Raw genomic sequence first — 229862 nt, forward strand, 5'->3', positions numbered from 1 at the left:
GCGCTCGCGGTCGCTGTATTCGCCGTCGGGGTGGATCCAGTCCATGATCCGCTGGGCGTATTGGGCGACCTCGTCGGGGCGGTACTGGGTGGCTTTGCCGGCTAAATCCTTCTCGGCGGCCTCGCGCAGCGCCGGGTCCACCTCGTCGGGCAGATGGGCGAAGAAACTGCGGATCACCTTCACATGCCCATCGCCGATCAGCCCGTCGCGGTGGGCGGCCGCGGTCGCGGCAAGCCGCGGCGCCAACGGCTGGCCGGTCAACGCGCGCCGCTCGCCGAGATCCTCGGCCTCGGCGAGGCGCCGAGAGGCCTCGGCCTTGGTAATGCGCAACCCGTCGGCCAGCGCCGTGACCAGGCTGCCGCCCAGCTCCGCGGGGCCGGCCTGGGCGTCGAGCTGATTGATCAGCGTGTGCTGCGGGGCGCGCAGCCGCCGCGCGGCGCGCTCCAGGCGCTCCAACACACGCAACCGCTCCGGAGTCGTCAATACGTCAAACGACAACGCGCCCACCAGGTCCAGGCCAGCGTCGAGCGCGTCGAAGGCTTCGACGATCTCCTCACGACTGCTGCAACCCATACCGCCGACACTACGAACCACCACCGACAAGAAACCCCGAAATGTGACGCCTGAAACCACAGTGACACAAGAAATTTCGCGAACCGAAGACCCGCCGTTAGACGCACAAACCCGCCCCCCGGTTCCATCGAATCGGCCGACCCGCGACGCACCAACCCGAGGGCATGCCGGTGCGCTTCCCCGGACTTGTCGGCCACCAGTCCTAGACTTCGGCACGACCAAGAAAGGGGGTCGCCGGGATGCGATTCCTGCACACCGCCGACTGGCAGCTGGGCATGACGCGGCACTTCCTCGCCGGCGACGCCCAGCCGCGGTATTCGGCCGCGCGCCGCGACGCGGTGGCCGGCCTGGGCGCGTTGGCCAGGGAGGTGGGCGCCGAGTTCGTCGTGGTGGCCGGCGACGTCTTCGAGCACAACCAGCTCGCCCCGCAGGTGATCGGCCAGTCCCTGGAAGCCATGCGCGCCATCGGGATTCCCGTCTACCTGCTGCCGGGCAACCACGATCCGCTCGACGCGTCGTCGGTCTATACCAGCGCGCTGTTCAAGGCCGAATGCCCGGACAACGTCACCGTGCTCGACCGCGCCGGCATCCACGAAATCAGGCCGGGCCTCGAAATCGTCGCCGCGCCCTGGCGGTCCAAGGCCCCGACCACCGACCTGGTCGCCGACGTCCTCGACGGCCTGACCCCGCAGCCTGTCACCCGGATTTTGCTCGCCCACGGCGGCGTCGACGTCCTGGACCCCGACCGCGACAAACCCTCGCTGATCCGGCTCGCAAAGCTTGACGACGCCCTGGCCCGCGGCGTGATCCATTACGTCGCGCTGGGGGACAAGCATTCGCTGACGCGGGTCGGCGACGGCGGTCGCGTCTGGTATTCGGGCTCGCCGGAAGTCACCAACTTCGACGACGTCGAATCCGACCCCGGCCACGTCCTGGTCGTCGACATAGACGACATCGAACAAGAGGTCACCGTGGCATCCCGCGACGTCGGGCGCTGGCGGTTCGTCACCCTGCACCGCCAGGTCGACAACGGCCGCGACATCACCGATCTCGACATGAACCTCGACCTGATGACCGACAAGGACCGGACCGTGGTGCGGCTGGCGCTCACCGGCTCGCTGACGGTCACCGACCGCGCCGCGCTGGACGCGTGCCTGGACCGCTACGCCCGGCTGTTCGCCCACCTGGGCACGTGGGAACGCCACACCGACCTGGCGGTCGTCCCCGCCGACGGTGAGTTCAGCGACCTGGGCATCGGCGGGTTCGCCGCCGCGGCCGTCGACGAGCTGGTGGCCACCGCCCGCGACGACGACGACCCCGCGGCCGCCGATGCCCAGGCCGCGCTGGCCTTGTTGCTGCGCCTGGCCGATCGGGGCGCCGCGTGAAGCTGCACCGGCTGATCCTCACCAACTACCGCGGCATCGCGCACCGCGAGGTCGAGTTCCCCGACCACGGCGTGGTGGTGGTGTGCGGCGCCAACGAGATCGGCAAGTCGTCGATGATCGAGGCGCTCGACCTGCTGCTGGAATCCCGCGACCGCTCCACCAAGAAGGAGGTCAAGCAGGTCAAGCCGACCAACAGCGATGTCGGTTCCGAGGTCACCGCCGAAATTAGCTGCGGCCCTTACCATTTCGTCTACCGCAAGCGGTTCCACAAGAAGTGCGAGACGGAGCTGACGGTGCTGTCGCCGCGGCGCGAACAGCTGACGGGCGACGAAGCCCACGAACGGGTCCGTGCGATGCTCGCCGAGGCGGTCGACAACGACCTGTGGCACGCCCAGCGGGTGCTGCAGGCGACGTCGACGGCCGCGGTGGACCTGTCCGGGTGCGACGCGCTGTCCCGCGCGCTCGACGTGGCCGCAGGCGCCGATGCCGCGCCGTCCGGCACCGAACCGCTGCTGATCGAGCGCATCGACGCCGAGTATGGCCAATACTTCACCCCGACCGGGCGTCCCACCGGCGAATGGGCCGGCGCGATCAAGCGACTGGACGACGCCGAGGCCGCGGTCGCGGAATGCGCGGCGGCGGTGGCCGAGGTCGACGACCGGGTGCGTCGCCACGCCGAGCTGACCGAGCGGGTGGCCGAGCTGTCCCAGCGGCGCGCCGCGGCCGCGCCAAGGCTGACCGCCGCGCGGCAGGCCGCCGAGCGGATCGCCGAGCTCGCCGGCCACGCCCGCGAGGCCAAGCTGCGCGCCGACGCCGCGGCCGCCACCAGCGCCGCCGCCGGCGCCGCCCACCAAGGGCGGGCGCGGCTGCTTGCCGAGATCGCAACCCGCACCGCGGCCGTCGCCGCCGCCGACGCCGACGCGCAACGGGCCGCCGACGCGCAGGCAATAGCCGCAACCGACGCCGAGACCGCGAACGCCGCCGCCGAGCAAGCCACCCAGCTCCTGGCCGGCGCGCAGCGCCGCGCCGAAACCGCCAGGCGCACCGTCGATTTCCTGGCGCTGGCCAAGATCGACACCATCCAGCGCGACCGCGACCGGATCCGCGCGGAGCTGTCCGCCATCCTCGTCACCGAGGAGCTGCTGCAGCGAATCGAAAGCGCCGCGGCCGCAGTGGACCGCACCGGTGATCAATTGGCGGCGATCTCGGCGGGGGTGGAGTTGACCGCCGCCGCAGACATCGAGGTTACTGTCGGTGACCAACGGATATCGTTGCGTTGCGGTCAAAGCTGGGCGACCACCGTGACCGGTACCACCGAGGTCGAGGTTGTCGGTGTCGTGAACGCCCGTGTCGTTCCCGGCGCGACGGCACTCGATGTTCAGGCCAAACACGTTGCCGCACAACAAGAACTGGCGGCGGCGCTCAAGGCCGGTGAGGTGGCCGACCTCGCCGCCGCACGGCTCGCCGGCCAGCGGCGCCGCCATCTGCAAGCCAGTTACGACCAATTGAGCGCTACCCTGGCCGGCCTGTGCGGCGACGAGCAGGAGGACCAACTGCGCGCGCGATTCGCGCAGTTGCGCGCCGATGCACCCGAGTGCGCCGTCGACGCGGCCGCCGCCCGCGCCGAGCTGCAGGCCGCGGAGGCCGCCCGAGACCAGGCCCAAGCGGACTGCGACGCCCGCCGCAGCGCGGCGGCCACCGCCGAGGCCACCCGCGCCGAAGCGGCAACGCGCGCAACGGTCGCCCACAACAATCGCGACGCCCAGCGCGCCGAGCTGGACGCGGCCACCGGGCGGCTGGCCCAGGAGCGGGCGTCGGTCAGCGACGAGGACCTGGCGTCGGCGGCCGAGGCCGGCGACCGCGCCGCGGAAGAAACGCAACAAAGGGTCGCCGAGCTCACCGCCGCGCTGGCCGAAGCGCAACCCGACGCCGTGGACGCCGAATTGACGGCCGCCACGACCGAAGCCGACGAGCTGCACGACACCTACGAACAAACCGCACAGGCGCTGCGCGAAATCGACATCGAACTCTCGGTTTTCGGCAGCGAGGGCCGCCAGGGCAAGCTGGACGCCGCCGAGACCGAACGCGAGCACGCCGCGAGCCAGCACGCCCAGATCGGCGGCCGGGCCCGCGCCGCGCAGTTGCTGCGCTCGGTGATGACGCGCCACCGCGACACCACCCGGCAGCGCTACGTCGAGCCCTACCGCGGGGAGCTGCAGCGGCTCGGCCGCCCGGTGTTCGGGCCCAGTTTCGAGGTCGACATCGACAGCGACCTGTGCATCCGCAGCCGCACGCTCGACGGCGTCACGGTGCCCTACGAATCGCTGTCCGGAGGGGCCAAGGAGCAACTCGGCATCCTGGCGCGCCTGGCCGGCGCCGCGCTGGTCGCCAAGGAGGACACCGTTCCGGTGGTGGTCGACGACGCGCTGGGCTTCACCGATCCCGACCGGCTGGCCAAGATGGGGCAGGTGTTCGACACGGTCGGCGCGCGCGGGCAGGTGATCGTGCTGACGTGCAGCCCCGACCGCTACGACGGCGTCACGGGCGCGCACCGCATCGACCTCGCCGTTTAGCGTTTAGCGCTCGACGGCCGGGGCAAGTGCTATAGACCATGAACTCCAAGCGGCGCCGGATGCAGGAGAAGCTGGCGGCGCTGCCGGGCGTTCGTGCGGTGCGCAGGCCGGTCTCGCAGGGCAGCGGCGACGACTTCGACCTCTACTACGTGCGCGGCGGCCGCAAGTCCGCGCACCCGCTGGTGATCATTCCGGGCGGCCCGGGTGTGGCGTCGGTGCAGATGTACAAGGGGCTGCGCCGCCGGGCCGCGGCCGCGGGCCTCGACGTCATCATGATCGAGCATCGTGGCGTGGGCATGTCGCGCCACGACGACGCCGGCGACGACCTGCCGCCGCGCGCCCTGACCGTGAGCCAGGTCGTCGACGACGTGGCCGCGGTGCTCGACGACGCCCGCGTGGACTCGGCCGTCATCTACGGAGCGTCGTACGGCACGTACATCGCCGCCGGGGTCGGCGTGCGCCACCCCGACCGGGTGCACGCGATGGTCCTCGATTCGCCGCTGCTGTCGCGGCACGACATCGTGATCGTGCGCCGCGCGATCCGCCGCCTGTTGCTGCGTGGCGACAGCCCCGAAACCGCGCCCCTGGCACCAAAAGTCCGCAAACTCGTCGACGCCGGGGTGATGACCGCGTCGGCGACCCAGGTCGTCGCGACGATCTACGGCTACGGCGGCGCCACGCTGCTCGACCGGCAACTCGACCTGCTGCTCGACGGCCGAAAGGCGTTGTGGTGGGCGTTATCCCGTTTCGCGACCCTGAGCAACCTGCCGTACCGCTACGAGGAAGACCTGGTGAGCCGCATCGCGTTCCGCGAGCTCGACTACGCCGCCCACCCCGACGGGCTGCCGCTCGATCCCGCCGTGGCGGAACGCGAAACCCGCACCCAGCGGGTGAGTTTCGAGGACGAACCCTACGATCTGCCGGCCGAGATGCCGAACTTTGGTTGGCCCACCGTGGTGATTTCGGGTGGCCGCGACCTCATCACCCCACCGGCGGTCGCCCAGCGGGTGGCGTCGCTGGTCCCCGGCGCGGTGCTGATGAAGCTGCCCACCATGGCGCACAGCGCGCTGGACTTTCGCGAGCCCGCCGCCCTGTACATCGCCGACGCGGTATGCCGCGGCGACCTCGACGGGCTGGCCGCGCGGGCGCCCGCGCTGGACACGCTTCCGCCGCGACCCTCAATTCGGTTGCTGTGGAAGGCGATCGAGGTGGCGGCCATCGCCGAGGCTGCCGTCCCGACCCTGTCGGCAACCCGCCGGCTCAGCTCCGAATGAATCCGACCGCGGTGTAGTTCAGGTCGGCCAGGCCGGGCGCGCCGAAGTTGGCCAGCGTGCTGCGCACCGCGGCGACGCCGGCGGCCTGGGTCAGCGGCAGGCTGAATCCCTCGGCCCAGATGAGCTTGTCGAGCTCGTTGGCCAGCGCCCGCGCCTTGGCGGGGTCCAGTTCTTCCAGCGTCCGCTCGATCGCGGCGTCGATCTCCGGGCTGCCGATCTTGCCGAAGTTGCTCGCCCCGTCGGACTGGTAGATCTGGGTCAGGCCGGAGAGCGGGAACGCGTCGCCCTGCCAACCGAACTGGGCGATGTCGAAGTCTCCGACGTTGATGTAGTTGGTGAAGAACCCGCTGCCGGACCGCGAGACGAGGTCGAGCTTGACGCCGATCTGGGCGAGGCTGTGCTGGGCGATCTGTGCGAACACCCGGCTGCCCGGCGCGTCGTAGAACAAGTCGCGGATGACCAGCCGGTGGCCGTCGCGCTCCCGGAACTGCCCGTTGAGCTTCCAGCCCAGGGCGTCGAGCTCGCGGCGCGCCGCGGCGGGGTCGTAGGGCACGACGTCGCCGTTGTCCTGATAGCCCTCCTGCCCGGCGACGTAGATGTGGTTGCCCAGCGCCACCGGGTTGCTGGTGAGGCCGTACTGGACGACCCTGGCGATGGTCTGCCGGTCGATGCCTTTGGCGACGGCGACCCGCAACGCTTTGTCTTCGAGGATCGCCCCGTGGGCGCCGTTGAACGTGAAGTGCGACCAGCTCGGGGCGGGGGCGCGCCGGATCGAGATGCCCTTGGTCCGCTGCGCGATGGTCAGGTCGTCCACCGAGCCGATCCCGGCCGCGTCGATCGTGTTGTTCTGCAGTGCCGGCAGCCGCGCCGAGGTGTCGAGCACCAGGTAGGTGATGCTGTCCAGGCGCGGCCGCGGGCCCCACCATTTCGGGTTGCGGGTCAACGTGATTCGCTGCGCGGTCCGGTCGAGCGAGGACACGACGAAGGGGCCCGCCGACGGGCCCGGGGCGTCGAGCTGGCCCTTGTTGAAGGCCTCGGGCGTGGCGGTCGCGCTGGCCGGCAGCAGCATCCCGTTGCCGGCGAACATGCCGCGCCACTCGGCGTACGGCTTGGCGAAGGTCATGACGGCCTGGCGGTCGTCGACGCCGCGGGTCACGGAGGCGACCCGGTCGGCGCCGCCGGGGCCGGCGATCGCGAACTCCTTGTCGGCGCCGCTCAGCGCGTGGATCTGGCTGGCGATGTCGCGCCACGTGATGGGCGTGCCGTCCGACCACACCGCCTTGGGGTTGATGGTGTAGGTGACGACCTGCGGGTTGGTGCCGGTGAGCTCGACGCTGGTGAAGTAATTGGTGTCGACGGTCGTCGAGCCGTCGGGGCCGATGGCGAACGCCCGCGGCAGGGTCGCCTTCATCAGCGAGGCGATCTCGGCCGAATTGCCGTCGACGTTCAGGATGTTGAAGTTCGGCGGAAATTCGCTGAGCGAAAGCCGCAGGGTGCCGCCGTCCTGCAGCGTGGCGGGGTCGCGCGGGTTGAGGTCGCTGGTGCTGCCGATCTTCGCGTTGTTGCCGGCCGGCGGCGCCAGGTCGATGGCCGGCGAGCACCCGGCGAGCACCACGGCGGCCAGCACCACGCCCACTCGCCGCCGAGACTGCGTCCAGAGCGTGCAAAAGTCCCCAAACCGCGCGCTGAGCGCAGTCTCGGCGCGCCTAAAGCCCCTAGACATGCGGCACCGCGCTCAGCAGCCGCCGCGTGTACTCGTGCTGCGGGTTGCCGAAAAGCTGCTCGCTGTCGCCCTGCTCGACGATGGCGCCGGCATACATCACCGCCACCTCGTGGGCGAGGTGCTTGACCACCGAAAGATCATGGGACACAAACAGATACGACAATCCGAAGCGCTCCTGCAGGTCGAGCAGCAGGTTGATGATCCCCGCCTGGATGGAGACGTCGAGGGCCGATACCGGCTCGTCGAGGGCCAGGATCTTGGGCTGCAGCGCCAGCGCCCGCGCGATGCCGATGCGCTGTTTCTGCCCGCCGGAAAACTCGGCGGGGTAGCGGGCCGCATCCCCGCGGCGCAACCCCACCACGTCCAGCAGCTCGGCGACCCGCGCGTGGGTGTCGCCCTTGTCGAATCCGTTGGCCCGCAACGGTTCGGCGAGCAGCTCGAAGACCGGCAGCCGCGGGTCCAGCGACGCCACCGGGTCCTGGAACACGACCTGGATGTCGCGGCGCAGCGCGCGTCGGTCCTTGCGGCTCAAACCCGCGACGTCGCTGCCCAGCACCTCGATCGAGCCGGACTGCGGCGCAACCAGTTCCAGAATCTCGTGCAGCGTGGTCGACTTGCCCGACCCGGACTCACCGACGATGCCCAACGTGCGGCCCGCCCGCAGCTCGAAGCTGACGCCGTCGACGGCGCGGACCTCGCCGGCGGCGCGGCGCAGCACCGCGCCCCTGGTCAGCCGGTAGGTCTTGACCAGATCGCGTACCCGCACCACCACGCTCGAGTCGGCGGCCGAAGCGCCGCGGGCGGCGGTGTCGACCCGGTAGATGTCCGCGGCGCTGCGGTCGCCGACCGCGTCGGTGCGGATGCACGCCGCCCGATGCTCCGCGCCGACCTCGATGAGTTCGGGCTCCGCGGCGCGGCATTCGTCGATCACCAGCGGGCAGCGCGGCGCGAACGGGCACCCCGGCTCCAGTGCGGCCAGCGACGGCGGCGCCCCGGGGATGGGCACCAGCCGGGTGCCCTGCGCGGCGTCCAGTCGCGGGACCGACCCCAACAACCCTACGGTGTAAGGCATTCGGCGGGCGCGGTACAGGTCGGCCACGCCCGCGAACTCGACGACCCGGCCGGCGTACATCACCAGCGCGCGGTCGGCGAACTCGGCGACGACGCCGAGGTCGTGGGTGATGATGAGCACGCCGGCGCCGGTGACGTCGCGGGCGGTCTTGAGTACCTCGAGGATCTGGGCCTGCACGGTGACGTCCAGGGCGGTGGTCGGTTCGTCGCAGATCAGCAGGTCGGGGTCGTTGGCGATCGCGATCGCGATGACGACCCGTTGCCGTTCGCCGCCGGACAGCTCGTGCGGAAAGGCCCGGGCGCGTCGCTCAGGTTGCGAAATGCCCACGAGTTCAAGCAGTTCGACGGCCCGGCGGCGCGCGGCCGCCCGGCCCACTCGCGGCTGATGCACCTCGATGGCCTCGGCGATCTGGTCGCCGACGGTGTAGACCGGCGTCAGCGCCGACATCGGATCCTGGAACACCATGCCGACCGCCTTGCCGCGGAACCGCGACATCGCGTCGTCGGACAGCCCGAGCAGCTCGGTGTCGTGCAGCCGGACCGACCCGCGTACCTGGGCGTGCTGCGGCAGCAGGCCCATCACCGCCATCGCCGACACGGACTTGCCGGACCCCGATTCGCCGACCATGGCCACGACTTCGCCGGGCTCGACGTGGTAGCTGATGCCGCGTACCGCGGTCACCGGCGGCCCGCCGGTGGGGAACGTAACGGCGAGGTCGGTCACCTGAAGCAGCGGGCTCATCGGGTCGCGCTGCCCGGGTCGAGCGCGTCGCGCAGCCCGTCGCCGGCCAGGTTGGCGCACAACAGGATCAGCACCAACACGCCGGCCGGGAACAGGAACACCCACGGGAAGGTGGTCGCGGACTGGGTGCCGTTGGCGATCAGGGTGCCCAGCGACACGTCGGGCGGCTGGACGCCGAAACCCAGGAAACTCAGGCCGGTTTCGGCCAGGATGGCCGCGGCGACGTTGAGCGTGGCGTCGATGATCAGGATGGACGCCACGTTGGGCACCACGTGGCCGACGATGATCCGGCGGCTGGAGACCCCCATATACCGTGCGGCGCGGATGAATTCGCGCTCACGCAGGCTCATGGTCATGCCGCGGACCATGCGCGAGCTGATCATCCAGCCGAACCCGGCCAGCAGCAGCACCAGCAGCAGGATGCCCGACGACTTCTTCGTCCGCGGCGTGACGATCGTGATGATGATGAAGGCGGGCACCACCAGCAGCAGGTCGACCACCCACATCAGCACCCGGTCCCGCCAGCCGCCGAAATATCCGGCGATCGACCCGACGGTGGCCGCGATGCCGGTGGAGATGACCGCCACGCACACACCGATCAGCATCGACTTCTGCATGCCGCGCAGGATCTGGGCGAGCAGGTCCTGGCCCAGCGCGTTGGTGCCCAGCCAGTGGCGGGTGTTGGGCGGTTGCAGCAGCGCGTTGAAGTCCAGGTCGTCGTAGGAGTAGGGCAGCAGCGACGGCAGCGCGTAGCAGCCGACGAACAGCAGCACCAGCACCGCCAGCGCTGCCACCGCCAGCCGGTTGCGGGCCAGCCGGCGCAGCACCAGGGTGCGGCGCGAGGCGAACTCCGTGACCTCCGATCCGGAAACCCCCTGCGCCGCAGACACTTCCGAGGCCGTCATGAGACCCGCACCCTCGGATCGAGCGCCGCGTAGAACACGTCGGACAGCAGGCCGGCCAGCAGCACCACGGTGCCGGAGAACAGCGTGATCGCCGCGATGATGTTGGTGTCCTGGGTCGTGATGCCCACCAGCAGCCATTCGCCCATGCCGTGCCAGCCGAAGATCTTCTCGACGAACACCGCGCCCGTGACCAGCCCGGCCACCCCGTAGGCGAACAGCGTCGCGAGCGGAATCAGAGCGGTGCGCAGCCCGTGCTTGAGCAGCGCGCGGCGGCGGGTGAGCCCCTTGGCGCGGGCGGTGCGAATGAAGTCCTGGCCCAGCACGTCGAGCATGGCGTTGCGCTGATAGCGGCTGTATCCGGCCGCGGCGGCCAGCGCCAGCGTCAGCGACGGCAGGATCAGATGCCGCAACCGGTCGACGAGGTGCGGCCACCACCCGCCGGTCACGCCGGGCGACGTCTCGCCGGTGTAGTCGAACAGCTGGACGCCGAAGGCCCAATTGACCCGCAGCGCACCGAGAATCAGCAGGTTGGCGATGACGAACGTCGGGCCGCTGAGCACCAGCAGCGCCAGCATGGTGACCACGCGGTCGCTGAGCCGGTACTGGCGGATCGCGCCCCACGCCCCGGCCGCGATACCCAGCACCGTGCCCACCACCGAGCCGATCACCAGCAGCCGCAGGCTGACTCCGACGCGGCGCCACAGCGTCTCGGCGACGGGCTGGCCGGTGATGGTCGTGCCGAAGTCGCCGCGCACCGCGTGCGAGGCCCAGTGCGCGTAGCGGACCGGGATCCATTGGTCCAACCCGAGCGCGTGGGCCTTGGCGTCGATGATGGCCTGCGGCGGGCGCGGATTGCGCTGCAGCAGGTTGTCCAGCGGCGAGAAGGTCAGCGACGTCAGGCAGTAGGCCAAAAACGACACCAGCGCCAGCAGCACGACGTAATTGAGCAACCGGCGCGCCAGGAAGCGAATCATGCCCGACCGAGCCGCCCGTGCCGCATTGGGACAGGTTAACCAGCCCGGCCTAAAGTCCTTGTGATCCGGCTGATTTTCATGGGTGAATTGGGGCTGGCCGGCAACTAAGATCCAGCGCGACACCCCCGAGGAGGCTTGCGTGACCGTTACCGACGACTACCTGGCCAACAACGCCGAATACGCGGGCGCGTTCACGGGCCCGCTGCCGATGCCGCCGGGCAAGCACGTCGCCGTGGTGGCGTGCATGGACGCCCGGCTGGACGTCTACCGCCTGCTCGGCCTCAACGAGGGGGAGGCGCACGTCATCCGCAACGCGGGCGGGGTCGTCACCGACGACGTCATCCGCTCGCTGGCCATCAGCCAGCGGCTGCTGGGCACCCGCGAGATCATCCTGATCCACCACACCGATTGCGGGATGCTCACGTTCACCGACGACGACTTCAAGCGCGCCATCCAGGACGAGACCGGCGTCAAGCCCGCGTGGGCCGCGAAGGCGTTCCCCGACGTCGCCGAGGACGTCCGGCAGTCGCTGCGCCGCATCGACCAAAGCCCGTTCGTGACCCTGCACTCCTCGGCGCGCGGCTTCGTCTTCGACGTCGCCACCGGCAAGCTCGACGAAGTCACCCTCTAACCGTCAGCCCACCTTGTACGTCGCGATCGCCTTGGCGACCAGTGTGCCCTGCGGGTCGACGATCTCGGCCTCGCAGTTGACCAGCGACTTGCCCCGCCGCAGTACCCGGCCCACCCCGATGACGTCGGTCGCCCGCGCCGGCGCCATGAAGTCCAGCGCCATCGACACCGTCACGCCGCGCAGCTGCGGGGGCGCGTCGGCGCCGCACCACGCCGCGGCCATGACGGTCAGGTCGGCGAGCGTGGCGATGGCGCCGCCGTGCACCATGTCGCCAAGGGTGACGTTGGAGGGGTCCCACGGCAGCCGCAGCCGGACCTCGTCGTCGCCGAGCTGCTCGGCGACGATGCCCAGCTTCGCGACGAAGGGGGACTGGGGGAGGAATTGCGCGATCACGTCGCGGCCGCTCGGGGTTTCGGATGTCATGCGTCCATGTTTTCGTATCGCCCGCCCGCCGCGTAATCTGACACCCCCTGGAGCGAAAGGGCCGCTCGATGAGTGATGTATCGCAGGGACCCGACTGGTGGCAGGCCTCGGATCTCAAGTGGTATCCGCCGGAGCTGCACGCCGACTACCAGGCAACCCTGCCGCCCCCGCCCGCGCCACCACCCGCGCGCGGTGATCGCAAAGTCGCATTCGTTATCGGGGGGTCCGCCGTACTCGGCATCGCTTTGCTGGTCATTGGGGCCCTGTTCGTTCCAACGGCACTGCGATGGCTGGATTTTGCGGTGATGGGCGCGATCGGGATCGTCGGCGCGACGGCCGCGCTCCGTTCGAGCCAATCGGCCGCGCACAAAGTCGTGACCGTCGTCGCGACGGTGCTCGTCGCACTCGCGGTGCCCGTGACCGCCTATACCCTCTGCCGATTCACCGCGTGGGGCTATTACGCCACGGTCGGCCAACGCTCCACCGGCGCCGCCGCCACCGGCGACAGCTCGTCGTTCTGCTCCGACTTCCTGCAATTCTGGATGGGCCCCCAAGGAGTGCAGAACGCCATCATCGCCGTACAGAGCGCCGACAAGCACTATCACGAGGCTCCGGCCGGGTGGAACGACAGCGAGCTGCAAACCGCCGCCAGCAACGCGCGCACGTTGGCCGCCGAGGCGCCCACCGCCCAGCTCAAGACCGATTTCACCAACATCGCGGACACGCTGTCGGCCGCCGTCAAGCACGACTACAACTACTACGGCACCGGCAACGAGCAACTCGACGTGACCAAGGCCGGCGTCGCGCCCAAGTGCCGGCTGCACATGCCGCTAACTAACTAGCCGCCCTACGCATTGACACCGGCCCACAAGGCTGGTTCCATAGATGGCAATGACCATAAATATGGTCAATTCGACCAAGTTTACCAGAGATGCTCCCCCCGATTCGAGAGGACGCCGATGACCGTGACGACGGCCCCCGCCGCCGGCCAATACGAGTTGAGCCACCTGCGCTCGCTCGAGGCCGAGGCGATCCACATCATCCGGGAGGTGGCCGCGGAGTTCGAGCGGCCGGTGCTGCTGTTCTCCGGCGGCAAGGACTCCATCGTGATGCTGCACCTGGCGCTCAAGGCGTTCCGGCCCGGGCGGCTGCCGTTCCCGGTGATGCACGTCGACACCGGCCACAACTTCGACGAGGTGATCGCCACCCGCGACGAGCTGGTCGCCGAGCACGGGGTGCGCCTGGTGGTCGCCTCGGTGCAGGAGGACATCGACGCGGGCCGGGTGGTCGAGACGATCCCGTCGCGCAACCCGATCCAGACCGTGACGCTCCTAAGGGCCATCCGGGAGAACAAGTTCGACGCCGCGTTCGGCGGGGCGCGCCGCGACGAGGAAAAGGCGCGCGCCAAGGAGCGGGTGTTCAGCTTCCGCGACGAGTTCGGCCAGTGGGACCCGAAGGCGCAGCGCCCCGAGCTGTGGAACCTGTACAACGGCCGCCACCACAAGGGCGAGCACATCCGCGTCTTCCCGCTGTCCAACTGGACCGAGTTCGACATCTGGTCCTACATCGGCGCCGAGAAGGTCAAGCTGCCGTCGATCTATTTCGCGCACCGGCGCAAGGTGTTCAGCCGCGACGGCATGCTGCTGGCCGTGCACCGGCACATGCAGCCGCGCGCCGACGAGCCGGTGTTCGAGGCCACGGTGCGGTTCCGCACCGTCGGCGACGTCACCTGCACCGGGTGCGTGGAATCGGAGGCGGCCACGGTAAGCGAGGTCATCGCCGAGACGGCGGTGTCGCGGCTGACCGAGCGGGGCGCGACCCGCGCCGACGACCGTATCTCCGAGGCCGGAATGGAAGACCGCAAACGGCAGGGGTACTTCTGATGGGCGCTCCCGCAACACTTCTGCGGCTCGCGACGGCCGGCTCGGTCGACGACGGCAAGTCCACGCTGATCGGGCGCCTGCTGTACGACTCCAAGGCCGTGATGGAAGACCAGTGGGCGTCGGTGGAGAAGACGTCCAAGGAGCGCGGGCACGACTACACCGACCTGGCGCTGGTGACCGACGGCCTGCGGGCCGAGCGGGAGCAGGGCATCACGATCGACGTCGCCTACCGCTATTTCGCCACGCCCAAGCGGAAATTCATCATCGCCGACACCCCGGGCCACATCCAGTACACCCGCAACATGGTGACCGGGGCGTCGACGGCGCAGCTGGTGATCGTGCTCGTCGACGCCCGCCACGGCCTGCTCGAGCAGTCCCGCCGGCACGCCTTCCTGGCGTCGCTGCTGGGCATCCAGCACATCGTGCTGGCGGTCAACAAGATGGACCTGATCGACTGGGACAGAACGAAATTCGAGACCATCCGCGACGAGTTCCATGCCTTCGCCGCGCGGCTCGACGTGCAGGACGTGGCCACCATCCCGCTCTCCGCGCTCAACGGCGACAACGTGGTGACCAAGTCGGACAACGCGCCGTGGTACGAGGGGCCGGCGCTGCTCTCCCACCTCGAGGAGGTCTACATCGCCGGCGACCGCAACCTGGTCGACGTGCGGTTCCCGGTCCAGTACGTGATCCGGCCGCAGACCCGCGAGCATCAGGATCACCGCAGCTACGCCGGCACCGTCGCCAGCGGTGTGATGCGCCCCGGCGACGAGGTGGTGGTGCTCCCGGTCGGCAAGACCACCCGCATCACCGCGATCGAGGGCGCCAGCGGGCCGGTGGACGAAGCGTTTCCGCCAATGGCCGTCTCGGTGAGCCTCGCCGACGACATCGACATCTCGCGCGGCGACATGATCGCCCGCACCCACAACCAGCCCAGGGTCACCCAGGACTTCGACGCGACCGTGTGCTGGATGGCCGACGGTTCGGCGCTCGAGCCCGGCCGCGACTACCTCATCAAGCACACCACCCGCACCACGCGGGCGCGGGTCACCGCGCTGGAGTACCGGCTCGACGTCAACACCCTGCACCGCGACAAGACCGCAACGACGTTGCAGCTCAACGAACTTGGGCGCATCTCACTGCGCACCCAGGTCCCGCTGCTGCTCGACGAGTACACCCGCAACGCCAGCACCGGCTCGTTCATCCTGATCGACCCCAACACCAACGGCACGGTGGCGGCGGGCATGGTGCTGCGCGACGTCTCGACCCAGACGGCCAGCCCCAATACGGTGCGGCACAAGTCGCTGGTCGACGCCGAGGCGCGGCCGCGCGGCCGCACGATCTGGTTCACCGGCCTGTCGGGCTCCGGAAAGTCGTCGGTGGCCATGCAGGTCGAGCGGATCCTGCTCGAAAGCGGCGTTCCCGCTTACGTTCTCGACGGCGACAACCTGCGCCACGGCCTGAACGCCGACCTGGGCTTCTCCATGGCCGACCGGGCCGAGAACCTGCGCCGGCTGGCGCACGTGGCGGCGCTGCTGGCCGACTCCGGCCAAACCGTGCTGGTGCCGGCGATCAGCCCGCTGGCCGAGCACCGCGAATTCGCCCGCAAGGTCCACACCGAGGCCGGTTTCGAGTTCTTCGAGGTGTTCTGCGACACCCCGATCGACGAATGCGAAACGCGTGATCCCAAGGGGCTGTACGCCAAAGCGCGCGCCGGCGAGATCGCGAACTTCACCGGCATCGACAGCCCGTACCAGCAGCCGGAGAACCCGGACCTGCGGCTGACGCCGGATCGCGGCGTCGACGAGCAGGCCCGGCTGGTCATCGACCTGCTGCAGTTGCGCACCTAGCCCGCACCCCGCGAATGGCACAATCCTCAACATGCGGATGTCGGCCAAGGCGGAATACGCGGTACGGGCGATGGTCCAGCTGGCCACGGCTCCCGCCGGCACGTTGGTGACCACCGACGAGCTGGCGCACGCGCAGGGCATCCCGCCGCAGTTTCTCGTCGACATCCTCACTAACCTGCGCACCGACCGCCTGGTGCGCAGCCACCGCGGCCGCGAGGGCGGCTACGAACTGGCCCGGCCCCCCGAGGAGATCAGCATCGCCGACGTGCTGCGCTGCATCGACGGCCCGCTGGCCAGCGTCCGCGACATCGGGCTGGGCGACCTGCCCTATTCCGGGCCCACCGCGCCGCTGGCCGACGTGTGGCGGGCGCTGCGGGCCAGCATGCGCTCGGTGCTGGAGGAGACGACGCTGGCCGACGTCGCGGCCGGCGACCTGCCCAAGCATGTCGCGCAGTTCGCCGACGACTATCGCGACCAGGAACACGTGCGGCACGGCTCGCCCCGCGGCGGCGATTAGCCCGAGCCGTACGGCCGCGTCAGGATCTCCATCGCGTGCCCCGACGGGTCCAGGAAGTACACGCCGCGCCCGCCGTCGCGCTCGTTGATCTCGCCGGGCCGTTGTTGGCGGGGGTCGGCCCAGTGCGGCAGGCCGCGCGCGGCGATCTTGCCGTAGATGGCGTCGAAGTCGTCCTCGGAAACCAGGAACGCGTAGTGCTGGCGCCGGATCTCCTCGCCCTCGGGCGCGTCGGTGTAGTCGAGGGTGGCGCCGTGCTCGAGGGCGACGGCCATGAAATGGCCGAACGGTTCAGGGGCGGGCAGCCCGAACAGCTCGGCGAGGAATTCCGCGGACTCGCGCTTGTCGCGCGCGGCGACGATGGTGTGGTTGAAAGCGATCGCCATGTTTCCTGTCTACCCCTCCCCGCGAGCCCCCCTCCCCGCGAGCGGCCGCGTCTGTACGCCGACACGCCGCCAAGGCCGGCATTTTGCGGACGCTCGCGCCCCCAAGACGACCCCCTACTTCGGCGCCGTCAGCTCCAGCGCGATGTTGTCGGGGTCGCGGAACTCCAGGATGTACGACGGGCCGATGTCCTTGACGGGCTCGTGCTCGACGCCGACCTCGTCGAGATGGGCTGTGGCGGCGTCCAATTCGGCCTTGCTGGACAGCCGGAACGCGATGTGGTCGAGGCCGACGCGGTCCTCGTCGAAGCGGTCGGTGGCGACCGGCCGCAACCCTAAAAGCGTGCCGCCGAGGTCGTAGATGACGCCGCCGAACAAAAAGCCGTACTGGTTGCGGACGGCCTCGTCGGCGTTCTCGGGGACTTCCAGCAGCACCGGCCAACCGAAGACGCTCTCGTAAAACCGCCGGGATCGCTCGATGTCGGTGACGGTCAACCGGACGTGCGCGATCGAAGTGCTGGTGAAACCCATCCAGCCCATCGTGCCAGAATCCGGTCCGTGCGGATAGCGATGACGATGCCGGTGATGGAGCCCGACCTGGACGCGGCGGTGCTGGAAAACTGGGCGCGCGCGATAGACGAGGGCCCGTTCTCGTCGCTGTGCTGGGGCGAGCGGATCACGTTCGACAACCCCGACAACCTGACGCTGCTCGGCGCGCTGGCCGCCTGGACCCACCGGGTGCGGCTGGTGACGACGGTCATCGTGCCGCAGCTGCACGACCCCGTCATGCTGGCCAAGGCCCTGGCCACCGGCGACGTGCTCTGCGGCGGGCGGCTGACGGTCGGCGTCGGTGTCGGCGGCAGGGACGAGGACTATCACGCCGTCGGGGCCGACCTGGCCACCCAGACGATGCGCGGCATGGCCGAGCGGGTGGCGGTGATGAAGCGGGTGTGGGCCGGCGAAAAGACCACCGACTCGGTGCTGCCGGTCGGCCCGGCCCCCGTCCAGCCCGGTGGGCCGCCGCTGCTGGTCGGCAGCATCGGGCCCAAGACCATCCGCAGCGCCGCGACCTGGGCCGACGGGCTGGCCGGCACCACGCTGGACCTCGACGTCGCCAAGCAGGGCGAGCTGTTCGACGTGGCGCGGCAGGCGTGGGCCGAGGCCAACCGGCCCGCGCCGCACCTGGCGACGTCGTTCTGGTTCGCGTTCGGCCCGCCCGAGCAGGCCCGCGCCCAGATGTATCGCCACCTGCGGCGTTACATGAACTGGATACCGGCCGAGTACGTCGACGCGATGGCGCCGACGACCGGCTTCGCCGGCGGCGAGGACGAGCTGCTGGCGGTGTTGCGCAAGTTCGCGGACATCGGCACCGACGAGGTGCAGCTCATCACGACGAGCTCGGACCTCGACCAGGTGCGCCGCGCCGCCGACGTCGCCGCGAAGCTCTAAACGGGCTGTCCCTTGCGCAGCGTCGCCAGCAGCTCGCGGTAGGGCCCGACGAGGTAGACGGTGTCGCCGGCGCGCAGCCGGGCGTCGCGCCGCGGGTGGAGCTGGTCGGGCTCGTCGTCGCGGGTGATCGCGATGACGCGGGTCTGGGTGGACAGCTCGAACATCCGCAGCCCGTCGAGCTCGCTGCCGGCCGCGACGTGCATTCCGCCGACCATGAACGAGCGCTGCCCCACCCAGAACGTCCCCAGCACCTGCAGCCCCATTGCGGCCCCGATGAACCACGGCGCGGCCAATTCGACTGTGGAACGGACGTTTTCGAAGCCGAACCGCTGCGCCACGGCCGCGCCCAGCGCACGGTCGAAGATGCGCAGCACGATCGGCACATCGGGCCGCACGACCTCGGGCATCACCCGCGGGCCCAGCATCTCGCGCAGCACGATCCCGGTTTCGATGTTGACCATGTCGTCCTGGGTCAGCACCGCCACGGCGCGGGCGCGGTCGACGCGGGCGGCCTCGAGCGTCTTGCGCAGCGTGGCGTCGCCGAAGATCACCGGCACCTCGAGGTCGGCGGCCGTCGACAGGAAGCGGTTGTTCTCGTCGCGCTCGATGACGGCGACGTCGTAGCCGGCGGTCGTCAGGTCGCCGACGACGCGGATGCCGAACGAGCCCAGCCCGACGACCACGACGTGGTCGCGCAGGTGGCGCGCGCGGCGCAGCCCCGCCGAGTGCACGAAGCGGCGCGACAGCAGCAGGTCGGCGAGGAACGCCACCAGCAGCGCGGTGATCGTGATGCCCGCGAACATCATTGCGACGCCGAACAATCGGAGCCATGCGGCCTGATGCCCGAACCCGAATTCGCCGTAGCCCACCGTGGTGATCGTCTCGCCGGTGAAGTACAGCGCGTCGATCCACGACAGCCGGGGCCGGTAGGACACGCGCACCACGACCGTCGACCCGAAGATCAGGATCAGCCCGAGGACCAACGCGGGGAACAACATCGGGTTGACGTCGTCGCGGAACGCGCGCGCGGCGTCGAGGATGCGCCGCAGCCACGAGTGGTGGGAGCGCGTCGCCGTCGGGCGGGGGACTTCGATGCCGCGGGCGGCCAGTTCGTCGGTGGTGCCGATCATCGACGTGCAGTCACCCGGGTGCACGGGCAGGTCGCGTCCCGGGCACGCCACGATCGCGCCGGGGGTGGGGGAGTTCTCGCCGTGGACCACCGCCACCGGCGCCAGGTCGCCGTAGATCTCGCGCAGGGTTCCCCCGCGCGGCGCCTCGGCGTCGGAGACCACGAACTTGATGCCGGCCGCCTCGAACGGGTGCGTGTGGTGTTCCAAGCACGCCTCCACCACCGAGGGCGCCGCGAGGTCGGCGACGTCCAGGATCGCCCCCGGCCCGTTGTCGTCTGCCACCGCCTCGCGCAGCACGTCGTTGGCCAGCCGCGCCACCACCCGCACGTTGGGGTTGGCTTTCCTTGTCAGCAAGGCGATTTCGAGGTTGCTCGCGTCGTCGTCGCCGGCGCAGACCACGGCGCTCGCCTGCGTGAGGTCGGCGGTGGCCAGCTCGTGCGGCTTGAGCTCGACGATGCTGGCGCCGGCGTTCTTCAGCTCCTCGGCGATCGTCGTCGCCAGGGCGTCGTCACCGCTGACGATGATCTGACCTCGCATGCGAGAGGCCCCGACTACAGCACCCGGACGTCGGAAGGCGACCAGAAGGCCCGCATCGAGGTGATCTTGGCGTCCTCGTCGAACGCCATCGTCGAGATCGGCGAGATCCGGGTGCGGGCGTCACCGGCGTCGAGCGTCAGGTGCCAGAAGAACGCCGCCTCGCCGGCGCCGACCCGCAGCTCGACGAGTTCGGTCTCCTTCTTGGCATCCTGGAACGCCGCGTAGAACTCGTGGATGGCGTCGTGGCCGCGGCGCAGGTCCGATCCGATCGGGTCCTCGACGGTGGCGTCGGGGGTGTACAGCGTCACGATGTCGTCGGCTTTGCCGTCGGCGACGAGCGCGAGATAGCGATTCACGGTGTCTGCGATGGCTTCCTGGGATGGCATGGATTCGGACGCTACTCCCTTGCCCGCAATACTGGCGGGATGCCGTTCATCGAATGCGTGGCGTCGCGCGAGGTGTACCGAAACCGATGGCTGGTGGTCCGCGAGGACGACATCCGCCGCCCGGACGGCAGCCCGGGCATCTACGCGGTGGTGGACAAGCCCACGTACGCGCTGGTGATGCCCTACGACGGGCGCCGCTTCCGGTTGGTCGAGCAGTTCCGCTATCCCCTTGGGGAGCGGCGCTGGGAGTTCCCGCAGGGCAGCGCGCCCGACCTGGCCGAGGTCGAGCCGCAGCGGCTGGCCGAGCGCGAGTTGCGTGAGGAAACTGGGTTGCGCGCCACGACGTTCGAGGCGCTGGGCCTGCTCGACGTGGCCGCCGGGATGAGCAGCCAGCGCGGGTGGGTGTTTCTGGCGACCGGGATCGTCGAGGGCGAGGCCGAGCGCGAGCACGAGGAACAGGACATGCGCAGCGCGTGGTTCGCGCGCGAGGAGGTCGAGGAGATGATGCGCACCGGGGTGATCACCGACGCGCAGTCGATCGCCGCCTACGGCCTGTTCCTGTTGCGTGAGCGGTGACTTCCGGCGCACGCGCTCTATATTCAGCGTCATGACCCTGGACCCCTCGAGCGTTCTGCTGACCGACCGCGTCGCGGTGGTCACCGGCGGCGGCGCGGGCATCGGCCGCGGCATCGCGAAGGGGCTGAAGGCCTTCGGCGCGCGGGTTGCGATCTGGGAGCGCGACCCGGACTCGTGCGCGTCGGCCGCCACCGAGATCGGGGCGCTGGGCATACCGGTTGACGTGCGCGACGCCGCCGCGGTGGACGCCGCGCTGGCGCAGACGTGCGCCGAGCTCGGGACGGTGACGATCCTGGTCAACAACGCCGGCGGGGTGTTCTGGTCGGGGATCCTCGACACCACCGAAAACGGTTGGGACGCACTGTATAAGTCGAACCTGCGCCATGTGTACCTGTGCACGCAGCGGGTGGCCCGCATCCTCGTCGAGCGGCAGTTGCCGGGCAGCGTCATCAGCGTCACCTCGATCGAGGGCGTGCGCGCCGCACCCGGGTACGCGACCTACGCGGCGGCCAAGGCCGGTGTCATCAACTACACCAAGACCGCGGCGCTCGAGCTTGCGCCGCACGGCATCCGGGTCAACGCGCTGGCGCCCGACATCACCATGACCGAAGGGATCCGGCGGATGGCGCCGCCGGGCGCCGAGGAGCGCATCGGCTGCACCGTCCCGATGGGGCGCGCGGGCCATGTCGACGAGATGGCCGGTGCGGCAGTGTTTCTCGCCTCCGACATGTCCAGCTACATCACCGGGCAGACGATCCACGTCGACGGCGGCACGCACGCCGCCGGCGGCTGGTATCACCATCCGGAGACCGGCGCGTACGCGCTGGGCCCGACGAGCGGCTGATCACGTGGGCCCTATTGAGGCGGCACTTTGGCGGCGATCTGATGCGCGATGTCGATCGCGGCGCCGGCCGGAGCGCCGCCGCACGTGTTGACGTCGACGGCGATGTTGTCGGCCACGGTCAGCGCCCGCTGACACGACGTGCCGTCGCGGCCCTCGAGGGTGCTGGTGTAGCTCAGGGTGCCGTTGGTGTTCGAAACCGGCCCCACGCTCCACACGACACCGGGTTTGCCGGCCCAGGTCTCGGTATGTTGCCGGTTGGAGCAGGCCGGCCACTGCTGGGCGGAGGCACTGAAAAACGCTTCTGCGTCGTGCGGGGAGGGAAACGAGACCACACCCTGGTCGGCGGAACGAGCCGGAGTGTTGGCGGGCGCCTTGAGCACTTGTTCGCGAAAGGCGGTCCACCCGCTGCCGGCATAGGCCTGCGCTATCAGCACGCCGCTCAGGGGTCGGCACGCCGGATCCGAAACCTGGGCGCTCACGTCGGTCATCGTGGTGGTGAAGTGGTCGACCGTCATCCCGGTGGTGTTCATCGCGGTGTTGATCTGGTCGGGGCTGAGCAGCAGCCGTTCCAGCGCGGCCTCCGCCGGAGTGGCCATGGCGAAGGGCTGCGTGGCGGACCACTTCCAGGAATGCATGATGGCGTCGAACTCGGCGTGGTCGACCGCGGCATCATCGGGCTCGCCGATGAAGTTGACCACGTACTCGACGGTGCGGTGCTGGACGATGTAACTCTGGCCGTGCGCGCCGGCGGGCGCCGCGCCGGTGGGCCGCGTCAAGGTGTAGGAGAAGCGCAATGCGGCCTCGCCGTCGACGGTCGTCGGTTGCAGGTCCCCGCCCGGGTCGACGGCTCCCTTCGTCTGATTCACCATCTGATCCATGCCCGATTTGCCGCTCTCCTGCAGCGCCGACGTGGCGGGGCTTTCGCCCACGACCATGCTTCCGCCGTGCGCACGAGCCAGGAGGAGAACGAGGGCCTTCGCGTGGGGTATGTTCGCCGCCTGCCAGTTGGGCGGGACACTCACCGCGAAGCTGTTGTCCTCGGCGTTCATAGCGATCGGCGGGGGACCGTGCCGGACGAGATGTCGGTACCCGACAACGCCGCCCACGCCCAGCGCGACGAGGGCAACGATCACCCCGAGCGCGACGGCCGGGTTGCGCGGCGTTTCTTCGGAGCCGCGCCGCCGAGCGGCGTATTTGTACAGGTAGTACACAAAGCCGATAACCAGGACGGCCTGTAGCGCGGCGTTGAACCACCGGTGGTCCATCGCGCTGACGGTGGCCGCGAAGACCGCCGCCGGCAGCCCGACGACACAGGCGACGAATCGAAACTTTTCGAACCCTGACAGTTGCCGCCACATCGTCGCAGCCTCCTGAAACACCCCGGAACCGCCGCGTCCGGAGGACGAAATCATATTCCGTTCGTCAGGTTGGGGGAGTTGTCTTGGCGGATCCTTGGAACGCTCGTCGTACAGTTCCTTTCGGATTCCCCCTATCGGGTATATGAGGAGCGCGCAATGACGATCGTGCTGGTGCATGGCAATCCGGAAAGCGACGCGATCTGGGGCCCACTGGTCGATGCCCTCGGCCGTGAGGACGTGGTGCGGCTGTCCCCGCCGGGATTCGGCGTGCCGCTGCCCGACGACTTCCCGGCCACCTACCTCGCCTACCGCGACTGGCTCGAGGGCGAGCTGGAAAAGATCGACGGCCCGATCGACCTTGTCGGCCACGACTGGGGTGGCGGGCACGTGGTCAACGCGGTGATGCACCGCCCCGAGCTGGTGCGCAGCTGGGTCAGCGACGTCCTCGGCATCTTCGACCCCGACTACGTCTGGCACGACCTGGCGCAGGTCTGGCAGACGCCGGACGCCGGCGAGCAGCTCGTCGACACCATGATGGGGGGGACGGTGGAGGACTGGGTGGCCCAGGTGGGGCCGATGGGCATCCCCGCCGACGTCGCGGCCTCGATCGCGCAGGCGCACGGCCCGGAGATGGGCCGCGCCATCCTGGCGGTCTACCGATCGGCGACCCAGCCGGTGATGGCCGAGGCCGGCCGCGCGCTCGAGAAGGCGGCGGCCCGCCCGGGTCTGTCGATACTCGCCACCGAGGACACCTACGTCGGGTCGGCCGAGAGCCGCCGTCGCGCGGCCGAGCGGGCCGGGGCGCGCACGGAAGTGCTTGAGGGACTGGGGCATTGGTGGATGCTGCAGGACCCGGCCGGCAGCGCCGCCGTCCTCACCCGTTTCTGGGATTCGCTCGACTGAGCGACTAACCGTGGTCGGGCGGCGGGAAGCGGGTGAGGCAATACGCGGTGAGGTCCAGGGTCAACTGGTCGAGCTGAGCCTGCCGCGGCAGCCGGCGCGCACCGGCGGTGAACCCCGCCACGAACACTGCCGCGATGGTGCGAAGGTTCTTGCGATTCGCCGCGGCCGCAGCGCTTTTGAGCAGCTTGATGATGTCGGCGCTCTCCACCGCGGCCAGCGCCATCATCTTGCGGATCCCGTCGGTGATCTCGGGTTCGTCGGTCAGGTTGCAGATGGCCTGGCCGTGCGCGGCGATCCGGTCGTACAGGCCGCCGAGGCTTTCGGCGTAGACCCGCGTGAGTTGCTCGAGGTATTGCTGCCGAGCCTCGGCGTCGTCGGAGGTGGGCACTTCGATCGCGGCCGTGCGCTCCCGGATGGTCTCGTCGCGGTGCAGCCGTTCGTCGAGCGCGCCCAGGAACGCTCGGACCTGAGCCTCGAGCGCGGCGTCGGTTGATTCGCCGGCCACGGCTCCCCACGCTAATGGCCTCTGAGCTGCGAAAACAAGAGTCTTCCCGGCAGGGCTCGAATGTGACACTCGGACGGCCGAGCCCATACGATGAAGGACAGCTGCGCGGACAGCTCCCGCGCGACGTGTGGGGCTGGTGAGAGGGGAGTGACGGTGCCTCGGGTATACGACATCGAGTTGCGGTTCACGCCCGGCGACAACGATCCTGACGACGGTGCCCGGTTTGCGGAATTCTTGGATTCCGTTACCGACGAGTTGGCCAAAGCCGGCATTGACGCTGACTACGCGGCGGCGATTGCTGATATGCGTGCCCTGGGAAGGCTAGCGGCAGCGGTTGTTTCGACGTGGACGAATAGCAAACAGGTCGGCAGATTCGCGACGCGCTTTCACCAACACCCCAACGGCAGGCACCGATCGTTACATTATTGCGCTGTCGCGTAATCGCGTTCCGGATCGCAGCCGGGATCTGCGGCGCCGTTGTTGTACTGCTCCTCGCACACAACGCAAGCTGGTTTGTGGTAGACAGCGACGCCACGTTCAGCAAGTTTCTGCATGGCCCATTGGTTTACGGATACGCCTTGCTCCGCCGCCTCGATAGTCAGCCGGCGGTGGAGCTCGGGCGACGTACGCACGAACACCTTCCCGCTGTATTTACGATCGGCGAGTGGCTCGGGTGGCGTTTCACCCTCGCTTTGCATATCGACGACAACGTTGGCGACCAGCGTGCGGATACCCCGGAGCGCCTCGACCATGTCGCGGTCCAGCCACGATAGCGAGGGGAACTCGGTAACAAGGCCGACCCATTCCTCGTCTTCTGGCGACCACTCGACGCGGTATGTGTAATGCAGTTCGTTCATTCCTGCCCACCCCTTTCTTTTTCGACTTTGTCTATGGCTAGCAATACTTGTTTAACCTGGTATGGCTTCGCCTGGCCGCTCTTGCCAGGTTGAATATTGGCCCGCGGGTCCCCCGCCCAAGGCATCTTGAAGACGGCGTGACTCGTGCTCTTCTGACGTGGTGCGCCGAAATATTCGACACACACCTTGTACAGGTCCGCGTATTTGACGTTCGCTGGGTTCTCGCGCATCTGCGCGACGATTTTGGCGACCCGTCCTGCACCCACACCCCAATGCTAGCGCATATGTTAGCATACCCACAGATGTTGACGCGCTGTACGACACATCTCTTCTCGCAACTCGGAGCCCCGGGCCCGCGAATGCCGGCGCCCGCCTTGGCATCTCTCGACGGAGCGCTGCTTCTAAGGGGTTCATGGCTGGGCGCACCCACCATGCGACGTCCGCGATTGCGACCGCCGCGATAAGGCGGCAGAAGAGCAAGAATCGGCGCAACTGATGGACGGTCGCCCAGGCTGGCCGATCGGGTCCGTCTGAAGTGGCAGTAATACGACATCTAGCTGCGAAAATAGGAGTGCCCCCGGCAGGATTCGAACCTGCGGCCTTCTGCTCCGGAGGCAGACGCTCTATCCCCTGAGCTACGGGGGCGCACCGACGTGAATGTCGCGCCAATTGGGCCCCGCTAGACTAGCGCATCCCGGTGGCTGCTTCGTCACTGCGACGATTCGGGGGGAGAGCACCCGAGCCAATAGGATGGACGCTCGTGACCCCCGCCGACCTGGCTGAGCTGCTCAAAGTCACCGCCTCCGCGGTGCTTGCCGAGCGCGGGCTCGACGCTGCCGCGCTGCCGGCGACGGTGACGGTGGAGCGGCCGCGCAATCCCGAGCACGGCGACTACGCCAGCAACCTGGCGCTGCAGCTGGGGAAGAAGGTCGGCGCCAACCCGCGCGAGCTGGCCGAATGGCTGGCCGCCAAGCTCCAGCAACAAGACGGCATCGCCGAGGCCGACGTCGCCGGGCCCGGCTTCATCAACATGCGCCTCGAATCCCAGGCGCAGGCCAAGATCGTCACCAACGTCATCGACGCCGGCGACGGCTACGGCCACTCCGACGCCCTCGCCGGACACAAGATCAACCTCGAGTTCGTGTCGGCCAACCCGACCGGGCCCATCCACATCGGCGGCACCCGCTGGGCCGCCGTCGGTGACGCGCTCGGCCGGCTGCTGACCACCCAGGGCGCCGCCGTCACCCGCGAGTACTACTTCAACGACCACGGCGCCCAGATCGACCGGTTCGCCGCCTCGCTGATCGCCGCGGCCAAGGGCGAGCCCACCCCGGAAGACGGCTACGCGGGCGCCTACATCAACGACATCGCCGCGCAAATCGTCCAGAAGGCGCCCGGCGCGCTCAACTTGCCCGACGCCGAGATGCACGAGACCTTCCGCTCCATCGGCGTCGACCTGATGTTCAGCCACATCAAGGAGTCGCTGCACGAATTCGGCACCGACTTCGACGTCTACACCCACGAAGACTCGATGCACACCAGCGGCCGGGTCGAGGAGGCCATCGCCCGGCTTCGCGAGAGCGGCAACATCTACGAGAAGGACGGCGCAATCTGGTTGCGCGCCAGCGCCTTTGGTGACGACAAGGACCGCGTCGTGATCAAGAGCGACGGCAAGCCGGCCTACATCGCCGGCGACATCGCCTACTACCTGGACAAGCGGCAGCGCGGCTTCGACCTGTGCATCTACATGCTCGGCGCCGACCACCACGGCTACATCGCCCGGCTGAAGGCCGTGGCCGCCGCCGTCGGCGACGACCCGGCCACCGTCGAGGTGCTCATCGGGCAGATGGTCAACCTGGTCCGCGACGGCCAGCCGGTCCGGATGAGCAAGCGCGCCGGGACCGTGCTTACCCTCGACGACCTGGTCGAGGCCATCGGCGTCGACGCGGCGCGCTACAGCCTGATCCGCTCGTCGGTGGACACCCCGATCGACATCGACCTGGCGCTGTGGTCCTCGGCCTCCCACGAAAACCCGGTCTACTACGTGCAATACGCGCACGCGCGGCTCTCGGCGCTGGCCCGCAACGCCGCCGAACTCGGCCTGATCCCGAGCACCGAGCACCTCGAGCTGCTCGGCCACGACAAGGAGGGCACGCTGCTGCGCACCCTGGGCGAGTTCCCCCGGGTGCTGCAGACCGCGGCCAATCTCCGCGAACCGCACCGGATCTGCCGCTACCTCGAAGACCTCGCCGGCGACTACCACCGGTTCTACGACTCGTGTCGCGTGTTGCCCCAGGGCGATGAGCCGCCCACCGACCTGCACACCGCGCGCCTGGCGCTGTGCCAGGCCGCCCGCCAGGTCATCGCCAACGGGCTGACCATCCTCGGCGTCAGCGCCCCGGAGCGAATGTGAACGTCCATCCCGCCGGTCCCCGGCACGCCGAGGACACCCGCCCCGCCGAAAGCCCGCAGCGCCCGCAGTCCCCCGAGGAGCTGCTGCGGCTGGCCCCGAACGTGTGGCCGCGCAGCACAACTCGCGACGACGCGGGCGCCGCGGTCATCGGGGGAGTGGGCCTCACCCAGCTGGCCCAGGAGTACGGCACCCCGCTGTTCGTCATCGACGAGGACGACTTCCGCTCCCGTTGCCGCGACATGACCAAAGCCTTCGGCGGCGGCCACAACGTGCACTACGCCGCCAAGGCGTTCCTGTGCACCGAAATCGCGCGCTGGATCAACGAAGAGGGCCTGTCGCTGGACGTGTGCACCGGCGGCGAACTGGCCGTCGCGCTGCACGCCGACTTCCCGCCGGAGCGAATCACCTTGCACGGCAACAACAAATCCGTCGCGGAACTCACCGCCGCGGTCAAGGCCGGTGTCGGCCACATCGTCCTGGACTCGATGACCGAGATCGAGCGCCTCGACGCCATCGCGGGCGAGGCGGGCGTCGTGCAGGACGTGCTGGTGCGCCTGACCGTCGGGGTGGAGGCCCACACCCACGAATTCATCTCCACCGCCCACGAGGACCAGAAGTTCGGGCTGTCGGTGGCCAGCGGCGCGGCGATGGCCGCGGTGCGCCGGGTGTTCGCCACTGACCACCTGAGGCTGGTCGGGCTGCACAGCCACATCGGCTCGCAAATCTTCGACGTCGCCGGCTTCGAGATCGCCGCCCACCGGGTCATCGGCCTGCTGCACGACATCGTGGCCGAATTCGGCCAGGAAAAGACCGCACAGCTTTCGACGGTCGATCTCGGCGGCGGCTTCGGCATCTCGTATTTGGCGCCCGACGACCCGCCGCCGATCGCCGAACTGGCCCAAAAGCTTTCCGCGATCATCAGCAGCGAGTCGGCCGCCGTCGGCCTGCCCACGCCGAAGCTGGTGGTCGAGCCCGGGCGCGCCATCGCCGGGCCGGGCACCATCACCCTCTACGAGGTCGGCACCGTCAAGGACGTCGACGTCAGCACCACCGCGCACCGGCGCTACGTCAGCGTCGACGGCGGCATGAGCGACAACATCCGCACCGCGCTCTACGACGCGCAGTACGACGCCCGGCTGGTCTCGCGAATCAGCGACGCCCCCGCCGAGCTGGCCCGCATCGTCGGAAAGCATTGCGAGACGGGCGATATCGTCGTCCGCGACACCTGGGTCCCCGGCGACCTGGAGCCCGGCGACCTGCTCGGGGTCGCCGCCACCGGCGCCTACTGCTATTCGCTGTCGAGCCGTTACAACATGATCTGCCGCCCCGCGGTGGTGGCCGTGCGCGGCGGGCGGGCCCGCCTGATCCTGCGCCGGGAGACGGTCGACGACCTGCTTAGTCTGGAAGTGAGGTGACCCGTGTCCGGTGACGAAAAGACCGTCGGCGTAGCAGTTCTCGGGCTGGGCAACGTCGGTAGCGAAGTCGTCCGCATCATCGAGGACAGCGCCGAGGACCTGGCGGCCCGCATCGGCGCCCCGCTGGTGTTGCGCGGGATCGGCGTGCGCCGCGTCGCCGCCGACCGCGGCGTTCCGGTCGAGCTGCTGACCGACGACATCGACGAGCTGGTCGCGCGCGAGGACGTCGACATCGTCGTCGAATTGATGGGACCGGTCGAGCCCGCCCGCAAGGCCATCCTCGCGGCGCTCGAGCGCGGCAAGTCCGTCGTCACCGCCAACAAGGCGCTGCTGTCCACCTCCACCGGCGAGCTGGCGCAGGCGGCCGAAAGCGCCCACGTCGACCTGTATTTCGAGGCGGCGGTCGCCGGCGCGATCCCGGTGATCCGCCCGCTGAACCAGTCGCTGGCCGGTGACACGGTGCTGCGGGTGGCCGGCATCGTCAACGGCACCACCAACTACATCCTGTCCGCGATGGACAGCACCGGCGCCGACTACGACAGCGCCCTGGCCGACGCGAGCGCGCTGGGCTACGCCGAGGCCGACCCCACCGCCGACGTCGAGGGCTACGACGCCGCCGCCAAGGCGGCGATCCTGGCGTCCATCGCCTTCCACACCCGGGTACACGCCGACGACGTCTACCGGGAGGGCATCACCAAGGTCACCCCGGAGGATTTCGCCTCCGCAAAATCCCTGGGCTGCACCATCAAGCTGCTGTCCATCTGCGAGCGCATCACCACCGATGAGGGACAACGGGTTTCGGCCCGCGTCTACCCGGCGCTGGTGCCGCTGACGCACCCACTCGCCACGGTCAACGGGGCGTTCAACGCGGTGGTCGTCGAGGCCGCGGCCTCGGGGCGGCTGATGTTCTACGGCCAGGGCGCCGGCGGCGCGCCCACCGCGTCGGCGGTCACCGGCGATTTGGTGATGGCGGCCCGCAATCGGGTCCTGGGCAGTCGCGGGCCGAGGGAGTCCCGGTACGCCAAACTGCCCGTCGCGCCGATGGGTGTCATCCCCACCCGCTACTACGTCAGCATGAACGTCGCCGACGAGCCCGGCGTGTTGTCCTCGGTGGCATCGGAATTCGCCAAGCGCGAGGTGAGCATCGCCGAGGTCCGCCAGGAGGGCATGGTGGACGAGGGCGGCCGGCGGGTGGGCGCCCGCGTCGTCGTGGTCACCCATACCGCCACCGACGCCGCGCTCTCCGAAACCGTCGCCGCGCTCGCCGATCTCGACGTCGTGCAGAGCGTGACAAGCGTGCTCCGACTGGAAGGAAACGGCCTGTGAGCGCTCCCCGGGTGACGGCCACCCACCAACCCTGGCCGGGCGTCATCGCGGCCTACCGCGACCGGTTGCCGGTCGGCGACGACTGGACCCCGGTCACCCTGCTCGAGGGCGGCACCCCGCTGATCGCCGCCGGCAGGCTGTCGGAAAAGACCGGCTGCACGGTGCATCTCAAGGTCGAGGGCCTCAACCCCACCGGCTCCTTCAAGGACCGCGGCATGACGATGGCCGTCACCGACGCGCTGGCCCGCGGCCAGCAGGCCGTGCTGTGCGCGTCGACCGGGAACACCTCCGCGTCGGCGGCGGCCTACGCCGCGCGCGCCGGCATCACCTGCGCCGTGCTCATCCCGCAGGGCAAGATCGCGATGGGCAAGCTGGCGCAGGCGGTGATGCACGGCGCCAAGATCATTCAGATCGACGGCAACTTCGACGACTGCCTGGAGCTGGCCCGCAAGATGGCCGCCGACTTCCCGACCATCTCGCTGGTGAACTCGGTCAACCCGGTGCGCATCGAGGGCCAGAAGACCGCGGCGTTCGAGATCGTCGACGCGCTGGGCGCCGCGCCCGACGTGCACGCGCTGCCGGTCGGCAACGCCGGCAACATCACCGCGTACTGGAAGGGCTACACGGAATACCACCAGGACGGCGTCATCGAGCGGCTGCCCCGCATGCTGGGCGCGCAGGCCGCCGGCGCGGCGCCGCTGGTGCTCGGCGAGCCGGTCAGCCACCCGGAGACCATCGCGACCGCGATCCGCATCGGCGCGCCCGCGTCGTGGACGGCCGCGGTCGCGGCGCAGCAGCAATCCAACGGGCGCTTTCTGGCCGTCACCGACGAGGAGATCCTCGCGGCCTACCACCTGGTGGCCGCCTCCGAGGGCGTGTTCGTCGAGCCCGCGTCGGCCGCCAGCATCGCCGGCCTGCTCAAGGCCGTCGACGACGGCTGGGTCGCCCGCGGGTCGACGGTGGTCTGCACGGTCACCGGCAACGGCCTCAAGGACCCCGACACCGCGCTGAAGGACATGCCCGTCGTGTCCCCGCTGCCGGTCGACCCCGTGCTGGTGGTCGAACAGCTGGGGCTGGCCTGAACATGATGCTCCCCGCCGGGCTGGTCGGCAGCGCCGTGGTGTCGGCGTCCAGCGCCAACCTCGGCCCCGGCTTCGACAGCATCGGCCTGGCGCTCAGCCTGTGCGACGAGATCGTCGTGGAGACAACGGATTCCGGCCTGACCGTGGTGGTCGAGGGCGAGGGCGCCGACCACGTGCCGCGCGACGCCGAGCACCTGGTGGTGCGCGCCGTGCAGCGCGGCCTGCGCGCCGCGGGGGTCAAAGCGCCCGGCCTGGTGGTGCGGTGCCGCAACGCCATCCCGCACTCGCGCGGGCTGGGCTCGTCGGCGGCGGCCGTCGTCGGCGGCCTGGCGGCGGTGAACGGCCTTGTCGCACAGGTTGATTCGCCCCCGCTGAGCGTCGACCAGCTGATCCAGCTGTCCTCGGAGTTCGAGGGTCACCCCGACAACGCCGCCGCCGCGGTGCTGGGTGGCGCGGTGGTGTCGTGGATCGAGCGCACCGGCGACCGGCCCGACTACCGCGCCGTGCCGCTGCGGCTGCACCCCGACATCCGGCTGTTCTGCGCGATCCCCGAGGAGCGCTCGTCGACCGCCGAGACCCGGGTGCTGCTGCCCGCCCAGGTCAGCCACGACGACGCCCGGTTCAACGTCAGCCGCGCCGCGCTGCTGGTGGTGGCCCTCACCGAACGGCCGGACCTGCTGATGGCGGCCACCGAAGACGTGCTGCACCAGCCCCAGCGCGCACCGGCGATGCCCGCCTCGGCGGAATATTTGCGACTGCTGCGGCGTCATAACGTGTCAGCGACGCTGTCCGGGGCCGGTCCCTCGCTGATCGCGCTCAGCACGGAACCCGAGCTGCCCGCCGAAGCGCTGGAGTACGGGGCCGCGAACGGATTCACCATCGCGAACATGACCGCCGGCGAAGGGGTTCGGTGGAGCCCCGGGGTCGCCGTAGCCGGTTGCAAGCCGGCTGAAAACGCCGGTTGAACAGGCGCGGCCGGAGGGTTTGCTTGCTTCCGCCCCGGATGCAGGTTATCCTCGGACCCGTCCAGCAATCGCAGCATCTAACACTGCCTTGCCGCTAGGACAACACCAATTCTTCTCGTGAACGAGGTTCGCCGTTTTTCTCCGCCGATCCTGGCGATCACCGTTGCAGAGTCGATGATTGGGCGCACTCGGCGATTTGGCTGAATGCAACGAACCCCCTATGACCTGATCAGCAGGGGAAGAAAGGAACTCCGTGACCGATACGGACCTCTTCACGGCTGGCGAGAGCACCGACAGCAATCAGGTGCCCAACCCCGTGACCACAGACACCACCGACACAGCCGACGTCAAACCCGCTACCGGGTCCGGCTCCCTGTCCACCATGGTGCTGCCCGAACTGCGCGCGCTGGCCAACCAAGTCGGCGTCAAGGGCACGTCGGGCATGCGCAAGAACGAACTCATCGCCGCGATAAAGGAAATCAGGGGACAGGCCAACGGCACCCCGGCGCCCGCCGCTTCGGAGGACAAAACCGACTCCGGCAAAACCGACACGGCCAAGACCGACACCGCCCCCGCCGACAAGCCGCACGGCGACCAGAACGGTGCCACCGCCGAGGCGCCGCGCCGGGAACGCCGCGGTGCCGCCCGCGAGGCGGGATCGCCCGAGAAGCAGACGCAAGAAAAGGGCGCCAACACCGCCAACACCGCCGAGACCGACAAACGCCAAGAGCGCCAACAGGACAGCGGCAACGACCAGGGCGGCCAGCAGTCGCGCGGCTCGAACCAGCAAGACGACGACGGCGAGGGCCGGCAGGGCCGGCGGGGACGCCGGTTCCGCGACCGCAGGCGCCGCGGCGAACGCTCGGGTGACGGCGCCGACGCCGAATTGCGCGACGACGACGTCGTCCAGCCGGTCGCCGGAATCCTTGACGTCCTCGACAATTACGCGTTCGTGCGCACCTCCGGCTATCTGGCCGGCCCGCACGACGTGTACGTGTCGATGAACATGGTGCGCAAGAACGGCCTGCGCCGCGGCGACGCCGTGACCGGCGCGGTCCGGGTCCCCCGCGACGGCGAGCAGCCCAACCAGCGACAGAAGTTCAACCCTCTGGTGCGCCTGGACAGCGTCAATGGCGGCTCGGTCGAGGACGCCAAGAAGCGCCCCGAATTCGGCAAGCTGACCCCGCTGTACCCCAACCAGCGGCTGCGCCTGGAGACCACCACCGAGCGGCTGACCACCCGGGTCATCGACCTGATCATGCCGATCGGCAAGGGCCAGCGCGCCCTGATCGTCTCGCCGCCCAAGGCCGGTAAGACGACGATCTTGCAGGACATCGCCAACGCGATCACCAAGAACAACCCCGAATGCCACCTCATGGTCGTCCTCGTCGACGAGCGGCCCGAGGAGGTCACCGACATGCAGCGCTCGGTCAAGGGCGAGGTCATCGCCTCGACGTTCGACCGGCCGCCGTCGGACCACACCTCGGTCGCCGAGCTGGCCATCGAACGCGCCAAGCGGCTCGTCGAACAGGGCCAGGACGTCGTCGTGCTGCTCGACTCGATCACCCGCCTGGGCCGCGCCTACAACAACGCCTCGCCCGCGTCGGGCCGGATCCTGTCCGGTGGTGTCGACTCCACCGCCCTGTACCCGCCGAAGCGCTTCCTCGGCGCGGCCCGCAACATCGAGGAGGGCGGGTCGCTGACGATCATCGCCACCGCGATGGTCGAGACCGGCTCCACCGGTGACACCGTCATCTTCGAGGAGTTCAAGGGCACCGGTAACGCCGAGCTCAAGCTGGACCGCAAGATCGCCGAGCGCCGGGTCTTCCCCGCTGTCGACGTGAACCCGTCCGGCACCCGCAAGGACGAGCTGTTGCTGTCGCCCGACGAGTTCGGCATCGTGCACAAGCTGCGCCGCGTGCTGTCGGGTCTGGACCCCCACCAGGCCATCGACTTGCTGATGAGCCAGCTGCGCAAGACCAAGAACAACTACGAGTTCCTGGTCCAGGTCTCCAAGACCACCCCCGGCTCGATGGACAACGACTAACCACCTACCGCCGTGGCGGAGACGCTGCAGCAGCTGCTCCGCGAGCGCCTGGAGCAGGACACCACGGCGCTCAAGTACGGCGAGGACGTCTGGACCTGGCGCGAGCACCTGGCCGACGCCGAGAAAGTCGCCGCGGCCCTGATCCGCGCCGCCGACCCGCGCCGGCCGCTGCACGTCGGCGCGCTGCTGGGCAACACCCCCGAGATGCTCACCGCACTGGCCGCGGCCGCGCTCGGCGGATACGTGCTGTGCGCGGTCAATGACACGCGCCGCGGCGCCGCCCTGGCCGGCGACATCCTCCGCGCCGACTGCCAGATCCTGCTCACCGACGCCGCGCACCGGGGCCTGCTTGACGGGCTGGACCTGCCCGGGGTGCGGGTGTTCGACGTGGCCGGCGAGCCCTGGCGGGCCATGCTGGCCGCCGCCGGCCCGCTGACCCCGTATCGCGAGGTCGGGCCCACCGACACCTTCGTCATGATGTTCACCTCCGGGACCAGCGGCGATCCCAAGGCCGTGCAGATCACCCACGCCGCGGTGCTGTTCGCCGGCGCCACGCTGCTCGCGCGGTTCGGCCTGGACGCCTCCGACGTCTGCTACCTGTCCATGCCCCTGTTCCACGCGAACTCGCTGTTCGCGGGGTGGAGCGTGGGGGTGAGCGCCGGCGCGGCCATGGCCCCCGCGACGTTCTCGGCGTCCGGGCTGCTGGGTGACCTGCGCCGCTACGGCGTCACCTTCATGAACTACGTCGGCAAACCGCTCGCCTTCGTGCTGGCGACGCCCGAGCGGCCCGACGACCGCGACAACCCGCTGCGCGTCGCGGTCGGCAACGAGGCGAGCGACCGCGACATCGCCGAGTTCGGCCGGCGTTTCGACTGCACGGTCTGGGACGCCTACGGGTCCACCGAGGGCGCGATCATCATCATGCGCGACGACGGCTGCCCGCCCGGATCGCTCGGCCGCGGCTTCCCCGGAGTGGCCGTCTACGACCCGGACACGCTGGCCGAATGCCCGCCGGCCACCTTCGACGGGGAAGGCGCCCTGACCAACGCCGAGGAGGCGATAGGGGAGCTGGTCAACACCACCGGCGCCGGCCTGTTCGCCGGCTACTACAACGACCGCGAGGCCACCGACGCGCGGCTGCGACACGGCATGTTCTGGTCCGGCGACCTCGCCTACCGCGACGCCGACGGGTGGATCTACTTCGCCGGGCGCAGCGGCGAGTGGCTGCGCGTCGACGGGGAGAACATGACCACCGCGCCCATCGAACGGATCCTGCAGCGGTTGGCGCCGATCAGCCAGGTCGCGGTGTACGCGGTGCCCGACGAGCGCGTCGGCGACCAGGTGATGGCCGCGATCGTGCTGGCCGACGGCGCGGACCTGACGCCTGAGGAGTTCGGGCGTTTCCTCGCCGAGCAGCCCGACCTGTCGCCCAAGGCCTGGCCACGGCACGTCTGGCTCACCGATCGGCTGCCGGCCACGGCGACCAACAAGGTCCTCAAGCGCGAGCTGACCGCGCGCGGCGCCACCCCCGGCAGCGGCGTGGTCTGGACCCGCGACCCCAAAACCCGCGCCTACCGCACCACTTAAGCCACCGGGAATGCCCAGGCGCCGCCCGGCGTTTGGGGAGGTGGCGGTTGACCTGGCATAATCGACGGTCGACTACCCCCGAGGACCAGCTCAGGTCCCTGGAGTTCGCGCCGAGAGCGCAAACGATCGAAGAGGACACATGAAAGCCGATATTCACCCCGCCTACGCGGAGACCACCGTGCACTGCGGGTGCGGGAACACCTTCACCACGCGCAGCACCAAGCCCGGCGGCAACATCGTCGTCGAGGTCTGCTCGCAGTGCCACCCCTTCTACACCGGCAAGCAGAAGATCCTCGACAGCGGCGGCCGCGTGGCCCGTTTCGAGAAGCGCTACGGCAAGCGCAAGGCCGCGGCCGACAACGCCGACGCCGACAAATAGCTGGATCGCCGACGCCCGAACTGTGCGCTACGCCGCGCAGGCCGGGCGTCGGTTCGCGTTTGCGGGAGGAGGTGTGACATGACGAAGCCGGTTCAGACCATCGACGTGCTGCTGGCCGAGCACGCGGAGCTCGAGCAGAAGCTCGCCGACCCCGAGTTGCACAGCAAGCCCGACGAGGCGCGCAAGGCCGGACGCCGGTTCGCCCGGCTGGCCCCGATCGTCGCCACCCACCGCAAGCTGACCGCCGCGCGCGACGACCTCGAGACCGCGCGCGAGCTGTCCGCCGACGACGCGTCGTTCGCCGACGAGGTGACCGAGCTGGAGGCGCGGGTGGCCGAGCTGGACACCCAGCTCACCGACATGCTGGCCCCGCGCGACCCCCACGACGCCGACGACATCGTGCTCGAGGTCAAATCCGGTGAGGGCGGCGAGGAATCGGCGTTGTTCGCCGCCGACCTGGCCCGGATGTACATCCGCTACGCCGAGCGGCACGGCTGGACGGTCACGGTCCTGGACGAGACCACGTCGGACCTCGGCGGCTACAAGGATGCGACGCTATCCATCGCCAGCAAGGGCGACACCGCCGACGGCGTGTGGTCGCGGATGAAGTTCGAGGGCGGGGTGCACCGGGTGCAGCGGGTCCCGGTCACGGAATCCCAAGGCCGCGTTCACACTTCGGCCGCCGGCGTGCTGGTCTATCCCGAGCCCGAGGAGGTGGGCGAGGTGCAGATCGACGAGTCGGACCTGCGCATCGATGTCTACCGCTCGTCGGGCAAGGGCGGCCAGGGCGTCAACACCACCGACTCCGCGGTGCGCATCACCCACCTGCCCACCGGGATCGTCGTCACCTGCCAGAACGAGCGCTCCCAGCTGCAGAACAAGGCCCGCGCCCTGCAGGTGCTGGCCGCGCGCCTGCAGGCCATGGCCGAGGAGCAGGCCCTGGCCGACGCGTCGGCCGACCGCGCCAGCCAGATCCGCACCGTGGACCGCAGCGAACGCATCCGCACCTACAACTTCCCGGAGAACCGGATCACCGATCACCGAATCGGTTTCAAGGCACACAATCTCGACCAGGTGCTCGACGGCGACCTCGACGCGTTGTTCGACGCGCTGGGCGCCGCCGACAAGCAATCGAGGCTGCAACAGGCATGACGGCCCTGCGGTGCGCGATCGACGCGGCGGCGGCGCAACTGGCCGAAGCCGGAATCGATTCCGCGCGCTACGACGCCGAAGAGCTGGCCGCGCACCTGGTGGGCACCGAACGCGGCCGGCTGCCGCTGCTTGACGCGCCCGGCGACGAGTTCTTCGGGCGCTACCGCGACGCCGTGACCGCGCGCTCGCGGCGGGTGCCGCTGCAGCACCTCACCGGGACGGCGGCATTCGGGCCGGTGACGCTGCGCGTCGGCCCCGGGGTGTTCATCCCGCGCCCGGAGACCGAGGCCATCCTGGCCTGGGTCACCGCGCAACCGCTCGCGGCCCGGCCCGTCGTCGTCGACCTGTGCACCGGGTCGGGCGCGCTGGCCGTCGCCCTGGCCCGCCACCGGCCCGCCGCGCGGGTCATCGGCGTCGACGACTCCGACGAGGCGCTGGCCTACGCGCGCCGCAACACCGAGGGCACCGCGGTGGAACTCGTGCGCGCCGACGTCACCGAGCCGGGACTGCTTCCCGAGTTGAACGGCCACGTCGACCTGGTGGTGGCCAACCCGCCGTATGTGCCCGACGGCAGCGCCGTGGAAGCCGAAGTCGCCCAACATGATCCGCCGCATGCGGTGTTCGGCGGGGCCGACGGCATGGCGGTGATCGCCGCGGTGGTCCGCCTCGCCGGGCGCTGGCTGCGCCCGGGCGGGCTGTTCGCCGTCGAGCACGACGACACCACCCCGCAGCGAACCGTCGAAATGATCACGACCACAGGGCTTTTCGAGGAGATTCGGCCCCACCACGACCTGGCCGGGCGACCGCGGTTCGTGACGGCCCGAAGGGGGCGCGCATGACAACCGTGTTCGACTGCGCCGACCCCGACCAGCGTTCGGTCGGGATCTCCTCGGCGGTGGGGGCGCTCAAGGGCGGCCGGCTGGTGGTGATGCCCACGGACACCGTGTACGGCATCGGCGCCGACGCCTTCGACAGCACCGCGGTGGCCGCGCTCCTGGCCGCGAAGGGCCGGGGCCGCGACATGCCGGTGGGCGTGCTGGTCGGCTCGTGGCACACCATCGAGGGCCTGGTCTACACGATGCCCGACGGGGCCCGCGACCTGATCCGCGCGTTCTGGCCGGGCGCGCTGAGCCTGGTGGTGACGCAGGCGCCGTCGCTGCAGTGGGACCTCGGCGACGCCCGCGGCACCGTCATGCTGCGCATGCCCCTGCACCCGGTCGCGATCGAGTTGCTGCGCGAGGTGGGGCCCATGGCGGTGTCCAGCGCCAACGTCTCCGGCCGCCCGGCGGCCGTCACCGCCGCGGACGCGCGCGACCAGCTCGGTGACTCGGTCGATGTCTACCTCGACGCCGGCCCGTCGCAGCAACAGGCGGCCTCCACGATCGTCGACCTCACCGCCGACGCCCCCCGTATCCTGCGCGCGGGCCCGGTGAGCGCCGAGAGGATCGCCGAAGTGCTCGGCGTGGACGCCGGCGGCCTGATCGCCTAGTTCTCACCCCCACCGAGACTGCAACCAGCGCGCCTCTGAGGCCGTCATTCGCGATCTCAGCGCAGGATCGATGCCGTCGCCTCAGGTTGGTGAAGTACGGTCTCGGTGATGTCCAGCCTGCTCGCCCTGGCCGGTCGCGGCGCCGGCGTTCCCCTGCGCGAGCTCGCGCTCGTCGGGCTGACCGCGGCGATCGTCACCTACTTCGCGACCGGGCCGGTGCGCCTGCTGGCCACCCGGCTGGGCGCGGTCGCCTACCCGCGCGAACGCGACGTGCACGTGACGCCCACCCCGCGGATGGGCGGGCTGGCGATGTTCCTCGGCGTCCTCTCCGCCGTCTTCCTCGCCTCCGAGCTGCCCGCGCTGACCCGCGGCTTCGTCTACTCCACCGGCATGCCCGCGGTCCTGGTGGCCGGCGCGGTGATCATGGGCATCGGCCTCATCGACGACCGCTGGGGCCTGGACGCCCTGACGAAGTTCGCCGGCCAGATCACCGCGGCCAGCGTGCTGGTCACCATGGGCGTGGCCTGGAGCGTGCTGTACATCCCGATCGGCGGCGTCGGCACCATCGTGCTGGACCAGGCGTCGTCGATCCTGCTCACGCTGGCGCTGACGGTGTCGATCGTCAACGCGATGAACTTCGTCGACGGCCTCGACGGCCTGGCCGCCGGGCTGGCGCTCATCTCTGCCCTGGCCATCTGCATGTTCTCGGTCGGCCTGCTGCGCGACCACGGCGGCGACGTGCTGTTCTACCCGCCCGCCGTCATCTCCGTCGTGCTCGCGGGGGCCTGTCTGGGGTTTTTGCCGCACAACTTCCACCGCGCCAAGATCTTCATGGGCGACTCCGGCTCGATGCTGATCGGGCTGATGCTGGCGGCGGCTTCCACGACGGCGGCCGGCCCCGTCTCGCAGAGCGCCTACGGCGCCCGCGACGTGTTTGCTCTGCTGTCGCCGTTCCTGCTGGTGGGCGCGGTCATGTTCGTGCCGGCGCTGGACATGCTGCTGGCGATCGTGCGCCGCACCCGCGCCGGGCTCAGCCCCTTCAGCCCCGACAAGATGCACCTGCACCACCGGCTGCTGCAGATCGGCCATTCGCATCGCCGGGTGGTGCTGCTGATCTATCTGTGGGTGGGCATCGTCGCGTTCGGCGCCGCCAGCACGATCTTCTTCAACCCGCGCGACACCGCCGCGGTGATGCTGGGCGCCATCGTGGTGGCCGGGGTGGCGACGGCGATCCCGCTCCTGCGCCGCCGCGGCGACGACTACGACGTGGACTGAGTAGCCCTACGACAGGCGGTAGTAGTGCCGCCTTCCGTGTGGTACGGTGCTGGTAGAACCCCAAAACCGAACCTCGAGGGTTGCCGGCCAGCCGGCCCACCGGACGCCCGTCCGGCCGCGTCGATTCGGGACCGACGCAGCGGACTACCCCTTGGGTGATGCCAGTGTGACGTGCGATACGCTCGGCGGGCCACCGATCGGTCGGTCGTGGGGTTCCCGCACAACTACCTGGGATTGAGGTGCTGCAGTGACGACACCAGCGCAGGACGCGCCGTTGGTGTTTCCCTCTGTTGCTTTCCGTCCCGTTCGGCTGTTCGTCATCAGCGTCGGGATCACCGCGGTGGCGGTGCTGGCCGCCGGGCTGTCCGGCCACCTCATGGTCGGCGTGTTCTTCGGCGTCGGGTTGCTGCTGGGTTTGCTCAACGCGCTGATGGTGCGGCGCTCGGTGGAATCCATTACCGCCAAAGACCATCCGATGAAGAGGTCGATGGCGCTCAACTCGGCGTCCCGGCTGGCGATCATCACGATCGTCGGGCTGGTCATCGCCTACGTATTCCGGCCCGCGGGGCTGGGGGTGGTCTTCGGCCTGGCGCTGTTCCAGGTGCTGCTGGTCGCGTCGACCGCGCTGCCGGTCTACAAGAAGCTGCGCACTGGTCAGCCGGCCGAGGCCCCGGGCCCGGCGGCGGCGGACGGAAGGAACACCAGCGATGACTGACCTGACGATCCTGGCCGAGTCCCAGATCGAGGTGGGCGAGCACACCACCGCGACGTGGCTCGGCATGACCGTCAACACCGACACCGTGCTGTCGACGGCGATCGCCGCAGTGATCGTGATCGCCCTGGCGTTCTTCCTGCGCGCCAAGATCACCTCCAGCGGCGTGCCCAACGGCGTCCAACTGTTCTGGGAAGCGCTCACCATCCAGATGCGCAACCAGATCGAGAGCGCCATCGGGATGCGCATCGCGCCGTTCGTGCTGCCCCTGGCCGTGACGATCTTCGTGTTCATCCTGATCTCCAACTGGCTGTCGGTGCTGCCGCTGCAGTACACCGACAAGTCCGGTCACACCAGCGAGTTGCTCAAGTCGGCGGCGGCGGACATCAACTACGTGCTGGCGCTGGCCCTGTTCGTGTTCGTCTGCTACCACGTGGCCGGCATCTGGCGCCGCGGCATCGTCGGGCACCCGATCAAGGTGCTCAAGGGGCACGTCGCCTTCCTGGCGCCGATCAACCTCGTCGAGGAGTTGGCGAAGCCGATCTCGTTGTCGCTGCGACTCTTTGGCAACATCTTCGCCGGCGGCATCCTGGTGGCGCTGATCGCGCTCTTCCCGCCGTACATCATGTGGGCGCCCAACGCGATCTGGAAGTCGTTCGACCTGTTCGTCGGGGCGATCCAGGCCTTCATCTTCTCGATCCTGACGATCTTGTACTTCAGCCAGGCCATGGAGCTCGAGGAGCACCATGACTAGGAATGACTAGGACCCCAGCCCGGTAGACCGCTACCACACAAGCCAGCAGATAAAGCTGAATAAAGGAGGAAGAGAATGGACCCCACTATCGCTGCCGGTGCCCTCATCGGCGGGGGACTGATCATGGGCGGCGGCGCGATCGGCGCCGGTATCGGTGACGGTGTCGCGGGTAACGCGTTGGTTGCGGGCATCGCCCGGCAGCCCGAGGCGCAGGGCCGGCTGTTCACGCCGTTCTTCATCACCGTCGGTCTGGTCGAGGCGGCCTACTTCATCAACCTGGCGTTCATGGCGTTGTTCGTCTTCGCCACCCCCGTCACGTAATTCGCTGTGATGGGTGACCCGAACCCCATTGTGCTGGCGGCCGGCCAGGCGGTAGCGGAGGGAGGCAAGGGGGGCAGCAACTTCCTTGTCCCCAACGGCACCTTCTTCTTCGTGCTGGCCATCTTCCTGATCGTGCTCGCCGTCATCGGCACCTTCGTGGTGCCGCCGATCATGAAGGTGCTGCGCGAGCGCGACGCCATGGTCGCCAAAACCGCCGCCGACAACAAGAAGTCGGCCGAGCAGTTCGAGGCCGCCCAGGCGGACTACGACGAGGTGATGAAGGAGGCGCGCGTGCAGGCGTCGTCCTTGCGCGACGGCGCCCGGGCCGAAGGTCGTAAGGTCGTCGAGGACGCGCGCGCCCGTGCCGAGCAAGAGGTGATGTCGACGTTGCAGTTGGCCGCCGAGCAATTGAAACGGGAGAGGGACGCCGTGGAACTCGATCTGCGCGCCAACGTCGGCACCATGTCGGCGACGCTGGCCAGCCGGATCCTCGGCGTCGACGTCACGACCTCCGCTGCGACAAGGTAAGGGCATGTCGACTTTTTTCGGGCAGTTGTTCGGGTTCGCGGTCATCGTGTTCCTGGTGGTGCGCTACGCCGTGCCGCCGGTGCGCCGGATGATGACCGCCCGGCAGGAGCTGGTGCGCCAGCAGCTGGCCGATTCGGCCGCCGCCGCCGACCGGCTGACCGAGTCGACCACCGCCCACAACAAGGCCGTCGAGTCCGCCAAGGAAGAGGGGGAGCGCGTCGTCGAGGAGGCCCGCGCGGACGCCGCACGCATCACCGAACAGTTCCAGGCCCAGGCCGGCGTCGAGGCCGAACGCATCAAGGCGCAGGGCCTGCGCCAGAGCGAGCTGCTGCGGTCGCAGCTGACCCGCCAGCTGCGCCTGGAGCTGGGCTACGAATCCGTCCGCCAGGCAGGGGATCTGGTGCGCGACTACGTCGCCGACGCGGCCCAGCAGTCGGCCACCGTGGACCGGTTCCTGGACGACCTCGAGGCCATGGCCCCGGCCTCCGCCGAGGTCGAGTACCCGCTCATGACAAAGATGCGCTCGGCCAGTCGGCTGGCGCTGGGCAACCTGTCGGATCGGTTCGGCACCATCGCCAAGAACCTCGACAATAAGGCGCTGTCCACCCTCTCCAGTGAGCTGGTCGCGGTGGCCAAGATGCTGGACAGCGAAATCGTCGTCACCCGATACCTCACCGTGCCGGCCGAAGACGCGACCCCGCGGATCCGGCTGATCGAGCGGCTGGTGTCCGGCAAGGTCGCCGACGCCGCGCTCGACGTCCTGCGCGCCGCCGTGTCCGAGCGCTGGTCGGCCAACTCCGATCTGATCGACGCCATCGAGCACATCTCGCGGCAGGCGCTGCTGGAGGTCGCCGAACGCGACGACCGGGTCGACGAGGTGGAAGACCAGCTGTTCCGGTTCTCCCGCATCCTCGACGAGCAGCCGCGGCTCGGCATCCTGCTGGGCGAGTACCGCACCCCCGCTGAAGGCCGAATTGGCTTGCTGCGCAAGGTGCTCGACAACGCCGGCGGGCGGGTCAACCCGGTCACCAAGGCGCTGCTGAGCCAGACCGTGGAGCTGCTGCGCGGTGAGCCGGCCGAGGAGGCCATGAAGTTCCTGGCCGAGGTCGCGGTCGCGCGCCGCGGCGAAATCGTCGCGGCGGTCAGCGCGGCGGCCGAGCTCAGCGACGCCCAGCGCACCCGCCTCACCGAGGTGCTCAGCCGCATCTACGGCCACCCGGTGACCCTGCAGGTGCAGATCGACAGCGGCCTGCTGGGCGGGCTGCTCATCGCCGTCGCCGACGAGGTGATCGACGGGACCCTCTCGTCCCGGCTCGCCGCCGCCGAGGCCCAGCTGCCCGACTAGACCTGAACTAAACCAGAATCATCAAGTAGGAAGACGAAAAGCCATGGCAGAGTTGACAATCTCCGCTGACGACATCCAGAGCGCCATCGAGGAGTACGTAGGCTCCTTCACCTCCGACACCTCCCGCGAGGAGGTCGGCACCGTCATCGAGGCCGGGGACGGCATCGCGCACGTCGAAGGCCTGCCCTCCGTCATGACCCAGGAGCTGCTCGAGTTCCCCGGCGGCGTCCTCGGCGTCGCGCTCAACCTCGACGAGCACAGCATCGGCGCGGTGATCCTGGGTGACTTCGAGAAAATCGAAGAGGGCCAACAGGTCAAGCGCACCGGCGAGGTGCTGTCGGTGCCCGTCGGCGACGGCTTCCTGGGCCGCGTCGTCAACCCGCTCGGCGCGCCCATCGACGGGCGGGGCGACATCGAGACCGACACGCGGCGCGCGCTGGAGATCCAGGCGCCGTCGGTGGTGCAGCGCCAGGGCGTGAAAGAGCCGCTGCAGACCGGGATCAAGGCCATCGACGCCATGACGCCGATCGGCCGCGGGCAGCGCCAGCTGATCATCGGTGACCGCAAGACCGGCAAGACCGCGGTCTGCGTCGACACCATCCTCAACCAGCGCCAGAACTGGGAGAGCGGCGACGAGAAGAAGCAGGTGCGCTGCGTATACGTGGCCATCGGCCAGAAGGGCACCACCATCGCCGCGGTCCGCCGCGCGCTCGACGAGGGCGGCGCGATGGACTACACCACCATCGTCGCGGCGCCGGCATCCGACTCCGCCGGCTTCAAATGGCTTGCGCCCTATACCGGTTCGGCCATCGCCCAGCAGTGGATGTACGACGGCAAGCACGTGCTGATCATCTTCGACGACCTGAGCAAGCAGGCCGAGGCCTACCGCGCGATCTCGCTGTTGCTGCGCCGCCCGCCCGGCCGCGAGGCGTACCCGGGCGACGTGTTCTACCTGCACTCGCGGCTGCTGGAGCGCTGCGCGAAGCTGTCCGACGACCTCGGCGGCGGGTCGCTGACCGGGCTGCCGGTCATCGAGACCAAGGCCAACGACATCTCGGCCTACATTCCCACCAACGTCATCTCGATCACCGACGGGCAGTGCTTCTTGGAGTCCGACCTGTTCAACCAGGGCGTGCGGCCGGCCATCAACGTCGGTGTCTCGGTGTCGCGTGTCGGTGGCGCGGCGCAGATCAAGGCGATGAAGGAGGTGGCCGGCTCGCTGCGGCTGGACCTGTCGCAGTACCGCGAGCTGGAGTCGTTCGCCGCCTTCGCCTCCGACCTGGACGCCACGTCCAAGGCGCAGCTGGAGCGCGGTGAGCGGCTGGTCGAGCTGCTCAAGCAGCCGCAGTACCAGCCGATGCCGGTTGAGGAGCAGGTGGTTTCGATCTTCCTGGGCACCGGCGGCCACCTGGACTCCGTGCCCGTCGAGGACGTCCGGCGGTTCGAAACCGAACTGCTGGACCACATGCGGGCCTCCGAGGAGAGCTTCCTGGCCGGCATCCGCGACAGCCAGAAGCTGTCCGAGGAGGGCGAGAACCAGCTCACCGAGATCATCAAGAAGTTCAAGAAGGGCTTCGCGGCCACCGGCGGCGGTTCGGTGGTGCCCGACGAGCACGTCGAGGCGATGGACTCCGACGAGCTGGAGAAGGAGTCCGTGCAAGTCAAGAAGGAAAAGCCGAAGGACAAGAAGCAGTCCAAGGGCTCGGGCAAGGACAAGAACTAGCTAGATGGCTGCCACACTTCGCGAACTGCGCGGCCGGATTCGTTCGGCCGGGTCGATCAAAAAGATCACCAAGGCCCAGGAGATGATCGCGACCTCGCGCATCGGCAGGGCGCAGGCCCGGCTGGAATCGGCGCGGCCCTACGCGTTTCAGATCACCGCGATGCTGACCACCCTGTCGGGCGAGGCGGCCCTGGATCACCCGTTGCTGGTCGAGCGGGCCGAGCCGAAGCGGGCCGGCGTCCTGGTGGTGTCCTCCGACCGCGGCCTGTGCGGCGCGTACAACTCCAGCATCTTCCGCCGCTCCGAGGAGTTGTTCTCGCTGCTGCGGGAGGAGGGCAAGACGCCGGTCCTCTACACCGTGGGCCGAAAGGCGCAGAACTACTTCAGGTTCCGCAACTGGGACATCACCGAGTCGTGGACGGGCTTCTCCGAGCAACCCCAGTACGAAAACGCCGCGGAGATCGCGTCGACGTTGGTCGAGACCTTCATGAAGGGCGCGGGCGACGACGACGGGCAGCCGCAGGAGGACCAGGGCGTGGACGAGCTGCACATCGTCTACTCGGAGTTCAAGTCGATGATGTCGCAGGCGGCGGTGGCCCACCGCATCGCCCCGCTGGTGGTGGAATACGTCGAGGACACCGACGACCTGCACACGCTGTACTCGTTCGAGCCCGACGCGACAACGCTTTTCGAGTCGCTGCTGCCGCGGTACGTGACGACGCGCGTCTACGCGGCGTTGCTCGAGTCGGCGGCGTCGGAGCTGGCGTCGCGCCAGCGGGCGATGAAGTCGGCGACCGACAACGCCGACGACCTGATCAAGGAGCTGACGCTGATGGCGAACCGCGAGCGGCAGGCTCAGATCACCCAGGAGATCAGCGAAATCGTCGGCGGCGCAAACGCGCTCGCCGACGCCAAGTAGCACACGAGGAAGAAGAGAAACTATGGCTGCTACTACCGAAGCGTCCAAAAAGACCAAGGCCGACAAGGATTCCGAGACCAGCGGCCGCGTCGTACGCGTCACCGGTCCGGTCGTCGATGTCGAGTTCCCGCGCGGGTCGGTGCCCGAGCTGTTCAACGCGCTCAACGCCGAAATCACCTTCGAGGAGCTGAAGAAGACCCTGACGCTGGAGGTCGCCCAGCACCTCGGCGACAACCTGGTTCGCACGATCTCGTTGCAGCCCACCGACGGCCTGGTGCGCGGCGTCGAGGTCACCGACAGCGGCAAGTCGATCTCGGTGCCCGTCGGCGAGAACGTCAAGGGCCACGTCTTCAACGCCCTCGGTCACTGCCTGGACAAGCCGGGCTACGGAGAAGACTTCGACCACTGGTCGATTCACCGCAAGCCGCCGGCCTTCGAGGAGCTCGAGCCGCGCACCGAGATGCTCGAGACCGGCCTGAAGGTCGTCGACCTGCTCACCCCGTACGTCCGCGGCGGCAAGATCGCGCTGTTCGGCGGCGCCGGCGTGGGCAAGACCGTGCTCATCCAGGAGATGATCAACCGCATCGCCCGAAACTTCGGTGGCACTTCGGTGTTCGCCGGGGTGGGGGAGCGCACCCGTGAGGGCAACGACCTGTGGGTGGAGCTCAAGGAAGCCGACGTGCTCAAGGACACCGCGCTGGTGTTCGGTCAGATGGACGAGCCGCCCGGCACCCGTATGCGGGTCGCGCTGTCGGCGCTGACCATGGCCGAGTGGTTCCGCGACGAGGCGGGCCAGGACGTGCTGCTGTTCATCGACAACATCTTCCGGTTCACCCAGGCCGGATCCGAGGTGTCGACGCTGCTCGGCCGCATGCCGTCGGCGGTGGGATACCAGCCCACGCTGGCCGACGAGATGGGCGAGCTGCAGGAGCGCATCACCTCGACGCGTGGCCGGTCCATCACGTCCATGCAGGCGGTCTACGTGCCCGCCGACGACTACACCGACCCGGCGCCGGCGACCACGTTCGCGCACCTGGACGCCACCACCGAGCTGTCCCGGTCGGTGTTCTCCAAGGGCATCTTCCCCGCGGTGGACCCGCTGGCATCGAGCTCGACCATCCTCGACCCCGGCGTCGTCGGCGACGAGCACTACCGGGTGGCGCAGGAGGTCATCCGAATCCTGCAGCGCTACAAGGACCTTCAGGACATCATCGCCATCCTCGGCATCGACGAGCTGTCCGAGGAGGACAAGCAGCTGGTCAACCGGGCGCGGCGGATCGAGCGGTTCCTGAGCCAGAACATGATGGCGGCCGAGCAGTTCACCGGCCAGCCGGGTTCGACGGTTCCGGTGAAGGAGACCATCGAGGCGTTCGACAAGCTGACCAAGGGCGACTTCGACCACATCCCCGAGCAGGCGTTCTTCCTGATCGGCGGCCTGGACGACCTGGCCAAGAAGGCCGAGAGCTTCGGCGCCAAGCTGGACTCCTGAGGGCTTGGGTCAATGGCCGAGTTGAACGTCGAGATCGTCGCCGTCGACCGACAGATCTGGTCGGGTGAGGCAACGTTCCTGTTCACCCGCACCACCGTCGGCGAGATCGGCATCCTGCCGCGGCACATCCCGTTGGTGGCGCAGCTGGTTGACGACGCCATGGTGCGCGTCGAGCGCGAAGGCGAGGACGACCTGCGCATCGCGGTGGACGGCGGGTTCCTGTCGGTGACCGAGGAGGGCGTCAGCATCCTCGCGGAATCCGCGGAGTTCGAATCGGAGATCGACGAGAGCGCCGCCCGGGAGGACGCCGAGTCCGACGATCCCCGCATCGCCGCGCGGGGGCGCGCCAGACTCCGCGCCGTCGGCGCGATCGACTAAGCGCCTCGGGCAAGGGGATGAGCGCGCCCATGGTCGGCATGGTCGCGCTCGTCGTCGTGTTGGGGGCCGCCGTCCTGGCTCTGAGCTACCGGCTGTGGAAGCTGCGCCAGGGCGGAACCGCGGGCATCATGCGCGACATTCCCGCCGCCGGGGGCCACGGCTGGCGCCATGGCGTGATCCGTTACCGCGGCGGTGAGGCCGCCTTCTACCGGCTGTCCAGCCTGCGGCTGTGGCCGGACCGCCGGCTCAGCCGGCGCGGGGTGGAGATCGTGGCGCGGCGCGCGCCGCGGGGTGACGAGTTCGACATCATGACCGACGAAATCGTGGTGCTGGAGCTGCGCGACACCACCCAGGACCGCCGATCCGGCTACGAGCTGGCGTTCGACAAGGGCGCGCTGACCGCGTTCTTGTCCTGGCTGGAATCGCGGCCCTCGCCGCGCGCCCGCCGCCGCAGCGTCTGACGCTCTTTTCTCTCCGTCGAAACTGCGCTGAGAGCGAGATTTTCGCACGAATCGCGATCTAGGCGCAGACTCGACGAAGCGCTAGGACGCTCAGCCGCCGGGCTTCCAGAGCACATCCCCTTCGGGGTTGGCCCGGCGCGCCAGGATGAACAGCAGGTCCGAGAGCCGGTTGAGGTATTTCGCCGGCAGCACGCTGACCCCGTCGGGCTGCGCATCGACCGCGGACCACGCCGAGCGCTCCGCCCGCCGCACCACGGTGCGGGCGACGTGCAACAGCGCCGACAGCGGCGAACCGCCCGGCAGCACAAAGGAATTCAGCGCCGGCAGCGGCTCGTTGTAGGTGTCGCACCAGCCCTCGAGCCGATCGATGTAGGCCTGCGCAACCCGCAGCGGCGGGTATTTCGGGTTCTCCACCACCGGCGTCGACAGGTCCGCGCCGGCGTCGAACAGGTCGTTCTGGATCTGGCGCAGCACGCCGGCGGTTTCCGCGTCGGGCGCTCCGAGGGCGATCGCGACGCCGATCGCGGAGTTGGCCTCGTCGCAGTCGGCGTAGGCCACCAGCCGCGGGTCGTTCTTGGACACCCGTGAGAAATCGCTCAATCCCGTCGTTCCGTCGTCGCCGGTACGGGTATAGATGCGGGTCAGGTGCACGGCCATGTGCGAAACGGTACCCGGCCGGCCGACTCGGCCAACTGACAAGCCCCGGGGGCCTTAACTAGACTGACGCGGGTGGCGGAGCGATTCGTGGTGACCGGCGGCAACCGGTTGACCGGCGAAGTCGCCGTCGGGGGCGCCAAGAACAGCGTGCTCAAGCTGATGGCCGCGACCCTGCTGGCCGAGGGCACCAGCACCATCACCAACTGCCCCGACATCCTCGACGTGCCGCTGATGGCCGAGGTGCTGCGCGGCCTGGGCGCCACCGTCGAACTCGACGGCGACGTCGCCCGCATCACCTCGCCCGACGAACCCAAGTACGACGCCGACTTCGCCGCGGTGCGCCAGTTCCGGGCGTCCGTCTGCGTGCTCGGGCCGCTGGTCGGCCGCTGCAAGCGCGCCCGGGTCGCGCTGCCCGGCGGCGACGCGATCGGCTCGCGCCCGCTGGACATGCATCAGGCCGGCCTGCGGCAGCTGGGCGCGCACTGCAACATCGAGCACGGCTGCGTCGTCGCCCAGGCAGACACGTTGCGCGGCGCGGAGATTCAGCTGGAGTTCCCGTCCGTCGGGGCCACCGAGAACATCCTGATGGCCGCCGTCGTGGCCGAGGGCGTCACCACGATCCACAACGCGGCGCGCGAACCCGACGTCGTCGACCTGTGCACGATGCTCAACCAGATGGGCGCGCGGATCGAGGGCGCGGGCTCGCCGACGATGACGATCACCGGCGTGCCGCGGCTGCACCCGACCGAACACCGCGTGATCGGCGACCGCATCGTCGCCGCCACGTGGGGCATCGCCGCCGCGATGACCCGCGGGGACATCTCGGTGACCGGCGTCGACCCCGCCCACCTGCAGGTGGTGCTGCACAAGCTGCACGACGCGGGCGCCACGGTGACCCAGACCGACGACAGCTTCCGGGTGACCCAGTACGAGCGCCCGAAAGCCGTCAACGTCGCCACGCTGCCGTTCCCCGGCTTTCCCACCGACCTGCAGCCGATGGCGATCGCCCTGGCGTCGATCGCCGACGGCACCTCGATGATCACGGAAAACGTGTTCGAGGCGCGCTTCCGGTTCGTCGAGGAGATGATCCGCCTGGGCGCCGACGCCCGCACCGACGGCCACCACGCCGTGGTGCGCGGGCTGCCGCAACTGTCCAGCGCGCCGGTCTGGTGTTCGGACATCCGCGCCGGCGCCGGGCTGGTGCTGGCCGGGCTCGTCGCCGACGGCGACACCGAGGTCCACGACGTCTTCCACATCGACCGGGGCTACCCGTTGTTCGTCGAGAACCTGGCGATTTTGGGAGCGGAGATCGAGCGGGTAGAGTAGTCAAAGTCAGTGCCCCACAAGGGCGGTCACCTCTCGAGGGGGACCGAGAACCGGGGCTTTGACTCCCCGCCGGAACGGTACTAACCTGGCACGGCCGCCCCGCAGAGGTCACCACGCAAGTTGGCCAAAACTGGGGCTTGACGCCCCCGCCAGATCGGTATTAAGCTGGCAGGGTTGCCCGCAAAGCGGGCGAAAACAAGCGTGAGTGTTGTTTGAGAACTCAATAGTGTGTTTGGTCTTTTTGTTTTGTTGTTGTTTTTTTGGCCATACCTTGCACTCCCCGTGTGTGGGTATGGCTGTTTTTTGATGCCAGATATTGGCGTCTTGTCAGGTATCTCTGATTGTAAATTCACCTCGTTATCGAGGGGTTTTTGTTTGGAGAGTTTGATCCTGGCTCAGGACGAACGCTGGCGGCGTGCTTAACACATGCAAGTCGAACGGAAAGGCCCCTTCGGGGGTACTCGAGTGGCGAACGGGTGAGTAACACGTGGGTAATCTGCCCTGCACTTCGGGATAAGCCTGGGAAACTGGGTCTAATACCGGATAGGACCGCGAGGCGCATGCCTTGTGGTGGAAAGCTTTTGCGGTGTGGGATGGGCCCGCGGCCTATCAGCTTGTTGGTGGGGTGACGGCCTACCAAGGCGACGACGGGTAGCCGGCCTGAGAGGGTGTCCGGCCACACTGGGACTGAGATACGGCCCAGACTCCTACGGGAGGCAGCAGTGGGGAATATTGCACAATGGGCGCAAGCCTGATGCAGCGACGCCGCGTGGGGGATGACGGCCTTCGGGTTGTAAACCTCTTTCACCATCGACGAAGGTCCGGGTCTTCTCGGATTGACGGTAGGTGGAGAAGAAGCACCGGCCAACTACGTGCCAGCAGCCGCGGTAATACGTAGGGTGCGAGCGTTGTCCGGAATTACTGGGCGTAAAGAGCTCGTAGGTGGTTTGTCGCGTTGTTCGTGAAATCTCACGGCTTAACTGTGAGCGTGCGGGCGATACGGGCAGACTGGAGTACTGCAGGGGAGACTGGAATTCCTGGTGTAGCGGTGGAATGCGCAGATATCAGGAGGAACACCGGTGGCGAAGGCGGGTCTCTGGGCAGTAACTGACGCTGAGGAGCGAAAGCGTGGGGAGCGAACAGGATTAGATACCCTGGTAGTCCACGCCGTAAACGGTGGGTACTAGGTGTGGGTTTCCTTCCTTGGGATCCGTGCCGTAGCTAACGCATTAAGTACCCCGCCTGGGGAGTACGGCCGCAAGGCTAAAACTCAAAGGAATTGACGGGGGCCCGCACAAGCGGCGGAGCATGTGGATTAATTCGATGCAACGCGAAGAACCTTACCTGGGTTTGACATGCACAGGACGCCGGCAGAGATGTCGGTTCCCTTGTGGCCTGTGTGCAGGTGGTGCATGGCTGTCGTCAGCTCGTGTCGTGAGATGTTGGGTTAAGTCCCGCAACGAGCGCAACCCTTGTCTCATGTTGCCAGCGGGTAATGCCGGGGACTCGTGAGAGACTGCCGGGGTCAACTCGGAGGAAGGTGGGGATGACGTCAAGTCATCATGCCCCTTATGTCCAGGGCTTCACACATGCTACAATGGCCGGTACAAAGGGCTGCGATGCCGCAAGGTTAAGCGAATCCTTTTAAAGCCGGTCTCAGTTCGGATCGGGGTCTGCAACTCGACCCCGTGAAGTCGGAGTCGCTAGTAATCGCAGATCAGCAACGCTGCGGTGAATACGTTCCCGGGCCTTGTACACACCGCCCGTCACGTCATGAAAGTCGGTAACACCCGAAGCCAGTGGCCTAACCCTTTGGGAGGGAGCTGTCGAAGGTGGGATCGGCGATTGGGACGAAGTCGTAACAAGGTAGCCGTACCGGAAGGTGCGGCTGGATCACCTCCTTTCTAAGGAGCACCACGAAAAGCACTCCAATTGGTGGGGTGCAGGCCGTGAGGGGTTCCCGCCTGTAGTGGGCGGGGGCCGGGTGCGCAACAACAAGCAAGCCAGACACACTATTGGGTCCTGAGGCAACACTCGGATCGTTTCGAGTGGTGTCCTCCCCATCTTGGTGGTGGGGTGTGGTGTTTGAGAACTGGATAGTGGTTGCGAGCATCTAGACGAATGCGCCGCCGATGGTGGTGTGTTCGTCAAAATGTGTAATTTTTCTTTGGTTTTTGTGTTTGTAAGTGCTTAAGGGCGCATGGTGGATGCCTTGGCATCGAGAGCCGATGAAGGACGTGGGAGGCTGCGATATGCCTCGGGGAGCTGTCAACCGAGCGTTGATCCGAGGATTTCCGAATGGGGAAACCCAGCACGAGTGATGTCGTGTTACCCGTACCTGAATATATAGGGTGCGGGAGGGAACGCGGGGAAGTGAAACATCTCAGTACCCGTAGGAAGAGAAAACAATTGTGATTCCGTCAGTAGTGGCGAGCGAACGCGGAACATGGCTAAACCGCACGCATGTGTAACCGGGTAGGGGTTGTGTGTGCGGGGTTGTGGGATTGATACGTCTCAGCTCTACCTGGCTGGGAGGTAGTCAGAAAGTGTCGTGGTTAGCGGAAGTGGCCTGGGACGGTCCGCCGCAGACGGTGAGAGCCCGGTACGCGAAAACCCGACACCTACCTTGTATCAAAACCCGAGTAGCAGCGGGCCCGTGGAATCTGCTGTGAATCTGCCGGGACCACCCGGTAAGCCTAAATACTTCTCGATGACCGATAGCGGATCAGTACCGTGAGGGAATGGTGAAAAGTACCCCGGGAGGGGAGTGAAAGAGTACCTGAAACCGTGTGCCTACAATCCGTCAGAGCCTCTTTATGGGGTGATGGCGTGCCTTTTGAAGAATGAGCCTGCGAGTCAGGGACACGTCGCAAGGTTAACCCGTGTGGGGTAGCCGCAGCGAAAGCGAGTCTGAATAGGGCGCTTGAGTGGCGTGTTCTGGACCCGAAGCGGAGTGATCTACCCATGGCCAGGGTGAAGCGCGGGTAAGACCGCGTGGAGGCCCGAACCCACTTAGGTTGAAGACTGAGGGGATGAGCTGTGGGTAGGGGTGAAAGGCCAATCAAACTCCGTGATAGCTGGTTCTCCCCGAAATGCATTTAGGTGCAGCGTTGCGTGTTTCACCACGGAGGTAGAGCTACTGGATGGCCGATGGGCCCTACTAGGTTACTGACGTCAGCCAAACTCCGAATGCCGTGGTGTTAAAGCGTGGCAGTGAGACGGCGGGGGATAAGCTCCGTACGTCGAAAGGGAAACAGCCCAGATCGCCGGCTAAGGCCCCTAAGCGTGTGCTAAGTGGAAAAGGATGTGTAGTCGCAGAGACAACCAGGAGGTTGGCTTAGAAGCAGCCACCCTTGAAAGAGTGCGTAATAGCTCACTGGTCAAGTGATTATGCGCCGATAATGTAGCGGGGCTCAAGCACACCGCCGAAGCCGCGACAACCGCAAGGTTGGGTAGGGGAGCGTCCCTCATTCAGCGAAGCCGCCGGGTGACCGGTGGTGGAGGGTGGGGGAGTGAGAATGCAGGCATGAGTAGCGATAAGGCAAGTGAGAACCTTGCCCGCCGTAAGACCAAGGGTTCCTGGGCCAGGCCAGTCCGCCCAGGGTGAGTCGGGACCTAAGGCGAGGCCGACAGGCGTAGTCGATGGACAACGGGTTGATATTCCCGTACCCGTGTGTGCGCGTCCCTGACGAATCAGCGGTACTAACCACCCAAAACCGGATCGACCATTCCCCTTCGGGGGCATGGAGTTTCGGGGCTGCGTGGGACCTTCGCTGGTAGTAGTCAAGCAATGGGGTGACGCAGGAAGGTAGCCGTACCAGTCAGTGGTAACACTGGGGCAAGCCTGTAGGGAGAGCGATAGGCAAATCCGTCGCTCACTAATCCTGAGAGGTGATGCATAGCCGATTGAGGTGAATTCGGTGATCCTCTGCTGCCAAGAAAAGCCTCTAGCGAGCACACACACGGCCCGTACCCCAAACCAACACAGGTGGTCAGGTAGAGCATACCGAGGCGTACGAGATAACTATGGTTAAGGAACTCGGCAAAATGCCCCCGTAACTTCGGGAGAAGGGGGACCGGAACACCGTGAACAGCCTTGCGCTGGGAGCGGGATCCGGTCGCAGAAACCAGCGAGAAGCGACTGTTTACTAAAAACACAGGTCCGTGCGAAGTCGCAAGACGATGTATACGGACTGACGCCTGCCCGGTGCTGGAAGGTTAAGAGGACCCGTTAACCCGCAAGGGTGAAGCGGAGAATTTAAGCCCCAGTAAACGGCGGTGGTAACTATAACCATCCTAAGGTAGCGAAATTCCTTGTCGGGTAAGTTCCGACCTGCACGAATGGCGTAACGACTTCTCGACTGTCTCAACCATAGACTCGGCGAAATTGCACTACGAGTAAAGATGCTCGTTACGCGCGGCAGGACGAAAAGACCCCGGGACCTTCACTACAACTTGGTATTGGTGTTCGGTACGGTTTGTGTAGGATAGGTGGGAGACTGTGAAACCTCAACGCCAGTTGGGGCGGAGTCGTTGTTGAAATACCACTCTGATCGTATTGGACACCTAACGTCGAACCGTATATCCGGTTCACGGACAGTGCCTGGCGGGTAGTTTAACTGGGGCGGTTGCCTCCTAAAATGTAACGGAGGCGCCCAAAGGTTCCCTCAACCTGGACGGCAATCAGGTGTTGAGTGTAAATGCACAAGGGAGCTTGACTGCGAGACCTACACGTCAAGCAGGGACGAAAGTCGGGATTAGTGATCCGGCACCCCCGAGTGGAAGGGGTGTCGCTCAACGGATAAAAGGTACCCCGGGGATAACAGGCTGATCTTCCCCAAGAGTCCATATCGACGGGATGGTTTGGCACCTCGATGTCGGCTCGTCGCATCCTGGGGCTGGAGCAGGTCCCAAGGGTTGGGCTGTTCGCCCATTAAAGCGGCACGCGAGCTGGGTTTAGAACGTCGTGAGACAGTTCGGTCTCTATCCGCCGCGCGCGTCAGAAACTTGAGGAAACCTGTCCCTAGTACGAGAGGACCGGGACGGACGAACCTCTGGTCCACCAGTTGTCCCACCAGGGGCACCGCTGGATAGCCACGTTCGGACAGGATAACCGCTGAAAGCATCTAAGCGGGAAACCTTCTCCAAGATCAGGTTTCTCACCCTTTTAGAGGGATAAGGCCCCCCGCAGAACACGGGTTCGATAGGCCAGACCTGGAAGCCCAGCAATGGGTGAAGGGAACTGGCACTAACCGGCCGAAAACTTACCAACACAACCAACTCGCAACCACGATCCCAGGCACACGACAATTAGTCGTGCGAATGCCACACCCCCCACCAGAACAAATTTAAATAGAGTTACGGCGGCCACAGCGACAGGGAAACGCCCGGTCCCATCCCGAACCCGGAAGCTAAGCCTGTCAGCGCCGATGATACTGCCCACCAGGGTGGAAAAGTAGGACACCGCCGAACATATACAAAAACACCCCCGGCAACGGGGGTGTTTTTGCATTGTCTAGTCAAATAATGTCAGGTCGACCGCGGCGCGCTTTTTCTCCAATTCGAGCAGGGTCCGCTTTCGGTCCAGCCCACCGCCGTAGCCGGTGAGGCTGCCGCTGGCGCCGATCACCCGGTGGCACGGCACGACGATCGCGATCGGATTGTGCCCGTTGGCCCAGCCCACGGCCCGCGCGGAGCCGGGGGCGCCGATCTGGCCGGCGATCTCCCCGTAGGAGCGGGTCTCGCCATACGGGATCGTCAGCAGCGCCTTCCACACCCGCCGCTGGAATTCGGTGCCCCGCAGTTCGAGCTCGATGTCGAAGTCGGTCAGCTCGCCGGCGAAGTACGCGGTGAGCTGCTCGACGACGCCGTCGAAGGCCCGCGCATCGGGCGACCAGCCGGCGCGGCTGGGTTCGTGGGTCTGGTCGACCATCCTGAGATTCGTCAAAACCGAGCCGTGCCCGGCCAGGGTGAGCGGGCCGATCGGGCTGTCGACGGTGCGGTAGTGGATCATGCGACTTCCTTCGGAGTCTTTGGCGGCCAATGGTTTACCGGATGCTCGAGCGTCGTCCACAGGTGTTGGGTGGCATAGGAGCGCCAGGGGCGCCACGCCGCGGCGCGCTCGACGAGCACCCGCGGGTCCGACGGTAGGCCGAGTTGCCGCGCGGCCAGCTGGACCCCGAGGTCGCTGGCGGGAAAGGCGTCCGGGTCGCCCAGGGCGCGCATCGCGATCACCTCCGCGGTCCAGGGGCCGATGCCGGGCAGGGCCAGCAATTGGGCGCGGGCGCCGTCCCAGTCGCTGCCGGCGTCCAGGACGACGCTGCCGTCGGCGAGCCCGGCGACCAGGGCGGTGAACGTCTTCTGTCGGGCCTGGGGCACCGCCAGGTGGGCCGGGTCGACGTCGGCGAGCGCTTCGACCGAGGGGAAGGTGTGGGTCAGCGTGCCCTCGGGATCGTGCGCCGGCCGCCCGTAGGCCGCGGCCAGCCGGCCCGCGTGGGTCCTGGCTGCCTTGGTGGACACCTGCTGGCCCAGCACCGCGCGGACGGCGAGCTCGGCCTCGTCGACGGTGCGCGGAATCCGTTGGCCTGGGGCCTTTTTCACCACCGGGGCCAGCTCGCGGTCACCGGTCAGCGCGTCGACGACGGCCTCGGGGTCGGCATCGAGGTCCAGCAGCCGCCGGCAGCGGGCGATCGCGGTGGTCAGGTCGCGGAAGTCGTCGAGCACCAGCTGGCAGCGGACGTGGTCGACGGCCGGGGTCAGCGCCACGATGCCGCCGCCGCGGGGCAGGCGCAGGGTGCGCCGGTAGGCGCCGTCGCGGACCTCCTCGCAGCCGGGCACCAGGCCGGCCGCCAGGTGGCCGAAGACGCCCTCGTACGCGAACGGGGTGCGGACCGGCAGCCGCAGGCACACCGCGCCGGGCGAATTGATACCGGTCGGAAAGGTCGCGCGTCTGCGCAGTGCCGTCGGCGTGGCTTCGAACACCAGGCGCACGGTGTCGTTGAACTGGCGGATGCTGGAGAACCCGGCGGCGAAGGCGACGTCGCCGAACGGCAGGTCGGTGGTCTCGATGAGCACCCGCGCGGTCTGGGCGCGCTGGGCGCGGGCCAGGGCCAGCGGGCCGGCGCCGACCTCCGCCTGCAGGAGCCGCTCCAGCTGACGGGTGGTGTAGCCGAGGTGGGCGGCGAGGCCGCCGACGCCTTCGCGGTCCACCGTGCCGTCGGCGATGAGCCGCATCGCGCGCGCCACGATGTCGCCGCGGACGTTCCATTCGGGAGACCCCGGGGACGCGTCGGGGCGGCACCGCTTGCAGGCCCGGAAACCCGCGCGCTGGGCGGCGGCCGCGGTCGGGTAGAAGCGCACGTTGCGGGCGAACGGCGGCCGCACGGGGCAGCTGGGCCGGCAATAGATCCGTGTGGTCAGCACGGCCGTGACGAACCAGCCGTCGAACCGGGCGTCCTTGGACTGGACGGCCCGGTAACAGCGTTCGAAATCGTCGTGCACGGTTCCACCCTTACACCCGCCGACCGACAAAACTGGCGGAAAAGCGACATCAACGTGGCCGCTAGCCAACCGACACATCGACCAGCACAATGACTTGCTGTGACGGATGACACGACACTGACCTACGCGTTCGACCCCGAGCTCGCCGCGGTGGTCCCGCTGCTGCCCTCGCTCGAGGCGACCGACGCCCCGACCATGCGCGCCGCCTTCGCCGAGATGATCGCCCAGATGCCGGCGCCGGACACCGCCGGCCTGCGGATCGAGGATCGCGAAATCCCCGGCCGCGACGGCGATCCCGCGGTCGGAGTCCGCATCTACACGCCCGACGAGCGCAGCGGCCCCGCTGCGGTGTACACCGTCCACGGCGGCGGATTCATCGTCGGAGACCTCGAGACCGAGCACGGCATCGCCGTGCGGCTCGCCCGCGAGCTCGGCGTCGTCGTGGTCTCGGTGGACTACCGGCTGGCGCCGGAAACGCCCTTCCCCGGGCCGCTGGAAGACGTCTACGCCGGCCTGGTCTGGACGGCCGACAACCCGGCCGAGCTGGGCATCGACCCGCAGCGCATCGCCATCCACGGCGTCAGCGCCGGCGGCGGGCTGTGCGCGGCGCTGGCGCTGCTGGCCCGCGACCGCGGCGGCCCGCACATCGCGTTCCAGTTCCTGTCGGTGCCGGAACTCGACGACCGGCTCACCACCGGCAGCATGACCGATTTCGTCGACACACCGCTGTGGAACCGTCCGAGGGCGATATTCAGCTGGGACTGCTACCTGGGGACCGGCCGCGCCGGTTCCGACGACGTCTCGGCCTACGCCGCGCCGGCGCGCGCGACCGACCTGGCGGGCCTGCCGCCGGCCTATGTGTCGGTGATGCACTTCGACCCCTTGCGCGACGAGGGCATCGCCTACGCGCTGGGCCTGCTGGCGGCCGGGGTTCCCGTCGAACTCCATTTGTTCCCAGGGACTTTCCACGGCTCGGCGCTCGTCCAGCACGCGGCGATCTCCCGGCGGGAAGCCGACGAGGCGATCTCGGTGCTGCGCCGGGCGCTCGCCCAATAACGCGGGATCAGGCGTCGATGAGCGATGCCAGCCGCGTGGGCCGCTCGTACCCGCGCAGGGTGACGGTTTCGCCCAAAGCCCAACGGGCCCTTTCCTCTTCGCCCGCGCCGTCGAGCGTGTCGGCCGTGGCGAGCAGCCCACCCGGATGCGACTTGGCCAGCTCGCACAACCGCGCGGCCTCGTTGACCGGCTCGCCGATCACGGTGTATTCGAAGCGTTCCTTGGCGCCCACGTTGCCGGCGACGACCTGGCCCGCGGCCACCCCGATGCCGGCCTGACAGTCGGGCATCTCGTCGCACAACCGGTCGGCGATGCAGCGCGCGGCGCCCAGCGCCTGGTCCTCGGGCGACTCGAGGCGGTTGGGCGCGCCGAAGATCGCCAGCGACGCGTCGCCCTCGAACTTGTTGACCAGGCCGCAGTGGCGGTCGACCTCTTCGAACACGATCGCGAAGAAACGATTAAGCAGCGCAACGACTTCCGCCGGCGGCTGGCTGGTCACCAGCTGCGTGGAGCCGATGATGTCGACGAAGACGACGGCGACGTGGCGCTCTTCGCCGCCCAGCTTCGGCCGCTCGCGTTCGGCAGCCAGGGCGACTTCGCGCCCGACGTGCCGGCCGAAGAGGTCGCGCACGCGTTCGCGTTCGCGCAACCCGTCGACCATCGCGTTGAACCCGCGTTGCAGCTCGCCGAGTTCCGTGCCGTCGAACACCACCAGATCGCCGCGCAGGTTGCCCCGCTCGACGCGTCGCAGCGCCGCCCGGACCACCCGCACCGGCGTCGCCGTCAGCCAGGCCAGGATCCACATCAAGACGCAACCGAAGATGAGCGCGACCGTCGAGACGATCAGGATGCCCACCGCGAACTGGGTCTCGGTCAGGTTTCGCAGGAGGATCTGGAACATCGCCAAGAGGGCGATGCCGATGACGGGCACGCCCGAACCGAGGAACCAGACCACCATCGTCCGGCCCATGATGCCCGCCGACAGCCGCCGCGGGGGCGGGCCCGCTTCGAGCGCCTGGGCGGCCACCGGGCGCAGCGCGAACTCGGCCAGCAGGTAGCTGCCGGTGGCCACCAGCACCCCGCAGAAGCTCACGCAGAGCAAAAACCGCGGGATGAACAGCGTGTTGACCAGCCCGTAGAGGATCGTCAACACCACGGTGCCCAATCCCCACAGGACGAGGTCGGCGATGGCGATGCGCCACGGGGCCACAAAGGTGTTGCGCTCGTCGGTGGGATCGGGTTGGCGCTCTTCGATCGCCCAGCGCAGCGCCACCACCGTCTGCCGGGTGATCCAGTAGGTGCCCAGCGCCAAAGCGATTGCGATGTAGGCCGGCACGACCCCGAACGACAGCCACGCCGGCGCGTCGTCGAACACACTGGGTTCGGGAATGGCGACCGTCACCAGCAGCAGCGCGACGACGATGCCGATCAGGTTGGTGCCCAGGATGAGGACGGTCAGGATGATCTGGATGCGGATGCGCCGGCGTTGCTGGCTTTCCGTCACCCGGCCCAGTAGCAACGAGCCGTAGGCGGGGGTTTCCGGCAGGCGACCGCTCTGACGGGTGACCTTTTCCAGCACCCGGCCGATGCGTTGCGCCACGGACTGCTTGGCCGTCATGGTGGCGCCAGCCTAATTTGTGCCGCACGCTCTAAGGTGAGTCGGGTGCGTCTAGTGATCGCCCAATGCACCGTCGACTACATCGGCCGGCTCACCGCACATCTGCCCTCGGCGCGCAGGCTGCTGCTGTTCAAGGCCGACGGGTCGGTCAGCGTGCACGCCGACGACCGCGCCTACAAGCCGCTGAACTGGATGAGCCCGCCGTGCTGGTTGACCGAACAGCCCGGCGAGCAGGCGCCGTTGTGGGTGGTGGAGAACAAGGCCGGCGAGCAGCTGCGCATCACCGTCGAGGAGATCGAGCACGATTCCAGCCACGACCTCGGTGTGGACCCCGGCCTGGTGAAGGACGGCGTCGAGGCCCACCTGCAGGCGTTGCTCGCCGAACACGTGCAGCTGCTGGGCGAGGGATACACGTTGGTGCGCCGCGAGTACATGACCGCGATCGGCCCCGTCGACCTGCTGTGCCGCGACGAGCGCGGCGGCTCGGTCGCGGTGGAGATCAAGCGACGCGGCGAGATCGACGGCGTGGAGCAGCTCACCCGATACCTGGAATTGCTCAACCGCGACACCGTTCTGGCGCCGGTCAAGGGGATCTTCGCGGCCCAGCAGATCAAGCCGCAGGCGCGCACGCTGGCCACCGATCGTGGGATCCGTTGCGTCGCACTGGATTACGACAAAATGCGGGGCATGGACAGTGACGAGTACCGGCTGTTCTGATGCCTAGGCGTCGCGAACCCCCGCGCCGGCAACCGCCGTTGCCGCCGGCGCCGCGCCGGGTGGAGACCGGGCCCGACGGGCACGAGTACGAAGTGCGTCCGGTCGCCGCGGCCCGCGCGGTCAAGACCTATCGCTGCCCGGGCTGCGACCACGAAATCCGTTCCGGCACGGCACATCTGGTGGTGTGGCCGACCGATGCGGGGCAGGGCGCCGACGACCGGCGGCATTGGCACACGCCGTGCTGGGCCAACCGCGCCACGCGCGGCCCGACCCGGAAGTGGTCCTAGGAGGCCTGCTCGACCAGCTCGATGAGGACGCCGCCGGCGTCCTTGGGGTGGATGAAGTTGATCCGCGAGTTCGCTGTGCCGCGCCGGGGCGCCTCGTAGACGAGGCGGACGTCCTGCGCGCGCAGGCGTTCGCTGATGGTGTCGAGGTCGCTGACCCGCACCGCCAGCTGCTGGATGCCGGGGCCGCGCTTGTCGAGGAACTTCGCGATCGCCGAGGAGTCGTCGTTGGGGGCCATCAACTGGATCTGCGCGGTGCCGGCCAGCGCGCCCGGCACCGACAGCATCGCTTCGCGGATTCCCTGGTCGTCGTTGACTTCCTCGTGCACCAGGATCATGCCGAGGTGCTCGTGGTACCAGGCGATGGCCGCGTCCAGGTCGGCGACTGCGATGCCGACGTGATCGATCGCCGTCACCAGCTCGGTGGCCAGGATCTGACGGGCGTCAACTTGATCGGTCGTCATCACATAACGGTAACCTGACGGCAAAGATCGCGCTTCTCGGGGATCGGTAATCCGCCTTCCCCGCACGCCTAGGAGGTAGTTATGACGACGTCGGTGATAGTTGCTGGGGCGCGCACACCGATCGGCAAATTGATGGGTTCGCTGAAGGATTTCTCGGCCAGCGACCTGGGTGCCATCGCGATCAAAGCCGCCCTGGAGAAGGCCAACGTGCCGGCGTCGGCCGTCGAATACGTGATCATGGGCCAAGTGTTGACGGCCGGGGCCGGCCAGATGCCGGCGCGGCAGGCGGCCGTGGCGGCGGGCATCGGCTGGGACGTTCCGGCGCTGACCATCAACAAGATGTGCCTGTCCGGGATCGACGCGATCGCCCTGGCCGACCAGCTCATTCGCGCGGGCGAGTTCGACGTGGTGGTCGCGGGCGGCCAGGAGTCGATGACCAAGGCGCCGCACCTGCTGATGGACAGCCGCGCGGGCTACAAGTACGGCGATGTCACGGTGCTCGACCACATGGCCTACGACGGTTTGCACGACGTGTTCACCGACCAGCCGATGGGCGCGCTCACCGAGCAGCGCAACGACGTCGACCAGTTCACCCGCGAAGAGCAGGACGAATTCGCTGCGCGGTCGCACCAGAAGGCGGCCGCGGCGTGGAAGGACGGCGTTTTCACCGATGAGGTGGTGCCGGTCGACATCCCGCAGCGCAAGGGCGATCCGCTGCAATTCACCGAGGACGAGGGGATCCGCGCCAACACCACCGCGGAGTCCCTGGCGGGCCTCAAACCGGCGTTCCGGCGCGACGGCACCATCACCGCCGGGTCGGCGTCGCAGATTTCCGACGGCGCGGCGGCCGTCGTCGTGATGAACAAGGACAAGGCCCAGGAGCTGGGGCTGTCCTGGCTGGTCGAGATCGGCGCGCACGGCGTGGTGGCCGGGCCGGATTCGACGCTGCAGTCGCAGCCGGCCAACGCGATCAAGAAGGCGCTCGCCCGCGAGGGCATCTCGGCCGACCAGCTCGACGTCGTCGAGATCAACGAGGCGTTTGCGGCGGTGGCGCTGGCGTCGACGCGGGAACTGGGCGTCGATCCCGAGATCGTCAACGTCAACGGCGGCGCGATCGCGGTCGGGCACCCGATCGGCATGTCGGGCGCCCGGATCACCCTGCACGCCGCCCTGGAGTTGGCCCGGCGCGGCTCCGGTTACGGCGTCGCCGCGCTGTGCGGCGCCGGCGGCCAGGGCGACGCGCTGATCCTGCGGGCCGGTTAGCCGGCCCACGACGAAGTTGCTGGCGCGCGCCCTCGGCGTGCAGTTGTGATCTTCGTCATAAACGCCGTTCAGCCGCGTTCCGGGCCGGTGAGGCGCGCTCCGGCCGAGTGGAGCGGTTGCCGGCGCGCATGACAAACTTGACGGCGTGACGCGTCCGCGACCCCCGATCGGGCCCGCCTTGGCCGGTGCGGTCGACCTGTCGGGTCTCAAGCAGCGAGCCCAGCAGAGCGCCCCTTCGGCCGGCCCCGACGGAAGCCCGACGCCGACGGCGCCGGGAGTCACCGCGGTCACCGAGGCCAACTTCGAAGAGGAAGTGCTGGTCCGGTCCGACGAGGTGCCGGTCGTGGTGCTGCTGTGGTCGCCGCGCAGCGACGCGTGCGTCGAGCTCGTCGAGACGCTGTCCGCCATGGCGGCCGAGGACAACGGCACGTGGTCGCTGGCGACGGTCAACGTCGACGTGGCGCCCAGGGTGGCGCAGATATTCGGCGTCGACGCGGTCCCGACCGTGGTGGCGTTGGCCGCCGGCCAGCCGCTGTCCAGTTTCCAGGGTGTCCAGCCGCCCGAGCAGTTGCGCCGCTGGGTGGACTCGCTGCTGTCGGCGACGGCCGGAAAGCTCAGGGGCCCAAGCGGTTCCGAGCAAGCCGACGAAGTGGACCCGCAACTCGCCCAGGCCCGCCAGCAGCTCGAGGACGGCGACTTCGCCGCCGCCAAACAGTCGTATCAGGCGATCCTGGACGCCAATCCGGCCAGCGTCGAGGCCAAGGGCGCGATCCGCCAGATCGACTTCCTCTCACGCGCAACGGCGCAACGGCCCGACGCGGTCGCGGTCGCCGACGCAGCGCCGGGCGACATCGAGGCCGCCCTGGCCGCCGCCGACGTGCAAATCCTCAACCAGGACGTCGGCGGGGCGTTCGAGCGCCTGATTGCCTTGGTGCGCAGCACATCTGGCGACGAGCGCACCCAGGTGCGCACCCGGCTGATCGAGCTGTTCGAGCTCTTCGATCCCGCCGACCCCGAGGTGATCGCCGGCCGCCGCAACCTCGCCAACGCGTTGTACTGAGCCCCCGCGAGCAGACGCAAAAGCACCCAATTTCGTACCGAAATGGGTGCTTTTGCGTCTGCTCGGCAGGCTGCGTTACGAGCCAGTAAAGCCGTTGATCCCCGGCAAACCGATCAGCCCACCGTTGCCGCCGGCTCCACCCGCGCCGGGCGTCCCACCGGCTAGGACGTCGCCGCCGTTGCCGCCGTTACCGCCGTTCCCGATGAACTGTGCGTTGCCTCCGGCACCGCCCGGCCCGCCGGCCCCGCCGGCGCCTAAGCCGCCGGCCCCACCGGTGCCGCCATTGCCGATCAGCCCGGAGTTGCCGCCGTGCCCCCCGGCAGCGCCGTTGCCGCCGTTGACTCCCGTCCCACCGGTGCCGCCGGTACCGCCGTCGCCATAGAGCAGGCCGGCGTTTCCACCGGCTCCACCGGCCCCGCTGGTATTACCGGTCCCACCCGAGCCGCCGGCCCCGCCCCAGCCGGCGAGCGCGCCGGCATTGCCGCCGGCCCCGCCGGCGCCGCCGACCGAGCCGGTATCAACGCTGAACCCGCCTGCGCCACCAGCGCCGCCGGAGCCGAACAATCCGCCGGCGCCGCCGGCACCGCCCGCGCCGGCGTTGGTGTGCGACGCGTCGCCGCCAGATCCGCCGGAGCCGCCGGAGCTGAACAGACGGCCCAGCCCGCCGGCACCGCCGGTGCCACCGGCGCCGTTCGTCGACGTGTTCCCGCCGGCGTGTCCCCCGACGCCGCCCGAGCCACCGGAGCCACCGGGTCCCATCAACCCACCGATTCCGCCGGCACCCCCGACCCCGCCCGCGCCGGCCGTGGAGTTGTCCCCGGTGGTGAACCCACCGTCGCCGCCGGCCCCGCCGGAGCCACCCACGCCGAACAACCCGCCGGCACCTCCGGCACCTCCGGCCCCGCCCGCCCCGGCGGTCCCGCCGGTCCCCGCGCTGAGCCCGCCGGCGCCACCGGCGCCGCCGGCGCCGCCCACGCCGAACAGCCCGCCGGCACCGCCGGCACCGCCGACGCCGCCGGCCGTGCCATTGGCGCCGAAGCTGCCCAGCCCGCCGGTGCCACCGGCCCCGCCGGCCCCCGAGAGGAGCCCGCCGGCGCCGCCGGCCCCGCCGTTCCCACCGACGGAGTCGTTAAAGCCGAAACCGCCGGCGCCGCCGGCGCCGCCACTGCTGAACAATCCGCCGGCCCCGCCGGCGCCGCCCGCGCCGCCACTGCCGCCGCCGCCGCCGGACCCACCGACACCGCCGGCCCCACCGGTTCCGAACAGTTCGAACAGCCCGCTGTGACCACCCGCCCCGCCGGCCCCGCCAGTGCTGCCCAGCCCGCCCGCGCCGCCGGGGCCGCCCGCGCCGAACAGCAAGGAGTTGCCGCCGGCGCCGCCGACGCCGCCAATCGCGCCGAGGCCGCCGAGCCCACCGGTTCCGCCGGCGCCCCAGAACAAACCACCGCGGCCCCCGGCACCGCCGGCCCCGCCATTGCCGGCGGCGTTGGATCCGCCGGCGCCGCCCGCCCCACCGGTGCCGAACAGCCCCGCGGCCCCGCCGTGACCGCCGGGCAGGCCCGGGGCGCCGGACCCGCCGGCGCCTCCGTTGCCGATCAGGAGTCCGCCGGCGCCGCCGGCCGCCCCGGTGCCCGGCGCCCCGTTGGCCCCGTTACCGATCAGCGGGCGCCCCAGCAGCAATTCGGTGGGGGTGTTGATCGCGTTGAGCAGCTGCTGCAGCGGCGAGGCGTTGGCGGCCTCGGTGGCGGCGTACGAGGCGCCGCCGGCGGCCAGCGCCCGCACGAACTGGTCGTGAAAGGACGCCACCTGCGCGCTGAGCGCCTGATACTCCTGGCCGTGGGCGGACAGCAGCGCGGCAATGCCGGCCGACACCTCATCGGCGGCCGCGGCCACCACGCCGGTCGTCGGGGCCGCCGCGCTCGCGGTGGCCGTGCTGATTGTGGAGCCGATACTCGCCAAATCCGAAGCCGCCGCCGAAACCATTTCTGGCGCTGCGAACACGAATGACATGCATGCCTCCCAGCAAGTATGGCGAGTTAGTCGATAGCGCCCGGGTCGCGGCGATCATCGACTAATTACGGCAGCAGATCATATCGCGACACTAGCCCATGTAAATAGATGCGAACGGAAATCGTTATCTAATTTGCGGGCGATTTATGAACGCGGCTTATTCGGGTTCGAACCACAACGCCGACGTGGGTGGCAGGACCATTACCGCCGAGGCCGGGCGTCCGTGCCAGGGATCGTCTGTGGCGTCCACGCCGCCCATGTTGCCGATTCCCGAACCGTTGTAGACGGTGGCGTCGGTGTTGAGGACCTCGCGCCAGCGTCCGGCGGCGGGCAGGCCGAGCCGGTAGCCGCTGTGCTCGGAGCCCGCGAAATTGAATACACAGGCCATTACCGAGCCGTCTTTGCCATATCGCAGAAAGCTCAACACGTTGTTGGCGGAGTCGTTGGCGTCGATCCAGGAATAGCCGTCGGGAATGGTGTCCTGGCTCCACAGCGCGGGGCGGCTGCGGTAGATCTCGTTGATGTCGCGCACGAGGCGCAGAACACCGTTGGAGAAACCCTGCTCGTCGAGCTGCCACCAATCGAGGCCGCGCTCTTCGGACCACTCGGCGCGCTGCCCGAATTCCTGGCCCATGAATAACAATTGCTTGCCCGGATGCGCCCATTGGTAGGCGAGCAGGCTGCGCAGCCCCGCGGCCTTGACGTGGTTGTTGCCCGGCATCCGCCCCCACAGCGTGCCCTTGCCGTGCACCACCTCGTCGTGGCTGAGCGGCAGCACGTAGTTCTCGCTGAACGCATACAGCATCGAGAAGGTCATCTCATGGTGGTGGAAGCTGCGGTAGATCGGGTCGCGGCTGATGTAGTCGAGCGTGTCGTGCATCCAGCCCATGTTCCACTTCATCGAGAACCCAAGGCCGCCAAGGTTTGTCGGGCGGGTCACCCCGGGCCACGAGGTGGATTCCTCGGCGACGGTGACGATGCCGGGCGCGGCCTTGTGCGCGGTGGCGTTCATCTCCTGCAGGAACTGCACCGCCTCCAGGTTCTCCCGCCCGCCGTAGATGTTCGGGGTCCAGCCGCCGTCCGGGCGCGAGTAGTCCAGGTAGAGCATCGACGCGACGGCGTCCACCCGCAGGCCGTCGACGTGGTACTCCTCGAGCCAGTACAGCGCGTTGGCCACCAGGAAGTTGCGCACCTCGGCGCGGCCGAAGTCGAACACGTAAGTGCCCCAGTCGAGTTGCTCGCCCCGCTTGGGGTCGGCGTGCTCGTAGAGCGGGGTGCCGTCGAAGCGGCCCAGCGCCCAGGCGTCCTTGGGGAAGTGCGCGGGCACCCAGTCCACGATGACCCCCACCCCGGCCCGGTGCAGCGCGTCGACCAGCGCCCGGAACTCGTCCGGCGTGCCGAATCGAGAGGTCGGGGCGTAGTAGGACGTGACCTGGTATCCCCATGACCCGGCGAACGGGTGCTCGGCCACCGGCAGCAGCTCGACGTGGGTAAACCCGTGCTCCACAACGTAATCCGTCAGCTCGCGGGCGAGCTGGCGGTAGGACAGGCCCGGGCGCCACGAGCCCAGGTGGACCTCGTAGGTGCTCATCGGCTCGAACACCGGGTTGCGCTGCGCTCGGCGCGCCATCCAGTCGGCGTCGGACCAGGTGTAGGCGCTGCGCGTCACCCGCGACGCGGTGTGCGGCGGCACCTCGGTGGCGAAGGCGAACGGGTCGGCCCGCTCGGTCACCACGCCGTCGGCGCCGTGCACGCGGAACTTGTACAGCCCGCCAACCGGGAAATCGGGCCAGAACAACTCCCACACCCCGGAGGAGCCGAGCACCCGCATGGGCGCCTCGCCGCCGGTCCAGCCGTTGAACTCGCCGATCAGGCTGACGCCCTTGGCGTTCGGCGCCCACACCGCGAACGACACCCCGTCCACCACGCCGTCGGCCGTGGTGAACGAGCGGGGATGGGCGCCGAGGACTTCCCAGAGCCGCTCGTGGCGGCCCTCGTTGAACAGGTGCAGGTCGACGTCACCCAGGGTGGGCAGGAAACGGTAGGCGTCGGCGACGACGTAGGGCTCGGAGCCCTCGTAGGTCACCTCCAGCCGGTAGTCGATCAGGTTGACGAACGGCAGCGCCACCGCGAACAGGCCGGATTCGATGTGCCGCAACTCGAACCGGTCGTCACCGACGAGCGCGACGACCTCGCGCGCGTGCGGCCGAAACGCGCGGACGACGGTGTGGTCGCCGTACTCGTGGGCGCCCAGGATGCCGTGTGGGTTGTGGTGCGCACCGGCGAGCAGGCGCGCCAAGTCGGCCGGGTCGGGCGCCAGGTCCAACCCGGCGAGTTCGTCGGTTCGGCGCACGGCCGTCACCTCCTACGCAGCAGCGTGATCCGGGATTCGTACGGGATGAGGGGCATGTTGATGATGTGCGCGACCGCCTGTGCGGGATCCAGACGGATGTAATTGGTTTGTCCCCATTGGAATTCCTGTCCGGTGATCTCGTCGCGCACCCAAAATCGTTCATAGGACTCCATACCCAATGCCTCCATGTCCAACCACAGCGTCGCCTCCTCGGGACCGAACGCGTTGAGTGTCACCACCACCAACACGCAGTCACCGGTGGCGGGGTCGAACTTGCTGTAGGCCAGCAGGGCGTCGTTGTCCACGCCGTGGAAGTGAATGGTGCGCAGCTGTTGCAGCGCGGGATGCAGACGGCGAATCGTGTTGAGCTGCTTGATGAACGGCTCGAGCGATCGGCCCTCGGCGAGGGCGCGCGCATAGTCGCGGGGCCGCAATTCGTACTTCTCGGAGTTCAGGTACTCCTCGCTGCCCTCGCGCACCGCGCGGTGCTCGAACAGCTCGTAGCCCGAGTAGACCCCCCAGGCCGGGCCCATCGTCGCCGCGAGCACCGCGCGGATGGCGAACATGCCCGGCCCGTGGTGCTGCAGCACCGCGTGCAGGATGTCGGGGGTGTTGACGAACAGGTTCGGCCGGCGAAAGTCCGCGAGGGCGGCGATGTCGTTGCCGAACTCGGTCAGTTCCCACTTGGCGGTCCGCCAGGTGAAGTAGCTGTAGGACTGCGTGAACCCCAGCTTGGCCAGGCCGTACTGGCGGGCCGGCGGCGTGAAGGCCTCGGACAAAAACAGCACGTCGGGATCGACGTCTTTGACCTGGCCGATCAGCCAGGCCCAGAAGTCGGGCGGCTTGGTGTGGGGGTTGTCGACGCGAAAGAACTTGACGCCGTGGTCGATCCAGTGCCGCACCACCCGCAGCACCTCGTCGTAGAGGCCGGCGGGGTCGTTGTCGAAGTTGATCGGGTAGATGTCCTGGTACTTCTTCGGCGGGTTCTCCGCGTAGGCGATGGTGCCGTCCGGCAACTCGGTGAACCACTGGCGGTGCTCGCGGGCCCACGGATGATCCGGGGCGCATTGCAGCGCCAGGTCCAGCGCCACCTCCAGGCCCAGATCGCGTGCGGCGGAGACGAAGTCGTCGAAGTCGTCGATCGTGCCCAGCTCCGGGTGAACGGCGTCGTGCCCGCCCTCGTCGCTACCGATCGCCCACGGGGATCCCACGTCGCCGGGGGCGGCGGCGGGGGAGTTGTTGCGGCCCTTGCGATGTACCTTGCCGATCGGGTGGATCGGCGGCAGGTAGACGACGTCGAACCCCATGTCCGCGATCCGCGGCAGCTGCGTGGCCGCCGTGGCGAAGGTGCCGTGCACCGGCTTGCCGTTGGCGTCCCAGCCGCCCGTCGAGCGCGGGAACAGCTCGTACCACGCGCCGAAGCGGGCCAGCGGCCGGTCGACCCACACCGCGCACTGCTCGCCCCGGGTGACCAGGTCGCGCAACGGATGTTCGGCCAGGATCTGTTCGACCCCGGGAGCCAGGGCCAGCGCGGTGCGCGTGACCGGGTCCCCGGGGGTGCGCAGCGCCTCGGCGGCCACCAGCAGCGGCTCCCGCCGCGACCGCGGCACACCGGCCGCGGCGCGCTCGAACAGCGCGGCCCCGACCAACAGGTCGTTGGACAGTTCCTTCTCGCCCTGGCCGGCGTCCAGTTTGGCGACCAGCCCATGCCGCCACGAGTGGATGGGGTCGCCCCACCCGTCGACGCGAAACGTCCACAGCCCGACGCGGTCGGGCGTGAACACACCGTGGAAGACGTAGGGTTCCTGCCCCTCCGTCATCGGCAGCAGCAGCGGCTTGGCGCGCGGCTCGGCGGCCTTGCCGTCCACCGCGGGAGCGGGGCGGGTCGGGGCCGCGGCGGCCTTGATCCGGCGGGATTCGGCGGGCTGGGGATAGCGCGGCCCGTGGTAGCGCACGACCAGCGTCGCGGCGACGGCCTCGTGGCCTTCTCGCCAGACCGCGGCGCTGACCGGGACCATCTCACCGACGACGGCCTTGGCGGGGTACGCGCCGCAGGACACGACGGGCTGGACGTTATCGATCTCGACACGACCGGGCACAACACTCCGTTCGATTCTTCCGGTTCCTCGTCGGCCCGCTAGGCGGGCCGCCTCGTCACCCTCGGTGTTCGATTTCCGTGCGGCCAGACCGCGGTGCCTCTCGTCTCGGGCTGGGGTGCATCGGTGGGCCCCAATTACTAACCGATACCCACCCTAGTGTCCGGTCACACACCTCCGCTCGCCCAAAGACGCCGTGCGGGCGGGCGAATCCTCAGTAAGGTAGAGACGCGTGAAAGCCCTCCGCCGGTTTACCGTCCGAGCTCATCTGCCCGAGCGTCTCGCCGCGCTGGACCAGCTGTCGAACAACCTGCGGTGGTCCTGGGACAAGCCGACACAGGACCTGTTCGAGACCATCGAGCCCGCCCTGTGGGAGCGGTGCAGTCGCGATCCGGTGGCCCTGCTCGGCGCGGTGAAACCCGCCCGGCTCGACGAGTTGGCGCTCGACGAAGGATTCCTGGGCCGGCTCGACGAACTGGCGGCCGACCTCGACGACTATCTGAGCCGCCCGCTGTGGTACCAGCTACGGCAACAGGCCGGGGTGCCGGTGCCCACCTCGATCGCCTACTTCTCGATGGAGTTCGGCGTCGCCGAGGTGCTGCCCAACTACTCGGGCGGTTTGGGCATCCTCGCGGGCGACCACCTGAAGTCCGCATCGGATCTGGGGGTGCCGCTCATCGCGGTGGGGCTGTACTACCGGTCCGGGTATTTCCGCCAGTCGCTGACCGCCGACGGCTGGCAGCACGAGACGTACCCGTCGCTGGACCCGCAGGGGCTGCCGCTGCGGTTGCTCACCGACGCGGCGGGCGAGCCGGCGCTGGTCGAGCTCAACCTGCCCGACTCCGCTCAGCTTCGGGCGCGGATCTGGGTCGCTCAGGTGGGGCGGGTGCCGCTGCTCCTGCTGGATTCCGACGTCCCCGAGAACGAGCACGACCTGCGCGGCGTCACCGACCGGCTCTACGGCGGTGACCAGGAACACCGGATGCGCCAGGAGCTGCTGGCCGGCATCGGCGGGGTGCGGGCGATCCGCGCGTTCACCGCCATCGAAGGGCTGCCCGCGCCCGAGGTGTGGCACATGAACGAGGGCCACGCGGGCTTCCTCGGCGCCGAACGCATCCGCGAACTGATCACCGATTCGGGGCTGGACTTCGACACCGCCCTGACCGTCGTGCGGTCGTCCACCGTGTTCACCACCCACACCCCGGTGCCCGCGGGCATCGACCGCTTCCCGGTCGACATGGTGCGGCGCTACTTCGACGGCGCCCCCGACGGCCCCGACGGCCCTGGCGACAACGGCGACGGGGCTCGCGATTCCCGGCGCGGCCCCGCGTTGCTGCCGGGCGTGCCGACGGAGAGGATCCTCGGCCTCGGCGCCGAGGACGATCCGGCCAAGTTCAACATGGCCCACATGGGTTTGCGCCTGGCACAACGGGCCAACGGCGTCTCGCTGCTGCACGGCCGGGTGAGTAGGGCCATGTTCAACGAGCTGTGGCCGGGCTTCGACGCCGACGAGGTGCCGATCGGCTCGATCACCAACGGGGTGCACGCGCGCACCTGGGCGGCGCCGCAGTGGTTGCAGCTGGGCCGCGAGCTGGCCGGGTCGGACTCGTTCGGCGACCCGGGGGTGTGGCTGCGCCTGCAGCAGGTCGACGCGGGCCACCTGTGGTGGATCCGCTCGCAACTGCGCTCGCTGCTGGTCGACGACGTCCGGGTGCGGTTGCGCCGGTCATGGCTCGCACGCGGCGCGTCGGATGCCGAATTGAGTTGGATCGCAACGGCTTTCGATCCCGACGTGCTGACCGTGGGGTTCGCCAGGCGGGTGCCGACCTACAAGCGGTTGACGCTGATGCTGCGCGATCCCGCCCGGCTGGAACAGCTGCTGCTCAACGAGGAACGGCCGATCCAGCTGATCGTCGCCGGGAAGTCGCACCCGGCCGACGACGGGGGCAAGGCGCTGATCCAGCAGGTGGTTCGCTTCGCCGACCGGCCCGAGGTGCGCCACCGCATCGCGTTCCTGCCCGACTACGACATGTCCATGGCCCGGCTGCTGTACTGGGGCTGCGACGTCTGGCTGAACAACCCGCTGCGGCCGCTGGAGGCCTGCGGCACCTCGGGGATGAAGAGCGCGCTCAACGGCGGGCTGAACCTGTCCATCCGCGACGGCTGGTGGGACGAATGGTATGACGGCGAAAACGGTTGGGAGATACCGTCTGCCGACGGGCTGGCCGACGAGAACCGTCGCGACGACCTGGAATCTTCCAAGCTCTACGACCTGCTGGAACAAGCGGTGGCGCCGAAGTTCTACGAGCGCGACGAGCGCGGGGTGCCCCCGCGGTGGATCCAGATGGTGCGCCACACGCTGCAGACGCTCGGCCCCAAGGTGCTGGCGTCGCGGATGGTGCGCGACTACGTCGACGACTACTACACCCCGGCGGCGCAATCGCTGCGCAGCACCGTTGGGGCCCCCGACGGCGGCGCTGAGTTCGAGGCGGCCCGCGAGCTGGCCGGCTACCGCAGGCGCGCCGAGCAGGCCTGGCCCAAGATCGACATCACCGACGTCGACAGCACCGGCCTGCCGGACACCCCGGTGCTGGGCTCGAAGCTCACCCTGACCGCGACGGTGCAGCTGGGCGGGCTGGCGCCCGACGAGGTCACGGTGCAGGCGGTGGTGGGCCGGGTGGACGCCGGCGACGCCCTGCTCGAACCGCTGACCGTCGAGATGTCGTACACCGGCACCGCCGAGGGCGGCAACCAGGTGTTCTCGACGACGATGTCGCTGCCGCTGGCCGGCACGGTCGGGTACACGGTGCGGGTGCTGCCGCGCCACCCGATGCTCGCCGGCAACGAGCTGGGCCTGGTCACGCTGGCTTAGGGCGAGCCGAGCTGCAGAGCCGTCGCAGCGCCGCGCGCACCTGTTCGCCGTCGGTGGTCGGCCAGAACGGCGGCAGCGACGCGCGCAGGTAGCCGCCGTAGCGGGCCGTCACCATCCGGGAGTCCAGCACGGCGACGACGCCGCGGTCGTCGACGCGGCGCAGCAGCCGGCCCGAGCCCTGCGCGAGCAGCAGCGCGGCGTGGCTGGCGGCGACGGCCATGAAGCCGTTGCCGCCGCGCGCGGCCACCGCGCGCTGCCGCGCGCCCAGCAGCGGGTCGTCGGGCCGGGGAAACGGGATGCGGTCGATGAGCACCAGCGACAGCGACGGCCCCGGCACGTCCACGCCCTGCCACAGCGACAGGGTGCCGAACAGCGAGGTCTCCTCGTCGGCGCTGAACCGCTCGACCAGCGCGGAGGTGCTGTCGTCGCCCTGACACAGCACCGGCGTCGCCAGCCGCTCGCGCATGGCCTCGGCGGTGGCCCGCGCGGCCCGCATCGACGAGAACAGCCCCAGCGTGCGCCCGCCGGCGGCGGTGACGAGCTCGGCAATCTCGGTCAGCTGCTCCGCCGAACCGGTGCCGTCGCGGCCCGGCGGCGGCAAATGGGCTGCCACGTAAAGGATTCCGGCCTTGGCGTGGTGAAACGGCGACCCGACGTCGAGCCCGCGCCAGGGTTGCTCGTCGCTCAGGCCCCAGGCCGCGGCCATCGCGTCGAAGGACCCGCCGATGGTCAGGGTCGCCGAGGTCAGCACCGTCGTCGAACGCGCGAATACCTCGTCGCGCAGCAGCCCGGCCACCGACAGCGGGGCCACCCGCAGCACCGGCCGCACCGCACCGCGGTTGTCCTCGTGGTCGAGCCAGACCACGTCGGTGCGGTCCGGGATGTCGGGGGCGAACGACGCCAGGATCCGCGAGGCCGTCTCGGAGATCTCGCCCAGTGCGGCAACGGCTTCGGCGCGCGCCGACGCCGCTTTGGCGTCACTGGTGGTGTCGATCGCCGACCGCGCCGCGGTGGCCACGTCGCGCAGCGCGGTCAGGTACGTGGCCAGCTCCTCGTCGAGGCGATCGATGCGGCCCGGCTGCGCGTCGTGGATGGCGGCGGCGAAGTTCGCCGTCGTCGCCTCCAGGCGTTGGGTCAGTTCGGGATCCACCAACCGGGTGATCCGCCGCGCGACCACGCCGAGCGCGGCCGACGTCAGCTCCGCGGTGGCCACCGACGTCACCCGGTCCACCAACTCGTGCGCCTCGTCGACCACCAGCAGTGAGTGTTCGGGCAGCACCGCCGATTCCGCGACGGCGTCGATGGCCAGCAGCGCGTGGTTGGTGACGACGACATCGGCGGCGCCGGCCAGCCCGCGCGCCCGTTCGGAGAAGCACTCGGAGCCGAACGGGCAGCGCGCCACGCCCAGGCATTCCCGCGCCGAGACGCTCACCTGCGACCAGGACCGGTCCGGCACGCCGGGCTTGAGGTCGTCTCGGTCGCCGGAATCGGTGCTCGACGCCCAGGCGGTCAGCCGTTGCACGTCGCGGCCCAGGGCGGTGACCGCGACCGGGTCGAACAGCTCCTCCTGCGGCCGCTCGTCGTCCGAGTCGTCGGATGCGGCGCCATTGTGAATCTTGTTCAGGCACAGGTAGTTTCGCCTGCCCTTCAGCAGGGCGAAACGCGGCCGGCGCGGCAGCGCGTCGGCCAGCGCGTCGGCGAGCCGGGGCAGATCGCGGTCGACGAGCTGGCGCTGCAGCGCGATCGTGGCCGTCGACACGACGACCGGTCCATCCTCGTCGAGCGCGCGGACCACCGCGGGAACCAGGTACGCCAGCGACTTGCCGGTGCCGGTGCCGGCCTGCACGACGAGGTGCTCTCCGGTGTCGAAGGCTTGCTCGACGGCCCCGGCCATCTCCACCTGGCCCGCGCGCTCGCTGCCGCCGAGCGCGGCCACCGCGGTGGCGAGCAGATCGGGCACGGACACCGACATGTCAGGCCCGGATTTGTGTCGTCGGGATCGCGGGGTCGCCGTGCGACAGGTTCAGGCCCTCCCACGGCAGGCTGCGCAGGCCGGAGGCCACCAGCTCGCGCGCCGCCGACAGGTCCGCCCCGGACACCACCTCGCCGCCGCGCACCAGCGGTGTCGTCAGCACCCGGCACGGTTCGGTGGTCTCCGGCGGTCGGCCCGCCGGATGGACGACCTCCTCGGTGATCGTGCCCGTCGGCCGCGCCAGCCGCAGCGCCTCCTTGCGGCCGCCGCGGGATTCCTTGTGGCTGCTGCGCTTTTGCACGGGCCCGCCGTCCACCTCGACCAGCTTGTAGACCATGTTCGCGGTCGGGGCGCCGGAGCCGGTCACCAGCGACGTGCCGACGCCGTAGCTGTCCACCGGCTCGGCGCGCAGCGCGGCGATGCCGAACTCGTCGAGATCGCCGGACACCACGATGCGGGTTCGGGTGGCCCCCAGCCCGTCGAGCTGTTCGCGCACCTGGCGGGCCAGCACCCCGAGTTCGCCGGAGTCGATGCGCACGGCGCCGAGCCCGGTGCCGGCGGCCGCCACGGCGTTGGCCACCCCGGCCGTCACGTCGTAGGTGTCCACCAGCAGCGTGGTGTCGGCGCCCAGCGCGTCGACCTGGGCGCGAAACGCCGCCAGCTCGTCGGGGCGGCCGTCGGGGCGGGTATGCAGCATGGTGAACGCGTGCGCGGCGGTGCCCCCGGTCGGTATCCCGTAGCGGCGCTGGGCCTCCAGGTTGGAGGACGCGGCGAAGCCGGCGATATAGGCGGCGCGGGCCGCGGCGACCGCGGCCCGTTCGTGGGTTCGGCGCGACCCCATGTCGATCAGCGGGCGCCCGCCGGCCGCGCTGACCATGCGCGCCGCGGCCGACGCGATCGCCGTGTCGTGGTTGAAGATGGACAACGCCAGGGTTTCGATCACGACACATTCGGCGAAGCTGCCCGTCACCGAAAGCACCGGCGACCCGGGGAAATACAGCTCACCCTCGGCGTAGCCGTCGATGTCACCGCCGAATCGAAAATCGCGCAGGTAGTCGACGGCGTCGGTGTCGAGGAATCGCGCCAGCAATGCGCACGCGTCGTCGTCGAACCTGAACTGCGGCAACGCTTCCAGCAGCCGCCCGGTCCCGGCCACCACGCCGTAGCGGCGGCCGTCGGGCAGCCGGCGGGCAAACAGTTCGAACGTGGTCCGGCGGCCGGCGGTGCCGTCGCGCAGCGCCGCGGCCAGCATGGTCAGCTCATACTTGTCGGTCAGCAACCCGGCCGGGACCGGCTCGTTCATGCCGCAACGGTAACTTCCGGCGGCGGCGGGCATCAGTCTCGGTATCCTGGAGGCCATGGTTGTTGCGTCAGCGCCCACCAAACCGGGCACGACCGGGCAACGCGAGTCCGCTCCCGTGCACGTCACGGCCAGCCCGTGGGTCACCATCGTGTGGGACGACCCGGTCAACCTGATGACGTATGTGACGTACGTCTTCCAAAGGTTGTTCGGCTACACCGAGCCGCACGCGACCAAGCTGATGCTGCAAGTGCACAACGAAGGCAAGGCCGTGGTCTCGGCGGGCAGCCGGGAATCCATGGAAGTCGACGTGTCCAAGCTGCACGCCGCCGGTTTGTGGGCGACGATGCAGCAGGACAAGTGAACACGAGGTCGTCCGGGATTCCTTGTGCGCAGATGGAAGCGCGTCGAGACCGCCGGCGGTCCCCGCTACCGGTCCGCCTTGGCTTCCCATGAGGCCGCCCTGCTCACCAACCTCGTCGGCGCCATGATCGGTTTGCTCGACGAGCGCGAATCGTCCGCCCCCGCAGACGAACTCCACGAGATCACCGGCATCAAGACCGGCAACACCGAACCGCCGCGCGACCCGACGCTGCGCCGGCTGCTGCCGGACTTCCACAAGGCCGACGACACCGCCGACAGCGCCGAGGATGCCGACAGCACCGAGAGCGCCGACAGCCTCAACGCCGCGCTGCGCAGCCTGCGCGAGCCGGAGATCATCGACGCCAAACGCGCTGCGGCGCAACAACTTCTGGACACCGTCCCGGAGAACGGCGGCCGCTTCGAGCTGACCGAGGACCAGGCCAACGCCTGGATCGCGGCGGTCAACGACATCCGGTTGACGCTGGGGGTGATGCTCGAGATCGGCCCGCAGGGGCCGGACCGGCTGCCGGCCGACCATCCGCTGGCCGTGCACCTCGACGTCTACCAATGGCTGACCGTCCTGCAGGAGTACCTGGTCCTGGCGCTGATGCGGAAGCCGGCCGGATGAACTCCATCACCGACGTCGGGGGCATCCGGGTTGGCCATTGCCACAAGCTCGACCCCGACGCGTCGCTGGGCTCCGGCTGGGCCAGCGGCGTGACGGTGGTGCTCACCCCGCCCGGGACCGTCGGCGCCGTCGACTGCCGCGGCGGCGCGCCGGGCACCCGGGAGACCGACCTGCTGGACCCGGCCAACACCGTGCGCTTCGTCGACGCCGTGCTGCTGGCCGGGGGCAGCGCCTTCGGTCTGGCGGCCGCGGACGGCGTCATGGCCTGGCTGGAGGCCCAGGACCGCGGCGTGACCATGGAGGGCGGCGTGGTGCCCATCGTGCCGGGCGCGGTGATCTTCGACCTGCCCGTCGGCGGCTGGGACCGCCGGCCGACGGCCGAGTTCGGCTTCGCGGCGTGCGAGGCCGCGGGGGCCGCGGTGGCCGTCGGCACCGTCGGCGCGGGGGTGGGCGCGCGCGCCGGGGTGCTCAAGGGCGGCCTGGGCACGGCGTCCATGGCGTTGCCGTCCGGGGCCACCGTCGGCGCGCTCGTCGCGGTGAACTGCGCCGGCGACGTCGCCGACCGTGCCACCGGCCTGCCGTGGATGGCCGACCTGATTGCGGAGTTCGAACTCAGGCCGCCGCCGGCCGAGCAGGTCGACGCGTTCGCGCGGCTGCCGTCGGCGCTGAACCCGCTGGACACCCCGCTCAACACGACGATCGCGGTGGTCGCCACCGACGCCGCGCTGAGCCCGGCCGCGTGCCGGCGGGTGGCGATCGCGGCCCACGACGGCCTGGCCCGCACCATCCGCCCCGCGCACACCCCGCTGGACGGCGACACGGTGTTCGCGCTCGCCACCGGGGCCGTCGAGGTGGCCCCGCCGGTGGGGGCGAAGCCGGCGCCCGCCGCGTTCTCGCCCGAGGCGGGGCTGGTCACCGAGATCGGCGCGGCGGCGGCCGACTGCCTGGCCCGCGCGGTACTGGCCGGGGTGTTCGCCGCCGAATCGGTGGCCGGACTACCGACCTACCGCGACGTGTTGCCCGGTGCGTTCGGCCCCGTTCGAGCGGGGTAAAGGGGCCGGTGCCGGTAGCCTGAACGAGGCATGAACGCGTCAACTACAGAGTCGAAGAAGCGACCGCACTGGCTGGTCGGCGGGGTCACGATCCTCACGTTCGTGGCTTTGCTGTACCTCATCGAGCTCGTCGACGACCTCTCGCACCACTCGCTGGACGGCAACGGCATCAGGCCGCTGGAGGCCGACGGGCTGTGGGGCATCATCTGGGCGCCGTTCCTGCACGGCAGCTGGACCCACCTGTTCGCCAACACGGTGCCCGCCCTGGTGCTGGGCTTCCTGATGACCCTGGCCGGCATGTCCCGGTTCGTCTGGGCCACCGCGATCGTGTGGATCGTCGGGGGCTTCGGCACCTGGCTGATCGGCAACTGGGGCGGCTGCCGCTTCGAGTCCGACCACATCGGCGCCTCCGGCCTGATCTTCGGTTGGCTGACGTTTTTACTGGTCTTCGGGATCTTCGTGCGCCGGTTCTGGGACATCGTCACGGGCCTGGTCGTGCTGTTCGCCTACGGCGGCATCCTGGTCAGCGCCGTGCCCGTCCTGGACAAGTGCGGCGGCGTCTCCTGGCAGGGGCACCTGTGCGGCGCGCTGGCCGGCATCCTGGCCGCGTACGTCCTGTCCGGCCCGGAGCGCAAGGCCCGCGCGACGAAACGGGCCGCCCCGCGGCGGACCACGACATGAGTTCGGCTCTGGCGCCCGTCGGGGTCTTCGACTCCGGCGTCGGGGGACTGACCGTCGCGCGGGCGATCATCGACCAGCTGCCCGACGAGGACATGATCTACGTCGGCGACACCGCCAACGGCCCGTACGGTCCGCTCACCATCCCCGAGGTACGTGCCCACGCGCTGGCCATCGGCGACGACCTCGTCGCCCGCGGCGTCAAGGCGCTGGTGATCGCCTGCAACACGGCGTCGGCGGCCTGCCTGCGCGACGCCCGCGAGCGCTACGACGTGCCCGTCGTCGAGGTGATCCTGCCGGCGGTGCGCCGCGCGGTCGCCGCCACCCGCAACGGGCGCATCGGCGTCATCGGCACGCGGGCGACCATCAACTCGCACGCCTACCAGGACGCGTTCGCCGCCGCCCGCGACACCGAGATCACCGCGGCGGCCTGCCCGCGGTTCGTCGACTTCGTCGAGCGCGGCGTGACCAGCGGGCGCCAGGTGCTCGGGCTGGCCGAGGGTTATCTCGAGCCGCTGCAGCGGGCGCAGGTCGACACGCTGGTGCTGGGCTGCACGCACTACCCCTTGCTGTCCGGGCTGATCCAGTTGGCGATGGGCGAGAACGTCACGCTGGTGTCGAGCGCCGAGGAAACCGCCAAGGAAGTGCTGCGCGTGCTCACCGAACGGGACCTGCTGCGCCCGCACGACGCCCCGCCGGCCACCCGCGTCTTCGAGGCCACCGGCGACCCCGAGGCGTTCACCAAACTGGCCGCGCGATTTCTGGGTCCCGCGGTCACCGGCGTCCAGCCCGTGGGGCACTCCCGCCTGGGGTGAGCGGGCCGGGAGATTCTGATCACACCAAAGCGGCCATGTTTTCTCCATCGCCCTATCGGGCATGGCACAGTAGTGTCCGTGCGAATAACCGTGCTCGGCTGCTCGGGCAGCGTGGTCGGTCCGGATTCGCCGGCATCGGGTTATCTACTTCGGGCGCCTGATACCCCGCCTCTGGTACTCGACTTCGGTGGCGGCGTGCTCGGCGCGCTGCAGCGCTACGCCGACCCCGGTTCGGTGCACATCCTGCTGTCCCACCTGCACGCCGACCACTGCCTGGACGTGCCGGGCCTGTTCGTGTGGCGCCGCTACCATCCGTCGCGCCCGCTCGGCAAGGCGTTGTTGTACGGCCCGAGCGACACGTGGTCCCGGTTGGGGGCCGCATCGTCGCCCTACGGCGGCGAGATCGACGACTGCTCCGACATTTTCGACATCCATCACTGGGTCGACGGCGAGCCGGTGACGTTCGGTGCGCTCACGGTGACGCCGCGGGTGGTGGCGCACCCCACCGAGTCGTACGGCCTGCGGATCACCGATCCCAGCGGCGCCTCGTTCGTCTACAGCGGCGACACCGGCCCGTGCGACCAGCTCGTCGAGCTGGCCCGCGGCGCCGACGTGTTCCTGTGCGAGGCCTCCTGGACCCACGCGCCGGACCGCCCGCCGGCGCTGCACCTGTCGGGCACCGAGGCCGGGCGGGTCGCGGCGCAGGCCGGTGTGCACGAGCTGCTGTTGACGCACATTCCGCCGTGGACCTCGCGGGAGGACGTGATCACCGAGGCCAAGGCCGAGTTCGACGGACCGGTGCACGCCGTGGTCTGCGGCGAGACGTTCGACGTGCGCCGCTCCGAAAGGGTCTGACCCCCGGCGCTAGGGTGGCGTCGTGTCCAAACGAGAAGACGGCCGCCTTGACGACGAGCTCCGCCCCGTCGTCATCACCCGCGGATTCACAGAGCACCCGGCGGGGTCGGTACTGGTCGAATTCGGTCACACCAAGGTGATGTGCACCGCCAGCGTCACCGAGGGGGTGCCGCGCTGGCGCAAGGGATCGGGCCTGGGGTGGCTGACCGCGGAGTACGCGATGCTGCCGTCGGCCACCCACACGCGCTCCGACCGCGAATCGGTGAAGGGCCGGCTGAGCGGGCGCACGCAGGAGATCAGCCGGCTGATCGGCCGGTCGCTGCGGGCCTGCATCGACCTGGCGGCGCTGGGGGAGAACACCATCGCCGTCGACTGCGACGTGTTGCAGGCCGACGGGGGCACCCGCACCGCGGCAATCACCGGCGCCTACGTCGCGCTGGCCGACGCGGTCACGTATCTGTCTGCGGCGGGCAAGCTTTCGGACCCGCGGCCGCTGTCGTGTGCGATTGCCGCGGTCAGCGTCGGCGTCGTCGACGGGCGGATCCGGGTGGACCTGCCCTACGAAGAAGACGCGCGCGCCGAGGTCGACATGAACGTCGTCGCCACCGACACCGGCACCCTGGTCGAGGTGCAGGGGACCGGCGAGGGTGCGACGTTCCCGCGCTCGACGCTGGACAAGCTGCTCGACGTGGCGCTGGCCGCGTGCGACCAGTTGTTCGCCGCCCAGCGCGAGGCGCTCGAGCTGCCGTACCCGGGCGTGCTGCCCGAGGGGCCGGCGCCGTCGAAGGCGTTCGGCAGCTGAGCCGGTTATTGGTCGCCAGCCGCAACGCGAAAAAGCTGGCCGAGTTGCGACGGGTGCTCGACGGCGCCGGCCTGACGGGGCTGACGCTGGTGTCACTGCACGACGTGCCCCCGTTCGACGAGGCGCCCGAGACCGGGGCGACCTTCGAGGACAACGCGCTGGCCAAGGCGCGCGACGCCTTCGCCGCGACCGGCCTGGCATCGGTGGCCGACGACTCGGGCTTGGAGGTCGCCGCGTTGAACGGCATGCCCGGCGTGCTGTCGGCGCGCTGGTCCGGTCGGCACGGGGACGACGCGGGCAACACCTCGTTGCTGCTGGCGCAGCTGCGGGACGTGCCCGACGCGCGGCGCGGCGCCGCGTTCGTGTCGGCGTGCGCGCTGGTGTCGGCGGGCGGTGAGGTCGTCGTCCGCGGCGAGTGGCCCGGCAGCATCGCGCGGGAGCCGCGCGGCGACGGAGGATTCGGCTACGACCCGGTGTTCGTCCCGTGTGACAGCGAGCGCACCGCGGCGGAGCTGAGCCCGGCGGAGAAGGACGCCGTGTCGCACCGCGGCCGCGCGCTGGCGCTGCTGGTGCCGGCGCTGCGCGAGCTGGCGCCGCCGCGAACATGAAGCTGGCCGCACGCTGGGCGTCGAGTGTGCGGCCAGCCGCGCACCCGACGGCTACAGCCCGAAGCGCGCCTTGACGTCCCTGCTCTGGAAGTGCTCGACGATGATGCCCAGCAGCGGAATGGTGCCGGACAGCAGCACGCCGACGGTCTTGGCGATCGGCCAGCGCACCTTGATCGCCAGGTTGAACGCCGCCAGCACATAGACGAAGTAGACCCAGCCGTGCACCACCTCGATCCAGCGGATCTCGTGATGAAAGGCCACGTGCGAGACGATCTCGTAGCACAGCGCGATGAGCCAGATACCCGTCGTCCACGCCATGATCCGGTAGGCGAGCAACGCGGTGCGGACCTTCTCGACGGGGACGGCGGGTACCGGTGCCTCGGGCGTCTCGGGTGTGGTCATGCGGTGGTCCTGTTCTCCTTCTCGGCGTCCTGGTGGGCGAGCTCGGCCAGGTAGGCGTTGTACTCCCGCAGCGCGGGATCGTCGGGCGGTGGCTTAATCGGCTTGGGCCGCTCGGGCAGCAGCCCGGCGGGTATCTCGGTCATCTCGCCGGCCTTGCGGGTCGGGGGTGGCTCCACTTCGTAGCGCACGAACTTGCGGTACGCGTACACGCAGAACCAGGCGAACAGCGGCCACTGCAGCGCGTAGCCCAGGTTCTGGAACGTGCCCGAGGTCGACTGAAACCGGGTCCACTGCCACCAGCCCAGCGCCAGGCAGCCGCAGGCCGCGACGATCACCAAAGCGATCAGCGCGACCCTGCGACGACGGGTGATGGGCACCCCTTGAACCTACCGCCACCGACAGCTGCGCCGGCACCGCGAGCGGTACGATCGGCACCGCTGCGGGCGTGGCGAAACGGCAGACGCGCCGGTTTTAGGTGCCGGTGCTCGAAAGAGCGTGAGGGTTCGAGTCCCTCCGCCCGCACACACCTCCACCCGGAGTGCTATGGGCCGGCGTTGCCACCGTTGCCGCCGGTGGCGCTGCCGTTGCCGGCACTGATCACCACGGCGCTGCCGCCGCCGCCACCACCGCCTGAACCGGGGATTACCAACGTCACGCCGCCGCCGTTACCGCCGGTGCCGCCGCCGCTTCCGGTGCCGTTGGTACCGCTGACGGCCGGGCTGAAGAGATTGCCGCCGGCGCCGCCCGCGCCGCCGGCGGTCGTAGTGGCAGCGCCCCCGTTCCCACCGGCGCCGCCGGTGCTCAGGACGCTGGTGCCACCACCGCCACCACCGCCACCGGCGGCGTCGACTGCGGACGCGGTGGACCCGGCGACGGTGGCGCCCGTGCCGCCGGCGCCGCCGACGTTGGGGGGGCCGAACCCGCTTACGCCGGTGCCGCCGTTGCCGCCGGTGATCGTGGTGGCGCCGACGTTGACGGCGGCACCGCCGCCACCGCCGCCGCCGTCACCGCCAAGACTCACGGAGTTGGCGCCGCCGCCGTGACCGCCGCCGCCGCCGGTGCTGGTGACGTCGAGGGAGGCGCCGGTATCGATGATTTCGGCGCCGCCGCCCCGACCGCCGGTGCCGCCGCTGCCGCCCTGGACACCTGCGCCCCCGGAGCCGCCGCCACCACCACCGCCGCCGGCGATGGCGCCGCTGGTGCTGGTGGTGAGGGTGCCGTCGCCGCCGTGGCCGCCGGTGCCGCCGGCGCCGCCGTGGAATGCGGCACCGCCGGTGCCGCCGTTGCCGCCGCTGCCGCCGACGGCGCCGGTGAAGGTGGCGTCGCCGCCGTTGCCGCCGTTGCCGCCGATGCCGCCCGTGCACGAGAAGTTGCTGGTGCCGCCGTTGCCGCCGACGCCGCCGTTGCCGCCGTTGCCGTTGAGGGCACCGGCGACGCTGGCGGCGCCGCCGTTGCCGCCGTTGCCGCCGTTGCCGCCGTGGACGCCGTAGCCACCCCCGCCGCCGTTCCCGCCGTTGCCGGCGGTGGCACCGGCAACGCTGGTGGTGCCGCCGTCGCCACCAGTGCCGCCGGTGCCGCCGTCGCCGCTGGTGCCAGTGCTGCCGCCGAGCGAGCCGGTGCCGTTGCCGCCGGTCCCGCCGTTGCCGCCGAGACCACCGGCGCCACCGTTGCCGGAGACGCCGGCGCCCCCGGTCCCGCCTTGGCCGCCTTGGCCGCCCTGGCCGCCGGACCCGCCGGCGCCCAACAGCCCGCCGGCCCCGCCGGACCCGCCCATCCCGCCGTTACCGCCGAAACCGCCGGTCGCGCCCGGTCCGCCGGTCCCGCCGGTTCCGCCGGCCCCGCCGATCGCGCCCGACCCGCCGATGCCGGAGAACAGCCCCCCGCTTCCGCCGGCGCCCCCGTTTCCGCCCGCCCCGCCATCGAGGCCGGTGCCGCCGGTGATGCCGGTGCCGCCGGCGCCGCCGGACCCGCCGTTACCGAACAAGAAGGCCGATCCGCCGGCCCCTCCGTTCTGGCCCGGTCCGCCCGACCCGCCGTTTCCGCCGTTACCGAAAAGCCAGCCACCCGCCCCACCGGCCTGCCCCGTCCCCGGGGCCCCGTTGGTGCCGTTGCCGAACAGCGGCCGCCCCGTCAGGGTCCGCCAGGGCGAGAACGCCGGAATGCCGGCGGCCGCGTGTTCGAGGGTTTGCAACCCGGACACGTTGGCCGCCTCGGCGGCCGCATACCCACCGCCCGCCCCGCTCAGGGCTTGCACGAACTCGGCGTGAAACGCCGCCGCCTGAGCGCCGACCGCCTGAAACTGCTGGCCGTGGCTGGAAAACAGCGACGAGACCGCCGTCGACACCTCGTCTTCCGCCGCGGCCACCACCCCGGCCGTCGGGGCCGCCGCCGCGGCATGCGCGGCGCTGACCGCCGCGCCGATCTTCGACAAATCCACTGCGGCCGAACTGACAAACTCTGGGGCCACCGCCAGATACGACATCGCCACCTCTAATCGGGTCGTCACCACATCCGAAAATCGAGATTTCCGGTGCAAGTGACGAGAGAATAAGGCGTCGGGTGGCGGCTGCGGAAGGGTTTCGTCGCGCATTGCGCGGGTAGACGCGATGCACCGCAATCAAGGAAGGCGCCATGGCCACCGGACCCGAGCACACCGAAAAAGCCTTCACCACAGAGGATGTGAAACTCGCCGAACGCAGAGTCGCCGAGGCCCGCGAACGCGCCGCCCACGCCGGGCTTTCGGCCGCCCGCAGCATCGAGGAATCGGCACGGCACCATGAACAAGTCGCAAAGATGCAAGACCGTACCGTCGAACTAGGGTTATCCCACATCGAGGTACACGCGGAGTCCGCCTCCCGGCACCGCCAGGCCGCCTCCGACGACCGCAAGATGGCCGAGCAGAAGCGAAAAGAGTCCGAGGCAGACCTCACACTCCGCTCCGACCGGTAAGCCCCGGTTGACCGCGGGTAAGGCAACCCTTAGTTTGTGGGGGTAACTTACCTACGCGAAGGGTGCCGGATGCAGACGGTTGCGTCTCGTCAGGGAGGGCGACCTCCCCTGATCGCAGTGGAGGATGTCGTCCGGGCGGGACGCGAGCTCGGGATGCAGCGGCTGAGCGTGAACGCCGTCGCGACGCGGCTCGGCGTGTCGGCCACCGCCCTCTACCGCCATGTCGACAGCCGGTGGGAGCTCGAGCGCCTGGTCGGCGAAAGCCTGCTCGCCGAGCTGCAGTTGCGCGACGACCCGACGGCCGACACCGAGGCCCACCTGCTGTCGTTCGCCCTGCAGCTCCGTGAGTTCACCGCCGCGCACCCGGGACTCGCGACCTACCTGCAGGTGTTGTTCCCGCGCGGCGAGGCCGGCGCGCGGTTGCTGGCCACCGAGGTCGAGGCGCTGAGCAGGCGCGGGTATTCCGCGGACGCCGCCCTGGTGTTGAGCAGCGCGGTCGCCACCCTCGCGATCAGCCTGGCCGCGCGGGAAGAGAACAACGCCACCGCAACCGCCGGGGACCACGCGGGCGGCTTCGCCGTGGAACGCGACGCCGCGGCCGCCCGGTTGGCCGACGACGCGCGGCTCGGCGCGGCCCACGCCGGGCTGCCGCAGCTATCGGAGGTCGAGTTCGTGCGGCTGCTGCTGGCCGCGTCGATCCGGGGCCTCGTCGCGGCGATTCCGCCCGGGCGCCCCATCCACGAGGCGATGGCGGGGCTCGGCGCCGCCGGGGAGGACCGCTGATGGCGCGCGGATTCCAGGGGGCGGTGCTGCGCGGCTTCGGCGCCCGCGACCACCTGGCGACGGTCCTCGAAACCGTCCGCATCGCACCGCATTTCGTGCGGATACGGATGGTGTCACCGACCCTGTTCGAGGACGCGCAGGCCGAACCCGCGGCATGGCTTCGGTTCTGGTTTCCCGACCCGGGCGGGTCGAATACCGAATTCCAGCGCGCCTACACGATCTCCGAGGCGGACCCGGCCAGCGGCCGCTTCGCGGTCGACGTCGTGCTGCACGAGCCGTCGGGCCCGGCGTCGGTGTGGGCGCGCACGGTGCAACCCGGCGCGACGATCGCCGCGATGTCCCTGATGGGCTCGTCGCGGTTCGACGTGCCCGACGAGCAGCCCGCCGGCTACCTGCTGATCGGCGACTCCGCCTCGATCCCCGGCATGAACGGGATCGTCGGAACCGTCCCGCACGACGTGCCGATCGAGATGTACCTCGAACAGCACGACGACGACGACCCGCTGATTCCCGTCGCGAAACACCCTCGGCTGCAAGTGCATTGGGTGGCCCGCCGCGACGAGCGGTCGCTGGCCGCGGCGATCGAGGACCGGGACTGGTCCGACTGGTACGCGTGGGCAACGCCCGAGGCGACGACGCTCAAGCACGTGCGGACCCGGCTGCGCGACGAGTTCGGGTTTCCCAAGTCCGAGATCCACGCCCAGGCCTACTGGAGCGCCGGCAAGGCGATGGGCACGCGCCGCGGCGACGACCCCGACGAGCACGAAGCCACCGCGAAAACCCCTCAGCCGCAGCCGGAACCGGCGCCCGCGTCCCGCGGCAGCTGGCGCGCGCAGGCCGCGGGCCGGCTGCTCGCGCCGCTGCGGTCGGCGCTGATCGTCTCCGGTGTGCTGCAGGCGGTGATCACGCTGTTGCAGCTGGCGCCGTTCGTGCTGCTGGTCGAGCTGGCCCGGCTGCTGGTGTCCGGCGCCGGAGCGTCACGCCTGTGGACGGTGGGCGCCGCGGCCGTCGCGCTGCTGGGCGCCGGCACCGTGCTCGGCGCCGGGCTGACGCTGTGGCTGCACGTCGTCGACGCGCGCTTCGCGAACCGCTTGCGCGCCAGGCTTTTGACCAAGCTGTCCCGGTTGCCGCTGGGCTGGTTCACTGCCCGCGGGTCGGGGTCGATCAAGCAGCTGGTGGCCGACGACACGCTGTCGCTGCACTACCTGGTCACCCACGCGATCCCGGACGCGGTCGCCGCCGTCGTCGCCCCGGTGGCGGTGCTGGTCTACCTGTTCGTGGTCGACTGGCGGGTGGCGCTGGTGCTGTTCGTGCCCGTCCTGGTCTATCTGGTGCTCACGTCGTCGCTCACCGTGCAGTCCGGGCCGCGCATCGCCCAATCGCAGCGCTGGGCCGAGAAGATGAACGGGGAGGCCGGCGCCTATCTCGAGGGGCAGCCGGTGATTCGGGTGTTCGGCGGCGCCGCGGCGTCGAGCTTCCGGCGCCGCCTCGACGAGTATGTCAATTTTTTGGTGGCCTGGCAGCGCCCCCTGGCCGGCAAGAAGACCCTGATGGACCTGGCCACCCGCCCCGCGACGTTCCTGTGGCTCATCGCGGTCACGGGCACCCTGCTGGTCGTCGGCGGACTGATGGACCCGGTCAACCTGCTGCCGTTCCTGTTGCTGGGCACCACATTCGGCGCCCGCCTGCTCGGCATCGCCTACGGGCTCGGGGGCATCCGCGCCGGGATGCTGGCCGCCCGGCGGCTGCAGAACACCCTCGACGAGCCCGAGCTGGCCGTGCAATCACAAGGAGCCCACGGCGATTCAGCGGCGGCGGTGGTCTTCGACCGCGTCACCTTCGGCTACCGGCCCGGGGTACCCGTGATCCGGGACGTGTCGCTGACGCTGCGCCCCGGCACCATTACCGCCCTCGTCGGGCCGTCCGGGTCCGGCAAGTCGACGCTGGCCGCGCTGCTGGCCCGCTTCCACGACGTCGAGCAAGGCGCGATACGGGTTGGGGGACAAGACATCCGATCGCTGACCGCCGACGAGCTGTACGCCCGGGTCGGGTTCGTGCTGCAGGAAACGCAGCTCGTGCACGGCACGGTCGCGCAGAACATCGCGTTGGCCGCGCCCGACGCCCCCGCCGCCGAAATCGAGGCCGCCGCGCGCGAGGCGCAAATCCACGACCGCATCATGCGGCTGCCGGACGGCTACGACACGATGCTGGGCGCCGGCACCGGGCTGTCCGGCGGCGAGCGTCAACGGCTGACCATCGCCCGAGCCATCCTCGCCGACACCCCGGTGCTGATCCTCGACGAGGCCACGGCCTTCGCCGACCCGGAATCGGAATACCTTGTGCAGCAAGCCCTCAACCGCCTCACCCGGGAACGCACCGTGCTGGTGATCGCCCATCGACTGCACACCATCACCCGGGCCGACCAGATCGTCGTCCTCGATCACGGCCGCATCGCCGAACGGGGCACCCACGACGAGCTGCTCGCCGCCGACGGACGCTACCGCCGGCTGTGGGGCACGGGTCAGGCCGACGCGGTGAGCGCCATACGGGAGGGCGCGCGATGATCCGCACGTGGATAGCGCTGGTGCCAAAGGAGCGCCGCGCCAAGGTAATCGCGTATGCGACGCTGGCCCTCGTCTCGGTGGCGGTGCGGGCGGTGGCCGCGGTGCTGCTCGTCCCGCTGGTGGGCGCGCTGTTCGGCGACGCCCCGCAGCGCGCCCTGGCATGGCTGGGCTGGCTCACCGCCGCGACCCTCGCCGGGTGGGTGATCGACACCGCGACCGCGCGCCTCGGCTTCGACCTGGGTTTCGCCGTGCTGGACCACTCCCAGCACGACGTGGCCGAACGCCTCCCGGACGTGCGGCTGGACTGGTTCGGCGCCGAGAACACCGCGACGGCGCGCCAGGCGATCGCCGCGACGGGGCCCGAGCTCGTCGGCCTGGTGGTCAACCTGCTCACCCCGCTGGTCACCGCGATCCTGCTACCGGCCGCCATCGCGATCGCCCTGCTGCCGGTCTCGTGGCGGCTGGGCGTGGCCGCGCTGGCCGGCGTGCCCCTGCTGCTGGGCGCCCTGTGGGCCTCGGCGCGGCTGGCGCGCCGCGCCGACGCCGCGGCCGGCGAGTCCAACACCGCGCTCACCGAACGCATCATCGAGTTCGCCCGGACCCAGCAGGCGCTGCGCGCCGCGCGACGCGTAGAGCCGGCCCGAAGCATGGTAGGGGACGCGCTCGCCGCGCAGCGCGGCGCCACGATGCGGTTGCTGGCCATGCAGGTGCCCGGCCAGCTGCTGTTCAGCCTGGCCAGCCAGTTGGCCCTGATCCTGCTGGCCGGGGCGACCACCGCGCTGACGGTGAACGGCACGCTGTCCATGCCGGAAGCCGTCGCGCTGATCGTCGTGATCGCCCGCTACCTGGAGCCCTTCACCACCATCAGCGAACTGGCCCCGGCCCTGGAGAGCACCCGCGCCACCCTGGACCGGATCCGTTCGGTGCTCACCGCGCCGACCATGACCGTCGGGGGCGCCGCGCTGCCCGACGCCGCCACGGCCCCCCGCATCGAATTCGACGACGTCACCTTCGGCTACGGAGCGGCGCCCGTGCTCGACGGCGTGAGTTTCACGTTGCGGCCGGGCACCACGACCGCGATCGTGGGCCCCTCCGGCTCGGGCAAGAGCACCATCCTGGCGCTGATCGCCGGGCTGCACCAGCCCTCGAGCGGCCGGGTGCTCATCGACGGCGTGGACGCGGCGACGCTGGACGCCGAAACCCGGCGCGCGGCCAGCAGTGTCGTGTTCCAGCACCCGTACCTGTTCCACGGCACGATCCGCGAAAACGTCATGGCCGGGGACCCGTCCGCGGCCGACGAGCGGTTCGCGCGGGCCGTCGCGCTGGCCCGCGTCGACGAACTCACCGCCCGGTTGCCCGAGGGCGCCGACACCGTCGTCGGCGAGGCCGGCTCGACGCTGTCCGGCGGCGAACGCCAACGCGTCAGCATCGCTCGCGCCCTGCTCAAGGGCGCGCCGATCCTGCTGGTCGACGAGGCGACCAGCGCCCTGGACAACGAGAACGAGGCGGCGGTGGTGGACGCGCTGACCGCCGACCCGCAGTCGCGGACCGGGGTGATCGTCGCCCACCGGCTGGCCAGCATCCGGCACGCCGACCGCGTGCTGTTCCTTGACGACGGCCGGATCGTCGAGGACGGCACCGTCGACGAACTGCTCGTCGCCGGCGGGCGCTTCGACGAATTCTGGCGGCAGCAGCGCGAAGCGGCGGACTGGCACATTGGCTCTTGCCGTATGCCTTACAGTTGATCCGTCAGTCGAGGAGTCGACGTACTGGAGGCCTGCGTATGAGTGCGGTGGTGTCGATCCCGCGGTATCCCGCCGACGTGACCCCGGAATGGCTGTCGGCGGCGCTCAGTGGACACCACACCGCCGTCGAGGTCTCCGGCGTCGAGGTGGCGCCCATCGGCACCGGGCAGACCGGGGCGACCTACCGGGTGACGGCGAAATATGCGACCGATCCGGGCGACCTGCCGGGAACGTTCGTCATCAAGCTGCCCGCCCAGGACGACACCGTGCGCGACCGCGTCGTCATCGGATATCGCAGCGAATGCGCGTTCTACGCGTCGGTGGCCGACCGGGTGCAGGTGCCGACGCCGCAGTGCTTCTACTGCGAGATCACCGAGGACGCAATGGATTACGCCCTGCTGCTGGCCGATCAGGCGCCGGCGGTGCAGGGCGACCAGCTCGCCGGATGCGGCGAAGCAGAGGCGCGTCTCGCGGTCAACGCCCTGGCCGGCCTGCACGCGCCCAGCTGGTGCGACCCGTTCTGGCTGGATTTTCCCGGCATCGCGTTCGGCCGGCCCGACGAGGCCGGCGCCAACGGAATGGGCGAGGTCGCCAAGATGAGCGCCGACATCACGATCGAGAAGCTGGGCGATCGCATGACCGCCGAGGACCGCGACACCTTCAGCGCGGCAATGGGTTTGGTGGCGCCGTGGCTGCTGTCCGAGTATGACCGGTTCGCCCTGATGCACGGGGACTACCGCTTGGACAACATGCTGTTCGACCCGGAACGCACCCGGGTCAGCATCGTCGACTGGCAGACGCTCGGCGTGGGGCTGCCGGCCAGGGATCTCGCCTACTTCACCGCCACCAGCCTGGATTCGCAACTGCGCGCGAGCATCGAGGAAGACCTCGTTAGCGAGTATCACCGCGCGTTGACCGACTGCGGGGTCGCCGACTACGACCGCGAAACCTGTTGGCGCGACTACCGGCTCGGGGTGCTGCAGGCGCCGCTGATCTCGGCGCTGGGGTTCGCCTTCGCCGCGGCCACCGAGCGCGGTGACGACATGGTGCTGGCCATGCTCAGCCGCGGCTGCCGGGCGATCCGCGAGCTGGGCACGCTGGAGTTGATCGCCTAGAGGTCGCCGGTGAAGTCGGCGCTGAGCCACCGGTCGGGCCGGATCGTGTACAGCACCTCCTCGACGCCTTCCATGCTGCGGACGAACGCGCGCCCGCCCTCCTCGCCGAGGTAGCGGATGGCGATGGCCTCCTGCACGTCGGCCGGGGCCGGCTTGGTGGTCTCCACCACGCTGCCCTCGACCACCACGTACTGATACGGCGGCTCCTCGCGCTGGGCGACCAGCGTCACCACCCCGGCCCGCTCGATGAGCCGCGCCTTGCGGCTGGATGCCCCGGTCATGATCCGGACGTTCCCGCCCGGTGTGTAGTCGTACCAGATCGGGACGCTGGCCGGCGGCCGGCCGTCGGCGGCCGCGACAGACAGCACACCGACGTGCTGGGCGGCAAGGAACTCCTGACGTTCGGCTTCGCTAAAACTTCGCATAGCGACTAAAAGCGCCGAACCTAAGCCGCTATTCCCGCGCTCATCGCTGCGCCCCCTTGACCAGGTTGGAGCCGATGATCAGGCGCTGGATCTCGCTGGTGCCCTCGTAGAGCCGCAACAGGCGCACGTCGCGGTAGATGCGCTCGACGGGAACCCCGCGCATGTAGCCGCTGCCGCCGTGCACCTGCACCGCGAGATCGGCCACCCGGCCGGCCATTTCGGTGCAGAACAGCTTGGCCGCCGACGGCGCCACCCGGCGGTCGGAGTTGGTGACCCACAGCCGCGCGGCCTCGCGCACCAGCGCGCGTCCGGCCAGCACGTCGGTCTGCTGGTCGGCCAGCATCGCCTGCACCAACTGAAAGCTTCCGATCGGCGCCCCGCCCTGCGTCGCCGTGGCGGCGTACGCCACGGACTCATCGAGCGCGCGCTGGGCGGCGCCCACCGCCAGGGCGGCGATGTGGACGCGGCCGCGCGCCAGCGACGTCATCGCCGCCCGGTAGCCGATGTCCTCGGCGCCGCCGATCAGCGCGTCGTTTCCGACGCGGACGTCGTCGAAGCCGACGTCGGCGGTCCACGCGCCCTCCTGGCCCATCTTCGCGTCCTTGGCGCCCACCTGGACGCCCGCCGCGTCGGCGGGCACCAGGAAGACGGCGATCCCCGGGCCCTGGTCGTCGGCCGGGCGGGTACGCGCGAACACCACGAAGAGGTTGGCGACGGGCGCGTTGGTGATGAAGCGCTTCTCGCCCGAGATCACCCACTCGGACCCGTCGCGAACGGCCTTGGTGCGCAGGCCCGCCGGGTTGGATCCGGCGCCGGGCTCGGTCAGCGCGAACGACGCGACCACCTCCCCGGACGCGATCGCCTCCAGCCACCGGCCCTTCTGCCCGTCGGTGCCGAAGCCGACGAGCACCTGCCCGGCGATGCCGTTGTTGGTGCCGAACATCGACCGCAGCGCCAGCGACGTGTAGCCCAATTCCATTGCCAGCTCGACGTCTTGGGCGAGGTTCAGGCCCAGGCCCCCCCACCGCTGCGGAATCGCGTACCCGAACAGGCCCATCTTCTTGGCCTGCTCGCGCAGGTCGTCGGGCACCCGATCGTCGGCCAGGATTTCCTGCTCGCGCGGGACCACGGCGCTGCGAACGAACTGACGCGTCTGGGCGAGGATCTCCCGGAAGTCGTCATCGGAAACTTCGGCGGTGGTCATCGTGCGAATGCTCCTCATGGTGGGACCGGACACCGCCCAAGATCCTATATGAAATATGATCTTGGGCTGACGGCGGTCCGAGGGTGGTCCCCCGTGGGCGGAACAAATCGAGGAAGGCGTGATTGGAGTGTCGTTGCTGAACGGTCAGACCGCGGTCGTCACCGGTGCCGCGCAGGGTTTGGGCTTTGCCATTGCGCAGCGATTCGTCGCCGAGGGCGCGCGGGTCGTGCTCGGCGATGTAAACCTGGAGACCACCGAACTCGCCGCCAAGGAGCTGGGCGGCGGCGACGTCGCGCTGGCGGTGCGCTGCGATGTCACAAAGGCCGCCGACGTCGAGGCGCTGGTCGCGATCGCCGTCGAGCGCTTCGGCGGGCTGGACATCATGGTCAACAACGCGGGGATCACCCGCGACGCGACGATGCGCAAGATGACCGAGGAGCAGTTCGACCAGGTCATCGACGTGCACCTGAAGGGGACCTGGAACGGCCTGCGGGCGGCGGCGGCCATCATGCGGGAGAACAAGCGCGGCGCCATCGTGAACATGTCGTCGGTGTCGGGCAAGGTCGGCATGGTCGGCCAGACCAACTACTCGGCGGCCAAGGCCGGGATCGTGGGCATGACCAAGGCCGCCGCGAAGGAGCTTGCGTACCTGGGGGTCCGGGTGAACGCGATCGCCCCGGGCCTGATCCGCTCGGCCATGACCGAGGCCATGCCGCAACGCATTTGGGACCAGAAGGTGGCCGAGATCCCGATGGGCCGCGCCGGCGAGCCCGGCGAGGTCGCCGGCGTCGCCCTGTTCCTGGCCTCCGACCTGTCCTCCTACATGACCGGCACCGTCATGGAGGTCACCGGCGGCCGCCACATATGAGTACTACCGCGAGCAGACGCAAAAGCACCGAATTTGCGCCCGATTCGGGTGCTTTTGTGTCTGCTCGACGGGGAAGGGGTAGCCATGCGCGAGACCGTCATCTGTGAACCCGTCCGGACACCGATCGGCCGCTACGGCGGAATGTTCAAGTCGCAGACCGCTGTCGACCTCGGGGTCGTTGCCCTCAAAGGGCTGCTGGAACGCACCGGCCTCGCCCCCGAGGCGGTGCAGGACGTCATCCTCGGGCACTGCTATCCCAGCAGCGAGGCGCCGGCCATCGGGCGGGTGGTGGCGCTGGATTCCGGCCTGCCGGTGACGGTTCCGGGCATGCAGGTCGACCGGCGCTGCGGGTCGGGTCTGCAGGCGGTGATCCAGGCGTGCCTGCAGGTGGGCAACGGCGACCACGATCTCGTCGTCGCCGGCGGCTGCGAAAGCATGAGCAACGTCGCCTTCTACTCCACCGACATGCGCTGGGGCGGCGCCCGCGGCGGCGTGCGGGTGCACGACGGCCTGGCGCGGGGACGCACCACCGCCGGTGGCCGGCACTACCCGGTGCCGGGCGGGATGCTGGAGACCGCCGAAAACCTGCGCCGCCAGTACGGCATCTCCCGCCTGGAGCAGGACGAGCTCGCGGTGCGCTCCCACCAGCGCGCGGTCGCCGCACAGAAGAACGGCATCCTCGCCGAGGAGATCATCGCGGTGCCGGTGCGCACCCGCCAGGGCGAGGAACTGATCGACACCGACGAACATCCGCGCGCCGACACGTCGGTCGAGTCGTTAAGCAAGCTCAAACCCGTTCTGCTGGGCGAGGATCCAGACGCGACCGTCACCGCCGGCAACGCCAGCGGCCAGAACGACGCCGCGTCGATGTGCGTGGTGACCACGCCCGAGAGGGCGTCAGAGCTGGGCCTGACGCCGTTGGTGCGCCTGGTGTCGTGGGGGTCGGCGGGCGTGGCCCCCAACGTCATGGGCATCGGGCCGGTGCCCGCCACCGAGGCCGCCCTCGCCAAGGCGGGCCTGCGCCTGGCCGACATCGACCTCATCGAACTCAACGAAGCCTTCGCCGCGCAGGCGCTTGCGGTGATGCGCGAATGGAACTTCGGCGCCGCCGACCGCGACCGCACCAACGTGCACGGGTCGGGCATCTCCCTGGGCCATCCCGTCGGTGCGACCGGCGGCCGGATGCTGGCCACCCTGGCGCGCGAGCTCAACCGCCGTCAGGCGCGCTACGGGCTGGAGACCATGTGCATCGGCGGTGGGCAGGGGCTCGCCGCGGTCTTCGAACGGGTCGCCTGAGATGACCGGCCCGCTGAGCGGCCTCACCATCGTCGAGGTGTCCAGCTTCGTCGCCGCACCGCTGTGCGGCATGACGCTGGGGCAGCTTGGCGCGCAAGTGATCCGGGTGGACCCCATCGGCGGCGCCTCCGACGTGCAGCGGTGGCCGCTGGCCCCCGGCGGCACGTCGATCTACTGGACCGGTCTGAACAAGGGCAAGCGCTCGGCCACCATCGACCTGCGCTCGCAAAACGGCCAGGAGTTGGTGCGACGGCTGATCGTCGAGGGCGACGGCATCGTCGTCACCAACGCCGTCCTGCCCTGGCTCGGCCATGAACTGTTGGCGGCCAAGCGTTCCGACGTCATCCACGTCCAGTTGCTCGGGCGCGGCGACGGCTCCACCGGGGTCGACTACACCGTCAACGCCGGCCTCGGGTACCCGCTTGTCACCGGCCCGGCCGCGCACGCCGGCCCGATCAACCACGTGCTGCCGGCCTGGGACGTGTGCTGCGGGCTGTACGCCGCGCTGGCCGTCGTCGCCGCCGTGCGCGACCGCGACCGGTCCGGGCGGGGCGCGCGCGTCAGCCTGGCACTGGAGGACGTCGCGCTGGCCACGGCGGGCAACCTCGGTCTGCTGACCGAGCCCCAGGTCACCGGGACGCAACGCGAACGGCTGGGCAACGCCATCTACGGACAGTACGGCCAGGACTTCACCAGCCGCGACGGGGCCGCGTTCATGGTTGTGACCTTGACGCGCAGGCACTTTCGCGACCTCGTCGAGGTGACCGGCACGGGCGCCCCGGTGTCGGCGCTCGAGGAGGCGCTGGGCGCGGACTTCGCGTCGGAGGGCGACCGCTATCGCTACCGCGACGTCCTGTCGGGGCTGTTCGCCACCTGGTTCGCCGATCACAGCGCCGACGAGGTCACCGCCGCGCTGTCGGACACCACCGTGCTGTTCGAGCGATACCGCACCTTCGCCGAGGTCGCCGCGGGCCCGAAGGTGACGGCCAACCCGCTCTTCACCCGGCTGCACCAGCCGGGTGTCGGCGACTACTTCGCGCCCGGCCTGCCCGCCGCGTTCGACGGCGCCCACCCGTCCGGCGCGCCGGCCCCGGCCCTGGGCCAGGACACCGCCGACGTCCTCACCGAGTGCCTGGGCCTGACGACCGATGACATCGCACGCTTGACGAGCGCCAACACGATAGGGAAGACCAGCACATGACCAAGCTCGCCCAGACCCTGGGCCTGACCGAGTTCCAGACCGAAATCCTCGCGACCGTACGGCAATTCGTCGATAAGGAGGTCATCCCCACCGCGCCCGAGCTCGAGCGCGGCGACACCTACCCGCAACGCATCGTCGACCAGATGCGGGAAATGGGGCTGTTCGGGCTGATGATCCCGCAGGAGTACGGCGGGCTGGGGGAGTCGCTGTTGACCTACGCGCTGTGCGTCGAGGAGCTTGCGCGCGGCTGGATGAGCGTCTCCGGGGTGCTCAACACCCATTTCATCGTGGCGTACATGCTGCGCCAGCACGGCACCGACGCACAGAAGGAGCGCTTCCTGCCCCGCATGGCGACCGGCGAGACCCGCGGCGCGTTTTCCATGTCCGAGCCGGAGCTCGGTTCCGACGTGGCCGCGATCCGCACTCGGGCGCAACGGGATCCGGATGGCGGCTACACCATCGACGGGCAGAAGATGTGGCTGACCAACGGCGGGAGTTCGACGCTGATCGCGGTGCTGGTGCGTACCGACGAGGGCGCGGACAAGCCGCACCGCAACCTCACCGCGTTCCTCGTCGAAAAGCCCACCGGGTTCGGCGAAGTCGTGCCGGGCCTGGTGATCCCCGGCAAGATCGACAAGCTGGGCTACAAGGGCATCGACACCACCGAGCTCATCTTCGACGGGTATCACGCCAGCGCCGACGACGTTCTCGGCGGCACCCCCGGGCAGGGCTTCTTCCAGATGATGGACGGCATCGAGGTCGGCCGGGTCAACGTCTCGGCGCGGGCGTGCGGGGTCGGCATCCGCGCGTTCGAGCTCGCGGTGAGCTACGCCCAGCAGCGCCACACCTTCGGCAAGCCGATCGCCGAGCACCAGGCGATCGCGTTCCAGCTGGCCGAGATGGCCACCAAAATCGAAGCGGCACACCTGATGATGGTCAACGCGGCCCGGCTGAAAGACTCCGGCGAGCGCAACGACGTCGCCGCCGGCATGGCCAAATACCTGTGCAGCGAATACTGCACCGAGGTCACCCAGCAGAGCTTCCGCATCCACGGCGGCTACGGCTACTCCAAGGAGTACGAGATCGAACGGCTGATGCGCGACGCGCCGTTCCTGCTCATCGGCGAGGGCACCAGCGAAATCCAGAAGAACATCATCAGCAAGCGGCTGCTGGCCGAGTATCAGGTGTGACGCGATGACCATCCCGGATTTCGCTGCGCGCCCGCAGCTTTCCGACGACGTCGCGCGCCTGATCCGCGCGAGGATCTTCGACGGCACCTACGTCGCGGGATCCTACGTTCGCCTCGATCAGCTGGCCGCCGAACTGGGCATCAGCGTCACGCCGGTGCGCGAGGCGCTGTTCGCGCTGCGCGCCGAGGGCCTCATCGCCCAGCAACCCCACCGCGGCTTCGCGGTGCTGCCGGTGACCGGGCGCGACGTCGCCGACGTCGCCAACGTGCAGGCCCACGTCGGGGGGGAACTGGCGGCGCGGGCCGCCGCCAACATCACCGACGATCAACTGCGCGAACTCAAGCAGATCCAGGCCGAGCTCGAAGACGCCTACGCCGGCGACGACGACGAGCGAACCGTCCGCCTCAACCACCAATTCCACCGTGCGATCAACGTCGCCGCCGATTCGCCCAAGCTCGCCCAGCTGATGTCCCAGATCACCCGCTACGCACCGGAATCGGTGTTCCCCACCATCGAGGGTTGGCCGGCACAGTCGATCCGGGATCACCGCCGGATCCTGTCGGCGCTCAAACGGCACGACGACGCGCTCGCCCGGGCCGCGATGTCCGAACACCTCGCCGCCGGTGCGGTCCCGCTGATCGACCACCTCACCGCGCGGGGCGTCGTGGTGGACGGGTAGCTAACCGCCGCTCGTTTCCGTCAGCATCTCGCGCAGGCGACGGACGTCGACCTTGCCGGTGGCGCCGCGCGGCACGTCGTCGTCGCAGGCCAGCAACAGCCACATGGTCGGAACTTTGAAGGCGCTCAGCAACTTTCGGGCCGATGCGTGAAGTCGCTCGGCGGTGAGCTCCGCACCGCACACCACCACCGCGCCCACCCCGTCGCCGGCGGCGCCGGGCACGTTGGTCACATAGGCGTTGTGGACGCCGTCGATCGAGCGCAGCGCCCGCTCCACCTCGCCGGGGTAGACCGTGGCGCCGCTGACCTTGAACATGTCGTCGGACCGGCCGTGGTAGAACAGGAATCCGTCCCCGTCGAGGCGGCCGAGGTCGCCGGTGGGGTAGAAGCCGTCGGCGGTGAACAGCTCCTCCCGGCCGCGCCCGCAGACGCCGCGCAGGGTATGCGGGCCCCGGATCTGGATCGCGCCAACGGTTCCCGGCGCAACGGCCACGCCGCTGTCGGGATCGACGATGCGGACCTCCATGCCGGGGAACGGCTTCCCGCAGCTGCCCCACGCGCTCGGCGGCATGTCGGTGTCGGCGGCGTAGCCGCAGTACGGTCCGAACGCCTCGGTCATGCCGAACAGCGTGGCCCGCGCGCCCGGTTGCGAGCGCCGCTCCGGCGGCAGCAGGGCCTCCAGGCTGCCCGGCCGCAGGGCCGACAGGTCGGCGCCGATCGTGGCGGCGTGCCGCGCGAGCGCCTCGGCCTGGTCGGGCCACCCGCGAAACAGGTTGACCCGCTCGGCTTCCAGCAGCCGCAGGGTCGTTTCGGGCCGCGGGATTTCCTCGGTCACCAGGGTGGCGCCGGCCAGCAGCGCGGACAAAAGTCCGCTGCCGAAGCCCCCCACCCAGAAGAACGGCATCGGCAGATACAAGCGGGTATCCGGCGTGATGCAGCGCGCCGCGAGGCCCGAGCGCACCGCGGCCAACGCGTTGCCGTGGGAGTGCACGACCCCCTTCGGCGCCCCGCTGCTGCCCGAGGTGAACATGACGACCAGCGGGTCGGCGGGCGTGACGGTCTCGGCCAGGGCGTCGACGACCCGCCGGGGGCCCTCGCCGGCTTGGCGGTTCAGCCGGTCGACGGGCCAAACCTCGCGCAGGGCGGGAAGTTCCAGCCGCGGCACGGCGCGCACGTCGTCCAGGTAGCGGTGGCCGCGGAATTCCTCGACGCTCAACAAAAATTGCACCGACGCGGCCCGCAACTGGGCGACCAGTTCGGCGGGCTGCAGCAGGGTGCTCAGCGGGACCAGCACGGCGCCGATGCGGGTCAGCGCGATCGCCACCTGCACCCAGCGGGCGCCGTTGGGCATGATCAGCCCGACCCGGGTGCCCTTGCCGACGCCGGCCTCGACGAGGACCGTGGCCAGATCGCGTGTGGTGGCGTCGAGTTCGCGATAGCTGATTCGCGCCGCCGGGTCGATCACCATCGGCTTGGTGTCGTGCTGCGCGGCCCGCGACCGCACCAATTGGTCGATGGTGTCAGGCATCGAACAGCTTCCGCAGTTGCCGCAGGTCGACCTTGCCGCTGGACAGCAGCGGTATCTCGCTGCGCGACAAGCCCAGAAACCACTTGGGAATCTTGTACGACGACAGCTCCTCCTTGAGCCGTTCCCGCAGCGCGGCCGCGTCGAGGTCCGGTTGGACGACGACCGCGGCGACCAGCTCTCCCCGCTTGGGGTCGGGCACGCCGACGACGTGGGCCTGCGCGCCGGTAACCCTGGCGATGGCCCGCTCCACCTCGGCGGCCGAGACGTTGGCGCCGGCCGTCTTGATCATCGCGCCGATCCTGCCGACGTAGTAGAAGAATCCGTCGGCGTCGGCGCGCACCAGATCGCCCGTGTGGAACCAGCCGTCGGCGTCGAAGCACTCCTCGCGACTGCGCTTGTGATAGCCCTGCATCACGTACGGGCCGCGGATGCACAGTTCGCCGACGCCGGAGGCGTCGGTGTCGACGATCATGGTGTCGAACCCGGGCGCCGGCCTGCCGAACGACCCGCGGCGGCTTTCCGGCTGGTCGGATTCGTCACCGCTGATCAGCAGAACGCTGCCGGCCTCGGTCAGCCCCAGCATGTTGTGCCGCAGCTCGGGGTCGACCGGGCGGGCGTCGGGCGCCATGATCGGGTAGAGGTTGCCGCGGCGCATCGACGACAGGGCGCGGCCGGGAAAGCTGGGATGATCGGCCAGGTGGGCGATGCCGGCGGCGAAACCGTTGGTGATGGTGGGCTTTTCGGCTTCCAGCAGGTCGAGCGTGCGGGCTGGGTCGGTCGCGTTGGAGCACACCAGCGTCGAGCCGGCCACCAGCGTGGCCAGCAGGCCGAACGCGAACCCGCCGATCCAGAAGAACGGGGAATTGCAGAACAGCCTGTCCGGGGCCGTCAGGCCGCGGATCTCGTTCAGGTTGCGCTGATGCTCGAGCAGCCCGGCGTGGGTGTGCACCACCCCCTTCGGGGTGCTGGTGGAGCCCGAGGTGTAGACGATGGCCAGCGGGTCGCAGCCGTCGACGTCGTCTTCCATGGCCGCCAGCAGCGCCGGATCGACGGTACCGGCCGCACGGCGCATGCGCTCGCCACCGATGGCGACGTGACGCAATTGCGGCGCGGCGGTGCAGAACAGCGGGGCATCGGAATCCAACTCCGCGCCGGGTAGCGCCTGGGCCAACCGGTCAACGTAATCGTGATTGCGAAACGACTTGGCGGCCAGCAGGATCCGGGCATCGCTGTCGACGAGCTGCTCGCGCAGCTCGCGGGCGGTTGCGAAGGTGGAGAACGGGATCACCACCGCGCCGATCCGCGCCGCCGCGAGCATGCCGACGACGAACTCGGTCCCGTTCGGGTAGAGCAGCCCCACCTGGGTGCCCTTGCCGGCCCCGTGCGCGATCAGCCCGCGGGCCAGTTCCGCCGAGCGGCGCTCGGCTTCGGCGTAGCTGATGCGATCGGCGTCGCACACCAGCAGCGTGTGCTCGGCGCGCGTGTCGGACCGCTGTCGCAGGATCTCGGCGACCGTCGGCGCGTCACCGGGCATGGTCGCGCTGGGGGGCATCGCGGAAGAAGAGCCTGACCGCCGCGAGGTCGGGCTTACCCGACGGGGTTCGCGGGATCGCCTCGACGATGGCGATCTCGGTGGGGATTTCGTAGCGGGCCAGCCGCGTTCGCAGGAATTCCACCAGCGTGTCGGCGTCGGCGGACGCGGTCTCGCGCAGCTGCACCATCGCCACCGGGGTCTCGCCGAGGCGCTCGTCGGGGCGCCCCACCACCGCCGCGCCCGCCACCGCGGGGTGGGCCTCCAGCGCGACGCGCACGTCGTCGGGCATCACCTTGAACCCACCGCGAATGATCGCCTGGTCGGCGCGCCCGACGATCCAGAGGAAGCCATCGGCGTCGATGCGCGCGAGGTCGGTGGTCCGCAGCCACGCCGCCGAGGGCCCCAGCTGTCCCGGCTTGACCTCCAGCAGGCCGACGCGGTCCGGTCCGAGCGCCGTGCCCTCGTCGTCGACTACCCGCAGCTGTGCGCCCGGGTTGGCCCGCCCGACGCTGCCGCGCTTGGCGCGCCAGTGCTTTTCGTAGTCCGGCAGGGTCCAGCCGGCGACGCCGCCGCCGAATTCCGTTGCGGCGTAGGAGGTCAGGACGGGTATGCCGAACTTTTCGGTGAAGGCGTCGGCGTCGTCGGCGGACAGCGGCGCCGTGCCGCACGTGACGGCGCGGATGCTTTCCAGGTCGGCGCGCGTCAGGTCCGAGTGCAGCACCGTCCGCAGCGCGGCCGGCACCAGCGACACGGTGCGGGGCCGGTGGGCGCGCACCGCCTCGGTCCACGCCGCGAGCTCGAATCGTTCCAGCAGGACAAAGGGTCTGGCCTCGGCGACGCATTGCAGCACCCGGAACACGCCGCCGATGTGCACCAACGGCGAGTTGACGATGGCGACGCCGCGGCGCAGCTCCGTCGGTGCCGGCGCGCGCTCGGGATCGGGGCCCATCACGCTGCGCGCCAGCATGTCGTAGCGGAGGTCGATGCGTTTGGGCGGGCCCGTCGTTCCGCTGGTCAGCATCCGCACCGCCACGTCGGCGTGCGCGCCGGTTCGGTCCGTGCGCTCCGGCGTGGCTTTGCCGACGGTGTCCAAGCGGGGCGAAATTGTTGCCGTCGCGGTCCCCGGCGGGACCAGCGTCGCCAGGTCGTCGGCTTCGCCGATGACCAGCGGCAGCTCCAGCGCGGCGATGTCGGCCCGGGTGCGCTCGTCGCCGCGCGCCGGATTGATGACGACGACGGTGCCGCCGCCCAGCAGCACCCCGAGGAAGGCAGCCACCTGCCCGGGCCGGTTGCGCAGCAGCATCCCGACCCGTTCGTGTTCGGCGGCCAGCGACGCGACAGCCCGCGCGGCCTCGCCCACCCGGCGCCACGGAATCCAGTGGCCCGCATACTCGATCGCGTTCGAGTCCGGCTGCAGCCCCAGCACATCGGCGATGCGCCGGGTGAGCGGGTGAGCGGGCATCAGCGAATCTTCGGCTCGCGCGCACCGGCCTCGCCCTGCCGGGCGGCCAGTTCGGCGGTACCGAGCGGGTTGCCGAGCCGGGTGTAGATCAGCCCCTGCTCCAGGGCGGCGCGATACGGCTTGTCCAGCGACTCCCAGATCGCCTTCACGCTGCCCTGGGTCGCCGACGGCGGCTTGGCGGCGATCGTCGCCGCGATCTCGTGGGCGCGGGTCCACAGCCGGTCGGCGGGGACCACCTCGGTCACCAACCCGATGCGCAGCGCGGTCTCGGCGCTGACCCGCTCGTCGTTGCCCATCAGCGCGATGCGCAGCGTCTCGCCCAGTCCGATGCGCCGCATCAGCCCGATCGGCTCCAGCGCACACACCAGTCCGGCCGACACGTGGGAGTCGAAAAACGTTGCGTCGTCGGAGCAGATGACGACGTCGGATTCGTTGACGAAGTAGAAGGCGCCGGCGGTGCACATGCCTTGAACCGCGCACACCACCGGCTTCCACATCTTTTGCCACTTGGGGCTGAGCGCCTCGCCCGGATCCTCGTGGTTCCACACGTTGTCGGGCTGGCCGTAGGGCGTCTTGATGTCCAGCCCGGCGCTGAACGCCCGCTCGCCGGCGGCCCGCAGCACCACCGCGTGCACGGATTCGTCGAGCTTGACCGCGTGCCAGGCCCGGGCCATCTCCTCGCACATGGTGCGGTTGAACGCGTTGAGCTGATCGGGCCGGTTCAGCGTGATGGTGGCGACGTGGTCGTCCGCGTCGACGTCGAGCAGGATGGTTTCGAACGAAGTCATCGGCACTGCCAGTTCGGCTTGCGCTTCTCCACGAACGCCCGAGGCCCCTCGGCCGCGTCCTCGGTCCGCAGCACCCGCTCGCGGAAGGTCTCGGCGAGTATCTCCGCTTCGTGCAGCGGCACGTTCAGGCCCTTGAGGATCGCCAGCCGGGTTCCCCGTACGGCAAGCGGCGCATTGGAATTGACGATATCGGCGATCTCGTGGGCTCGCTCCAGCAGGCGGTCGTGCTCGACGATCTCGCTGATCAATCCGAGCTCGTAGGCGCGCTGCGCGCTCATCCGCTCGTGCTTGCCCATCAACGCCATCCGCAGGGCGATCGAGCGGGGCAGCACCCTGGATATCCGCACCAGTTCGCGGCCGGCCACCAGCCCGATGCTGACGTGCGGATCGAAAAACGTTGCCTGCTCGGATGCGATGACGATGTCGGTCGTGGTGACCCAGTCCATGCCGGCCCCGCAGCACAGGCCGTTGACGGCGGTCAGCACCGGCTTGGCCATGGTGCGAAACGGCGGCGCGCCCTCCTGCGGGGCCTCCCATTGGTCGTATGTCGACAGGTAGGGCCGCTCGTAGATCACCTTGCCGTCTTCGGGAATCTCTTTGACGTCGGCGCCGGTGCAGAACGCGCGGCCGGTGCCGGTGACGATGGTCAGCCACACCTTGTCGTCGTTCTCGGCCTCGTCGTAGGCCGCGCGCAGCTCGGTGATCATGTGCGGGCTCAGCGCGTTGAGGGCGTCCGGGCGGTTGAGCGTGACGGTCGCGGTGTGCCCGTCGACCTCGTACTTGATCGTGTCGAACGAATCAGTGGGCATCAGTCATCCCTTCATACTCCGCTCAGCGGCCACGAAAATCCGGGTTCCGCCGCTGCCGGAAGGCCTCCAGGCCCTCCTTGAAATCGGCCGTTCGGCAAGACAACTCGAGGTTGAACAGTTCCTGGTTCAGCGACTGGCTCAGCGTCGCGTGCTGGCCGAATGCTAGGCCCTGCTTGGCCAGCCCGATCGCCGCCGTCGGCCCGGCGGCCAGCCGCTCCACCAGCCGCCCGGCGACGTCGTCGAGTTCGGCATCGGCGACGGTCTGGTGGATCAGCCCCCACTCGGCCGCGTCCGCCGCGCTGATCTTTTCGCCCAGCAGCAGCATCCGCCTGGCCCGCGCCACGCCGACCAGCCGGGGCAGCAGCCAGGTGGAACCGCTATCCGGGCTGAAGCCACGGTCGAGGAAAGGTTCCCAGAACACCGCGCCGGTGGCGGCCACGGTGAAATCGGCGGCCAGCGCGAGGTTGCAGCCGAATCCCACCGCCCAACCGCGCACGCTGCACACCACTGGCAGCTGGACGCTCGCGACGAGTTCTATCACCCGGTGGGCGGCGTGCGGAATCCGCCGCACCAGGTCGCCGGCGCGGGGACGCGGCCCGCCCGGCTCGTTGGTGGCCACCCAGTCGGCGCCGGCGCAGAAGTCGTCGCCCGCGCCGCGGAGGTGGATCGCCCGCAACGAGTCGTCGGCGGCGGCATCGGTCAGCGCGCCCACCAACGTGCCGATCATCAAGTGTGTCAACGAGTTACGCCGAGCGGGCCGGTCGAGCGTGACGCGCAGAACCGCGCCTTCTCGGCTCACCACCACCGAACCCTCGGCGCCGGCCGTGTCGGCCCCCTGACTCACCGTCTATCCGGCCTTTCTCCGCCGTTACGGTTACCCATACAGTAGGCAATACGATTGATACGCTGTATAAGTTAGCAAGGAAACGCTACCGACGGAAATAGTCCGGTGAAAGAGGGAAGGCATGGCCGCAACGGACGCCCGATTCGGCGAGGCGCCGCTGGACCAGACGGTGGCGGCCGCCGGCGCCATGCGCCGCCTCGGCTCGCTGCTGGTGTCCCTCGAGCACCCGCATCCCGCCGTGGACGACATGCTCGCGAAGTTCGCCGAGTGGGAACGCGAGCTGTCGGCCGCCGCCCCGACGGACAACGCGCCGCGAATCGGGGAGACCGACGGCGATCCCCGGCGGGTATACCTCAACCACGCCACCGACATCGGCGCCTACAACGCGTGCTTTCCCGAGTACCGGTTCGACCAGGTCGATCCCGAGCGGGCCGTCGGCGCCGTCAGCTTCCCGCTGATCTACGAGGGCCCGCCGGGACTGGTCCACGGCGGCTTCCTCGGGGTTTTCTTCGATTGCGTTATCCAGCACCACAATTGCGTCACCGGCCTATCCGGCAAAACCCGATCGTTGCTGGTCACCTTCCGCCGGCCCACCCCGCTGCTGACCGAGCTGCGATTCGACATCGCGCGCACACAGGTCGACCGGGGCATCACGTCGACGGCCCGGTTGCTGCTCGGCGACGAGGTGCTCTGCACCGGCGAGGTCAACACGCTGGCGTCGCCGCCGGAGAAGCTGGCCACCACCAGATTTGGCAGGCGGCGAAGGGAGTCCGACACATGAGCGCCTCCAGCGCATCCGACGATCGCGTCCTCTTCGACGTCGATCCCGACCGGCGAATAGCGACGATCACGCTGAACAATCCCAAGCAGCGCAACTCCTACGACGCCGCCATGCGCGAGACCGTCGCCCGCTGCCTGGACCGGGTGGCCGAGGACGACGACCTCACCGTGGTGCTGTTGCGCGGGGCCGACGGGGTCTTTTCCACCGGCGCCGACATGAACAACGCGTACGGCTGGTACGGCAAGGCCGACGACGAGCAAGCCAAGCGCCGCCCCAGCCAACGCCGGCGGCTCACGGTGGACCGCAAGTCGTTTGGCTTCTACCACAACTTCATGGGCTTTCCGAAGGTGACGGTTGCCGAGATCGCCGGCTACGCGCTGGGCGGCGGCTTCGAGATAGCGCTGATGGCCGACATCTCCGTGATCGCGCGCGATGCGAGGGTCGGCATGCCCGCCACCCGCTTCCTGGGACCGGCGCTGGGCAGCCTGCACATGTTCTTCCATCGGCTGGGGCCGGTGCTCGCCCGGCGCTTGCTGCTGACCGGTGACATCGTCGCGGCCGGCGAGCTCGAGCACCTCGGAATCTTCACCGACACTTGCGAACCCGGCGCGGTGACGGCGCGCGCGCGGTACTGGGCGGAGAAGGCGGCGAAGATGCCCGCCGACGGGGTCGTCATCGCCAAGGAAGCCTTCCGCCTGGTCGAGCAGAGCCAGGCGTACAACGGCGAGGAAGTCGCCAGCTACCTGTTCCACGCCTTCGGCACCAACCTGCAATTCGGCCCGGGGGAATTCAACTTCGTCAAGACGCGCGCGCAGCACGGCGCCAAGGAGGCCTTCCGGCTACGCGACGAGCATTTCCACGTGCCGAAGCCCCCGGAATCGTAAGCGCGGCAATCCAATTCGGCTAGTGGGCCTTGCCCGCTTTGCCCTGCCGGGACGACGTCGACTTGGCGCCTTTGGCGCGCTTCTGGATCAGGCCGGCGGCGTAATCGAGGATGCAGTTCAGGCCGAATTCGAAATTGGTCTCGTCGGCGGCCGCGATGCGGTGTCCCTGCCCGGTCACCTGGGCGATCAGCGGAGTGGTGGCCGGGTCGATGGCCACGGCGTCCTCGATGGCGCGCGGTCCGCTTTCGTTCGTCTGGTTCTTTTCGTAGAGGCGATTCAGCACTACCGATCCGTGGACGTGCACCGAAACCGCGGAATAGGTGTCGAACGCGTCCTCGGGCGACAGCCCGGCCTCGACCAGGTTGGCGATCGCCTTCTCCACCTCCTGGGCGCCGATCCGCGCCGCCTTAGGACTGAGCGCCGTGCGAATCAGAATCAGGTCGCACAGAATCGGGTTGCCGATGAACGTCTTCCGCATCAGGCGCGCGTGGTTGCGCAGCGTTTCACGCCAGTCGCTCGCTTCGACGTACGGGGTGGCGAACACGTACTTGCTCAACGCGCGGTCGGTCATCGCGTTGAGCAGATCGTCCTTCTTGCGGAAGTACCAGTAGATGCTGGTGACACCCACGCCCAGGTGTTTGCCGAGCAGTGGCATGCTCAGGTTGTCTATCGAAACCTGTTCGGCGAGTTCGAATGCGCCGCTGATGATGTCGTCGGGGTTGATGGACCCGCGTTCGCGTCGTTGGCGCTTCTCAGCGGTTGCCTGCTTTGCCACTACGGGCACCTCCATCCAGACCTATCCTGGAACAATTTACCGGCGGCTTTGGCGTCTTTCGTCGTTATTTCCTTCTGCTACTGTAATACCTATCGTAGGCTTTGTGGTAAACCGACGCTTTCGGTGGACAACGTTGGGCGGGCGAAGATGACCGGGCTGACGGCATGGATCTAGGGCTGGCCAACGCCGCCACGGTGGTCGTCGGCGGCAGCCGCGGCATGGGCCTGGCGACGGCGCGCTGCTTCGCCGACGAAGGCGCCCGGGTGGCGGTCGTCGGCCGCAGCCGCGACGCGCTGGATGCCGCGGTCAAGGAGTTGAGCGATCGCGGCAGCCCCGAGGCCGTCGGGCTGGTCGCCGACGTCGCCGACGCGGCCGCGGTCGACAACGCGTTCGCCGATCTCGGTGAGCGATGGGGCGGCGAGCTCAACGCCCTCGTGATCACCGTCGGCCCCGGCGCGGCGGGCAACTTCGAGGCGCTGACCGACGAACAGTGGCTCCAGGCCGTCGAGGACGGGGTCATGGGGATGGTGCGCTGCGTCCGTACGGCACTTCCGTTGCTGCGCAAGGCGCAATGGGCGCGGATCGTCACCTTCTCCGCACACTCGACCCAGCGCCAAAGCGTCCTGCTGCCCGCCTACACGGCGGCCAAGTCGATGCTGACGAGCGTCTCGAAGAACCTGTCCCTGCTGCTGGCCAAGGACGAGATCCTGGTCAACGTGGTCTCGCCGGGCAGCATCGCGTCCGAGTCGCTGGTCGGATGGGCGACGTCCGTCGGCGTCGACGGCAACGATCCCTACGCCCTGATGGACGCCATCGCCGAGCATTTCGGCCACCCGGCGCACCTGCCCCGCGCCGGCCTGCCGGACGAAATCGGGCCCGTCGCAGCCTTTCTCGCGTCGCGGCGTAACTCCTACATGACCGGCGCCAACGTCAACGTCGACGGCGGTTCGGATTTCACCTGAGGTCACGACGGAAAGGAGTCGGCTGTGGCGACGGCGAGCGAGGCGCGTGCCTGGGCGCGCGGTGCGTTGCGGGGAATCGGCGACTCCCTCTACACGCCGTTCTGCGGCGACGACGGTGACGACATCGACTGGGACGCCTACCGGACGCTGGTGCGTTACTGTGTCGGCGATCTCGGCCACCCGATGCTGTGGTGCACCAGCGGCATCGCCGAGTTCTGGTCGTTGACCCTCGACGAGCGAAAGCGCTTGCTGGAGGTCGCAATCGAGGAGGCCAGGGCCGTCAACCCCGACGTGGTGGTGCAGGCGTGCACCGCGGCGATGTCGGCCAAGGACTGTCTGGATCTGACCCTGCATGCCCAGCGGGCCGGCGCCGACATCGCCTACATCCAGACGCCGATGATGGAAGCCCACGGCGGCGAGGGCGTGCTGCGATTCTTCCAATACGTCGCCGCGCGCACCGACATCGCCCTGGGCATGTTCAATTCCCCGTCCTCGGGCTACGTGCTGACCCCGGCCGAGGGCGCGCGGATCTACGACGAGGTCACCGCCGTGTGCGCCACCAAGGAGGGCGCCTTCCGCCCTGGCGCCAGTCGCATGCTGCACGAGCTCGCGCCCGACCTGGTGCTGTGGGAGTGCGACAGGACGGTGTATCGGGCCGGCTGGCTGCGCGATGGGCTCGTGTGCCCGGCGCAGCTGGGCACGGCCGGCTATTTGTTCGAAACCCCGCAGCGGCGGCTGTTTTCGGAGTATTGGGATCTGATCCAAAACGACAAGCTCGTGGAGGCGATGGACTACGGGCGGGATTCCGGCATGGATCAGTTCGACCTCGACGTCGGGTCCTGGTGGACGTGCTACCCCGGGCGGTCGGACTACTTCACCCACTGGGGCGGCGCCTTCAAGTACGCGGCCTCGCTGCTGGGCCTGCCGATCGGCGACTATCCGCATTCCCGCCCGCCGCAGGCGAAGCTGCCCGACGAGGCGAAGACCCAGATGCAGAAGGCCTACCGGCGGCTAGGGCTCATCGACGCCTGACCGCGTTGCGGCGCAATCGGTTACGAAAAGGCGGACCCGGCCGGCGACCGGGTCCGCTCCTTCGACTGGCCGTTACTGCTGCTCGGCCCGCTCGCGCTGCTCGTAGGCCTTGGCCTTGCCGCGGGCCTTCTCGGCCGCGGCTTCCTTGCGCCCGGCCTCGCGTTGCGCGTCCGCCTTGTCCTGCTGGGCCTCGCCCTCGTTGATCAGGTCGTTGCGGCCGAGCACCGTGCCGACGAATTCCTTGGCCTTGCCGAGCACGCCTTCGACGATGCCCCTGACGAGCTCAATCGGGCCGCTCTTTCTGTCAACCATTGTGTTCCTCCCCTTTTTGAAACCCTTGTTGGACGGCTTGCCCTTCCGGGTTCCCGACCGGGCCGCCGACGCAAACCTCACGCCGGCGTGGCGCGCGCCACAGGTGCACCACCCACAGGGAGACGCCCCCGGCGAGCGCGACCCAGAACAGGATCTGCGCGCCCGTCACCGCCAACTCGATGCGCAGCGCCGCCGTGCGCGCCTGGCGCAGCCGGTGCACCAGCGTCCTTGCCGCGGTATTCATCCCTGCCTGGTACCCCGCCGGGTCACCGTCCGAAACCCCGGGCGCGGTAGAGCGCGTCGAGACCGGGAAATCCGCTGTTCCGGCCGGGTTTCCCGAAGGTTTGGCGGCAGTTGTGGAATGCGGTACCGATAGGTATACAGTATGGGTACAAAATCGCGTCGTTGGTCAGCCCTGGGAGGGACCGTTTGATGAGTGCCGCCGACCGTGTGGTCACCGACGACGCGGTGCTGTACGAGACCCCGTCGAGCGGCGTCGCGGTCGTCACGTTCAACCGCCCCGGGCGGCTCAACGCCTGGGGCCCCGACATCTCGCGTGGGTTCTATGCGTGCATCGACCGCGCCGAGGCCGACCCCGCTGTCCGGGTGATCGTGTTGACCGGGGCGGGCAAGGGGTTTTGCGCCGGCGCGGATCTGGGTGGCGCGGGATCCATCGACGAAAAGCTGGGCGACGGCGACACCGACGTCACCCGGCTGGTCGGCGACCGCCACCCACACTTCCTCACCTCGCTGCGCAAACCGATCATCGCCGCGGTCAACGGCGCGTGCGTGGGCATCGGCCTGACCCACGCCCTGATGTGCGACGTCCGGTTCGCCGCCGCCGGCGCCAAGTTCGCCACCGCGTTCACGCGCCGGGGATTGATTGGCGAGTACGGGATCTCGTGGATTCTGCCGCGCCTCGCCGGTTGGGGCGCGGCGATGGACCTACTGCTGTCCGGGCGCACGTTCTTCGCCGAGGAGGCGGCCGAACTGGGGCTGGTCAAGGAGGTCGTCGCGCCCGACCAGCTGATGGCCCGCGCGCTGGAGTACGCCGACGACATCGCCCGCAACTGTTCGCCGGCGTCGCTGGCGGTGATCAAGCGGCAGGCCTACGGCGACGCCCTGCGCGAGGTCGTCGACGTCAGCGCCCGCGCCGAAACGCTCATGCACGAGTCGCTGCTGCGGCCCGACGTCATCGAAGGCATCACCAGCTTCCTGGAGAAGCGGCCACCGCGGTTCCCGCCGCTGGCGGCCACCTAACCAGCCCGGAAAGGATCATCATGACCGCCCTGAACTACCAACCGATCGACGTCGACAACCACTACTACGAGCCGCTGGATTCGTTCACCCGGCATCTGGACAAGAGGTTCAAGCGGCGCGGCGTGCAGATGGTCAGCGACGGCAAGCGCACCTGGGCGGTGATCGGGGACCGGGTCAACCATTTCGTCCCCAACCCCACCTTCGACCCGATCATCGTGCCGGGCTGTTTGGACCTGTTGTTCCGCGGTGAGATTCCCGAAGGCGTCGACCCGGCGTCGCTGATGAAGGTCGAGCGGCTGGCCAACCACCCGGAGTACCAGAACCGCGACGCCCGGATCGCGGTGATGGACACCCAGGACATCGAAATGGTGTTCATGCTCCCGACATTCGGCTGCGGGGTCGAGGAGGCGCTCAAGCACGACATCGAGGCGACGATGGCCTCGGTGCACGCGTTCAACCTGTGGCTCGACGAGGACTGGGGTTTCGACCGGCCCGACCACCGGATCATCGCCGCGCCGATCATCTCGCTCGCCGATCCCGTCCACGCGGTCGACGAGGTGGAGTTCGTGTTGTCCCGCGGCGCCAAGCTGGTGCTGGTGCGCCCGGCGCCGGTGCCCGGCCTGGTCAAGCCGCGCTCGCTGGGCCATCCCAGCCACGACCCGGTGTGGGCGCGGCTGGCCGAGGCGGGGGTGCCGGTGGGATTTCACCTGTCCGACAGCGGCTATCTGCACATCGCGGCGGCCTGGGGTGGCAAGTCGACGTTCGAGGGCTTCGGCGCCAAGGATCCGCTGGACCAGGTGCTGCTCGACGACCGGGCCATCCACGACACGATGGCGTCGATGATCGTGCACGGCGTGTTCACCCGCCACCCGAAGCTGAAGGCGGTCAGCATCGAAAACGGCTCGTACTTCGTGCACCGGCTGATCAAGCGGCTGAAGAAGGCGGCCAACACCCAGCCCCAGCATTTCCCCGAGGACCCGGTGGAGCAGCTGCGCAACAACGTGTGGATCGCGCCGTACTACGAGGACGACCTGCCGGAGCTGGCCGAGCTCATCGGCGTCGACAAGATTTTGTTCGGTTCGGACTGGCCGCACGGGGAGGGCCTGGAGTCGCCGGTGTCGTTCACCGAGGAACTCACCGCGTTCAGCGAGTCCGATGTCCGAAAGATCATGCGCGACAACGCGCTAGACCTCCTCGGCGTCCAGGTCGGTTCGGCCGCTTGATCACGCGAGGCCGGGTACTCCCGTGAGCGAATGGACCATCGGCGCGGTGCTGGACGCCATCGCCGACGTCATCGGGGACCGGACGATGACGATCTGCGGCGACCGCCGCAGCACCTTCGCCGAGTCGGCCGACCGCACCCGCAGGCTGGCGAACTTCCTGGCGGGCAAGGGATTCGGCGCTTACCGCGAGCGGTCGGAACTGCAGAACTGGGAATGCGGGCAGGACCGCGTCGCGCTGGTGATGCACAACGATCTGTACCCCGACATGGTCGTCGGGTGCCTCAGGGCCCGCACCGTCCCGGTCAACATCAACTACTACTACACGCCGCGCGAGGTCGGCGAGCTGCTCGACTACGTGCGGCCCCGGGCGGTCATCTACCACCGCGCGCTCGGCGCGAAGTTCGCCGAGGTGCTCGCCCGCGACGGCGTGGAGCTGTTGGTGTCCGTCGACGACGGCAGCACGGCCCCGGAGCTGCCCGGCGCCGTCTCGATGGATGACGCGCTGGCGCAGGGGGATACCGACCAATCGGTGGCGGCGTCGCCGGATGACCTGCTGATGATCTGCACCGGCGGCACGACCGGCCGGCCCAAGGGCGTGCTGTGGCGACAGTCCGACATCTACGTGTCGTCGATGGTGGGCGCCGATCACGCCAACGCCCAGGAGATCCACGACAAGGTGCGGGCACCGGCGGGGGCCCCATGGTTCGCGGTGTCGCCGCTGATGCACGCGGCCGGCATGTGGACGGCGTTCGCCGCGATCATGGCCGGCACACCGGTGGTGCTCTACGACACCGCCAAAAAGCTCGACCCGCAATCGGTTTGGGAGACCGCGGAACGCGAGAAGGTCGGCATGATGACGATGGTCGGCGACGCCTACGCCGCGCCGCTGGTGGCCGAACTGCGCCGCGGCTCCTATGACCTGTCGTCGATGTACGCGATCGGCACCGGCGGCGCCGCAACCAATCCCAAGTACCAGCGGGCCCTGGTGGAGCTGATACCCCAGCTCACGGTCATCAACGGCTACGGCTCGTCGGAGACCGGAAACATGGGATTCGGCCACAGCCGGCGCGACGCACAGGCCGACACCTTCGTGCTGCGCGAGGGCGGGCTGGTGCTGTCCGAGGACTACAGTCGCTTCCTTTCCCCCGGCGAGCCCGAGGTGGGCTGGGTGGCCCGGGAGGGACGAATCCCGTTGGGCTACTTCAACGATACCGAAGCCACCCGCAAGACCTTTCCCGTGATCGACGGCAAACGGGTGGTGATATCGGGCGACCGCGCCGCCTTGGAAGCCGACGGCACGTTGCGGCTGTTCGGCCGCGACTCGCTGGTGGTCAACACCGGCGGCGAGAAGGTATTCGTCGAGGAGGTCGAGGAGGTGCTGCGCGCCCACCCGGCGATCGCCGACGCGCTGGTGGTCGGGCGACCCAGCGATCGCTGGGGCGAGGAACTCGTCGCGCTCGTCGAACTCCGCGACGGGTCCGAGGTGGCGCCCGAGGCGCTGCACGCGCACTGCACCGATCAACTCGCGCGGTTCAAGGCGCCCAAGGAGTTTCTGTTCGTCGACTACGTCCACCGGCTGGGCAACGGCAAGGCCGACTACCGTTGGGCGAAAAGCCACGCAACAGCGAAGGTGTCCCCATGAAAGCGATCGATTGCCTGGTCAACGTGCACTTCGGCGAGACCGAGAAGCAACCGACGTGGATGCTCAAGGTGCGCGACGACTACTTCAAGGGCCCCCAGTCGATGTTCGCGCCCGTCGACCTGGCGGAGCTGATCGACGAGATGGACGCCAACGACGTGCGCAAGGCCGTCCTGATGGACAACCTCGCCAAGCCGTCGGTGACCGCCCGCAAATTCGTCGAGGCCAAGCCGGAGCGCTTCGCGCTGGCGATGGGCGGGGTGAACCTGCTGCGCCCGATGCCGTCGCTGGCCGAGCTCAGCGCGGTCGTGCGCGACCTTCCCGTCGCGTATGCCGCTGTGGGGCCGAGCTTTTGGGGCGACGGCCAGTACCCGCCCAGCGACGCCGTCTACTACCCGCTCTACACGAAGTGCGCCGAGCTCGAACTCCCGTTGTGCATCAACACCGGCATCCCCGGGCCGCCGATCCCGGGGGAGGTGCAGAACCCGATCCACCTCGACCGGGTGTGCGTGCGGTTCCCCGAGCTGAAGCTGTGCATGATCCATGGCGCGGATCCCTGGTGGGACATCGCGATCCGGCTGCTGATCAAATACGCCAACCTGCGCCTGATGACGTCGGCCTGGTCGCCGAAGCGGCTGCCGGAAAGCCTGCTGCACTACATGCGCACCCGCGGACCGGGCAAGGTGATCTTCGCCTCGGACTGGCCGGTGCTGAGGATGCACCGCGTCGTGCCCGAGGCGGCCGGGCTGGACCTGCCGGCCGACGTGCTCGAAAACTATCTCTACAACAACGCACATGAATTCTTCTTTGGTGGCCAGGAGGAGCGCTGAGCATGGACCGTTACGAACTACGCAGGCTCGACTACAGCCTGACCGCCGACCACCAGGCGTTACAGAGCGCCTACCGGGATTTCTTCAAGACGCACTGCCCGATCGAGACCGTCCGCGCCGCAGAGGAATCCGGCTTCGACAAGAACCTCTGGGAGCGGTTGTGCGCGATGGGTGCGACGACGATGGCGGTCCCGGAGTCCGCGGGCGGCGACGGCGCGACGCTGGTCGATCTGACGTTGGTGGCCGAGGAGATCGGGCGCTCGCTGGCGCCGGTGCCGTGGATCGACCAGGTGTGCGCGGCCCGGCTGCTGGCCCGGCTTGGCGCGATGGAAAGCGACGTCGTCACGGGCAAGCAACTCGCGGCGTTCGACCCGCAGCACGACAACGTCTCCGGGCCCCGGCTGATCCCGACCGGGTCGATCGCCGACCAGATCATCGTGCGTGACGGCAGCGATGTCGTGCGGCTGACGTTCGCCACCCGCCCGACGAAGGTGGACAACATCGGCCGGCTGCCGATGGCCTGGGTCGATCCCGCGACGGCCGACGGGCGCACCGTGCTGGCCAGCGGACCCGGCGCGCTGGCGAAATACCAACGGGCGCTGGACGAATGGCGGGTGCTCACCGCGTCGGCGCTGGTGGGCCTGGTGGAGGAGACCATGACGATCGCGGCGGAGTTCGCCAAGACCCGCTACACGCTGGGCGTGCCGATCTCGACGCTGCAGGGCATTTCCCATCCGCTGGCCAACATCGCGATCACCGTGCAGGGCGGCCGCAATCTGGCCCGGCGCGCGGCGTGGTTTTTGGACAACGAGCCCGACGAGCGCCCGGAGCTGGCGCCCTCGGCGTTCGTGTTCATGGCCGAGGAGGCGGCCAAGGCGGCGACCATGGCGGTGCACGTGCAGGGCGGTCTCGGTGTTTCGGCGGAGGCGGCCGCGACGGCGTACCTGGTGCGCGCCCGCGGGTGGGCGCTGGCCGGCGGGGACCCCGGCGCCAGCGCCAAGTACGTCGGCGAACTCGTCGCCGCACGCGAAGCCAACTCGGGAAGGGACGCATAGGTGGATTTCTCACGAGTCGCGCTGTCCGACGACGATCGGGCGTTCTTCGACGAGGCCCGCGAGGTCCTGCGCACCCACGTCACCGAGGACGTCCGGCGCCGCGACCGCGAAACCGGCGACAACTTCGACGAGGGGGTGCACCTGGCGCTGGGCGCCGCGGGCTACCTCGAGCGGGAGTGGAAGCCCGAGGCCGACGGCGGGTTCAGCCGGGTGCGTCGCCGCATCTGGGAACTGGAGAAGCGGCGCGCGCACGTGCCCTGGGTGACGTGGGGGACCACCGCGATGGTGGCCCGCTCGGTGGCCAGGTTCGGATCGCCGGAGCTGCAGGACGAGGTGCTGCCCGGCGTCTTCAGCGGGCACGTCCGGCTGTGCCTGGGCTACACCGAACCCGAGGGCGGATCCGACATCGCCACCTGCAAGACCCGCGCGGTGCGCGACGGCAACGGCTGGATCATTAACGGCTCCAAGATGTTCACCACCGGCGCCCACAACTGCCAGTACGTCTTCCTGATCACCAACACCGATCCCGAGGCCCCGAAACACAAGAGCCTGACCATGTTCCTGGTGCCCTTGGACTCTCCGGGCATCGAGATCCAGGGCATCCGCACCATCGACGGCGACCGCACCAACATCGTCTACTACAGCGACGTGCGCGTCGACGACAAGTACCGGCTCGGCGACGTGAACGCCGGCTGGACCGTGCTGCGCGAGCCGCTCAACGTCGAGCACGGGGCGGTGGCGGCCGCCCCCGACGGGCTGCAGGACGTGTCGATCATGATGCACCAGGCCGGCTTCATGGCCGACGCCGTCGACAAGGCCGCCGGCAAGGTCGCCCAGCGGGATGCCAACGGGTGCAGGCTCATCGACGACTCGTCGGTGGCCTACCGGCTGGGCCGCAGCGCCGCGCGGATGGAGGCGGCGCTCAGCGCGCCCAGCATCTTCGGCCGGGTCGCCCTGGCGCAGACGATGCGCGACATCTCGCCGGAGCTGATGGACATCCTCGGCACCGCGTCGACGCTGCCGCTCGGCACCGACGGCGCGGCCGACGACGGGGCCGCGGAGTACGTCTACCGGTTCGCCCCGCTGGTCGGCATCTACGGCGGAACGCTCGAGGTGTTCCGCAACATGATCGCGCAGTACGTGCTCGGCCTGGGCAAGCCCGCCTACGCGGCGCCGAAGTAGCGCGAGCAGACGCAAAGGTACCGAAATCCTCGGCGTGTCGGGTGCTTTTGCGTCTGCTCGGCGCAGATCAGGTCGTCAACACCGTCGCCGCGGCGGTGCCGGGCGCACCGTAGAGCTGAGCGAACCCGACCCGCGGCTCGCCGGCGACCTGCCGATCACCCGCCTCGCCGCGCAATTGCCGCACCAGCTCGTGGATCTGGCGCAGGCCCGACGCCCCGATCGGCTCGCCGTTGGCGATCAGCCCGCCGTCGGTGTTGATCGGCATCGACCCGCCGATCTCGGTGGCCCCGTCGGCCAGCAACCGTTCCTGCTCGCCGTCGGCGCAGAACCCGCATTCGGCCATGTGGATGATCTCGGCGCCGGCGTCGGTGTCCTGCAGCTGGATGACGTCGACGTCACCCGGTGCCACACCCGCCTTTTCGAACGCCGCGCGCGCGGCGTACACCGTCGGCGACACGTCCTCGTCGACCGGCGCGAAGGTGGTGTTCACCTCGTAGGCGCCGTAGCGACGGGTGCGCACCTCGACCGAGCGCAGGAAGACCGGCTTGTCGGTGTAGCGGTGCGCGATGTCCGCCCGGCACATGACCACGGCGGCCGCGCCCTCGTCGGGCGCGCAGAACATGTACTGGGTCAGCGGGTAGTTCAGCATCGTCGAGTTGAGGATCTCGTCCTCCGGGATCGGCTTGCGCCGGAACGCGTTCGGGTTCAAGGCGCCGTTGCGGAAGTTCTTGGCGGCCACCTTCGCCAGCGTCCGCTGGGAGATTCCGTGCTCGTGCAGGTAGCGGTTGGCCTTCATGCCGAAGAATTGCGTGGTGAGGTACTGGCCGTTCTCGGCGTACCACCGCGGCATCCCCACCAGGGCCGGATCCTCGGTGAACGCGCCGCGCGGATGCTTGTCCAGTCCGACGGCGATGCCGATCTCGTAGTCGCCCAGCCGGATTCCGTCGGCGCAGGCCTTGGCCGCGCTGGCCGCCGTCGCGCAGGCGTTGAACACGTTGGTGAACGGGACGCCCGACAGGCCGACCATGCCGACGATCGCGTCGGGATTGGCTACCGTCCAGCTGCCCCCGGTGGCGGCCTGGATGTCGTTCCACTCCACACCGGCATCGGCGACCGCGGCGAAGATCGCGTCGACGCCCATCTGCATCGCGGACTTGCCCTCGAAACGGCCGAATGGGTGTAGGCCCACCCCGATGATCGCGACATCATTCATGCGCGCCACTCCTCTCTCGTTGATTCTGCGTTGGTGGCGGGAAAAGTCGAGTAAGCCCCGCCCTCACCGCAGACTCAACGTCTCACGCAATTGCTCCCGATTCCTTGAGTTCGGCGATGCGGTCCCAGTCCATCCCGATTTCCATCAGGACGATCTCGGTGTGCTCGGACGCCTGCGGCGCCCGGGTGGTCTCCAGCGGTTCATGATTGAACTGCACCGGCCCGCGCACCACCTTGAACGGCGCGCCGCCGCTGGCGACCTCGACCTCGGCCACCATGTCGTTGGCGAGCGCCTGCTCGTCGTTCGCCAGGTCGAGCAGACTCTGGAACGGCGCCCACTGCCCCTTCATCGTCTTGAGGTGCTGGCGCCAGTAGTCAAAGGGCTTGGCGGCGAAGGCCTTCGCGATGAGCTCGGCGGCCGCATCCGCGTTCTGGATCAGCGGCAGCACCTCGGAGAAGCGGGCATCGTCGGCGGCCTCGGGGATGCCGAGATGCTCGAACGTGTCGCGGATCAGGCCGGTCGGGCTGATGATGCACAAGTTGATCGTGCCGCCGTCAGACGTCAAGTAGTTGCCCATGAACGGATTCACCGACGGCGCGAGCGACCCCGGCATCGGGGTGCGCATCACCTCCCCGGTCTCCATGCCCTGCGTGACGCTTGCGCCGGCCGCCCACCACGCCGTGCTCAGCAGCGACACGTCCAGCTCGACGGCCTCGCCGGTGCGCTCGCGGTGCAGCAGCGCGGCCGAGATGCCGCCGGCGATGAACATGCCGCCAATGGAGTCGCCGAACGCGGGAATGCCCTGTCCCAGCGCGCCGCCCAGCTCCTCGGGCGTCAGCGCGTACCCCACGCCGCTGCGCGTCCAGAACGCCGTCCCGTCGTAGCCGCCGACATCGCGTTCCGGCCCCTTGTCGCCGTAGGCGCTGCCGCGGGCGTACACGATGTTCGGGTTCGCCGCGCGGATGTGCTCGACGTCGAACTTGTGCTTTTGCCGCTGCGCGGGCATGTAATTGGTCAAAAACACGTCGGAGACCTTCGCCAGTTCGTAGATCACCTCCTGGCCGCCCGGCGTGGAGACGTCGATGCCGACGCTGCGCTTGCCCCGGTTGGGATGCTCCATCAGCGGGTGCCGCTCCGGGTCGACCTGGATGCCCCCCATGTTGAGGAAGCCGCGTTGGGTGTCCCCGCGCGCCGGGTGCTCGACCTTGATGACGTCGGCGCCCCAGTCGGCCAGGATGGCACCGGCGGCCGGGACGAACGTGAACTGAGCGACCTCGAGGACCCGAATGCCCTGCATTACCTTGATCATTCCGAAAACCTACTTCGCCTGGAACGTAACCGGAAGCGCCGTCGGCGACCGGAACGGATGGCCGTGAATGTGCGGGTCGTCATCGGTGACCAGCCGGATGTCGGCCAGCCGGTCCAGCAGGCACTCGAGGGCGACCCGGGTCTCCATGCGCGCGAGGTGCAACCCGAGGCAGGTGTGCTCGCCGGCGGCGAACGAGATGTGCGGCATGTGCGCGCGGAAAATGTCGAACTTCTCCGGGTGCTCCCAGCGGTGGTCGTCACGGTTCGCCGAGCCGATGCACACGTCGATCGCCGAGCGCGCCGGGATCTCGACCCCTTCCAGCTCGGTGTCTTCGGTGGTGAACCGCTGCACCGTGGTTAGCGGCGTCTCGAAGCGCAGCCCCTCCTCGATCGCCGGGGCGACCAGCGCGCGATCGGCCTGCACCGCGGCGAATTGCTCAGGGTGGGTGAGCAACAGGTAGAGCAGGTTGCCCGACGACCGGTAGGTGGTCTCCAGCCCGGCGGGCAGCAGCAGCCGCAAAAACGAGTAGATGGCCTCGTCGCTGAGTTTCTCGCCGTCGAGCTCCGCGGCGACCAGGTCGCCGATGATGTCCTCGGTCGGATTGGCCCGGCGCGCTTCGATCTGCTCGACGAAGTAGTCCTTCAGCGCCGCCGACGCCTCGAAGGCGCGCTCGTACTTCACCGCGTAGCTGATCAGCTCCACCGCGCGCTTGCGGAACATGGGCAGGTCTTCCGCCGGCAGGCCCAGCAAGGTGGCGATGACCCGGGTGGGGAACTCGAACGTGAACTGCCGCACCAAATCGGCCCGGCCGGCGCGCACGAAGTCGTCGATCAGGGTGTTGCAGATCGGCCGCACCACCGTGGGCTCCCAGCGGGCCAGGGCCTTGGACTTGAACGCCGCCGACACCAGATTGCGATGATCGCGATGCTTTTTGCCCTCCATCGCCAGGATGGTCGGCCCCATGAACAGCCCGATGGTGCTGTCGTACATCGCCGAGGTGAACACCCGTCCATCGCGAAACGCCGTATTCACCGCGTCGAACGACACCGCCGCGAAAGACCGCTTGGGCCGCAGCGAATCCGGGGTCTTGGAATAGTCCATGACCGTGCCACGAAACACCCCACCTTCGCCGCGCTTTTCGGCGAAGTGGGGGTACGGGTCACGCAGGTAGTCGGCCGGCAGGTCCGTCATCTCAGCACCCGCACCGGAACATGGGACCACCCGGCCACGTTCTGCATGCTCACCCGCTGGCAGCGATCCCACAGCACCTCGTAACGCGGCATGTGCTCGAGCAGCTTCTCCAGCGCGATCGCACTTTCCATCCTCGCCAGCGCCGCCCCGAGACAGCTGTGAATGCCGTAGCCGAAGCCGAGGTTCTGCGCCTCGGCCCGGTCGCGTTCGATGTCGAAGACGTCCGGGTCGGTCCAGGCTTCGGGGTCGCGGTTCGCCGAAGCGCCGATGAGGAAGACGGGCTTGCCCGCCGGGATCGTGATGCCGTGCAGCTCAATGTCTTTCATCGAGCGGCGCACGTTGTACTGTGACGGCGCCTCGTAGCGCAACAGCTCTTCGACGGCGGCGGGGATCTTGCTGCGGTCGTCGAGCAGCTTCTGCCACTGCTCGGGGTTGCGGGCGAAGACCACCGCCGCGTTGCCGATCAGCTTGGTCACCGTTTCGGCGCCCGCGCCGCCCAACAGCGTCGCGAACCCGGCGATCTCGGAGCCCCTGAGCCGGGTCGTTTCGCCGTCCTCGCGTTCGATCTCGGCGGCGATCAGGTGCGAGATCATGTCGTCCTGCGGTTCGGCGCGGCGCTGCCGGATGAGCTCGTAGTACATCACCCAGGAATTCGCCATCGCCTGCGCGCCGGCCTCGGACATGTCGATCTGGCCCGGCTCGCGGTGCAACAACTCGTCGATCCAGAGCCGGACCTTCTGCCGGTGCTCGGCGGGCACACCGAGCATCCGGGTGATCACTTCCACCGGGAACAACGCCGAGAAGTCTTGCACGACATCGAATTCGCCGGGATCGGCCGCCGCCAGGCAGTGCTCGATCTGCTCGGTCACCATCGCCTTGAGCGCCGTGATGGCCCGCGGGGTGAATACCTTGTTGACGAGGCTGCGCATGTGGCGATGCTCGGGCGGGTCCAGCGAGATGATCATCTTCGCCGGCACCTTCTGTCCCGTGCGCACCATCCCCAGGTCGACCCCGTATGCCGACGAATACGTCTCGAAATCCCTGAACGCGGCCGCGACGTCGGCGTGCCGGCTCAGCGCATAGAAGTCGTACCGCTCGCTGTAATAAACCGGGGCTTCCGCACGCATCCGGCGGTACGTCTCATACGGCCCGTTGAAGAAGTCCGCCGAAAACGGGTCAAATACCAGGTCGGCGACCGTCATCGAGGCACGCTGCCTGCGGAGGGCTCCACCTGGAAAACCATCCCGTAATACTAACAGTATCTACGCCAGTATGGGATCGCCGATCACCGACCGGAGCGCGAGCTCGTCACGCGCGCGGCGCGGGCCAGCAGGGCCGCGTAGCCGACGCCGAGCAGCCGGGGCATCGCCGCCATCGCGCGCCCGTCGGGCCCGATGAGGATTCTGGCCCGGTTCTTCTCCGCGCCGCGCAGGATGACGCGCGCCGCCTTCTCGGGGGACGTGAGTGCCGCGCGCGCAAAGAGTTTGGCCGCCATGTCGGGGTCCTCGGTGTCGGCGGCGCGCATGCTGGTGCCGAAGTTGGTGCGCACGACGCCGGGATGCACGCAGTGCACGGTCACCGGGCGGCGTTCGATGATCATCTCCTGACGCAGCGCCTCGGTGAAGCCTCGCACGGCGAATTTCGCGGTGCTGTAGGCGCCCTGGTACGGGACGGCGATGAGCCCGAAGGCGCTGGACAGGTTCACCAGCCGGGCGGGGCGCTGGGCGGTGCCGGCGTCGACCAGCTGCGGCAGGAAGGCCTTGGTGCCGTTGACGACTCCGCCGATGTTGATGCCGGTGAGCCAGTCGAAGTCGGCCCACGACATGTCGGCCACGCTGGCGAACAGGTCGACCCCGGCGTTGTTGAACAGCAGCGAGGCGGGCCCGAGGTCGCGGCGCACGTCGTCGGCGTGGGCGAGCACGGCGTCGCGGTCGGCGACGTCGAGCTGATACGTCGTCACCCGCCCGGCGGGGCAGATCGCCCGGGTCTCGGCCAGGCCGGCCAGGTCGATGTCGGACGCGGCGACGTGGGCGCCGCCCTCGGTGAGCGCGCGGGTCAGGGCACGTCCGATGCCCGATCCGGCGCCGGTGACGACGGCGACGCGGTTTGCGTACGTCATGATTCGCTGATCGCCTGTTCGCGCGCCCACCGGTAGTCCGCCTTGCCCGACGGGCTGCGCTCGATCACCGGGCGGAACACCACGGCCTTGGGAAGCTTGTAGCGCGCCAACGAGTTTGACGCGTGGGCGATCAGTTCTTCGGCGGTGGCATCGGCGCCCTCGGAGAGCGCGACGACGGCGACGACCTCCTGGCCCCACCGCTCGCTGGGCCGCCCGGCGACCACCACGTCGGCCACCGCGGGATGCGACGCGACCGCGGTTTCGACCTCCTCGACGAATATCTTCTCGCCGCCGGAATTGATGCACACCGAGTCGCGGCCCAGCAGTTCGATGCTGCCGTCGGCGCCGTGGCGCGCGCGGTCACCCGGCACGGCGTAGCGCACCCCGTCGATGACCGGAAATGTCTTGGCGGTCTTGGCCGCATCGCCCTTGTAGCCGAGCGGAACGTAGCCCCGTTGCGCCAGCCAGCCCATGCCGTCGTGGCCGGGCGGCAGGATCGCATCGAGGTCTTCGGCGGCGACGAAGGTGTCCGGGCCGGGATTGAATGTGCCGGTCGACACCGCCCCGGTCGTCGACAGGTGGCTCATCTGTGCGCCCGTCTCCGACGATCCGACGCCGTCGATGACGAGCGCGTTGGGCAGCGCCTCGATCAGGCGCTGCTTGATGTGGGGGGTCAGCAGCGCGCCGCCGTTGGCGACCACGGCCAGCGACGACACGTCGGCGATACCCTTTTCGATCGCTGCGAGCAGCGGGCGGGCCACCGCGTCACCGACCACGGTCACGACGGAGACCTTCTCGCGCTCGATGGTGCGCACCACGTCGTCGGCGTCCAAATGGTCGACGACGGAAGGGAAGACGACGGACTGCCCGGTGGTGATCGCGGTCATCACGCTCCACTGGGCGGCACCGTGGATCAGCGGCGGGAGGATCATCAGCTTGGTGCCGGGGCTCGCGGCCGCGGCCGCTACGATCTCGTCGACGGAGCCGAAGGGCTGGCCGGTCACCAGGTTTCGGCCGCCGAAGGACGTCATGAAGATGTCGTGCTGGCGCCACAGCACGCCCTTCGGCATGCCCGTCGTGCCGCCGGTGTACAGGACGTACAGGTCGTCGGGCGAGTGCCGAACGGGCGGCGGTTCCGGCGAGCTGGACGCCAGTGCGGCCTCGTAATCGACCGCGCCGTAGAGCAAGTCGTGGCCCGAGTCGTCGGCGATCTGGATCAGCACGCGCAGCTGCGGAAGGTCCGGCAGGATTTCGGCCACCCGGGGCGCGAACGCGGCGTGGTAGAGCAGCGCGGTCGCGCCCGAATCCTTGAGCAGGTAGTGCAGTTCGTTCTTGACATAGCGGAAGTTGACGTTGAACGGGGCCACCCGCGCCTGGAAGGAACCCAGCAGCGCCTCGACGAATTCGGTCCCGTTATAGGCGTACAGGCCCAGCAGGTCCTGGCCCACCTCGTGGCCGGCCAGCCCGGGGCGCTCGGTGTGGCAGCCCAGCCCGCGCGAGTGCAGGTACGCGGCGAGGCGGTTGGCCCGGTCGAGGACCTGCGCGTAGCTGTACCGCCGTTCGCCGTGAATCACCAGTTCGCGGTCGGGGAGCGCCGCGGCGACGGCCCTGGCGACCGCTGGCACGGTGAATTGCGTTGCGGTATCTGACATCGTGCCTCTCACGGCTGGTGGGGTAGCAGTCGGACCATCAGGCCGGTGGCTTCGCTGAGCAGCGTGCCGTCGGCAGCCGTCATGCTAGCGGCCACGAAGTATTTCCTGCCGTCGACCTCGGTGATCCGCCCTGCGGCCGTCAGGGGCTCGTCGATGGGCGTGACGTTGCGGAAGTCGACGTGCAGGAACGCGGTGCGGGTCGGCGGGCAGCCGGCGGTGGACACCACCATGCCGAACAGCCAGTCGTAGAACAGCGGGATCATGCCGCCGTGCACGGCGTTGTTCCCGCCGACGTGAGCCCGGGTGAAGTGCCCGTCCATGGTGACGCCGTCCGGCCCGGACTCGGTGGCCAGCCAGGGCGGCAGCAGGGGATGGCCCAGCCCCGGCAGCCCGATGACCCGCCCGCCCGGGGCCACGCCCTGGGGCGCCGGGTGTCCGTCCAGCAACGCGCAGGCCTTTTCGACGTGCTCGGCCGCCGCCTCCCACGCCGGGCTGTCGGTCGAGACGGCCAGGTCCTGAAGGCGGCGCACGGCCGAGACGAACCGTTCCAGCCCGGGCGGCGCCTGCTCGGCCGGCTTGATATGGGGGAATCCGCCGGGCGAGCCCGAGGGCGCTTCGGTCTCGGTCACGGGCACCCCCACGCGTCGAGCAGGCCGTCGGTCGTGGTGATGGTCGCGAGCAACGACAGCGTGTTGGCGATCACGGCTTCTCCGTACTCGGTCGGGACGCCGGCGACGGCGTCCTTGGGGACGACGACGCGGTAGGCGGCGTTGACGGCGTCCATGACGACGTTGGGGATGGCGATGTTCAGCGAGACGCCGACCACGACGATGGTGGACACCCCGAGGTTGCGCAGCACCGCGTCGAGGTCGGTGCCGCCCATCGGCCCGACGCCGTGCCAGCGGCTGAGCACCAGATCGGTTGGCTCCGGGCCGAATTCGGGCAGCAGCGTTGACCCAGGGCTGCCGGGAGCGATGTCCACCTGTCCCCGCCCGACCCCGAAGATCTTCGCGTTGTGGTTGGAGCCGAGCCCGTCGGCCCGTCGCCGCACCAGGCAGTGCACGACGTGCACCCCGGCCGCGCGCGCCGCCGGCAGCAGCCGCGCGATGTTCGGCAGCGCGATGCGCCGCGCCTCCGCGGCGAGCACGCCGAGCCCCGCGTCGGGGCCGACGACGGCGCCCTGCAGCTCCTGGGTGACGACCGCGGTGTGCCCGGGCGCCGCGAGGTCTTCGAGCGCGGTCATGCCGGCACGTCGTAGAACTGGGTGGCCCACTTCCGCAGCGCCATATAGCCTTCCGCGTCGACCCTGGACAGGGGCGGGCGTTCCATGTACTTCTGGTAGCGCCAGATTTGCAGGTCGTCGAAGACGGTGGACAGGAACTGCTTTTCGATGACCTCACGCAGCTTGCCCGACGGCACGTCGGCGGCGTCGCCGGGGTTGCGGGGCCACCAGATCGAGTAGAAGAGGTCGGAGCACTCGTCGTCGACCGGCGTGCAGGTGAAGATCAGCCGGTGGTTCTGCGCGCCCTCGAACACGCTGATCGCCCCGCCAAGGCCGAACAGGTGGCTGTGGAAGCGCAGCGCGAGGTCCTCGGGGTCGTCACTGTTCGCGTCCGGCCAGCCGGCGACGAACTGCCATTCCTGGTCGACGATCTTCCAGTCCAGCACCCGTGGCGTCACGGTGGCGTGATGCACGTACTCGAAATGGGCGCTGTCCGGGGCGTTCTCGGCCACGATCTGCGGGTGCACCGGCTCGCGCTCGGCGCGCCGGGAGAACTCCGGATAGGCCCGGTAGTAGGCCGCGGGGTCGGTCTCGAATTGCGGGAACTTCTCGAAGATGTCGGGCATTTCCCACTGCGGTTCCTTGCCGTCCGGCTGGTGCCAGATGAACACGCAGTCGTATTGCTCGCGGACCGGGTACACCCGCAGCCGCAGGGCGCGGTTGGGCCGGTCGGGCTGATACGGGATGTACTTGTTGCGGCCGTCGGGTCCCCAGCGCCAGCCGTGGAAGGGGCACTCGACGCAGTCGCCGACGACCTTGCCGCCGTGGCCGATGTGGGCGCCGAGGTGTTTGCAGTGCGCTTCCAGCACGTGCAGCTCACCGGACTCGTCGCGGTAGGCCACCAGGTCCTCGCCGAAATAGTGCAGCGGCCGCACCTCGCCGATCGGGAACTCGGGCGACCAGCCCACCATGAACCACCCGGTGACCTTCCAGGTGAAGGGCACTTTCATGCCGGCGCCTCCCGCGATCATTGATACTAAGTCCGTTACAGTATAGATTTCAGCAGTCCGGCGGCAAGGAGTGCAAATGACCCAACCGGCTGACGAGCTGGAAGCGATCCGCCAGCTCAACGCGCGCTACCGCCGGTTCCTGGACACCAAGGACGTCGCGGCCGGGCGCGTCAAGAGCCCGCATCTGACCCGCACCATGCTGAGGCTGACCGGTGATGGCTGAAGATCAGTTCGACGCAATCGTCATCGGCGCCGGATTCTCCGGCCTGTACATGCTGCACCGGTTGCGCCAGCTCGGCGTCCGGGCACGGGTGCTGGAGATGGCCGAAAACGTCGGCGGCACCTGGCTTTTCAACAGATACCCGGGCGCGCGCTGCGACATCGAAAGCATCGAGTACTCCTACAGCTTCTCCGAGGAGATCCAGCAGGAATGGGTCTGGACCGAGTCGATGCCGGCCCAGCCCGAGATCGAGGCCTACCTGAACTTCGTCGCCGACCGCCTCGACCTGCGGCGCGACATCGCGTTCCACACCAAGGTCGTCGCGATGACCTTCGACGAAGAAGCCGCCGCCTGGCGGGTGCGCACCGAGGCCGGCCAGACCTACACGGCCCCGTTCGTCGTCGCCGCCTCCGGCATCCTGTCGGTCCCGCTGGAACCCGACATCCCCGGCATGGACGCGTTCACCGGGACGTCGCTGTTCACCAGCCGCTGGCCCAAGGAGGGCGTCGATCTCGCCGGCAAGCGCATCGGGGTCGTCGGCACCGGCTCGACCGGGGTTCAGCTCATCCCCGTCGTGGCCCGGGAAGCCGCACAGCTCTACGTTTTTCAGCGTTCCCCGGCCTACACCCTGCCGTGGCGGGTGCGGCCATTGGAGCCCGGCGAGCTGGACGAAATGAAAGCCCGGTACGGCGAAATCCGGGCGGCGCAACGCGCCCACCCCGTCGGCGCCGCGCGGCTGAGCGCCTTCTCGGTGCTGCTCGACATGCTCGCACGGCCGCCGCTGAAGTCGGCGACCCGCGACGAGCAGCTGCGCGCCATCGAGGAGCAGGGCGTGCTGGGCGCGCTGAATTGGGGCGACATCTTCTTCGACATCGAAGCCAACCGGATGGCGGCAAAGCTCTACGGCGAGGCGGTGGCCCGGATCGTCGAGGATCCGGAGACCGCGGCGGCCCTGGTGCCCGAGCATCCCTTCGCGTGCAAGCGCCCGATCATCGACCAGGGCTACTACGAGACGTTCAACCGGGACAACGTCACGCTCGTCGACCTCCGCAGGGCGCCGATCCGCGAGGTGACCCCGACGGGCATCCGCACCGACGACGGCTCCTACGAACTCGACGTGCTCGTCTACGCCACCGGGTTCGACGCCATGACCGGCGCGCTCAGCCGCATCGACATCCGCGGCCGCGACGGGTTGTCGCTCGCCGACTTCTGGGCCGGCCAGGGCCCGTTGTCCTACCTCGGGTTGGCCGTCGCGGGCTTCCCCAACCTGTTCACCGTGCAGGGCCCCGGGAGCCCCAGCGCCGCAACCAACTTCGTGGCCGCGCTGGAGCAGCACGTGGAGTGGATCGGCGACTGCATCGCCCACCTGCGCGCCAACGGGATCCGCACCATCGAGGCGCTGGAAACCGCGCAGCAGGAGTGGATCGACCACGCCACCGCGCTGGTCGCGCCGACGGTGCTGGTGCACCCGTCGTGCAACTCCTGGTACAACGGTGGCAACGTGCCCGGCAAGAAACGGATGTATATGGGTTATACCGGCGGAATCCCCGAATATCGGCGCCGCTGCGACGAGATCGCGGCCGGCGGATACACCGGCTTCAAGCTGGCGTAAATGCTGAATCGCGCACGGGACGTCGCCCGCGAGCTGGGCATGGTGCTGCCGCGCACGGTGGCCGGCCTCAACGAATCGACCGGCTGGGCCCCGGTGTCGCCGCGCGGGCTGCGCCAGTTCGGCGAGGTCATGCTGGACGAGCTTGTGCTGAGCGGCTTTTCGCTGCTGAATGGCCGCCCGGCGGCGATGCGACCGCTGGACGCGTGCACCGCGGCGGCCGAGGAGTTGTCGGCGCTGGGCATCGACGGCGCGCACGCCGAGCCGAACCCGTTGCGGGCGACGTCGGTTCGGCGGCGGCGCCTGCCGGGACCGCGGGGCGGCCTGACCTACGAGCGGATGAAGTTCGAACACGACCCGCGCTTGCCGGCGACGCTGGAGGCCGACGGCCTGGGCGGCCCGGCGCGGGCGGTGGTGCACGTGTGCCGGCACACCGACGGCCCGAGGCCCTGGCTGGTGTGGGTGCACGGCGCCGGCCAGGGCGGCACCGAGGATCTGGTGCTGTCGCGGATCGCGCGGATCCATCACGGGCTGGGGTTCAACGTCGCCCTGCCGGTGCAGCCCGGCCACGGCTGCCGGCGCCGCGAATGGCCGGCCTACCCGGACACCGACCCGCTGGGCAACGTCGCCGGCATGATGCGCGCGGTGTCGGAGGTCCGCGCCGTGGTGCGCTGGGTGCAGCCGCGGGCCAGCGCCGTTGTGGTGGCGGGGATTTCGATGGGCACCCCGGTGGCTGCGCTGGTCTCCCACCTCGAACGGCAGGTGGACGCGGTGGCGCTGTACACGCCGATCCTGGGGCTCAACGCGATGATCGCGCAGCACATGGGGCGCTTCGGGCAGTCCCGCGCGGGGTTCGCCGAGCTGCTGGGGTCGCCGGAGGTCGCGAAGCTGACGTCGGTGATCGACCCGCTGCGGGCCGACCCCGCGCCGCCGCCCAACCGGCGGCTCATCGTGGGGGCGTGGCACGACCGCATGGCCATGCGCGAGCCCGCGCTCGCGCTGCAGGAACGCTGGGGCGGCCGGCTGCACTGGTACGACGGCAGCCACGTCGGGCACGTCTTCTCGCGGCGCGTGCTGAGGGTCACCGAGGGCTTCCTGCGCGAGGTTGCGGGGTGACGGCGGCCGCCCGCAGCGCCCGCGAGGTGGTCGAGCTGTACAACCTGGTGGTCTGGAACGAACCCGACCTCGAGCTGGCCGAGGAGTTGTTCGCCGACACCGTCATTCGCCACGAGGTGGGCGAGGCGCACACGCTGACCCGCGAACAGGCGGTCAACCGGGTCAGGAACATGTGGGAGGCGCTCGAGCGCCTGCACTTCGACCTGAATATCGTCGTCGCGGGCGACGACGGCGAACACGTCGCGATCGTCTACGACTCGACGATCACCGCCAAGGACGGCAGCCGAACCAACATCGCGAGCATAGAGGTGTTCCGCGTCGTCGACGGCAAAATCATCGAGGTCTGGAACTGCGGCTACAAGCAAGGAGTGTGGAATTGAGCGGGCGCGTGCTTGACGAGTTGGGCTACTACCTGCTGGCCGGGGCCGGCGGCGAGGGCCCGGCCACCCTGATGGACGAGGCCCGCCGCGGCGAGGAGCTGGGCTTCGGGACGGCGTTCATCTCCGAGCGCTGGAACGTCAAGGAGGCGTCGTCCCTGGTTGGCGCGGCCTGCGCGGTGACCACCCGGATGCAGATCGCCACGGCCGCAACCAATCACAACACCCGCCACCCACTGATCACCGGGTCGTGGGCGACCACCATGCACCGGCTCTCCGGCGGGCGGTTCACGCTGGGCATCGGGCGCGGCATCGCCGCGATCTACGGCGCGTTCGGCATCCCGGCGGTGACGACCGCGCAGATGGAGGACTGGGCGCAGGTGATGCGCCGGCTATTCCACGGCGAGCTGATCTTCAACCACGACGGCCCAATGGGCCGCTACCCCATCCTGTTTCTGGACCCGGACTTCCACGAGGACATCCGCCTGGCGCTGGTGGCGTTCGGCCCCAACACGCTGAAGCTCGGCGGCCGCGCCTTCGACGACGTCATCCTGCACACCTACTTCACGCCGGAAACGCTGCAGCGCTGCGTGGCGACGGTGAAGTCCGCCGCCGAGCGGGCCGGCCGCGACCCCGACAGCGTGCGGGTGTGGTCGTGCTTCGCCACCGTCGGCGACCACCTTCCCGAGCAGCTGCGGCTGAAGAAGACGGTCGCGCGGCTGGCCACCTACCTGCAGGGCTACGGCGACCTGATGGTGCGGACCAACAACTGGGATCCCGCAGTGCTGCAACGGTTTCGGGAGGACTCGGTGGTGACCTCGATCGCCGGCGGCATCGACCACAAGGCCACCCCCGAGCAGATCGAGCACATCGCGACGCTGATCCCCGACGAGTGGCTGGAGCCGTCGGCCACCGGCTCGGCGCATCAGTGCGTGCAGCGCATCCGCCAGGAATTCGACTACGGCGCCGACGCGGTGATCATGCACGGCGCGACACCGGACGAGCTCGAGCCGATCGTCACGGAATACCGAGCGACCTAGCCCCCGCGAGAGTCCCCAAAATGCCGCGGGATGCCGGCGTGTCGCGTGCAGACGCGCGCGCTCGCGGGGGGAGTCACGGCAAAATCGCGGTCCGCTGCACCGGCTCGGCCGCGGCCTGCCGACTGGAGATGGCGCGCCGCAGCGACGCGAGCAGGGCGTCGCGCGTCTCGCGCGGGTCGATGAGCTCGTCGAAGCCCATGTGCTCGGCCGACCGGTACGACGCCTGCAGCTCGGCGTTGCGCAGCTTGACCGAAAGGTCCTCGCCCGCATGCGATGCCTTGCTCAACGCGGCCGCGCTCATCGCGCCCATCGTCGCGCCCGGGTAGGCGAATGTCGCGGCCTGGTGGTCGAATCCGAGCAGCGACATCACCATGGACCCAAACCCGTACGCCTTGCGCAGCGTGACGTGCAACTTGATCGTCGTGGCCACGGTCTGGGCGGCGAACATCCGCCCGCCGGCCCGCAGCACGCCCTCCCGCTCGGAGCGACTGCCGGGCAGCATTCCCGGGTTGTCGGCCAGAAAGACGATCGGCAGGTGGAAGGAGTCGGCCACCATGATGAAGTGCGCCGCCTTGTCGGCGGCCGCGGCGTCGATGGACCCGGCCAGCACCTGCGGCTGGTTGGCGACGACCGCGACCGGATGCCCGCCGAGATGCGCCAGCGCGCAGATCACCGCCCGGCCGAACCGCGGCTGCACCTCGAACCAGTCCGGGCGGTCGAAGACCACGTCGAGCACCGCGCGCATGTCGTAGACCCGGCGATTGTCCCGGGAGACAATGTCGAGCAACTCCGGCGTCGGCCTCAAAGCGGTGGTGGCATCGGCCCGCAGCGCCGAGGGATACGACCACGCGCTCGGCGGGAAGTAGGACAAATAGCGGCGAACGTCGTCGAGCGCGGCTTCGTCGTCCTCGGCGACGTTGTGGATCACCCCGCTGGCCAGCGCGACGTCCGGGCCGCCCAGGTCCTCCTTTGAAATGTCCTCGCCCGTCGACTCTTTGACGACCGGCGGCCCCGCGGTGAAGATCGCGCCCTGGCGGCTCATGATGCGGAAATCGCACACCGGGGCGACGAGCGCGCCGTGCCCGGCCGACGGCCCGAGCACCGCGGCGACCGTCGGCACCCGCCCCGAGCACTGCGTCTGGGCAAGCAGATCCGTGGGGGAGCGCCCGTAGTGCCCGCCCGTGGGCCGAAAGCCGGCGCCGTCGAGAAGCATGACCAACGGGATCTTGTCGCGCACCGCCAGCTCGGCGATGCGGTAGCGCTTGGAGTTGCCGCCGGGCCCGATGCTGCCGGCAAGGGTCGTGAAGTCCTCGGCGCCCACCATCACCGGAACCCCGTTGACAAGCCCCGAACCGGTGACGATCGCATCGGCGGCGACGTCCCCGCCCACCAGGGTGCCGAGTTCGCGAAACGAGCCCGGGTCGACAAGCCGCTCGATGCGCGCGCGGGCGTCGAGCTTGCCCTTGCCGCGGTGCTTGTCGAGCCGCTCCGCGCCGCCCATCCCCAGCGCGTGCCGACGGCGACGGCCGAGATCGTCGAGCGTCTCCTCCCAATCAGGGGGTTTTGTCATGCCTCTGTCCTACCTCGTGCGGGTTCGGGTCGCGCGCCCGGTCTGCAGGGTCACATACTGGATTGCTTACTGTAAAGTTACCCGCATGCCTGGCGGCCCCCACCCCAAGATCGACGGGGGCATCCCCAATCAACTTGCGCGGGTGGCCGACGCGGCCGGCGAACTGGAGCGCGACGGGTATGCCGGCGGCTGGACCGCCGAAACCAGCCACGACCCCTTCCTGCCGCTGCTGCTGGCCGCCGAACACACCTCGCGCCTCGAACTCGGCACCAACATCGCGGTGGCGTTCGCGCGCAACCCGATGACCGTCGCCAACACCGGCTGGGACCTGCAGGCGTACTCGAAGGGCCGGTTCATCCTCGGCCTGGGCACCCAGATCCGGCCCCACATCGAGAAGCGGTTCAGCATGCCGTGGAGCCATCCCGCGCGCCGGATGCGCGAGTTCGTCGCCGCGCTGCACGCCATCTGGTCGGCGTGGGCGGACGGCACCAGGCTGCGCTTCGAGGGCGACTTCTACACCCACAAGATCATGACGCCCATGTTCACCCCCGAGCCGCATCCGTATCCACCGCCCAAGGTGTTCCTCGCCGCCGTCGGCGAAGCCATGACCGAGACGTGCGGCGAGGTCGCCGACGGACACCTCGGCCACCCGATGGTCTCCAAGCGCTACCTCGACGAGGTGACGGTCCCGGCGCTACGGCGCGGCATGCAGCGCGGCGGCCGCGACGCGGGCGGCTTCGAGGTGTCGGCGGAGGTGCTGATCGCCACCGGCGAGACCGACGCCGAACTCGCGAAAGCCACCGCCGCCGTGCGCAAGCAGATCGCCTTCTACGGGTCTACGCCGGCCTACCGCACCGTCCTCGAGCTGCACGGCTGGGGTGACCTGCACACCGAACTGCACCGCCTGTCCCTGGATGGGCAGTGGGACACCATGGGTTCGCTCGTCGACGACGAGATGCTGGCGGCCTTCGCCGTCGCCGGCCCCGTGGACACCATCGCCGACGGCCTCAAGGCCCGCTGCGCGGACTCGGTCGACCGTGTCCTGCCGATCTTCTTGACCGCTTCGCAATCCTGTATCACCGCCGCACTGAAGGAGTTTCGCGAGTGAGCACGACGACCATGGACGAGGCCGCCAAGCTGTTGGCGGATCCGCTGGCCTACACCGACGAGCGGAAACTGCACGCGGCGCTGACGCACCTGCGCGCCAACGCGCCGGTGTCGCGGGTGGATGTGCCGAACTACCAACCGTTCTGGGCGATCACCAAGCACTCCGACATCATGGACATCGAACGCGAGAACATGCTGTTCACCAACTGGCCGCGCCCGGTGCTGGCCACCAAAGAGGGCGACGAGATGCAGGCCGCGGCGGGCGTGCGCACGCTGATCCACATGGACGACCCGCAGCACCGGGTGGTGCGCGCGATCGGCTCCGACTGGTTCCGGCCGAAGGCGATGCGGGCGTTGAAGGTTCGCGTCGACGAACTGGCCAAGACCTACGTCGACAAGATGATGGCGGTGGGCCCCGAATGCGACTTCGTCCAGCAGGTCGCCGTCAACTACCCGCTCTACGTGATCATGTCGCTGCTGGGCATCCCCGAGGCCGACTTTCCCCGCATGCTCAAGCTGACCCAGGAGCTGTTCGGCAGCGACGACTCGGAGTTCAAGCGGGGCAGCAGCAGTGAGGACCAGCTGCCCGCGCTGCTGGACATGTTCCAGTACTTCAACGGGGTGACCACCGCCCGCCGCGAGCATCCGACCGACGACCTCGCGTCGGCGATCGCCAACGCGCGCGTGGATGGCGAACCGCTGTCCGACATCGACACCGTGTCGTACTACCTCATCGTCGCCACCGCGGGCCACGACACCACCAGCGCGACCATCTCCGGCGGCCTGCAGGCGCTCATCGAGAACCCGGATCAGCTGGAGCGCCTGCGCGACAACCCCGACCTGATGCCGCTGGCCACCGAGGAGATGATCCGCTGGGTCACCCCGGTCAAGGAGTTCATGCGCACCGCCGCGAGCGACACCACCGTGCGCGGGATACCCATCGCCGCAGGGGAATCCGTGCTGCTGTCCTACGTGTCGGCCAACCGCGACGAGGAGGTCTTCGAGGACCCGTTCCGCTTCGACGTCGGCCGCGACCCCAACAAGCACCTGGCCTTCGGCTACGGTGTGCACTTCTGCATGGGCGCGGCCCTGGCCCGCATGGAGGTCAACAGCTTCTTCTCCGAGTTGCTGCCGCGGCTCAAATCCATTGAGCTGACCGGCGACCCGGAGCTCACCGCCACCGTGTTCGTCGGCGGCCTCAAGCACCTTCCGGTGCGCTACTCGCTGGTCTAGCCCGGACCGTAAAGTGACGGCCATGACGGGCAAGACCATCATCATCACCGGCGCCAGCGACGGCATCGGCGCCGCGGCGGCCCGCCGGTTGCGCCGGGGCGGCGACAACGTCGTCGTGGTCGGGCGCTCGGAAGCCAAGACCACCGCGGTGGCCGCCGAGCTGGACGCCGACTACTTCGTCGTCGACTTCGCCGACCTGTCGCAGGTGCGTGCCCTGGCGGACAAGATCCGTGCCCAGTACCCGCGCATCGACGTGTTGGCGAACAACGCCGGCGGCATGTTCACCAAGATCCACCACACCGCCGACGGCCACGAGGCCACGTTTCAGATCAACTACCTGGCGCCGTTCCTGCTGACCACGCAGCTGATGGAGGTGCTGGTCGATTCGCGCGCCACGGTCCTCAACACCACCAGCTCGTCGCAGCGGCTGCTGCCCCGCACCACCGTCACCCAGCTGGAGCAGACGGATCGGCGCCGGCCGAGCACCGCCTACGCCCTGACCAAGCTGGCAATCGTCTTGTTCACCAGGGAATTGCACCGCCGCTACCACGCCGACGGACTGTCGGCCGCGACGTTTCACCCGGGCTATGTCGCCTCCAATTTCGGCGACGCGTCGGGGTCGCGGTTGCTGGCGTTCAGCAAGAAGTACACGCCGACGAAGTTCTTCACCGCGACGTCGGACGAAGGGGCAGACCAGCTGGTCTGGCTGGCGTCGAGCACGCCGGGGGTCGATTGGGCGCCGGGGGAGTACTACTCGAAGGGCAAGGTCGCCAGGGCGCACCGCGCGGCCTACGACGCCCGCCTCGCCGCCGAGCTGTGGGACCGCACCCTGGCCAAGATTCAGCGGTCTTAAGGGTTGCCGAGGTAGCCCAGCGCCCCGACGACGACGACCTGGGCGGCGCAGAACAGCAACGGCACGAAGAACGACCGCCGCCGCTTCGACATGCGCCAGCTGACCAGGGCGAGATCGAGGATCATCAGCACGACGGTGACGCCCACCGCGATCGGGGCCCCGTCGGTGCGCCAGGGGTTACGGCAGTCGAGGTTGTGATACCGGCACCGGGACTCCAGGTATTCCTGCTCGTGGGCGAGCGCGGCCGCCATCCCGATCGTGTACAGCACCAGCAGGCCGTGCCCGATCAGCAGCGTGACCGTCGCGGCCGTGTCGACTACACGGCGGGGGGCAGCGGGACGGCCGGTCGACATGGTCTGATTATGCGCGAAGGTCCCGAAGCGAAGGGGAAGCTCATGGTTTCGGCGAGCGCAACGACGGCCGTGGTGAGCGGCGGCGCGTCGGGCATCGGGCGGGAGGTCGCCGCGCGGCTGCGCGAGGCGGGCCACGACGTCGTGGTGTGGGACCTGTCCGGCGGCGACATCGCCTGCGATGTCAGCGATCCCGAGGCGGTGTCGGCCGCGATGGAGCGCACGGTGCGCGACCACGGCGTGCCCACCCGGGTCGTGACCTGCGCCGGCATCGGCGCGTCGGGCATGTTGCTCGAGCAGCCGCCCGCGGAATGGGACCGGGTGCTGGCGGTCAACCTCACCGGGACCTGGCTGACCATCCGGGCCGCGGCCGGCGCGATGGTCGACGCCGGGGTGGGCGGCTCGATCGTCGCGGTCTCGAGCATCAGCGGCACGCTGGCCGATCGCGACATGGGCGCCTACTGCGTGTCCAAGGCCGGGGTCAACATGCTGGTGAGGGTCGCCGCCGCGGAGTGGGGCGGGCACGGCATCCGGGTGAACGCCGTCGGCCCCGGCGTGACGCGGACGCCGATGCTGGCCAAACCGGAGCAGCTTCCCGGCTGGGTGGAGGGCCTGTCGGAGCGGACGGCGTTCGGCCGCCTGGGCGAGGCCGCCGACGTGGCCGGGGCCGTCGTGGGCGTCCTCGAATTGCCCTGGGTGACCGGCCAAGTCGTGCATGCAGACGGTGGCCTGGCGCTGCACAGCCCGATCGACGCGTACGGCCAGACGCAGCGGGTGCTCGGGGGTTCAGGCCGAAAGTGAATTTTACGACGCCCCGACGGCGTGTCGCGTCGTGAGATTCACACTCGCCGCGAGGCGAGCGGTTAGAGCCCGAAATCGATGATGCCGCGGACGATTTTGCCGTTGAGCAGGTCGTCGTAGGCGTCGTTGACGTCGTCGAGGCGGTAGCGGCGGGTGATCATCTCGTCGAGCTGCAGCTGTCCGGTCTCATACAGCCGCGCCAGCCTGGAGATGTCGGCCTTCGGGTTGCACGAGCCGAAGATGGTGCCCGCCAGGGTTTTGTTGGTCAGGATGAAGTCCTGCAGGTCGATGTTCACCGACCGGGTCAGCTGCGACGTCATGCCGGTGAGCACGCAGGTGCCGCCCTTGCGGGTGAGCTGCACCGCGTCGCGGACGTCGTCGGGGGTGATCAGGGACGGCGAGACGACCACGGCGTCGGCCATGACCCCGTAGGTCAGGCCGCGCACCAGATCGAGCGCCTCGGTGGCCGTGGCCGCGGTGTGGGTGGCGCCGAAGGTCAGCGCCGACTTCTGTTTGAACTCAACGGGATCGACCGCGACGATCTGCGCGGCGCCGTTGATCCGCGCGCCCTGGATCGCGCCGGTGCCGATCCCGCCCACGCCGATCACGACGACGGTGTCGCCGCCGCGCATGTTGGCGCGGTTCGCGACGGAACCGTAGCCGGTCGGGATGGCGCACGACAGCAGCGCGCTCGGCGCGAGCGGCAGGTGCGGCTCGATCTTCACCAGCGAATTCGTCGACACCACGGTGTGTTCGGCGAAGGTGCCGACCTTGGCGATGTGGCCCAGGTTCCGCCCGTCGGCGGTGTGGTGGCGGAAGGTGCCGTCGGTGGGCATCCCGGGGATCATGGTGCCGATGCCGACGTCGCAGATGTACTCCATGCCCGTCGCGCACCAGCGGCACTGCCCGCACACCGCGACGAACGACATCACCACGTGGTCGCCGGGCGCGAAATCGGTGACGCCGTCGCCGACTTCGCGCACGATCCCGGACCCCTCGTGGCCGCCGATTGTCGGGAACATGGTCGGCAGCCCCAGGGATTTCATCACCTCGTTGGGCGCCGACATGTCGCCCTTGAGGATGTGGTCGTCGGAGTGGCACAGCCCGGCGGCGGCCAGCTGCACCAGGACCTCGCCGGCGCGGGGCGGGTCGAGTTCGAACTCCTCGACGGACCAGGGCCCGCCGACGTCATGCAGGATCGCCGCCCGGCTTCTCATGCGGCGGGGGAGAAGGTGACCGGTAGCTTGTTGGGCGACCGGAAGGTCAGGCCGACGATCTTGGACTCCTCGCCGGTCCCGTCGTCGGGCACGAAGGCCAGATCCTTGACCCGGTCGAACAGGCTGTTCAGCATGACCCGGGTTTCCAGCCGCGCCAGGTGCATGCCGAGGCACATGTGGATGCCGCCGGCGAACGCGATGTGGGCCTGCCGCGGCCGGCGGATGTCGAACGTGTTGGGGTCGGTCCAGCGGCTCTCGTCGCGGTTGGCCGAGCCCATGCACATGTCGATCTGCGCGTCGGCCGGGATTGTCTTGCCGCCGATTTCGACCTCCTCGGTGGTGGTCCGCATGACCATGGTCAGCGGGGTTTCGTAGCGCAGGCCCTCCTCGATCGCCGCCGGTATCAGCGACCGGTCGCGGCAGACCAGGTCCAGCTGCTCGGGGTGGGTCAGCAACAGGTACAGCAGGTTGCCCGAGGAGCGGTAGGTGGTCTCCAGGCCGGCGGGCAGCAGCAGCCGCAGGAACGCGATGATGGCCTCGTCGGTCAGCTTCTCGCCCTCGATCTCGGCGGCGACCAAATCGCCGATGATGTCGTCGGTGAGCTTGCGGCGCCGCTGCTCGACCTGCTCGAGGAAGTAGCCGTGCAACTCCGCGGCCGCGTTCAGCCCGGCGACGATGTCGGTGGGAATCGAGATCAGGTCCAGCGACAGCCGCCGGAACAGGTCGAGGTCCTCCGGGGGCAGCCCCAACAGCGTGGCGATGATCCGGGTCGGAAACTCGAACGTCACCGCCTTCACCAGGTCCGCGTGGCCGTCGTTCTTGATCTCGTCGACGAGCCGGTCGCAGACCGGTCCGATCACCGACGGCTCCCACCGCTCCAGCGCGGTGGCGCGGAAGGCCTTGGCCACCAGGCTGCGGTGGTCGTGGTGCTCCTTGCCGCCCATCGCGAGGATGGTGTGGCCCATCACCAGCCCGATCGTCTTGTCGTAGGCGGCCGAGGTGAAGATCCGGTCGTCGCGGAAACCCTGGAACACGCCGTCGTAGCCGAACAGGACCCACTCGTCGTCCGGCCGCAGCTCCTCGGGCATCTGCGTGTGGTCGGCCAGGGAGCCGTGCCATACCGGGTCGGTGCGCCGCATGTATTCGAAGAACGGGTACGGGCTGGTTTCACCGGTGAAGTCCAGGGTGACGGGCTGGCCGTCCGGGTCGGTGCTGAGCGTCATCCGCGCTCCTCCTGAGCAGCCGCCAAGGCGGCATGTGGGTGCCGGGGAATATGGCTATCATAGTATAAATAGCAACGAAGCCCAATGCGGGCTTGCCACGGAGGCGGTGATGCTCAGGTGCCCAACCGGCGATTCGTCTGCTCCCTCGACGAGCTGCCGCCCGGCGGAATGAAGCTGGTCGACGTCGGGAAGTTCGGCGTGGGCGTCTACAACGTGCGCGGCGAGTTGTACGCGATCGTCAATTACTGCTCGCACGAGGGCGCCCCGCTGTGCCTGGGCCTGCTGGGCGGCACCAACGAACCGGCCCCCGACGAGCCCGGCGGGATGCGCAGGGTCCGCGACGGGCAGATCGTCCGATGCCCTTGGCACAACTGGGAATTCGACATCACCACGGGCCAAAACGTGGCCGACCCGCGCCGCCGCGTGCGCACCTATCCGGTCGACGTCACCGACGGGGAGGTGTATTTAACCGCGTGAGCCCGTTAGTCATCGACACCAACGTGCAGCCGCACTTCCGCAACAACGCCGAGATCCGGCGCTATCTCCCCGCGGCGCACCAGCTGCGGGCGATCCCCGACGTCGAGCAGCAGTGGTACCAGGCGCCCGGCGGCGACTATCGGCACGACCTCTACGGCGAGAACTACCCGGGCTCGGATCCTGAGACCGTGACCCGCCACCTGTTCGACGAGATGGGTGTCAGCTACGCCATCTTGAACCCGCTGACCCGCGGCAACATCGCCGACTACCTGCTCAACAGCAGGATCTGCGCGGCGGTCAACGACTGGCTGCTCGACCGCTGGCTGGAGCCCGACACCACCGACCGGTTCCGGGGCACGATCCGCGTCAACCCCGAGGACCCCCGCGGCGCGGTCGCCGAGATCGAGCGCCTCGCCGGGCACCCCAAGCTGGTGCAGGTCGGAGTGCCCCTGCAGTCGCGCGAGCCGTACGGCAAGCCGATGTTCGAGCCCATCTGGGAGGCCGCCGCCGCCCACGGCCTGCCGGTCGCGGTGCACATCAACGGCGGCAACGGCGTCGACTACCCGCCGACCTTCGCCGGGCACGCGCACACCTACCCCGGTTACGCGGCGTTCATGCCGCTCAACTACTTCGTGCACCTGGCCACGCTCATCGTCGAGGGCGCGTTCGGCCGGCACCCGGGCCTGAGGTTCGTGTTCGCCGACGGCGGCTACGACATCCTCACCCCGTTGATGTGGCGGCTGGACACCTTCTGGCTGTCGATGCGCGACCAGACGCCCTGGGTCGACCGCTATCCCAGCGAATACCTGCGCGGCCACGTCCGGTTCTGCTCGTCGGCGTTCGACGGCCCCACCGAGGCCGACACCATGGCCCGCTGGATGGACTTCACCGACAAGTCCGGGCTGCTGATGTACGGGTCGAGCTACCCGCACTGGTCGACGTCACCGCCCGAGGCCGTTGTCGAGGGTCTCGACGCCGCACAGCGCGACAAAGTGTTGTGGGCCAACGCCAGTGAGCTCTACGGGCTGAAGGAGCGTGTGTGATGACGACGATCGAACGGGTCGACTCGCCGGCCGGCCACGAGGACGACATCGCGGTCACCATCGTCGACACCGACGTGCACCCGCTGCCCGTCTCGACCGACGTGCTCAAGTCCTACGCGCCCGCCGAATGGGTGGACAAGATCTGGACGACCGGAAACGAAGCCAGCCCGGTGTCGTATTTCTATGACACCCCGGACGCGTACAAGACGTCGTCGCTGCGCATGGACTCGTGGCCGCCGGGCGGCGGGGCCGCCGGCAGCGACCCGGATTTCGCCGCCAAACAGTTGCTCGTCGACGCCGGCGTCAGCATCGCGTCGCTGGAGCCGATGTGCGACGCGCAGCTGCCGCAGGCCGAGCACGTGCTCAAGTCGACCTACAACGACTGGCTGGCCGACGTGTGGCTGGACAAGCACAACGCGCACGGCCGCTGGCGCGGGTCGATCAGCGTGAGCGCGCAGACACCGGAGCAGGCGGCGCGTGAAGTCGAACGCTGGGCCGGGCATCCCTATATGGCCCAGGTGCTGATGACACCCCAGACGCGCGGGATCCCGTTCGGCAACCCGCATTTCGATCCGCTCTACGAGGCGGCGTCGCGCAACGGGCTCCCGATCTCCACGCACCTGATGGGACAGACGCCCTTCGAATTGATCCCGATTTATCCCGTCGGCAACCCCGCGCACTGGCACGACTTCTTCGCGGCGTGGCCGCTGCTGTACGTGTCGCACCTGATGAGCCTGGTGTTCGACGGGGCGTTCGATCGCCACCCGGAGCTGCGGGTGGTCTTCATCGAGGGCGGCTTCACCTGGGCGATGCCGGTGATGTCGCGAATGGACCGGATCTGGGAGGCCCGCCGCGGCGACCTGCCGCACGTGCGCCGGCGCCCGTCGGACTATGTGCGCGAACACGTCCGGTTCACCACCCAGCCGCTGGAGGACGCCGACACCGTGCAGTTCCGCGACTACCTGGAGATGATGGACCTCGGCGACAACCTCATGTTCTCGACGGACTACCCGCACTGGAGTTATGACTCGCCGGCGTACGCCATCAACCGGTTCCCCGCCGAGCAGCGCGAAAAAATCATGCGCGGCAACGCAACGGCGCTGTACGGATTGCCCGCGACGGTCAAGGCGCTTCCCGGGGAACGGTGACGCGCCGGCCGGGTCTACCGTGAAGAGGGTTTCCCCCACGGAAGATGAGAGGCATGACGCAAACCAACCTGACGCGGCCGCAAGGTCTCAATCGCATCGACCCGGTGCTGCGCGAGGCGGCGACCGAGCTGGGCGTCGTCGAATTCCGCGCCGAGACACTGGCCGCCGAGCGCCAACGGGCCGACCTACGTGCCGCCGAGCGGGCCGCGGCCGTCGACACCGATGGTGTCACCGTGGAATCGCGAACCATCCCCGGTCCCGACGGCGCGCCGCTCGGCGTTCGCCTGTATCGCGGCCACCCGGGATCCGCGGCACCGCTGGTGGTGTACGCCCACGGCGGCGGCTTCGTGACGGGGAACCTGGACACCGATCACGCGCAGTGCGTGGAGTTGGCGCGCGACTCCGGCTGCCTATTGGTGTCGGTCGACTACCGGCTGGCGCCCGAACATCCGTGCCCGGCCGCGCTGGACGACGTGGAGGCGGCCCTCCGTTACGTCGTGGACAACAGCGCCGACCTGGACGCCGACGCCGGGCACATCGCGGTGATGGGGCGCGACGCGGGGGCGGCGCTGGTCGCGGGTCTGTCGCAGCGGATGTTCGACGAGGAGGGGCCGACGATCCTCGTGCAGGTCCTGCACCAGCCGATGCTCGATTGCGATGCCACGCCGTCGCGGCGTGAGTTCCAGCGCACGCCGGGCCTCAATGGCCCCGCCGTGAGCCGGGCCTGGAGCCACTACCTCGGACATGCGGCCGCCAGCGGCCAACATGTTCCCGCGCACCGGGCCAACCTCGAGGGCCTGCCGCCCACGTTCATCAGCTGCTCGGAGATCGACCCGTGCCGCGACGAGGCCATCGACTACGCCAACCGGCTCTTGCATGCCTACGTGCACACCGAATTGCATGTGATTGCCGCGACATTCAGTGGCTTCGACTCACTGGTTCCCGATTGGATTGTCTCCCAAGAGAACCGGGATCTGCACGCGCAGTCGCTGCGCCGGGTTTTCGCGATGTGACGGCTAGATGGGCGTGAACTTGGTGATCAGCCAGTTGCCGTTGATCCGGTTCATGCCCACCAGCACGCTGGTGACCGCCACGGACGGTTGAGGATTGTCCTTGGTCGTGGTCACCCGGTCGACGAAAACCAGGACGACGGCCGAATCGGGGTGCAGCTCCGACACCGCGGCGCCCGTCACCTTGGCGGTGCTCTTCATCGACTTCTGCTTGGCGATCGGCGCCACGCTCTGCTTGCTGAATTGGTCGTAGTACGAGAGGAAATCGCCGCCCAGGTGTGATTTGGCCGCGGCCAGGTCCTGGTCGAGCGAGTCGGCCGAGTAGGACAGCAGCGCCGTCGTGCCGTCGGACGCGGCCCTGGCCACCGACCGGACGACATCGGTGCCGGTCTGTTGGTCGGGCCGGTACTGCTTGAAGTAGAGCCAGGTCGCCACGCCGCCCGAGATCAGCAGGAGCACGGCCAGCACCGCCGCGCCGATCCTGCGCACCCTGGGTGGGATGCCGCGGCGCGCGCGTGCGGCCGGGGCGGGGGAGTCGGCGTCGGCTTCGGCGGCCGCCTCGGCCGCGTCGGGTTCGGGTTGGCCTTCCCATCCGGCGTCCGGGTCGACTTCCGGTGCAGCCGAATCGATGTCGCGCACGTCGTCGGTCACGGTACGTACTCAACTTTCGACATCTTGTACTGCCCGGCGACGTCGGAGACCGTCACTTTGAGCCGCCACACCAGCGGCGGCACGTCCTTGCCCGGCGGGGAATTGGTGACCTGCGACGTCGCCGAGACCAGCACGACCGCCGAGTCGCCGGTGACGGATTCCAGGGCGGCGGCGTTCACGGTCCCCGAGGTGACGGCCTTCGACTGGGTGACCATCGCGATGAAGTCGTTGGCCCGGTGCGCGAAGTCGTCCTTGAATTGGCCGGTGGAACCGTCGATCACGCGCTGGACGTCGTCCTTGGCCTTGTTGAAGTCCAGGGAGATCATGCTGAGCACGCCCCGCTTGGCGCCGTCGACGAACTCGGCCTCCCGCTGCTGTCGCTCGGTGGCGTCGCGGTGCTGACCCACCATGTAGGCGCTGAGCGCGACGAAAATGCAGATGCCGATGACGGCCGCCACCGCCGCGATCGCCGGCACCCAGCGTCGCCACGCGGCCGGCTCCGCCGGTGACTCGTCGTAATCCTCGGCCGATTCGTAGTAGTCCTCGTCGTACTCGTCTTCGTGGGCGGCCTCGTCGTATTCGTTCTCGTACGCCGCGTCGCCCGGCGCGTCGTATGCGCCGTCTTCGTCGTCTTCGTCGAGCATCTCGGCCGGGTCGGGCAGGCCGAGGGCCTCGCGTCGCAGCCGTGCGGCGCGGGCGCGCGCCTTGGCCGCGGCGGCCACCGCCTCGGCCGCGGCGGCCTCCGCCTCGGCCTCCTCGATAAGCGCCCGCGTCTCGAGCGGTTCTTCCGCGTCAGCCATCGCGATCACCGCACGTCACGAACATTATCGATCGCACTCCGGTATCTCTTACCGTATTGCTCATTGCTAACATCGAAATCCCAGCGAACCCCGACGAAAACCGACCAGGCGGATGATCAACCAACCAACTTTCCTTTCGGCACCATGACCGCTGTCGACTCTCCCGAAAAGATACTCTTCGCTTCCACGACCCAAGCCTTTCTGCACAAAGAAGCGCCGCTGCGTCGCGTCCGGGAGCTGCACGCCGCCGCACAGTCCTTCGACCCGGCCTGGTGGCGGCGCGCCGCCGAACTCGGGTGGACGGCCCTGCTGGTTCCCGAGGAATTGGGCGGCGGCAGCGTCTCGGGCAGCGGCGTCGAGGACCTGGCCATGGTCGCCGAACAACTCGGCAAGACGGTGGCGCCCGGGCCGCTGTATCCGGTCAGCGTCGTGCTCGCCGCGCTCACCGGGTGCGCGGACCCGCAATCGCACGCCGACACCATCGAGTCGCTGATGTCGGGGGACACCGTGGCGTCGTGGGCGGTGTGCGAGCCGGGCCGCGGCTGGGCGCCGCTGGACCCGTCGGTGACGGCCACCGAAACCGAGTCCGGCTATCGCCTGGACGGCACGAAGGACCGCGTCGAGGCCGGCGCCCAGAGCGGGGTGCTCTTGGTCGTGGCGCGGTGCGGCTCCGAGGTTCGCCAGTTCCTGGTCCCGGCGGACGCGCCGGGCGTGCGGGTCACGCCCCAGCAGTCGGTGGACCTGGTCAAGCAGTACGCGCGGGTGGATTTCGACGGGGTGGTCGTGCCGCGGTCGGCGGCCGTGGGCGACGCCACCGAGACCGTCGCGTTGATCGAGCGGCAAAGCCAGCTCGCGCAGGTGCTGCAGTGCGCCGAGGTGGTCGGCATCCTGCAGACGGTGTTCGACTTCACCGTCCAATGGGCGCTGGACCGGCACACCTTCGGCCGTCCGCTGGCGTCCTACCAAGTCCTAAAGCACGGCTTCGCCGACATGAAGCTGTGGCTGGAAGCCTGCCGCGCCACCACGGCGGCGGCGGTCGCCGACGTCGCCGCCCGCTCGCCCGGGGCGGGCCTGTCGGCCAGCATCGCCAAGTCCTATGTCGGCGAGATGGCCGGCCGGGTCGTCCAGGCGTGCGTGCAGATGCACGGCGGCATCGGGGTCACCTGGGAACACGACCTGCACCTGTACCTACGGCGGGTCACGTTGTACCGCTCCATGTTCGGCACCCCCGAGGAGCACAACCTGCGCGTGTACGAGGCGGAGAAGGCGGCGCGATCGATGACCAACGCGCGATGACAACCGCCGAATCTGTCGCCGAATTCGCCGCCCGGGCCCGAGTGTGGTTGGCGGACAACATGCCCGCCATCGACCCCGAGTCGCCGCCGGCCGCCCCGCGCGACGACGAGCGATCGTGGAACCGGGCCCGCGAATTGCAAAAGCGGCTCTACGACGGGGGATTCGCCGGCATCTGCTTCCCTCGCGAGTACAGCGGCCTGGGCCTGGACTACGAGTACCAGAAGGCCTTCGATGCCGAGTCCCTCTGCTACGAGATGCCGCTGATCCTCAACACCCCCACATTCACCATCTGCTGCGCCACGTTGCTCGACACCGGCACCGAGGAGCAGAAGAGGCGGCACATCGCGGCCGCCCTGCGCGGCGACGAGGTGCTGGTGCAGCTGCTGTCCGAACCCAGCGGGGGGTCGGACCTCGCCGGTGTCATCACCCGCGCCGAACGGCGCGGCGACCGTTGGGTGATCGAGGGCGCCAAGACCTGGAGCACGAGCGCGTTCGCCGCCGACTATGGCTTGTGCCTGGCCCGCACCGACTGGGACGTGCCCAAGCACGAAGGCCTGACCATGTTCCTGGTGCCCATCGCGCATCCGGGAATCACGTTGCGGCGCATCACGATGCTGAGTGGTTCCACCGAGTTCTGCGAGGAGTTCCTGGACGGCGTGGACGTCGGCGACGACGCCGTCGTCGGGGAGGTCAACGGCGGCTGGGCGGTGGCCTCGCGCCAGCTGTATCACGAACGCCGGGCCGTCGGGCAGGGGTCGGAATTCGCCAGCGGCAGCGGCAGCGAGGGCGGCAGCACCAATCCCGTTGACTACGTTGCCCTCGCCGAGAAGACCGGCCAGGCGGACAGCGAACGCGTCCACGAGATGGCCGGCCGGGCGCTCGTGCACCGCGCGGTGGCCGAGCAGCTCATCGACCATGTGTACCGCGCCGTGCGCGACGGCGCGTTGCCCCCGGCGGCGGGGACACTGATCAGACTCTTCCATTCCGAGACCGTCACCCTGGACATGGACACCGCGCTGGCGATCACCGGAAGCGCCGGTGTCGTCGGGGAATTCGGCGACGGGCTCGAGGCCGGGCTGCGCTACCTGTCCCGGCAGAACGTGGCCATCGGCGGCGGCACCACGGAGATGGCCCGCAACGTCATCGGCGAACGGGTGCTGGGGTTCCCACGCGAATACGCCGCCGACCGCGGGGTGCCGTTCAACCAGGTGCGCCACGGCCAAAGCCGCTGAACGTCCTAGTCTTCGGCGAAGACGTTCGCGGGATCGCTGGCCTCGCTGCTCACGAAGGGCAGCCGAACCAGCGACAGGACGTGGTGCGCCGGGCTGCCGGGCGGGGCCACCAGCACGAAGTCACCGCCCTGGGTGTGCGCCCGGTCGCGGGCGGCGGCCAGCGCGCTCACCGCCGCCGACCCGAGATGGGTGACCCCGCTGAGATCGATCGTCAAAGACCCTATGCCGGAACGGCTTTCGACGGCAATCTGGCGGTCCAGGGTGGATGCGGTGGTGCTGTCGACGTCGCCGCTGACGACGATGCGCCCCGCGTCGTGGACCAGGGAGACGAACTCGGCGTTGACGGGCCGGTGGTGGGCCGAGCGGCCGACGATCGTGTCGGTGATGAAGTTCGCGGGCCGCCACAGCCGGTGGGTCAGCGTGGCCGTCGTCCCGTCCGGGCCGTGCGTGATCTTCGCTTGGGACACCAGGGCTTCGGCCATCGCCAGCCCGCGTCCGCGGCCCCGCTCGCCCTCGCGGTGATCCTTCCACCGCCCGTGGTCGATCACGGAGGCGTGCAGGTTGCCGTCGCCGGCGAGTGCGGCCTCGACGATCACCCCGTCGGGCACCTCCGTCGAATACCCGTGCTCGACGGCGTTTTCGACGAATTCGGAGACGGCGTGCACGACGTCGCAGATGTCGTCGGCGTCGGCGCCGACCTCCGAGAGCCATTCGCGCAGCCGGGTGCGCACCGCGCGCGCGGCGTGGATCGTCGCGTCCAACGTGATGCGCAGCGGCTGCGGCGGTGTGCGGCGTTGCGCGGCGAGCAGCGTGACGTCGTCCTTGTAGCCCGTCGACCTCAGCAGCAATTCCAGTGTCTCCGAACAGATGCGGTCGATGGGCCGGCGCGGCGCATCGATGACGAAGCCACCGCTGCCGCCGACGATGTTGGCGGCCAGCTCGGCGAATTCGGCGGTGCTGGCGCCCAACGGCCGGCCCGGGCGTTCGATCAGGCCGTCGGAATACAACAGGACCGAATCGCCCACGTCGAGGGTCTCGCTGCGTACCGGGAATCCGGTGCCGCTGCCGAGCGGACCCGCGCCGGAGGGTTCGGCGTAGCGCGCAGCCGCGCCGGCGCTCACCAGCAGGGGCGGCGGGTGTCCGGCTGTGCAGTACTGGAATTCGCCGCTCGCGAAGTCGAGCGAACCCACGCACAGCGTGGCGGATTTCGACCCAGGGACGTGTTCGTGGAAGCGGTCGACGGCCTCCAGCGCCTGCTCGATGCTGTGGCCGGCCGAAATCTGCATGCGCAGCGCGGTGCGTAGCTGCGACATGACCGCGGCGGCCTCGACGCCGTGTCCGACGACGTCGCCGACGACAAGCACCAGCCGATCGCCGAGGGCTATCGCGTCGAACCAGTCGCCCCCGGCCGCGGTGTCCTCGGCGGCCACCAGGTATTCGGCGGCGACGTCGGCGCCGGGCACGACGGGCACCGAGGGGGCCAGCAGCGCCTGCTGCATGACGATGGCCGAATCGCGGGCGTTGCGGTAGCGCTCGGACAGCTCCTCGATGCGCTGCTCAGCGGCCAGCCGCGCCTGCACCCGCGCGGTGACGTCGTCGAAGATGAGCTGCACGCCCTCGATCGATCCGTCGTCGCCGCGGCGCGGTGTGACGACGAAGTCGAAGTACCGTTCCTGGATTCCCGACCCGTCGTAGTCGGCCTGTAGCCGCCACTCCGTCCCGGATTGCGATTCGCCGGTTTCGTAGACCCGGTCGAACATCTGGTAGATCTGCTGGCTCTCCAGCTCGGGGAAGACCTCGACGGCGAGCTTGCCCACCGGGTTGCCCGTCGGATTGAAGGCCCGGTAGGCGGCGTTGACGGCGACGAACCGGTGTTCGGGCCCCTTGAGGCCGACTAGCATGGCCGGAACGTTCTCGAACGTGCGGCGAACGTCATCAGCCGCACCGACGGTCTTGTTCCAGTCCTTGTCGCCGACCATTTGGTCGCCCCTCCCCGCAAGACACTCTAGCGAGTCATGTAATCAGGGCAAATACATGATTTCTGCTCACGCTAATTGACAGTTTATCAATAGTGGTTATGTGCTTGCAGCATCGGTTTGTTAACGATGCAGCGGAGGGGCCCGTCGATCAGGCCGAGACCGGCTTCTTCGAGGGCTGCGAGACCTTCATCAGCTTCATCAGGTTGCCGCCCATGATCTTGGCGACGTCCTCCTCGTCGAAGTCCGTGAGCTCGTCGACGAAGGTGATGGGGTCCTTCAGGCCCTCGGGGTGGGGCCAGTCGGAGCCGAACAGCACCCGGTCGGTGCCCACCATCTTGACGATCTCGGTGAACCGGTCCTCCCAGAACGGGGTGATGTAGACGCAGCGCTTGAACGCCTCGATGGGGTCCTCGCTGAACGCCTGCGGCATCTTCTTGTAGACGCCCTTCAAGCCCTTGAACAGGTCCGGAACCCAGTCGGCACCGTTTTCGATGGACAGGATCCGCAGCTCGGGGTTGCGGGACAGCGCGCCGTGGCACACCAGCGCGCCCATCGCGTCCAGGATCGGGCGGTGGCCCATGGCGAAGCTGCGGAAGGCGGTCGGCTTGAACGGCAGGAACTCGTCGCCGGGCTCCCACACGTTGGCGAATTCGGAGTAGCCGCTGTCCGAGGCGTGCATCGAGACCGGCAGCTCGGCCTTGATGCAGGCCTGCCAGAACGGGTCGAATTCCTCGAGGCCGAACGAGCGGCTGCCCTTGAAGCCGGGCACCGGCGCCGGCCGGACCAGGACCGTGCGGGCGCCGCGCTCCAGCACCCATTCGAGTTCTTCGAGCGCGCGCTCGACGATCGGCAGGGTGATCACCGGGGTGGCGAAGATGCGGTCGGAGTAGTTGAACGACCACTGCTCGTACATCCACTCGTTGAGCGCGTGGATGACGTCGTGGGTCATCTCGGGGTCGTCCTTCATGCGCTCCTCGACCAGGCTGGCCAGCGTCGGGAACATCAGCGCGTAGTCGATGCCGAGCTCGTCCATGACCTCCAGCCGCGCGCCGGGCTCGCGGAACGCGGGGATGGCCTTCATCGGCTCGCCGAGGATCTCGCGATAGCTCTTGCCCTGCGCGCCGTGCCGGAAGTAGTCCTCCTGGGCGCCCGGGCGGGCCACCACCTCGAACGTGGGGTTGGGGATGTACTCGCTGATGTGGCCGCGGACCACGATCTTGGTGCGCCCGCGCACCTGCACGTAGTCGATGACGTTCTTGCGCTTGTCGGGCAGGAACTTCGTCAGCGCCTCCTGCGGCTCGTACATGTGGTTGTCGGCGTCGAACACGGGGAAGGAAAGTTCGCGAGACGGCATGGCGATCTCCTTGCGGAAGCTTCGGGTTCTCAGTTTGTGGTAATGACGTTACCACCTCCGCGCGACAAGGTGTAGCCCGGCTCAGGCGCCTGGCCAGCTGGGCAGCTGTGGTGTCGTCCCCTCGATCACGGCGAAATTGACCGTCGCCGTCGCCAGCAGCTCCTCGCCCCCGTCGCCGTCGCCATAGATGTCGATCTGCATGACCATCGCCCGCCTGCCGGCGCGCAGCATCCGGGGCACCGCGTACGCCGAGCCCTGCCGAATCGGCCGCAGGTAGCGGACGAACAGGTCGGCGGTGGTCATCGTGGTGCCCGGCTTCAGGTATTCCAGCCCGAATTGCCCGCCGGCGACGTCCACGAGCGTGGCGATCAACCCGCCCTGCAGCGCGCCGGACGTGTTGACCACCTGCGGGCTCACCGGCATGGTCATCGCGAACTCGCCGTTGTGAGTGCCCGGGCGCATGCCGATCTGGGCGAACAACTCGGCCAGCGAGGGCGGGCCCGTCGCCTCGTCGGCGTCCCGGATGCCCAGCGCGCGGCTGCAGAAGTCATACACCTGGCCGGCGTCGATCGGGGTGCCGATCAATTCGGTGCCCAGCCAATGCAATCGCTGCGCGCCCATCATCGTCTGCATGACGATCGCGGCCGCGGCCCCGACGTCCAGGCCCGGGTTGAACACCCCCTCGGTGATGCCCTGGCCGACGATGTCGCGAAGCAGGTGATGCAGGGGGGAGAGCACCCGGGCGTATTCGCGGGGGCGGGTTTCGGCCAGGTGCTGGTTGTAGAGGCTCAGCGCCCGGTTGAGGCTGTCCTGGGTGCTCGATTCCGGTTGCTGGGTGATGCGGTCGATCACCAGCTTGAGCGCGGCGGTGCTGTCGAGCCCGTTGGTCTCTTCTCGCCAGGTTTGCGCCGACTGCGCGATGGTCCGGTCGAACAGCGCCAGCAGCAGCTCGTCCTTGCTGCCGAAGTGCTGGTAGAACGCCCGCAGCGAGGTCTTCGAGCGCGCGACGACCTCCTGCACGGTGAAGTCGGTGCGTCCGGTTTCGCCCAGGATCGCGACGGCCGTCTTGATGAAGCGGTCGCCGCGGGTCACTTCGGCTTCCTCGGTCGGTTCAGCCATGAGAATGAGGTTACCGCGAGTCGCGCGGCGGGGCACCGGCTCCTCGGGTACTACGGGCCAGACAGATCGCCGAGTGCAACGGTTGCGAAAAATCGGCGGAAATCTCGCCACAGTTGCACGCTCGGCGGGGACGCTAACGACCCGTCAACGCGTCCAGTCTGAATTCGATCTGGACGGGCTCGGTTACCCGGATCCGCTCCCCGTCGAAGGCCGCTAGCGGTCGATAGATCTCGCCGTCGAGTCGGTAGGCGAGAAAACGGTCATCGGCGGGTGCATCGGGGTCGACGATCCAATAGTTCTCGATGCCCGCCTTCGCATACTCGTGCAACTTCATAACGTGGTCCATGCCGCGCGAGCCCGGCGAGACGATTTCGACGACCAGGACGACATCGTCTGCCGACACCCCAGCGGAGCGCCGCTCGAACACACGATCTGGAACCACGGCGATGTCCGGAATACGGGCACTCGGCGGGAACGACGCGCTCGTGATCACCGCGATGTCAGGGACCGCCTCCAGTCCTTCCGGTAGGTGATCTTCGAGCAGACGCGTGAGCCTTCTGGAAATGCGTTGATGCCACGGGGTTGGAGGCGGCGACATGATGAGTGTTCCCTCGCTGAGCTCCCACCGTCGCGTCGCGTCGACTTCCAGCGCGTCCCACTGCTCGAGGCTCAGCAAGTCGCGCGGCAGGTCGGCCAGGTCGGACATCCCGCGCCTCCTTTCGCCCCGGAACTCGAATAAATGCAGACTACGCGCAACGGCGATCAACATCGGAGTCTGACGAATCCCACCGACACGTTGGATGCTCGCGCCCAGCGGGGCGACAGTGGCGCCATGGTTGGGCGTTCGTATAGCGAAACTGCTACGGTCAGGCGCGCTTGGTGCCACCCTAAGCGCTATGCCGGACCGCAAGCATGTCTTCCTGATTCACGGCGCCTGGAGCCGTGGGGAGCAGTGGGCACCGGCCCGCGCCGCCTTCGAAGAGCGCGGCTACACGACCCACGCCCCGACGCTGCGGCACCACGAACTGCCGCTGCACGAGGGCGCGACGAAGATCGCGTCGCTGGGTCTGACGGACTACGTCGACGACCTCGTGGGTGTTGTGAACGGGCTCGATTCCCCGCCACTTCTGATAGGTCATTCGCTGGGCGGGCTGCTGGCGCAGTTGGTCGCCGCGCGCACCCGCCACGCCGGCCTGGTGGCCGCATGCCCGGCACCGGCCGCCGGCATCTTCGGCACGACACCGACAAACTTGCGCATGTCCCTGCCGCACTTCCTGCAGGCCCGCGCCTGGGCCAAACCGGTGTATCCGCCCACTCTCGCCCGGTTTCGAAGCTGGGTCGCCAACACCCAAACCGAAGAGGTTGCCCGCGAAATGCACTCGGCGCTGGTGTGCGAATCCGGACGGTGGTACTGGGAGATGCTCCTGGGAACGCTGCGGCTTTCGAAGGGCACCGCCGTCGACTTCGCCGCCGTCACCACCCCGGTGCTCGTGATAGGCGCCGAGTGCGACCGCATCGTGCCGCCCGGGGTCGTCCGCCGGACCGCGGCCAGGTATCGGCACGGCACGCAGGTCGAGATCCCCGGTTCCGACCACATGGTGTTTTCGGGTGCGGCGCTACCCGTCGCGATGGGCCACATCGACGACTGGATCGCGAAAAGCCGAGTGTTCTCGATCACTTGAGTCGGGACGGCCTGGCCGATCGCCGAACGTGCAGCTGTGGCGAAAAATCGGGAAAAATCGGCCGAAAACTCGCCACAGCTGCACGCTCGGCGAGGGCGGAGCCGCGCCTACCCGCCGCGCGCGGCGATCATCGCCGAGCGGTTGACCTTGGTGGCCGCGGTGCGCGGGATCGCGTCGACGAACTCGACGGTCTTGGGCGCCTTGTAGGGGGCGAGCCGGCCCTTCGCGTAGTCGATCACCTCGTCCTCGGTCAGTGCCGCCCCGTCGGCGACCTGCACCACGGCGTGCACCCGCCGCCCCCACTGCGCGTCGGCGAGCCCGATGACCACGACGTCGGCGATGCCGGGGTGGCCGGCGAGCGCCGACTCCACTTCGGCGGGAAAGACATTGGCGCCGCCGGAGACGATCATGTCGACGCGGCGGTCGACGATGTAAAGGTAGCCGTCCTCGTCCACGTACCCGATGTCTCCGGCGGACCGGAAGCCGTCCTCGGTCGAGGGCAGGGGCGCCGCGCCGCCGACATAGCGGGACCCGGCGGCCATCGGCGAGCGCAGGTAGATGTCGCCGTGTTCGCCCGGACCCAAAACGTTGCCGTCTGCGTCCAGGATCCGGATCTCGGTCTCGCGGAAACCGCGGCCGACGCTGCCCGGGTGGGCCAGCCACTCGTCGCCGCGCAACGCGGTGAGTCCCAGGTTCTCGGTCATGCCGTACGCCGTCACGATCCGCTCGGGGCTCAGCAGCTCGAACCAGGTGTGCATCAGCGACGGCGGCATCACGGCGGCGCCCTGCAGGATGAACACGACGCTGGACAGGTCGCGCCGCCGGACGTCGGGCCGGGCCGCGATCCGCGCCAGCATCGTCGGCGTGGCGGTGAAATTGGTGATCCGGAAGCGTTCGATCACATCCAAAACCAGTGCCGCGTCGAACTTCTCGAGCACCACCAGGTGATCGCCGGCCAGCAGCATCAGGAAGGTGGCGAAGCCGTTGGTGTGATACATCGGCGCGGGCACCATGATCGTCTGCGGCTGGGCCACCGGCGTCCAGTTGGACAGGAACGGCTCGCCGTGCTGGGCCGTCCATAGCGACGGCGCCAGGCTGAGGATCACCTTCGGCACGCCGGTCGACCCGCTGCTGCAGATTCCGTTCGAATGCGGGGAAACGACCGTGGGCAGCGGGCTCTCGGCCTCGCCGGCCGCTCGCGCCTCCAGCTCCCAGCGGGTTTCCTCGTCCACGACGACGGCGGGATCGATCACCTCGCGCACCCGGTCGCGCTCCCACTCGGGCAGGTCCCAGTGCATCGGGACGGGAACCGCGCCGATCTTCCAGCAGCCCAGCGCGGCAAGCACCAGGTGCTGTGAATTCGGGATCGCGAGCGCCACAAGGGAACCCAACGTAGCGCCGCGGGCCGCCAGCGCGCGACCCCACTGGTTGGCGCGGGCGTCGAGTTCGCCGAAGGTCAGCGAGCACGCGGTGCCGTCGAGGGCGACGTTCGTCACGGCGGTGTCGTCGCGGCGTTGCTCGGCGAGCTCCTGGAGTTTGGCCCCGAACGGAATCCCGTCCGCCAGCGGGTCGGCCGTCCCCGATTCGAGGGGCTGGGTGCTCATGCCGATACCGGCCCGCTGAACAGCGTCTCGAGGTGGCCGTCGCGGACGTCGGGGATCAGGCGCAGCGCGAGGGCCTCGGCGCTCAGCGGCAACCGGATCAGCGGCTGGGTGTGCCGGTCGAGCACGCTGACGTCGGACTCGTCGCAGAAGCCCAGCGCGCCGAGCAGCTGGTGGGAGGTGCGCAGCACCTGTCGCGCGGTGTCGGCGGCCTTGTACCGCAGGGCGACGGCGTCGGCCGAATGCACCTGCGCCGGAAGCGTTTCGGGCCGGCAGATGGTGTACTTGGCCAGTTCGTGCAGGCCGCGCACCGCGACGGCGGCGTCCGCGACCGCGAACCGGACGGCCTGGAAGTCGGCCAGCGGCTTGCCGAATTGAATCCGGGCGCGCACGTGGTCGGTGACGATGTGCAGCGACTGCTGCAGGGCACCCAGAATCCGCCATGATCCCAGCACGAGGTGAAGGTAAACGTCGCGGGCGCCGACGGTTCCGTCGGGTGCGCCCAGCGTGGCCGGCACCAGGAACGGGCCCAGCTTGGCGTTGGTGCGCGACGCCGGCTGCGCGCGGTACCGGGTGCCGTCCAGGTCGGCGGCGATCCAGTCCCCGGGCAGGTCGCCGTGGTCGATGCGCGGGGCCTGGGGGTCGACCAGCGCCAACCGGGCGCCGTCGATCGCCAGCAGCTCCTCGACGAGGGGATAGGGCAGCGCGACCGCGCCGGCGGCCTGACACAGCACCGCGGCGGCCAGCAGATCGTCGGCGGCCGATCGGACGTCGAGCTCGAACGCCCCCACCTCGGTCAGGGCCGCGCGCGCCCAGTCCCGGACGCCGTCGTCGGCTTCGGCGCGCAGCGCCGCCGGTGGCCCGCCCAGCCGCGCGAGCCGCTTGGCGGCGACGGCGGCGAAGTCGCTGATGTCTTGCGGCAGATCGGTTTTCACCGGGTCCCTCCCAGTACGTCTCGTGCCACCAGCATCTTCTGCACCTCGATGGTGCCCGACGCCACGGTGGCCGCCTGCGCGTACCGCCAGTGGTCCTCGATGGCCCCGTGCAGGGGCGCCGACGTGCCGCTGTCCAGCGCCGTGGGACCCAGCACGTCGAACAGCAGCTCGGCGACCTGCTGATCGAGGGTGGTCGTCACGATCCGGGCGGCGCTGGCGGCCGCGCCCGCCGACGGGTCGGTCTGCAGGGACACCGCGCGGTAGGCCAGCAGCCGGGCCACCCGCAGGTCCACCAGCGCCTTGACCCAGCGGCTGCGAAGCGACTCGGGCAGCTGATCCCAGTCGTCGCCGAGCTGCGTGCGCAGCCGCTCCAGCAGCGACTCGCACCGGGCATAGCGCGCGATGCCGACCCGCTCGAACGCCAGCGCCTCGCGCATCACCCGCCAGCCGTCGCCGACCTCACCGAGGACGTCGCCGGGAAACGCCTGCACGTCGTCGAGGAACATCTCGTTGAGGTGGTGCGGGCCCAGCATCGACGGGATGGGCCGCACGGTGAAGCCGGGCCGGTCCATCGGGATCAGGAACAGGGTGAGCCGCTGGGGTTTTGGCGCCTCGGGGTCGGTGCACGCCGCCAGCACGCACCACGACGCCATCAGCGCGTAGGAGGTCCAGACCTTCTGGCCGGTGATGCGCCACCCGTCACCGTCGGGCACCGCGCGGGTGCGCAGCGAGGCGAGGTCGCTGCCGGCCTCCGGCTCGGAAAAGCCTTGGCACCAGATCACATCGCCGGACGCGATGGCCGACAGGTGCTTGGCCTTCTGCTCGGCGGTGCCGTAGCGCATCAGCGCCGGGCCGACCCAGTTGATGCCCATGTACTGCGGGCCGCGGGGCTCGTGCTGGGCCCACATCTCCTCGCGCAGCACCGTCTGCTGCCAGACCGAACCGCCGCCGCCGCCATGCTCTTTCGGCCACGCCAGCGCCAGCAGGCCCTCGGCGGCCAGCAGCTTGCAGAACGTCTCGGTGGTGGCCAGGTCCCGCGGGTTCTCGGTGCAGGCACCGAGGAAGTCGGGGGGGATGTGGTGGGAAACCAGCTCGCGCAGGTGGTTTCGCAGTTCGCCGGCGTCGTCGCCGAGGTCATAGTCCATGCTCGTCATCCCTTCGGCAGCCCGAGCAGCCGCTCGGCGACGATGTTGCGCTGCACTTCCGACGTTCCGCCGTAGATGGTCGCGGCCAGCGCGTCCTGGCGTTCGAACAGCAGGTCCGCATCGCTGACCCAATCCTGCCCCCTGGCGACGGAGGCGAGTTCCCAAACCCGTTGCAAGGTCACCGAACCGAGCAGCTTGAGGACGTCGGCCTCCGGGCTCGGCCTGCCGGCCAGCTCGTTGCCCAGCGCGCGGTACCCGGTGGCGCGCAGCGCCTCGGCGTCGGCGAGCAACGAGCCGAGCTCGGCGCAGATGTCGTCGGTCGGGCCCGCCTCGCGCACCGCGTCGAGCCCGCGCTTGATCTCGACCCAGTTCATGATCCAGATCATCTGGCGTTCGTGCTGCAGCGACGCCAACGCGACGTTCCAGCCGCCGTTGAGCGGCCCCAGCAGGTTTTCCGCCGGCACCTCGACGTCGTCGAGGAAGACCTCGCAGAACGTCTCGTCGGAAATCGAGGCCATCCGGATGGGCTCGATCCGCACCCCGGGCGCCTGCAGGTCGAGGATCAGGCACGAAATGCCGCGATGCTTGGGCGCATCGGGATCGGTGCGGGCATACAGGGTGCACCACCGCGACTCGTGGGCCTGGGTGGTCCAGATCTTGTGGCCGTTGACCCGGAAGGCGTCCCCGTCCCGCTCGGCCCGCGTGCGCAGCCCCGCGAAATCGGATCCGGCCTCCGGCTCGGACATGCCCAGGGCCCACCATTCGTCGCCGCGCAGCAGCGGCACCAGCAGCCGGTCGATCTGGGCGGGCGTGCCGAACTGCCGGATGCCGGGTGCGGCGACGTTCGGGCCGGCGATGTTGGGCAGCTTGGGCGCGGACCGCGTCGCGGCCTCGAGGCGCACCTCCATCGCGTCGCGCAGGCCCAGCGACCGCCCGCCGTGCTCGCGCGGCCAGGTCGGCTGGATCCACCCGGCCTCGAAGGCGGCCCGCTGATAGTCGCGCCGCAGCGCCAGGTCCCAGCGGTACTCGCGGTATTTCGCGTAGTAGTCCCTGGGCAGGAACTCCGTGAGCCACGCTGCGAATTCTTCGGTGACGGCGGTCATCCCGCGCCCCCCGCGAACCGGCGGCCCACCTCGTGGTAGAGCGCGCGACTGTCGCCCAGCATCGCCGCGCCCTGCCAGGCGTGCCGGACGTAGAGGTGGACGTCGTGCTCCCAGGTCTGCCCCAGGGCGCCGTGCACCTGCACCGCGGTGCGCGCGCAGTTGACCGCCGCCTCGCCGGCCGCCGCTTTGGCCAGCGCCGCGGCCGTCCAGGCGGCGCCTCGGGTGTCCGGATCCGCCAGCCGGGCGGCGGCCGCGTAGGTCAGGCTGCGGGCGCGTTCGAGGCCGACGTGGTTGTCGGCCAGCGCGTGCTTGATCCCCTGGAAGGCGCCGATCGGGCTGCCGAACTGCCGGCGCGCCTTGGCGTGCTCGACGGAGCGGTGCAGGGCCGCGCTCGCCACCCCGACCAGGTCGGCGGCGGCGGCCACCAGCGGCGCCGTCAGCGCTGCTTCGAGCCGTACTTGCGCGGTGGCCACCGGCTCGGCGTCGATCTCGACGTCGGCCACCGGCTGGGCGGGGTCGGTGGACTCGCCCGGCACCACGGTCACCCCGCCGGCCCGGTCGCAGCGCGCGACGGCCAGCACGACGCCCTCGACCGACCGCGCCAGCGTCACGATCAGCTCGGCGCGCGTGACGTTGGGGACCGCCGCCGCCCGCCCGCGCAGCCGGCCGTGGCGCAGCGTCACCGGCGTGCCGGGCAGCCGGGAACCCTTGGAGTGCACCGCGAGGGTGGCGACGACGCCGCCGGCGATGTCGGCGAGGACGGAGTCGAGGCCGGCGGCGCGCAGGGCGCCCGCGGCCAGCCCGACGCTGCTGAGCAATGGGATCGGCGCGATCGCGGCGCCGCATTCCTCGAGCACCACGGCGAGCTCGACGGGCCCGAAGTCGCCGGGGTCGGGTGCCGCGAGTTCCGTCCAGCCGAGCTCGACGACCGTCTTCCACAGCCCGCGCCAGCTCTCGGGATCGGTGCCCGTATCTTCGAAGGCCTGCCGGGCGACGCCCGGGGGACACTCGGTGCGCAGGATGCCGCGCACGGTGTCGCGCAGCGACAGCTGCTCCGCAGTCAGTCCGACATCCATAAGACCCCTAACATAATAAAAATAGTAAACTAGCGGCTTTGTCGCAATCGGGCGAGCATTGGTGGACGCATGGTCGAGTGGTATCTGTTCCTGCCGCAGCTGCGGTTGTCGGCGGCCGACGTCACGGACCGGGCCCGCCACGCGGAGGCCAGCGGCTTCGACGGGATGGCGTTCATCGATCACCTCGAGGCGCCCGGCCTGCCCGACGAAAACATCTGGGAGGCAATGGGTATCGCGACCTGGGTGGCCGCTAAGACGGAGCGGCTGCGGATCGGCCACCTGGTCCTGTGCGACGCCTTCCGCCATCCTGCGGTGCTGGCCAAGCAGGCCGTCACCCTCTCGGACGCGTCGAACGGCAGGTTCGACCTCGGCCTCGGCGCGGGATCCTGGCCCGCCGAGTTCACCAGATTCGATGTGGGCCAGCAGGATCCGAAGGGCAGGGTCGCACAGCTCGGGCACCACCTGGAGCTGATCCGGCAGTACTGGGGTGACGGCGAGGGCGCCGCGGCGCAGGCCCCGCGCCGCTCGCACCCGATACCGCTGGTCCTGGGTGGCACCGGGCCCCGGATGATGGAACTCGTTCGTCGCTACGCGGATTGGTGGAATCTGCCGTGTGACAAGCTCGACAAGCTGCTCACGCTGGCCCCCGCCGCGGGCACGGCCCGGGTGTCGATCCAGCAGATGGTCGGCTTCGTGCGGGCCGGCGCCGACCCGGACACCGTGCGCGAGGTGAGCACCCGGCGATTCGGCAACCTGGGGTCGGGGTTGGTCTGCGGCGACGCGGGCGAGTTGGTCGGGCACTTCTCCGGCCTGGCAGCCCAGGGGGTCGAGCGGTTCTACGTGTGGTTCGCCGATTTCGCCGCCCCGGACTCTCTGCACGAGTTCGGTGAAACGGTGATCAAGGCGTTCGCTGGCGCCGCTGGCGCGCTTCGGTAGGCACCACCGGCGGGCGGGCGTAGGGGCCCCGCTGCACGGCCGACAGCCGGATCTCGGGCAGGTCGACCGACGGGTCGACGGTGTCCAGCCACGCGACCGCCGCGGCGACGTCGGACACCTGGATCGCGTACATCTCGAAGGGAACGTCCTGCAGCATCTCGGTTTCCACCGGCCCGGGCGTCACGATGTGCACGGCGATGCCGTCGCGGTCGACTTCGAGCGCCAGCGCGCGGGCGAAGGCGTTCATGCCGGCCTTCGACGCCGAGTAGGCGGTGCGGGCCATCATCGGCTCGTGCGCGGCCGACGACGAGACGAACACGAACCGCGAGCCCGCGCGCATCCGCGGCAGGGCGGCGGCGGTCACCACGAAGCACGAGTCCAGGTTGGCCGACATGATGGCCCGCCACTGGTCGAACGTCTGCTTGCGCGCGTAGGTGCCGCCCAGCGTGCCGGCCGCGTGGACGACGAGGTCGATCCGCTCCAAAGCGCTTATCGCCGTGGCGAACCCGTCCGGGTCGGACGCGTCGGCGACGAGGTGGCGCGCGCCGATCTCCTCGGCCGCCGCGCGCAGCGGTGCCTCGCGCCGCGCGCAGAGCACCACGTCGTAACCCAGCTCGCTCAGCTTGCGGCCGCATCCCTTGCCGATGCCGCCGCTGCCACCGGTGACCAGTGCGATGCGCATCGGGTTCAGGGGCGCCGGGGATCCCGCGGGCGGGACAAGGCCTGCGGCGACAGCGCGTAGATGCGTTGTTCGGGACGCCCCGACAGCACATAGGTCTGCGTGTCGGCCAGATGCCGGCCCGCGATGCGGCGGGCCCGGTCGACGTCGCCCTCGGCGATGGTCTCGGCGAGCTTGGTGTGCGTGTTGAGCACCGCGCGGCGCTGCGCCAACGACGGGTAGGTGCCCCGGGCCGCGCTCTCGTCCGCCCACTGTTGTTCGTGGCTGGTCCACAGCGTCTCCAGGCTGCCGACCACCGCGATGATGGTGTGGTTTCCGCAGCCGCGGACCACGAGATCGTGGAATTCGCGGCCGATTTCGGTGAAAAGCCGGCCGTCGTCGAGGTTCTCGGCCATCTCGTCGTTGACCCGCTTCAGCTCGGGCACCAACGTGTCCGCCCGGTCGGGCCGCTGCGCCGCCAGGGCCGCGCAGGCGGGCTCGAGTTCCTGCAGCGCCATGCCCAGGTCGGCGACCTTGACGGACTCGCTCTGCAGCACCAGCCCGAGCATGTAGGCCGCGCTCGTCTTCGCGGGCGCGTGCACCACCGCCCCGCCGCGGTTGCCCCGCCGGACCGAGACCAGCCCCTCGGTTTCCAGGATGCGCAGCGCCTCGCGCAGCGAGACCAGGCTGACGTTGAACTGCTCGACGAGCACCTCTTGGCGGGGCAGCAGATCGCCGTCGGCGAGCTGGCCGTCGATGATCTGACGGCGCAACTCGTCGGCTACGATCTCGGCGATCCGCGGCGCCGACAGTCGGCGACGGGCGTCGGGGCCAATTCCCAGGGCTGTCATCCAATCCTCGCGTGTTCGACAGGCTTAGCTATTTTAGCAGTAATGGTATAAATAGCCGCGTGAGGCGCGAGCCCGGCAGCCGGCCGACACCGCTCGACGAGTTGCGTGTCGTCGAGGTCAGCGACCGGATAGCCGGCAGCTACTGCGGCAAGCTGCTGGTCGACGCCGGGGCGCAGGTCCGCAAAATCGAACCGCCGCAAGGGGATTGGCTGCGGGGCTACTCGGCCGGCTGTGCGCCCGTGCCGGACGGCCCGTCCGCGTTCTTCAGCTACCTCAACGCCGGCAAGCGCAGCCTGAGCATCGCCGACGACCCCGAGCGCCTGCGCGCCGAGCTGGCCGGCGCCGACGTCGTCGTCGTCACCGCGGGTCGCGCGCGGGCCGCCGCGCTGGGCATCGACCCGCGGCGCCTGTTGGCCGAGTCGCCGCGGGCGATCGTCGTCACGATCTCGGATTTCGGTTGGAGCGGGCCGTACGCCGAACGCGCCGCCAGCGAGTTCACCGTGCAGGCCTGGGCCGGCTCGCCCGGATTTCGCGGCGATCCCGCCGGGCCGCCCATCGCGATCGGCGGCGACCTGGGCGAGTACATGGGCGGGGTGTACGCGGCGTTCGGGGCGCTGGCCGTGCGCCGCCGCGTCGAGCGCGGCGGTCCCGGCGAGCACCTCGATCTGTCCATGCTCGAGGCGATCACCGCGATGCAGAGCAGCGAATGGCTGCACTCGCAGCTGCTGCGCGTGCCGCCGATCCGCCGCACCCTGGAGGTGCCGTCCATCGAGCCGGCCAAGGACGGCTACGTCGGGATCACCATGGTCACCGGGCAGCAATGGCTCGACTTCGTCGCGATGGTCGAATGCCCGCAGCTGGAGGAGATCGAGCAGCTGCGCTTCCAGATCGGCCGGTGGGCATACCGCGACCTGATCCGCGAACAGATCGGCCCGTGGCTGGCCGAGCGGACCGTCGACGAGATCGTCGAACTCGCGCAACTGTTCCGGCTGCCGATCGCGGCGCTGGGCAACGGCTCCACGATCCGCGACCTGGAGTACGTCAAGCAGCGAAACGTGTTCGTCCGCAACCCCGCCGGCTTTCACCAGCCGCGCGCGCCGTGGCTCATGTCGGCGTGCGAGCCCGCACCGCCGGGCCTCACCCCCGCCGTCGGCGAGGCCAACGACGAACCGCCCTGGCCCACAGTCGAATCCGGATCGGAGCCGGCGGAGCCCGGGTTGCCGCTGGCGGGCGTGCGGATCGTCGACCTGACCGCCTTCTGGGCGGGGCCGGCCGCCACCCACCTGCTGGCCGCGTTCGGCGCCGACGTCGTCAAGGTGGAGTCGATCCAGCGGCCCGACGGCATTCGGTACTCGGGCGGCATGCGCACCGACGTCGACGACTGGTGGGAATACGGCTGGGTATTCCACGCGATGAACACCAACAAGCGTTCCGTCACACTGGATTTGGGGTCTACCGAAGGGCGCGGGGCGTTCCTTGAATTGGTGGCCACTGCCGACGTCGTGATCGAGAACTTCTCGCCGCGGGTGATGGACCACTTCGCGCTCACCGCCGACGTGCTGCTGGACGTCAACCCGAAGCTGGTGGTCGCCCGGATGCCGGCCTTCGGTCTGGACGGGCCGTGGCGTGACCGGGTCGGTTTCGCCCCGACCATGGAGCAGATCGCCGGGCTGGCCTGGGTGACCGGGCTGCCGGAGGCTCCGCCGGTCACCCCGCGCGGCGCCTGCGATCCGCTGGCCGGCGTGCACGCCGCGTTCGCGGTGCTGGCCGCGCTGAGTTTCGCCGACCGCACCGGGACCGGCCAGCAGGTCGAGCTGCCGATGCTGGAGACGGTGCTCAACGCCACCGCGGTCCAGGCGATCGAGTCCGAGGTCTTCGGGGTGACGCTGGGCCGTCGGGGCAACCGCGGTCACTGCGCGACCATCCAGAACATCTACCGCTGCGCCGGCGACGACGACTGGATCGCGGTCACCGTCCGCGACGACGATCAGTGGCGCGCGCTGGTCGACGTGATCGGCCGGCCCGCCTGGTGTGACGAGAGCCTGGCCACCGCCGCCGGGCGGCGCGAGCGGGCCGACGACATCGATCACCGGCTGGTCGACTGGTTCGCCGCGCAACCGCTGGAGGCGGCGGTGGAGCGCCTGGCCGGCGCGGGCGTTCCTGCCGCGCCGGTGGTGTCGCCGTCGCTGGTCACCGAAAATCCGCAACTGCGCGACCGGGGCTTCTTCGAGCCCCTGGACCACCCGAGCACCGGTGCGGGCCTGTATCCGTGCCCGCCTTTCGCCAAGCTGGCGGGTCAGGACCGCTGGCTGCTGCGCCCCCCGCCGCGCCTGGGCGAGCACAATGGGGAGGTGCTGCGCGACCGGTGCGGGCTGAGCGAAGCAGAGCTGGCCAACCTGGAAAGCAACGAAGTGATCGGGACCCGACCCAAGGGCCTGTAAGGAGGGCGTCTGATGCGCGTGACGGTGGACGAGAACCTGTGTGAGGCCAACGGCTTCTGCGAATCGATCGCCTCTGACATCTTCGAACTGGGCGACGCCGACGTCGTGCAGATCGCGGACGGCCCGGTGCCGCCTGACCGGGAGGTCGACGTGCGCGCCGCGGTGGACCAGTGCCCCAAGGCGGCGCTGCGGCTGATCGAGTGAGTCAGCGTCGCTCGATGAGCGAGATCGCCATCTCGTCGTAGATCGACATGTTGGTCAGCAGGTTCGGATAGGCCACCGTGGCCGGGCCGACGGCGATGTCGTCGCAGCGCAGCAGCAGTTCGTCGAACACCGCGCGCAGTTCCGCGCGCGCCAGCATGGCGCCCAGGCAGTGATGCGGGCCGCCGCCCCCGAAAGCCACCTGCGGGTTGGGCTGCCGCCCGATGTCGAAGGTGAATGGCGAGTCGAACACCTCCTCGTCGCGGTTCGCCGAGCGCAGCATCGACACCACCCGCTCGCCCTTCGCGATGCGCTGGCCGTCCATCTCGACGTCGACCTTGGCGGTGCGCGTCCAGTACGCCACGGGTGAGGCCCACCGCAACACCTCCTCGACGGCGCTGGGCCGCAACGCTTCCTGTTCGCGGTACCGCGCGATCTGTTCCGGGTTCTCGGCGAACGCCTGCACGCCGATGGCCAACGCGTTCTTGGTGGTGTCGCTGCCGGCGAAGGCCAGCACGAAGAAAAAGAACTCGAGTTCGTTGGCGGGCAGGGCGAATTGTTCGCCGTCGTCGCCGGTGATCACCGCGGTCGCCAGCGTGCTCCAGATGTCGTCGGTGGGGTTGGCCCGCTTGTCCGCGGTGAGCTCCATCGCGTAGGAGAAGATGGTGGCGTACAGATCGGTGTAGTCGGAAAAACTGGGCCGCGCCCCGGGCGCGTTGGCCTTCAGGATGCGGTCCAGGCAGTCGAAGATGCGCGGCCGGTCGGCCTCAGGGATGCCGATGATGTCGCCGATGACCGTCATCGGCAGCGCGTCGGCGACGTCCTCGATCCAGTCGCCGCCGCCCTTGTCGAGCAGGTGGTCGATCATCCGCGCGGCCCGCGCCCGGATGCCGTCCTCGAGCTTGGCGATCGCGCGCGGGTTGAACGCGCCCGAGATGAGCTTGCGGCGCTTGTTCAGGTCCGGCGGGTCCATGTTGATGATGGTCGGGTAGGACGCGAACATCCCCACGGGCTGGATGAGCGGACCGTCGACCGCGGTGAAGGATTCGGTGTCGCGGTGCAGCCGCACGGAATGCCGGTGCTTGGTGGTCACCCAGAACTCGCGCTGGACGATTTCGGCGACACCGGGGGTGAGCTCGTGGCGGAAGATCGGACTGGTGCGCCGCAGCTCGGCGAACAGGTCGTCGGGAAAACCGTTGCGCCACAAGGCGAAGTCGGAAAGATCCACCGCCGCAGCCGTCATCTGAGACCCCGTTCCACGGCACCTCCGGTGCCACCGCGTTGACGTTCAATGCTTAAGATAGTAAAAATAGACCTTAACGTCGAACCGCGGGAGTGCTTCGTGACGGATACAGTTTCGGAATCGGCGCCGGATTCGGCCGGAGATCCCTCGGAGCGTGAGTTCGGCCCGGCCGGCATCGCGCTGTCGACCTACCGGTACCCGACGGGCTGGTTCATCGTCGCCTTCGCCTCCGACCTGGCCGCCGGCCAGGTCAAGCGCGCGCACTACTTCGGCGAGGAGCTGGTGTTGTTCCGCACCGAATCCGGCCGCGTGCACGTGATGGACGCCTATTGCCAGCACCTCGGCGCCAACCTGGGCGTCGGCGGCACCGTGGAGGGCGACAACATCGTCTGCCCGTGGCACGGCTGGCGCTGGCGCGGTGACGGCACCAACGCGCTGATCCCGTACAGCAAGATCGGCTGCAAGAACAACGTCCGCATCCGCACCTATCCGAGCGTGGAGTGGTACGGGTTCATCCTCGCCTGGCACGAACGGCACGGGCGCGCGCCGTACTGGCAGCCGCCGGTGCTGCCCGAGCTGGAGACCAACGAGTACTACCCGCTGCACCCGCACACCCAGATGCTCAACCGGGTCAAGGTGCACCCGCAGATGATCATCGAGAACGCCGCCGACCCCTACCACGTTCAGTACGTGCACAAGGCCGCCAACCCGGCCACCACCGCGTCGTTCGAGGTGTCCGGCTACCACCTGCACGCGACCGTCAACGCCCATTTCGGCGGTGGCCGCGCCTCGACGTGGTTGACCCCCAACGGTCCGGTCGACGCCAAGATCATCTACGACAACTACTCGCTCGGGCTCGGCGTCGTCCGCTTCCCGAGCGAGCTGGTGGCCACCGTCCAGGTCACCGGGCAGACGCCGGTCGACGAGGACTACACCGACTACTTCTACACGCAGGCCTCCGTCCGGGAGCCCGGGGACGCCGGCGACGTGCCCACCGGCCGCGCCGCCAAATTCCTGGCGCTGCAACAAGAGGTCATCAAGCAGGACTTCTTCACGTGGGAGAACATGAAGTACCTCGAGAAGCCGAACCTGGCCCCCGAGGAGGCCCACGACTACGCCGCGCTGCGCCGGTGGGCGCACCGCTTCTACCCGGGCACGCAACCCTCGCCCGCCGACTTCGGCTACACCGCCGACGGTAAGCCCGACCCGGCGGCTTCCCAAGCCTGATGAAACCCTGATGCCGCGGCCCGCCGATTTCGGTGTCGACAGTTTCACCGTGCCGGCCGTGCTCGATCGCCGCGCACAGCAACATCCCGACCGGGTGATGATGTCGATCGGCGGGGTGGACGTGACCTTCGAGCAGATGCGGCGACGGTCCCGCGCGGCGGCAACGATGCTCGCCGGTCTGGGCGTCGGCCGCGGCGACTGCGTGGCGCTGTTCACCGCCACGTGCCCGGAATGGGTCTACTTCTGGCTGGGCGCGGCGCGCATCGGCGCGGTGAGCGCCGCGGTGAACGCGGCCAACAAGGGCGACTTCCTGCTGCACACGCTGCGGTTGTCGCGGGCCAAGGTGATCCTCACCGACGCCGAGCGACGGCCCCGCGTCGAGGAGATCGCCGGCGCGCTGGACACGGTCACCGACGTTGTGGTGCGGGATGATTCGCTCACCGCGGCCCTGTGCGGCCCCGCGGATGACTCGGTTGCCGATAGCCCCGGTGGGCCGGGCGACGTGGGGGTGCTGTTCTACACGTCGGGCACCACCGGGCCGTCGAAGGCGGTCGCCACGACGTGGCACTACCTGTTCTCGGTGGCCGCGACCGCGTCGGCGGCGTGGCAGTTCGGTGCGGGGGAGGCGCTGTGGACGGCGATGCCGCTCTTTCACCTGAGCGCGGCGCCCAGCGTGCTGGCGCCGATGCTGGTCGGCGGAACCACCGTGCTGGCGAAGGCGTTTCACCCCGGCCAGGTGTGGGACGATGTCCGCGCCCGCGGCGCGATCGGCTTCGCCGGCGCCGGCGCGATGGTGTCGATGCTGGCCAACCTGCCGCCGGATCCCCGGGACGCGCAGCTGCCGCTGCGGTTCATCTCCGCCGCCCCGATCGCCGCGGACTCCTACCGCGACATCGAAAAGCGTTACGGCTGCCGGATCGTCACCATGTACGGGATGACGGAGGCCTTCCCGATCGCCGTCAAGGGCGTCGCCGACGAGGGGGTCCCGGGTACCTCGGGCCGGCCCAATCCCGACTTCGACGTCCGCATCGTCGACGAGCACGGCACTGCGCTGCCGCCCGGCAGCGTCGGGGAGATCGCCTGCCGAGCCAGGCATCCGCACGTGATGAGCGAAGGCTATGTGGGACAGGATGCGCGGATAGAGCCGCACCCGGAGTGGTTTCGCACGGGCGACCTGGGCCGGCTCGACGACGATCGCAACCTGACGTACGTGGACCGGGCCAAAGACTCGCTGCGCAGGCGCGGCGAGAACGTCTCCTCGGTCGAAGTGGAGACCGTGGTGATGCGCCACCCGGCCGTGGCCGAAGCCGCCGCGGTGGGCGTTCCCAGCGAGTTGGGTGAGGACGACATCCTGTTGGTCGTGACGCTTCGGCCCGGCGTCACCCCGGATTGGGCGGAGCTGCTCGACTTCTGCGCGGCGAGGATGCCGTACTTCTGCGTGCCGCGATTCGTCGAGGCGGTAAATGAACTGCCCAAGAACGGAATTGGCCGGATACGCAAGGACCTCCTGCGCGCCCGCGGTGTGGGTCCGGGCGCGTGGGATCGCGAGAAAGCGGGGTATATCGTTGGCCGATAAGTCGCCCGAGGGAGGCAAAGCGAAATGACCATGAGCTATCAGGAACAGCAGATGCTCCATGCCGCGACGGGCCGCGCCGGGATCCTGGATCTGACGGCCCGGCACAACAGGGCCTACTCCGACGGCGACCGTGAGCGCTGGATCGCCACCTTCCGTCATTCCGGGGCCAGCTACTCCCGCGGCGGCGAGGTGTTCACCGACCTGCGGGCGGCCTTCGACGGCGGCGACGGACAACGGTTGGTCACCGTCGATCACGAGATCCGCGTCGACGGCGTCGAGGCCGACCAGCGTTGTGTCGCCGTGCTTTTCACCGACGTGGACGGCCAGGCAACGCTGCGGGCGACCGGGGTGTACCGCGACACGCTGATCTACGAGCGCGGCGGCTGGTACTTCACCTCCCGCGCGCTCGAATGGGATTCGGTGCCGAGCCGGCACTCGCTCGTCACGTGAACTACCAGCTGGCCTTCGGCACGTATGCGGATGCGCTGCGGATGGTCGGCGCGAAAAGCGAACCCCGCACCGCGGCGATGCCGGTCAGCGGCGCGCGCATCCAGTTGTTCGCCGCGATGGTCCACGACGGGAATCGTTCGTATTGGGACGCCTCGTTCGCCCGGGAGAAATGGGGCGGGTTGCTGGCCCCGCCCGCGCTGCTGATGGGATGGCTGATCCCGCCGCCGTGGGAACCGTCCGGGGCGCGCCCGGCGGCGTCCATGGTGCTCCGAGTTCCGTTGCCGGGCACCACATTCATCAACGCGGCTAACGATGTCGAGTTTCTCGAGCCCATCGTCGAGGGGGACCTGCTCACCGCCGTCGAGGAGCTGGTGTCGGTGTCGCCGGAGAAGCGCACGCGGCTGGGGGTCGGCCATTTCGTCGAGACGCTGGAGACCTATCGCCGCCAGGACGGCACCGTGGTCGCCACCTGCCGGAATACGTTGTTCCGCTTCACCCCCGGAGCGTCGTCGTGACGGATCTGGACTGGAACGAGATCAGCGTGCCCGTCGAGCTGCCCGAGGTGGTCGACGAGATCAGCTACCAGCGGGTGGTGGAAAATGCCGGCGCGACGTGGGACTACTTCCCCGGCCATTTCGATCCGACGTATGCCCAAAGCCAGGGCAACCCAACCATTTACGTCAACACCATGCACCTCGCCGGATTCGCCGATCGCGTCGCCACCGACTGGGCCGGACCGAGCAGCCGCGTGGTGCGCCGCTCGATGCGGCTGGCGGGCTCGGTGTACGCCGGCGACACGATGATCGGCCGCGGGCGTGCGGTGGCCAAGCGGCGCGACACCTCGGTGGACCCGCCGCGCTGCCTCGTCGACATCGAGATCCAGGTGACCAATCAGCATGGCGCCCTGTGCTGTCCGGTCGAGCTCACGCTGCAGCTGCCCGGTGGATGACGCGGCCGAACTCCACCTGGCGGTGTGCCGGCGGTTCGGCGAGGCGGTCGCGTCGGCCGACGGAAAATGGGATCGCCCCTCGCCCTGCGACGAGTGGGATGCCCGGGCTGTGCTGGAGCACGTGATCGGTTTCCACGACGTGCTTCTGTTGCGTCCCTTAAGTCTCAAGCCCGACCGGCCACGCGAGGATCCGCGGGCGCGCTGGCGGCTGACCTACGAAGCGCTGACCGTCGCTCTGGCGCGACGACTCGATACGCCGCAGCTGATACCGAAACTGACCCGCGATGTTTTGGTCCACACCTGGGACCTCGCCCGCGCGGTCGGGGCGGACGATCGGCTCGATCCCGCGTGGTGCGAGCTGTTCTGCTCACTGGACGATCTCGGGGCTCTGAGAGCATCGGCCATGTTCAAGGCCCCGCTCGCCGTGCCGGACGAAAGCGACGCGCAGGCAAGGCTTCTCGCGCGGCTCGGCCGCGACCCGTCCTGGCGGCCGGGCCGTTCGTAGGTCGTCACACGGGCCGCTCCGGCACCACGAAGGTCGGGGCACGTCGCGCTGAAGTGTGACATCGCATGCGATATCCCCGACGCGCGGCCGGAGCATCTACAGCGGCGGCAACTCGCCCTTGCACACCAGCGTTTGCAGTTCGACGTACTCGTGCAGCCCCTCCGGGCCGAACTCGCGTCCGATGCCCGACTGCTTGAAGCCGCCGAATGGGGCGCCGATGTCCAGCGTGTACATGTTGATGCCGTAGGTGCCGGTGCGCACACCGGCGGCGATCTCCAGCCCGTGCGTGATGTCGGACGTCCACACCGAACCGGCCAGGCCGTAGTCGCTTTCGTTGGCGATCCGGATCGCGTCGTCCTCGTCGCGGTAGCGCAGCACGGTCAACACAGGCCCGAAGATCTCCTCGCGGGCGATGCGCATGTCGTTGGTGGCGTCGGCGAACAGCGTCGGCCGCACGTACCAGCCCCGCTCGGACGGGCTGTCCTCGCCGCCCAGGACGACGCGGGCGCCCTCGCCGCGGCCCGACCGGATGTACTCCTGCACCCGGTGCTGTTGCCGTTGTGCGACAAGCGGTCCCACGTCGGTCGCCTCGTCGCCGGGGTCGCCGACGGTCAGCGCCGACATCATCGCGGCCAGCGCGTCGACGACCTCGTCGTGTCGCCGCTCGCTGACCAGGATGCGGGTTTGGGCCACGCAGGCCTGCCCGTTGTTCATCAGGCCGGCGGTCTTCAGGCCGGCCACGGTCTTGTCGATGTCGGCGTCGTCGAGAATGATGGCCGCCGACTTGCCGCCCAGCTCCAGGCTGAAGCGCTTGAGCTGCTCCCCGCACAGGGTGGCAATGCGGCGCCCGACGGCGCTGGACCCGGTGAACGCGACCTTGTCCACGCCGCGATGGCGCACCAGCGCCTCGCCGACGTCGGTGCCGCCCGGAAGCACCGACACCACCCCGTCGGGCAGCTCGAGCTGCTCGATCATCTCCGCCAACCACAGGGCGTCCAAAGGGGTTTCGGGCGCCGGCTTGACGATCACCGTGCAGCCGGCGATCAGGGCCGGGATCAGCTTGGGCATGATCAAAAACTGCGGCACGTTCCACGGCACGATCGCCGCGACCACCCCGACCGGGGCCCTGCGTAGGTGGACCTCCCCGAGCACGCCCCGGCGGCGTTCCACCCACGGGAACCCGCGCGCGTCCGCCAGCGCGAGGTGGATCATCGACGCCGCGCCCGCGGCCTGGCCGAGCTTGCTGAAGCTGCGCGGCGACCCCATCTCGTCGGTGATCAGGTCGGCCATCTCGTCGATGTGTCCGGCGTAGATCGCGGCGAGCTGTTCGACCTTGGCCATCCGCTCGGCGTGGGTCAGGCGCGGCCACGGCCCGTGGTCGAAAGCTTGTCGCGCGGCGGCGACGGCGGCGTCGACGTCCTCGGGGCCGGCGGCCTGGGCGTGGCCGACCGGCTCCTCGGAGTGCGGGGAGATGACGGCGATCTGTCGGGGGTTGGCGGGTTTGCGCCACTGACCTCCGATGAACAGCTCGTCGTAGTGGCGATGGCCGGAATCTGTTGTCATCGGGGCGCTTCCTCGAGACCGTAATTTTGCTATTGACGCTAACATAGTCAAAAAAGCAGGATGGCGTGACATGAGCGGCGATTGGCGCACGTACCCGTTTCAGTTGGTGCCCGGCGATGCCCAGCTGGAGTTCCCCGCCGCCGAGGGCGAACACCCCGACCAGGAGTCGGACACCTGGTTCATCGCCGGCCAGTTGGACGCGGCCGCCACAGGCCGTTCATATGCCTTCCTGACCATCTTCAACAAGAACAGGCCTGGGGGAACGATCGTCGCCGACTTCTACACGATGGCGCTGTTCGACCTCGACAACGGCGACTACGGCACCTACACGGACTACGACATGCCGCCGGCCAACATGGAACCCGGAGCGCAACGCAAGCTGGCGATGGCCACGGGGTGCCTCGACCTCAGCTACCACGGCAGCGCGGGGACCGCGTCGTGGAGCGCCTGCCGCGACGCCGACGGCGAATTGCTGCCGTACACCTACCGCGTCAGCCTGGTGGGCGAGGACCACTCCGGGCGGCCGATGCGGCTCGACCTGGCCGTAACCCCAACGCGCGCACCGACACCGGTGGGTGCGTCGACCTACAACGGGAAGATCGCCTGCTTCGGCCAGAACGACACCTACTCGTATTTCCAGACCGGCATGGCCATGACCGGGACCCTGCGCTGGGGGGACGTCGTCGAGCAGGTCTCCGGCAGCGGCGGGCACGTCGACCGGCAGTGGTTCCCGAAGTATGCCGGCGGCGGCGGCAGCGGGGGAGACCCGCGCGCCCGGTCCCACGAGTGGCGCACCATCAACTTCGACAACGGTGTGGACCTGAGCATCTGGCGCCAATTCGACCGCACCAACGGCAATGCGCTGCAACCGTTTACCGGGGTGACGGCCAGCTATCCCGACCCCGCCCAGCCGCCCGCCTGCGCGGAGGACGTCGAGGTCACGGTCAGCAGCTACGTCCGCTGGCCGGATGCGGTGCGGCCCCTGGTGCGGCCGGTGGCCACGGCCCGCTACCTGCCTGACCGCCATCGGATCCGCTGCGCCACACTGCGACTGGATATCGTCGGCGAGCCGCTGGTGCCGGCCCCGGCGCACGGTCTGCCGATCGAATACATGGAAGGTCCCTACCGCTACCGCGGGACGCTGTCGGGCCAACCCGTGACCGGGTTCGCGTTCAACGAGCGCTCGCTGGCGCTGTACCGGGACTGGGAGCTGGTCGAGGTGCTGGCCACCACCATCGCCGACGAGGCCCCGGACCTGCAGCCGCTGGTCGAACGGCTTGTGCCACTGGTGAACTCGGGCAATCGGCGCGAGGCGCTGGACCTGCTGACCAGCGAGCGTCCCGACCAGGGCGACCGGCTCGGCGCCATCATCGACGATCTCATCGCGGCGCTAACGCCCGGGCCCAGCTGAGGTGGCGGTGCTGCAACCCCGGCTCGTTGCGGCCGAACAGCAGGTGATCGCGAGCGCCCGACTCCAGGTTGGCCTGCAGGCCCGCGACCAGCCGGTAGTCCTCGTCGCGCACGGTGGAGTGCGCGTACTCGAAGACGGCCTGGGCGCCCGCGGCCACGGACTCGTCGGACAGGTCCAGCGGAGTCGAGTTCTGGTGCACGGTGATTGACCTCCCCGGCACGTCGCCGGGGTAGATGCGAAACAGCTCGCCGTTGGCGATCGTCACCGACAGCACGACGTTGGGGAACAGCGCGTAGATCACCACCATGTTGTGGAACGGGTCCCACCGCTCTTCGGGGACCTCCTCGAGCTCCAGGATCGTGTTCAGCGGAAAGATCAACCGGTGGTGGGGGCCGTAGGAGTCGAACACCGTGCAGTTGCTGCGTGCGATGGTGGCAAAGGTGTCGCGGTGCACCGTGGCGAAGTGGTAGTTCTCCGAGAACGTGTCGACGGCCAGTTTCCAGTTGATCGGGGAGTCGAGCACCTTCTCGCCCAGCGGGGACCACCGGCCGATGTCCCACGCGTCGAGCTCGTCGCCCAGCGGTCCGAGGTGCGCGGCGACGTCCAGCGTGGCGCCGGGATCCAGTGCTACCCAGAGGAATCCGGCGTATTCGGCGGCCGGCAGCTCGGTCAGACCGTCGGACTTGACGGCCACGCCGGGAAAGCCCTCGCGTCCGGGCACGCTGGCCAGCTTGCCGGCGTTGTCGTACGTCCACGCGTGGTAGGGACAGGTGAACCGCTTCGCGCTGCCGCACCCCGTCACCACCCGCGACTGGCGGTGCAGGCACACGTTGTCGAACGCCTTCACCGCGCCGTCCGACGTTCTGGTCAGCAGGACGGAACGCCCCATCACCGTCTTGGTGCAGTAAGCCCCCGGTCCCGGAAGCTCCGAAACGTAGCCGACCAATTGGGGACTGGCCATCAACATCGCGCGGTCGCGCTCGTGACGCTCGACCGAGGTGTAGTCGCGCGCGTCCACCCGGTGCTCGCTCGGTGCGAGGTCAGTTGTCTTGTCGCGCGCCAACTTCAGGGCTCGCCGGGTCAGGTCGATGAGCTGGTCGTGTTCCATCCGAACTCCGGTTGCAGTCAAGCGCTCTGAAGTAACCCTACTAACTTTATAGTGACAAGAAAATAAGGTCGACGCGCTAGCCGATGAAGGCCAGCAGCTGCGGATGCCGCTGCGCGATGGCACGGAGACGCTGATCGGCGTCGAGGCCGTGCAGGTAATCGGCGGTGGCCGGGTCCGCGGGAAAAAACGACTCGATGACGAGGCTCTCCACCGAGATGTCGAGCGGGCTGCCGAAGGTGGCGATCGTGCTGATGAACCGCAGCTCGGCGGCGTCGAGGGTGGCCATCCGAAATGGCACGTACAGCTCGCCGGCCTGCTCGCCGCGATGGACGCCGCGCGGCGCCGGATAGCTCGACAGTTCCTCGTAGAGACGGCGGATGTCGGGCGCCGCGGTGGCCCGCGCGTGCCGGCGAACCCGCCCCAAGATGGCCGAGTGCACCTGGGCGCGGTTGAGCAGTCGCGGCGCCAGCCCCCGCGGGTGAAGGCACAGTTTCATGACGTTGATCGGCGGGCGCAGCAGCTCCGCGTCGACCCCTTCGGCGAGCACGATGCAACCCACGTTCCCCGCTATCAGGTTCCAGCAGGCATCGGTGACGATGGCCGGATACGGGGCGTGGCCGGCCAACACCGAGTCGACGGCCGCCTTCACCGGCCGCATCCGTTCGGCGTCCAGGGTGTGCTCGCCGAACACGGGCGCGAAGCCGCCGTCGAGCAGCAGTCGATTGCGCGCGGCCAGCGGCAGATCCAGTGACTCGCCGATGCGCAGCAACAACGCGCGGCTGGGATTGGCCCTGCCGGTCTCGACGAAGCTGAGATGGCGCGGCGAGACACCAACCTGATGCGCGAGTTCCAGCTGGCTCAATCGCCGGCGAGTGCGCCACTCGCGCACCGCGATACCCGCTGCCATCCTGTCGAACCTAACGCTGTGCGGGGATCCGGACCACTACCTCGAAGGTAATCGACGTCCTTACCTCGGCGGCGAAGACTGCATCCATGACCACGACAACGAAAGCGACAAAACCGCAGCCCCCGGTCCTGCGCCGCGCGTTCGCCGCGGCCGCCGCCGGCCGGATCCTGCTGGGCGCCACCGCGTTTGCTTACCCCGCGTCGCAGACGCGCATGAACGGGGTGCCGGATCACCTGCTGTCCACCGAGCTGAAGTACTTGATCCGCATTTTCGGGGCCCGCGCCGTGGGCCTGGGTGTGGGTTATCTCGGCAGCGACGAGGCCAACCGCCGGCGTTGGCAATACATCGGCCTGCTGGTCGACACGCTGGACAACCTCAATGCCCTGATGGAGCTGCGGCACCTCGAGCGCGGCGATCCCAAGGTCCGCTCGCTGCTGAGCCTGATGGCGGTGACCGGCCCCTACGCGCTGCTGGGCGCCGCGGGGGCGTTGCAGCGCCGGAGGGCACCGTGACGCATATGTGACCAGTGTGGCCAATGTGTCATATGGGGTTTCTGTCGTACCCTGTGGCTGTGTCCTCCGTTTCGCGCCGCGACGTGCTCAAATTCGCGGCCGCGACCCCGGGTCTGTTAGGGCTGGGCGTCGCGGCGGCCTCGCTGCGCGCGGCCCCGGCCTCGGCGTCGCTCGGCACCCTGCTGGACTACGCCGCCGGGGTCATCCCGGCCAGCGCGATCAGGGCCGCGGGGGCGGTGGGCTCGATCCGGTACGTGTCCGACCGCCGGCCCGGCGGTAATTGGATGCTGGGCAAGCCGATCCAGGTCAGCGAGGCCCGCGACCTGAGCAGCAACGGGCTCAAGATCGTGTCGTGCTATCAGTACGGCAAGGGCAGCACCGCCGACTGGCGGGGAGGGGCCGGCGCGGGCCTCCAACACGCCCAGCGGGGGATGCAGCTGCACGCCGCCGCGGGCGGTCCGGCGAACGCGCCGATCTACGCGTCGATCGACGACGACCCGTCGTACGACCAGTACAAGCAGCAGATCGTGCCGTATCTGCGGTCCTGGGAGTCGGTGATCGGGCATCAGCGCACGGGGGTGTACGCCAACTCGAAGACCATCGACTGGGCGCTGCACGACGGGCTGGGTTCGTACTTCTGGCAGCACAACTGGGGCTCCCCGCAGGGATTCACCCATCCGGCCGCGAGTCTGCATCAGGTCGAGATCGACAAGCGCAGCGTCGGCGGTGTCGGGGTGGACGTCAACGAAATCCTCAAACCCCAATTCGGTCAGTGGGCCTAGGGACCCAAGACGGCAGCGCCCCCAGCAAACACTCGTTCGCTCATTTTGTCGCGCCGCGGGCCGCGCCAACGGGGGCGCAGGGGCGCGCAGCACGCCTAAGCGGCCCGATTTTTTTAACATAACGATTACATAACAATCGTGCCTTGATCAGGGCAGTTGTGGCTACTCGACCGTAACCACCTGCATGCAGCAGGTTTGTTCGCCGCGCCCGCGCGGCCGCCTCGACGGGGTGTTACCCACGACACGGTTACCCGCGCGTAGAACTCACCAGTAACCGTTCAACACGCGAAACGGGCACCGATCCTTATGACACTCTTAGTACTGCCGATGCTGTCCGCCGCGCCGCTTGATCCCCGCGGGCGGTGCGCCGACAACACCCGGCGAGCCGTCCTCCGGCTGTGATTCGACGCTGAACCACGCCGCATCGACTGAAACCGAGCACGCCCGTCCTCCCGGGGCGACGTGCCGAGACGCAAAAGACGCACAGGGAGATACAGAACGTGACGATCTACGAGCACGATCGGGTGTCCGCTGACCGCGACGGAAACAGCCCGCACGACACCCATGCTCTGGTCGACCGTCTGACGGCCGGCGAGCCCTACGCCGTGGCATTCGGCGGCCAGGGCGGCGCCTGGCTGGAGACCCTCGAGGAACTGGTGTCGTCGGCCGGCATCGAATCCGACCTGGCGACGCTGGTCGGCGAGGCCGAACTGATGCTCGAGCCGGTGGCCAAGGAGCTGGTCGTGGTGCGCCCGATCGGCTTCGAGCCGCTGACCTGGGTGCGCGCGCTGGCGGCCGAGGACCCGGTCCCGTCGGACAAGCACCTGACGTCGGCCGCGGTGTCGATCCCGGGCGTCCTGCTCACCCAGATCGCGGCCACGCGCGCCCTCGCGCGGCAGGGGATGGACTGGACCGCGCAGCCGCCGGTGGCCGTCGTGGGGCATTCCCAGGGCGTGCTCGCCGTCGAGTCGTTCCAGGCGGCCGGCGCGCGCGACGCCGAACTGCTGGTATTGGCGCAGCTCATCGGGGCGGCCGGCACGCTGGTGGCACGCCGGCGCGGCATCTCGGTGCTGGGCGACCGCTCGCCGATGGTGTCGGTGACCAACGCCGACCCGGACCGCATCCGCCGGCTGCTCGACGAGTTCGCGCAGGACGTGCGCACGGTGCTGCCCCCGGTGTTGTCCATCCGCAACGGCCGGCGTTCGGTGGTCATCACGGGCACCCCCGAGCAGCTCTCCCGCTTCGAGCTCTATTGCCAGCAGGTGTCCGACAAGGAAGAGGCCGACCGCAAGAACAAGGTCCGCGGCGGCGACGTCTTCGCCCCCGTCTTCGACCCGGTGCGGGTGGAGGTCGGGTTCCACACGCCGCGGCTGGCCGACGGCATCGACATCGTCGGCGGCTGGGCCGAGAAGGTCGGCCTCGATGTGGCGTTGACCCGCCGGCTGGCCGAGGCCATCCTGGTCGACGGCATCGATTGGGTGGACGAGATCACGCGTGTTCACCAGGCCGGCGCGCGCTGGATCCTCGATCTGGGGCCCGGCGACATCCTGACCCGACTGACCGCACCGGTGATCCGTGGCCTCGGTGTCGGCATCGTGCCCGCGGCCACCCGGGGCGGGCAGCGCAACCTCTTCACCGTCGGGGCCGTCCCCGAGGTGGCGCGGGCCTGGTCGACCTACGCCCCGACCGTGGTTCGTCTTCCGGACGGACGGGTCAAGCTGTCGACGAAGTTCACCCGGCTGACCGGGCGGTCGCCGATCCTGCTCGCGGGCATGACCCCGACCACCGTCGACGCCAAGATCGTCGCCGCCGCGGCCAACGCCGGGCACTGGGCCGAGCTGGCCGGCGGCGGGCAGGTCACCGAGGAAATCTTCGCCGCCCGCATCGAGGAGCTCTCCGGCCTGCTCGAGCCCGGGCGCACCTATCAGTTCAACGCGCTGTTCCTCGACCCGTACCTGTGGAAGCTCCAGGTCGGCGGCAAGCGGCTGGTGCAGAAGGCCCGCCAGTCCGGCGCGGCGATCGACGGCCTGGTGATCAGCGCGGGCATCCCCGACCTGGAGGACGCCGTCGAGCTGATCGGCGAGCTCAACGACGTCGGCATCAGCCACGTGGTGTTCAAGCCCGGCACCGTCGAGCAGATCCGCTCGGTCATCCGCATCGCCACCGAGGTGCCGACCAAGCCGGTGATCATGCACATCGAGGGCGGGCGCGCCGGCGGGCACCACTCCTGGGAGGACCTCGACGACCTGCTGATCGCCACCTATTCGGAACTGCGCTCACGGCCCAACATCACCGTCTGCGTCGGCGGCGGCATCGGCACCCCCGAGCGCGCGGCCGAATATCTGTCCGGGCGCTGGGCGCAGGCCTACGGCTTCCCGCTGATGCCGATCGACGGCATCCTGGTCGGCACCGCGGCCATGGCGACCAAGGAGTCCACCACGTCGCCGTCGGTCAAGCGGATGCTGGTCGAGACGCACGGCACCGATCAGTGGATCAGCGCCGGAAAAGCCCAGGGCGGCATGGCTTCCAGCCGTAGCCAGCTGGGCGCGGACATCCACGAGATCGACAACAGCGCCTCCCGTTGCGGCCGGCTGCTCGACGAGGTCGCCGGTGACGCCGAGGCGGTCGCCGAGCGCCGCGACGAGATCATCGCGGCGATGGCCAACACCGCCAAGCCGTATTTCGGCGACGTGGCGGAGATGACGTACGTGCAGTGGTTGCGGCGGTACGTCGAACTGACCATCGGCGAGGGCGATTCGACCGCCGACACCGCCGCGCCGGGCAGCCCCTGGCTGGCCGACACGTGGCGCGACCGGTTCGAGCAGATGCTCAAGCGCGCCGAAGCGCGTTTGCACCCACAGGATTTCGGACGGATCCGGACGCTGTTCGACGACGCGGCGCTGCTGGAAACGCCCGACGAGGCGATCGCCACGCTGCTCGCGCATTACCCCGACGCCGAGACCGTGCAGCTGCACCCGGCCGACGTTCCGTTCTTCGTCACGCTGTGCAAGACGCTGGGCAAGCCGGTCAATTTCGTGCCGATCATCGACAAGGATGTGCGGCGCTGGTGGCGCAGTGACTCGCTGTGGCAGGCGCACGACGCCCGCTACGACGCCGACCAGGTGTGCATCATCCCGGGCACCGCGGCGGTGGCCGGGATCACGCGGATGGACGAACCCGTCGGTGAGCTGCTGGACCGCTTCGAGCAGGCGGCCATCGACGAGGTGATGTCCACCGACGGGCAGCCCCGACCCGTCACGTCGCGCCGGCTGGGCCGCGCCGACGTCACCGGGCCGCTGGCCGTCGTCCTCGACGCCGCCGACGTGCAGTGGGCGGGTCGCACCACGACGAACCCGGTGCACCGCATCGGTGACCCGGCCGAGTGGCTCGTACACGACGGGCCCGAAAGCCGCCGCGCCACACACTCTTCCACCGGGGCGCGCCTCGAGGCGAATGACGGTAACGTCACCCTGAGCGTGCCGATCTCCGGCGTTTGGCTCGACATCCCGTTCACCCTGCCCGCCAACACGATTGACGGCGGAATCCCGGTCGTTTCCAGCGAGGACGCCGCCACCGCCATGCGCGCGGTCCTGGCCATCGCCGGCGGCGTCGACGGACCGGAGTTCTTGCCCCCGGTCACCGACGGGACGGCCACGGTGACGGTGGACTGGGATCCCGAGCGGGTTGCCGACCACACCGGCGTGACGGCCACCTTCGGGGAACGGCTGGCGCCGAGCCTCACCACCGTGCCCGACGCGCTCGTGGGGCCTTGCTGGCCGGCCGTTTTCGCCGCGATCGGCTCGGCGGTCACCGACGACGGCGTCCCGGTGGTGGAGGGGCTGCTCAGCCTGGTGCACCTGGACCACGCCGCCCACGTGGTGGGCAAGCTGCCGACCGCGCCGGCCCAATTGGAGATCACCGCGACGGCCTCGCGTGCCGTCGACACCGACATGGGCCGGGTGGTGAGCGTCGCGGTGGCGATCACCGACACCGACGGGGGCGTGATCGCCACGCTCGGTGAGCGTTTCGCGATCCTGGGACGCACCGGTGCCGCGGAGCTCACCGATCCCGTGCGGGCCGGCGGCGCGGTATCGGATAACGCGACGGACACCCCCCGCCGCCGCCGCCGTGACGTCACGCTGTCGGCGCCGGTCGACATGCGGCCCTTCGCGGTCGTCTCCGGTGACCACAACCCCATCCACACCGACCGCTCGGCCGCGCTGCTGGCGGGCCTGGAATCACCGATCGTGCACGGCATGTGGCTGTCGGCCGCCGCGCAGCACGCGGTGACCGCCACCGATGGCCAGGCCCGCCCGCCGGCGCGGCTGATCGGCTGGACCGCGCGATTCCTGGGCATGGTGCGCCCCGGCGACGAGGTCGACTTCCGGGTGGACCGCGTCGGAATCGACCAGGGCGCAGAGGTTTTGGAGGTCGCCGCCAAAGTCGGCTCGGATCTGGTGATGTCGGCCACCGCGCGGCTGGCCGCCCCGAGGACGGTCTACGCGTTCCCCGGCCAGGGCATCCAGTACAAGGGCATGGGCATGGAGGTGCGGGCCCGGTCCAAGGCGGCCCGCAAGGTGTGGGACAAGGCCGACAAGTTCACGCGCGAGGCGCTGGGCTTCTCGGTGTTGCACGTGGTGCGCGACAACCCGACCAGCATCATCGCCAGCGGCGTGCACTACAACCACCCCGACGGGGTGCTGTACCTGACGCAGTTCACCCAGGTCGCGATGGCGACCGTGGCGGCCGCGCAGGTGGCCGAGATGCGCGAGCAGGGCGCCTTCGTCGAAGGGGCCATCGCGTGCGGCCACTCGGTCGGCGAGTACACCGCGCTGGCCTGTGTCAGCGGCATATTCGAACTCGACGCGCTGCTGGAGGCCGTGTTCCACCGCGGGTCGAAGATGCACGACATCGTGCCCCGCGACGAGCTGGGTCGCTCCGACTACCGGCTGGCCGCGATCCGCCCGTCGCAAATCGATCTGCCCGACGACGAGGTCACCGAGTTCGTGGCCGGGGTGGCGGAGAATACCGGCGAGTTTCTTGAGATCGTGAACTTCAACCTGCGCGGCTCGCAGTACGCGATCGCGGGCACCGTGCGCGGCCTGGAGGCGCTCGAGGCCGAGGTGGAGCGGCGCCGCGAAATCACCGGCGGCAAGCGCTCGTTCATCCTGGTTCCGGGCATCGACGTGCCGTTCCACTCGCGGGTGTTGCGCGTCGGGGTGGCCGAATTCCGCCGCTCGCTGGAACGGCTCATCCCGCGCGACGCGGATCCCGACCTGATCATCGGCAGCTACATCCCCAACCTGGTGCCGCGGCCGTTCACCCTGGATCGCGACTTCATCCAGGAGATCCGGGATCTGGTGCCCGCCGAACCGCTCGACGAGATCCTCGCCGACTACGACACCTGGCGCCGCGAACGGCCGCGCGAGATGGCCCGCATCGTGTTCATCGAGCTGCTGGCGTGGCAGTTCGCCAGCCCGGTGCGCTGGATCGAGACCCAGGACCTGCTGTTCACCGAGGAAGCCGCCGGCGGCCTGGGTGTGGAGCGGTTCGTCGAGATCGGCGTCAAGACCTCGCCGACGGTCGCCGGACTGGCCACCAACACCCTCAAGTTGACCGAATATGCCCACAGCGCAGTGGAAGTGCTCAACGCCGAGCGCGATGCCGCCGTGCTGTTCGCCACCGACACCGACCCTGAGCCGGAGCCCGAGGACGAGGCGACGGAGCCGGCGGAGGCTATCGCCGAGTCGATGCCGACCGAGGCGGCCGCCGCGCCCGCGCCGAGTGCCCCGTCGGGAGCGGCCCGTCCCGACGACATCGGTTTCGACGCCGCCGACGCCACGCTGGCGCTGATCGCGCTGTCGGCCAAGATGCGCATCGACCAGATCGAGGAGCTGGACTCCATCGAGTCCATCACCGACGGCGCGTCGTCGCGGCGCAACCAGCTGTTGGTGGACCTGGGCTCCGAGCTGAATCTGGGCGCCATCGACGGGGCCGCCGAGGCCGACCTGGCCGGGCTGCGCTCGCAGGTGACCAAGCTCGCGCGCACCTACAAGCCTTTCGGCCCAGTGCTTTCCGACGCGATCAACGATCAGCTGCGGACCGTGCTCGGCCCCTCGGGCAAGCGGCCGGCCGCCATCGCCGAGCGGGTCACCAAGGCCTGGGAGCTGGGCGAGGGCTGGGCCAAGCACGTGACCGTCGAGGTCGCGCTGGGCACCCGCGAGGGCACCAGCGTGCGCGGGGGCGCCATGGGGCACCTGCACGAGGGCGCGCTGGCCGATGCCGCGTCCGTCGACAAGGTCATCGACGCGGCCGTCACCTCGGTGGCCGCGCGGCGCGGCATCGCGGTGGCGCTGCCGTCGGCCGGCGGTGGCGGCGGCGCCACCATCGACGCGGCCGCGCTGAGCGAGTTCACCGACCAGATCACCGGGCGCGACGGTGTGCTGGCCTCCGCGGCCCGGCTGGTGCTGGGGCAGCTCGGCCTCGACGACGCGGTCAGCGTCTCGGCCGATTTGTCCACCGACGCCGAGCTCATCGACCTGGTCACCGCCGAATTGGGCGCGGACTGGCCACGTTTGGTGGCGCCGGTGTTCGACGCCAAGAAGGCCGTGCTGTTCGACGACCGGTGGGCCAGCGCCCGCGAGGACCTGGTCAAGCTGTGGCTGACCGACGAGGGCGACATTGACGCCCAGTGGTCCCGCTTGTCTGAAAGGTTCGAGGGCGCCGGCCACGTCGTGGCCACCCAGGCCACCTGGTGGCAGGGCAAGTCGCTGGCGGCGGGCCGCCAGATCCACGCGTCGCTGTACGGGCGCATCGCCGCCGGCGCCGAGAACCCCGATCCCGGCCCCTACAACAACGAGGTCGCCGTCGTGACCGGCGCGTCGAAGGGCTCGATCGCGGCGTCGGTGGTCGCGCGGCTGCTCGACGGCGGCGCCACGGTCGTGGCGACGACGTCCAAGCTCGACGACGCGCGGTTGGCGTTCTACCGCGGCCTCTACCGCGACCACGCCCGCTACGGCGCGGCGCTGTGGGTCGTCGCAGCCAACATGGCGTCCTACTCCGACATCGACGCCCTGGTCGAGTGGGTCGGCACCGAGCAGACCGAAAGCCTTGGGCCGCAGTCGATCCACATCAAGGACGCGCAGACCCCGACCCTGCTGTTCCCGTTCGCGGCGCCCCGCGTCGTCGGCGACCTGTCCGAGGCCGGATCTCGCTCCGAGATGGAGATGAAGGTGCTGCTGTGGGCGGTGCAACGGTTGATCGGCGGGCTGTCGAGGATCGGCGCCGAGCGTGACATCGCGTCGCGGCTGCACGTAGTGCTGCCCGGCTCACCCAACCGCGGAATGTTCGGCGGCGACGGCGCCTACGGTGAGGCCAAGTCGGCGCTGGACGCGCTGGTGAGCCGCTGGCACGCCGAGTCGTCGTGGGCCGCGCGGGTCAGCCTGGCGCACGCGCTGATCGGCTGGACCCGCGGCACCGGGCTGATGGGCCACAACGACGCCATCGTCAGCGCCGTGGAAGAGGCCGGTGTCACCACCTACTCGACCGACGAGATGGCCGGCCTGCTGCTGGGCCTGTGCGACGTGGAATCGAAGGTGGCCGCGGCCATTTCGCCGGTCAAGGCCGACCTGACGGGCGGGCTCGCCGAGGCCGACCTGGACATGGCCGAGCTGGCCGCCAAGGCGCGTGAGGAGATGACGGCCGAGGCGGCCACGGAGGACGTCACGACCGAGGGCACCATCGCGGCGCTGCCGTCGCCGCCGCGCGGCTACCGTCCCGCGCCGCACCCGGAGTGGGCCGACCTCGACGTCGACCCCGCCGACCTGGTGGTGATCGTCGGCGGCGCCGAGCTGGGCCCGTACGGGTCGTCGCGCACCCGGTTCGAAATGGAGGTCGACAACGAGCTGTCGGCGGCCGGTGTGCTCGAGCTCGCCTGGACCACCGGGCTGATCCGCTGGGAAGACGATCCCCAACCCGGTTGGTACGACACCGAATCCGGCGACCTGGTCGACGAGACCGAGCTGGTCGAGCGGTACCACGACACCGTCGTCGAGCGCTGCGGCATCCGCGAATTCGTCGACGACGGCGCGATCGATCCCGAGCACGCCTCGCCGCTGCTGGTCTCGGTGTTCCTGGAGAAGGACTTCGCGTTCGTGGTCTCCTCGGAGGCCGACGCCCGCGCGTTCGCCGAATTCGACCCTGGGCACACCGTGATCAGGCCGGTGCCCGACTCCGGCGACTGGCAGGTCATCCGCAAGGCCGGCACCGAGATTCGGGTGCCGCGCAAGACCAAGCTGTCGCGGGTGGTGGGCGGACAGATCCCGACCGGGTTCGACCCGACCGTGTGGGGCATCAGCCCGGACATGGCGAGTTCGATTGACCGGCTTGCGGTGTGGAACATCGTGGCGACCGTCGACGCGTTCCTGAGTGCCGGCTTCACCCCGGCCGAGGTGATGCGCTACGTGCACCCGAGCCTGGTGGCCAACACCATGGGCACCGGCATGGGCGGCGGCACGTCGATGCAGACGATGTACCACGGCAACCTGCTGGGCCGGAACAAGCCCAACGACATCTTCCAGGAAGTGTTGCCGAATATCGTTGCCGCGCACGTGGTTCAGTCCTACATCGGCAGCTACGGCGCGATGATCCACCCGGTTGCCGCGTGCGCGACGGCCGCGGTGTCGGTCGAGGAGGGCCTGGACAAGATCCGGCTGGGCAAGGCCGAGATGGTCGTGGCCGGCGGCATCGACGACCTGACGCTGGAGGGCATCATCGGCTTCGGTGACATGGCCGCCACCGCCGACACCGGCATGATGCGCGGGCGCGGCATCCACGACTCGAAGTTCTCCCGGCCCAACGACCGGCGCCGGCTGGGCTTCGTGGAAGCCCAGGGCGGCGGCACGATCCTGCTGGCGCGCGGCGACCTCGCGCTCAAGATGGGCCTGCCGGTGCTGGCTGTGGTGGCCTACGCGCAGTCGTTCGGCGACGGCGTGCACACCTCGATCCCCGCCCCGGGGCTGGGTGCGCTGGGCGCGGGCCGCGGCGGCAAGGAGTCGCCGCTGGCGCGCGCGCTGGCCAAGCTGGGCGTGACCGCCGACGACGTCGCGGTGATCTCCAAGCACGACACGTCGACGCTGGCCAACGATCCCAACGAGACCGAGCTGCACGAGCGGCTCGCGGACTCGCTGGGCCGCTCGCCGGGCGCGCCGCTGTTCGTGGTGTCGCAGAAGAGCCTCACCGGGCACGCCAAGGGCGGCGCGGCGGTCTTCCAGACGATGGGGCTGTGCCAGATGCTGCGCGACGGGGTGATCCCGCCCAACCGCAGCCTGGACTGCGTCGACGACGAGCTGGCCGGCTCGGCCCACTTCGTCTGGGTCCGCGAGACCCTGCGCATGGGGGACAAGTTCCCGCTCAAGGCCGGGATGCTGACCAGCCTCGGGTTCGGGCACGTGTCCGGGCTGGTGGCGCTGGTGCACCCGCAGGCGTTCATCGCCGCGTTGGATCCGGAGCAGCGCGCGGACTACCAGCGGCGCGCCGACGCCCGGCTGCTGGCGGGTCAACGGCGGCTGGCGTCGGCCATCGCCGGGGGCCCGCCGATGTACGAGCGGCCGCCGGACCGCCGCTTCGACCATCACGCGCCGGAGAAGCGGCAGGAGGCGGCGATGCTGCTGAACCCGGCCGCGCGGCTCGATGACGGTGATGTTTACGAGGCCTCCAGCTGATGCGCTTGGTCATCCGTTAGCCTTCCGACCCATGGGAATTGTCGGTGTGGGGATCGACGTGGTCTCCATTCCAGATTTCGCCGAGCAGGTCGACCAGCCGGGAACCGTGTTCTCCGAGACTTTCACCCCGGGTGAGCGCCGCGACGCGTCGGACAAGAGTTCGTCGGCGGCGCGCCACCTGGCCGCCCGCTGGGCCGCCAAAGAGGCGGTGATCAAGGCGTGGTCCGGGTCGCGGTTCGCCCAGCGCCCCGTGCTGCCGGAGGGCATTCACCGCGACATCGAAGTGGTCACCGACATGTGGGGGCGCCCGCGGGTGCGGTTGACCGGCGACATCGCCAAGCATCTGGCCGACGTGACCATCCACGTGTCGCTGACCCACGAGGGCGACACCGCGGCCGCGGTCGCCATTTTGGAGACTCCTTGAGCGCGAGCAGACACAAAAGTGCCTCGACACGCCGTGATGAAGGGGCTTTTGCGTCTGCTCGCAACCGGGAGGTGCCCCCAGCTCGCGAGATAACGGAGCGCGTCCGCGAGGTGCTGCCGTCGGTGCGCCGCGACCTCGAGGATCTGGTGCGCATCGAATCGGTGTGGGCCGACCCCGCCCGGCGCGACGAGGTGCACCGCAGCGCGCGGGTGACCGCGGACCTGTTGTCGCAGGCGGGTTTTGGCGATGTGCGCATCGTCAGCGAGGGCGGGGCGCCGGCGGTGATCGCGCATCATCCGGCGCCGCCGGGCGCGCCGACGGTGCTGCTGTACGCCCATCACGACGTGCAGCCCGAGGGCGACCGCACCCAGTGGGCGTCGCCGCCGTTCGAGCCCACCGAACGCGACGGCCGGCTCTACGGCCGCGGCAGCGCCGACGACAAGGCCGGCATCGCAACGCATTTGGCCGCGTTCCGCGCGCACGACGGCAAGCCCCCGGTGGGCGTCACGGTCTTCGTCGAGGGCGAGGAGGAGTCCGGTTCGCCGTCGCTGGGCCGGCTGCTCGCCGCCCACCGCGACGCGCTGGCCGCCGACGTGATCGTCATCGCCGACTCGGACAACTGGAGCACCGAGATTCCCGCGCTGACGGTGTCGCTGCGCGGCCTGGCCGACTGCGTCGTCGAGGTGGCCACGCTCGACCACGGCCTGCACTCCGGCCTGTGGGGCGGCGTGGTCCCCGACGCCCTGACCGCGCTGGTGCGCCTGCTGGCCAGCCTGCACGACGACGACGGCAACGTGGCCGTGGCGGGCCTGCACGAAACGGACGTGGCCGCCCTGAACTACCCCGCGTATCCGCCCGAGCGGGTGCGCGCGGACACCGGCTTGTTGGATGGGGTGTCCGAGATCGGCTCGGGCTCGGTACCGCAGCGGTTGTGGGCCAAACCGGCGATCACCGTGATCGGCATCGACACCACATCGATTGCGGCGTCGTCGAACACGCTGATTCCGCGCGCCCGCGCCAAGGTCAGCATGCGCGTCGCGCCCGGCGGGGACGCCGCCGCGCACCTGCAGGCCCTACGCACCCACCTGGAAAAGCATGCGCCATGGGGTGCGCAGGTGACCGTGACGCCCGGCGACGTCGGTCAGCCCTACGCCATCGACGCGAGCGGCGAGGTCTACGACGCCGCCCGCGCGGCCTTTCGGCAGGCGTGGGGTGCCGAGCCGATCGACATGGGCATGGGCGGCTCGATCCCGTTCATCGCCGAGTTCGCCGCCGCGTTCCCGCAGGCGAAGATCCTCGTCACCGGCGTCGAGGACCCCGCCACCCAGGCCCACAGCATCAACGAGAGCCTGCACCTCGGCGTGCTGGAACGCGCGGCCGTCGCCGAGGCGCTGCTGCTGGAAAATCTGGCTTAGACGTCCAGGTCGCGGCGCAGCTTGGCGACGTGGCCGGTGGCCTTGACGTTGTACTGCGCGACGGCGATCTTGCCCTTCTCGTCGACCACGAACGTCGAGCGGATCACGCCCGTGACGGTCTTGCCGTACATCTGCTTCTCGCCGTAGGAGCCCCAGGCCGTCAGCACCGTGCGGTCGGGATCGGACAGCAGCGGGAACGTCAGCCTCTCGGCGTCGCGGAACTTCGCCAGCTTCTCCGGCTTGTCGGGGGAGATGCCCACCACGTCGAGGCCGGCGACGTTGAGCTCGTGCAGGTTGTCGCGAAAGTCGCACGCCTGCTTGGTGCATCCCGGTGTCGAGGCGGCCGGATAGAAATAGACGACGACCTTGCGTCCCTGGTAGTCGGCCAGTGACACCGTGTTGCCGTCGGCGTCGGGCAGGGTGAAGGCGGGGGCATTGTCTCCGGGCGCCAGACGTGGGGTTTCGGTCACTGATCTAGGGTAGTGCCTCAGGTGCATCAGCCGGACTTGGAGGACAGACACGTGGCGGACCGGGACCCCGAGGCCATCAAGCGGGACATCGACGTCGCCCGCGACCAGTTGGCGGCCACCGTCGACTCGCTGGCCGAGCGTGCCAACCCGCGCCGCCTCGCCGACGACGTCAAGGCCCGGGTGCTCGAGTTCGTGCAAAAGCCCGCGGTGCTCGTCTCGCTGGCCGGGGTCGGGGCGGTCGTCGTGGTGGTCGTGGTCCGCCGGGTCAGGAACCGCTAGGCACAACGGGTCACGACATGCCGGCGCCGGCGGCGCTCTGGACGTGCACCGGGAGGTCGTCGGCCCATGGCTGGCTGGTGACCATGTCGTCGACGTCGATGTAACCGCGTTCGAATTCGCCGGTCGCCGCGTCGACGAGCCGGTATTCCTGGGTCTGTCGCTGGATGGGCTGCGCGTCGAGGATGACGACCCGCACGTCGCCGGGCTCGAAGCCGCAGCGCCGCTGCAGCGCCTCGACGAGGCACTCGTTGTGCATGTGCCCGTCGCCGAAGTTCCAGCCGAGGACCATCGAGCACAAAACCTCGCCCTCGCACAGGTTGTAGTCGTCCTCGTCGTGGCCCGCCAACGCCCGGTGCACCAGGGTGTACAGCGCGCGGCCGTGGGTGTTCATCCCGCGGAACGCGAGGGCGAGGTGCAGGGGGATGAGCGTTTCCTCCTTGTTGCCGTACAGCCGCTCGAGCTGGAGGTGCTGCATCGGCCCGAGGGCGCGCGAGCCGGTGCGGAATTTCTCGTCCACCGACGGCTTGACGCACCACACCGTGGTGTCCCAGTTGCCCGCGTAGTAGCGCATGCCGGGCAGGAAGGAAACCTTGCGCGGGTAGAGGTTTCCGACAATCACGACCGTCGCCATGACCGCGAACAGCACCACGGGCCACGGCCCGCTCAGCGCCGACAACCCGATGCCCGCGTGCGCGACGAACAGCGACAGCACGCCGAAGATCATGAACACGTTCCACTCCAGCGGCACGCCCATCGGGAAGGCCAGCAGGATGTTCAGATGGAAGACGATCATCACGAACGCGGCGATGGCCGTGGGCCAGCCGCCGTGGGACAACAGCAGCGCCAGGGGCACCAAACCCTCCACCGCGGTGGAGAAGTGGGCGATGAAGCCCGCCAATGTGCTGGGCCGCAAGTCATCCGGGTAGCGCTTGAACATCGATCGCTTGAGCGGACCGGAGGGAATGAACGGGTTGTTGGCCAGCATCGTGGAGATCACGAACGGGAAGTGCTTGGTGAGCTTCGACGTCGCCGCGCCCAGCCAGATCATCAGGAACACCAGCTTGGCCCCGACGATGATGTCGGCCCCGGAAAACAGGAACACCAGCGCCAGCGGGGCGTACACCTCGCCGCGGGCGGCTAGGAAGATCACCTTGTCGCGCAGGCTGACTATGGCCAGGACGGCCAGGATCGCAACGATCTGCCACGACGGCAGCACGCCAATCCTGGTGTCCAGGGCGGAAATTGGCCCGGTCCCGTCGGACACCAGCGCGGTCACGAGCAACGCGACCAGAGCCCCGTAGAGCAGCGCGTCGAACGCAGTCCTGTTGTCGCCCTTGGTCAGTGGCACCCGATCGGGCCAGGGCGGGAGCCGGATCGTGCCCGGTCGCAGCCAGTACAGGATCGAGCCCATCGGCGGGAAGTAGCGCCCGGCCAGCGGCCCGAAGCAGCACCCGAGGCCGACGACCTCGAAGAGCATCGTGAAGAGCACGGCCTTTTCGAAGACGATCGGTTCCGACCACCACGCGCCGACAGCGGTGAAGTCGCCGATGTCCGCGGTGGTCCACGCGAACAGCCAGCCGCCGAGGATGTACAACGCGATCTTGACGCCGTACATCACATGCATCACCAGCGGGGTGCCGAATCCGTGCTGGGCGATGTGGCGCGCCATCGGGACGATGCGCTCGGCGCGGGTCTGCTTGGTCCACTCGGCCATCTCGACGACGGGCAGGTTCGGCTGGATGAACCCCATGGCAGCTCCTTTGCCGGCGATCGGTGTGCAACAGAAACTACCTGCAGACGCCGTTGCGGCGGCAGGGATTGTTAACCAGTGTCGGTCATCGGCCATACGCTCGATGTCAGCCGAGTCGCCGTGCGTCGCAGTGCTCGCGGGAACCGAGATCATGGACAACTGGATGACCTATCGGGCTGACCACCTCAGTAAAACCACGCGCGAAGGCATGGTTCAGGAGCCCCTGATCTGTCTAGTCGGCTAGACTTAATACTGTCTAGTTGGCTGGACTAATCTGGTGGTCAAGTAGGAGAGCACACGGTCGGTCGTCAGGCGACTGAAGAATGCTGGCTTCACCCGGATCAGCACGGACGGTCGTCACTCGAAATGGGCCCACCCGTCTGGGGTCTGGGTTCCAGTGCCCGACAGCCACCGCACGATAAGTCCAGGCGTGGTACGCAAGGTCGATCAAGCTATCCAGGCCAGCAAGGAGGGCCAGTGATGCGCGAATACGAGGTCGTAGTCACCCGCGACGCCCGCTGGTGGATGATCCATGTGCCCGAGATAGACCAGGTCACCCAGGCCCGCCGCGTCGACGAAATCGAAGATATGGCACGCAGTTTGATCGCCATCAGCACTGATGCACCCCTGTCGGATGTTGCGGTCAACGTAGCCCGTATCGAGGTCGCTGGCATCGGCGACATTGCGGCTCTTGCCCGTGGGATCGTCAAGCAGCGCGATGCAGCGGCGGCCGCCGCCGAGGAGGCGCAACGCGCTGCGGCCACCTGTGCCGCGAGGCTGATGCGGGCCGGGGTGCCGGTGCGCGATGCCGGCAAGCTTCTACGTGTGTCGCCGCAGCGGGTGAGCCAGCTTGCCCACGAGGCGCCGCGCGACTATGCGTTGGCAGAGTGAGTTGTGGCGCCCCTTAGGGCACTTGGCGATGAAGCCATGTCGTCGATGGTGCGCCGTCAGGGTTTCGAACCCCGGACCCGCTGATTAAGAGTCAGCTGCTCTACCAACTGAGCTAACGGCGCGTCGGTCATCCAAGACCGCGTTTGCGACAATAACAGGCCTTCTGCCGCGGCACGAAATCCCGGATCCCTTCCAGGGTAGCCGCGCGACTCAAAACAGCGTCCCGCAGTACGGGGCCCGATCCGTGCGGAACGCGGCGTCCAACTCGCGCAGCGCACCGGGGCGCAGCTCGCTGATGCGGCCGGCTCGGGCGAGCTCGGACACCCGATGCGCACCCAGGTAGATCGTCGCCAATTCGGCCAGCCCCAGCTCCAGGTCGGCGGGCCCGTCGTGGGGCACGCACTTCCCGGCGCCGTCGCGCGTCTGCAGCAGGAACGTGCCGCCCGCGAGGTCGAGCGGGTCCGTGACCTCCAACACCACCTCGACATCGGCGGAGTACGCGCGCGCACCGAGCACCTCGGGCACGTCGTTGATCCGCACCCACAGAAAGTCGCTGCGGCCCGTGGTTCGCGCGGCGCGCTGGTCACGCAGTTTGAGCGGAAGCGGATCGTCGACCGGCACGTCGATCTCCACGTCGTCGAACATCTCCAGCACCAGCAACGTCTCGAGCAGGTCGGTATGCGCCTCGTCGGTGATGGGGCAGAAGTCCTCGACGACGACGGTGCCGAACGGCGGCCGGAACGCGTGCTTGGTCTCGCCGATGACGCGATAGGTCAGAAAGCCGTCGGGATGGATCGTGTAGTTCAGCGCGGACCCGTTGCCCCGCTGCGTCGGCCGGTCCTGCAACGAGTCGGCCCACCACGCGTCGCTCCGATCGACGGCCCCAGGCGTTGTGGCGCACCATCTTTCGTACAGTTCGGGCAGGACGCCCTTCGCCTCGTCGGCGCTGACCTCGCGCGCCCGGTTGGCTTCCGGTGAATCCCGCAGCTTCGCGAAGCGGCGGTCCACCGAGTACGAGTGGAGGTAGCTGGCCACGCCGGCGCCGAAACCGTCGTACATCGCCGTCTGGGTCGGTACCCCACAGACGATCGGGTAGCCCCGGTCCAAAAGTATGCCCAGCCCCTGGGCGGACAGCTGCGCCCAAATTCCCGTGCCCTGATGCGTCGACGCGACCGTGATCATCGTGAGCCACGCGGCGCGCAGGCTGGCACCACCGGGCACGGTCAGCCGCGAGCGGTAGATGATCGACGTCCCCACCAGCCGCGGACGTTCCGCATCGGTGACGTCCTCGGCCACCAGGATGTCGTCGAGTTCGACCCGGCGTTTCCACGCCTCGACATCCGCGTCGTCCACCGGATCCCCGAACGCGCGCGCCTGGTTCGCATAGACCGCCTGCCAGTCGTTTTCGGTGGGATGTCTGATTTTCAGGGCGTCGTCCGTCGTCATCGCTCATCCAATCCGCTGCTCGCCCAGCCCAACCGGCGCTCTGCACACCGATACCCGACTGGCAGAACGCCAAACCTCGGCACACAGGGGGTGGGTCAGTCGGCCGCGTTTGGGGTATAGCGATACGCCATGCTGCGCGCAATCACCCGAATTGCCATCGCCGCGCCGCGACGCATCATCGCCGTCGCGGTCCTGGCCCTGGTGGGGGCCGCGGTTTTCGGCATTCCGGTGGTCAACAGCCTGTCGGGCGGCGGCTTTCAGGACCCGACGTCGGAGTCCGCGCAAGCGACCGAGCTGCTGCGCGACAAATTCGACCAGACCGATCAGCAGATGATGATCGCGCTGACTACGCCGGCGGGCGCCCGCAGCGCCCAGGCGCGGCAGGTCGCCACCGACATCGTCGACCACCTGAAACGATCGCCGTGGGTCCTGAACGTTTCCTCGGCGTGGACGTCCCCGCCGCAGGTGGCCACCCAGCTGATCAGCAAGGACGACAAGTCCGGGTTGATCGTGGCCGGGCTGAAGGGCGGGGAGAACGACGCCCAGAGGTACGCCAGCACCCTGACTCGCGAACTCGTACACGACCGCGACGGCGTCACCCTCCGCGCCGGCGGCATGGCCGTGGCGTACGCGCAGATCAACGACCAGAACGCGCGCGATTTGGTGTTGATGGAGTCCATCGCGATCCCGCTGAGCTTCGCGGTGCTGGTCTGGGTGCTGGGCGGGGTGGTCGCGGCGGCCGTGCCGATCGCGTTGGGCGGGTTGACCATCGTCCTCACCATGTCCGTGTTGCGGCTGATCAGCTTCGCGACCGACGTGTCGACCTACGCCCTGGACCTGAGCATCGCGATGGGCCTCGCCCTGGCGATCGACTACAACCTGCTGATCATCAGCCGCTACCGCGAGGAGCTGGCCCGGGCGGGCGACCGGGACCTGGCGTTGTTTCGGACCATGGCCACCGCCGGCCGGACGGTGCTGTTCTCGGCCACCACCGTCGGGCTGTCGATGGCGGTGATGGCGGTGTTCCCCATGTACTTCCTGAAGTCGTCGGCCTACACCATCGTCGCCACCGCGGCCATCGTCGCGATCGCGACCGTCGTGGTCACCCCGGCGGCGATCGCGCTGCTCGGGTCCCGGCTGGACGCGGTGGACGTCCGCCGGTGGTTGGCGCGCCGGGTGCCGCCCCGGGCGCCGTCCTGGCGCGATCACGCCCACAAGCCGGTCTATTCGCTGTTTTGGTATCGATCGACAAAATTCGTGGTGCACCACGCCGTGCCGGTCGGGCTGAGTGTGTTCGCGCTGCTCCTGCTGTTGGGCGTCCCGTTCCTGGGAGTGAAGTGGGGCTTTCCGGACGAGCGGGTGTTGCCTCGTTCGGCGTCGGCGCGCCAGGTCGCCGACATGTTGGACAACGACTTCGCCAACGGGTTGGGGACCGGGGTGACCGTCGTCGTGCCCGACGCGCACGGGGTGACCCCGGCCGACCTGGCGCGCTACGCCGCCGAGCTCTCCCGCGTGCCCGACGTGTCCGCGGTCACCGCGCCAACCGGGACGTTCGCTGCCGGTCGCCCGGTCGGACCGCCGGCCGCGGCCACCGGCGTCGCCAGCGGCAGCGCATTCCTCACGGTGGCCAGCACCGCGCCGCTGTACTCGCAGGCCTCCAACACCCAGCTCGACCGGTTGCACGCGGTCGCCGGGCCGGCGGGGCGCTCGGTGCAGATGACCGGCCTGGCCCAGATCAACCGCGACAGCGTCGCCGCGATCACCCACCGGCTGCCGACGGCGTTGGTGTTGATCGCCGTGATCACCTTCGCGCTGCTGTTGTTGCTCACCGGCAGCGCGGTGATACCGCTGCAGGCGCTGGTGTGCAACGTGTTGTCACTGACCGCGGCGTTCGGCGCGATGGTGTGGATCTTCCAGGACGGTCACCTGGGTGCGCTGGGGACGACCCCCAACGGGACGCTGAACGCGAACATCCCAGTGTTGTTGTTCTGCATCGCCTTTGGGCTGGCCATGGACTACGAGGTGTTCCTGGTCTCGCGCATCCACGAATACTGGCGCGCTTCGCTGGCCGCCCGGGAGAAACGGCCCATCGCGGCCGAGGCGCGCGCCGCCACCGACGAGAGCACGGTGCTGGGCATCGCCGGTATCGGCCGGGTGGTCACCACCGCCGCGGTGGTGATGTCGATTTCGTTCGCCGCGTTGATCCCCGCGCACGTGTCGTTCATGCGGATGCTCGGCCTCGGCCTGACCCTTGCGGTGCTGGCCGACGCCACCCTGGTCCGGATGGTGCTGGTCCCGGCGTCCATCCATCTGCTCGGCCGGTGGACCTGGTGGGCGCCAAAACCGTTGGCCCGGCTGCACGAACGGTTGGCGACCGGCGAAGCCGACGCCGCCGAGGTGGGGCGGCGCCGCTGGGCTTCCGACGCGCCGAGCCGGCGCGGGCCGCTGATCAAGAGGTGGCCAACCAAGGTCGCGACCGGCCGTGGCTAGCGCGCATATCGCGGCCTTGCTGGCGCTGGCCTCCGCGCTGTGTATCGCGCTCGGCGACGTGCTGCAGCAACGAGCCGCGCACTGCACCACCGCCAAGACGGTCGGCCACCTCGAGTTGTTCGCCAATCTGGCCCGCAGCCAGCGGTGGTGGTGGGGGCTGGTGCTGCTCGCCGCGAGCATCGCGCTGCAGGCGGCCGCGCTGGGCCGCGGTTCGGTGCTGCTGGTGCAGGCGCTGCTGATGCTCTCGCTGCTGTTCGCGCTGCCGGTCAATGCCCGGCTGTCGCACCGAGCGGTCAGCGGCGGCGAGTGGATCTGGGCCGGCCTGCTGACCGCCGCGGTGATCGTGGTCGTCGTGGTCGGCAATCCGCAGGCCGGCCGTTCCAGCGCATCGCTGGGTACCTGGGCGGCGGTGGCCGCGGTGCTGGGGCCCCTGTTCGTCGCATGCGTTGTGGCAGCACGTGTTTGGGGCGGCTCGGTGGCCGCGGTGCTCCTGGCGTTCGTGTCGGGTTCGCTGTGGGGTGTGTTCGCGGTGCTGACCAAGGAGGTCGTCGCGCGGCTCGGCGGGGGCGCCGGGGCGCTGGCCCGCACCCCAGAGTTGTACGCGTGGCTTGCGGTCGCGGCGGGGGGATTCGCGTTCAGCCAGTTGGCTTTCCGGGCCGGTCCGCTGACCGCGTCGATGCCCGCCCTGCAGATGTCGCAGCCGGTGGTGGGCGCGGCGCTGGGCGTCGTCGTCCTCGGCGAGACCCTGGACACCGGCCGGGCCGGGATCGCCGCCCTGGTGGTGGCCGCGTTGGTGATGACGGCGGCGATCGTCAAGCTCGCGCGTGTCGAGGCCGTCGCGACCCGACGCAGGGTCGACGCGGAGCGCCGCGAGCCGGTCGGCCAGCCGGTGTAAATCACGCATCCGTCACGGCGGCCCAATCGGGGATTGTGGGCGGCCGGAAATTCATTACAATGCTTCCACTGTTTCTGGTCAGCGGTGACCAATCAAGCGGATCGATTCGGAGGGGTTGCTCGATGACGCCTTTGCGCAGGCGGAGGTCATGGCTGGTTGTCGCCATGGTCGCGTTTGCTGTGCTCGGCGTGTCCTGCAGCAGCAACCACGCCGCCGCGCCGGCGAAGGTGATCTTCGACAAGGGCACGCCGTTTGCCGACCTGCTGGTGCCCAAGCTCACCTCCTCGGTGAGCGACGGCGCCGTCGGCGTCACCGTGGATGCGCCGGTGACGGTGAGCGTCGCCGACGGCGTGCTCGGGTCGGTCACGATGGTCAATGAGAACGGCCGCTCGATCAGCGGCCAGCTCAGCCCCGACGGGCTTCGCTGGTCGACGACCGAACAGCTGGGCTACAACCGCCGCTACACGCTGAGCGTGAAGGCACTCGGGCTCGGCGGCGCCGCGACCCGGCAGATGAGCTTCCAGACCAGCTCGCCGGCGCACCTGACGATGCCCTACGTCAGTCCCGCCGACGGCGAGGTGACCGGAATCGGCGAGCCGGTGGCGATCCGCTTCGACGAGAACATCGCCAACCGCGCCGCGGCGCAGAAGGCCATCAAGATCACCACCAACCCGCCGGTGGAGGGCGCGTTTTACTGGCTGAACAACCGGGAAGTGCGCTGGCGCCCAGAGCATTTCTGGAAGTCGGGCACGACGGTCGACGTGGCGGTCAACACCTACGGTGTCGACCTGGGCGACGGGATGTTCGGCGAGGACAACGTCAAGACGCACTTCACCATTGGCGACGAGGTCATCTCGACCGCCGACGACACCACCAAGATGGTGACCGTGCGGGTCAACGGCGAGGTGGTCCGGACCATGCCGACGTCGATGGGCAAGGACAGCACCCCGACGGCCAACGGTTTCTACATCGTGGGTGCGCGCTTCAAGCACATCATCATGGACTCGTCGACCTACGGCGTTCCGGTCAACTCGCCCAACGGGTATCGCACCGAAGTCGAGTGGGCCACCCAGATGTCCTACAGCGGGGTCTTCGTGCACTCCGCGCCGTGGTCGGTCGGCGCGCAGGGCCACACCAACACCAGCCACGGCTGCCTGAATGTGAGCCCCAGCAACGCCCAGTGGTTCTACGACCACAGCAAGAGCGGCGACATCGTCGAGGTGGTGCACACCGTGGGGCCGACGCTGCCGGGCACCGAGGGCCTGGGGGACTGGAACGTCCCCTGGCCGGTGTGGAAGGCCGGCAACGCCAACACCTGAAGGCTGTTGCGGCAGAACAGAAGTGGCTACAGTCTCAGCGGCTCCGGAATCAACGAGCGGCCGCGGAGCGATTTCCCGTGCTCGTACTGTTAGCCACATTTGCTCCAATAGTGATTCCCGTGCCGACGTTCGGTTTGTATCGTCGATGACATGAAGAGACTGTCCTTTTGCGCGACCGACCCCTCGCGGGGCTCGCACGCTTAGGTCTCGAGATGACCCTCGCAATCCCCGCGCCGCAAGACGAAGCACCGCTGAGCCCCAGCGCCGCCGTGCTCGCACGAATCGACTCAATAGTGTGGCGAGCCAAGACCATTCACGCCGCGATCCAGCCGCGTCGGCGGCCCACCGAAGACGACATCGCGCGGGTGGCGATCGCGGTGATCCTGGTAGCGCTCGGAGCCATAATTCTCATGGCCGCGGGCGCGGTGGTGACGATGGGTTAGCAGGAGACAGGCCTTCAAAGGCGTGAAAAATGGCCGCCCGGCGGCCCATCATCGAATCATGGACGAGTCACCGAAGACGATCAGCCGCGGTTGGGTGATCACGATGATCGGTGTCGCGCTGCTCGCCGGTGGGCTGCTCGGGTACTGGCCGCCGGCTGGACTCTGGCTAGGAGCTGACCTGGCCGCGCTCCTGCTGTGAATGTTCGATGCGGGCGGCAAGACCCTCAGGGCCTAGGCGCAACAGGTCCTCTGCCCGCTGCCGCTCGGCCGCAGACGACTTGGGCTCATCGACGATGTCTTGCAATAGCTGCCGAGCTTGTCGTCCGTGTAGATCCTGATGATGTCGACCTCAACATCGCAGCAGTCTGGGCTTCGTAAGCACCGACGACCTTTCGCCAGCATGCCGCCCGGTTGCGGCGATTGACCTATCGACGACCCACTCAAACCGCTTCTGAACGCTCTCCAAGTCGCGATTGAGTCTTTCTTCTTTGCGCGTCTTGCTGACTTGTCTGGCCGCCACGACGGCTGCCGCGTCGGCAGCTAACCCGGCGAACCCCGACGCCATGAGCGTCCTCATGCGGGCACTCTACGATCGACCACCGACGCAACGGCTTAACTTGGGGTGGCTGACGGGACTCGAACCCGCGACACCCAGGATCACAACCTGGTGCTCTACCAACTGAACTACAGCCACCATGGCCGCGAGCCGGCATCCATACCTGGGCCAACGAGCGGCGACCACCGATACTAGCGGTTGGGTGCCTCGGTGTCCGAATCGTTTGTTCGAGTGGCGTTCTCTGGGCCCTGCAGATCGGCGGCGACCATCTCGATTTCGCTGGTAGACGGCCCCGGCGGGGGCACGAACGCGGTCCGTCGGTAGTACCGCAACTCCCGGATGGACTCGTGGATGTCGGCCAGCGCCCGGTGGGCCAGACCCTTGGCCGGCTGGCCGTAGTAGATGCGCGGATACCAGCGCCGGCACAGCTCCTTGATCGAGCTGACGTCGATCATCCGATAGTGCAGGTAGGAGTTCAGCTTTGGCATGTCCCGGGCGATGAACGAGCGATCGGTGGCGATCGAGTTGCCGGCCAGCGGCGCCGTGTTGGGTTGCTTGACGTGCGTGGTGACGTAGTCGAGCACCATGGCCTCCGCGGTCGCCAGGTCGACGGTGGACGCCTTGACCTCGTCGATGAGCCCCGAGCGGGAGTGCATTTCGGTGACCACGTCGATCATCGACGACAGCGCGGCGTCGTCGGCGTGGATCACCACGTCGACCCCGTCGCCCAGCACGTTCAGCTCGGCGTCGGTGACCAGGACCGCGATTTCGATCAACTTGTCCGAGCCCAGGTCGAGCCCGGTCATCTCGCAGTCGATCCACACCAATTCTTCGCGCACAGCGCTCACACTAAGCCCACTCGGGCCCTGCCTGCGCCGCCCCCTGGCAAGTAGTGTGAGTGTTGCCGGACTGCAGGGAGAGAGGGGCCCAGCACGATGAGCACCGAATCAGCGTCCCCCGCGCAGCGAATCGCCAGTGGCTACACCGTCGAAGGCCAGGCACTCGAACTGGGCACGGTCGTCATCGACGGGCACGCCGACCCGACTGCGCAGATTCGCATCCCGCTGGCCACCGTCAACCGGCACGGGCTGGTGGCCGGGGCGACCGGAACCGGCAAGACCAAGACGCTGCAACTGATCGCCGAACAACTCAGCGCGGCCGGTGTCGCGGTGCTGATGGCCGACGTCAAGGGCGACCTGTCGGGCCTGGCCCGGCCCGGCGAATCCAACGACAGGACCGCCGCGCGGGCCAAAGACACCGGCGACGACTGGCAGCCGACGGGCTTCCCGGTCGAGTTCCTGTCGCTGGGCACCGGGGGTGTGGGCGTGCCGGTGCGCGCGACCGTGGAAAGTTTCGGCCCGGTTCTGCTGTCGAAGGTGTTGGGGCTCAACGCGACTCAGGAGTCGACGCTCGGGTTGATCTTCCACTGGGCCAAGGAGAACAACCGTCCGCTGGTCACCCTCGATCAGCTCCGCGGCGTCATCAGCCACCTGGCCAGCGACGACGGCAAGGCCGATCTGAAAGACCTGGGCGGGGTGTCGTCGACGACGGCGGGTGTCATCCTGCGGGCGCTGGTGAACCTGGCGGGCGAGGGCGGCGACACGTTCTTCGGCGAGCCCAAGCTCGACCCGAACGATCTGCTGCGCGTCGCGCAGGGGCAGGGCATCGTTTCGCTGCTGGAGTTCAGCGGGCAGTCGGTGCGTCCGGTGATCTTCTCCACCTTCCTGATGTGGCTGCTGGCCGACCTGTTCGCGGTCCTGCCCGAGGTCGGCGACATCGACAAGCCCAAGCTGGTCTTCTTTTTCGACGAGGCGCACCTGCTGTTCGCCGACGCGTCCAAGGCCTTCCTCGAGCAGGTCGAACAGACCGTCAAGCTGATCCGCTCCAAGGGCGTCGGCGTCTTCTTCTGCACTCAGCTGCCCACGGACATCCCCAACGACATCCTGTCCCAGTTGGGTGCGCGGGTGCAGCACGCGCTGCGGGCGTTTACCCCCGACGACCAGAAGGCACTCAGCAAGACCGTCCGCACATATCCGAAAACCGATGTCTACGACCTAGAATCGGCGTTGACGTCGCTGGGGATCGGCGAGGCCGTCGTGACCGTGCTTTCCGAGAAGGGCGCGCCCACACCGGTGGCCTGGACGCGCATGCGCGTGCCGCGGTCGCTGATGGCCGCGATCGGCGCCGACGAGCTCGCCGCCGTGGTGAAAAACAGTCCGCTGCAACAGAAGTACGGCCAGACGGTTGAACAACCGGCGCAACCGGAGTATTCGCCGGCCCCACCCGGATCGCAGCCGCCGCAGACCCAGTCCGGCTACCCGCCGGTCCCGGCGGACGAGCCCGTGCCGCCGATGCCGGAGCCTGCGGAGCCCAAGGGGCCCGGCTGGTTGGAAACGCTCTGGCACGATCGGGAAGTACAAAACGCCGTACACATGGGGATCCGCGAGATCATCAAAGCGAAATTCGGCGGCACTCGTCGCCGGCGGAAGTAGTGCCTGGCTGGACCGCGGCGCCCTCGTCACATACGCCACACGTGTACCTGCGCGGGTTGGCACAACATCTTCTCGGAGTCGATATCACCTGCGATATCGCATTTCGGCGCGCATCATGCCGCCCGTTGTGGGTACGTAAGTGGCCAGTGTGACGACGTCCCTACCCGCCGCCGAGCTTCTTGTAAAAACTCCCCACGATAGGCGCGACGATCGCGCGGGGCGCGTACCCGCTGGCCACCGACATGGCCTTCGACGTCAGCCCCGGAACGACACGCATCTTGTTGCGCTCCAACGCATCCAGCGACACGCGGGCGGTGTGCTCGGTCGAGATCCACAGGAAGTCCGGCACCAGCCGCTCAACCAGCGACCGTTCGGCGTCGTCGGGCAGGTCGGTGCGCACCGGGCCGGGCGCCAGCAGCGTGACGTGCACGCCCGAGCCGCGCAGCTCACCCCGCAACGACTCGCTGAACGTGTTCACGAACGCCTTGCTGGCCGCATAGGTGGCGTTGTAGGGGATCGGCGAATTGCCCGCCGCCGAACCGGAAATCAGGATGCCGCCGGCCTTGCGCTCGACCATACCGGGCAGCACCGCCAACGTAAGGTCATGCACGGCAATGGCATTCAGCTGCACCTGCGCCTTTTCCCCCGCCGGGTCGAGTCCCGCCACCGGACCGAACGTCGCCGTGCCCGCGTTGGCGCACAGGATCGAGATCGGGCGGGCGGCCAGTTCGTCACACAGCTTCGCCCGCTCCGCCGGGTCGGCCAGGTCGGCGGGGCGCACGTCGACCGTGACGCGGTAACGGTCGGCCAGCCGGGCGGCCAGCTCGCTGAGCAGATCCTCGCGTCGCGCGGTGACGATCAGGTTGTGCCCGCGCGCGGCAAGTTCGGTGGCCAACGCCTCGCCGATGTTTTGCGATGCCCCGGTGACCACGGCGCGTGCGTCGGGGCTGGGAGCTGGGACCGGCATGCGGCCCATCGTAGACAGCCAGCATGCCAATACAGTCGGGGGCATGAGTCAGCGCACCGCCACTCCCGTGGCGTCTCGGGTGGTGGCGTGGGCGCTGTGGGACTGCGGCTCCCTCGGCATGAACGCGATCGTGGCGACGTTCGTCTTCTCGGTCTACCTGACCAGCAGTGTGGGCGCGGGCCTGCCGGGCGGCACATCGCCGGCGAGTTGGCTGGGTCGCGCGCTCGCCGTCTCGGGGTTGACCATCGCGGTGTTGGCCCCGCTCATCGGGGTGTGGGTGGAAGCCCCCCATCGCCGCCGGGTGACGCTGACGGTGTTGAGCGCTCTCGCGGTCGCGTCGACCAGCTCGATGTTCCTGATCCGCGACGAACCCAGCTATCTGTGGGCGGGCCTGGTGTTGCTGTCGCTCACGGCCGCGTGCGGTGACCTGGCCGGTGTTCCCTACAACGCCATGCTGCGTCAGGTCTCGACCCCGCAGACGCTGGGGCGCATCTCCGGCCTCGGGGCGGCCTCGGGGTTCACCGGCAGCGTGATCCTGCTGCTGCTGGTCTATGTGGGCTTCATCTCCGGCACCGGCCCGGTGCGCGGGCTGCTGCACGTGCCCGTCCACGACGGCCTCTACGTCCGGACCGCCATGCTGCTGACCGCGGCGTGGTTTGCGCTGCTGGCGCTGCCGCTGCTGTTCGTCGCCCACCGTCTGCCGGACACCGGCGAGACGTCGCCGCCGACGAGCATGCTGGGCGGCTATCGCAAGCTGTGGGCCGAGGTGAGCGCGGAATGGCGCCGCGACCGCAACCTGGTTTATTTCCTGGGGGCTAGCGCGCTGTTCCGCGACGGCCTGGCGGCGATTTTCGGTTTCGGCGCCGTGCTCGGCGTCAACGTCTACGAGCTCTCCCAGGGCGACGTCGTGGTGTTTGGCGTGGCGGCCAGCGTGGTGGCCGCGGTAGGCGCGGCGATCGGCGGGTTCGTCGACCACCGGATCGGGTCGAAACCGGTCATCGTCGGGTCACTGACGGCCATCATCGTCGTGGGGGTCACCTTGATGACGCTGTCCGGGGTGCACGCCTTCTGGCTGTGCGGGCTGCTGTTGGCCCTGTTCGTCGGCCCGTCGCTGTCGTCGTCGCGGGCCCTGCTGCTGCAGTTGACCAAAGACGGCGGCGAAGGGGTCGCCTTCGGGCTGTACACGATGACGGGTCGGGCCGTGTCGTTCCTGGCGCCCTGGCTGTTCTCCGTGTTCGTCGACGGGTTCGGCGCCGTCCGCGCCGGCCTCGCCGGGATCTGCCTGGTGCTGACCGCCGGCCTGCTGGCGATGCTGGTGGTCCGCGTCCCGGCGCGCGCATAACCGCGCGTCGCCGAGCGTGAAATCAGGGCGAAATTCTTGCGGCAGAATCAAGGTTTTGTCGCCATGGTTGCACGCTCGGCGAGGCGCTACCCCCGCGAGTCGCACACCGTCAGGCCCACCCCGACCCGCTGGGTCACCAGAACCCCCGCCACGGTGACCGAGCAGGTGACGTCGTGGCCGAAGTTGACGACGGTGACATTGGCCGGATGGGCGGCCGACTTGGACAGGCTGACCTGCTTACTCCAGGGCAGTGCCACATTGAACTCGGTCTGCACGACGTCGCCGGTGCCGATGTAGACGATGCTGATGGCGCGGCCATCGCCGGTGACGCTGTAGACCACGTCCTGCATGGCGCCGGGGACGGTCGTTTCGGAGGGCGTCGTGGACGCGCTCGGCGGCGGCGCCGGACGCAATGTGCGCGACGGCGGCGACCGTCGGGTCGTCGGGGCCGGCGTCGGGGTCTCCTCGCTCGACCCGGGCATCGCCGGCAGCGGCGGGACCGCCGTCTGGGTCTTGATCGCGTCGTTGGCCAGCACCAGCGCGGCCACCAGGGCGACGGCCAGCAACACCGCCGCCCCGGCGGCGAACCACAGCCAGCGCCGCGACTTGGGACCGCCGGGAGGCGGGGGAGCCGTCCCGCCGGGCGGCACCTCACCCGGCGGTGGCAGCTCCTGGCGCCAGTAGGCCGGAAGCTCCTGGGTGTCGTTCAGGCCCGGCGTCCACGGGGAGAACTGGCCGCCGTAGGCCGGCGCGTACGGTGCCGTCTGCTCGGCGTAGGCCGGGTCGGCGGGCGGCGGATACGGAAAACCCTGCCGCCCGGTCGGCCCCGATCCCGGTAGAGGGGGACCGAATCGCCCGGGTCGACGTGGATCGTTCATGTCCACCTCATGGGTTGCAGGGTACCTAAGCAGGCCGCCTCGGCGGGCCGGCTCAGAAGGCTCAACTCGAGGGGGACTGGTTTCCGGCGCGTAGTGCGGCGACGGTCATCGACCGCATGACCGCACGCGACCGCGCGACCCGGGCCGGCGTGGCGCGCGGATCGTCCGGCGACTTCATGCTGTGCGGTGTCGAGTTCAGCAGGCCGAATATCGCGTGCGCGGCGAGCCGGGCATCGGCCTCGGCCAGCCCCGGGTTGAGTTCGCGCAGCACCCCGACCCAGACCTCTACATACTGGCGCTGCGCCTTGCGCACCTGTTTTTCGGCCGCTTCCGGGAGGTGGGCGAGGTCGCGGTCCTGGATGCGGATCAGGTCGGGCTCGCCCAAGGCGAAGTCGAGGTGAAAGTCGATGAGGTCGTCGAGCGCGACGGTGGCGTCGGCGCTGCGGGCGCGCGCGTCCCTCGCCCCGGCGAGCAGTCGGGTGCTGATCCCCACGAGCAATTCGACCAGCAGCGATTCCTTGTTGGGGAAGTGGCGGTAGATCGCCGGCCCGCTCACGCCCGCGGCGGCGCCGATGTCTTCCAGGCGCACCGCGAGGAACCCCCGCTCGGCGAAGAGGCGTTCGGCGGCGGCCAAAAGTTGCAGACGCCGGTCGGACTTCAACTGGCTGCGGCGATTTGGGGCATCGGGGAGGGAGGCGCCCATGTTCGGCCTCCGTCCGTCAGCCACTCGGTTAATCGTGACTAACTTAGCATGTGAGGGCAGCGCAGGCGCGCCGCTAGTCGCGGCCCGTGGCCGGGGCGAGCCGGGCCACCCCCCGGAGGATCCACGGCGTACGCCGGGCCATCACCGCCACCGCGCGGTCGGACCGGCGCATCGCGTCCCGGGGCCCGGGGGTGGGAGTTGACGCCAGTTCCGCCTCGACCGATCCCGTCCGTGCGCCCGCGCGGTCGACCGCCAGCAGTTGCCACGTGCCGGGCACGCCACGCAACTCGACGCTGCCGCGGTCCTCGAACCCGGTGCCAGAACCCACTACCAGGTCGCGCACGGTGCGCGAGACAAGGATTTCGCCGGCGCCGGCCTGGCCGAGGATCCGCGCCGCGATGTGTACGGCGATTCCTCCGATGTCGCCGTCCAGCAGTTCGCACTCGCCCGTGTGGATGCCGGCGCGAATTTCGAGGCCCATTTTTTCGGCCTCGGTGCGCAACGCCTCGGCGCAGCGGATGGCCTGGGTGGGACCGCCGAAGGTGATGAGGTGGCCGTCGCCGGTGCTCTTCGTCACCGTGCCGCCGAAACGTTCCGCGAGTTCGGTGGTGATCCCGCCAAAACGGTGCAGCACCGCCCGCCACCGCTCGTCGCCCGCCTCGGCCGCATGTTGTGTCGATGCGACCATGTCGGTGAACAACACCGTGCGTAAGGCGCGGTGCGACTGCGACGGTGCCGCATGGCTGCCGGTCAGGAATTCCTCGATCTCGGTGCTGAGCCGGCCGGGATCGGAAAGCCAGGGCGCGTGGTCTGTGCCGTCGATCTCGAACAACCGCGCGCCGGGAATGTGGACGGCGATGTACCGGCCACCCTGCACCGGGACGAGGTCGTCGCGGGCATGGATGACGAGGGTCGGCGCGGTGATCGTTGGCAGTATCGGTCGGACGTCCATCCGGAACACCGATTCGAGTGTCGCCCGCGCCATCGCCGGGCTGGCGCTCATGCGCTCCAACATTCCGAGCTGGCGCAGCGACCGGATCGACGGCAGCAAATGCTTCAACGCGGCACCGCTGCCCCAGGCCGAGCGGGTCGCGCGGCCGAATTCCTGCCAGCGGGCAAGCTGACGCGTCGACGGGGTGTAGTCCTCGCCCAACTCGGGTAAGAGGCGCGCCCGCATCTCGGCCGGGTCACGCTCGATGTCCTCCCACCCGGCGAAACCCCAATGCGCGACGGTGCCGGTGAGGACCAACGCCCGCGTTCGCTCCGGTCGTGTTGCCGCGAAGACCATGGCGGCCGGGCCGCCCTCGCTCACGCCGAAAAGGACGGCCTTTTCGAAACCGACCGCGTCCATCACGGCCTCGATCTCGGCGGCTCGATCATCAAGCGTGCGGACCTTCGGGACCGGGTCCGACAGCCCGACCCCGGCCTTGTCGAATATCACGACACGGCAGAACGTGGCGAGCCGGTCCATGAAGGCCTCGAACTCGGGCACGGTCCAGAACAGTTCGACGTGGCTCACGAACGAGCCCGCGACGACGAGCTCTACAGGTGCCTCGCCGAACACCTGGTACGCCAGGCTGAGATCGCCGCAGGGCGCGTACGAAGTTTCCGGCACCGCCTGAGCGTACCGATGCCACACGGTAGAGCTCGCTTTTTTGCCCCGGGATTAAGTTGATAGCCGAACCAGCCGGAGGAGCCGTGGCGAACCTTTCCTATGACCGGGGCCCGGACAACCCGCGACTGCTCGAGTCGACGATCGGCGCCAGCCTCGCGGCCACTGCCGCGACGCACGCGCGACGCGACGCGCTCGTCGACGTCGCGGCGGGACGACGCTTTAGCTACGCCGAATTGCTGGCCGCCGTGCGCCGCCTGGCCACCGGGCTGCTGCGGGCCGGCATCGGCGTCGGCGACCGCGTCGGCATCTGGGCGCCCAACCGGTGGGAGTGGGTGCTGGTGCAGTATGCGACCGCGGAGATCGGCGCGATCCTGGTGACGATCAACCCCGCCTACCGCGCGCGCGAATTGGCATATGCGCTAACGCAATCCGGGGTCGCCATGGTGATCGCCGCCCGGGATCACAAGGACACGGACTACGCCGCCCTGCTGGACGAGGTGGCGCCGGGTTGCCCGGACCTTCGCGAGGTGGTGCTGCTGGACGGCGCTCGCTGGGAGGAGCTGGCCGGCGCACAGTCCGATCCGGCCGCGCTGGAACAGATCGGCGCAGCGCTGGACTGCCGCGACCCGATCAACATCCAATACACCTCGGGCACAACGGGATACCCGAAGGCGGCCACGCTGAGCCACCGCAACATCCTCAACAACGGCTACCTGGTTGGCGAGCTACTCGAGTACACCGCGCACGACCGGATCTGCATTCCCGTGCCCCTGTATCACTGTTTCGGGATGGTGATGGGCAACCTGGCGGCCACCAGCCACGGCGCGTGCATGGTGATCCCGTCGCCCGGCTTCGACCCCGCCGCCACCCTGCACGCAGTCCAGGCCGAACGGTGCACCAGCCTGTATGGCGTCCCGACGATGTTCATCGCCGAGCTCGGCCTGCCCGGGTTCGACGACTACGTCCTCGACAGCCTGCGCACCGGGGTGATGGCGGGTTCGCCGTGCCCGGTCGAGGTGATGCGCAGGGTGATCGAGCGCATGCACATGCCGGGCGTCGCGATCTGCTACGGCATGACCGAAACGTCGCCGGTTTCCACGCAGACGCGCAGCGACGACCCGGTGGAACGGCGCGTCGCCACCGTCGGCCGGGTGGGCCCGCACCTGGAGATCAAGGTGATCGACCCGTCCACCGGGCAGACCGTGCCGCGCGGGGTGGCCGGCGAGTTCTGCACGCGGGGCTATTCGGTGATGGCCGGCTACTGGAACGAGCCGGAGCGCACCGCGGAGGTCGTCGACGCCGACGGGTGGATGCACACCGGGGACCTGGCCGTCATGGACGAGGACGGATACGTCCGGATCACCGGCAGGATCAAGGACCTCATCGTGCGCGGCGGCGAGAACATCTCGCCGCGCGAGATCGAGGAGCTTCTGCACACCCACCCGGACATCGTCGACGGCCAGGTGATCGGGGTGCCCGACGCGCGCTACGGCGAGGAGGTCATGGCGGTGGTCATGCTGCGCGAGGGAGCGCCGACGCTGACCATCGAGGGGCTGCGGGAGTTCTGCGCCCCGCGGATCGCCCGGTTCAAGATCCCGCGCTACCTGTGGATCGTCGACGACTTCCCGATGACGGTCACCGGCAAGGTCCGCAAAGCCGAGATGCGCGAGCGGGCGATTGAGTACCTCCGTGACCAGGACTGAGCGCGCATTCCCCGCCCTGGACGCGACGGTTGAGGTAATGGTATTCTCGTGTCCAGTTAATCAGCATTAACTGAATCGGAGGCTGCTGCGGCGATGGACAAGGTGGTCGGAACGGCCGCTGAGGCGGTCGCCGACATAGCCGACGGGTCGTCCCTGGCGGTCGGGGGATTCGGATTCTGCGGCGTCCCCGAGGCGCTCATCGCGGCGCTGCTCGACAGCGGGGCCGGCGACCTGGAAATCGTGTCGAACAACTGCGGCGGCGACGGCATTGGTCTCGGCACACTATTGCCGCACAAGAGGATTCGCCGCGTCATCGCCTCCTACGTCGGCGACAACCGGGAATTCGCCCGCCAGTTCCTCGCCGGCGAACTCGAGGTCGAGCTCACCCCGCAGGGCACGTTGGCCGAGCGCCTGCGCGCCGGCGGGATGGGGATCCCGGCGTTCTACACCCCCGCCGGAGTCGGCACGCCCGTCGCCGACGGCGGGTTGCCGTGGCGCTACGACGCGTCCGGAGGGGTGGCGGTGACCTCGCCGCCCAAGGAGACCCGCGAGTTCGACGGCCTCACCTACGTTCTCGAGCGGGCGATCCGCACCGACTTCGCGCTGGTGCACGCCTGGAAAGGTGACCGGCACGGCAACCTCGTCTACCGCGAGGCCGCCGCCAACTTCAACCCGGACTGCGCCATGGCCGGCGCGATCACCATCGCCGAGGTCGAACACCTCGTCGCGCCCGGCGAGATTGACCCCGCCACGGTGCACACCCCGGGCGTCCACGTGCAGCGGATCGTGCACGTGCCCGACGCGGCCAAACCGATCGAGAAGGTGACGGTGCGGTGAGCTGGAGTAGAGACGGTATGGCGGCGCGGGTGGCGGCCGAATTCTCCGACGGGCAGTACGTCAACCTGGGTATCGGGATGCCCACGCTGGTGCCCAACCACATTCCCGACGGCGTCACCGTCGTCGTGCATTCGGAGAACGGGATACTCGGTGTCGGGCCGTACCCGCGGCCCGACGACGTCGACGCGGATCTGATCAACGCGGGCAAGGAGACGGTCACCACGATGCCGGGCGCGGCGTTCTTCGGTTCCTCGGCCTCGTTCGGGATCATCCGCGGCGGACACCTCGACGTCGCGGTGCTGGGGGCCATGCAGGTCTCGGCGACCGGCGACCTGGCCAACTGGATGATCCCCGGCAAGATGGTCAAGGGCATGGGCGGCGCGATGGACCTCGTGCATGGCGCCGGCAGGTTGATCGTGATGATGGAGCACATCGCGAAGGACGGCAGCCCGAAAGTCGTTGAGCGCTGCACCCTTCCGCTGACGGGTGTGGGCTGTGTCGACCGCATCATCACCGACCTGGCCGTCATCGACGTCCGCGACGACGGCCTGCACCTCGTCGAGACCGCCCCCGACGTCTCGGTCGACGAGGTGGTCACCAAAACCGAACCGCCCCTCGTCACTAACGGGAAGTGCCCATGACCGCAGTGACCGCGCCGTCCTTCGCCGACGAGCACCGCCGGCTGGTCGGCGAGTTGAACGCCAAGCTTGCCGCCGCGGCGTTGGGGGGCAACGAACGCGCGCGGGAACGCCACGTCAGCCGCGGCAAGCTGCTGCCCCGCGAGCGGGTGGACCGACTGCTGGATCCGGGCAGCCCGTTTCTGGAGCTGGCCCCGCTGGCGGCCAACGGCATGTACGACGACGAATCCCCCGGAGCGGGGATCATCACCGGGATCGGGCGGGTGTCGGGGCGCGAGTGCGTGATCGTCGCCAACGACGCGACCGTCAAGGGTGGCACCTACTACCCGATGACGGTCAAAAAGCACCTGCGCGCGCAGGAAGTCGCGTTGCAGAACCGGTTGCCGTGCATCTACCTGGTCGACTCCGGCGGCGCGTTCCTGCCGCGCCAGGACGAGGTCTTCCCCGACCGCGAGCATTTCGGGCGGATCTTTTACAACCAGGCGACCATGAGCGCCAAGGGGATTCCGCAGGTGGCCGCGGTGCTGGGATCGTGCACGGCGGGCGGCGCGTATGTGCCGGCGATGAGCGATGAGGCCGTCATCGTCCGTGAGCAGGGCACGATCTTTCTCGGCGGCCCGCCGCTGGTCAAGGCCGCCACCGGCGAGATCGTCTCGGCCGAGGAGCTGGGCGGCGGCGACCTGCACTCGCGGGTCTCGGGGGTCACCGACCACCTCGCCGACGACGACGAGCACGCGCTGCGCATCGTCCGCTCGATCGCGGCCACGTTCGGCCCGCGCGAGCCCGGCCAGTGGGAGGTGTGGCCCGCCGTCGAGCCCAAACACGCGGCGGCCGCGCTCTACGAGGTGGTGCCGCCGGACCCGCGGGTGCCCTACGACGTGCACGAGGTGATCGTGCGGCTGGCCGACGGCAGCGAATTCAGCGAATTCAAGGCCAATTACGGCAAGACGCTGGTGACCGCCTTCGCCCGCATCCACGGCCACCCCGTCGGCATCATCGCCAACAACGGGGTGCTGTTCAGCGAATCCGCCGTGAAGGGCGCGCATTTCATCGAGCTGTGCGACAAGCGCCGGATCCCGCTGCTGTTCCTGCAGAACATCGCCGGGTTCATGGTCGGCCGCGACTACGAGGCCGGCGGCATCGCCAAGCACGGCGCCAAGATGGTCACCGCCGTGGCCTGCGCCCGGGTGCCCAAGCTGACCGTCGTGATCGGCGGATCCTATGGCGCGGGCAACTATTCGATGTGCGGGCGGGCCTATTCGCCGCGCTTTCTATGGATGTGGCCCAACGCGCGCATCTCGGTGATGGGCGGCGAGCAGGCCGCGTCGGTGCTGGCGACGGTGCGCGGCGAGCAGCTCTCCGGGGCCGGCAAACCCTGGTCGGCCGACGACGAGGAGGAGTTCAAGGCGCCCATCCGCCAGCAGTACGAGGACCAGGGCAACCCGTACTACTCCACGGCGCGGCTGTGGGACGACGGCATCATCGACCCGGCCGATACCAGAACGGTTGTCGGGCTTGCGCTTTCGGCGTGTGCCCACGCGCCGCTGGAACCGGTCTCCTACGGCGTATTCCGGATGTGAGTGCAGTGTTCGAAACCGTACTTGTGGCCAACCGCGGCGAGATCGCGGTCCGGGTGATCCGCACCCTGCGCCGCCTGGGCATCAGATCGGTCGCCGTCTACAGCGACCCCGACGCCGCCGCGCGGCACGTGCTCGAGGCCGACGAAGCGGTACGCCTGGGGCCCGCACCGGCGCGCGAGAGCTACCTCGACATCGCCCGCGTCGTCGACGCCGCGACGCGCACCGGATCCCAGGCCATCCACCCGGGCTACGGATTCCTCTCGGAGAACGCCGATTTCGCCACCGCGTGCGAACGTGCTGGGGTGGTGTTCCTGGGGCCGCCACCCCGGGCGATCCAGGTGATGGGCGACAAGATCACCGCCAAGAACGCCGTCGCGGCGTTCGACGTCCCGGTGGTGCCCGGCGTGGCCAAACCCGGGTTGACCGACGACGAACTCGTCGCCGCCGCCGACGAGGTCGGCTATCCGGTGTTGATCAAGCCGTCGGCGGGCGGCGGCGGCAAGGGCATGCGGCTGGTGGAAGACCCCGCCCGGCTGCGCGAGGCGCTGGTGAGCGCCCGCCGCGAGGCCGCGTCCGCATTCGGCGACGACACGCTGTTCCTGGAGCGGTTCGTGTTGCGGCCCAGGCACATCGAGGTGCAGGTGCTCGCCGACACCCACGGTGATGTGGTCCACCTGGGCGAACGCGAGTGCAGCCTGCAGCGGCGGCACCAGAAGGTCATCGAGGAGGCGCCCTCACCGCTGCTCGACCCCCAGACGAGGGCGCGGATCGGGGCGGCGGCGTGCAACACCGCGCGCAGCGTCGACTACGTCGGCGCCGGCACGGTGGAGTTCATCGTCTCCGCCGACCGCCCCGACGAGTTCTTCTTCATGGAGATGAACACCCGACTGCAGGTCGAGCACCCGGTGACCGAGGCGATCACCGGCCTGGACCTGGTGGAATGGCAGTTGCGGGTGGCGGCCGGCGAAAAGCTGGGCTTCGCCCAGGACGATGTCGAACTGCGTGGGCACGCGATCGAGGCCCGGGTGTACGCGGAGGACCCGGCCCGCGGGTTCCTGCCCACGGGCGGTCGGGTGCTGGCCGTGTTCGAACCGTCCGGCGGCGGGGTGCGGGTGGACTCGTCGCTGTTGCCCGGCACGCAGGTCGGCAGCGACTACGACCCGATGCTGAGCAAGGTGATCGCCTACGGCGACGACCGGGACGTGGCGCTCGCGAAACTCGATGGGGCGCTGGCGCAAACCGCGGTCCTGGGCGTGCAGACCAACGTCGAATTCCTGCGGTTCCTGCTGGCCGACGAGCGGGTCCGCGCCGGTGACCTGGACACCGCGCTGCTGGACGAGCGCCTGGCGGACTTCGCGCCGGCCCCGGCGCCCGACGACGTGCTGGCCGCCGGCGGCCTGTATCGCCAATGGGCTTTGGCGCGCCGTGCAGGGGGCGACCCGTGGGCGGCGCCGACGGGATGGCGCGTCGGGGGCGAGGCTGCGCCGGTGCGCACCGAGATGCGCACCGCGCTGCGCAGCGAGACCGTGTCGGTGTGGGGGCTGCCCGAAGCCGCCCGGGCGCAGGTCGGCGACGGCGAGATCCGCTCCGCCAGCGTGCAAGTCGACGGGGCGTCGATGACCGCGACACTGGACGGGCTGCGCCGGGAATACCGGTGGGCCGAGGCCGACGGTCACCTGTGGATCGCCGACGAACGCGGAACATGGCACCTGCGCGAGGCCGAGGAGCACAAGATCCACCGCGCGGCGGGCGCGCGGCAGGCCGAGATCGTCAGCCCCATGCCCGGCAACGTCATTGCCGTGCAGGCGGAATCGGGCACCGAGGTGGCCGAGGGCGACGTGGTCGTGATCGTCGAGGCGATGAAGATGGAACACTCGCTGGCCGCACCGGCCTCGGGACGGGTGGAGGTGCTGGTCTCCGTCGGCGACCAGGTCAAGGTCGAACAGGTGCTGGCGCGGATTAAGGATCAGGAATCATGACAACTATCACGGCGGGGACGCTGCCCAAGGAATACGAAGACCTCCGCGACACGGTGGCCGACTTCGCGCGCACCGTCGTCGCGCCGGTGTCGGCCAAACACGATGAGGAGCACAGCTTCCCGTACGAGGTCGTCGCCAAGATGGCCGAGATGGGCCTGTTCGGCCTGCCGTTCCCCGAGGAGTACGGCGGCATGGGCGGTGACTACTTCGCGCTCTCGCTGGCGCTCGAGGAACTGGGCAAGGTCGACCAGTCGGTGGCCATCACGCTGGAGGCCGGCGTCAGCCTCGGCGCGATGCCGATCTACCGATTCGGCAACGAGGAGCAGAAACACAAGTGGCTGCCCGACCTGACGGCCGGCCGGGCGCTCGCCGGGTTCGGCCTCACCGAGCCGGGTGCGGGCTCCGACGCGGGCGCCACCCGCACCACCGCCCGCCTCGATGGCGGTGAGTGGGTGATCAACGGCACCAAGCAGTTCATCACCAACTCCGGCACCGACATCACCTCACTGGTCACCGTCACCGCCGTGACGGGCACCCTCGCGGGGGACAAGAAGGAGATCTCGGCGATCATCGTGCCCAGCGGCACACCGGGTTTCACCGTCGAACCGGTCTACAACAAGGTCGGCTGGAACGCCTCGGACACCCACCCGCTGACCTTCGCCGACGCCCGCGTCCCCGAGGACAACCTGCTGGGTCCCCGCGGCAGCGGCTACGCGAACTTCCTGTCGATCCTCGACGAGGGCCGCATCGCGATCGCCGCGCTGGCGACGGGGGCGGCGCAGGGCTGCGTCGACGAAAGCGTCAAGTACGCCAAGGAACGTCAGTCGTTCGGCCAGCCGATCGGCTCGTATCAGGCGATCAGCTTCAAGATCGCCCGGATGGAGGCCCGGGCGCATGTCGCGCGCACGGCATACTACGAAGCGGCCGCAAAGATGTTGGCCGGCAAACCCTTCAAGAAGGAGGCGGCGATCGCCAAGATGATCGCGTCGGAGGCAGCGATGGACAACGCCCGCGACGCCACCCAAATCCACGGCGGCTACGGCTTCATGAACGAGTATCCGGTGGCGCGCCACTACCGCGACAGCAAGATCCTCGAGATCGGCGAGGGCACCACCGAGGTGCAGCTGATGCTCATCGCGCGATCGCTGGGGCTGTCATGACGGAACGTAAATCGGTTGTCCAGCGGGGCTTGTGGTTTGAGGAGTTCGAGGTCGGCACCACCTACCTGCACCGGCCCGGTCGCACGGTCACCGAAGCCGACAACGTCTTGTTCACCACGCTGACCATGAACACCCAGTCGCTACACCTGGACGCGGCGTGGGCCGCCGAGCAGCCCGGCTTTCGCGGGGAGCGGCTGGTGAACTCGATGTTCACCCTGTCCACGCTCGTCGGTCTGTCGGTGGCGCAGCTGACGCTCGGCACCATCGTCGCCAACCTCGGTTTCTCCGAGGTGTCGTTCCCCAAGCCCGTCTTTCACGGCGACACCCTGTACGCCGAGACGGTGTGCACCGGCAAGCGTGAGTCGAAAAGCCGGCCCGGCGAAGGCATCGTCACCCTGGAACACACCGGCCGCAACCAAAACGGAGACGTCGTCGCCCGCGCGGTGCGGACCACGCTGGTCCAAAAACGCCCCGGGGAGGCCCAGTGAATCTGCGTGACGCCGGTCCCGCGTGGCTGTTCTGCCCCGCCGACCGCCCCGAGCGCTTCGCCAAGGCCGCCGCGGCCGCCGACGTGGTGATCCTCGACCTCGAGGACGGCGTCGCCGAGGCCGACAAGCCGGCCGCCCGCAAGGCGCTGCGGGAGACCCCGCTGGACCCCGGGCGCACCGTGGTGCGCATCAACGCGGCGGGCACCGACGAGCACGCCCGCGACCTGGAGGCCCTGGCCGAGACCGCCTATACGACCGTGATGCTGTCCAAGTCCGAGTCGGGCGCGCAGGTGACCGCGCTGGCCCCGCGGCAGGTCGTCGCGCTGATCGAGACGCCGCGCGCCGCGGTGTTCGCGACCGAGATCGCCGCCGCGGAGAACACCGTCGCGCTGATGTGGGGCGCCGAGGACCTGGTCGCCACGCTGGGCGGCAGCTCGAGCCGGCGGGCCGACGGCAGCTACCGCGACGTCGCCCGCCACGTCCGGTCGACGGCCCTGCTCGCGGCGTCGGCGTTCGGCAGGGTCGCGCTCGACGCCGTGCATCTGGACATCCACGACATCGAGGGCCTGCGGGCCGAGGCTGACGACGCCGTCGCGGTCGGATTCGACGGGACCGTGTGCATCCACCCCGGCCAGATCGCGGTCGTGCGCGAGGCCTATCGCCCCGGCGCGGAGAAGCTGGACTGGGCGCGACGAGTGCTGGCGGCGGCGCGGTCCGAACGCGGCGTGTTCGCGTTCGAAGGGCAGATGGTCGACTCGCCGGTGCTCAAGCACGCCCAGGCGTTGCTGCGCCGGGCGGGTGAGTTGCCGCCCGGCTGACGACACGTCGTCGGCTCCCGCCGCGATCAACCCGGTGTCGTCGCGTTCGAGCGCATAATGGAAAGTGCGCCAGTGTCGCGACGAGCGGGGCTGAGGAGGCGGTATGGCTGAAGTTTCTCGGACGCCGATGACCGTCGACCTCGAGCCGGTGCAACTCGTCGCCGCCGACGGCGCGCCGACGACCGAATGCCGGTACAGCCGTGAGCTTCCCGTGGAGACGCTGTGCTGGCTCTACGAGATGATGGTCCTCACCCGCGAGCTCGACACCGAGTTTGTCAACCTCAAACGCCAGGGGCAGCTGGCGTTGTTCGCGTCGTGCCGGGGCCAGGAAGCCGCCCAGGTCGGCGCCACCGCCTGCCTTCGCAAGACCGACTGGCTGTTTCCCCAATACCGCGAGCTGGGCGCGTATCTGGTGCGCGGCATCCCGCCCGGGCACGTCGGCGCGGTGTGGCGGGGGACGTGGCACGGCGGCCTGGAATTCACCAAGAAGTGCTGCGCCCCAATGTCGATCCCGATCGGCACCCAGGGGCTGCATGCCGTCGGCGCGGCGATGGCGGCGCAACGCCTCGGCGAGGATTCGGTGACCGTCGCCTTCCTCGGTGACGGCGCCACCAGCGAGGGCGACGTGCACGAGGCCCTGAACTTCGCGGCGGTGTTCGCCGCGCCCTGCGTGTTCTACGTGCAGAACAACCAGTGGGCGATCTCGGTGCCGGTATCCAGACAGACCGCCGCACCGTCCATCGCGCACAAGGCGATCGGCTACGGGATGCCCGGCATCCGGGTCGACGGCAACGACGTCCTGGCGTGCTACGCGGTGATGGCCGAGGCCGCCGCCCGCGCCCGCGCCGGCGGCGGCCCGACGCTGATCGAAGCGGTCACCTACCGGCTCGGCCCGCACACCACCGCCGACGACCCGACCCGATACCGGTCGCAGGACGAGGTGGACCGCTGGGCGGCGCTGGACCCGATCCCGCGCTACCGCGCCTACCTGCGGGGCCGCGGCGTGTGGTCGGAACGGCTGGAGGAGCGGGTGGCGGCGCGGGCCCAGCGCATGCGGACCGAGCTGCGCGACGCGGTGTTCGACGCGCCCGACTTCGACGTCGACGACGTGTTCACCACGGTGTACGCCGAGATCACGCCCGGGCTGCAGGCGCAGCGCCAACAGCTGCTCGCCGAACTGGGGAGGCTGGAATGACCCAGCTCGCCGATCGTCCGGCCGGTGTCGCGCTTGGAGCGCCATCGCTGACCATGGTGCAGGCGCTCAACCGCGCGCTGCATGACGCGATGGCCGCCGACGACCGCGTTTTGGTATTCGGCGAGGACGTGTCAGTCGAGGGCGGGGTGTTCCGGGTCACCGAGGGGTTGGCCGAAACGTTCGGCGAGGAGCGGTGTTTCGACACGCCGCTCGCGGAGTCGGCCATCATCGGCATCGCGATCGGCCTGGCGCTGCGCGGCTTCGTGCCGGTGCCGGAGATTCAGTTCGACGGGTTCTCCTACCCGGCCTTCGACCAGGTGGTCAGCCACCTGGCGAAGTACCGCACCCGCACCCGCGGCGAAATCGACATGCCGGTCACCGTCCGGATCCCGTCGTTCGGGGGAATCGGTGCGGCCGAACATCATTCGGACTCCACCGAGTCCTACTGGGCGCACACCGCCGGCCTGAAGGTGGTGGTGCCGTCCAACCCCGCCGACGCCTACTGGTTGCTGCGCCACGCCATCGCGTGCCCCGATCCGGTGATGTACCTCGAACCCAAGCGCCGCTACCAGGGCCGCGGTCTCGTCGACACCGGCCGGCCCGAACCGCCCATCGGGCGGGCCCTGGTGCGCCGGCCCGGCCGCGACGTCACCGTCGTGACGTACGGCAACCTGGTCAACACCGCCGTCGCCACCGCGGAAGACGCTCAGCGCCAACGGGACTGGAGCCTGGAGGTCATCGACCTGCGCTCGCTGGTGCCGCTGGACTTCGAGACGATCGCCGCGTCGATCCATCGGACCGGGCGCTGTGTGGTGATGCACGAGGGGCCGCGCAGCCTGGGCTACGGGGCCGGGCTGGCCGCGCGGATTCAGGAGGAGATGTTCTACGAGCTGGAGGCACCGGTGTTGCGCGCCTGCGGATTTGACACCCCCTACCCCCCGGCCCGGTTGGAGAGATTGTGGTTGCCGGGCCCCGACCGGCTGCTGGACTGCGTCGAGCGCGCGCTGGGCATGCCGTGAGCGCCGACGAGCACCTCCGGTCGTTCCGGGTTCCCGACCTCGGCGAGGGCCTGGAAGAGGTGACGGTGTCGTGCTGGTACGTGGGGGCCGGCGACGATGTGGAGCTCAACCAGGTGTTGTGCTCGGTGGAGACCGCCAAGGCCGAGGTGGAAATTCCCAGCCCCTACGCCGGGCGCATCGTCGAAACCCACGGCGCCGAAGGCGATGTGCTCAAGGTCGGGGCCGTGCTGGTCCGGATCGACACCGAGCCGGGTGATGCCGCGGTTCCGACGCTGGTGGGCTACGGCGCCGACGCGGGCATCGACACCAGCCGCCGGGTCGGCCGGCCGCTGGCGGCCCCGCCGGTGCGCAAGCTGGCCAAGGAGCTGTCGGTCGACCTCGCTGCGGTGCCGCACAACGCCGGTGAGGTGATCACCCGCGCCGACGTGCTCGCCGCCGCCCACGTCGCCGGAGACGACGTGCGGCCGGTGCGCGGCGTGCAGGCCCGGATGGCCGAGAAGATGGCGCGGTCGCACCGGGAGATCCCGGCGGCCGCGGCCAGCGTCGACGTCGATTGCACCGCGCTGCTGCGGCTCAGCGAGCATGCCGGGACGATCACCCCGTTCGTGCTGACGCTGCGAGTGCTCGTCATCGCGTTGGGCCACAACCGGATTCTCAACTCGACCTGGGTCGACTCGCCCGAAGGCCCCCAGCTTCACCTGCGTCGCGGCGTGCACCTGGGGTTCGGCGTGGCCACCGAGCGCGGGCTGCTGGTCCCGGTGATCACCGACGCCCAGAACAAGACCACCCGCGAGTTGGCCGCCCGGGCAGCGGAATTGATCGATGGCGCGCGCGAGGCCACCCTGACACCCGCCGAGCTGACGGGTTCGACGTTCACCGTGTCGAACTTCGGGGCGCTCGGTGTGGACGACGGCGTGCCGATGATCAACCATCCCGAGGCCGCGGTTCTGGGCGTGGGGGCGATCAGGCCGCGCCCGGTGGTCGTCGGCGACCGGGTCGCCGTGCGCTCGACGATGACGCTGACCTGCGTGTTCGACCACCGCGTCGCCGACGGCGCCCAGGTGGCGCGATTCGTCTGCGAGCTCCGGGATTTGATCGAGTCGCCGGAGACCGCGCTGCTGGATTTGTAGTAGCAAGCGCACCAACCACATCAGTCACGCGTGTCCCTGCGGGGTCGGCACAATACCTTCTCCAAAGCGATGTCGCATGTGATAGCGACTTGTAGCGGATGTTATGCCAAGCCGCGCAGGGACAGCTGTGACTGATGTGGCGAGACGGCGTCCCGCGGGCCACAGCAGCCGGGACCTACTTGCGTTGCGCGGCGGCCAATCTGCTTGCGAACTCCGGCGATTGAAGCGACGTCGCCTGCGGGCCGAGCTCGGTGCGCATGGCGAGGTCGTGTTGCTCGGTGTCCAGCGATCCCGGGTCGATCGTGGCGCGCATGGTCGCCTTGGTCGCCAGCACCACCTCGCGGGGGGCCGCCGCGGGCCCCGCGGCCAGCTCCAGCGCCGCCGTCACCGGGTCGTCGGCGACGCTGAGCGCCAACCCGTGCCGCACGGCGGCCTCGGCGTCGAAGCGCATCCCGAACAGCAGGGCCGCGCGCGCCACCTGCGGGCCGACCGCGCGCTGCAGCATCCAGGTCGCACCGCCGCCCGGATGCAGCCCCAGCTTCTGGAAGCGGGCGTCGAACATCGCCCCGGGCCCGGCGATGCGCACGTCGGCGGCCAGCGCCAGGTTCAGTCCCGCGCCGACGGCCGCGCCGTTGACCGCGGCGATCGTGGGCAGCCGGCAGTTGCCGACGGCCATGAAGCCGTCGTAGATCCGCTTCAGCCCCGCCTCGGTCTCGCCGCCGCCGGCGGCGCCCAGGGCGCTGAGGTCGGCGCCGGCGCAAAACGCCTTGCCCGCGCCGGTGACCACGACGGCGTGCACGTCGGGATCGGCCTCGGCGCGCTCCACGGCGGCGCGCAACAGCGTCGACATCTCGTCGGTGAACGCGTTGCGCCGGTCGGGGTCGTTGACGGTGATGAGCGCGACGCGCGCGTCGACGCTGTAGAGGACGGGCTCGGACACCAGGTAAGGCTAGCCAAGAATCCCGCCAAGGATCCTTTGAGGATCCCTCAAGTCCTCCCGCCGACGCTCGGGTCATGCGCACTGCAGCGGAGAAGAAGAAGGCAAACCGCAGGATCGGCTACCTGAGGCTGGCGATGGTCTCGTCCGCGACCGCCGTCCTCGTCGCGCTGGGCATCGGCGCGGCCTTCCTCAGCGCGCCGGCCGCCGGCCACCGATGCTCGGTGCCCAACGCCACCACCCACGACGGGGCCGGGCGGACGATGTGGTGCAACCCGTCGGGAAGCCAGGGCGTGGTCTGGCAGTACGCGCCGGGCTCGTAGCCGGATTTTCTTGCGTGCGCCGGTTCCGCCGACGCCCTGTCCGTTCATCGGTATCGTTCGAGCCGTGCTTGAGTCGTCCATTCCCGCCGTCCTGCGGGAGCGTGCCAGGCTGCAGCCCAACGAGACCGCTTATACATATGTCGACTACGAGCGGGACCCGGCGGGCGTCGCCGAAAGCCTGACCTGGTCGCAGCTCTACCGGCGCACGCTGAACGTCGCACGGGAGCTCAACGCCCGTGGGTCCAACGGTGACCGCGCGGTGATCCTGGCGCCGCAGGGGCTGGAATACGTCCTGGGGTTCCTCGGCGCGCTGCAGGCCGGGCAGATCGCGGTCCCGCTGTCGCTGCCGCTGGGCGGCTCCAGCGACGAGCGGGTCAGCGCCGTGCTGCGCGACGCGTCGCCGTCGACCGTTCTCACGACGTCCTCCGTCGCCGCCGACATCGCCGCGTCCATCAAGCTGGACCCGGGCGAGCGCACGCCGTCGCTCATCGAGGTCGATTTGCTGGACCTCGACTCCCCGCAGGGACTGACCGCCGAGGTCGAGAGCCTGCCGAGCGTTGCGCATTTGCAGTACACCTCCGGCTCCACCCGCACGCCGGCCGGAGTCATGGTGTCGCACAACAACATTCGGGTCAACGTCGAGCAGATCATCGCCGCGTACTACGACCAGGACGGGGGAGTGGCCCCGCCGGACACCACCGTGGTGTCGTGGCTGCCGCTGTTTCATGACATGGGCCTGATCTTCGGCATCGCCTTCCCGATCTTGGGCGGGTTTCGCACCGTGCTCACCAGCCCACCGTCGTTTCTGCAGCGGCCGGCACGGTGGATGCAAATGCTGGCCAGCAACACCCACGCGTTCTCGGCGGCGCCGAACATCGCCTTCGAGTTGGCGACACGAAAGACATCGGACGACGACCTCGCCGGGCTCGACCTCGGCGGCGTGCGCAACATCCTCAACGGCGCCGAACGCGTCAACCCCCCGACGCTGCGGCGCTTCGCCGAGCGGTTCGCCCGCTTCAATCTCCGCCCCGAGGCGCTACGGCCGTCCTACGGTCTGGCGGAAGGCACGCTCTACGTGGCGACCCTCGAATCGGGCCAACCACCGAAGACGGTGTTCTTCGAATCCGAGAAACTGACCGCCGGCCAGGCCAAGCGGTGCGAAAGCGGTGACGGCACACCGCTGGTCAGTTACGGCAGGCCGCAGTGGCCGACGGTGCGTATCGTCGACCCCGAGACCCGCACCGAGTGCCCCCCGGGAACCGTCGGTGAGATCTGGGTGCATGGCGACAACGTCTGTTCCGGCTACTGGCAGAAACCCGAAGAAAGCGAACACACCTTCGGCGCAACGCTTCTCGAGCCGTCGAACGGTGCGCCCGAGGCGCCGTGGCTGAGAACCGGAGACCTGGGCTTCTTCTCCGACGACGAGATGTTCATCGTCGGCCGCATCAAGGATCTGCTGATCGTCTACGGGCGCAACCACTCTCCCGACGACATCGAGGCCACGATCCAGGAGATCACCGCCGGCCGCGTCGTGGCGATCGCGGTCCCCGACGACGACGGCGTCGAAAAGCTGGTCACCATCGTCGAACTCAAGAAGGTCGACGACGCCGAAGAGGCGGCGGAGAAGCTGGGCGCCGCCCGGCGCGAAATCACCGCGGCGATCTCCCGCGCGCACGGCCTGAGCGTGGCGGATCTCGTTCTGGTGCCGCCCCATTCGATCCCGCTCACCACCAGCGGCAAGGTCCGCCGCCGGGACTGCCTGCAAAAGTATCTGCACGACGAGTTCACCCGCCTGGACACGCCGACGCGCCGGCCGGAGCGGCCCGTGGTCGAAGACACCGCCGAGCCCGATTCCGGCTGGGCCCAACGGTTGCGCACGCTGCGCCGCCAGCAACACGACCTGCTGCTGGACGTGGTGTGCACGCAGGTGGCAACGGTGCTGGGGCACCCCGGCCCCGACTACATCGACCCCGATCGCGCGTTCCAAGACCTGGGCTTCGACTCGGTGAAGGCCACCGAGCTGCTCGACCGGCTCAAGACCGAAACCGAACTGGCATTGCCGCCCACCCTGGCCTTCGACTACCCGACCCCCGACGAGCTCGCGACCCAGCTTGGCCGGCTGCTGAGCGGGCCGGTCGCGGCGTCGCTGCCGGTGGAGGCGCGCGCGGCGGTCGACGAGCCGGTGGCCGTGGTGGGGATGGCGTGCCGGTTCCCCGGCGGGGTGGATTCGCCTGCGGCGCTGTGGGATCTGGTGGCCGGCGGCACCGATGCGATGGGGCCCTTCCCGGCCGACCGCGGCTGGAACCTGGCCGACCTGTTCGACCCCGACCCCGACGCGGTCGGCAAGACCTACACCCGCTCGGGCGGCTTCCTGGCCGAGGCGGCCGACTTCGACGCGGAGTTCTTCGGGATCTCGGCGCGCGAGGCCCAAACCATGGATCCCCAGCAGCGGCTGCTGCTCGAGGTGGCCTGGGAGGCGTTGGAAACCGCGCGAATTGACCCCGCCGGGCTGGTGCGCTCCGAGACCGGGGTGTTCGTCGGCGCGTGGTCGCAGACCTACGGCGCGGGCGGCTCCGACGGCGTGGAGGGCTACGCCCTGACCGGCCTGTCCACCAGCGTGGTCTCCGGTCGTGTCGCCTATGCGTTGGGCTTGCAGGGCCCCGCCATCACCGTCGACACCGCCTGCTCGTCGTCGCTGGTGGCCACGCACCTGGCGTGCCAGTCGTTGCGCGACGGCGAGTCGTCCCTAGCGCTCGCCGGCGGTGTCACGGTGATGACCACCCCGTCGGTGTTCACCGAGTTTGCCCGGCAACGGGGCCTGGCCGCCGATGGGCGCTGTAAGGCGTTCTCCGCCAACGCCGATGGCACCGGCTGGGGCGAGGGGGCCGCGGTGCTGGTCCTGGAGCGGCTCAGCGACGCCCAGCGCAACAACCACCCCGTGCTGGCGGTGATCGCCGGATCGGCGATCAACCAGGACGGTCCCTCCAACGGACTGACCGCGCCGAACGGGCCCGCCCAGCAACGCGTCATCGCCCAGGCCGCCGCCAATGCCGGCGTCGCGCTCGATCAGGTGGACGTGGTCGAGGCCCACGGCACCGGCACCACCTTGGGTGACCCGATCGAGGCCGGCGCCCTGATCGCGACCTACGGCGCCGCGCGGGATGCCGAGCGCCCGTTGTGGTTGGGATCGATCAAATCCAACATCGGCCACACCCAGGCCGCCGCCGGGGTCGCCGGGGTGATCAAGATGATCGCGGCGCTACACCACGACACCTTGCCGCCGACGCTGAACGTCGATGCGCCCAGCCCGCACGTCGACTGGTCGGCCGGCACGGTGCGGTTGCTCACCGAGCCGACACCCTGGCCGGTCAACGAGCACCCCCGCACCGCGGCGGTGTCGTCGTTCGGGATCAGCGGCACCAACGCCCACCTGATCCTGCAGCAAGCCCCCACCCCGCCGGCCGAGCCGGCCGAGCAGCCCGATCACGCTGCCGCCCTTCCTTTTTGGCCGGTTTCGGCGCGCACCCCCGCGGCGTTGCGCGCGCAAGCCGACCGGCTACACCAGCACCTGGCCTCCCATCCCGACCTCGACCTCACCGACGTCGCCTATAGCCTGGCCACCACCCGCGCCCATCACCCCTACCGGGCGGTGATCACCGCGCCCGTGGCCGCCGCCGACCCGCGCGAAGACCTGCTCGACGCCCTGGACGCCCTGCGCACCGGCCAGCCCCACCCGCAGCTGACCCAGCACCACCACCAGGCCCACCTGCGCGGAAAGACCGTGTTCGTGCTGCCCGGCCAGGGCGCCCAGTACGCCGGCATGGGCCGAGACCTCTACGAGAACAACCCGGTCTTCGCCGCCACCGTCGACGCCTGCGACCAGGCGCTGCACCCCTTCACCGGGTGGTCGGTGCGCGACGTCCTGTATCAGGCGCCGGGTGCCCCGGCGCTGGACCGCGTCGACGTGGTGCAGCCGGTTTTGTTCACGATGGCGGTGTCGCTGGCCGAGGTGCTGGGCCACTATGGCGTTGTTCCCGACGCGGTGATCGGCCACTCTCAGGCCGAGATCGCCGCGGCGTACATCGCCGGGGCGCTGCCCTTGCCCGAGGCCGCCAAGGTGGTGGCGCTGCGCAGTCAGGCGCTGAGCGATTTGCGCGGCACCGGGGGCATGGCCTCGGTGCTGCTGGAGGCCGAGCAGCTGCGCCCGCGCCTGCAACCGTGGGGCGACAAGTTGAGCGTCGCCGCGATCAACGGCCCCACCCACACCATCATCAGCGGCGACCCCACCGCGATCGAGGAGTTCAGCGCCGCCTGCGACCGCGACGGCACCCAGATCCGGCTCATCGCGGTCGACTACGCCTCGCATTCCGCTCAGGTCGAACCGGCGCGGGAGCGCCTCCTGACCGGCCTGGCCCACCTGGCCCCGGCGCCCGCGCGCATCCCGCTGTATTCCACGGTGGGACAAGCGCTTTCGGCCGAACCGCTGGACACCACCACCATGGACGCCGACTACTGGTATCGCAACCTGCGCGAGCCGGTCGGGTTCTACGACCGCGTGGTCGAGCGCCTGGCCGCCGGCGAGTGCACCTTCGTGGAGCTCTCCCCGCACCCGGTGCTGGCCCCCGCGATCACCGACACCCTGGCCCAGGCCACGGGACGCACCCAGTCCGGGATGGTCATCACGTTGCACCGGGACCGGACCGACCGCGACAGCCTGGCCACCGCGCTGGCCCAGCTGCACAACCACGGGCACAGCCCGTCGTGGCCGGCCGTGCATCCGCACGCGCGCACCGTCGGGCTGCCCACCTACCCCTTCGAGCACCGCCGCTACTGGCTGGCCCCCACCTCGACCGGCGACGCCGGCGGGCTCGGCCTCGACCGCGCCGAACACCCGTTGCTGGGCGCGGTCGCCACGCTGGCAGACCAGGACCAGGTCCTGATCAGCGGGCGGCTCTCAACCGGCACGCAGGGCTGGCTGACCGGCCACCAGGTCAACGACACCGTGGTCTTCCCCGCGACGGCGTTCATCGAGGCCATCCTGCGCGCCGGCGAGCTGGCCGACTGCCCGGCGATCGACGACCTGGTCCTGCACACCCCGCTGACCCTGTCCGAGCAGGCCCCGGCCGATCTGCAGATCCTGGTCCAACCCTTCGACGAAACGGGCCGACGGCCGTTCAGCGTGCACTCACGCACCGGCGGCCCGTCCGGCGCGTGGACGTTGCACGCCGGCGGCACCCTGAGCGCCGAGCAGCCCGCAAGCCCCACGCCCGCGCCGGCGACCGGGGTGGCTGCGATCGACCAGGACGACTACTACGACCGGCTGGCCCAGCTGGGTTACCGCTACGGCGGCGTGTTCCGCTCGCTGCGCGGCATCGGCACCGACCCGTCCCGGCCCGACGTCATCTCCGCCGAGGTGGCGCTGCCCGCCGGCACCGACGTCGCCGGCTACGGAATCCACCCCGCCCTGCTCGACGCCGCGCTACACCCGCTGGCAACGCTGGAGGCGGCCGATGGGCCGCTGCGGTTGCCGTACGCCTTCAGCGGGGTCACGCTGCATGCCACCGCGGCCACCCAGCTGCAGGTGCAGCTGACCCGCACCGCCGACGACACCTTCCAGCTACACGCCACCGACCCCACCGGCGCCCCGGTGATCACCGTCAATGCGCTGACGCTGCGCGCCGTCTCCGACCAGATCGGCCACGCGACCTCGATGGCCGGGCTGGCCGACAGCATGTTCGAGCTGACCTGGCCGCCCCTGCCCGACGTGCCCGCCCCCTCGGCCAGCGCGCCGCCGGCGTGGACGGAAGACCCGGCCACCCTGACCCCGTGCCCGGAAACGGTGATCTGGCCGCTCGCCATCGACGGGGACAGTGATCCGCCGCGGCAGGTGCACACACTGACCCGCGACGTCCTGGCCCAGCTGCAGGGCTGGCTGGCCCGGACCGACACCGCCAACAGCCGGCTCGTGGTCGTCACCCGGCACGCGGTGAGCGTCAGCGCCTACGACGGTGTCCCCGACCTCGCGCACGCCGCGGCCTGGGCGCTGATCCACACCGCTCAAAACGAGCAGCCCGACCGCATCCTGCTGCTCGACACCGACGACAGCCCCGCCACCAAGGACGTCGTGGCGGCCATCGCCTCGGCACCACCCGCCGGCGAGCCGCAGCTGGCCCTGCGCAACGGCGTCGCCCACCTCCCCCGCCTGGCCCGCATCCCGACCCTGGCCCCGCCGGATGCCCCCGCCTGGCGGCTGGGCAGCACCCGCAAGGGCGACCTGAGCAACCTGGCGCTGCTGCCCGCCGACCCGCCAAACATGTTGGTCCCCGGGCAGATTCGCGTTCGGGTGGGCGCCGCCGGGCTGAACTTCCGCGACGTGGTGGTGGCGTTGGGCGCCATCACCGACGAGGGCCTGGGCAGCGAAGCCGCCGGGGTCGTCCTCGAGACCGGTCCCGACACGTCGCTGCGTCCCGGTGACACGGTGATGGGGTTGTTCCCGCACAACGCGTTCGCGCCGACGGCGATCACCGACGAGCGCATGGTGGTTCCCGTCCCGGACGGGTGGTCGTTCGCCCAGGCCGCCTCCGCGCCGATCGTGTACCTGACCGCGTACATCGCGTTGGTCGAGATCGCCGGTCTGTCGGCCGGGCAGCGGGTGCTCATCCACGCCGGCGCGGGCGGTGTCGGCCAGGCCGCCATCCAGATCGCCCGCCACCTCGGCGCCGAGGTGTTCGCCACGGCCCACCCGAACAAGCACCACGTGCTCACCGAGCTGGGGGTCGACGCGGGGCACATCGCGTCGTCGCGCACGCTGGATTTCGTCGACGCGTTCGGTGCCGCCACCGACGGGCGGGGCATGGACGTCGTGCTCAACAGCCTGCGCGGGGAGTTCGTCGACGCCTCGCTGGGGCTGCTGCCGCGCGGGGGCAGCTTCGTCGAAATCGGCAAGACCGACATCCGCGTGGCGGGCGAGGTCGCCGCGGTTCATCCCGGGGTCGAGTACCAGGCCTACGACCTGAGCAGCGCCCCACCGGAGTCCCTGCAGCCGGCATGGGCGGCGCTGACCAAGCTGTTCGCCGACGGGGTCCTCAAGCCGGTGCCCACCACCAGCTATGGCCTGCTGAATGCCCCGCAGGCCTTCCGCGACATGAGCCAGGCCCGCCACACCGGAAAGATCGTCCTGATCCCGCCCGCGGTGCTGGACCCCGAGGGCACGGTGCTGATCACCGGCGGTACCGGGATGCTGGGCGCCACCTTCGCCGAACACCTGGTCACCCGCTACGGCGTCCGGCACCTGCTGCTGCTGTCGCGCAGCGGACCCGACGCGCCGGGCGCCGCCGAGCTGCAAGAGCGCCTGGAGCGGCTGGGCGCCCAAGTCACCATCACCGCGTGCGACACCAACGACCCCGCCGCGCTGGCCGCGGCGCTCGACGCCGCGGGCCGCCCGCTGACCGCGGTCATCCACGCCGCCGGCGTCCTCGACGACGCAGTGGTGACCGAACTGACCCCCGAACAACTCGACACGGTCCTGGCCGCCAAGGCCGACTCCGCCTGGCACCTGCATCGCCTGACCGCCGACCGCGACCTGGCCGCGTTCGTCCTATTCTCCTCGGCCGCAGGAACTTTGGGCGGTCCCGGGCAGGCCAACTACGCGGCCGCCAACGCGTTCCTGGACGCGCT

The 229862-nt window shown here is 69.4% G+C and carries 198 protein-coding genes, 4 tRNA genes, 3 rRNA genes and 2 pseudogenes (2 of these 207 only partly in view); 127 read left to right on the forward strand and 80 right to left on the reverse strand.

What is annotated here, in order from left to right; all coding sequences use genetic code 11:
* Nucleotides 1-573: the 5' end (the start) of an HNH endonuclease signature motif containing protein gene (locus tag AC5Y4Z_RS04660; protein WP_499961154.1), read on the reverse strand. 786 nt of this gene lie to the left of the window's left edge; only the first 573 of its 1359 coding nucleotides appear in the window; its start codon is at nt 571-573; its stop codon lies off the left edge, out of view.
* A gap of 239 nt (nt 574-812) precedes the next feature.
* Here AC5Y4Z_RS04660 and AC5Y4Z_RS04665 point away from each other — a divergent pair, with 239 nt between their 5' ends.
* From AC5Y4Z_RS04665 to AC5Y4Z_RS04675, 3 genes are read left to right on the forward strand one after another with little or no spacing between them, the layout of a single operon-like run.
* Nucleotides 813-1958, forward strand: coding sequence for a metallophosphoesterase family protein (locus AC5Y4Z_RS04665; protein WP_499961155.1), 1146 nt, complete (start codon nt 813-815; stop codon nt 1956-1958).
* The gene (locus tag AC5Y4Z_RS04670) at nt 1955-4531 is read left to right on the forward strand and encodes an AAA family ATPase (RefSeq protein WP_499961156.1); all 2577 of its coding nucleotides are present in this window, start codon (nt 1955-1957) and stop codon (nt 4529-4531) included. Before AC5Y4Z_RS04665 ends, AC5Y4Z_RS04670 begins: the two co-directional genes overlap by 4 nt.
* Nucleotides 4532-4569: 38 nt before the next feature.
* Nucleotides 4570-5805 (forward strand): alpha/beta hydrolase, encoded by a 1236-nt coding sequence (locus AC5Y4Z_RS04675; RefSeq protein ID WP_499961157.1) that lies wholly within the window; start codon nt 4570-4572, stop codon nt 5803-5805.
* On the opposite strand, the gene AC5Y4Z_RS04680 is transcribed toward AC5Y4Z_RS04675, so the two are convergent.
* Genes AC5Y4Z_RS04680 through AC5Y4Z_RS04695 form a run of 4 tightly spaced genes read right to left on the reverse strand, consistent with a single transcriptional unit; the run spans nt 5792 to nt 11220 of the window.
* The gene (locus AC5Y4Z_RS04680) at nt 5792-7528 is read right to left on the reverse strand and encodes an ABC transporter family substrate-binding protein (RefSeq protein ID WP_499961158.1); all 1737 of its coding nucleotides are present in this window, start codon (nt 7526-7528) and stop codon (nt 5792-5794) included. The two genes, AC5Y4Z_RS04675 and AC5Y4Z_RS04680, sit on opposite strands and share 14 nt — an antisense overlap.
* Nucleotides 7521-9341 carry a dipeptide ABC transporter ATP-binding protein gene (locus AC5Y4Z_RS04685; protein ID WP_499961159.1) on the reverse strand — a complete coding sequence of 607 codons (1821 nt, stop codon included), beginning with the start codon at nt 9339-9341 and terminating at the stop codon, nt 7521-7523. The genes AC5Y4Z_RS04680 and AC5Y4Z_RS04685 overlap by 8 nt, the downstream gene beginning before the upstream one ends.
* Nucleotides 9338-10246 carry an ABC transporter permease gene (locus AC5Y4Z_RS04690; protein WP_499961160.1) on the reverse strand — a complete coding sequence of 303 codons (909 nt, stop codon included), beginning with the start codon at nt 10244-10246 and terminating at the stop codon, nt 9338-9340. Before AC5Y4Z_RS04690 ends, AC5Y4Z_RS04685 begins: the two co-directional genes overlap by 4 nt.
* Nucleotides 10243-11220, reverse strand: a complete 978-nt coding sequence (locus AC5Y4Z_RS04695) for an ABC transporter permease (RefSeq protein WP_499961161.1) — start codon at nt 11218-11220, stop codon at nt 10243-10245. Before AC5Y4Z_RS04695 ends, AC5Y4Z_RS04690 begins: the two co-directional genes overlap by 4 nt.
* 139 nt (nt 11221-11359) lie before the next feature.
* Between AC5Y4Z_RS04695 and AC5Y4Z_RS04700 the strand changes: the two genes are divergently transcribed.
* Nucleotides 11360-11851, forward strand: coding sequence for a beta-class carbonic anhydrase (locus AC5Y4Z_RS04700; protein WP_499961162.1), 492 nt, complete (start codon nt 11360-11362; stop codon nt 11849-11851).
* A 3-nt stretch (nt 11852-11854) separates the two neighbouring features.
* On the opposite strand, the gene AC5Y4Z_RS04705 is transcribed toward AC5Y4Z_RS04700, so the two are convergent.
* Nucleotides 11855-12244, reverse strand: coding sequence for a PaaI family thioesterase (locus AC5Y4Z_RS04705; protein ID WP_499961825.1), 390 nt, complete (start codon nt 12242-12244; stop codon nt 11855-11857).
* 98 nt (nt 12245-12342) lie between these two features.
* Here AC5Y4Z_RS04705 and AC5Y4Z_RS04710 point away from each other — a divergent pair, with 98 nt between their 5' ends.
* The 4 genes and pseudogenes from AC5Y4Z_RS04710 to AC5Y4Z_RS04725 all read left to right on the forward strand — a co-directional run bounded on the left by AC5Y4Z_RS04710 (nt 12343) and on the right by AC5Y4Z_RS04725 (nt 16524).
* Nucleotides 12343-13116 (forward strand): hypothetical protein, encoded by a 774-nt coding sequence (locus AC5Y4Z_RS04710; RefSeq protein WP_499961163.1) that lies wholly within the window; start codon nt 12343-12345, stop codon nt 13114-13116.
* A gap of 43 nt (nt 13117-13159) precedes the next feature.
* A pseudogene (cysD, locus tag AC5Y4Z_RS04715) lies at nt 13160-14157 on the forward strand (sulfate adenylyltransferase subunit CysD).
* Entirely contained in the window at nt 14157-16007 is a 1851-nt protein-coding gene (gene cysC / locus AC5Y4Z_RS04720) for an adenylyl-sulfate kinase (RefSeq protein ID WP_499961164.1), read from the forward strand. The pseudogene cysD and the gene cysC overlap by 1 nt, the downstream one beginning before the upstream one ends.
* A 31-nt stretch (nt 16008-16038) precedes the next feature.
* A complete protein-coding gene (locus AC5Y4Z_RS04725; RefSeq protein ID WP_499961165.1) occupies nt 16039-16524 on the forward strand; it encodes an Rrf2 family transcriptional regulator in 486 nt (161 codons plus the stop codon).
* Here AC5Y4Z_RS04725 and AC5Y4Z_RS04730 read toward each other — a convergent pair.
* Both AC5Y4Z_RS04730 and AC5Y4Z_RS04735 read right to left on the reverse strand, forming a co-directional pair.
* Nucleotides 16521-16907 (reverse strand): VOC family protein, encoded by a 387-nt coding sequence (locus AC5Y4Z_RS04730; protein WP_499961166.1) that lies wholly within the window; start codon nt 16905-16907, stop codon nt 16521-16523. The genes AC5Y4Z_RS04725 and AC5Y4Z_RS04730 overlap by 4 nt on opposite strands.
* 114 nt (nt 16908-17021) lie before the next feature.
* Nucleotides 17022-17435: a VOC family protein gene (locus AC5Y4Z_RS04735; protein WP_499961167.1), complete on the reverse strand. Its 414-nt coding sequence runs from the start codon at nt 17433-17435 to the stop codon at nt 17022-17024.
* Between the two features lie 39 nt (nt 17436-17474).
* Between AC5Y4Z_RS04735 and AC5Y4Z_RS04740 the strand changes: the two genes are divergently transcribed.
* Complete coding sequence (locus tag AC5Y4Z_RS04740; protein WP_499961828.1) at nt 17475-18353, forward strand: LLM class flavin-dependent oxidoreductase; 879 nt, start codon at nt 17475-17477, stop codon at nt 18351-18353.
* On the opposite strand, the gene AC5Y4Z_RS04745 is transcribed toward AC5Y4Z_RS04740, so the two are convergent.
* Together AC5Y4Z_RS04745 and AC5Y4Z_RS04750 are read right to left on the reverse strand one after the other, a co-directional pair.
* Nucleotides 18350-20020, reverse strand: coding sequence for an NAD-binding protein (locus AC5Y4Z_RS04745; RefSeq protein ID WP_499961168.1), 1671 nt, complete (start codon nt 20018-20020; stop codon nt 18350-18352). The genes AC5Y4Z_RS04740 and AC5Y4Z_RS04745 overlap by 4 nt on opposite strands.
* A 14-nt stretch (nt 20021-20034) precedes the next feature.
* Entirely contained in the window at nt 20035-20406 is a 372-nt protein-coding gene (locus AC5Y4Z_RS04750) for a nuclear transport factor 2 family protein (RefSeq protein WP_499961169.1), read from the reverse strand.
* 39 nt (nt 20407-20445) lie between these two features.
* Here AC5Y4Z_RS04750 and AC5Y4Z_RS04755 point away from each other — a divergent pair, with 39 nt between their 5' ends.
* Both AC5Y4Z_RS04755 and AC5Y4Z_RS04760 read left to right on the forward strand, forming a co-directional pair.
* A complete protein-coding gene (locus tag AC5Y4Z_RS04755; protein ID WP_499961170.1) occupies nt 20446-20982 on the forward strand; it encodes an NUDIX domain-containing protein in 537 nt (178 codons plus the stop codon).
* Nucleotides 20983-21013: 31 nt separating this feature from the next.
* Nucleotides 21014-21826: an SDR family NAD(P)-dependent oxidoreductase gene (locus AC5Y4Z_RS04760; protein ID WP_499961171.1), complete on the forward strand. Its 813-nt coding sequence runs from the start codon at nt 21014-21016 to the stop codon at nt 21824-21826.
* 11 nt (nt 21827-21837) lie between these two features.
* Here AC5Y4Z_RS04760 and AC5Y4Z_RS04765 read toward each other — a convergent pair whose 3' ends face one another.
* Nucleotides 21838-23361 carry a sensor domain-containing protein gene (locus AC5Y4Z_RS04765; protein WP_499961172.1) on the reverse strand — a complete coding sequence of 508 codons (1524 nt, stop codon included), beginning with the start codon at nt 23359-23361 and terminating at the stop codon, nt 21838-21840.
* Here AC5Y4Z_RS04765 and AC5Y4Z_RS04770 point away from each other — a divergent pair.
* The gene (locus AC5Y4Z_RS04770) at nt 23341-24087 is read left to right on the forward strand and encodes an alpha/beta fold hydrolase (protein WP_499961173.1); all 747 of its coding nucleotides are present in this window, start codon (nt 23341-23343) and stop codon (nt 24085-24087) included. The two genes, AC5Y4Z_RS04765 and AC5Y4Z_RS04770, sit on opposite strands and share 21 nt — an antisense overlap.
* A 4-nt stretch (nt 24088-24091) precedes the next feature.
* Here the strand turns inward: AC5Y4Z_RS04770 and AC5Y4Z_RS04775 are convergent, their stop codons facing one another.
* The 4 genes from AC5Y4Z_RS04775 to AC5Y4Z_RS04790 all read right to left on the reverse strand — a co-directional run bounded on the left by AC5Y4Z_RS04775 (nt 24092) and on the right by AC5Y4Z_RS04790 (nt 26094).
* On the reverse strand, nt 24092-24592 hold the full coding sequence (locus tag AC5Y4Z_RS04775; protein ID WP_499961174.1) for a hypothetical protein: 501 nt from the start codon (nt 24590-24592) through the stop codon (nt 24092-24094).
* 422 nt (nt 24593-25014) lie between these two features.
* Nucleotides 25015-25449 carry a type II toxin-antitoxin system HicB family antitoxin gene (locus tag AC5Y4Z_RS04780; RefSeq protein ID WP_499961175.1) on the reverse strand — a complete coding sequence of 145 codons (435 nt, stop codon included), beginning with the start codon at nt 25447-25449 and terminating at the stop codon, nt 25015-25017.
* The gene (locus AC5Y4Z_RS04785; protein ID WP_499961176.1) at nt 25446-25715 is read right to left on the reverse strand and encodes a toxin HicA; all 270 of its coding nucleotides are present in this window, start codon (nt 25713-25715) and stop codon (nt 25446-25448) included. Before AC5Y4Z_RS04785 ends, AC5Y4Z_RS04780 begins: the two co-directional genes overlap by 4 nt.
* 306 nt (nt 25716-26021) lie before the next feature.
* Nucleotides 26022-26094 (reverse strand) — tRNA-Arg (locus tag AC5Y4Z_RS04790).
* 115 nt (nt 26095-26209) lie between these two features.
* Here AC5Y4Z_RS04790 and argS point away from each other — a divergent pair.
* The 22 genes from argS to AC5Y4Z_RS04900 all read left to right on the forward strand — a co-directional run bounded on the left by argS (nt 26210) and on the right by AC5Y4Z_RS04900 (nt 49209).
* Nucleotides 26210-27862 (forward strand): arginine--tRNA ligase, encoded by a 1653-nt coding sequence (argS, locus tag AC5Y4Z_RS04795; RefSeq protein WP_499961177.1) that lies wholly within the window; start codon nt 26210-26212, stop codon nt 27860-27862.
* A complete protein-coding gene (gene lysA / locus AC5Y4Z_RS04800; protein ID WP_499961178.1) occupies nt 27859-29277 on the forward strand; it encodes a diaminopimelate decarboxylase in 1419 nt (472 codons plus the stop codon). The genes argS and lysA overlap by 4 nt, the downstream gene beginning before the upstream one ends.
* Before the next feature lie 3 nt (nt 29278-29280).
* Nucleotides 29281-30603 carry a homoserine dehydrogenase gene (locus tag AC5Y4Z_RS04805; protein WP_499961179.1) on the forward strand — a complete coding sequence of 441 codons (1323 nt, stop codon included), beginning with the start codon at nt 29281-29283 and terminating at the stop codon, nt 30601-30603.
* Between the two features lie 11 nt (nt 30604-30614).
* Entirely contained in the window at nt 30615-31685 is a 1071-nt protein-coding gene (gene thrC / locus AC5Y4Z_RS04810) for a threonine synthase (protein WP_499961830.1), read from the forward strand.
* A 5-nt stretch (nt 31686-31690) separates the two neighbouring features.
* Nucleotides 31691-32650: a homoserine kinase gene (gene thrB / locus AC5Y4Z_RS04815; protein ID WP_499961832.1), complete on the forward strand. Its 960-nt coding sequence runs from the start codon at nt 31691-31693 to the stop codon at nt 32648-32650.
* 304 nt (nt 32651-32954) lie between these two features.
* Complete coding sequence (gene rho, locus AC5Y4Z_RS04820; RefSeq protein ID WP_499961834.1) at nt 32955-34697, forward strand: transcription termination factor Rho; 1743 nt, start codon at nt 32955-32957, stop codon at nt 34695-34697.
* 12 nt (nt 34698-34709) lie between these two features.
* Nucleotides 34710-36284, forward strand: coding sequence for a fatty-acid--CoA ligase FadD1 (fadD1, locus tag AC5Y4Z_RS04825; protein ID WP_499961180.1), 1575 nt, complete (start codon nt 34710-34712; stop codon nt 36282-36284).
* A gap of 139 nt (nt 36285-36423) precedes the next feature.
* Nucleotides 36424-36663, forward strand: a complete 240-nt coding sequence (gene rpmE / locus AC5Y4Z_RS04830) for a 50S ribosomal protein L31 (RefSeq protein WP_499961181.1) — start codon at nt 36424-36426, stop codon at nt 36661-36663.
* Between the two features lie 78 nt (nt 36664-36741).
* Complete coding sequence (gene prfA, locus AC5Y4Z_RS04835) at nt 36742-37815, forward strand: peptide chain release factor 1 (protein ID WP_499961182.1); 1074 nt, start codon at nt 36742-36744, stop codon at nt 37813-37815.
* On the forward strand, nt 37812-38654 hold the full coding sequence (prmC, locus tag AC5Y4Z_RS04840; RefSeq protein ID WP_499961183.1) for a peptide chain release factor N(5)-glutamine methyltransferase: 843 nt from the start codon (nt 37812-37814) through the stop codon (nt 38652-38654). Before prfA ends, prmC begins: the two co-directional genes overlap by 4 nt.
* On the forward strand, nt 38651-39304 hold the full coding sequence (locus AC5Y4Z_RS04845) for an L-threonylcarbamoyladenylate synthase (protein WP_499961184.1): 654 nt from the start codon (nt 38651-38653) through the stop codon (nt 39302-39304). Before prmC ends, AC5Y4Z_RS04845 begins: the two co-directional genes overlap by 4 nt.
* Nucleotides 39305-39412: 108 nt before the next feature.
* Nucleotides 39413-40579, forward strand: coding sequence for a glycosyltransferase family 4 protein (locus tag AC5Y4Z_RS04850; RefSeq protein WP_499961185.1), 1167 nt, complete (start codon nt 39413-39415; stop codon nt 40577-40579).
* A 247-nt stretch (nt 40580-40826) separates the two neighbouring features.
* Nucleotides 40827-41294: an ATP synthase subunit I gene (locus tag AC5Y4Z_RS04855; protein WP_499961186.1), complete on the forward strand. Its 468-nt coding sequence runs from the start codon at nt 40827-40829 to the stop codon at nt 41292-41294.
* Nucleotides 41287-42045, forward strand: coding sequence for a F0F1 ATP synthase subunit A (gene atpB / locus AC5Y4Z_RS04860; RefSeq protein ID WP_499961187.1), 759 nt, complete (start codon nt 41287-41289; stop codon nt 42043-42045). Before AC5Y4Z_RS04855 ends, atpB begins: the two co-directional genes overlap by 8 nt.
* 75 nt (nt 42046-42120) lie before the next feature.
* The gene (locus AC5Y4Z_RS04865; RefSeq protein ID WP_067113102.1) at nt 42121-42366 is read left to right on the forward strand and encodes a F0F1 ATP synthase subunit C; all 246 of its coding nucleotides are present in this window, start codon (nt 42121-42123) and stop codon (nt 42364-42366) included.
* 9 nt (nt 42367-42375) lie between these two features.
* Nucleotides 42376-42894, forward strand: a complete 519-nt coding sequence (locus AC5Y4Z_RS04870) for a F0F1 ATP synthase subunit B (protein WP_499961188.1) — start codon at nt 42376-42378, stop codon at nt 42892-42894.
* 4 nt (nt 42895-42898) lie between these two features.
* Nucleotides 42899-44239, forward strand: a complete 1341-nt coding sequence (locus AC5Y4Z_RS04875; RefSeq protein WP_499961189.1) for a F0F1 ATP synthase subunit B/delta — start codon at nt 42899-42901, stop codon at nt 44237-44239.
* 43 nt (nt 44240-44282) lie between these two features.
* Nucleotides 44283-45962 (forward strand): F0F1 ATP synthase subunit alpha, encoded by a 1680-nt coding sequence (gene atpA, locus AC5Y4Z_RS04880; protein WP_499961190.1) that lies wholly within the window; start codon nt 44283-44285, stop codon nt 45960-45962.
* Between the two features lie 4 nt (nt 45963-45966).
* Nucleotides 45967-46881: a F0F1 ATP synthase subunit gamma gene (locus tag AC5Y4Z_RS04885; RefSeq protein WP_499961191.1), complete on the forward strand. Its 915-nt coding sequence runs from the start codon at nt 45967-45969 to the stop codon at nt 46879-46881.
* Between the two features lie 22 nt (nt 46882-46903).
* Nucleotides 46904-48370: a F0F1 ATP synthase subunit beta gene (gene atpD / locus AC5Y4Z_RS04890; protein ID WP_499961192.1), complete on the forward strand. Its 1467-nt coding sequence runs from the start codon at nt 46904-46906 to the stop codon at nt 48368-48370.
* Nucleotides 48371-48382: 12 nt separating this feature from the next.
* Nucleotides 48383-48748 (forward strand): F0F1 ATP synthase subunit epsilon, encoded by a 366-nt coding sequence (locus tag AC5Y4Z_RS04895; RefSeq protein WP_499961193.1) that lies wholly within the window; start codon nt 48383-48385, stop codon nt 48746-48748.
* A 17-nt stretch (nt 48749-48765) separates the two neighbouring features.
* Nucleotides 48766-49209, forward strand: a complete 444-nt coding sequence (locus AC5Y4Z_RS04900) for a DUF2550 domain-containing protein (protein WP_499961194.1) — start codon at nt 48766-48768, stop codon at nt 49207-49209.
* Between the two features lie 90 nt (nt 49210-49299).
* On the opposite strand, the gene AC5Y4Z_RS04905 is transcribed toward AC5Y4Z_RS04900, so the two are convergent.
* Nucleotides 49300-49866, reverse strand: a complete 567-nt coding sequence (locus AC5Y4Z_RS04905; protein ID WP_499961195.1) for a cob(I)yrinic acid a,c-diamide adenosyltransferase — start codon at nt 49864-49866, stop codon at nt 49300-49302.
* A 72-nt stretch (nt 49867-49938) separates the two neighbouring features.
* Here AC5Y4Z_RS04905 and murA point away from each other — a divergent pair, with 72 nt between their 5' ends.
* The 4 genes from murA (at nt 49939) to rrf (ending at nt 56664) form a co-directional block, all read left to right on the forward strand.
* Nucleotides 49939-51192: a UDP-N-acetylglucosamine 1-carboxyvinyltransferase gene (gene murA / locus AC5Y4Z_RS04910; protein ID WP_499961196.1), complete on the forward strand. Its 1254-nt coding sequence runs from the start codon at nt 49939-49941 to the stop codon at nt 51190-51192.
* Between the two features lie 372 nt (nt 51193-51564).
* A 16S ribosomal RNA gene (locus AC5Y4Z_RS04915) occupies nt 51565-53096 on the forward strand.
* Between the two features lie 276 nt (nt 53097-53372).
* Nucleotides 53373-56464 (forward strand): 23S ribosomal RNA (locus AC5Y4Z_RS04920).
* Between the two features lie 87 nt (nt 56465-56551).
* Nucleotides 56552-56664, forward strand: a 5S ribosomal RNA gene (rrf, locus tag AC5Y4Z_RS04925).
* Together the 16S, 23S and 5S rRNA genes form the textbook arrangement of a ribosomal RNA operon.
* A 43-nt stretch (nt 56665-56707) precedes the next feature.
* Here rrf and AC5Y4Z_RS04930 read toward each other — a convergent pair.
* The gene (locus AC5Y4Z_RS04930) at nt 56708-57205 is read right to left on the reverse strand and encodes a methylated-DNA--[protein]-cysteine S-methyltransferase (RefSeq protein WP_499961197.1); all 498 of its coding nucleotides are present in this window, start codon (nt 57203-57205) and stop codon (nt 56708-56710) included.
* Entirely contained in the window at nt 57202-58692 is a 1491-nt protein-coding gene (locus AC5Y4Z_RS04935; RefSeq protein WP_499961198.1) for an AlkA N-terminal domain-containing protein, read from the reverse strand. The genes AC5Y4Z_RS04930 and AC5Y4Z_RS04935 overlap by 4 nt, the downstream gene beginning before the upstream one ends.
* Before the next feature lie 99 nt (nt 58693-58791).
* Between AC5Y4Z_RS04935 and AC5Y4Z_RS04940 the strand changes: the two genes are divergently transcribed.
* Nucleotides 58792-59748: an alpha/beta hydrolase gene (locus tag AC5Y4Z_RS04940; protein WP_499961199.1), complete on the forward strand. Its 957-nt coding sequence runs from the start codon at nt 58792-58794 to the stop codon at nt 59746-59748.
* 7 nt (nt 59749-59755) lie between these two features.
* Here the strand turns inward: AC5Y4Z_RS04940 and AC5Y4Z_RS04945 are convergent, their stop codons facing one another.
* Nucleotides 59756-61366 carry an adenylate/guanylate cyclase domain-containing protein gene (locus AC5Y4Z_RS04945; RefSeq protein ID WP_499961200.1) on the reverse strand — a complete coding sequence of 537 codons (1611 nt, stop codon included), beginning with the start codon at nt 61364-61366 and terminating at the stop codon, nt 59756-59758.
* A gap of 45 nt (nt 61367-61411) precedes the next feature.
* Between AC5Y4Z_RS04945 and nucS the strand changes: the two genes are divergently transcribed.
* A complete protein-coding gene (gene nucS / locus AC5Y4Z_RS04950; protein WP_499961201.1) occupies nt 61412-62083 on the forward strand; it encodes an endonuclease NucS in 672 nt (223 codons plus the stop codon).
* Nucleotides 62083-62370 carry an Rv1322 family protein gene (locus AC5Y4Z_RS04955; protein ID WP_499961202.1) on the forward strand — a complete coding sequence of 96 codons (288 nt, stop codon included), beginning with the start codon at nt 62083-62085 and terminating at the stop codon, nt 62368-62370. Before nucS ends, AC5Y4Z_RS04955 begins: the two co-directional genes overlap by 1 nt.
* Here AC5Y4Z_RS04955 and mce read toward each other — a convergent pair.
* On the reverse strand, nt 62367-62834 hold the full coding sequence (gene mce / locus AC5Y4Z_RS04960) for a methylmalonyl-CoA epimerase (RefSeq protein WP_499961203.1): 468 nt from the start codon (nt 62832-62834) through the stop codon (nt 62367-62369). The two genes, AC5Y4Z_RS04955 and mce, sit on opposite strands and share 4 nt — an antisense overlap.
* Nucleotides 62835-62912: 78 nt before the next feature.
* On the opposite strand from mce, the gene AC5Y4Z_RS04965 reads away from it, so the two are divergent.
* Both AC5Y4Z_RS04965 and AC5Y4Z_RS04970 read left to right on the forward strand, forming a co-directional pair.
* Nucleotides 62913-64094, forward strand: a complete 1182-nt coding sequence (locus AC5Y4Z_RS04965; RefSeq protein ID WP_499961204.1) for an acetyl-CoA C-acetyltransferase — start codon at nt 62913-62915, stop codon at nt 64092-64094.
* Nucleotides 64095-64239: 145 nt separating this feature from the next.
* Nucleotides 64240-65154, forward strand: coding sequence for a co-chaperone YbbN (locus AC5Y4Z_RS04970; RefSeq protein WP_499961205.1), 915 nt, complete (start codon nt 64240-64242; stop codon nt 65152-65154).
* Nucleotides 65155-65229: 75 nt separating this feature from the next.
* On the opposite strand, the gene AC5Y4Z_RS04975 is transcribed toward AC5Y4Z_RS04970, so the two are convergent.
* From AC5Y4Z_RS04975 to AC5Y4Z_RS04985, 3 genes are all read right to left on the reverse strand, one after another.
* Complete coding sequence (locus AC5Y4Z_RS04975) at nt 65230-67164, reverse strand: PE family protein (RefSeq protein WP_499961206.1); 1935 nt, start codon at nt 67162-67164, stop codon at nt 65230-65232.
* A 157-nt stretch (nt 67165-67321) separates the two neighbouring features.
* The gene (glgB, locus tag AC5Y4Z_RS04980) at nt 67322-69517 is read right to left on the reverse strand and encodes a 1,4-alpha-glucan branching protein GlgB (protein ID WP_499961207.1); all 2196 of its coding nucleotides are present in this window, start codon (nt 69515-69517) and stop codon (nt 67322-67324) included.
* Nucleotides 69518-69522: 5 nt separating this feature from the next.
* Nucleotides 69523-71616 carry an alpha-1,4-glucan--maltose-1-phosphate maltosyltransferase gene (locus AC5Y4Z_RS04985; RefSeq protein WP_499961208.1) on the reverse strand — a complete coding sequence of 698 codons (2094 nt, stop codon included), beginning with the start codon at nt 71614-71616 and terminating at the stop codon, nt 69523-69525.
* A gap of 229 nt (nt 71617-71845) precedes the next feature.
* Here AC5Y4Z_RS04985 and glgP point away from each other — a divergent pair, with 229 nt between their 5' ends.
* Entirely contained in the window at nt 71846-74485 is a 2640-nt protein-coding gene (gene glgP / locus AC5Y4Z_RS04990) for an alpha-glucan family phosphorylase (protein WP_499961209.1), read from the forward strand.
* Here glgP and AC5Y4Z_RS04995 read toward each other — a convergent pair.
* Nucleotides 74472-76457: an ATP-dependent DNA helicase gene (locus AC5Y4Z_RS04995; RefSeq protein ID WP_499961210.1), complete on the reverse strand. Its 1986-nt coding sequence runs from the start codon at nt 76455-76457 to the stop codon at nt 74472-74474. The two genes, glgP and AC5Y4Z_RS04995, sit on opposite strands and share 14 nt — an antisense overlap.
* A gap of 1 nt (nt 76458) precedes the next feature.
* Complete coding sequence (locus tag AC5Y4Z_RS05000) at nt 76459-77760, reverse strand: nicotinate phosphoribosyltransferase (protein WP_499961211.1); 1302 nt, start codon at nt 77758-77760, stop codon at nt 76459-76461.
* A gap of 55 nt (nt 77761-77815) precedes the next feature.
* On the opposite strand from AC5Y4Z_RS05000, the gene clpS reads away from it, so the two are divergent.
* From clpS to rdgB, 8 genes are all read left to right on the forward strand, one after another.
* A complete protein-coding gene (gene clpS, locus AC5Y4Z_RS05005) occupies nt 77816-78121 on the forward strand; it encodes an ATP-dependent Clp protease adapter ClpS (protein WP_499961212.1) in 306 nt (101 codons plus the stop codon).
* Between the two features lie 24 nt (nt 78122-78145).
* Nucleotides 78146-78748 (forward strand): oxidative stress transcriptional regulator AosR, encoded by a 603-nt coding sequence (aosR, locus tag AC5Y4Z_RS05010; RefSeq protein WP_499961213.1) that lies wholly within the window; start codon nt 78146-78148, stop codon nt 78746-78748.
* On the forward strand, nt 78745-79800 hold the full coding sequence (locus AC5Y4Z_RS05015) for a P1 family peptidase (protein ID WP_499961214.1): 1056 nt from the start codon (nt 78745-78747) through the stop codon (nt 79798-79800). Before aosR ends, AC5Y4Z_RS05015 begins: the two co-directional genes overlap by 4 nt.
* A gap of 30 nt (nt 79801-79830) precedes the next feature.
* Nucleotides 79831-80481, forward strand: a complete 651-nt coding sequence (locus tag AC5Y4Z_RS05020) for a rhomboid family intramembrane serine protease (protein ID WP_499961215.1) — start codon at nt 79831-79833, stop codon at nt 80479-80481.
* Nucleotides 80478-81293 (forward strand): glutamate racemase, encoded by an 816-nt coding sequence (murI, locus tag AC5Y4Z_RS05025; protein ID WP_499961216.1) that lies wholly within the window; start codon nt 80478-80480, stop codon nt 81291-81293. The genes AC5Y4Z_RS05020 and murI overlap by 4 nt, the downstream gene beginning before the upstream one ends.
* A gap of 72 nt (nt 81294-81365) precedes the next feature.
* Nucleotides 81366-82148 carry a cyclic nucleotide-degrading phosphodiesterase gene (locus AC5Y4Z_RS05030; RefSeq protein WP_499961217.1) on the forward strand — a complete coding sequence of 261 codons (783 nt, stop codon included), beginning with the start codon at nt 81366-81368 and terminating at the stop codon, nt 82146-82148.
* Nucleotides 82149-82170: 22 nt separating this feature from the next.
* Nucleotides 82171-82950 (forward strand): ribonuclease PH, encoded by a 780-nt coding sequence (rph, locus tag AC5Y4Z_RS05035; protein WP_499961218.1) that lies wholly within the window; start codon nt 82171-82173, stop codon nt 82948-82950.
* Nucleotides 82947-83558: an RdgB/HAM1 family non-canonical purine NTP pyrophosphatase gene (gene rdgB, locus AC5Y4Z_RS05040; protein WP_499961836.1), complete on the forward strand. Its 612-nt coding sequence runs from the start codon at nt 82947-82949 to the stop codon at nt 83556-83558. Before rph ends, rdgB begins: the two co-directional genes overlap by 4 nt.
* A gap of 51 nt (nt 83559-83609) precedes the next feature.
* On the opposite strand, the gene AC5Y4Z_RS05045 is transcribed toward rdgB, so the two are convergent.
* Both AC5Y4Z_RS05045 and AC5Y4Z_RS05050 read right to left on the reverse strand, forming a co-directional pair.
* Nucleotides 83610-83960 (reverse strand): DUF3817 domain-containing protein, encoded by a 351-nt coding sequence (locus AC5Y4Z_RS05045; RefSeq protein WP_499961219.1) that lies wholly within the window; start codon nt 83958-83960, stop codon nt 83610-83612.
* A complete protein-coding gene (locus AC5Y4Z_RS05050; protein WP_499961220.1) occupies nt 83957-84337 on the reverse strand; it encodes a hypothetical protein in 381 nt (126 codons plus the stop codon). The genes AC5Y4Z_RS05045 and AC5Y4Z_RS05050 overlap by 4 nt, the downstream gene beginning before the upstream one ends.
* A 62-nt stretch (nt 84338-84399) precedes the next feature.
* On the opposite strand from AC5Y4Z_RS05050, the gene AC5Y4Z_RS05055 reads away from it, so the two are divergent.
* Nucleotides 84400-84482: transfer RNA gene (locus AC5Y4Z_RS05055), tRNA-Leu, on the forward strand.
* A 19-nt stretch (nt 84483-84501) separates the two neighbouring features.
* Here the strand turns inward: AC5Y4Z_RS05055 and AC5Y4Z_RS05060 are convergent.
* Nucleotides 84502-86442 carry a PE family protein gene (locus AC5Y4Z_RS05060; RefSeq protein WP_499961838.1) on the reverse strand — a complete coding sequence of 647 codons (1941 nt, stop codon included), beginning with the start codon at nt 86440-86442 and terminating at the stop codon, nt 84502-84504.
* Nucleotides 86443-86591: 149 nt separating this feature from the next.
* Here AC5Y4Z_RS05060 and AC5Y4Z_RS05065 point away from each other — a divergent pair, with 149 nt between their 5' ends.
* From AC5Y4Z_RS05065 to AC5Y4Z_RS05085, 5 genes are all read left to right on the forward strand, one after another.
* On the forward strand, nt 86592-86909 hold the full coding sequence (locus tag AC5Y4Z_RS05065; protein ID WP_499961221.1) for a hypothetical protein: 318 nt from the start codon (nt 86592-86594) through the stop codon (nt 86907-86909).
* Between the two features lie 117 nt (nt 86910-87026).
* Nucleotides 87027-87692, forward strand: a complete 666-nt coding sequence (locus tag AC5Y4Z_RS05070; protein ID WP_499961222.1) for a TetR/AcrR family transcriptional regulator — start codon at nt 87027-87029, stop codon at nt 87690-87692.
* Entirely contained in the window at nt 87692-90256 is a 2565-nt protein-coding gene (locus tag AC5Y4Z_RS05075; RefSeq protein ID WP_499961223.1) for an ABC transporter ATP-binding protein/permease, read from the forward strand. Before AC5Y4Z_RS05070 ends, AC5Y4Z_RS05075 begins: the two co-directional genes overlap by 1 nt.
* Nucleotides 90253-92001, forward strand: coding sequence for an ABC transporter ATP-binding protein (locus AC5Y4Z_RS05080; RefSeq protein ID WP_499961224.1), 1749 nt, complete (start codon nt 90253-90255; stop codon nt 91999-92001). Before AC5Y4Z_RS05075 ends, AC5Y4Z_RS05080 begins: the two co-directional genes overlap by 4 nt.
* A 38-nt stretch (nt 92002-92039) precedes the next feature.
* Nucleotides 92040-93116 (forward strand): phosphotransferase family protein, encoded by a 1077-nt coding sequence (locus AC5Y4Z_RS05085; RefSeq protein WP_499961225.1) that lies wholly within the window; start codon nt 92040-92042, stop codon nt 93114-93116.
* Here AC5Y4Z_RS05085 and AC5Y4Z_RS05090 read toward each other — a convergent pair.
* Nucleotides 93113-93541 (reverse strand): pyridoxamine 5'-phosphate oxidase family protein, encoded by a 429-nt coding sequence (locus AC5Y4Z_RS05090; protein ID WP_499961226.1) that lies wholly within the window; start codon nt 93539-93541, stop codon nt 93113-93115. The genes AC5Y4Z_RS05085 and AC5Y4Z_RS05090 overlap by 4 nt on opposite strands.
* A 40-nt stretch (nt 93542-93581) precedes the next feature.
* Complete coding sequence (locus AC5Y4Z_RS05095) at nt 93582-94745, reverse strand: acyl-CoA dehydrogenase family protein (protein ID WP_499961227.1); 1164 nt, start codon at nt 94743-94745, stop codon at nt 93582-93584.
* Nucleotides 94746-94863: 118 nt separating this feature from the next.
* Here AC5Y4Z_RS05095 and fabG point away from each other — a divergent pair, with 118 nt between their 5' ends.
* The 5 genes from fabG (at nt 94864) to AC5Y4Z_RS05120 (ending at nt 99979) form a co-directional block, all read left to right on the forward strand.
* Complete coding sequence (fabG, locus tag AC5Y4Z_RS05100; protein ID WP_499961228.1) at nt 94864-95613, forward strand: 3-oxoacyl-ACP reductase FabG; 750 nt, start codon at nt 94864-94866, stop codon at nt 95611-95613.
* A gap of 84 nt (nt 95614-95697) precedes the next feature.
* Nucleotides 95698-96909 carry an acetyl-CoA C-acetyltransferase gene (locus AC5Y4Z_RS05105; RefSeq protein WP_499961229.1) on the forward strand — a complete coding sequence of 404 codons (1212 nt, stop codon included), beginning with the start codon at nt 95698-95700 and terminating at the stop codon, nt 96907-96909.
* A gap of 1 nt (nt 96910) precedes the next feature.
* Entirely contained in the window at nt 96911-98110 is a 1200-nt protein-coding gene (locus AC5Y4Z_RS05110) for a CoA transferase (RefSeq protein WP_499961230.1), read from the forward strand.
* Nucleotides 98107-99300: an acyl-CoA dehydrogenase family protein gene (locus AC5Y4Z_RS05115; RefSeq protein ID WP_499961231.1), complete on the forward strand. Its 1194-nt coding sequence runs from the start codon at nt 98107-98109 to the stop codon at nt 99298-99300. The genes AC5Y4Z_RS05110 and AC5Y4Z_RS05115 overlap by 4 nt, the downstream gene beginning before the upstream one ends.
* Nucleotides 99301-99304: 4 nt before the next feature.
* Nucleotides 99305-99979, forward strand: a complete 675-nt coding sequence (locus AC5Y4Z_RS05120; RefSeq protein WP_499961232.1) for a GntR family transcriptional regulator — start codon at nt 99305-99307, stop codon at nt 99977-99979.
* Here the strand turns inward: AC5Y4Z_RS05120 and AC5Y4Z_RS05125 are convergent, their stop codons facing one another.
* Genes AC5Y4Z_RS05125 through AC5Y4Z_RS05150 form a run of 6 tightly spaced genes read right to left on the reverse strand, consistent with a single transcriptional unit; the run spans nt 99980 to nt 106943 of the window.
* Nucleotides 99980-101506: a class I adenylate-forming enzyme family protein gene (locus AC5Y4Z_RS05125; protein ID WP_499961233.1), complete on the reverse strand. Its 1527-nt coding sequence runs from the start codon at nt 101504-101506 to the stop codon at nt 99980-99982. It lies immediately after the preceding gene.
* Nucleotides 101499-103040: a class I adenylate-forming enzyme family protein gene (locus AC5Y4Z_RS05130; protein ID WP_499961841.1), complete on the reverse strand. Its 1542-nt coding sequence runs from the start codon at nt 103038-103040 to the stop codon at nt 101499-101501. Before AC5Y4Z_RS05130 ends, AC5Y4Z_RS05125 begins: the two co-directional genes overlap by 8 nt.
* A complete protein-coding gene (locus AC5Y4Z_RS05135) occupies nt 103030-104502 on the reverse strand; it encodes a class I adenylate-forming enzyme family protein (protein WP_499961234.1) in 1473 nt (490 codons plus the stop codon). Before AC5Y4Z_RS05135 ends, AC5Y4Z_RS05130 begins: the two co-directional genes overlap by 11 nt.
* Nucleotides 104502-105290, reverse strand: a complete 789-nt coding sequence (locus AC5Y4Z_RS05140; protein WP_499961235.1) for an enoyl-CoA hydratase/isomerase family protein — start codon at nt 105288-105290, stop codon at nt 104502-104504. Before AC5Y4Z_RS05140 ends, AC5Y4Z_RS05135 begins: the two co-directional genes overlap by 1 nt.
* Nucleotides 105287-106099 carry an enoyl-CoA hydratase/isomerase family protein gene (locus AC5Y4Z_RS05145; RefSeq protein WP_499961236.1) on the reverse strand — a complete coding sequence of 271 codons (813 nt, stop codon included), beginning with the start codon at nt 106097-106099 and terminating at the stop codon, nt 105287-105289. Before AC5Y4Z_RS05145 ends, AC5Y4Z_RS05140 begins: the two co-directional genes overlap by 4 nt.
* A 22-nt stretch (nt 106100-106121) precedes the next feature.
* Nucleotides 106122-106943 (reverse strand): enoyl-CoA hydratase/isomerase family protein, encoded by an 822-nt coding sequence (locus AC5Y4Z_RS05150; RefSeq protein ID WP_499961237.1) that lies wholly within the window; start codon nt 106941-106943, stop codon nt 106122-106124.
* Between the two features lie 121 nt (nt 106944-107064).
* On the opposite strand from AC5Y4Z_RS05150, the gene AC5Y4Z_RS05155 reads away from it, so the two are divergent.
* Complete coding sequence (locus tag AC5Y4Z_RS05155; RefSeq protein ID WP_499961238.1) at nt 107065-107724, forward strand: hotdog family protein; 660 nt, start codon at nt 107065-107067, stop codon at nt 107722-107724.
* The gene (locus AC5Y4Z_RS05160) at nt 107721-108608 is read left to right on the forward strand and encodes an enoyl-CoA hydratase/isomerase family protein (RefSeq protein WP_499961239.1); all 888 of its coding nucleotides are present in this window, start codon (nt 107721-107723) and stop codon (nt 108606-108608) included. Before AC5Y4Z_RS05155 ends, AC5Y4Z_RS05160 begins: the two co-directional genes overlap by 4 nt.
* Before the next feature lie 19 nt (nt 108609-108627).
* On the opposite strand, the gene AC5Y4Z_RS05165 is transcribed toward AC5Y4Z_RS05160, so the two are convergent.
* The gene (locus AC5Y4Z_RS05165) at nt 108628-109398 is read right to left on the reverse strand and encodes a TetR/AcrR family transcriptional regulator (RefSeq protein ID WP_499961240.1); all 771 of its coding nucleotides are present in this window, start codon (nt 109396-109398) and stop codon (nt 108628-108630) included.
* A 149-nt stretch (nt 109399-109547) separates the two neighbouring features.
* Here AC5Y4Z_RS05165 and AC5Y4Z_RS05170 point away from each other — a divergent pair, with 149 nt between their 5' ends.
* The gene (locus AC5Y4Z_RS05170; protein ID WP_499961241.1) at nt 109548-110345 is read left to right on the forward strand and encodes an SDR family NAD(P)-dependent oxidoreductase; all 798 of its coding nucleotides are present in this window, start codon (nt 109548-109550) and stop codon (nt 110343-110345) included.
* A gap of 24 nt (nt 110346-110369) precedes the next feature.
* On the forward strand, nt 110370-111377 hold the full coding sequence (locus AC5Y4Z_RS05175) for a dihydrodipicolinate synthase family protein (protein ID WP_499961242.1): 1008 nt from the start codon (nt 110370-110372) through the stop codon (nt 111375-111377).
* Between the two features lie 72 nt (nt 111378-111449).
* Here AC5Y4Z_RS05175 and mbp1 read toward each other — a convergent pair whose 3' ends face one another.
* Together mbp1 and AC5Y4Z_RS05185 are read right to left on the reverse strand one after the other, a co-directional pair.
* Nucleotides 111450-111689, reverse strand: coding sequence for a microaggregate-binding protein 1 (mbp1, locus tag AC5Y4Z_RS05180; RefSeq protein ID WP_499961243.1), 240 nt, complete (start codon nt 111687-111689; stop codon nt 111450-111452).
* Nucleotides 111682-111933 (reverse strand): hypothetical protein, encoded by a 252-nt coding sequence (locus AC5Y4Z_RS05185; protein WP_499961244.1) that lies wholly within the window; start codon nt 111931-111933, stop codon nt 111682-111684. Before AC5Y4Z_RS05185 ends, mbp1 begins: the two co-directional genes overlap by 8 nt.
* A 188-nt stretch (nt 111934-112121) precedes the next feature.
* Here AC5Y4Z_RS05185 and AC5Y4Z_RS05190 point away from each other — a divergent pair, with 188 nt between their 5' ends.
* Genes AC5Y4Z_RS05190 through AC5Y4Z_RS05215 form a run of 6 tightly spaced genes read left to right on the forward strand, consistent with a single transcriptional unit; the run spans nt 112122 to nt 118878 of the window.
* A complete protein-coding gene (locus AC5Y4Z_RS05190; RefSeq protein ID WP_499961245.1) occupies nt 112122-112949 on the forward strand; it encodes an enoyl-CoA hydratase in 828 nt (275 codons plus the stop codon).
* Nucleotides 112950-112969: 20 nt separating this feature from the next.
* A complete protein-coding gene (locus tag AC5Y4Z_RS05195; protein WP_499961246.1) occupies nt 112970-114172 on the forward strand; it encodes an amidohydrolase family protein in 1203 nt (400 codons plus the stop codon).
* Nucleotides 114173-114194: 22 nt separating this feature from the next.
* Entirely contained in the window at nt 114195-115814 is a 1620-nt protein-coding gene (locus AC5Y4Z_RS05200; protein ID WP_499961247.1) for an acyl-CoA synthetase, read from the forward strand.
* Complete coding sequence (locus AC5Y4Z_RS05205; protein ID WP_499961248.1) at nt 115811-116641, forward strand: amidohydrolase family protein; 831 nt, start codon at nt 115811-115813, stop codon at nt 116639-116641. The genes AC5Y4Z_RS05200 and AC5Y4Z_RS05205 overlap by 4 nt, the downstream gene beginning before the upstream one ends.
* 2 nt (nt 116642-116643) lie before the next feature.
* Nucleotides 116644-117696 carry an acyl-CoA dehydrogenase family protein gene (locus AC5Y4Z_RS05210; protein WP_499961249.1) on the forward strand — a complete coding sequence of 351 codons (1053 nt, stop codon included), beginning with the start codon at nt 116644-116646 and terminating at the stop codon, nt 117694-117696.
* Complete coding sequence (locus AC5Y4Z_RS05215; protein ID WP_499961250.1) at nt 117697-118878, forward strand: acyl-CoA dehydrogenase family protein; 1182 nt, start codon at nt 117697-117699, stop codon at nt 118876-118878. It abuts the gene before it with no gap.
* 67 nt (nt 118879-118945) lie between these two features.
* Here the strand turns inward: AC5Y4Z_RS05215 and AC5Y4Z_RS05220 are convergent, their stop codons facing one another.
* The 9 genes from AC5Y4Z_RS05220 to AC5Y4Z_RS05260 form a co-directional block, all read right to left on the reverse strand.
* Nucleotides 118946-120091, reverse strand: a complete 1146-nt coding sequence (locus AC5Y4Z_RS05220; protein WP_499961251.1) for a thiolase family protein — start codon at nt 120089-120091, stop codon at nt 118946-118948.
* A gap of 82 nt (nt 120092-120173) precedes the next feature.
* Complete coding sequence (locus tag AC5Y4Z_RS05225; RefSeq protein ID WP_499961843.1) at nt 120174-121388, reverse strand: CaiB/BaiF CoA transferase family protein; 1215 nt, start codon at nt 121386-121388, stop codon at nt 120174-120176.
* A gap of 21 nt (nt 121389-121409) precedes the next feature.
* Complete coding sequence (locus AC5Y4Z_RS05230; RefSeq protein WP_499961252.1) at nt 121410-122591, reverse strand: cytochrome P450; 1182 nt, start codon at nt 122589-122591, stop codon at nt 121410-121412.
* Entirely contained in the window at nt 122588-123793 is a 1206-nt protein-coding gene (locus AC5Y4Z_RS05235) for a cytochrome P450 (protein ID WP_499961253.1), read from the reverse strand. Before AC5Y4Z_RS05235 ends, AC5Y4Z_RS05230 begins: the two co-directional genes overlap by 4 nt.
* An 83-nt stretch (nt 123794-123876) precedes the next feature.
* Entirely contained in the window at nt 123877-124710 is an 834-nt protein-coding gene (locus AC5Y4Z_RS05240) for an SDR family NAD(P)-dependent oxidoreductase (protein ID WP_499961254.1), read from the reverse strand.
* Nucleotides 124707-126362: an acyl-CoA synthetase gene (locus AC5Y4Z_RS05245; RefSeq protein ID WP_499961255.1), complete on the reverse strand. Its 1656-nt coding sequence runs from the start codon at nt 126360-126362 to the stop codon at nt 124707-124709. The genes AC5Y4Z_RS05240 and AC5Y4Z_RS05245 overlap by 4 nt, the downstream gene beginning before the upstream one ends.
* An 8-nt stretch (nt 126363-126370) precedes the next feature.
* Nucleotides 126371-126991 (reverse strand): PaaI family thioesterase, encoded by a 621-nt coding sequence (locus tag AC5Y4Z_RS05250; protein WP_499961256.1) that lies wholly within the window; start codon nt 126989-126991, stop codon nt 126371-126373.
* Nucleotides 126988-127605 carry a cysteine hydrolase family protein gene (locus tag AC5Y4Z_RS05255; protein ID WP_499961257.1) on the reverse strand — a complete coding sequence of 206 codons (618 nt, stop codon included), beginning with the start codon at nt 127603-127605 and terminating at the stop codon, nt 126988-126990. The genes AC5Y4Z_RS05250 and AC5Y4Z_RS05255 overlap by 4 nt, the downstream gene beginning before the upstream one ends.
* On the reverse strand, nt 127602-128594 hold the full coding sequence (locus AC5Y4Z_RS05260) for a Rieske 2Fe-2S domain-containing protein (protein WP_499961258.1): 993 nt from the start codon (nt 128592-128594) through the stop codon (nt 127602-127604). Before AC5Y4Z_RS05260 ends, AC5Y4Z_RS05255 begins: the two co-directional genes overlap by 4 nt.
* Nucleotides 128595-128670: 76 nt before the next feature.
* Between AC5Y4Z_RS05260 and AC5Y4Z_RS05265 the strand changes: the two genes are divergently transcribed.
* Genes AC5Y4Z_RS05265 through AC5Y4Z_RS05285 form a run of 5 tightly spaced genes read left to right on the forward strand, consistent with a single transcriptional unit; the run spans nt 128671 to nt 132956 of the window.
* Entirely contained in the window at nt 128671-128817 is a 147-nt protein-coding gene (locus tag AC5Y4Z_RS05265; RefSeq protein WP_499961259.1) for a hypothetical protein, read from the forward strand.
* On the forward strand, nt 128810-130426 hold the full coding sequence (locus AC5Y4Z_RS05270; RefSeq protein ID WP_499961260.1) for a flavin-containing monooxygenase: 1617 nt from the start codon (nt 128810-128812) through the stop codon (nt 130424-130426). Before AC5Y4Z_RS05265 ends, AC5Y4Z_RS05270 begins: the two co-directional genes overlap by 8 nt.
* Complete coding sequence (locus AC5Y4Z_RS05275) at nt 130427-131539, forward strand: alpha/beta hydrolase family protein (RefSeq protein ID WP_499961261.1); 1113 nt, start codon at nt 130427-130429, stop codon at nt 131537-131539.
* Nucleotides 131536-131919, forward strand: coding sequence for a nuclear transport factor 2 family protein (locus AC5Y4Z_RS05280; protein WP_499961262.1), 384 nt, complete (start codon nt 131536-131538; stop codon nt 131917-131919). Before AC5Y4Z_RS05275 ends, AC5Y4Z_RS05280 begins: the two co-directional genes overlap by 4 nt.
* Nucleotides 131916-132956, forward strand: coding sequence for a TIGR03857 family LLM class F420-dependent oxidoreductase (locus AC5Y4Z_RS05285; protein ID WP_499961263.1), 1041 nt, complete (start codon nt 131916-131918; stop codon nt 132954-132956). Before AC5Y4Z_RS05280 ends, AC5Y4Z_RS05285 begins: the two co-directional genes overlap by 4 nt.
* 73 nt (nt 132957-133029) lie before the next feature.
* Here the strand turns inward: AC5Y4Z_RS05285 and AC5Y4Z_RS05290 are convergent, their stop codons facing one another.
* Nucleotides 133030-134526, reverse strand: coding sequence for an acyl-CoA carboxylase subunit beta (locus tag AC5Y4Z_RS05290; protein WP_499961264.1), 1497 nt, complete (start codon nt 134524-134526; stop codon nt 133030-133032).
* 85 nt (nt 134527-134611) lie between these two features.
* On the opposite strand from AC5Y4Z_RS05290, the gene AC5Y4Z_RS05295 reads away from it, so the two are divergent.
* Genes AC5Y4Z_RS05295 through AC5Y4Z_RS05305 form a run of 3 tightly spaced genes read left to right on the forward strand, consistent with a single transcriptional unit; the run spans nt 134612 to nt 137719 of the window.
* Entirely contained in the window at nt 134612-135634 is a 1023-nt protein-coding gene (locus AC5Y4Z_RS05295) for an LLM class F420-dependent oxidoreductase (RefSeq protein ID WP_499961265.1), read from the forward strand.
* Between the two features lie 11 nt (nt 135635-135645).
* On the forward strand, nt 135646-136866 hold the full coding sequence (locus AC5Y4Z_RS05300) for a cytochrome P450 (protein ID WP_499961845.1): 1221 nt from the start codon (nt 135646-135648) through the stop codon (nt 136864-136866).
* 22 nt (nt 136867-136888) lie between these two features.
* The gene (locus AC5Y4Z_RS05305) at nt 136889-137719 is read left to right on the forward strand and encodes an SDR family NAD(P)-dependent oxidoreductase (RefSeq protein ID WP_499961266.1); all 831 of its coding nucleotides are present in this window, start codon (nt 136889-136891) and stop codon (nt 137717-137719) included.
* Here AC5Y4Z_RS05305 and AC5Y4Z_RS05310 read toward each other — a convergent pair.
* On the reverse strand, nt 137716-138207 hold the full coding sequence (locus tag AC5Y4Z_RS05310) for a DUF6264 family protein (protein WP_499961267.1): 492 nt from the start codon (nt 138205-138207) through the stop codon (nt 137716-137718). The genes AC5Y4Z_RS05305 and AC5Y4Z_RS05310 overlap by 4 nt on opposite strands.
* On the opposite strand from AC5Y4Z_RS05310, the gene AC5Y4Z_RS05315 reads away from it, so the two are divergent.
* Nucleotides 138115-138870: an SDR family NAD(P)-dependent oxidoreductase gene (locus AC5Y4Z_RS05315; protein WP_499961268.1), complete on the forward strand. Its 756-nt coding sequence runs from the start codon at nt 138115-138117 to the stop codon at nt 138868-138870. The genes AC5Y4Z_RS05310 and AC5Y4Z_RS05315 overlap by 93 nt on opposite strands.
* Nucleotides 138871-138932: 62 nt before the next feature.
* On the opposite strand, the gene AC5Y4Z_RS05320 is transcribed toward AC5Y4Z_RS05315, so the two are convergent.
* Complete coding sequence (locus AC5Y4Z_RS05320; RefSeq protein ID WP_499961269.1) at nt 138933-140087, reverse strand: Zn-dependent alcohol dehydrogenase; 1155 nt, start codon at nt 140085-140087, stop codon at nt 138933-138935.
* Entirely contained in the window at nt 140084-141310 is a 1227-nt protein-coding gene (locus tag AC5Y4Z_RS05325; RefSeq protein WP_499961270.1) for a cytochrome P450, read from the reverse strand. Before AC5Y4Z_RS05325 ends, AC5Y4Z_RS05320 begins: the two co-directional genes overlap by 4 nt.
* A 117-nt stretch (nt 141311-141427) precedes the next feature.
* On the opposite strand from AC5Y4Z_RS05325, the gene AC5Y4Z_RS05330 reads away from it, so the two are divergent.
* From AC5Y4Z_RS05330 to AC5Y4Z_RS05345, 4 genes are read left to right on the forward strand one after another with little or no spacing between them, the layout of a single operon-like run.
* Nucleotides 141428-141787, forward strand: a complete 360-nt coding sequence (locus AC5Y4Z_RS05330) for a Rieske (2Fe-2S) protein (protein WP_499961271.1) — start codon at nt 141428-141430, stop codon at nt 141785-141787.
* Nucleotides 141784-142830, forward strand: coding sequence for an amidohydrolase family protein (locus AC5Y4Z_RS05335; protein ID WP_499961272.1), 1047 nt, complete (start codon nt 141784-141786; stop codon nt 142828-142830). Before AC5Y4Z_RS05330 ends, AC5Y4Z_RS05335 begins: the two co-directional genes overlap by 4 nt.
* The gene (locus tag AC5Y4Z_RS05340; RefSeq protein ID WP_499961273.1) at nt 142830-143978 is read left to right on the forward strand and encodes an amidohydrolase family protein; all 1149 of its coding nucleotides are present in this window, start codon (nt 142830-142832) and stop codon (nt 143976-143978) included. Before AC5Y4Z_RS05335 ends, AC5Y4Z_RS05340 begins: the two co-directional genes overlap by 1 nt.
* Nucleotides 143979-144031: 53 nt before the next feature.
* Nucleotides 144032-144991, forward strand: coding sequence for an alpha/beta hydrolase (locus AC5Y4Z_RS05345; protein ID WP_499961274.1), 960 nt, complete (start codon nt 144032-144034; stop codon nt 144989-144991).
* A 3-nt stretch (nt 144992-144994) separates the two neighbouring features.
* Here the strand turns inward: AC5Y4Z_RS05345 and AC5Y4Z_RS05350 are convergent, their stop codons facing one another.
* Nucleotides 144995-145639, reverse strand: coding sequence for a hypothetical protein (locus tag AC5Y4Z_RS05350; protein WP_499961275.1), 645 nt, complete (start codon nt 145637-145639; stop codon nt 144995-144997).
* Nucleotides 145636-146439 (reverse strand): Rv1363c family protein, encoded by an 804-nt coding sequence (locus AC5Y4Z_RS05355; RefSeq protein ID WP_499961276.1) that lies wholly within the window; start codon nt 146437-146439, stop codon nt 145636-145638. Before AC5Y4Z_RS05355 ends, AC5Y4Z_RS05350 begins: the two co-directional genes overlap by 4 nt.
* 144 nt (nt 146440-146583) lie before the next feature.
* Here AC5Y4Z_RS05355 and AC5Y4Z_RS05360 point away from each other — a divergent pair, with 144 nt between their 5' ends.
* The gene (locus AC5Y4Z_RS05360; RefSeq protein ID WP_499961277.1) at nt 146584-147735 is read left to right on the forward strand and encodes an acyl-CoA dehydrogenase family protein; all 1152 of its coding nucleotides are present in this window, start codon (nt 146584-146586) and stop codon (nt 147733-147735) included.
* On the forward strand, nt 147732-148967 hold the full coding sequence (locus AC5Y4Z_RS05365) for an acyl-CoA dehydrogenase family protein (RefSeq protein WP_499961278.1): 1236 nt from the start codon (nt 147732-147734) through the stop codon (nt 148965-148967). The genes AC5Y4Z_RS05360 and AC5Y4Z_RS05365 overlap by 4 nt, the downstream gene beginning before the upstream one ends.
* Nucleotides 148968-148972: 5 nt before the next feature.
* Here the strand turns inward: AC5Y4Z_RS05365 and AC5Y4Z_RS05370 are convergent, their stop codons facing one another.
* The 4 genes from AC5Y4Z_RS05370 to AC5Y4Z_RS05385 all read right to left on the reverse strand — a co-directional run bounded on the left by AC5Y4Z_RS05370 (nt 148973) and on the right by AC5Y4Z_RS05385 (nt 154125).
* On the reverse strand, nt 148973-150946 hold the full coding sequence (locus tag AC5Y4Z_RS05370; RefSeq protein ID WP_499961279.1) for a SpoIIE family protein phosphatase: 1974 nt from the start codon (nt 150944-150946) through the stop codon (nt 148973-148975).
* Between the two features lie 148 nt (nt 150947-151094).
* Complete coding sequence (locus tag AC5Y4Z_RS05375) at nt 151095-152300, reverse strand: amidohydrolase family protein (RefSeq protein ID WP_499961280.1); 1206 nt, start codon at nt 152298-152300, stop codon at nt 151095-151097.
* 81 nt (nt 152301-152381) lie between these two features.
* Nucleotides 152382-153419 carry a hotdog fold thioesterase gene (locus tag AC5Y4Z_RS05380; protein WP_499961281.1) on the reverse strand — a complete coding sequence of 346 codons (1038 nt, stop codon included), beginning with the start codon at nt 153417-153419 and terminating at the stop codon, nt 152382-152384.
* A 133-nt stretch (nt 153420-153552) separates the two neighbouring features.
* The gene (locus tag AC5Y4Z_RS05385; RefSeq protein ID WP_499961282.1) at nt 153553-154125 is read right to left on the reverse strand and encodes a Uma2 family endonuclease; all 573 of its coding nucleotides are present in this window, start codon (nt 154123-154125) and stop codon (nt 153553-153555) included.
* A 190-nt stretch (nt 154126-154315) separates the two neighbouring features.
* On the opposite strand from AC5Y4Z_RS05385, the gene AC5Y4Z_RS05390 reads away from it, so the two are divergent.
* Entirely contained in the window at nt 154316-155101 is a 786-nt protein-coding gene (locus tag AC5Y4Z_RS05390) for an alpha/beta hydrolase (RefSeq protein WP_499961283.1), read from the forward strand.
* A 107-nt stretch (nt 155102-155208) separates the two neighbouring features.
* Here the strand turns inward: AC5Y4Z_RS05390 and AC5Y4Z_RS05395 are convergent, their stop codons facing one another.
* Genes AC5Y4Z_RS05395 through AC5Y4Z_RS05415 form a run of 5 tightly spaced genes read right to left on the reverse strand, consistent with a single transcriptional unit; the run spans nt 155209 to nt 160961 of the window.
* Nucleotides 155209-156705 (reverse strand): class I adenylate-forming enzyme family protein, encoded by a 1497-nt coding sequence (locus tag AC5Y4Z_RS05395; protein ID WP_499961284.1) that lies wholly within the window; start codon nt 156703-156705, stop codon nt 155209-155211.
* Nucleotides 156702-157637, reverse strand: coding sequence for an acyl-CoA dehydrogenase family protein (locus AC5Y4Z_RS05400; protein ID WP_499961285.1), 936 nt, complete (start codon nt 157635-157637; stop codon nt 156702-156704). Before AC5Y4Z_RS05400 ends, AC5Y4Z_RS05395 begins: the two co-directional genes overlap by 4 nt.
* Nucleotides 157634-158791: an acyl-CoA dehydrogenase family protein gene (locus tag AC5Y4Z_RS05405; RefSeq protein WP_499961286.1), complete on the reverse strand. Its 1158-nt coding sequence runs from the start codon at nt 158789-158791 to the stop codon at nt 157634-157636. The genes AC5Y4Z_RS05400 and AC5Y4Z_RS05405 overlap by 4 nt, the downstream gene beginning before the upstream one ends.
* Nucleotides 158788-159885: an acyl-CoA dehydrogenase family protein gene (locus AC5Y4Z_RS05410; RefSeq protein WP_499961287.1), complete on the reverse strand. Its 1098-nt coding sequence runs from the start codon at nt 159883-159885 to the stop codon at nt 158788-158790. The genes AC5Y4Z_RS05405 and AC5Y4Z_RS05410 overlap by 4 nt, the downstream gene beginning before the upstream one ends.
* Nucleotides 159882-160961, reverse strand: coding sequence for an acyl-CoA dehydrogenase family protein (locus AC5Y4Z_RS05415; protein ID WP_499961288.1), 1080 nt, complete (start codon nt 160959-160961; stop codon nt 159882-159884). The genes AC5Y4Z_RS05410 and AC5Y4Z_RS05415 overlap by 4 nt, the downstream gene beginning before the upstream one ends.
* Before the next feature lie 69 nt (nt 160962-161030).
* On the opposite strand from AC5Y4Z_RS05415, the gene AC5Y4Z_RS05420 reads away from it, so the two are divergent.
* Nucleotides 161031-161897: an LLM class flavin-dependent oxidoreductase gene (locus AC5Y4Z_RS05420; RefSeq protein WP_499961289.1), complete on the forward strand. Its 867-nt coding sequence runs from the start codon at nt 161031-161033 to the stop codon at nt 161895-161897.
* Here the strand turns inward: AC5Y4Z_RS05420 and AC5Y4Z_RS05425 are convergent.
* Together AC5Y4Z_RS05425 and AC5Y4Z_RS05430 are read right to left on the reverse strand one after the other, a co-directional pair.
* Nucleotides 161860-162579: an SDR family oxidoreductase gene (locus AC5Y4Z_RS05425; RefSeq protein WP_499961290.1), complete on the reverse strand. Its 720-nt coding sequence runs from the start codon at nt 162577-162579 to the stop codon at nt 161860-161862. The two genes, AC5Y4Z_RS05420 and AC5Y4Z_RS05425, sit on opposite strands and share 38 nt — an antisense overlap.
* A gap of 5 nt (nt 162580-162584) precedes the next feature.
* On the reverse strand, nt 162585-163406 hold the full coding sequence (locus AC5Y4Z_RS05430) for a FadR/GntR family transcriptional regulator (protein WP_499961291.1): 822 nt from the start codon (nt 163404-163406) through the stop codon (nt 162585-162587).
* A gap of 59 nt (nt 163407-163465) precedes the next feature.
* Between AC5Y4Z_RS05430 and AC5Y4Z_RS05435 the strand changes: the two genes are divergently transcribed.
* Together AC5Y4Z_RS05435 and AC5Y4Z_RS05440 are read left to right on the forward strand one after the other, a co-directional pair.
* On the forward strand, nt 163466-165847 hold the full coding sequence (locus AC5Y4Z_RS05435; protein WP_499961292.1) for a CaiB/BaiF CoA-transferase family protein: 2382 nt from the start codon (nt 163466-163468) through the stop codon (nt 165845-165847).
* A 12-nt stretch (nt 165848-165859) separates the two neighbouring features.
* Nucleotides 165860-166051, forward strand: coding sequence for a ferredoxin (locus AC5Y4Z_RS05440; RefSeq protein WP_499961293.1), 192 nt, complete (start codon nt 165860-165862; stop codon nt 166049-166051).
* Nucleotide 166052: 1 nt separating this feature from the next.
* On the opposite strand, the gene AC5Y4Z_RS05445 is transcribed toward AC5Y4Z_RS05440, so the two are convergent.
* Nucleotides 166053-167291, reverse strand: a complete 1239-nt coding sequence (locus AC5Y4Z_RS05445) for a cytochrome P450 (RefSeq protein WP_499961294.1) — start codon at nt 167289-167291, stop codon at nt 166053-166055.
* A gap of 99 nt (nt 167292-167390) precedes the next feature.
* Here AC5Y4Z_RS05445 and AC5Y4Z_RS05450 point away from each other — a divergent pair, with 99 nt between their 5' ends.
* Genes AC5Y4Z_RS05450 through AC5Y4Z_RS05475 form a run of 6 tightly spaced genes read left to right on the forward strand, consistent with a single transcriptional unit; the run spans nt 167391 to nt 171998 of the window.
* Nucleotides 167391-168518: an aromatic ring-hydroxylating oxygenase subunit alpha gene (locus AC5Y4Z_RS05450; protein ID WP_499961295.1), complete on the forward strand. Its 1128-nt coding sequence runs from the start codon at nt 167391-167393 to the stop codon at nt 168516-168518.
* Between the two features lie 10 nt (nt 168519-168528).
* Entirely contained in the window at nt 168529-170094 is a 1566-nt protein-coding gene (locus tag AC5Y4Z_RS05455) for an AMP-binding protein (protein ID WP_499961296.1), read from the forward strand.
* A gap of 24 nt (nt 170095-170118) precedes the next feature.
* On the forward strand, nt 170119-170544 hold the full coding sequence (locus AC5Y4Z_RS05460; protein WP_499961297.1) for a nuclear transport factor 2 family protein: 426 nt from the start codon (nt 170119-170121) through the stop codon (nt 170542-170544).
* On the forward strand, nt 170505-171059 hold the full coding sequence (locus tag AC5Y4Z_RS05465) for an FAS1-like dehydratase domain-containing protein (RefSeq protein ID WP_499961298.1): 555 nt from the start codon (nt 170505-170507) through the stop codon (nt 171057-171059). The genes AC5Y4Z_RS05460 and AC5Y4Z_RS05465 overlap by 40 nt, the downstream gene beginning before the upstream one ends.
* Nucleotides 171056-171493, forward strand: coding sequence for a MaoC family dehydratase (locus tag AC5Y4Z_RS05470; RefSeq protein ID WP_499961299.1), 438 nt, complete (start codon nt 171056-171058; stop codon nt 171491-171493). Before AC5Y4Z_RS05465 ends, AC5Y4Z_RS05470 begins: the two co-directional genes overlap by 4 nt.
* Nucleotides 171486-171998, forward strand: a complete 513-nt coding sequence (locus AC5Y4Z_RS05475) for a maleylpyruvate isomerase family mycothiol-dependent enzyme (RefSeq protein ID WP_499961300.1) — start codon at nt 171486-171488, stop codon at nt 171996-171998. Before AC5Y4Z_RS05470 ends, AC5Y4Z_RS05475 begins: the two co-directional genes overlap by 8 nt.
* Before the next feature lie 96 nt (nt 171999-172094).
* Here the strand turns inward: AC5Y4Z_RS05475 and AC5Y4Z_RS05480 are convergent, their stop codons facing one another.
* On the reverse strand, nt 172095-173561 hold the full coding sequence (locus AC5Y4Z_RS05480; RefSeq protein WP_499961301.1) for an aldehyde dehydrogenase: 1467 nt from the start codon (nt 173559-173561) through the stop codon (nt 172095-172097).
* 70 nt (nt 173562-173631) lie between these two features.
* Here AC5Y4Z_RS05480 and AC5Y4Z_RS05485 point away from each other — a divergent pair, with 70 nt between their 5' ends.
* The gene (locus tag AC5Y4Z_RS05485) at nt 173632-174972 is read left to right on the forward strand and encodes a lipocalin-like domain-containing protein (RefSeq protein WP_499961302.1); all 1341 of its coding nucleotides are present in this window, start codon (nt 173632-173634) and stop codon (nt 174970-174972) included.
* Here AC5Y4Z_RS05485 and AC5Y4Z_RS05490 read toward each other — a convergent pair.
* Both AC5Y4Z_RS05490 and AC5Y4Z_RS05495 read right to left on the reverse strand, forming a co-directional pair.
* Entirely contained in the window at nt 174941-176080 is a 1140-nt protein-coding gene (locus AC5Y4Z_RS05490; protein WP_499961303.1) for an aromatic ring-hydroxylating oxygenase subunit alpha, read from the reverse strand. The two genes, AC5Y4Z_RS05485 and AC5Y4Z_RS05490, sit on opposite strands and share 32 nt — an antisense overlap.
* Nucleotides 176081-176156: 76 nt before the next feature.
* Entirely contained in the window at nt 176157-176987 is an 831-nt protein-coding gene (locus AC5Y4Z_RS05495) for a helix-turn-helix domain-containing protein (protein ID WP_499961304.1), read from the reverse strand.
* Between the two features lie 86 nt (nt 176988-177073).
* Between AC5Y4Z_RS05495 and AC5Y4Z_RS05500 the strand changes: the two genes are divergently transcribed.
* The 5 genes from AC5Y4Z_RS05500 to AC5Y4Z_RS05520 all read left to right on the forward strand — a co-directional run bounded on the left by AC5Y4Z_RS05500 (nt 177074) and on the right by AC5Y4Z_RS05520 (nt 189842).
* The gene (locus AC5Y4Z_RS05500) at nt 177074-177499 is read left to right on the forward strand and encodes a hypothetical protein (RefSeq protein ID WP_499961305.1); all 426 of its coding nucleotides are present in this window, start codon (nt 177074-177076) and stop codon (nt 177497-177499) included.
* A 32-nt stretch (nt 177500-177531) separates the two neighbouring features.
* Entirely contained in the window at nt 177532-178281 is a 750-nt protein-coding gene (locus AC5Y4Z_RS05505; RefSeq protein ID WP_499961306.1) for a DUF1906 domain-containing protein, read from the forward strand.
* A 500-nt stretch (nt 178282-178781) separates the two neighbouring features.
* A complete protein-coding gene (locus AC5Y4Z_RS05510) occupies nt 178782-188003 on the forward strand; it encodes a fatty acid synthase subunit beta domain-containing protein (RefSeq protein WP_499961307.1) in 9222 nt (3073 codons plus the stop codon).
* A gap of 31 nt (nt 188004-188034) precedes the next feature.
* Nucleotides 188035-188427 carry a holo-ACP synthase AcpS gene (gene acpS, locus AC5Y4Z_RS05515; protein WP_499961308.1) on the forward strand — a complete coding sequence of 131 codons (393 nt, stop codon included), beginning with the start codon at nt 188035-188037 and terminating at the stop codon, nt 188425-188427.
* Nucleotides 188424-189842 (forward strand): dipeptidase, encoded by a 1419-nt coding sequence (locus AC5Y4Z_RS05520; protein WP_499961309.1) that lies wholly within the window; start codon nt 188424-188426, stop codon nt 189840-189842. The genes acpS and AC5Y4Z_RS05520 overlap by 4 nt, the downstream gene beginning before the upstream one ends.
* On the opposite strand, the gene bcp is transcribed toward AC5Y4Z_RS05520, so the two are convergent.
* Nucleotides 189839-190312 carry a thioredoxin-dependent thiol peroxidase gene (bcp, locus tag AC5Y4Z_RS05525; protein ID WP_499961310.1) on the reverse strand — a complete coding sequence of 158 codons (474 nt, stop codon included), beginning with the start codon at nt 190310-190312 and terminating at the stop codon, nt 189839-189841. The genes AC5Y4Z_RS05520 and bcp overlap by 4 nt on opposite strands.
* Before the next feature lie 51 nt (nt 190313-190363).
* On the opposite strand from bcp, the gene AC5Y4Z_RS05530 reads away from it, so the two are divergent.
* Nucleotides 190364-190591 carry a DUF3618 domain-containing protein gene (locus tag AC5Y4Z_RS05530; RefSeq protein WP_499961311.1) on the forward strand — a complete coding sequence of 76 codons (228 nt, stop codon included), beginning with the start codon at nt 190364-190366 and terminating at the stop codon, nt 190589-190591.
* A 10-nt stretch (nt 190592-190601) separates the two neighbouring features.
* On the opposite strand, the gene AC5Y4Z_RS05535 is transcribed toward AC5Y4Z_RS05530, so the two are convergent.
* Entirely contained in the window at nt 190602-192341 is a 1740-nt protein-coding gene (locus AC5Y4Z_RS05535) for a DUF3556 domain-containing protein (protein ID WP_499961312.1), read from the reverse strand.
* Nucleotides 192342-192651: 310 nt separating this feature from the next.
* Between AC5Y4Z_RS05535 and AC5Y4Z_RS05540 the strand changes: the two are divergent.
* Together AC5Y4Z_RS05540 and AC5Y4Z_RS05545 are read left to right on the forward strand one after the other, a co-directional pair.
* A pseudogene (locus tag AC5Y4Z_RS05540) lies at nt 192652-192822 on the forward strand (type II toxin-antitoxin system HicA family toxin); the annotation flags it as partial.
* Nucleotides 192822-193232: a HicB family toxin-antitoxin system gene (locus tag AC5Y4Z_RS05545; protein WP_499961313.1), complete on the forward strand. Its 411-nt coding sequence runs from the start codon at nt 192822-192824 to the stop codon at nt 193230-193232. The pseudogene AC5Y4Z_RS05540 and the gene AC5Y4Z_RS05545, both read left to right, overlap by 1 nt.
* A gap of 46 nt (nt 193233-193278) precedes the next feature.
* Here the strand turns inward: AC5Y4Z_RS05545 and AC5Y4Z_RS05550 are convergent.
* A tRNA-Lys gene (locus AC5Y4Z_RS05550) sits at nt 193279-193354 on the reverse strand.
* 88 nt (nt 193355-193442) lie between these two features.
* A complete protein-coding gene (locus tag AC5Y4Z_RS05555; RefSeq protein WP_499961314.1) occupies nt 193443-194678 on the reverse strand; it encodes a GNAT family N-acetyltransferase in 1236 nt (411 codons plus the stop codon).
* Between the two features lie 129 nt (nt 194679-194807).
* On the opposite strand from AC5Y4Z_RS05555, the gene AC5Y4Z_RS05560 reads away from it, so the two are divergent.
* From AC5Y4Z_RS05560 to AC5Y4Z_RS05580, 5 genes are all read left to right on the forward strand, one after another.
* Nucleotides 194808-197168 carry an MMPL family transporter gene (locus AC5Y4Z_RS05560; protein ID WP_499961315.1) on the forward strand — a complete coding sequence of 787 codons (2361 nt, stop codon included), beginning with the start codon at nt 194808-194810 and terminating at the stop codon, nt 197166-197168.
* Nucleotides 197161-198063 (forward strand): DMT family transporter, encoded by a 903-nt coding sequence (locus tag AC5Y4Z_RS05565; protein WP_499961316.1) that lies wholly within the window; start codon nt 197161-197163, stop codon nt 198061-198063. Before AC5Y4Z_RS05560 ends, AC5Y4Z_RS05565 begins: the two co-directional genes overlap by 8 nt.
* 122 nt (nt 198064-198185) lie before the next feature.
* Nucleotides 198186-199382 (forward strand): L,D-transpeptidase, encoded by a 1197-nt coding sequence (locus AC5Y4Z_RS05570; RefSeq protein WP_499961317.1) that lies wholly within the window; start codon nt 198186-198188, stop codon nt 199380-199382.
* Nucleotides 199383-199594: 212 nt separating this feature from the next.
* Nucleotides 199595-199825: a hypothetical protein gene (locus tag AC5Y4Z_RS05575; protein ID WP_499961318.1), complete on the forward strand. Its 231-nt coding sequence runs from the start codon at nt 199595-199597 to the stop codon at nt 199823-199825.
* A 58-nt stretch (nt 199826-199883) separates the two neighbouring features.
* Nucleotides 199884-200024, forward strand: a complete 141-nt coding sequence (locus AC5Y4Z_RS05580; protein ID WP_499961319.1) for a hypothetical protein — start codon at nt 199884-199886, stop codon at nt 200022-200024.
* A 419-nt stretch (nt 200025-200443) separates the two neighbouring features.
* On the opposite strand, the gene AC5Y4Z_RS05585 is transcribed toward AC5Y4Z_RS05580, so the two are convergent.
* Nucleotides 200444-200519, reverse strand: a tRNA-His gene (locus tag AC5Y4Z_RS05585).
* A gap of 53 nt (nt 200520-200572) precedes the next feature.
* Entirely contained in the window at nt 200573-201220 is a 648-nt protein-coding gene (orn, locus tag AC5Y4Z_RS05590; RefSeq protein WP_499961320.1) for an oligoribonuclease, read from the reverse strand.
* Between the two features lie 96 nt (nt 201221-201316).
* Between orn and AC5Y4Z_RS05595 the strand changes: the two genes are divergently transcribed.
* Nucleotides 201317-202873, forward strand: coding sequence for a helicase HerA-like domain-containing protein (locus tag AC5Y4Z_RS05595; RefSeq protein ID WP_499961321.1), 1557 nt, complete (start codon nt 201317-201319; stop codon nt 202871-202873).
* A 160-nt stretch (nt 202874-203033) separates the two neighbouring features.
* Here the strand turns inward: AC5Y4Z_RS05595 and cmrA are convergent, their stop codons facing one another.
* Nucleotides 203034-203840 (reverse strand): mycolate reductase, encoded by an 807-nt coding sequence (gene cmrA, locus AC5Y4Z_RS05600; RefSeq protein ID WP_499961322.1) that lies wholly within the window; start codon nt 203838-203840, stop codon nt 203034-203036.
* A gap of 43 nt (nt 203841-203883) precedes the next feature.
* On the opposite strand from cmrA, the gene AC5Y4Z_RS05605 reads away from it, so the two are divergent.
* On the forward strand, nt 203884-205182 hold the full coding sequence (locus AC5Y4Z_RS05605) for an MFS transporter (RefSeq protein WP_499961323.1): 1299 nt from the start codon (nt 203884-203886) through the stop codon (nt 205180-205182).
* An 86-nt stretch (nt 205183-205268) separates the two neighbouring features.
* On the opposite strand, the gene AC5Y4Z_RS05610 is transcribed toward AC5Y4Z_RS05605, so the two are convergent.
* The 3 genes from AC5Y4Z_RS05610 to AC5Y4Z_RS05620 all read right to left on the reverse strand — a co-directional run bounded on the left by AC5Y4Z_RS05610 (nt 205269) and on the right by AC5Y4Z_RS05620 (nt 208378).
* On the reverse strand, nt 205269-206060 hold the full coding sequence (locus tag AC5Y4Z_RS05610; RefSeq protein ID WP_499961324.1) for an MmpS family transport accessory protein: 792 nt from the start codon (nt 206058-206060) through the stop codon (nt 205269-205271).
* Between the two features lie 61 nt (nt 206061-206121).
* On the reverse strand, nt 206122-206763 hold the full coding sequence (locus AC5Y4Z_RS05615) for an SACE_7040 family transcriptional regulator (protein ID WP_499961325.1): 642 nt from the start codon (nt 206761-206763) through the stop codon (nt 206122-206124).
* A 73-nt stretch (nt 206764-206836) separates the two neighbouring features.
* Nucleotides 206837-208378 (reverse strand): adenylate/guanylate cyclase domain-containing protein, encoded by a 1542-nt coding sequence (locus AC5Y4Z_RS05620; RefSeq protein ID WP_499961326.1) that lies wholly within the window; start codon nt 208376-208378, stop codon nt 206837-206839.
* Nucleotides 208379-208461: 83 nt separating this feature from the next.
* On the opposite strand from AC5Y4Z_RS05620, the gene AC5Y4Z_RS05625 reads away from it, so the two are divergent.
* From AC5Y4Z_RS05625 to AC5Y4Z_RS05675, 11 genes are all read left to right on the forward strand, one after another.
* The gene (locus AC5Y4Z_RS05625; protein ID WP_499961327.1) at nt 208462-210081 is read left to right on the forward strand and encodes an AMP-binding protein; all 1620 of its coding nucleotides are present in this window, start codon (nt 208462-208464) and stop codon (nt 210079-210081) included.
* Nucleotides 210082-210174: 93 nt separating this feature from the next.
* Nucleotides 210175-210918, forward strand: a complete 744-nt coding sequence (locus AC5Y4Z_RS05630; RefSeq protein WP_499961328.1) for a CoA transferase subunit A — start codon at nt 210175-210177, stop codon at nt 210916-210918.
* Nucleotides 210915-211559, forward strand: a complete 645-nt coding sequence (locus tag AC5Y4Z_RS05635) for a CoA transferase subunit B (protein ID WP_499961329.1) — start codon at nt 210915-210917, stop codon at nt 211557-211559. The genes AC5Y4Z_RS05630 and AC5Y4Z_RS05635 overlap by 4 nt, the downstream gene beginning before the upstream one ends.
* Complete coding sequence (locus tag AC5Y4Z_RS05640) at nt 211556-213136, forward strand: carboxyl transferase domain-containing protein (protein WP_499961330.1); 1581 nt, start codon at nt 211556-211558, stop codon at nt 213134-213136. Before AC5Y4Z_RS05635 ends, AC5Y4Z_RS05640 begins: the two co-directional genes overlap by 4 nt.
* 5 nt (nt 213137-213141) lie before the next feature.
* Nucleotides 213142-215115, forward strand: a complete 1974-nt coding sequence (locus AC5Y4Z_RS05645; protein ID WP_499961331.1) for an acetyl/propionyl/methylcrotonyl-CoA carboxylase subunit alpha — start codon at nt 213142-213144, stop codon at nt 215113-215115.
* Nucleotides 215112-216275: an acyl-CoA dehydrogenase family protein gene (locus tag AC5Y4Z_RS05650; protein ID WP_499961332.1), complete on the forward strand. Its 1164-nt coding sequence runs from the start codon at nt 215112-215114 to the stop codon at nt 216273-216275. The genes AC5Y4Z_RS05645 and AC5Y4Z_RS05650 overlap by 4 nt, the downstream gene beginning before the upstream one ends.
* The gene (locus AC5Y4Z_RS05655; protein WP_499961333.1) at nt 216272-216763 is read left to right on the forward strand and encodes a MaoC family dehydratase; all 492 of its coding nucleotides are present in this window, start codon (nt 216272-216274) and stop codon (nt 216761-216763) included. The genes AC5Y4Z_RS05650 and AC5Y4Z_RS05655 overlap by 4 nt, the downstream gene beginning before the upstream one ends.
* Nucleotides 216760-217581: an HpcH/HpaI aldolase/citrate lyase family protein gene (locus tag AC5Y4Z_RS05660; RefSeq protein WP_499961334.1), complete on the forward strand. Its 822-nt coding sequence runs from the start codon at nt 216760-216762 to the stop codon at nt 217579-217581. The genes AC5Y4Z_RS05655 and AC5Y4Z_RS05660 overlap by 4 nt, the downstream gene beginning before the upstream one ends.
* 103 nt (nt 217582-217684) lie before the next feature.
* Complete coding sequence (gene pdhA / locus AC5Y4Z_RS05665; RefSeq protein ID WP_499961335.1) at nt 217685-218776, forward strand: pyruvate dehydrogenase (acetyl-transferring) E1 component subunit alpha; 1092 nt, start codon at nt 217685-217687, stop codon at nt 218774-218776.
* Complete coding sequence (bkdB, locus tag AC5Y4Z_RS05670; protein ID WP_499961336.1) at nt 218773-219795, forward strand: 3-methyl-2-oxobutanoate dehydrogenase subunit beta; 1023 nt, start codon at nt 218773-218775, stop codon at nt 219793-219795. Before pdhA ends, bkdB begins: the two co-directional genes overlap by 4 nt.
* The gene (locus AC5Y4Z_RS05675) at nt 219792-220925 is read left to right on the forward strand and encodes a dihydrolipoamide acetyltransferase family protein (protein WP_499961337.1); all 1134 of its coding nucleotides are present in this window, start codon (nt 219792-219794) and stop codon (nt 220923-220925) included. Before bkdB ends, AC5Y4Z_RS05675 begins: the two co-directional genes overlap by 4 nt.
* A gap of 175 nt (nt 220926-221100) precedes the next feature.
* Here AC5Y4Z_RS05675 and AC5Y4Z_RS05680 read toward each other — a convergent pair whose 3' ends face one another.
* Complete coding sequence (locus AC5Y4Z_RS05680) at nt 221101-221865, reverse strand: enoyl-CoA hydratase (RefSeq protein ID WP_499961338.1); 765 nt, start codon at nt 221863-221865, stop codon at nt 221101-221103.
* A 74-nt stretch (nt 221866-221939) separates the two neighbouring features.
* On the opposite strand from AC5Y4Z_RS05680, the gene AC5Y4Z_RS05685 reads away from it, so the two are divergent.
* Together AC5Y4Z_RS05685 and AC5Y4Z_RS05690 are read left to right on the forward strand one after the other, a co-directional pair.
* On the forward strand, nt 221940-222185 hold the full coding sequence (locus tag AC5Y4Z_RS05685; RefSeq protein WP_499961339.1) for a hypothetical protein: 246 nt from the start codon (nt 221940-221942) through the stop codon (nt 222183-222185).
* Between the two features lie 64 nt (nt 222186-222249).
* A protein-coding gene (locus AC5Y4Z_RS05690) for a fatty-acid--AMP ligase (RefSeq protein ID WP_499961340.1) crosses the window boundary here: on the forward strand, nt 222250-229862 show its 5' portion. The gene runs 1978 nt beyond the window's last position; 7613 of the gene's 9591 nt are visible here — the first part of the coding sequence; it begins with the start codon at nt 222250-222252; its stop codon lies beyond the right edge, outside the window.

Source organism: Mycobacterium sp. NGS63, assembly GCF_059812295.1.

Coding starts and splice junctions, on each gene's coding strand:
- AC5Y4Z_RS04665 (WP_499961155.1), top strand. CDS start 813: ATGCGATTCCTGCACACCGCCGACTGGCAGCTGGGCATGACGCGGCAC.
- AC5Y4Z_RS04675 (WP_499961157.1), top strand. CDS start 4,570: ATGAACTCCAAGCGGCGCCGGATGCAGGAGAAGCTGGCGGCGCTGCCG.
- AC5Y4Z_RS04680 (WP_499961158.1), bottom strand. CDS start 7,528: ATGTCTAGGGGCTTTAGGCGCGCCGAGACTGCGCTCAGCGCGCGGTTT.
- AC5Y4Z_RS04685 (WP_499961159.1), bottom strand. CDS start 9,341: ATGAGCCCGCTGCTTCAGGTGACCGACCTCGCCGTTACGTTCCCCACC.
- AC5Y4Z_RS04690 (WP_499961160.1), bottom strand. CDS start 10,246: ATGACGGCCTCGGAAGTGTCTGCGGCGCAGGGGGTTTCCGGATCGGAG.
- AC5Y4Z_RS04695 (WP_499961161.1), bottom strand. CDS start 11,220: ATGATTCGCTTCCTGGCGCGCCGGTTGCTCAATTACGTCGTGCTGCTG.
- AC5Y4Z_RS04710 (WP_499961163.1), top strand. CDS start 12,343: ATGAGTGATGTATCGCAGGGACCCGACTGGTGGCAGGCCTCGGATCTC.
- cysC (WP_499961164.1), top strand. CDS start 14,157: ATGGGCGCTCCCGCAACACTTCTGCGGCTCGCGACGGCCGGCTCGGTC.
- AC5Y4Z_RS04725 (WP_499961165.1), top strand. CDS start 16,039: ATGCGGATGTCGGCCAAGGCGGAATACGCGGTACGGGCGATGGTCCAG.
- AC5Y4Z_RS04730 (WP_499961166.1), bottom strand. CDS start 16,907: ATGGCGATCGCTTTCAACCACACCATCGTCGCCGCGCGCGACAAGCGC.
- AC5Y4Z_RS04735 (WP_499961167.1), bottom strand. CDS start 17,435: ATGGGTTTCACCAGCACTTCGATCGCGCACGTCCGGTTGACCGTCACC.
- AC5Y4Z_RS04740 (WP_499961828.1), top strand. CDS start 17,475: ATGACGATGCCGGTGATGGAGCCCGACCTGGACGCGGCGGTGCTGGAA.
- AC5Y4Z_RS04745 (WP_499961168.1), bottom strand. CDS start 20,020: ATGCGAGGTCAGATCATCGTCAGCGGTGACGACGCCCTGGCGACGACG.
- AC5Y4Z_RS04750 (WP_499961169.1), bottom strand. CDS start 20,406: ATGCCATCCCAGGAAGCCATCGCAGACACCGTGAATCGCTATCTCGCG.
- AC5Y4Z_RS04755 (WP_499961170.1), top strand. CDS start 20,446: ATGCCGTTCATCGAATGCGTGGCGTCGCGCGAGGTGTACCGAAACCGA.
- AC5Y4Z_RS04760 (WP_499961171.1), top strand. CDS start 21,014: ATGACCCTGGACCCCTCGAGCGTTCTGCTGACCGACCGCGTCGCGGTG.
- AC5Y4Z_RS04770 (WP_499961173.1), top strand. CDS start 23,341: ATGACGATCGTGCTGGTGCATGGCAATCCGGAAAGCGACGCGATCTGG.
- AC5Y4Z_RS04765 (WP_499961172.1), bottom strand. CDS start 23,361: ATGCACCAGCACGATCGTCATTGCGCGCTCCTCATATACCCGATAGGG.
- AC5Y4Z_RS04780 (WP_499961175.1), bottom strand. CDS start 25,449: ATGAACGAACTGCATTACACATACCGCGTCGAGTGGTCGCCAGAAGAC.
- thrB (WP_499961832.1), top strand. CDS start 31,691: ATGCTCCCCGCCGGGCTGGTCGGCAGCGCCGTGGTGTCGGCGTCCAGC.
- rpmE (WP_499961181.1), top strand. CDS start 36,424: ATGAAAGCCGATATTCACCCCGCCTACGCGGAGACCACCGTGCACTGC.
- prfA (WP_499961182.1), top strand. CDS start 36,742: ATGACGAAGCCGGTTCAGACCATCGACGTGCTGCTGGCCGAGCACGCG.
- prmC (WP_499961183.1), top strand. CDS start 37,812: ATGACGGCCCTGCGGTGCGCGATCGACGCGGCGGCGGCGCAACTGGCC.
- AC5Y4Z_RS04845 (WP_499961184.1), top strand. CDS start 38,651: ATGACAACCGTGTTCGACTGCGCCGACCCCGACCAGCGTTCGGTCGGG.
- AC5Y4Z_RS04850 (WP_499961185.1), top strand. CDS start 39,413: ATGTCCAGCCTGCTCGCCCTGGCCGGTCGCGGCGCCGGCGTTCCCCTG.
- atpB (WP_499961187.1), top strand. CDS start 41,287: ATGACTGACCTGACGATCCTGGCCGAGTCCCAGATCGAGGTGGGCGAG.
- AC5Y4Z_RS04865 (WP_067113102.1), top strand. CDS start 42,121: ATGGACCCCACTATCGCTGCCGGTGCCCTCATCGGCGGGGGACTGATC.
- AC5Y4Z_RS04870 (WP_499961188.1), top strand. CDS start 42,376: ATGGGTGACCCGAACCCCATTGTGCTGGCGGCCGGCCAGGCGGTAGCG.
- AC5Y4Z_RS04875 (WP_499961189.1), top strand. CDS start 42,899: ATGTCGACTTTTTTCGGGCAGTTGTTCGGGTTCGCGGTCATCGTGTTC.
- atpA (WP_499961190.1), top strand. CDS start 44,283: ATGGCAGAGTTGACAATCTCCGCTGACGACATCCAGAGCGCCATCGAG.
- AC5Y4Z_RS04885 (WP_499961191.1), top strand. CDS start 45,967: ATGGCTGCCACACTTCGCGAACTGCGCGGCCGGATTCGTTCGGCCGGG.
- atpD (WP_499961192.1), top strand. CDS start 46,904: ATGGCTGCTACTACCGAAGCGTCCAAAAAGACCAAGGCCGACAAGGAT.
- AC5Y4Z_RS04895 (WP_499961193.1), top strand. CDS start 48,383: ATGGCCGAGTTGAACGTCGAGATCGTCGCCGTCGACCGACAGATCTGG.
- AC5Y4Z_RS04900 (WP_499961194.1), top strand. CDS start 48,766: ATGAGCGCGCCCATGGTCGGCATGGTCGCGCTCGTCGTCGTGTTGGGG.
- AC5Y4Z_RS04905 (WP_499961195.1), bottom strand. CDS start 49,866: ATGGCCGTGCACCTGACCCGCATCTATACCCGTACCGGCGACGACGGA.
- AC5Y4Z_RS04930 (WP_499961197.1), bottom strand. CDS start 57,205: ATGATCCACTACCGCACCGTCGACAGCCCGATCGGCCCGCTCACCCTG.
- AC5Y4Z_RS04945 (WP_499961200.1), bottom strand. CDS start 61,366: ATGACGGCCAAGCAGTCCGTGGCGCAACGCATCGGCCGGGTGCTGGAA.
- AC5Y4Z_RS04955 (WP_499961202.1), top strand. CDS start 62,083: ATGCCTAGGCGTCGCGAACCCCCGCGCCGGCAACCGCCGTTGCCGCCG.
- AC5Y4Z_RS04965 (WP_499961204.1), top strand. CDS start 62,913: ATGACGACGTCGGTGATAGTTGCTGGGGCGCGCACACCGATCGGCAAA.
- AC5Y4Z_RS04975 (WP_499961206.1), bottom strand. CDS start 67,164: ATGTCATTCGTGTTCGCAGCGCCAGAAATGGTTTCGGCGGCGGCTTCG.
- AC5Y4Z_RS04995 (WP_499961210.1), bottom strand. CDS start 76,457: ATGTCGGTGTCCGTGCCCGATCTGCTCGCCACCGCGGTGGCCGCGCTC.
- AC5Y4Z_RS05000 (WP_499961211.1), bottom strand. CDS start 77,760: ATGAACGAGCCGGTCCCGGCCGGGTTGCTGACCGACAAGTATGAGCTG.
- clpS (WP_499961212.1), top strand. CDS start 77,816: ATGGTTGTTGCGTCAGCGCCCACCAAACCGGGCACGACCGGGCAACGC.
- AC5Y4Z_RS05015 (WP_499961214.1), top strand. CDS start 78,745: ATGAACTCCATCACCGACGTCGGGGGCATCCGGGTTGGCCATTGCCAC.
- AC5Y4Z_RS05020 (WP_499961215.1), top strand. CDS start 79,831: ATGAACGCGTCAACTACAGAGTCGAAGAAGCGACCGCACTGGCTGGTC.
- murI (WP_499961216.1), top strand. CDS start 80,478: ATGAGTTCGGCTCTGGCGCCCGTCGGGGTCTTCGACTCCGGCGTCGGG.
- AC5Y4Z_RS05045 (WP_499961219.1), bottom strand. CDS start 83,960: ATGACCACACCCGAGACGCCCGAGGCACCGGTACCCGCCGTCCCCGTC.
- AC5Y4Z_RS05060 (WP_499961838.1), bottom strand. CDS start 86,442: ATGTCGTATCTGGCGGTGGCCCCAGAGTTTGTCAGTTCGGCCGCAGTG.
- AC5Y4Z_RS05065 (WP_499961221.1), top strand. CDS start 86,592: ATGGCCACCGGACCCGAGCACACCGAAAAAGCCTTCACCACAGAGGAT.
- AC5Y4Z_RS05075 (WP_499961223.1), top strand. CDS start 87,692: ATGGCGCGCGGATTCCAGGGGGCGGTGCTGCGCGGCTTCGGCGCCCGC.
- AC5Y4Z_RS05080 (WP_499961224.1), top strand. CDS start 90,253: ATGATCCGCACGTGGATAGCGCTGGTGCCAAAGGAGCGCCGCGCCAAG.
- AC5Y4Z_RS05085 (WP_499961225.1), top strand. CDS start 92,040: ATGAGTGCGGTGGTGTCGATCCCGCGGTATCCCGCCGACGTGACCCCG.
- AC5Y4Z_RS05090 (WP_499961226.1), bottom strand. CDS start 93,541: ATGCGAAGTTTTAGCGAAGCCGAACGTCAGGAGTTCCTTGCCGCCCAG.
- AC5Y4Z_RS05095 (WP_499961227.1), bottom strand. CDS start 94,745: ATGACCACCGCCGAAGTTTCCGATGACGACTTCCGGGAGATCCTCGCC.
- AC5Y4Z_RS05105 (WP_499961229.1), top strand. CDS start 95,698: ATGCGCGAGACCGTCATCTGTGAACCCGTCCGGACACCGATCGGCCGC.
- AC5Y4Z_RS05110 (WP_499961230.1), top strand. CDS start 96,911: ATGACCGGCCCGCTGAGCGGCCTCACCATCGTCGAGGTGTCCAGCTTC.
- AC5Y4Z_RS05115 (WP_499961231.1), top strand. CDS start 98,107: ATGACCAAGCTCGCCCAGACCCTGGGCCTGACCGAGTTCCAGACCGAA.
- AC5Y4Z_RS05120 (WP_499961232.1), top strand. CDS start 99,305: ATGACCATCCCGGATTTCGCTGCGCGCCCGCAGCTTTCCGACGACGTC.
- AC5Y4Z_RS05125 (WP_499961233.1), bottom strand. CDS start 101,506: ATGCCTGACACCATCGACCAATTGGTGCGGTCGCGGGCCGCGCAGCAC.
- AC5Y4Z_RS05130 (WP_499961841.1), bottom strand. CDS start 103,040: ATGCCCGGTGACGCGCCGACGGTCGCCGAGATCCTGCGACAGCGGTCC.
- AC5Y4Z_RS05135 (WP_499961234.1), bottom strand. CDS start 104,502: ATGCCCGCTCACCCGCTCACCCGGCGCATCGCCGATGTGCTGGGGCTG.
- AC5Y4Z_RS05140 (WP_499961235.1), bottom strand. CDS start 105,290: ATGACTTCGTTCGAAACCATCCTGCTCGACGTCGACGCGGACGACCAC.
- AC5Y4Z_RS05145 (WP_499961236.1), bottom strand. CDS start 106,099: ATGCCCACTGATTCGTTCGACACGATCAAGTACGAGGTCGACGGGCAC.
- AC5Y4Z_RS05155 (WP_499961238.1), top strand. CDS start 107,065: ATGGCCGCAACGGACGCCCGATTCGGCGAGGCGCCGCTGGACCAGACG.
- AC5Y4Z_RS05160 (WP_499961239.1), top strand. CDS start 107,721: ATGAGCGCCTCCAGCGCATCCGACGATCGCGTCCTCTTCGACGTCGAT.
- AC5Y4Z_RS05165 (WP_499961240.1), bottom strand. CDS start 109,398: ATGGAGGTGCCCGTAGTGGCAAAGCAGGCAACCGCTGAGAAGCGCCAA.
- AC5Y4Z_RS05170 (WP_499961241.1), top strand. CDS start 109,548: ATGGATCTAGGGCTGGCCAACGCCGCCACGGTGGTCGTCGGCGGCAGC.
- mbp1 (WP_499961243.1), bottom strand. CDS start 111,689: ATGGTTGACAGAAAGAGCGGCCCGATTGAGCTCGTCAGGGGCATCGTC.
- AC5Y4Z_RS05185 (WP_499961244.1), bottom strand. CDS start 111,933: ATGAATACCGCGGCAAGGACGCTGGTGCACCGGCTGCGCCAGGCGCGC.
- AC5Y4Z_RS05190 (WP_499961245.1), top strand. CDS start 112,122: ATGAGTGCCGCCGACCGTGTGGTCACCGACGACGCGGTGCTGTACGAG.
- AC5Y4Z_RS05195 (WP_499961246.1), top strand. CDS start 112,970: ATGACCGCCCTGAACTACCAACCGATCGACGTCGACAACCACTACTAC.
- AC5Y4Z_RS05205 (WP_499961248.1), top strand. CDS start 115,811: ATGAAAGCGATCGATTGCCTGGTCAACGTGCACTTCGGCGAGACCGAG.
- AC5Y4Z_RS05210 (WP_499961249.1), top strand. CDS start 116,644: ATGGACCGTTACGAACTACGCAGGCTCGACTACAGCCTGACCGCCGAC.
- AC5Y4Z_RS05220 (WP_499961251.1), bottom strand. CDS start 120,091: ATGAATGATGTCGCGATCATCGGGGTGGGCCTACACCCATTCGGCCGT.
- AC5Y4Z_RS05225 (WP_499961843.1), bottom strand. CDS start 121,388: ATGCAGGGCATTCGGGTCCTCGAGGTCGCTCAGTTCACGTTCGTCCCG.
- AC5Y4Z_RS05230 (WP_499961252.1), bottom strand. CDS start 122,591: ATGACGGACCTGCCGGCCGACTACCTGCGTGACCCGTACCCCCACTTC.
- AC5Y4Z_RS05235 (WP_499961253.1), bottom strand. CDS start 123,793: ATGACGGTCGCCGACCTGGTATTTGACCCGTTTTCGGCGGACTTCTTC.
- AC5Y4Z_RS05240 (WP_499961254.1), bottom strand. CDS start 124,710: ATGACGTACGCAAACCGCGTCGCCGTCGTCACCGGCGCCGGATCGGGC.
- AC5Y4Z_RS05245 (WP_499961255.1), bottom strand. CDS start 126,362: ATGTCAGATACCGCAACGCAATTCACCGTGCCAGCGGTCGCCAGGGCC.
- AC5Y4Z_RS05255 (WP_499961257.1), bottom strand. CDS start 127,605: ATGACCGCGCTCGAAGACCTCGCGGCGCCCGGGCACACCGCGGTCGTC.
- AC5Y4Z_RS05260 (WP_499961258.1), bottom strand. CDS start 128,594: ATGAAAGTGCCCTTCACCTGGAAGGTCACCGGGTGGTTCATGGTGGGC.
- AC5Y4Z_RS05265 (WP_499961259.1), top strand. CDS start 128,671: ATGACCCAACCGGCTGACGAGCTGGAAGCGATCCGCCAGCTCAACGCG.
- AC5Y4Z_RS05270 (WP_499961260.1), top strand. CDS start 128,810: ATGGCTGAAGATCAGTTCGACGCAATCGTCATCGGCGCCGGATTCTCC.
- AC5Y4Z_RS05275 (WP_499961261.1), top strand. CDS start 130,427: ATGCTGAATCGCGCACGGGACGTCGCCCGCGAGCTGGGCATGGTGCTG.
- AC5Y4Z_RS05290 (WP_499961264.1), bottom strand. CDS start 134,526: ATGACAAAACCCCCTGATTGGGAGGAGACGCTCGACGATCTCGGCCGT.
- AC5Y4Z_RS05295 (WP_499961265.1), top strand. CDS start 134,612: ATGCCTGGCGGCCCCCACCCCAAGATCGACGGGGGCATCCCCAATCAA.
- AC5Y4Z_RS05300 (WP_499961845.1), top strand. CDS start 135,646: ATGGACGAGGCCGCCAAGCTGTTGGCGGATCCGCTGGCCTACACCGAC.
- AC5Y4Z_RS05305 (WP_499961266.1), top strand. CDS start 136,889: ATGACGGGCAAGACCATCATCATCACCGGCGCCAGCGACGGCATCGGC.
- AC5Y4Z_RS05315 (WP_499961268.1), top strand. CDS start 138,115: ATGGTTTCGGCGAGCGCAACGACGGCCGTGGTGAGCGGCGGCGCGTCG.
- AC5Y4Z_RS05320 (WP_499961269.1), bottom strand. CDS start 140,087: ATGAGAAGCCGGGCGGCGATCCTGCATGACGTCGGCGGGCCCTGGTCC.
- AC5Y4Z_RS05325 (WP_499961270.1), bottom strand. CDS start 141,310: ATGACGCTCAGCACCGACCCGGACGGCCAGCCCGTCACCCTGGACTTC.
- AC5Y4Z_RS05340 (WP_499961273.1), top strand. CDS start 142,830: ATGACGACGATCGAACGGGTCGACTCGCCGGCCGGCCACGAGGACGAC.
- AC5Y4Z_RS05345 (WP_499961274.1), top strand. CDS start 144,032: ATGACGCAAACCAACCTGACGCGGCCGCAAGGTCTCAATCGCATCGAC.
- AC5Y4Z_RS05355 (WP_499961276.1), bottom strand. CDS start 146,439: ATGGCTGACGCGGAAGAACCGCTCGAGACGCGGGCGCTTATCGAGGAG.
- AC5Y4Z_RS05360 (WP_499961277.1), top strand. CDS start 146,584: ATGACCGCTGTCGACTCTCCCGAAAAGATACTCTTCGCTTCCACGACC.
- AC5Y4Z_RS05365 (WP_499961278.1), top strand. CDS start 147,732: ATGACAACCGCCGAATCTGTCGCCGAATTCGCCGCCCGGGCCCGAGTG.
- AC5Y4Z_RS05370 (WP_499961279.1), bottom strand. CDS start 150,946: ATGGTCGGCGACAAGGACTGGAACAAGACCGTCGGTGCGGCTGATGAC.
- AC5Y4Z_RS05375 (WP_499961280.1), bottom strand. CDS start 152,300: ATGCCGTCTCGCGAACTTTCCTTCCCCGTGTTCGACGCCGACAACCAC.
- AC5Y4Z_RS05380 (WP_499961281.1), bottom strand. CDS start 153,419: ATGGCTGAACCGACCGAGGAAGCCGAAGTGACCCGCGGCGACCGCTTC.
- AC5Y4Z_RS05385 (WP_499961282.1), bottom strand. CDS start 154,125: ATGTCCGACCTGGCCGACCTGCCGCGCGACTTGCTGAGCCTCGAGCAG.
- AC5Y4Z_RS05390 (WP_499961283.1), top strand. CDS start 154,316: ATGCCGGACCGCAAGCATGTCTTCCTGATTCACGGCGCCTGGAGCCGT.
- AC5Y4Z_RS05395 (WP_499961284.1), bottom strand. CDS start 156,705: ATGAGCACCCAGCCCCTCGAATCGGGGACGGCCGACCCGCTGGCGGAC.
- AC5Y4Z_RS05405 (WP_499961286.1), bottom strand. CDS start 158,791: ATGACGAGCATGGACTATGACCTCGGCGACGACGCCGGCGAACTGCGA.
- AC5Y4Z_RS05410 (WP_499961287.1), bottom strand. CDS start 159,885: ATGACCGCCGTCACCGAAGAATTCGCAGCGTGGCTCACGGAGTTCCTG.
- AC5Y4Z_RS05415 (WP_499961288.1), bottom strand. CDS start 160,961: ATGGATGTCGGACTGACTGCGGAGCAGCTGTCGCTGCGCGACACCGTG.
- AC5Y4Z_RS05420 (WP_499961289.1), top strand. CDS start 161,031: ATGGTCGAGTGGTATCTGTTCCTGCCGCAGCTGCGGTTGTCGGCGGCC.
- AC5Y4Z_RS05425 (WP_499961290.1), bottom strand. CDS start 162,579: ATGCGCATCGCACTGGTCACCGGTGGCAGCGGCGGCATCGGCAAGGGA.
- AC5Y4Z_RS05430 (WP_499961291.1), bottom strand. CDS start 163,406: ATGACAGCCCTGGGAATTGGCCCCGACGCCCGTCGCCGACTGTCGGCG.
- AC5Y4Z_RS05440 (WP_499961293.1), top strand. CDS start 165,860: ATGCGCGTGACGGTGGACGAGAACCTGTGTGAGGCCAACGGCTTCTGC.
- AC5Y4Z_RS05445 (WP_499961294.1), bottom strand. CDS start 167,291: ATGACGGCTGCGGCGGTGGATCTTTCCGACTTCGCCTTGTGGCGCAAC.
- AC5Y4Z_RS05455 (WP_499961296.1), top strand. CDS start 168,529: ATGCCGCGGCCCGCCGATTTCGGTGTCGACAGTTTCACCGTGCCGGCC.
- AC5Y4Z_RS05460 (WP_499961297.1), top strand. CDS start 170,119: ATGACCATGAGCTATCAGGAACAGCAGATGCTCCATGCCGCGACGGGC.
- AC5Y4Z_RS05465 (WP_499961298.1), top strand. CDS start 170,505: ATGGGATTCGGTGCCGAGCCGGCACTCGCTCGTCACGTGAACTACCAG.
- AC5Y4Z_RS05480 (WP_499961301.1), bottom strand. CDS start 173,561: ATGACAACAGATTCCGGCCATCGCCACTACGACGAGCTGTTCATCGGA.
- AC5Y4Z_RS05485 (WP_499961302.1), top strand. CDS start 173,632: ATGAGCGGCGATTGGCGCACGTACCCGTTTCAGTTGGTGCCCGGCGAT.
- AC5Y4Z_RS05490 (WP_499961303.1), bottom strand. CDS start 176,080: ATGGAACACGACCAGCTCATCGACCTGACCCGGCGAGCCCTGAAGTTG.
- AC5Y4Z_RS05495 (WP_499961304.1), bottom strand. CDS start 176,987: ATGGCAGCGGGTATCGCGGTGCGCGAGTGGCGCACTCGCCGGCGATTG.
- AC5Y4Z_RS05500 (WP_499961305.1), top strand. CDS start 177,074: ATGACCACGACAACGAAAGCGACAAAACCGCAGCCCCCGGTCCTGCGC.
- AC5Y4Z_RS05505 (WP_499961306.1), top strand. CDS start 177,532: ATGGGGTTTCTGTCGTACCCTGTGGCTGTGTCCTCCGTTTCGCGCCGC.
- acpS (WP_499961308.1), top strand. CDS start 188,035: ATGGGAATTGTCGGTGTGGGGATCGACGTGGTCTCCATTCCAGATTTC.
- AC5Y4Z_RS05535 (WP_499961312.1), bottom strand. CDS start 192,341: ATGGGGTTCATCCAGCCGAACCTGCCCGTCGTCGAGATGGCCGAGTGG.
- AC5Y4Z_RS05545 (WP_499961313.1), top strand. CDS start 192,822: ATGCGCGAATACGAGGTCGTAGTCACCCGCGACGCCCGCTGGTGGATG.
- AC5Y4Z_RS05555 (WP_499961314.1), bottom strand. CDS start 194,678: ATGACGACGGACGACGCCCTGAAAATCAGACATCCCACCGAAAACGAC.
- AC5Y4Z_RS05560 (WP_499961315.1), top strand. CDS start 194,808: ATGCTGCGCGCAATCACCCGAATTGCCATCGCCGCGCCGCGACGCATC.
- AC5Y4Z_RS05570 (WP_499961317.1), top strand. CDS start 198,186: ATGACGCCTTTGCGCAGGCGGAGGTCATGGCTGGTTGTCGCCATGGTC.
- AC5Y4Z_RS05575 (WP_499961318.1), top strand. CDS start 199,595: ATGACCCTCGCAATCCCCGCGCCGCAAGACGAAGCACCGCTGAGCCCC.
- AC5Y4Z_RS05580 (WP_499961319.1), top strand. CDS start 199,884: ATGGACGAGTCACCGAAGACGATCAGCCGCGGTTGGGTGATCACGATG.
- AC5Y4Z_RS05595 (WP_499961321.1), top strand. CDS start 201,317: ATGAGCACCGAATCAGCGTCCCCCGCGCAGCGAATCGCCAGTGGCTAC.
- cmrA (WP_499961322.1), bottom strand. CDS start 203,840: ATGCCGGTCCCAGCTCCCAGCCCCGACGCACGCGCCGTGGTCACCGGG.
- AC5Y4Z_RS05605 (WP_499961323.1), top strand. CDS start 203,884: ATGAGTCAGCGCACCGCCACTCCCGTGGCGTCTCGGGTGGTGGCGTGG.
- AC5Y4Z_RS05610 (WP_499961324.1), bottom strand. CDS start 206,060: ATGAACGATCCACGTCGACCCGGGCGATTCGGTCCCCCTCTACCGGGA.
- AC5Y4Z_RS05615 (WP_499961325.1), bottom strand. CDS start 206,763: ATGGGCGCCTCCCTCCCCGATGCCCCAAATCGCCGCAGCCAGTTGAAG.
- AC5Y4Z_RS05630 (WP_499961328.1), top strand. CDS start 210,175: ATGGACAAGGTGGTCGGAACGGCCGCTGAGGCGGTCGCCGACATAGCC.
- AC5Y4Z_RS05640 (WP_499961330.1), top strand. CDS start 211,556: ATGACCGCAGTGACCGCGCCGTCCTTCGCCGACGAGCACCGCCGGCTG.
- AC5Y4Z_RS05650 (WP_499961332.1), top strand. CDS start 215,112: ATGACAACTATCACGGCGGGGACGCTGCCCAAGGAATACGAAGACCTC.
- AC5Y4Z_RS05655 (WP_499961333.1), top strand. CDS start 216,272: ATGACGGAACGTAAATCGGTTGTCCAGCGGGGCTTGTGGTTTGAGGAG.
- pdhA (WP_499961335.1), top strand. CDS start 217,685: ATGGCTGAAGTTTCTCGGACGCCGATGACCGTCGACCTCGAGCCGGTG.
- bkdB (WP_499961336.1), top strand. CDS start 218,773: ATGACCCAGCTCGCCGATCGTCCGGCCGGTGTCGCGCTTGGAGCGCCA.
- AC5Y4Z_RS05685 (WP_499961339.1), top strand. CDS start 221,940: ATGCGCACTGCAGCGGAGAAGAAGAAGGCAAACCGCAGGATCGGCTAC.